The sequence below is a fragment of the Mucilaginibacter sp. R-33 genome (assembly GCF_049949235.1).
Lineage (GTDB): Bacteria > Bacteroidota > Bacteroidia > Sphingobacteriales > Sphingobacteriaceae > Mucilaginibacter.
On record NZ_CP188089.1, the window covers coordinates 4,210,022 to 4,440,707 of the forward strand.

Sequence of the window (230,686 nt, forward strand, 5' to 3'; positions counted from 1 at the left end):
GGGCATAATTGATTGATTGAAAGATCGTGATTATGCAGGTGTTGATTTACCAGTTAATAAATCAATTAAGAAAATTTTATTAAGAAAAGTCAGCTTTGCCTTGTGGTTGCCCAGGAAAACAATAGTGCCGCTGTAATCCCAGCCGCCGCCGTTTGTTTTTCCTTCCGAACGGAAAGTAGCTGTGCCGCTGCTGATATCAAACTTATCGTTGCCATGTACATACAGGTTAGTGAACACGTAGGTATTATGCACCCTGCTAAACGTTTTGTATTTAGTGTATTCGTTATCAACATAGGCTTTCATCGGGCCATCAAGCGAGAAGTTTGAGTTATTGGTGTTAAGACCTCTAACCTTATATTTCTGCACAATATTGTAAACGAATGAATAACCCGGACCACTGCCTACCGTGTTTAATGAATCAACCGAATCGTAACCAACAGTTTTGTTGCTATCACAAATAAAATAATATTTGGTACCGCCTGTTTTGGTTGCTTTTAAAGTATCACCTTGATTAAATACACGGTTCAGGCTGGTATCAATATAAAAACCGCAACTATAAGTACTCTGTACTTTAAGCTTTGATGAGGCATTGATTGAGGGGGTAACACCGTCGTTAAGGCTGGCCCCTCCAAATGAACCGGCCAACGATTTTGCCAGGTTATCTGCAATTGCCGAACTGGCTACATTATCGCTTGCTTTTACAGTTGACGGATCGGATTTTACATTAATTCCTGTTTTTGTACAGGCTGAATAAAGAACTGCCACACCTGCTAATAAAGGTAATACACTGCGTAGATTTAGTTTCATAAACGTATAAGATAAAGTTTAGATCTCTTTGCCTCAATTGGCAATAAGCATACCATAGGTAAAAAAATTCGCCAAAAACGCCCGTGATACCTATTTTTTAGGCTTATTTTCCTTTTTAATAAAACAGTAAATATTTATACTAGCTGATAGCAATGGAACACAAAACACACCCGCTGCCTGCTTTCCCCGTTTCGAGGAAAGATATGTAGAAAATATTCCCCGTTTTTTTATCAAATCCACAGGCGATAAAATGTATGCCGTATTAAAAAACCATAGCATACAAAAAGCCCTGCATCCGGTTAGGGGGCAGGGCTCTTCACATATTTTAAAACGAATTTAGTTAACTTCCCCGGTCATCAGATCGGCAGTGTAAACAGTACCGTCGATAGTAATTTTAGCTTTGTGCCCTCCTAAAAACGTTATGGTTCCTTTATAGTTCCAGACATTTTTTCCAATACTTCCTTTACTCGAAAAGGTAGCACTTCCGCTTAAAATAAAATCGGGATCTTTTGTTGGATCAACAACAATTGATTTAAAATTATAGTTAAACGTGCCTTCAACATTTGGCTGGTCTGTTGTAGGTTTGGTGTAGTTAACCCTGGCATAATAATTCACAGGGCCATCAAAAGAGTATTGTGCGTGTTCAACACCCGGATTAAGGCTTCTGAGTACCAGGTTTTCACCCATTCTTAAAACCATTGTAAAACCGCTGCCTGCCATAGTCATATTTAAACTATCATTAGCGGTAACACCTGAAGGCACTCCATTGGTACAGGTAAGCTCATATTTAACTTTAGCCCAGATATCAATTTTAGAGGTATCACTTTGATCTAAATTAAATGCTATCGTGGTATCCATTTTGGCGCCGCATTGTGGCTGAGGGTCAACAGATTGTACTTTGATCTTACCTTTTTGTTCAGAGATAGATCGGTTGGCATACTTAAACCGCTCTTAAAATCAAACCCGCCGTTTTCGGGGTTAAAAATACCAACAAGGCTCTGCGCAACTTGCACACTCGCTTCTTTTTTACTTACTGTGCTTTGATTGTTCGGCGCCATGTTAAGCTTATGGCACGAGGTGTAAATGGCAGTAATACCGGCAAGCAGCAATACTATAATTTTGTACTTGTGTTTCATGTTTAGGATTTTAATTCCGCGCAAATTTAACTTATTATCAATTAATTAAAGAAATTTTGAAAATATTTAGGAGCAGAAAAACTATAATGTTGTTCATACCCATTTTGAACGATGAATAAGGGCAAAAGGTTAGCCAATGTTTCGCCCACGATTTGGAGACTCCGCTGGAGCCCGCCATTCTTTAAATTTTCTATTACTACCAGACCTATCTGAGACCGAATGGCAGGCGAGCCGGCTTGGGGCGCCTGCCATTCGGCTGCGTCTTACAAACCATGAGACTTATAATTTCACTTCAATCTCTCCACTTTTATTGTCTATTATTTTTTCCTGCAGCTTAACCTTATCAAAACCATGCAAAACAAATCTCAACTGCATAAACCTCGATTTAAATGGGCCTTCAACTGATGACAAACTGAGGCTATTTTCTATGGGATTGAAACTGATAACACGTTTATAATAAACACCCTGCTCATAATCATATGATACGCCATCATCTTCGTAATAAATAAAACTATTTGCTTCCCTGCCATTCCAGATGTGAATTTGTAAAATACCGTCACCTTTTTCATTGGTGCTTTGTACAACACTTTGCATCGGGACAATACTGCCGGCTTTTACAAATACCGGCAAATCTGTTAGCGGCGCCTGAACATTGACCATCTGTTCTCCCTCGTAAAACTCATCGCTGCTTAACCTATACCACGAGCCCTGGGGCAGGTAAACATCTTCGGTTAGTTTAGTGCTTTCAACAGGAGCAACCAGTATCGCGTCGCCAAACATAAATTCATTTTGAAAACGCTCATCAAAAACATTCCCGTCAAAACTGTGCTCAATAGCTAATGTGCGGCTTACCGGCAGGCCGGTTTGGGTTGATTGATAAAAGCTGCTGTACAGGTAGGGCAGGATTTTGTACCGTTGTTCAATGTCCTTCTTAATGATTTGTTCATTACCCTTACCCCATTCCCATGGTTCGCGCATTTTACTGCCTTGTATAGCATGATTGCGAAACATTGGGGTATATACACCAAGGGAGTTCCAGCGTACCATGAGCTCAGACGTAGGGTTGCCGCTGAAGCCGCCGATATCCACCCCGATAAAACTCATACCTGTAATACCCAAACTATTTACCAGCCGTTGTCCTAAAAGCATATGGGCATCGGTGCCGGTATTATCGCCCGTCCACACGGCCGAATAGCGCTGCGTGCCCGAATAGGCGGCGCGGGTAAGTACGAACGGCCGTTTGTTTCCCATGATCTTTCTTGTGCCATCATAGGTGGCGCGGGCCATTTGCATGCCATAGGCATTACGCACTTCCGGCATAAACTTATCTCCAAACTTTACTATCCAGGGGATATTTTGCCCCCAGGCGGCGGGTTCGTTCATATCGTTCCAGAAACCTTCAACGCCGGGTTGGGTAAGAGCGGTAAATGCTGCTCCCCACCATTCGCGTACCTCTTCCCTGAAAAAATTGGGAAAATGACAGCGGCCCGGCCACACATAGCCGGTATAATTTTCACCGTCGGGATATTTGGCAAAATAATCCTGCTCAATACCCTCATCGTATTCCTTATAACCTTTTTCTACCTTAATCCCCGGATCAACAATGGTAACCAGTCTAAAGTCCATCGCCTTTAGTTTATCAAGCATTTGCTTGGGCTTAGGGAAAGTTTTTTTGTTCCAGGTGAAGATCTTGAAATCGTCCATATAGTCGATATCGCAGTACACTACATCGGCAGGGATCTGTTTTTTGCGGAAGGTTTGGGCGATGTTCAACACTTCATCGGCACTCATATAACTCCATCGGCATTGCTGATAGCCCAGGCTCCAGAGCGGCGGCATTTCCATCCTGCCGGTAAGCCAGGTATAATCTTCAATTATTTTGGCAACACCTTGTGCCCCAAAAAAATAGTAATTCAAATCGCCGCCATCGGCACCGAACCAGCTTGTTTCATCATCTGTGGATGCACCAAAGTCGAAGTAGCTTTTATGGGTATTGTCGAGAAACAAACCATAAGTTAACCCGCTATGCAATCCTATAAAAAAAGGAAAGGTCTTATACAACGGATCGGATTCGGGCGTGTGGTTTGGCGCATCGGTATTCCAGTTTACGTAGGCCGCGCCACGCCTGTCGAGATTACCTGTTTTTTCTCCCAGGCCAATAAACCTTTCACCCTCAAACAACCGGCGATAACAAATCACTCGTTCGCCCTGCCAGTTGGTACCAAAGCGGGCGTCATCCTCGCTTAATGAAATACCATCTGCAGTAAAGAAGTTGAACCGTAGTGGCGATTTCCGGATGCTGAGCCTTAAGGCGGATGTAGTAATATCAATATTGGCCGATGATTCATCAAAATCGAAATCGGCGAGCGGCTGCCTGATTACCGCAAAGGATGGATCATCCGGGTTGAAATTTTTGCTGACGCTTATCCTGATAATTGTAGGGCTATAGATATAAACCCTTGCTTCGGCTTCGGCGGTTTTAATTGTTAAAATACCATCCTGTTGTTTAAAGCCCTGTACGTTACCTGCAATTTCTAAATTCATGCCTGTGGGGTACCTGGAATAGATAAAGGTACTTAAAGGCAACGTTGTTTGATTAGGTTGGTTTTGTTAAATGTGGATTTTGAGATAAACGTCAACGGATTTTCCTCTTTCATTTAGCTCTCGCTCGTTTGTAACCATAGGTATTGGGAAGGGGAAAGTTGCTTTGGAAAACAAATAGAAACAATGTCATTGCGCAGCGCAGCAATCTCGTAGCCAATGCAAGTCCGATCTGTATAGCTACGAGATTGCCACGTCGCTCCAGGGCTTCTTCCCCTGCGCCTCCTCGCAACGACATAGTTGTTAATTGAGCTTCAAAAACGTTGCATGGGTTTTTCTATTTCATCCCCGAAAACGACCAACCCGCTTTCCTGCCCGATCAACACCCTTTAATTTTCGACCAACTTGTAAAATACTGATAATTAGTGCGTTTTTGGCGTTTGCCGAATGCTTTTGGGTATTGGTCTATATCTTTTCGGTGCTGGTATAACACTTTTTAGCAGTTAAAATTAATGTTGTTTATTTGATCATTGAAAATAACAAACACAAAATATTTAACATACTTAAAAGCTCAAAATCATGAAAACTTCAATAAAATTATCAGCATTATTCTTCTTATTAAGCGCAGGTGTATTTGCTACTACAGCAGCTAAAGCCGCCGATGTAACCCCTAAAGCTAAAGAGGTTGTTACCTTTAAAGCCCTTGATCACGACCGCGGTATTAAGTTAACGCTTGCAAAATCAGAAAACGGCCGTTCATTCGTACGCGTTTACAGCAAACAAAATGAACTTTTGCTAAAAGATGTTGTATCAACCAAAACCGATGTTGAAAGGGGTTATGTTTTAACCAATCTTGAAGATGGTGATTACATTATGGAAATTAAAACCAATAACCAGGTGGTTAAGAAAACCCTGCATGTTTACGAAGACGGCGATCAAAAAACATTCTTTATTTACCAGGACTAATTTAGCCGGTCATATCAAACAAAAAGCTCCCGTTCGGTTGGAACGGGAGCTTTTTGTTTAAAGAGCAAATATTTTATTCCCAAAGTTTTTCGGGATAAACACCGTTAGCAACCAGGTCAGATATGCTTTTTTGAACGATAGGTTTGTCTTCTTTATACGTAACACCAAACCATTTTGAGCCGGTTGGGATTACTTTAAAAGAGGCTGTACCATTTTTTATCAGCTGATCAGCGGCCAGCGGAATAAAGAATTCTGATTTTGGGTTGTTTTCGTTTGCAGCCACAAAGTCTACAAACATCTGCTCGCTTTGCTTAAAGATAGCCGGTGTAAAGCCCCAGAAATTCATTGATACACGGGTATCGTTAGGAAGCGCATGCTCGCCGGTAGCATCCTTGTAAGCTACGCTGCCATCTTCTTTAAAATAAACCTCGGTACGCTCATTAATCTCCACCATATTACCATTATCATCAACCTTACAAACGCCACGTGATACTGAGCCATAGTCGGACAGGGTACGGTCAATCTGGTAACCTACCAGTGAATACAGATCGTCTTTAACTTCGGTGGTTAAAAATTTAGCCATTTTTTCAAATGCATCATAACCATAGTAATCATCGGCATTGATCACACAAAAAGGCTCGTTTACTTGATTACGTGCAGCAAGTACGGCATGAGCGGTACCCCATGGTTTGGCGCGTTCAATCTCTTTATCGATGCCAAATGGTTTAAGATCAAAGCTTTGAAATACATAATCTGTTTCAATGCGGCCGGCAAGTTTAGGCTCAAAAATCGCCTTGAAGTTTTCGGCAAACTCTTCGCGTATAATAAAACTCACTTTGCCAAAGCCTGCTTTTATAGCATCATATATTGAATAATCAATAATTGTTTCGCCATTGGGGCCAAAGCCATCAACTTGTTTCATACTGCCGTAACGGCTGGCCATCCCTGCGGCCAATATCAGTAAGGTTGGTTTCATAGATAGTATCGGGGGTATTTGTTAAAAGCTATTTTATGAGTAATTATTATAGGTGAATGGATTTTTGCCCGGATTGTTTTATATGCTATATAAACTTTTTGTTATTTAATATACCTGAAGTCCTGACCGGCCTGGATGTTTAGCAAAGACTCGTATATCAAACGGATCACGTTATCAACGTCCTCTTTGTGGATCATCTCGACGGTGGTATGCATATAACGTAAAGGTAATGAGATTAATGCCGATGGTACGCCATCATTTGAGTAAGCAAAGGCATCGGTATCGGTCCCTGTTGACCGTGATGATGCCTGACGCTGGAACGGTATGCCCGCTTTTTGAGCATTTTCAATAAGCAGCTTATTCAGGTTGTTTTGTACTGCCGGGGCATATGACACAACAGGGCCTTTACCGCAGGCTAAGTCGCCCTGGGTAATTTTGTTGATCATTGGCGTTTGGGTATCATGCGTAACATCAGTAACAATAGCCACATTGGGTTTAATTTTATGCGCTATCATTTCGGCGCCACGTAAACCTATCTCCTCCTGCACTGCGTTAACTATATATAAACCGAAAGGAAGCTTTACATTGTTTTCTTTAAGTAAACGCGCTACCTCGGCAATCATGAAGCCGCCTGCACGGTTATCAAGCGCGCGGCCAACATAATAGCGGTCGTTAAGCACCATAAATTCATCCTCGTAAGTGATAACACAACCTACGTGGATACCCAGTTTTTCAACTTCTTCTTTTGAGGTGCAGCCACAATCTAAAAAGATATTTTTAAGAGTAGGCGCTTCTTCTTTATCACCGCCCAGGCGCGTGTGGATAGCAGGCCAGCCGAAAACAGCTTTAACCACGCCATTATCGGTATGAATATTTACACGTTTTGAAGGCGCTATCTGATGATCGGAGCCGCCATTGCGGATAACATATATCAAGCCATCGTTAGTGATATAGTTCACAAACCATGAAATTTCATCGGCATGAGCTTCAATAACCACTTTGTAATCGGCTTTTGGATTGATGATACCAACCGCGGTGCCGTAATTATCAACATAATGGGTGTCAATATAGGGCTTCAGGTATTCGAGCCAAAGCTCCTGGCCTTTCCATTCAAAACCTGTAGGTGAGGGGTTGTTGATATATTTTTCAAAAAAAGCGAGTGAAGTTTCGTTTACAACGGACGTATGCTGTGGGGCGTCAGATTTCTTTTTGGCCATATTGAATTAATGTTTTCAATCTAAATGTAGTAATACAGCAAATATAATAAAGCTCATGACATTGCACTAGAATTAAGCCGCATATAAGCAGTAAATCAATTATATAAAATCAATATTAAACGTTTTTGAAAATATTTAGTCACAATAAAAGCGTTGTTTTGTTTTGATACAAAAATGACCGGTTATTTCATAAAGCATTCATGCTTATGTTATACCTTTCCGCGATATTTAATTTTTAATAAGGTGAAACTATTCAGGCTAACTTGTATCTTATTTGCAGCATGTTTTTTAGCAGCATGCAGCGTACCTCAATATGTAAATGTTCCGGTTGATTACGCGCCGAAGCTGAATTTTAACAGGGCAAAAACAACCATCGTGGTCATTAACCACTACATGCCCGATTCGACCCGTAACCGCAATAAACGCGTATTAACTACATTTAAAGCCGCCGCTTATACCGCTATAAACAATGCAGCTGTACAGCTGCATGCGCTGCCCGGTGTAAAAGTTGTACAACTGGTTGATTCGGTTAACTTTACCGCCAATACCGATTCGGTGAAGTTTCTGGTAAAAAAATACAACGCTTCTTACGTGCTCGCGTTCGAGGATTTTAAAGGCGAAACCAAATTACAGCAGGATTATTACAACGGTGTACCGTCTGTTTACCGGGTATCGGTGGTTAAAACCAGTTTTACCCTTTATGAAGCCAATGGCATCTACTTTAAAAAGCTAAACGGCGAAGCTGAAATAAATGACAATAATGCTTATGGCAATGCATCCAGCTTACTTGCCCACGGCGGGCCTTTATTTGATGCTATCCGTAATTCGGCATTGGATGCGCTTAAGGATTACCTGCCGTATACCGATTACCACGACAGGCCCCTGTATACCAATGGCGATCAGCTGAGCAGCTCGGTAGAACTGATCAAAGCCGGAAAATTTGATCAGGCTTTCAAGATACTAAACCCGCTTATCGACGGGCCCGACCTAAAACTGGCCAGCAGAGCTGCTTACAACCTTGCGGTGGTTTATGAAGCGCAGGGAGATATTGACGCCGCACTTGAGGTGGCTAAGGTCTCAAACCAAAAGCAACCGAATGATTTTGCCAAAGCTATTATTGTTGATTTGATGAAAGAGTAAAGTCCTCAAAACTTAAACCAACCTTATTACAAATACCTTGAAAAACTTATTTGCCATTTGTGTGCTCGTTGCCATGGGTTTGGCAGCCTGCAGTGTAAATTACGAAATTACAGTACCGGTTAATTACGCCCCTAAATTGGAATTGGGACATAACGAAACCAAAATTGTAGTAGTAAACAGGTTTACTGTTGACTCGGTAGCTAATAAAAATAAACGCAAACGCGCTGTACTTAAAGGCGGCGCTTACAGCGCTATTGAAACGGTAGCCAAACAGCTTGATATGCTGCCCCGCATCCAAACAACAGTACTCGCCGACTCCGTTAATTTGATTGCAGATACCACGCCAATAAAAACACTTGCCGAAAAATACAATGCCAACTATGTTTTAACGCTTGACTCGCTTAGTGCCGATATCCCCGTAGAGCTTGTTGATACCATGGAAGTGTATACCACGGTGGTTAATACAAGGTTTACTTTATACGAAAGCAACGGCAAGTATTTTAAAGTTCTTAGAGGGAAAGCGAAGGATTTTCATTCAGAGAGCCGTTATTACGGTATAATTGCTGCCTTGCTTGTACATCCTACGGTAAAAGGCAATGGTGCGGCCATAAGCCAGTCGGCAGGTAATGCGGCTATTGACGCGATAAAGGATTATCTGCCATCTACATTAACCAATCAGCGGCAATTATATGCTGATAACGACAGCTTGAAGGTTGCTATTAACCACATGACAGCAAAGCGATATAATGAGGCCTTTAAAATACTGAATCCTATTATTGATGGGCCCGATCTTAAACTGGCCAGCCACGCGGCTTACAATTTGGCAGTGTTATATGAAGCGCAGGGCGACATTGAAGAAGCTTTAAAGGCAGCAAAATTATCGAACGAAAAACAACAAAACGTTAAGGCGACTGCAATTATTCCTGATTTAGAGAAGGAGTAAGTTCTTTTTCGAGGATCTCATAATCGAAACCATTTTTTGAAAAGAAATTACCTGTGTGAATAAAACCTGCTTTGAGGTAAAATGGAATGGCCGATAACCTTGCGTTACACCACAGGCGGGTCCCCCCGCTTACAAGGACAAAATCGGTAATATACTGCAATACCGCACGGCCTATTCCCATGTTTTGCATGGTTTCATCAACAGCAAATTTGCGAAACTGCCAATCGTTCCCTTTATTAAAGAGGGATACTACCGCTATGATATGATTATCTTTAAAAGCAGCAAAGTGATAGCCGTGATTATCCTCTTCCATCTCCATTTCATAAAGCTTGCTTTCGGGATATAAGATACGTTGCCTTAACCGCCAGGTAAGCTCCGGACGGATTTGTTCGATAGAGATTTCAGCCATTTTTTAGAGGTGAAAGGTAAAAGACGAAAGGTAAAAGGTTTTTTTCAAATTCGCCAAACGCAAAGCTTTTAATGGCAGCGGATAGGCTAAAAGGCACAAGTAATCCCTGCACTGGCAGCCCTACAATACTTGCGCCAGAAAAAACGGGCATGCACACCTTTGCCCTTTTGCCGTTCGCCTTTAACCTACAAAGGAATATTCCCGTGTTTTTTCCTTGGGTTATTTACCACTTTATTCTCCAGCATTTTAAATGCCGCGATCAGCTTAATTCGCGTTTCGGCGGGTTCAATTACTTCGTCGATAAATCCGCGTTCGGCAGCGCGGTAGGGATTGGCAAAGGTATCGGAATACAGTTGTTCCATCTCCAGCCACTTGGCTTCATGGTCTTCAGCCTTCGTGATCTCCCGTTTAAAAATGATTTCGGCGGCCCCTTTGGCACCCATTACCGCAATTTCGGCCGATGGCCAGGCGAAGTTCATATCGGCACCAATATGTTTGGAGTTCATCACATCATAAGCGCCTCCATAAGCCTTGCGCGTAATTACAGTAACACGCGGAACGGTGGCTTCGCAAAATGCGTACAGCAGTTTAGCTCCATTGGTAATAATGGCATTCCATTCCTGGTCGGTGCCGGGCAAAAAGCCGGGAACATCTTCAAACACCAGCAGCGGAATGTTGAAGGAATCGCAAAAGCGCACAAAACGGGCGGCCTTGGTTGATGAATGGATATCCAGAACCCCGGCCAAAAAAGCGGGCTGATTGGCGACTATGCCAATACTGCGGCCAGCCAGGCGCGCGAAACCCACTACAATGTTTTCGGCAAAATCTTTATGCACTTCCAAAAACGAAGCTTTATCGATGATATGATCAATAACCTCGCGGATATCATAGGGTTGTGAGGCAATGGATGGCAGGATGGTATTGAGCTCGGGCCTAAGCTCGTCGCCGTTTTCGTAAGGAGCGGAAGGAGCTTTATCCTCACAATTTTGAGGCATATAGCTCAGCAGGCTTTTAATATGCTGAATGGCGGCTATTTCATTGGCACAGGCAAAATGAGTAACACCCGATTTGCTGGCATGGGTGTTAGCGCCGCCCAGTTCTTCGGAGGTTACCACTTCATGCGTAACCGTTTTTACTACGTTAGGCCCTGTAACAAACATGTATGAGGTATGCTCAACCATTAAAATAAAATCGGTAATGGCTGGTGAGTAAACCGCACCGCCTGCACATGGCCCCATAATGGCCGAGATTTGCGGAATAACGCCGGATGCCATGGTATTGCGGTAAAAAATATCGGCATAACCACCAAGGGATACCACACCTTCCTGGATGCGCGCACCGCCCGAATCATTAAGGCCAATAAGAGGAGCGCCATTCTTTAGGGCGAGATCCATGATCTTGCAGATCTTTTCGGCATGGGTTTCGGAAAGCGAGCCGCCGAAAACCGTAAAATCCTGGGAAAACACGTAGGTAAGCCGCCCGTTTATGGTGCCATAACCTGTAACAACACCGTCGCCGGGATATTTTTCTTTTTCCATGCCAAAATCAATGGAGCGATGGGTAACCAGCATGCCTATCTCCTGGAACGAGCCTTCATCCAATAAAAAATGCAAACGCTCACGTGCCGTTAATTTTCCTTTTTTATGCTGACTTTCAATACGTACCGGGCCTCCGCCCTGCATGGCTTCATGACGTTTTAGCCTTAACAGATCAAGCTTTTTATCCACAATTCAGGTTGTTAGTAATTGTCTAAAAATAGTAATTATATTGTAAGAATAGCTTTTGCTTACTTATTCTGGTGGTTTAATAACGGATTTTTATATATTTGTGTTGATGAAGATCAGGAATAATAAAATATGGGTAGTGGCGCTGTTCATGACCGTCTTTGTAATAAAGATGGGCATTTCGCTTGCACCTGTTTTTTTATATCTTGATAATAAAACGGTAAGCGCGGTGATCCTTCAGCTGGAGCAGGAAAGCAAAACTGAAAAAGACAGCCCCGAGAAAGACCTTGTGAAGGAGAAAAAAATCTTTGATGAGTATGATCTTCATACCATAAACTTCATCACATTTATTACCGAAACCAAAGTTCTCCATAACCAGGAAAACGCCTTATATAAGCAGGTATATCACCCTGTGGTCCCCACGCCGCCACCCAACGTTTAAAATGATTAACCGGATACTTCCCTATCCGGATAGCAATGCTATTTAATTCATTTTAAAGTTTTACTCAATCTTTCATTCTTATGCAAATCAAGCAAGGTGAGGCTGCTATGGGCAATCTCAACCTAAAAAAATATTTTCTGCCCAAAAATTTAAAAAGGGATATTCCTTCAAGTGTCGTTGTATTCCTGGTGGCTTTGCCGCTATGTTTAGGTATAGCGCTGGCATCAGGCGCGCCGCTCTTCGCAGGCGTATTAACAGGCATTATTGGCGGCATAGTAGTAGGTACGCTTAGCGGCTCGCAACTGAGTGTGGCCGGTCCTGCGGCCGGTTTAACGGTAATTGTACTTAATGCCATTACTACACTTGGCGCTTACGAAACCTTTTTAATGGCCCTGGTACTGGCGGGTGTCTTCCAGATCATACTTGGAATTGTTAAAGCCGGCACCATTGCCAATTACTTCCCGTCATCGGTTATTGAGGGGATGCTGGCAGCGATAGGTATTATTTTGATCATGAAGCAGTTTCCGCACGCGGTTGGCTATGATGCTGATTTTGAGGGAGATGAGGGCTTCAGCCAGATTGATGAACACAATACCTTTTCAGGTATAACGAGGGCTTTTGCCCGGATCAATTATGGCGCGGTGATCATCAGCGTGGTATCCCTGGCATTCATGATTTACTGGCCTAAGTTTAAAAAGCTGGCTGTTGTTCCGGCGCCATTGCTGGTGGTGCTGGCCGGGATAGGTTTAAGCCTGGCCTTTAACGGCACAAGCTTCGCCTTGCTTGATAAGCAGTTTGTACGCATACCGCTGGTGAACAGCAGTGCCGAATTTTTTGCACTGTTTAAATCGGCAGATTTTAGCCAGATAGGCAACAAGCAGGTTTGGATAACGGCCTTTACCATTGCGGTGGTTGCCAGTTTAGAAACACTGCTGAGCCTGGAGGCTGTAGATAAAATAGATCCTATCAAACGTATCTCGCCCACTAACCGCGAACTGCTTGCACAGGGAACGGCCAATATCGTTAGCGGTATGCTTGGTGGCTTACCCATGACGGCAGTAATTGTGCGTTCGTCGGCAAACGTAAATGCCGGTGCCCGCACTAAAGTGAGCGCCATACTGCATGGTATATTGTTACTAGTTGCTTTACTGGCGATACCGTCTTTAATTAACCATATCCCGCTGTCGTGTTTGGCAGCGATCCTGCTTATGACTGGGTATAAACTGGCCCGGATAAGCCTTTTCAAGCACATGTGGCACCAGGGCTTGAGCCAGTTTATCCCTTTCGTAGTTACCATTGTGGCCGTTGTTATGACCGATTTGCTTATTGGTGTAGGCATAGGTATGCTGGTGGGGATCTTTTATATTCTGCGTACAAACCTGCGTAATCCCTACTTCTATCACATTGAAAAAAATGGCAGCAAAAAAGTTATTAAGATTAAGCTGGCCGAGGAAGTATCCTTCCTGAACAAGGCTGCCATACAGGTAACGCTTACCAGCTTGCCACAAGGCGCCGAAGTGGTGATCGACGGAGCGAACTCAAGGTACATCGATCCGGATGTGCTGGAGATCATCCACAATTACAAGCACAATGCCTATACCAAGGGCATTATTGTGCAACTGAACGAAGTAAAGGACAAGTACGATGTACCTCCTTTAAAAGAACTGGTTTATAACCCTAACTAAAAAATCGAAAAACAATGTCAACACAAGAAAAAACAAACGGCAAAGCCGTAATAGATACAAACAATATTAAACTGGCCCAGTCAAGCAGTTACAGTACTTTAATTAAAAACAACGCCGCCTGGGTTGAGCGTAAACTTGCCGAGGATGGTGAGTATTTTAAGAACCTGGCCAAAGGTCAGAGCCCTGAAGTACTGTGGATAGGCTGCTCAGACAGTCGTGTTCCGGCTAATGAAGTTACCGGTACCAAACCCGGCGAAGTGTTTGTGCACCGCAATATTGCCAACGTATGCGTACACTCGGACATGAACATGCTGAGTGTGCTTGACTATGCCGTTAACGTACTAAAAGTAAAACATGTTATTGTTGCCGGCCATTACGGCTGCGGCGGTGTTGCCGCTGCTATGAGCAGCAAACAATTTGGCTTAATTGATAACTGGCTGCGCCATATTAAAGATGTTTATCGCTTACACAGCCATGAATTAGACCGTATAACTGACGAAACTACGAAAGTTAACCGCCTGGTTGAGCTTAACGTTACCGAGCAGGTATATAACCTGTGTAAAACCACCATTATCCAAAACGCGTGGAAAGAACGCCATGACCTTGAAGTACACGGTTGGGTAATTGACCTGGGCAGCGGATTGGTGAAGGATCTTAAAGTAAGCAGCAGCAGCCCGCATAATTTAGGCTACGTATACGAGCTTGACGTTGAAGCTGTAGCTGCACACTAAAATATAATTTGATCAGTGCTTCCGACGCTGTAAGGGGCGTAGGGAGGTTTGATTGTTAAGTTGATCCCGGCTCTTAGGAAGTGGCCGGGATTTTTTTTAGCCGGCCCCACCCAAACCCTCCCCGGAAGGGGGGGCTTAAAAAGCTAAGCTGATTTTAAAAGTCTCCCCTTCGGGGGGAGATTTAGAGGGGGCTTGTTAAAATATTATCCCTTGCATCAAACAAGCTTATATAAACTTGGTTAAGGTTTTGTAAATTGTAACTGAACCCCTGCCGTGAAATATCTATGCTCAAAACAATAAAAGAACAACGTACCCTTAAAGAAAACCTGATGCTGGCCTCATCCACGGCATTTGTAGCAGGCGTTACCAATGTGGCGGGCATGCTGGCTTTTTTGGCTTTTACCTCAAATATTACCGGGCATGTGGCTAACCTCGCCAAACACATTATTGAACAAAACTACCGCCAGATGATCATCTTTTTAATTTGGCTGCTGATGTTCTTTGCCGGGGCTTTTGTATCCAGTTTTATTGTACGTTCATTTGATGATAAAAGCAGGTGGCGGGCAAACTCCACCCCAATGGTAATTGAAGCTGTTATTTTACTGGGAGTTGCCATTTACGGGCATAATTTTTACCGGGAAACACAGATGGAGCGCGAAATAGTGATCAGCGCTATTTTGTTTTCGATGGGATTGCAGAACAGCCTGGTTTCCAATATCTCGGGCGGACTGATCAAATCGAGTCATTTAACCGGTTTATTTACAGACCTGGGGAGTGAGGTGGCCGAATGGTTCCATCCGCGTACCAAAAATACGGAAGCCGCCGGTAATAAAATACTGATCAGGTTTACGGTGCTTGGCTTTTACCTGTTTGGTGCACTGGCAGGCGGATACTTTTTTAACCTGTATGAGTTTGCCATTTTTTATTTTATCCCCGTTATTTTGCTCACCATTATGTATTATGATATTTCGCCGCTTGCTTTGCATAAACTTAGCCGTATGTTTGCATCGGGCAGAAAACGTCAAACCGCATCTTAAAACATCAATTTTTTAAATATATGTGTGCTCAAATTCATGATACCAGTCATATCACCTACGAAGGCTTACTGGAAGGAAACAAAAAATTTATTGAAGGTGCTTTAGCCGAAGATCCGCAATATTTTGATAAACTGGCTAACGGGCAAAAGCCCCCTATACTTTGGATAGGCTGCGCCGACAGTCGCGTGCCTGCCAACCAGATCACCAATACCGCCCCGGGCGAGATCTTTGTGCACCGTAACATTGCCAACATGGTTATTCACTCGGACATGAACATGCTGAGTGTGCTTGACTATGCCGTGAACGTATTGAAAGTAAAACACGTAATTGTTACCGGCCACTACGGCTGCGGTGGTGTTAATGCCGCTATGAGTAACAACCAATTCGGCCTGATTGATAACTGGCTGCGCCACATTAAAGACGTTTACCGGTTACATGCCGATGAGCTTGATGCTATTACCGATGAAACTGAGCGCAGTAACCGCCTGGTTGAACTGAATGTGATAGAAAACGTGAACAACCTTTGCAAAACATCTATCGTGCAAAATGCCTGGAAAAACGGCCAGGAGCTTGCGGTACACGGCTGGGTTTACAGCCTCAGCACCGGCCTTATCAACGATATGAAAGTAAGTACATCCAGCAATGAAAATATGGATGCTGTGTTTAAGTTCAAGTGAGAATAGAAGCAAGAGGTCAAGAGTCAGGAATCAAGATTAGAAGATTCAACAACTTATAAGAAAACAAGAAAGAGTCGAAAAATCGGGTTTTAACATTTCCGATCTTCGACTCTTTTTATTTCTAAGCTATGACCTAAAGATTCTTAAACCAGCTTCTTCTTGTCTCTTGAATCTTGGTTTCTTGACTCTCTTCTCAACTACACTTCCTTAGCCAAAAACGGGTACCTGTAATCTTTTGGCGGATCAAAGGTTTCTTTGATGGTGCGTGGCGATACCCAACGAAGCAAGTTGATCATTGATCCGGCTTTATCATTAGTGCCCGACCCCCTGGCGCCGCCAAATGGCTGCTGACCAACTACCGCACCTGTAGGTTTATCATTGATGTAGAAGTTACCTGCCGCGTTGCGTAAACGGGTGGTAGCTTTTTCAATAGCATACCTGTCCAGCGAAATGATTGAGCCTGTAAGCGCGTAGATGGAAGTTTTATCTACCACCTCAAGGATCTCATCAAATTTATCATCTTCGTAAACATATACGGTTAGTACCGGGCCGAAAAGCTCCTCGCACATGGTAACGTAATATGGGTCTTCAACTTTTAACACAGTTGGCTCAATGAACCAGCCTTTGCTTTTATCGTAGTTACCGCCGGCAACAATTTCAACGCCCTCGTCGGTTTTAGCAGCGTCGATGTATTTGGCCAGTTTATCAAATGATACTTCGGTGATCACGGCATTGATGAAGTTTTCAAAATCCTCTACCGGGCCAATTTTAAACGAAGTAATGTCGCGCTGCATGTTTGCTTTTACCGCAGGCCACAATGAAGCCGGGATATAAGCTCTTGAAGCAGCCGAACATTTTTGTCCCTGGTATTCAAAGGCGCCCCGAACAAGGGCAGTACTTACCACATCGGCGTTGGCGCTCGGGTGGGCAAGTACAAAATCTTTACCACCTGTTTCGCCTACAATACGTGGATATGTTTTGTATTTGTGGATATTGGTACCAATTGTTTGCCAGATGTTCTGGAACACTTTGGTTGAACCGGTAAAGTGGATGCCCGCAAAATCAGGGTGGTTAAAGATCACCTCGCCTGCAACCGGGCCATCAACATAAATCAGGTTGATAACGCCATCGGGTACGCCGGCTTCTTTAAAAATCTTCATGATCACGTTAGCAGCGTAGATTTGCGTATAAGCAGGTTTCCAAACCACTACATTGCCCATCATGGCTGCAGATGCAGGCAGGTTCCCGGCAATAGCCGTAAAGTTGAATGGCGTAAGCGCGAACACAAATCCTTCAAGCGGGCGTTGTTCTACACGGTTCCAAACACCTTTGCCTGATATCGGCGGCTGTTGTTTGTAAATCTCGGTCATGTACTCCACGTTGAAACGCAGGAAGTCGATCAGCTCGCAAGCCGAATCGATCTCGGCCTGGTAAGCGTTCTTTGACTGGCCAAGCATAGTGGCTGCATTGATTTCGGCACGGTATGGGCCGGCTATCAGTTCGGCAGCTTTCAGGAATATGGCAGCACGTTGTTCCCAGGCCAGATTTTCCCAGTCGGCTTTGGCTGCAAGGGCAGCATCAATGGCTGCGGTAACGTGGCTTGCATCACCTTCGCTGAAGGTAGCCAGTAAATGTTTATGATCATGCGGCGGACGAATTTCCAACTTGGTGTTGGTACGTACTTCCTTGCCGCCAATGTACATAGGTATATCTAATTGTTGGGCACGACCGGCTTCTAAAGCTGCCTTAAGCGCCACACGCTCCAAACTCCGCGGACCGTAATTTAAAACGGGCTCATTTACCGGTGCCGGAACATTAAAAAATCCTTTAAGCATAGATGATAATTTATGTTGCCGCAAAGATAGGGATTTTGCAGGGTAAGGTTGGGTAGGCGAATGTCAAAATAATGGTGGATTTGGTTAGCCTTTCTGAGCCTGAACTTTTATTACATTAGTTGACAATGAAGCCCGAAGAAAAATACAAGAGTAAACTGGTCCAGCAATTTAAAGTTATTTTCATTTTCACTATCGTTCTGCTAATTGCGATGGGAACTTATTCCCTTTACACAGGAAGTTCATCAGGTGGCGTCATTTATGGACGATTTGGTGGGTCAGGAAGAGTGGCTTATGGCGCTTACGGTTTTTTTGAAATGGCCGGTGTTCTATTATTGGGTGCATTAATTTTTTTTATAGTATCAAAGGCGAGAAGGTGATAGGACTTACCTGCCTGTATGTAAAATTTAATCAATTTATGCTTACATTATTAGATGCCTTTACGTCTCTAAAGAGAACCTACCCACAGTGGTCTTCTTGCCCTGCGCGATATCATCATGGCACAGGATCCCGATATCACCGCCGAATGGAAATATAACATGCCCTTAGGTTGTTATATAGCGTTGTAATTAACAAAAGCAATGATTTGTCAGTGAGGCGAAGTAAGGTTGCGCGTGAGGTTGAAACAGAAATCTTGTACGCCATGCAAATCCGGTAAGCATGGCGGTTGATCATCTTTATTTAATTTAAAGAGACCAGAAACCATCCCATTCCCTTTAACCTTTTACATTTGCCCCATGCAATCCCTACTCTTCGAAGATCAAACTTTTACCAAAATAACCGCCGGCCAGCTCAAAGGCGCCACTTACGAAAACTGCAAATTCATCAACTGCGACCTTGCCCATGCCCACCTTACGGGCATTACTTTTATCGACTGCCAGTTTGATACCTGTAACCTGCTCCTTGCCGAATTAGGTAATACCGGTTTGCAGAACATTCGTTTTAAGCACTGCAAAATAAGCGGCGTAAACTTTGGTAAGGCTAACGACTTTTTGTTCGAAGTGCATTTTGAGGATTGTATTTTAGACAATGCCGTATTTTATAAAAAGAAGAACAAGAAGGCTACCTACGCCGATTGTTCCATGATGGAAACCGACTTGACCGAGGCCGACCTGAGCGATTGTAAATTCATTAACTGTAATCTTAAAAACGCCTTCTTCAGTCGTACCATCCTTAAAAACGCCGACCTGAGCACATCCTATAACTTCATCATCGATCCGGATGATAACGTCATCAAAAAAGCAAAGTTCTCGCTTCATGGTTTACCGGGATTGCTTAACAAATATGATATCCGGATAGGATAACAATATTTCACCCGCTTATTAGTTAATGTTATTGATTATAAACCTTATGCAAAAACTTGTCCTGTTTTTTTCTTTGTTATTGATAAGCACCGGGGCTTTAGCTCAGGGCGATACTTCTGCGTTTACCAAATTCAATGATTTTAATAACCTGGTTTTAAACGGTGGTGTCAAAAAACCGGAAGCTCAAAAGCAATTTGAAACCCTGTTAAAACGAATTAACATGCTGGAAATGATCCGTGCCGAGCGGATCATTCCAAAAACGCAATGGGTATTCCCCTTAAAGGGCTATAAAAGCAGCGCCATTGGCGGTACTCATGGTAATGGTTATTTTGATAAAGGATACCGTTACCTTGACGGCAACAAGCATGGCGCCCATCCTGCACACGATATTTTCATCAACGACCGCAATCAGGATTGCATTGACGACCATATTCAAAAAGCGGTTGATGTTATTGCAGTTGATGACGGCTGGGTGATAGCCTGTACCAATCAATGGGAGCCCAACAGCAATATGCGGGGAGGCAAATTTATCTGGATCTATCATCCGGCAACTCATATTTTCACGTACTATGCGCACAACAACCAGATTTTTGTAAAACCGGGCGACTATGTTACGCAGGGACAAAAAATAGCCGAAGTTGGCCGCACGGGTTATAACGCCTACAAAAAACGTTCGCCTACCCACCTCCATTTTTCAGCATTCAAGCTTGCGGATGGCATCCCGGTACCTTATAACCCTTATGAACAGCTAAAAAAAGCCAAAACGTTATGAAAATCCTGATCACTTGCCTGCTCTTATTTTTTAATATTAACATTGCTCCTCCGGATAACGTGATTAAAAGATTCGCGGTACCGGCAGGCTATCAGCGTATAACAGCATCGCCCGGCAGTTTCGGGGCATGGCTGCAGGCTTTACCTTTAAAGCCGGCGGGCACACCAACCAAAACTTATAAAGGCGATATTGCCCGTACCGATGTTTACACCGCTGCGGTTATTGATATGAGCGTGGGCAACCAGGACCTGCAGCAATGTGCCGATGCGGTGATGCGCCTCCGTGCCGAATACCTCTATCAGCAAAAAAAATACGACGAAATTTCTTTCAACTTTACCAGTGGTTTTAAATGCGACTATGCCCATTATGCTAAAGGCTATCGCTACAAAAACGACCATTGGGTATTGAAAGCCAAACCCGATTATTCGTACCCGGCATTTTTAAATTACATGAATTTGGTATTCGGTTATGCGGGAACCCTGTCCCTGCAAAAAGAATTAAAAACTGTAACTAACCCCAATGATGTAAAACCAGGTGATGTGTTCATCCGTGGGGGCTCGCCCGGGCATTGTTTTATTGTGCTCGATGTTGTAGAAAATGCCGCTCATCAAAAGCAATTTTTACTGGCGCAAAGTTTTATGCCGGCCCAAAATATCCAGGTATTAAAATATGATTCACCCTGGTTTGCTATGGACCAGCACAGCGGGATCATGTATGGCGAGCTGATTAGTAAAAATTATCTGAAGCGGTTTGATTAAAGTACCCTGTCCGGGATACATGTTGATGTGCCCAAAAAAGAACCGGGAGCACTTACCTATTTTTACTGCTTATCACCGGGTTCTAATATGGCCTTATCTATTACTATATTAAAATGCGGCATCATATTCCCGGCCACCGATATTAATTTTAACACCCCGCCTATCCTGAATAATTTACCATCATAACTTTTAAACTCGTCTATAGTAATGGGATGGGCGGGCACTATACTTTCAGAAGTATATAAATCTGTTCCCTTCCTGTTGGTGCAGGATGAGGCGAGTGTATCCGTTTTATTATCAGAACTTACAATGCGGTTAAGCCCATATTTCAGCGAAGTATATCGAGATGGGGAAAAAATAGTATGACCGATATAACCCGAAACATTTTTCAATGCTTCAGTTTTGGTTAATTTATCCATGTACATTAAACCGGCCTCGGATATAATGTGCATGTACCTGATAACAGCCGGTGCATCATCGTCCTGCTTGTTTCCGGGAATTTTCTTTAAAATAGCTTCGGATAGTTTGGCTGCCTCAGGCCAGTTCTCCTCATTTAAAAAGCCGATGAGTGTTGAGAATTGAGCATCGGGAACCAACTCCTGGGCATGTGATCTTGTAAAAGCTACCGATAAGATAAATAGCAGAACGAGGAATTTTTTCATAAAGTTTAGGCGGGCTCTTTCTTATTGTTCCCGCCTAAATTTACATCAAAAAATATATAAATGAAATGAGCGCTACCTTTTTTCAACCCTATCATAAAACCCGCCGAAGCTGTTCATTTTTACAGCATCCTCATTAAAAAAATCGCCGGGGAAACCTAATTCAATAGCGCTTACTTCATTCAGCTTTTTAAAATGCTCAGGGGTTAATTTGGTGTCGATGGCTTTGAGGTTATCGTTTAGCTGGTCAATTTTGGTAGCGCCCACAATGGGGATACAGCTGAAATCCCTGTCCATCATCCATTGCAGGGCAACATGACTTTCGGATACCCCTAATTCAGCGGCGATGCCAACAACCACTTCAGTAATGGTTTTAGCCCTGTCGTTACGGCGGTTACTTTCCGGTTTTACACGTCCCGGTTCGCCGCGCAGGTATTTGCCGGTTAATGCACCACCTGCCAGCGGGGCCCATGGGGTAACCGTCATGCCATAATGTTTTGCCATCGGTATCAGCTCCCGCTCGGCAGTCCGGGCCAGCAGGCTGTACTCAACCTGTAAGGCAATGAACTGGCTCCAGCCCATCAGCTCGGCAAGGGTATTCCCTTTTGATACTACCCACGCGGGCGTATCACTGATAGCCGCGTAGTTTACTTTGCCCTGTTTTATCAGGTCGTCCAGCCCGCGCAGCACCTCATCAATAGGTGTAATATTATCCCAGATGTGCAGGTACAGCACGTCAATAAAATCAGTTTTGAGGCGTTTAAGGCTTTCTTCCACGCTCCGCGTCATGTTTTTGCGGTTATTGCCCGATGCATTAGGATTGGTGGTATTATCTTTGAGCGTGTACTTGGTAGCCAGCACAAAATAATCGCGGTCATGATTGCCCAGGTATTCGCCAATAATCTTCTCGCTTGTACCCAGTTTATACACATTGGCGGTATCAATAAAATTGCCGCCAGCGTTGGCAAAGGCATCCATAATGGCAAAGCTGGTATCTTTTTCGGCGCCCCAGCCGCCTTCGGTACCGAAGCCCATAGTGCCCAGGCATAATTCAGAAACTTTAAGGCCCGAGCGGCCTAATAATTTGTAGTTCATATATGGTGATGTTTTGTGTAACGTTTTAAAATATGTCATTGGCGAAGCGCGGCAATCTTGCAGCCAATGCATTGCGGCTATGCAGATCAATCATACCAGTCTACACTTAAATCTCCCCACGATGGATTAGCTGCCACTATCAAATCAATTTTCTTTTGCCTTGATCCTGCTTTCAATTGTTTTTCTCTGGCTATGGCATCGTCTATCCATTGAAATTGTTCAAAGTATACCAATTTATCGCACGCATATTTTGCCGTATAACCTTTATAGATCTTTTTCTTATGCTCTAATATCCTGTTATGTAAATCACTCGATACTCCTACGTACAGCACTGTGTTAGCTTTGTTTGTTAAAATATAAACGAAGTATTGGTGTATTTTCATTAGATAAGGTTTGGCGCTAATCTAAAAGAATTAATATTAAACTACACCATTTTTAAACATCCACCTCATTGCGGGGAGGCAGATTGGCACATGCATAATCCAACCATTAAAAGTTATGTCATTGCGAGGAGCAGCACGGGCAAAAGAGCGTCCGGGCGACGTGGCAATCTCGTCGTTATGCCTCTACGATATGCAAAGCCGCTGAGCATAGCTACGAGATTGCCGCGCTTCGCTCGCAATGACATATTGTTTTTTATAATCAGAGGAAAGTCGGTTCCAAACAATCCCTCCTTCAACTTTGTACTAATTAATACATCGCTAATATACCAAATTATGAAAATCATCACCCTCCATACCAATACCGACATCAACCAGTTATACCAGTTACTGCACGAAAAACTTAACCCGCTGTTTCATGAGCAACGAAAAAGCGAATTAAATTTCACCGTTGAGCGCAAAGGCGGGGCGGTTGAAATTTCGTTGCCTGCTGTTTATGAAGGCGCCCTGTTCAGCATCGCGATTAACGGTAACGAACTTTGGATCACCCGGAATGAACATTATGTTGATGACGTAAATTCGCTCACCGTCGAATCGATCCTGAACGATCTGTTCAGCAAAATTGCCGGTAATTTGGGAACGGATCTGGTGCAGGAAGGGTAAAAAGTTTTGATTTACCGAAGAATCATACGTTAAAAAGAGAGACGACGACGTAATCGCTTGTTATACAATGCGCTATTCATGTACGGTTACTTCGTTCGCAAAAACATGGTTTCTGTTCCATTTGTTAAATCGGATGATAGTCCTAAGCATTACGCAGTTTAAAAGTGCAAAATATTCATTGCCGTTGGTTTTACCAAACGGTAAAAAAGCTAAAAAGTCCTGGCTTTAGCCCCAGTTAGGCAAGCGGATTTAGGCTGAAGCCCTCTATCGCTACTCATTATTCCGTTGGTTAAAACCAACGGCAATGAAGTTTTATCTACCTGTAAACGATATTCACCCACTTTAAACAGCTTCTTATTTCCGCCAAATATTTTTTAGCTTTAACAGAAAAACATCCCTATGCCTAAAATTTATAGCCTGCTCATCCTTTTTCTGTTTGCTGCATTTACTACACAGGCACAAAAACTCCCTGAACAAAAAGGCGAACCGGTGATCATTAACCGGGATACCCTGTTTAAATTTTATGCCCCGCAGGGATTGTTTGATCCTAAAGAGCGCGCCGGGATTGTTACCCAACGCATTAAGGCCCTGATGAGTCGAATAGATTTTAACCCGGATTCGTTAACGCTTAAAAACGATACGTCCATATCGGTAATAACTTACAACGGCCAGATGATCATGGGGGTTAATAATACCGATGCCTCTTACTCCGAACTGAACCGGCCGCAGCTGGCAGCAAGCTATCTGTCTATATTAAAAAATAAGCTCGGCAACGTTTTTGAAAGCAACAGCCCTAAACAACTAATTACAAACGTACTTGAGGCAGTCGCGGTTATTATACTGCTTATTGTGCTGATCTGGATTGTTAATAAAGGTTTTAGGTGGATAAAACTTAAAATTATACTGGGATGGGAAAACCGTGTTAAAAAGCTGGCAGAAAAAGGAGCTCCAATAGCCTATGCCTCGCGGCTACTTCCGTTTATCAGTGGACTGATAAATATTGCGCGCCTGTTCATTATCCTGTTGCTGGTTTACCTGGCCTTACCGGTATTGTTTTATATTTTCCCTTCCTCGCAGCCTATCGCCACACAGTTGATCGGCTTTGTGGTTAACCCGTTGAAAAGTATCCTGCTGGCCATTGTCCGTTTTATACCCAACCTGCTTACCATAACAGTTATTTACCTGGTTACCCGCTACATTGTAAAACTGGTAAAATTTATAGCTACCGAAATAGCAAACGGGGCCATCGCTTTAAAAGGCTTTTACCCTGAATGGGCCATCCCAACTTACAATATCATCCGGGTACTGATGTACGCGTTTATGTTTGTGGTGATATTTCCATATTTGCCGGGGTCGCAGTCTAAAGTTTTCCAGGGGGTTACGGTGTTTATAGGCGTACTGTTTTCGTTAGGTTCCTCGTCGGCTATTGCCAATATGGTATCGGGCATTGTTCTTACCTATATGCGCCCCTTTAAAATTGGCGACCGCATCAAAGTTGGCGAAATTATGGGCGATGTGATTGAGAAAAACCTGCTGGTTACCCGTGTGCGTACCATTAAAAACGAAGATGTAACCGTGCCCAACGCCACCATTTTAAGCGGTGCCACGGTTAACTATACTTCATCATCAAAAACTTTGGGTTTGATACTGAATACCAGTGTTACTATTGGTTACGATGCCCCCTGGGAAACCATTCATAACCTGCTCATCAGCGCGGCTGAAGCAACAGAAGGCATTCTTGCCAACCCAAAACCGTTTGTACTGCAAACCGCTTTGAATGATTTTAATGTGAGTTACCAGATAAACGCTTATACGGATCAGCCCGGCAAAATGGCCATGATCTATTCGGTATTGTATCAAAACATACAGGATAAATTTAATGAAGCCGGCATGGAGATCATGTCGCCGCACTTTACAGCTGTACGCGATGGAAGCCACATCCAGATCCCCGAAAACTATGTTGCCGATGGATATAAAAAACCGGGGTATAAGATAGAACGGGAAGAAAGCTAAAAGCCATTAATAAGCCGAAGGCTTAAAGCCGAAAGCCATAGGAAAGAAGCTAAAAGCAAAAAGCTTAAAGCAGAAAGCTATGAAAAAGAAGCTTACCAAACCCGATTGCAAAGCAAAGCTTTAAGCCTTCGACTTTCCGCTTTAAGCTAAAATCAACCGTTAATCCAGGTAAACTTATACTCCAGCATTGGGTTTTTCATGCGCTCGGCTACACGCAGTAAGCGGGCCGGAAGGTTTACCACGTAATCGCGGGCCTTTTCGCCGGCTTCGTCCAAACCTGTGATACTTTCGATGTGCCAGTCGGTCAAAAGCTCTTTCAGGATATCCACATAGTCGATAGCGGTATAAATACCCAAACGCTGTGCGGCATCGGTGAAGTGACCAAAAGTTTGACCAACCTTTAAACCAACCTCGCGCAGGAAGTGGGCAGGCATTACAATCTTTTTACGCATCATATCCTCAAAAGCTACCATAGCCTCGCTTGGATCTACCTCGAATATTTTTTCGATAAAGTATTTGTAAGCTTTAGCATGGCGGGCTTCATCAGATGCGATAACACCACACATTTTTGAAAGCAGCGGATCGCCGTATTTCTTGGCCTGTGAGGCTACACGACGGTGCGATACATTGGTTGCCAGCTCCTGGAAAGAGGTATATATAAAGTTACGGTAAGGATCATGACCGGTACCAATATCGAAACCATCGGCTATCAGGTATTGGGTGGAGATCTCCATCATGCGCATATTAACGCGGCCCGACAGGTATAGGTATTTGTTAAGCAAATCGCCGTGACGGTTTTCTTCGCCTGTCCAATGGCGTGTCCAACGCATCCAGCCTCCTTCTTCATCATCTGATACACCCTGCACCATGGTTAACCACGATTCATAAGTTGGCAAAGCCTCTTCGGTAATGGTATCGCCAATTAAAACGGCAATCAGGTCATAAGATAACCCTGCGGCACTTTCCTGTAGTTCTTTAATCTCGCTAAAAAACGACTCTCTTGAAGAATCGGGCAAAAAATCAGATGGCTGCCAGATAGTATCAATGGGCTTTAAATATTCATGTATTTTTTCTAACATGAACTTTTCAATGTGCACCATTACTTCTCTGCGCTTTTCTACAAAAAATTCCATAAAACAGGTATATTAATCAGCAAAGGTAACTAAAATTGTAACATTATGTTTTAAAATTTCACTGTACAGCGCTAATTGCGTCTTTCCTACACAAGGGTAAATTTTCCATCGCCGGCTTGCCATTAAACAGCGAAAAACTACCGTTAAATTCCCAAAGCATGCCAGTGATATCAAGCTCTTTTAAACCCTTGCGTACAGACTTATTATAACGGCAGCGACTATCTGCATCGGCATATTTGTTTTAAACGCCTTACGCACCGCAAATGATGAGCACATCATATTTCGGGGCCCGTTTTTACAATTTGCAGTTTATCCTTTATAAATTGTTCGTTGTCATCGCGCAGCTAACTCCGGTAATTACTTTCGCCGGGGGTGTTTTTTTGCTTTTGGATTAAGTGCAGGAAAATTTTCCGCATTGTATGGAAATGATACCCCGATGGTTGAAACCTGGTTGCCTACCCGGCTTGCACCCTGGCGAATAAAAAAGAAAGGCTCGTAAAAGTGAAAACGGTAAACATATTTTTATCGGCCAGCCTTACCAACCTGCTTAGCTCATAGATACTGTATAGTTTGATGCACTTACGATCAGGGTTCGTTGTTTATCAATTCTACGGATAAGCGTAACAATATTATACGCGGCAACTTTCCACAGTTTGGGGTTAATATGGGGCAGCTCATTATAATTCCCAAAAAACAAGTTACTATAATCTGCGTTTTTATACCTTTTAGTTAATTTTACGCACAAATCATTTGTTGCGGTGTTTCTGTGAGATAATTATTGTCGCCTAACCTGCCATAATGATAATCTGCCACCAGCCTCAACTCAATAAATATTGCATCGCTTAGCAACTTTATTCACATTAGGTAAATAGCCGCGCTGTTGTTTTAAGGCCAAAAGGAAGTAAAAGCCATAGGAGGCCTGATACTTTTAAAGCCCAGCTTTTTGCACAGCAGAAAATCGGATTTTTTAATGGCGTTTAGGCCGCTCAGCTTTCGTTCCGGATTTGCTCAAGTCATAAAATACTGGTGCCCTTGCTTAAACTTTGGCCCGATTTAAAAGCAAGCGCCCGAACTTGCCGGGGAATTGGACGGCTTTTTGCAACGGCAATTATTACTGTTGGCAACAGTAACAACAAACCTGTTTAAATTATCGTATAACGAATATTTTTGTCTATCAAATATTTAACGGAGTTAATTTAAACAGCGGCCTTAATTTTTAATTACAATTCAAGATAACAAATAATGTTTGTTCAAATTACCAACGAAGAATTAATTAAAGAGACCTCCAAAAAAGCATGGTATCAAACCAATAATATAATCTGGACAATTATATTCCTGTACCCTCTTTTTAGTATTGTTGATTTTATTTACGCTACAAACTACTGGCTGCAGTTTTTTATTATCCGCATTATCACTATCCTTATTATATACGGCCTGTTCAGTTATTTTCAGCATAAACAATTTAGTTACCGCATATTATTGCATATCAGTTTCTTTATGCTTTCGGTAACGGCAGCTATTTTATGCAACCTGGTAAACATTCAGTTCCTGACCATTTATTTTATGCTGTTTGCTACCACCCTGCTGTTTTTTAACCTGCAGGTTTTTTGGGAGCCCTTAAACTCCGTCATCCAAACCTTAATGGCGCTATTGTTATTGGCCATTTTCTTTAACCTGCTAAGCGAATACAACCTCGACCTGGTTTTAAGTAACGGCGGGCAGATCTTTTTTATCATCTCGGGCATCTCCTGCTTAATACCCGGAGCACGTTACAAGGTGATCCAGCGTGAAGTACGCGCGCAGATCATGATCGAAAAATCAAACGAACAGCTTAAACAGCAAAACAAGGATATCAACGAAAAAAATAACCTCATCGATCATCAGTATGAGCAGCTCCGCAAGCTCGACAGCCAAAAGAACAGCTTTATCAATATTGCCGGGCACGACCTTAAAAACCTCATCGGCTCTATTATAATGAGCAACAACATGATCAGGGAGGAGGATTTCAGGCTCAGCACCGATCAGAAAGAATTTGTGGGCTACATCGCCGAATCGGCTGATAAGATGCAGTATATGCTTAACAAGCTCATGGATGTTAAGGAGATCGAATCGCCGGATATGAAATTCAACATGGAGATCTTTGACATCAACGTTGAAGTAATGCATGTTTTTAAAGGCCTGTACGAAACGGCCCTCATGAAAAACATCCACCTGGTTGATAATATCCTGAAGCTGCCCCTCAACGTGCGGCTTGACAAGGTATTTGCCGGCCAGGTGTTTCAAAACCTGCTATCAAACGCCATCAAATTTTCGCAAACCAATAACAGCATTAAGGTAGTAACCAGCCTGCAGCGCCAGCGTTTTGTTTTCGAGATCATTGACGAAGGTATAGCAATAGGCCAGCAGGAGTTGGACATGATGTTCAACAAGCTTAAAACCCTTAACGATACTCACGGCGTTACCGAAAGCCGCCTGGGTTTGGGTTTATCAATTGCCAAGCTGATGACCCAGGAAATGGGCGGCGAGCTCAGCTACCGCAGTGATGACAACGGCAATTATTTCAGAGTAGAATTTTACGTAATAAATTAACATTTATATCAATGAATAAGTTTTTTACCTTATTAGCCTTTATCCTATTATTCAACACGGCTTCGCAGGCTCAGGGCAACAGCATTGCATCCTTTAAAGCCTACGGCCATGACGATGAGGTGGTATACGGCATGAGCGGCGCTATTTCATTTTACTTCAAGGTCACCCCTTTGATTGAAATGAATGGCAGTAAACTGGTTTTATTTTTTGAACCGTCGCAGGCATTGATAAAATCGCATTCGTACATTAACCTGGTTATTAATAACAAACCGGCATACAGCAGCCGCCTGGGCCCCGATTCTATCCAGAAGATCACCCTTAACCTGAGCCGTGCCGATCTGAGCCCCGATAAGTTCCTCAAGATCCAGATCAAAACCCTGCTCACCATCACCGACGACCAGTGTAAAGACCTGGATAACCCGGCTATGTGGTTAAGGATCAAGAACTACTCATACCTGTCGCTGGTTAAAAGCAATAAAAACTTTTTTGATAACGTAAATATCAGCAACTGCTTCGACTCCAAAAAAGCTATCGTTTACCCGTCAAACCCAAGTCTGCACGACCTTAAGGCCGTAGCCTGGGCCTATTCAAGGTTAAAAAAGACCCAAACACGTGAAATTGCGGTTTACGAAGAAAGCAAGCTGCCCGACAGCGTTCGTAACTACATCAGGGTAGGCGCCATTGATAAATTACCTGCCGATGCGCGCGCATTGGTAAAAGTTACCCCGCAAAATACGCAGGGCTTATTCTACCTGCATAAATCGGTAAGCCTGCTCACTGATACCATTGTGCACATGGTTGATGTAAAAGGCCGGTTTGTGCCGGTTAAAACCGTAACGCAGGAGCAATCGCCTAAAGAGGTGCTGTTTGTTACCGGCGGCGATGATACAGGTTATGAAAAGGCCATCACCGCCCTGGGCAACATGAACATCTTGAACTCAACCTATGGCGATTACCTGCTGATCAACAAGGCCGAGAACACCTTCTTTAAAACTATCGACGAAAACCGTTCAAAGCTATCCTTAAAACAAATTGGCGGCGTGAGCGACTTCCTGTCGGGCATTGGCTCATTAAAAAGCGCTTACAGCTTTAAAAACAGTGATTTCAGCTTCACCCCTAAAGAAGTGGAGATCCGTTTTGTTGCCAATTACAGCGGCCTTGCCCCCGGCGACCGTGGTTTCTTCAACATTTACCTTAACGGCTTACTTATCAGCAGCGAAAAGCTGGATGCATCGGGCAAGCTGAACAGTTCTATCACCATTAACCGTTACCAGCACCATAAATACAATACGCTGGAGGCCGAATTCAGGTTTTATCCTACCAACGGTAACTGCCGCAACAGCTTCACCAACTTTTTTGCCGAAGTTGATGTTGACAAATCATACCTCGAATCAAAAAACCCCTTCATCACCAGCGACCTGAGTTTTTACCAATATCCCGAGGCTTTTAACAACGGCACAACCAAAATTGTAGTAAGCGAGGAATACGCCAAATATGCCGCCGGTGCTATGGGCGAGATCATTTATGAGCTTAATAATAACATCAACGCCAATAATTTCCCCGAGTTTGTTTACTCTAAAGATTTGAAGCCAACTGACCTGAAGCAATACAATATCATAGCCCTGCTATCAAAAGATGATAAAGTACTTAAGGAGTTTCGCGATGCCCCTATCCAGTTCGACAGGAACTTCAGGCTGTACAACACCGATAATAATACCCCGGTTTACGCGCTGTCGGATACGGTATCAAACGGCCTGGCGCAAATATTTTACGGCGTAAGCAACAATGCTACCCTGGTGCTTACCGCTACCGGCACACATGTTTCTGAAGCTTTCCTGGCAGTATCCAAATCCATTACCGAGCAGCTTTCAACCCTGTCGAGCAATGTTTGTATCTCGGATGTTAACTCCAACAAATACCTGTTCAACATCAACAAATCCAGCGAAAACCTGGAATACATCGATACCAAGAGCGGCCTTACCCGTTTCTGGGACAGCTATAACCTGTACATTTTGCTGGGCATCCTGATCCTGATCCTGCTTTCGTTCCTGTATGTGCGGTCAAAAGTCCAGAAATCGCAGGATCTGTTTAACGATTAATGCCGCTGCACATCGCGTGTCAAAATACATCACATATCAGTTATCAAACCGGCTTATCCCCGGTTTGATAACTGATATTTATATAGGGTCATTTAATTAATTTCACACAAAGCAATTAAATGATATTAATAATCAGGATGCCGCTTTAGGCTTTATGCATTCTGCTTTCAGCTTTTATATATGGATACATTGAGTATTTCTGTTCCTGAAATTTTGGTTGCCCACGGATTTATTTCGCCGGCCGACCAGGAAAAGATCCATGCTTTTTCGGAAAGATCGGGTATGTCATACCTCAAAATAGCCCTTAACTTCGGCTATGTTTCCCGCAAAAACTATGAACGCGCCCTGGGCAACGCAGGCTACCACTTTGCCGAGATCCGCCAGGAAGCCTTCGATCAAAAAATCCTCGACCAGGTTGACCTTAAATTTGCCAACGACCAGCTGGGCCTCCCCCTCCGCATCGAAAACAATAAGGTGGTTACCGTTATGGCCGACCCCGGCAATGAACTTTTCCTTGATTTTGTAAGGTTTACCTATGACATGGAACCCGAAGTCATCGTAGCGTCCGACCTGGAGATCACCTGGCTAAGCCACAAGCTTACCGGCCAAAAATATGTGAAGGCATCCGTTTTTGAGCTCCTTAAGCGCGACCCTAAAAGCTCGGCCTCAACAACGTTCACCACATCACAGCTTGTTTTCATTTTTGCCTTGTGGGGTATTACTGCCATCGGCCTGTTCCTCAACTTCAAAAACGTATCCATCACCATTAACTTAATCATCAGTTCGTTTTTCCTGATAGCTATCATCTTCAAACTGTTTTTGGCGCTGGTAGGCTCCCGGTTTGAGCTGCACCAGGCCGTCACCAAAAATGACCTACGCACTATCGTGAACGATGAACTGCCCGTGTACACCATCCTGCTGCCTGTTTACAAGGAAGATAAGCTGATCAAAAAACTCATCTGGAACCTGCAAAGCCTCGACTATCCGCGCGAACAGCTGGATATCAAACTGCTTATTGAAGAAGATGATGATAAAACATTAAACGCCGTAAAAAACCTCGATTTCCCCTCCGTGTTTGAAGTTATTGTTGTGCCTTTCCACATGCCTAAAACCAAGCCCAAGGCCTGCAACTACGGTCTGCATTTTTCGAGGGGCCAATACCTCACCATTTATGATGCCGAGGATATCCCCGATACCGATCAGCTTAAAAAAGTGGTGGCCCTGTTTAACAAACTGCCCGAAAACTATATCTGCATCCAAAGCGCCTTAAACTACTTTAACCGCAACGAAAACTTCCTTACCCGGATGTTCACCCTCGAGTATTCGTACTGGTTTGATTATATGCTGCCCGGTTTGGATACGCTGGATATCCCCATCCCGCTTGGCGGCACCAGCAACCACTTTAAAATGGACGCGCTGATTGAGCTTGGCGCCTGGGACCCCTTTAACGTAACCGAAGACGCCGACCTTGGTGTACGCGCCTATGCCAAAGGCTATAAGGTGGCCATAGTAAACTCCACCACGTACGAGGAAGCCAATAACAATTTCTGGAACTGGATCCGCCAGCGCTCGCGCTGGATCAAGGGCTACATGCAAACCTACCTGGTGCACATGCGCAACCCGCCGGCCCTCATCCGTAAAATAGGCTTTCGCGGTTTCCTGGGTTTTAACTTTTTCATCGGCGCCACATCGGCCACCTTTTTAATTTACCCGGTGCTGCTCATCATCTTTATCTGTTACCTCATATTTGATTTTTCAACCATCCGCAATTTGTTTCCGGACTGGGTGCTGTTCATGTCGATATTTAACCTCATGGTGGGTAATATCCTCATGATCTATATCAACATGATGGCCGTATTTAAACGCCGCTATTTCGAGCTTATTTTGTTTGCCATAGCCAACCCGGTTTACTGGCTCATGCACTCGGTAGCAGCCTATATGGGCCTGTACCAGCTCATCACCAATCCGTTTTACTGGGAAAAAACCAACCACGGTTTAAGTAAGGTTAATAACCCCACAAACGTTATTAAATGAAAATTGCCAAAAGTACATACCTGTTTATATTTACCCTGGTGCTGGCAGCCTGGTACCTGGTTATCGGCGTATACCTTAACCACTTAGGCTATTATAACCAGGAAAGCCTTTTTTATGTCGAAAAAACAAAGATCGTGTTTGAGGGGCTGGGCAACCGCCTCAAGGTAATGGGCCTAACCGCCCCGCTGCTGCCCTTTTACTCCTCGCTTATATTTTCGTCAATAAACAGTTACCTCGCCCCGGTCATCGCATCGGCGCTGGGTACGGCAGGCTTCTTTTATCTTATTTCGCGCTCGTTTGTTATCAGGGTGAAGGATGATTTTTACCTCATCATGGTAGCCCTGCTATTTTTGCTGCACCCCGGTATCATTTACATGGCCTGCTCGGGCAAAGCCATTTACCTGGTAGTGATCTTCGTGTACCTGTTTTTCCTTAACCTGCTTAAGTTTTACCGCTCAAACACCACGTTCCACGTATCCATAGCCAGCATGTGTTTGGTATTGCTCATTTTTTGCGATTACCGCTTCATCTGGCTTACGCTGTTCTTTATTCCGCTGGTGCTGTCCATCACGCTGGCCAGCCTAAACCTGGGCGAAAAGGAATCCATTTTCAGGCTGTTCATGAGCTTTAACAGTCCGTCGTTAAGGCGTAAGCTTATTAATAAAACTTTTGCTATCTACGTCATCCTGTTTATCCTGCCCGTGGTATCCCTCGTTTGCTATAAACTGCTCAACCAAACTCACGCCAGCGACTATAACTACTTTATGGAAAGCCCCCTGGCCACCTGGAACGTACTGGTCGACAAGCTGAATTACGACACTGCCGCTACCGCCGTAAACTACCAGCTGCCTGAGCTCAGCATCCTGGTATCATTAAGGGTGATTTATTTTTGTCCGCTGATATTGTTTGGCCTGTACCTGCTGCGCGAAAGCACTTATCATGTGCTAACCGTGCTCACCCTGTTTGCCTTTGTGGAGTTTTTGCACATTAAGTATGATAAGCTTTTCCTCACCTACCAGTACTACCTTATATTTTTATTTGTGGCGCTGCTGTGTATTATATTTAAGGTACATACCATCAAAAATAAACTGGCCGTTAAACTGGGCCTGGCCTTTGTAATTGTACTGCAGCTATATACCGGCTACACCTTTTTAACCAACTCGCTCATTACCGACGAGCGCCGCTTCATCACCACCCTTAGCCGGCTGGAACCCAATACCGATCAAAACGAAAGCAAAGAAATAGCAGCCTACATCAACAGCCTGCCCGATGGTACGCACATCCTCATGGACGATGCCGTATCATACCCCATTGTGGCCTTTACCAACAACATCAAAAAGCTAACCCTGCCCTACCAGCTCAACTCGTTCCTGTCGGCCATTGAAACCCCTTACAAATACGACGACTATATCCTGATAGCCACCCCAAAAAATCCATTCACCGGCTACACCCAGCTCAGCGACAGGTACATCCCCGAAATCCGCCGCCTCAACAGCGGTGTAAACTACAAACGCGCCTACGAAACCGACGGCTGGATTTTGTACAAGGTGGTAACGTTGCAATAATCAGTTGGCAGTTTTTGGTGGGCAGTTTGCAGTTAGTTTTTTAGTAGCAGTGGCAGCAGCAGTTGCAGTGATAGCGGCCTGTCACCCTGAGCCTGTCGAAGGGTCGCGCGCAGAGGCCTACCTACCCATGACATAATAAAATTAAGGTCATGCTGAGTAAATTAAATCCGGAGCGGATTCTGAAGGTGAAATGACATCTCCGCCATCCGTCATGCTGAACTTGTTTCATCACCTCACATGCTAAGTATACTTCATGCGGCTTGTCCTGTGGGTTCCCGAAACAAGTTCGGGATGACGTCATTTTATAAACTTGTCATGGGTAACTTGTTTCAGCACCCCACTCGCTAAGCAACCATGCTAATCAAATTTGCCACTTTTCTTGTGAGGTGCCGAAACAAGTTCGGCATGACTAAGGAGAGATGTCATACTACCTTCAGAGGCCACCGGATTTAAACACGCAGCATGACATAATAAAATTAAGGTCATGCTGAACTTGTTTCAGCACCCCACTCGCTAAGCAACCATGCTAATCAAATTTGCCACTTTTCTTGTGAGGTGCCGAAACAAGTTCGGCATGACTAAGGAGAGATGTCATACTACCTTCAGAGGCCGCCGGATTTAAACACTACCCATGACAAGATAAAAAATGTGGTTTTTCGCAGCAGATCAGCTTCGGGTGAAAACGAGCAGAACGATGCCGGGCGGTGCGGCTGCAGGGGCATAGCAAGTTTTTGCAGAAGCGGAGGCATTGCGTACGAACCGGGGCAAAATAATTGCAGCCCGTGGTTCTGTTCGTTTTGCAGGGTAAGGCCGCGCCGATGGCTATGGGCCCAGGTTGTGCGCAAAGAAGCCTCTCTGCTGCAAGCCTTTTTGGTTACTTTTGTGTCAAGACAAACGGCGGAGCCTTCTTGAGCACCTTAAAAAATGAACAATAGCGAAAAACGTAACTGGCCCCGCGCGGCCAGGAGCGCGACGATGTAAGTCAAATACTAATGAAGCCCGTTACCAGCCTGTCGGGGATTGCTTCATTCCTTACAGCAATGACGTGGTGGATTTGTTATTTCACCTTCAGACGCCCCGGATTTAAACACTCAGTATAACACCCGTTTCTCCATGCCTTAAATCCGAAATCGAAAATCCCAATTCCGAAATCAAAATAATGGCGTTGCCTGCGGCCCGGGCTTTACGCTGCAAATCCTCGCCTTGCCCCTGTGCGGAGGCCTGCGCAAGGCTGTGGGTTTTCCGCTGCAATCCCTAACGCGGCCGAAGCTCAAAGCCCGAAAGGGGGATGAAAAATGGTTTGTCCGTCCGTTTTGGGGAAGGGGTAGGTGCGGACGGTTTTTTAAGATTCTTCTTTTGAGGCCAGGATAAGCGGCTTTGCTTACAGTTTAACCTTTCATACGGGCCACAAGCCAGGAGGCTTGCAGCAGCAACTAATTATTTTTGCTATGCAATCCTTGCTTGTGGTTCGTCAGTGTATTGGATTTGCTTGCGGTAGCGGGGGACACCGACTTGAATTATCAAGAGCTATTCAGAATAATACACCTAATAAGATATTATAATTATATCTACTTTTATATTAAAATACAACTTCGAAAAATGATTATTGTAAAAGATATTGAGGCCTATACTTCCGAACTGCAAAACATATTATCACTTGCTGTAAAAAGAATAACAGAAGAATCCGTTTATCAACCTGATTTGCTGAAACTTTCCGGCTCCTTATTTGAACGGGTTGTTTGTGAAACCCTAAACAGAGTGTCGGCTGATTCTATTTTTGAAAACAAATTTGAACATTCATCAGCACATGCGTTTCCAGATATATATGCCAAAATACTTGAAAACAAATGGTTTGGAATCGAGGTCAAAACAAGTCAAGGAGACTGGCGATGCTTTGGTAACAGCATCTTTGAATCCGTTAAAATTGAAAATTTAGAAGATAGAATTTATGTTTTCTTTGGCAAATTTTCTTCCAATTTATTAGAGTGCAGATGGGCGAAGTACGAATCATGTATTGATAATATTAATATTACGCATTCGCCAAGATATCAAATAAATATGGATATCGTCGACAAGCCAGACCTATCGATATTCTCAAAGATGGATACCTCTTATGTTGATTTCTCTACATCTGACATAAATAAAAGAATGGAGTTGGTGCGAAGTTTTAAACGAAAGGGACTGGGGCAAAATGTAGCCCTTTGGTGGTTACCTGATCATCAGGAGCCAAATGAAGATGATGAGAAAAAACTTGTTATAAAGCTTCTTTCCGATTTACCCAAAGTCAATCGTGAGATAATAAGAAACCAAGCAATGGCTTTTTTTCCGGAAATTTTTTCAAATAATTCTAAAACTAAATATTCTCAAGTATTAACTTGGTTGGCGAGTCAACATGGCGTAGTTACTGGCCACCTTCGAGACGAATTCACATCCGGAGGTAAATGGCAAATGAGCTTTAATGACAAAGCCTACGCTTTGCCGAAAATCTGCTTATATCTATATGAGGGGCGCAAACAAATAAAAGAATATATTCAGAGCGCCCTTCCCGATGATTTAGAGCAAAAGTGGAAGTTACAAGAAAACGTCTTGAAGAACAATCCTGGCAGGCTTCAACTTTGGATTAACATAGTAAGCATAAATCTCACTCAATTAAATACTATGCCTCAAAATTTTCCAATACAAACGTGGCTATCTTTGATTTTTCGTTAAGATGAATCTTTTTCTATTTTATGGAGTTACTAATGTATGACGGATACAGTATCATCTAAGAGAAGAAGCGAGATCATGAGCAATGTTAAAGGTAAACACACAAAGCCGGAGATGATTGTTCGCAAATTTCTACATGAAAAAGGATTTCGCTACAGACTACATAGTGCTAAATTGCCAGGAAGACCCGATATAATTCTACTTAAATATAAAACGGTGATCTTCGTAAATGGATGCTTTTGGCATGGTCACAAGGACTGCCGAATTTATGTAATGCCGAAGACCAATGCTATTTTTTGGCGTGAAAAGATAGACCGAAATATGGCTCGGGACGAGATAATTATTAACAATTTAAAGGGTATGGGATGGAATGTAATTATATTGTGGGAATGCGCTTTAAAAAAGACAAAAAGAGCAGAAACACTAAATGATCTTGTGGAAAAAATTATTTCCAATAGCCAAAAAAATTAGCAAATTCCACTTCGTTTTTCTTAAAATTGCAAACAATTAAAAAGACTATGTCGCAAATGGATATTGATAACGAACTTAAAGAGCCTCAATTCACAATCGAATACAGTAAGCACGAAGTCACCTCAAGATTCACCGATTCAGAAACAAGGCAAGAAGTCTTAAACGTTCTTTCGCTATTCTCAGGCTGTGGGGGTATGGACATAGGATTTGAAGGTGACTTTATAGTTCCTACTTCATTAATAAACAAAGATAAATCCCCTGATTTTATTAATAAGCAATTAACCGAAAAACTTTCTCTTTTAAAGAAAACAAGATTCAAAACCGTTTTTGCCAATGACATTCTTCCCGATGCGAAAAACGCTTGGATAAACTATTTCTTTAAAAAAGGAGATTATAATTGCGTAGAGAAATATAGATCAGAAAGTATTGTAGATCTTGTAAAGTTACATAATGCTTCAGCTAATATATTTCCAGAAGCAATTGATATAGTAACCGGTGGTTTCCCCTGCCAGGATTTTAGTATTGCTGGTAAGCGAAAAGGCTTTGACTCTCATAAAAATCATCATGGCAAACTAAAAAACATAAACGAAGCTTCTGAAGAAACAAGAGGCAAATTGTATATGTGGATGAAGAAGGTGGTAGAAATAACTCAACCCAAAATGTTTATCGCTGAAAATGTTAAAGGTTTAGTTAATCTTAGCAATGTAAAAGATATCATTCAAAAAGATTTCTCTTCTGTCAATGGGAATGGTTACTTTGTTTTCGATCCGCAAGTGCTACATGCCGCAAATTATGGCGTGCCACAATCAAGAGAAAGAGTTATATTTATTGGAGTAAAAAAATCAGCTTTAAAACCAGGTGTATTAAAAAAACTGCAAAAGAAGGCCATCGACGCAGAGCTGAATCCTTACCCCCAAGCAACTCATTCAAATAATGAATCGTTGAACCTTGCCCCTTATAGCAAACTTTCAGAAATATTCTCGTTGTTAGAAGAACCTAACATAAGTCAAGATTTATCTCAACAATATTACTCACGAGCAAAATATATGGGTGCTCATTGTCAAGGCCAAACAGAAGTAAAACTGAATGGTATTGCGCCCACTATAAGATCAGAACATCATGGTAATATCGAATTCAGAAGACTTTCATTAGAACGAGGAGGAAAATATAATTCTGAAATAGAACAAGGTTTAATAGAACGAAGACTAACCCCAAGAGAATGTGCTTTGATTCAGACTTTTCCTATAGATTATGAATTTGTAATAGAAAGTAAGGCTAAGCGTAAAGGTAGCTTTTTAGTGAGTCCATCACAGGCATATAAAATAATTGGAAATGCTGTACCTCCTTTACTGGCTTATCACATTTCTAAACGAATCGAAAAAATTTGGGATTTATATTTTTAGTAGTCAAGCCTCTTGCCCTTCTAAAGCGTACCTTCGCTGGCGCACGTATGTCGCATGTGCCTCGAGCGCTAAGTTGCAGGCCACAAGCCACAAGCCGCATACCATTGCCGAGCATATGATGGCATCACCGTGCATTTGTAAGAGCCTTACAGCTGTCTATTCAGCATTCTATTCACACTGCCCACGCCCATCCCAAGCCCTTTGCTGGTGCACGCGTCGCTTGTGCCTCAATTGCTAAGTCTGCGCCTACTAAGTCTACATCATCCCAAAACTTGAAATTTCTTATTCCCCTATAACAATTCAACAATAAAAGAACCCTGTCAAATTCCGTCACATACTTGGCATATTAAGCACACGCGACGCGCGTGCGCAAGCGTAGATGTCTTGTTTTTTTAAATTAACAATATAACCGATAGGAGTGGGTGTTAGCATAGGCAAAATCTTGGCGGTACTGCAATTTGATATTTCATAAGTACTCATCGTTCTGTCCTAAGCTGAATACTCGCGCCGATCATATGATGATATTATTCCATGATTATCCGACGTATGTCAGATTCATAGTTAAATTCTTGCAAAAGAGACTTTATAGACTCGAGAATCCCAACAGGTCTATTGGAGTTTAACACAATTGAAAATTCCCTTTGCTGGCGCACGCGTGTCGCGTGTGCCTCAATTGCTAAGTCTACATCGTCGCCTCGCCTACTAAGTACATCATCCTGTCTTGTCCTGAAATAGGTTTACACAACAGTAAACAAAAATGGAGAGATATTCAAAAGTGTATGGCAGCAAATGGCAAAGCCAGTACAGCGAGGAGTTTAAGCGTAAAGTTTGTCAAGAATATTTAGAAGGTCAGGAAAGCCGAACGACGATTGAAAGGAAATACAAATTAGGCAATAGCCTTCGCTGGCGCACGCGTGTCGCGTGTGCTTCGCATGCTATGTCTAATCATCACAAAACTTATAATCTTTTATTCGGATAATCATTCAGCCATAAAGAGCAGGGAACTCCAATAAGACACACGCGACACGCGTGCGCCAGCCGAAAGTTATTTACACAGCGCCGATTTACAACTGGCTATTCAGCATCCTATTCACACTTCCCACACTCAACCCGAGCCGCTCCGCCACCTGCCGCTGGCTTAAACCTTCGTCGCTTAATTTTTTTGCCTCCCGGTGCATGCGTTCGCGTTCCTGCCTGGAGGCGTCGCGCAGGTGGTTTTTCTCGCAGTCATGGCCTGTAAAAACAAATTTTAAAAAGCCTTGATGCCGTTCCAGTTGGGCAAGGCATATATTGTCGGCACCATATGTTTCGGCAGTACTGCGCTGCTTAATCTGCTTTAAATAGCGCTGGCCGGGCATCGAGTGGCTTTCGCCCATGGCAAAAGCACTGTCGCAGAAATTGATGAGCATTTTACTCCCCTGCAAATCATTGCGGCTCAGCGGCAGCCGCGGGTTACGCTTAGGCGTGTGGGCCAGCACCAGGATGCTTACGCCATGGCGGGTTTTAAGCTTTTTCAGTTCCTTCATCAGCAACAGGGCAGCCCCGGCGCTCTCGGTTCCGTTGCGCAGGCAGGTAATATTATCAATGATGAGCACCCGGGCATCGGTACGCTTAATGCCCCGCGTTAAAGCTTCAATCACATACCTGTCCAGCTTTTGATAATGCGAGCTTGCACGGTTAAACTGGTTGTATTCGCCGCGGTAAAATTCGGAGGCAAACTGGTAACGGTTTTGGCCGTCGGTATAGCGTTGCTCAAACTGCTTGCCGGTAAGTTCAAAATCAATATACAACACCGGCGAGGCTTCGGCCCCAAGCTCAAAGGGAGCAATGGCTTCGCCGCGGGTAATACTGTCGGCCAGCTGCACGGCCAGCAAGCTTTTGCCCATATTGGTGTCGGCAAACAGGATGCACAGCTCGCCCTCCAGCCAGAAGTTGCCAAACAGCATTTGGGGAGTTTCGTGTTCGGTTTCCATGGCCATCCACTCATTGGCCGGGTAAATATCAAACAGCTCAACCACGGCATCCGGGTCGGAGATCATAACCTCCCCCTTGCGCCCAAGCTTAGCCGCCGCTTCCCGCACCTCATTTTGAATCATTTGAATAACCAGGGGTTTTTCTGCAGTATGGTCCATAATTTGTCGCGCCCCCTGTCCGGCAGCTCAAAGCCCGAAACATCCATCGTTATTTGCCGCAAACCTGCCGGCAATCATGAAAGGCACTCAAATTTACCCACTAAAAAGCCCCCCTATGGTGACAGCATTTTGTCAGTGTTCAATTTTTAAAAACCGGGTGTTCAACGTTCAAAAAGCAATTTACATAACCCACTGATTACCAAATACAAGTTGTTCAAATCACGATTTTGAACAAATTTATCAATTTATAAAACACTGATTATCAGTCGTTCAATTTCACAACAAAACACCAGGTGTTTACACTTTAAAAAATTGAACAGTATAATACAGGTAAGTGCCAATGCTCCGAAACCATCATTGCCCCTACGACCGGGCACCCCAACAAACAAAAAAGGCCCGCCAAACCTGGCAGACCTTTTAAGTTCTTCTACAAAATCAATCCCTTATTCCCTGCTTTTCTTCTTAGCAGGTTCAACATATTTTTCGCCAAGGGCTTCAAGGGCGGCAATGAGTTTTTTGCGTTCTACGGCATTGTCGGGCACGGTAGCCAGCTTCTCGCGGCGGGCTTCCTCCACCTTGCGGATCTTCTCGTCAAAAGCCCTGTTGATTTTATCAAGCTCGGGCGTGGTATCCAGTTTTGCTATTTCTGCTTTAATTTGGGCTGCTAATTTTTCAAATTCCATGGGGCTATTTTTGGAAGCGCAAACATAAAAAAATCATTGTAAGTTATTATTACCACGATAAAAAGTATGTGTGTTAACTTGTATTTTCCGTTAGCGCTGAAGCGTGCTATGGAGAGTATGATCGAGTTATGAAAAAGGCCTGTAAACGCAAAAAAGCCTTAGTAATTAGCTAAGGCTTTTGCGTTTGTTACACTATTGAAAGTGATAAAGGGTGGCACCGACCTACTCTCCCACGTTTTACCGCAGTACCATCGGCTCTGGCGGGCTTGACTTCTCTGTTCGGAATGGGAAGAGGTAGACACCGCCGATATAGGCACCTGAATATTTTTAAGTGTGTGGTTGATTATGTGAGCCGTGAGTGGTTCTTGTCTGATTGCTTATATCATGGTAGTTTTGCAACTACTCACCTAATCAACCATTCACCATTCACTATTTTTCACTTGCCACAAACATGACATATTATTGAAAGAAGTGATTGAAGTTAAGAGAAAACAACAGCATTGTTGTTCATTATCTGTTTTGTTTCGGATGAGTGATCAATATCTTGTTCATAGTCTTGCAACTACTCTCTCAATCAACCACTCACCTTAATCCTTCACGAAGAAAGCTTCGGGCAATTAGTATTACTCGGCTATGATGTCACCACCTTTATACCTGTAACCTATCAACGTAGTAGTCTCCTACGACCCTCAATGGAAGTCTCATCTTGTGGCTAGTTTCGCACTTAGATGCTTTCAGCGCTTATCTATTCCCAACGTAGCTACTCTGCAGTACACCTGGCGGCATAACAGATTCACCAGAGGTTAGTCCAACCCGGTCCTCTCGTACTAAGGTCAGCCCCACTCAAACTTCCTACGCCCACAACAGATAGGGACCGAACTGTCTCGCGACGTTCTGAACCCAGCTCGCGTGCCACTTTAATGAGCGAACAGCTCAACCCTTGGGACCTTCTCCAGCCCCAGGATGTGACGAGCCGACATCGAGGTGCCAAACCTCCCCGTCGATATGAGCTCTTGGGGGAGATCAGCCTGTTATCCCCAGCGTACCTTTTATCCTTTGAGCGATGGCCCTTCCATGCAGAACCACCGGATCACTATATCCGTCTTTCGACCCAGCTCGACTTGTCTGTCTCACTGTCAAGCAAGCTTATGCTATTGCACTCCGCGTACGGTTACCAAGCGTACTGAGCTTACCTTTGAAAGCCTCCGTTACCTTTTTGGAGGCGACCACCCCAGTCAAACTACCCGCCAAACAATGTTCTCCACATTGCAGAGTTAGACACCAAATACAGAAAGGGTGGTATTTCAACGTTGACTAACCAACTCCTAGCGAAGCTGGATCACAGTCTCCCACCTATCCTACACATCCTGTATCCGATATCAATGTTAAGCTATAGTGAAGGTGCATGGGGTCTTTCCGTCCCGTTGCGGGTAACCGGCGTCTTCACCGATACCACAATTTCACCGAGCTCATGGCTGAGACAGCGCCCAGATCGTTACACCATTCGTGCAGGTCGGAACTTACCCGACAAGGAATTTCGCTACCTTAGGACCGTTATAGTTACGGCCGCCGTTTACTGGGGCTTCGATTCAATGCTTCGCCTTGCGACTAACATCCCCTCTTAACCTTCCAGCACCGGGCAGGTGTCAGGCCTTATACGTCATCTTGCGATTTTGCAAAGCCATGTGTTTTTGTTAAACAGTCGCCTGGGCCTTTTCACTGCGGCTGACATTGCTGCCAGCGCCCCTTCTCCCGAAGTTACAGGGCCATTTTGCCGAGTTCCTTAGCCATGATTCACTCGAGCACCTTAGGATTCTCTCCTCGACTACCTGTGTCGGTTTACGGTACGGGTTTTTATTACCTGAAGCTTAGCGGGTTTTCTTGGAAGTCTGATTACCTGAACTATCACATCCCCCGAAGGTTCTGTGTACTATCAGCTTTCAGCAAAGTCTGCGTACTTAACTACAAACTCTATACCTACAGCCTTTAACGAACTATTCCGTCAGTTCGCGTCAGTGTCACTACTCCGTCACCGCATCGCAGTAATAAAAAGTACTGGAATATTAACCAGTTGTCCATCGGCTACGCCTGTCGGCTTCACCTTAGGCCCCGACTAACCCTGATCCGATTAGCGTTGATCAGGAAACCTTAGTCTTTCGGTGGGCGGGTTTCTCTCCCGCCTTATCGTTACTTATGCCTACATTTGCTTTTCTATTCCCTCCACAGTCAGTTACCTTCCTGCTTCGCCGGATAATAGAATGCTCCCCTACCAGTCATATTAATATGAATCCATAGCTTCGGTATACTGCTTGATGCCCGTTTATTATCCATGCCCGATCGCTCGACTAGTGAGCTGTTACGCACTCTTTAAATGAATGGCTGCTTCCAAGCCAACATCCTAGCTGTCTGTGCAATCGGACCTCGTTAGTTCAACTTAGCAATAATTTAGGGACCTTAGCTGATGGTCTGGGTTCTTTCCCTCTCGGCCATGGACCTTAGCACCCATAGCCTCACTCCAGCGTATATTATAAAGCATTCGGAGTTTATCTGGATTTGGTAGGATTTGACTCCCCCGCACCCAATTAGTAGCTCTACCTCTTTATAACTCAACCGCCAGGCTGTTCCTAAAAACATTTCGGGGAGTACGAGCTATTTCCCAGTTTGATTAGCCTTTCACCCCTACCCACAAGTCATCCGGAAACTTTTCAACGTTTATCGGTTCGGTCCTCCAGTACCTGTTACGGCACCTTCAACCTGCCCATGGGTAGATCACAAGGTTTCGCGTCTACCTCCCCTGACTATACGCCCTTTTCAGACTCGCTTTCGCTTCGGATCCGTGTCTTAAACACTTAACCTTGCCAGGGAAGAGTAACTCGTAGGCTCATTATGCAAAAGGCACGCCGTCACGGTGTTAACCGCTCCGACCGCTTGTAAGTACACGGTTTCAGGTTCTATTTCACTCCCCTGTTCGGGGTTCTTTTCACCTTTCCCTCACGGTACTGGTTCACTATCGGTCTCTCAGGAGTATTTAGCCTTACCGGATGGTGCCGGCAAATTCCCACAAGGCGTCTCCGACCTCGCGGTACTCAGGATACCACTATCCTATCATTCATTACCCGTACGCAGCTCTCATGCTCTATGGCAGGGTTTCCCACCCCCTTCCGGTTCTTCTTGATATTCATGTTGTGGTCCTACAACCCCTGCTATGCCGTAACATAACAGGTTTGGGCTTCTTCCATTTCGCTCGCCACTACTCTGGAAATCACTATTGTTTTCTCTTCCTCTGCTTACTTAGATGTTTCAGTTCGGCAGGTTAGCGCATTTATGCAATTAGTCTTCAACTAATTAGGTTTCCCCATTCGGAAATCTGCGGATCAATTCATATTTGCTAATCCCCGCAGCTTATCGCAGCTTATCACGTCCTTCTTCGCCTCTGAGAGCCAAGGCATCCCCCGTGTACCCTTTCTTACTTTCTTCTACTCATGCGCCTTTTGCGCCGCATGGTATGTCTTTATTTTAGTCCGTCGTTCGACAGAGTCAAGAGTTCAGGAGTCAGGAAGCAAGATTACTCTTGTTTCTTTATTCTTGTAATCTTGGTTCTCAATCAAACAACTTCCTATCTGTTGTTTTCTCTTGTTTTCAATTACTTCTTCCAATATGTCAAAGAACGTTAGTTGTTAGTGGCAGTCTTTAGTTGCAGCGGCAGTTTCCTGCTTCTGCTACTTATTACTGTTACTTACAAAGTGTGGAGAATAACGGATTCGAACCGTTGACCCCCTGCGTGCAAGGCAGGTGCTCTAGCCAGCTGAGCTAATCCCCCTTTCAGATGAGTGGGCAGTGGTTAGTTTACAGTGGCAGTTAATTACTGCTGCTGCTACTTCTTACTGCTACTTCCCCTTGTGTAGTCCCGAGCAGATTTGAACTGCTGACCCCTACATTATCAGTGTAGTGCTCTAACCAAGCTGAGCTACAGGACTATTTGTTTTTAGTTGCAGTTATCAGTTGCAGTTTGCAGGACTTTTCTGCCTACTGCTGCTGCCACTGCTTACTGCCACTTGTCCTGTGCTTACTTGCGTTTGCACATTCCACAGATGGCTTCATCTTCTGGGTTTCCTTTTGTCTTTTTTTTGTGTTTTAAGAAATATCATGTAGGTAACAGTTCCGAGTCAATCAGAGATACTGCTCCAGAAAGGAGGTATTCCAGCCACACCTTCCGGTACGGCTACCTTGTTACGACTTAGCCCCAGTTACCGACTTTACCCTAGGACGCTCCTTGCGGTTACGCACTTCAGGCACTTCCAGCTTCCATGGCTTGACGGGCGGTGTGTACAAGGCCCGGGAACGTATTCACCGCGTCATTGCTGATACGCGATTACTAGCGAATCCAACTTCACGGGGTCGAGTTGCAGACCCCGATCCGAACTGTGAATGGCTTTAAGAGATTGGCATCCTGTTGCCAGGTAGCTGCCCTCTGTACCATCCATTGTAGCACGTGTGTAGCCCCGGACGTAAGGGCCATGATGACTTGACGTCGTCCCCTCCTTCCTCTCTATTTGCATAGGCAGTCTGTTTAGAGTCCCCACCTTAAATGCTGGCAACTAAACATAGGGGTTGCGCTCGTTGCGGGACTTAACCCAACACCTCACGGCACGAGCTGACGACAGCCATGCAGCACCTAGTTTCGTGTTCCGAAGAACTGTGACGTCTCTGTCACATTCACTAACTTTCAAGCCCGGGTAAGGTTCCTCGCGTATCATCGAATTAAACCACATGCTCCTCCGCTTGTGCGGGCCCCCGTCAATTCCTTTGAGTTTCACCCTTGCGGGCGTACTCCCCAGGTGGAACACTTAACGCTTTCGCTTAGACGCTGACCGTATATCGCCAACATCGAGTGTTCATCGTTTAGGGCGTGGACTACCAGGGTATCTAATCCTGTTTGATCCCCACGCTTTCGTGCCTCAGCGTCAATCATACTTTAGTAAGCTGCCTTCGCAATTGGTGTTCTGTGACATATCTATGCATTTCACCGCTACTTGTCACATTCCGCCTACCTCAAGTACATTCAAGCTCTTCAGTATCAAGGGCACTGCGATAGTTGAGCTACCGTCTTTCACCCCTGACTTAAAAAGCCGCCTACGCACCCTTTAAACCCAATAAATCCGGATAACGCTTGGATCCTCCGTATTACCGCGGCTGCTGGCACGGAGTTAGCCGATCCTTATTCTCAAGGTACATTCAACCCGGTTCACGAACCGGGGTTTATTCCCCTGCAAAAGCAGTTTACAACCCGTAGGGCCGTCTTCCTGCACGCGGCATGGCTGGTTCAGACTTCCGTCCATTGACCAATATTCCTTACTGCTGCCTCCCGTAGGAGTCTGGTCCGTGTCTCAGTACCAGTGTGGGGGGTCATCCTCTCAGATCCCCTAAACATCGTCGCCTTGGTATGCCGTTACCACACCAACTAGCTAATGTTGCGCATGCCCATCTTGATCCTATAAATATTTGATTATAATACGATGCCATATCATAATGTTATGCGGTCTTAATCTCTCTTTCGAGAGGCTATCCCCCTGATCAAGGTAGGTTACATACGTGTTACGCACCCGTGCGCCACTCTCATTAGGAGCAAGCTCCCAAATCCCGTCCGACTTGCATGTATTAGGCCTGCCGCTAGCGTTCATCCTGAGCCAGGATCAAACTCTCCATTGTAAAATGTTTTGTTTAACCACTGACCCTATTATTAATTAATAGAATCTGTATTATATATCTTTATACAGTCTCTCTTCTTTTTCTAACTCTTCAATCTTCCTCAGCCTTAGCTTTGGTTAATCTCCCGTTACGCTACATGATTTCCATTTCTTAAAAGAACTTTTCCGCTTCATCATCCGAATCAGCTATTATGTCGTCGCAATTCGCATTGCTTAACTTGTCAGTTTATTTCCCCGAAAATCGCTTCCGGCTCTTTTGTTTTACTCATTAACCATCGTTAACTTTCTTCCGTCTTTTATTGACCGAACTCGCTCAGCCTCAACTTCTTTCGCTCTCTCAAGCACCCTTCCGTTTGGGTCTGCAAAGGTAGAAAACCTTTTCTTATTTCCAAAACTTTTTTATTTTTTATTTTTAAAGTTTTGCAGTGCTTCTCTCTCTTCTCTTTCCCTCGTTTGCGGGCTGCAAAGGTGTGGATTTTTTTTCATTCCCACAAAAAAGATTTTAATCTTTTTTTTCCTCTACTTTTCTATCCTTTTAATGTACTAACCCGCTAACTCGCTTCCTCGTTTGCGGGCTGCAAAGGTAGCCACTTTTATGCCTTCTCCAAATTATTTCTACCTATTTTCCTTAATGTTTCCTTAACATACTATACATCAGGCAAAAAAGTTTATACAAGCCTCGAAAACCAGCGTTAGGAATAGCAGCGGGTACCGGCCAACGAGCGTAATGCCTGCAGGCGTATGAGCGAATAGCCCGGTCAGAGGCAACGCCCTCATTCAGCTTGCTGTTTTGAGCACACAATTAATACTTACAAAAATAAGGACTCTTCAACATCCGGGCTATAGATAACTTATCCAATTGCAATCTCTACTATATACTTAGGAAGATAACCGCGGGAAACTCACCCAACGATGACTTGCATACCTCCGGCACACCAAAGATTCATTTGATATCTACAACCTTTTGTACCTCCGGTGTAACTATATGTCTCTATTGTTAAACTGCCACCCACGGCTATTAACTTAAGAGACTGCGAGGCCTCAACTTGCACTCAAAAAATTAACATTAAGCTATGCACAGTTAATTCTACAAACTAAATGTTCATACTATAATTCTCCTCCTTAAAACCTTCAGATTAATGAAACCCCAAAAACCATATACACGATATAAGAAACGGACATTTTAATCGTATTAATCAAGGAAGCTTACACTCCCAACCTGGCAATAGTTAAAAGATGTTAAATACACTATATATATAGGTACGGAGCCAAAGCCTCGTTATATATTAGCGGCTAAATAAAAATTGATTGATTTATATTATTAACTATCTTTGCAAAATGTTTAAAAAGCAACTAACGTTATTAGCCAGTGTTTTAGCTATCGTAATTATTACGCTTGGCAGTTGTAAAAGCAAATACGAAAAGTTAAAAGCCAGTAACGATTACGCTAAAAAATATCAGGAAGCTATTAAGTACTATAATAAAAAGGACTATAACAAAGCTTTAGGTTTATTTGAGGTACTGGTGGAGCGATACCGTGGCCGTGAAGGTGCAGAAGACCTCTTTTATTACTACGCGTTTACGTATTACAAACAAAAAGATTATACATCGGCAAGATATCATTTTAAAACATTTGCCGATACCTATCCTTCAAGCCCAAGAGCGGAGGAATGCCGCTTTTTCTCTGCTTATTGCTACTACCTTGATTCGCCAATATATTCACTTGATCAGGATAATACATTAAAAGCTATTGACGCTTTGCAGTTGTTTATTAACCTTTATCCAAAAAGCGACCGTGTAGCGGAGGCCAGCAAGCTGATCCAGAACCTGCGTGATAAACTGGAAACCAAAGCTTATGCCAACGCCAAACTTTATTTAACCATCAGCGATTATCAATCGGCAGTAATTGCGTTCAACAATGCACTGCGCGACTATCCTGATACCAAATATGGCGAGGAAATGGAATACCTTATTGTTAAAGCACAATATCAATATGCTTACCATAGCTTTGAAACCAAACAGGAAGACCGTTTTAACCAGGCTATAGCTTATGCCGACCAGTTTGCCGAAAAATATCCGAATAGTAAATACCTGCACGAAACTCAGGCATATATAAAAGACAGCCAGCAGGGCATAAAACAGGCGCAGCGTTTAATTGCCGAAGCAATGAGCAATGAAAAAACCGCAAAAAAACTTTTAAAGAAAGATACCGTAACAACAACATCGCCATCTGAAAAAAATCAGCCGCAAAAAATACCATATTAATTAAGATATATTAAAGAGTTTAAATTAAGATATGACAGCTAACAACAGTAATAAACCAGCAGCAGCCAGCAGCACTGTAACCCGCGATTTACGCGAGCTGGATACCAAAACAGAGAACATCTATGAGTCGCTTGTGATTATGTCAAAAAGGGCAAACCAGATCTCGAACAACATTAAAGAAGAGCTTCACCAGAAACTTTCTGAATTTGCATCATCAAATGATAACCTGGAAGAAGTATTTGAGAACCGTGAGCAAATTGAAATCTCAAAATATTACGAAAAATTACCTAAACCGTCATTAGTTGCCGTTCAGGAATTTTTAGATGGTAAAGTATACTACCGTAACCCAACTAAAGAGGTTTAGTCTCCCGGCTCCTAAAAAAGTAGCTTCGGAAATTTATTTATATCGTGAAAAACTCCCTTATCGGGAGTTTTTTCTATTTTAGCCTATATTTATCCTTTCGCCTATTGGCGGATCTGAGCTTATGCTTAAAGACAAACACATTGTTTTAGGAGTTTGCGGCAGTATTGCAGCCTACAAATCGGCACTGCTGGTTAGGTTGCTGGTTAAAGCAGGCGCCAACGTTAAAGTGGTGATGACTGCCGATGCCACCAACTTTATTACACCGCTTACACTCTCAACGCTTTCAAAAAACCCGGCGCTGGTTGACTATTTTAACGCTGATACCGGCGAATGGAACAACCATGTTGAGCTTGGCCTTTGGGCCGATATGATGGTCATTGCTCCTGCTACGGCCAACACTCTTGCTAAAATGGCTAACGGCCTTTGCGATAACCTGCTTAACGCGGTATATCTTTCGGCCAAATGCCCGGTTTATTTTGCTCCGGCTATGGACCTGGATATGTGGCTGCACCCGGCTACCCGCCAAAACGTAAGCAGGCTGCAATCATTTGATAACATCATGATTCCGCCCGGTAACGGCGAACTTGCCAGCGGCCTGTATGGTGAAGGCCGGATGGCCGAACCTGAAGAAATTGTTGCTTTCCTGGAAGCTGAATCAAAAAAAAAACTCCGTTTAGCCGGTCATAAAATACTGGTAACCGCCGGACCAACTTATGAAGCTATAGACCCAGTACGGTTTATCGGCAACCATTCGTCGGGCAAAATGGGGTTTGCTATCGCAGATGAACTGGCCTTGATGGGGGCCGACGTCACTTTAGTGACCGGGCCGACTGCGCAAATCAGCAAGCAGCAAAATATAAAACGGGTTAATATTATTTCGGCGGCACAAATGTTAGAGGCCTGCTTAACCGCTTATGGCGATGCAAAGGCCTGTATCATGAGCGCTGCCGTTGCCGATTATACCCCGGCTGATGTTGCCACTCAAAAGATCAAGAAAAGAGACGACGATCTGCGCATCGAACTGAAGAAAACCACTGATATTTTAAAAACCCTTGGCGAGGCCAAACGCGAAGGACAAATATTGGTTGGTTTTGCTTTGGAAACCAACGACGAGGAAATGAACGCGATAACCAAGCTGCAAAAGAAAAATCTTGACTTTATTGTACTAAATTCGCTTAATGACGCGGGTGCCGGTTTTGCAGGCGATACCAATAAGATAACTATTATTGATCGTGAGCTTAAGAAAACTACTTTCGACCTGAAAAGCAAGGAAGCAGTAGCCCGCGATATTTGCAATAAAGTTGCCCAACTGATAAACGGATGAAAAAACTGCTGCTTTATACTTTGCTAATGTTTCTTTGCTGCCGGAGCGGGGCCCAGGACCTGAATGCACGTATACAAGTATTATCGCCCAAGATACAGGTTGCGAATAAGCGCGTTTTTCAAGCCCTGGAAACTGCCATGAAGGATTTCCTGAACGGCCGCAAATGGAGCGCTGATCCAATTTTACCGCAGGAGAGAATAGATTGCAATTTTGTGCTGAACATTACCAACTGGGATGGCAGCAGTAATTTTACCGGCGAGCTGCAAGTACAATCGTCCCGGCCGGTTTATGGCACATCCTATACCTCTACCTTATTAAATCTTAATGATAAAGATGTTAGCTTTAGTTATACCGAAGGCCAGACTATTGACTATACCGATCAAAATTTTCAGGGAAATTTAAGTTCGATCATGGCTTTTTATGCCAACATTATTATCGGCCTTGACTATGACACGTTTTCAAAATTTGGAGGCACGCCATATTTTTTAGCTGCCCAGACCATCGTAACCAATGCGCAAACATCATCATATGGTGGCTGGAAAGCGTTTGATGGCAATGTAAACCGCTACTGGTTATCCGAAAACCTGAATAATAAACTATATAACCCGTTACGCAGCTTTTTGTACGATTATCACCGCAACGGGCTCGATTTAATGGCCGATAATGTAAGCAAAGGCCGAAAAGCTATTGATGCCCTGCTGCCTTTACTACAGCAAATAGATCGACAACGTGTGGGCGCAATGCTTCCGCTTATATTTTATACAGCAAAAAGTGATGAACTGGTTTCCATTTACAGCAAGGCCGATAACCAGGAACGGTTAACCGCCATGAACCTGTTTTTAAAGCTCGACCCTGCTAATGGGAATAAATATCAAACATTGCAGAAATAATCCTTACTGTCAGTTTGAAAACAAATAAAGAAGTTGAGGAACGACAAAGTAATCCCTACTTAAAAGAGCAGGCTTTTTAGTTTGGCTTATTGATAGTTACAATTTGTAAGTTAACGATTATTAAGGTGTTCCATTTCCATCAGCTTTATAACATGGGCGTTGCCTGCGGCCCGGGCTATCCGTTCATACGCCCACAGGCTGAAAGCCCAATGTCATTAAGTTAAGGAATCATAAGGCGTCTTTTTGGTTTTTGGTGACGATAGGCTTGTCCTTATAGCGATATTTTTGTGTATTTCTGGGATTATTTCTGTTTGGGCGTATGGGAACAGTATTTTTAAGGAACAATGATTCGAGTTCCGCTAATATTTGCTCTAATGGCCCGTCTTGATGTAGCAATTCTATGACCCTATTTTTTAAGAATCCGTAAGAAAGGTTTGTATTGACTTTATGGTCATACAATCTCTGTTTATTCTGCTCTTCAAACTCATCAACTAAACTGCTGATGATGACTGATTGAAGATTACTTATAAAGACTGCACAGCCGATATCTTGGTTGATCGTTTGATCGGAATAACCCGAAAAATATTCGATCTTCAGCTTGTTTTTCAACTCATCCATAAACGTCTCTATACCCCACCTCATAAAGTAAAGCTTCATAAACAGCTTCGATGGATGTTTCTGACTATCCAGCAAGGTAGTAATCAGTACTTCTGTTTCCCCGTTGGGGAGATCGATTCTTAGTAAACGTACTTGGATACTTGTTTTTCTGCTGTAGTTTTTGCCTTTGAACGATTTGTCCTGATCGGGGTACATCAAGGTAATTAAAGACGCTTTCCACCTGCTACAAATTCCTTTACCAGGTTAGAATGAACGGTCTTCGCCCGGATTAAACAATCAATATCCGCCTGAACATGCTCATAAATAAAGGCAAAGGATGGATACCCGCGGTCATAAATAATCAAATCGCCTTTTTTCCATTGATGCTTATGCATCAATGCAAGGTCGCGTTCAGAGGCTCTTCCTTTGCCCAACACAACATCAAGTGTCAGTTTATTCATCACATCAAACAGTACGGACATTTTTGCCTGCACGATCGACAAGGTCGCGGCGTTGCTGACTACGCCGTATTGCTGCTGTAATTCTTTGGTAAATGGTAAAGTTAGTTCGGAACTGTCTGCCGCCAGGATTCGCAATCCATGTAAAAGCTTTACCTCATCATTTTCAGGCCTGTAAAAGCCCTGGATAATAACAGACGAAAGATATTTGAATACCTCGGGATTGATCTTTTTCCGATTTTGAACGAAGGCGCTGGACGTAAACGGCAATACCCGATGTGAAAGCTTGTTATTCAATTGTTGTAAAAAGCCATCTATCTCTACGCTAAGGCTCTTTTTAAGCTGATTGACCATCAGAAGGATAGCAGACAGAAATGATTGCTTACGAGTTCTGGTAAAGTGTTTATCGTCCATCTTAAACTGCGCCGCTAAGTTTGGATTAACTAACTCGGCCCTCACCTTTTCAAGCAGAAAAAGTGAGTTTTTTTTGCAATTTAACTACTTGATTATGAATTAAATATAATAAAAAATAATCAAAATTTAAATTAATAAACTGACAAACAGATACTTATGGCTTAACTTAATGACATTGGGCATTAGCCACACGGCAGGTATCCGCTCCTATCACTAACACGATTTTTTACTACTCCTGAACCAATCTCAAAATTTCGGGCAGGTTCGGATAACGGATACTTAAGGGTATTGATTCATAAAGAGGATAAAATCGCTCGCGGCCAATCCAATATTCCGTAAGGCCTTGCTTAACTTCTGTCGTGTAAATTAACCGCTTGCCCGTAGCCGGTTTTATTATATAGGTATGAAAATTAAAACTTCCCGGTTTAAGCTTAATACGCTCGCCTTTTTTAATAACATTCTTTTTCGTAACAGAGTCCCATCCAAGTATCTTTTCCTGATATAGGGTATCGGCCGGTACGACTGATATTACTTCATAAATGGTAAAAGACCTGCTTCCTGCATTTATCCATTTTAAAACCATATGACTACCAACCACACGCTTTTCAAATTTCAACCGTGTAAACGATTGATTGGCATAAACATCAAACAACTTCAAATCTCCAATTATCTTATCGTTTACACCATCGTGTTCAGCTTTTAGAAGATACCTATCTTTCTTTAAATCAATTTTCAAGTTATTTGTGTTGGCTTGATTGCCAACACAAAATAATATGATCAAAAGCGAAATACGTCTCAGCATAACCGTAAAATTAGCAATTGATATTACTCAATAAAATTCAGTCGCTTATCCTCTCTAATTTTTCGTAATAAGTTTTTTACATTCAGATGATATAAATATATTAGCAGGAGCACTAATTAATCCCTAAATAATTGGCTCCCGCTGCTTACCGGCTCACCTTAACCTTAATTGTACTTTTAAGTACCTGCAAGCTGTTTGCCCAAACCCTGGTTGATCCGGTTGATTCGTTACAAACACAGTTAGACGCCAATGGGATCTTAGCTTCTATATTCAGCGGCAAAAGCAGCAAACCTACCGCGGTTACCGAACAGGTACGAAACCGCACCTACTGGTCGGTATTGCCATCGGCCGCTTATAACCCGAGTGTGGGGTTTGCAGTTGGGGTAATTTCGTCAGGAGGGAAATACTTTGGCGATCCTTCAACCACAACGCTTTCGGTAATTAATGCGGGCTTTTACCTGTCAACAAGCGGGCTCTCTACTTTTGAGTTTAAGCAAAACGCATTTTCAGCCGAAAACAAGCGGAACTTGCAGGGCACTGTACAAATAGGGAAAACCGTTGCTATGGACAACGGCCTCGGCGCCGACAGGCGCAGTTTTGGCGAAGGCAGCTTTTTCATGAATAGAACCCATTTTGACAATAATCCTGATGCATTCCCTATCCGTTATGTACATATCAAAGCTAATGAGCGTATCTACCGTAAACTGGCCAACCATATACGTAGGCGCCGGGCTAAGCTTTAATTATTACAGCCATATAGATGATGACCGCAAGGATATCCCCATATCAAAAACTCATAACTACCGCTATAGTATCCATAACGGTTTTCCTGTTAACTCGTACCAGGTTAATGGCTTGTTGTTCAATTTCCAGTTCAATAACCGCGACCAGCCTAACCGCCCGTTCAGGGGTATTTATGCCGATATAGTTTTGAGGAGCAACCAAACCTGGCTGGGAAGCAACCGCAATGCCATGCAGGTAAAGTTTAAGTTCAGGAAATACTGGAGCCTGTCATCAACCCACCCGAACATGTTTTTGCGTTGTGGCACTGGTCAAACTATTTGTTAAGCGGGGCGCTGCCCTACCTTGAACTACCCGGCACCGGCAGCGATGCTTATGACCGCATTGGCAGAGCTTTCATTATTGGCAGGTTTAAAGGCATGTCGTTTGTATATAATGAGGCAGAATACCGCTTTCCGCTAACAGGCAATAAGTTGCTCAGCGACGTTGCTTTTGTTAACGCCGAAATGGCAAACAATCAGCAACGCAAAAAGCTATTCAGGTACCGGGAGCCCGGTGGCGGCACCGGATTGCGGCTGTTGTTTAATAAATACACACGCCCTAATCTATGTATTGATTATGCCAGGGGAGCTTATACCTCAAGGGTTTCTTTTTGGGACTTAACGAGGTGTTTAGCTGTAAGCAGGCTCAAATAACAATAATACCGCTATAAACTGGTGTCATTTTTGTACTGATTTTTCTTGAACAAGCAATCTACCGTAAAATGCGCACTCCGTTAACCTCACAACTACTTGGCGACCTTATTGAAAAAGGCTACGAATATGTATTGGTAAAAGTAACCGTAAACCAACAAACTGAAGAGGTGGTTGACATCACCCTTGTACCCGTTAAAACTAAACCCGTCCTTAACAATCTGCCGGCAGGCTACGAGACGTTTTATCGCATAACCCGCGAACCTGTGCAACTCGCTTGCGGAGTTGACAAAACAAGTATTTTTATAGAATATCAATCATTTGATAATGAAGTAACCGACAAAGATATTTTTGACGACACTTATTTTAGAATGAGCGAAGAGTTTTTCAGGCAGGTATTGGACAGCCTTGAAGATTACGCCGTAATAACCACCGATAAAAATGGAAACATCAATAGCTGGAATACCGGCGCCCAAAAAGTTCTTGGTTATACCGAACAGGAAGCGTTAGGGCTTAACGGCCGCATTTTTTTTATTATTGAGGATATTGCCGCCGGCAAGCCTGAATTGGAATTAAAAAGGGCATTAAGCATGGGCAGAGCTATTGACGAACGCTACCATGTACGTAAAGACGGCACTCGTTTTTGGGGGAGCGGACTGGTTTTCCCTTTGTTTGATGAACAACATAATCATCGGGGCTTCACTAAAATAATGCGCAACCAGCGCGAGGAGCAACTAGCAAAAGAACTTGGCATATAAGACAAACGGGGGCACTCAATGAGCGCCCCCGTTTGTCTTATATCTTTTAAAAAAAGGAAATTACGCGTTATAGCTTACGCCGTGATCTTCTTCAACTTGTGGGTTAATAAATGGCGAGCCTTTAGTAAAGCAACCTACAATTAAAAGATAGGCGCCAAAAATTAATTGCGGTAAAACCATTCTATCAGAAAAGGCATAAACCCAGGGTGAGCAAAATAAAAATGAACCCATAATTACGTCGCCTACATTATGCATTACCATAGGGAATTGTTTGATAAAACCCATTTCGTTTTTAGCGAAGATAGCCATGATCAGCTGTAACCAGCCAATTATTAAAGGCAGGAACAAAGCAGCGCCGCCAACATGAAGCGTATCAAAAGTCCATAATGATGAGATCATTAACAGGGCTACAACGTAGTTTAAAAATCCGTAAGTTTTGGTTGAGATGAAGCCTTTCATTTTTATAGCTTATTTATAAGTATCAATATAAATGATTTAAATTTAAATTTTGTGCCAAAGGTAAACATTTGCACGGCTTAAGTACAGTAAATTTAAAAAAATTGAACAGCCGGTTAACTAATTGGCCACCAGGTCACGAAATAACTGAATGTGCCAGCTATCTTTAAAAGGCACCTCCCATTTAGTTTCAAGCTCGGTTAAATTTTGTACCAGATTGTTGTAAACTACGGTTTCTTTAGTGATGCTGCCATCTTTTAATTTAGCCTCAAAATCATGGCGCGGCAGTGAAAGCACTTCCTGCCCTTCGCGATAAGCTAAATTAAACCTATCGAAAAGGTTGATACCTAAATGCTGTTGCACCTGCTGCATAAAATGAACCGATTTATCGATAGAGCAACCGCTGGCACCTGCCTGGCTTTCATCAACAATTAATATAAAAAAACGGTTATACCTCACCTCGCCTTTGGCTTTCAGCTGGTTGTTGTGGGCTGTCCAGTTGGTGGTAAACTTGTCCAGCTCGGGCTGTATCTGCTGCACTTCCAGATCGGTTAATTTCCTGTCCGACTGATAGATCCAAACTCTTGACTGTGGAGAAAATTTCATTTCCAAAAATATCAATTTATTAACTTCGGGTTACATTTTGTTGTCATGAAAATATCAATTCTGCCATCAATTGGAAAAACCGCGCTCATTACGTCAATTTTAGTCCTTAGTGCGCTAAATTACGGTTTTAAAGCTGAAATGAACGAACAGGAATGGTTAAACTGGAGCAATAAATGCCTCACCAGCTCATTTAACCCCGCGCCTGATATCAACCTCAAAAAGTGGGAGATAACCCTTACCAACGACTATTTTTTACGGCTGCGAAAAACTTATCAACAGGGCAAGCAGGAGTATTTTTCTTTCAACCTGCACCGTTTAACTAATGTTGATTATGTGGGCAGCGACACTACAGGTACAGTAAAATTCAATACCCAAACCGATGATATCATTGTACAAACCTACGAAGACCCTAATGGCAATATCGACTCAATGGCTACCACATTTGATTTACCGGTACATAACATGAGCGCCACCAAATTTGACAGCCTGAAGAATGCCTTGAAATATTTCAGGACGAAAGGTTTATAACCCATTAGCCCTAACCGTGATCTCGGCAATATCCAGCACCTTTATCTCCTGCTCCTTATCCTGATTTTTTACACCATCAGTTAGCATGGTCATACAAAACGGACAGGCAGCGGCTACAACCTGTGCTTTGGCTTCTATAACATCGGCAATCCGCTCTATATTGATATCCTTTTTGCCTGGTTCAGGTTCCTTAAACATTTGCGCGCCGCCGGCACCACAGCACAGCCCGTTTGATTTGCAGCGTTTCATTTCCACCAATTCGGTATCCAGGATCTCTAACGCCGCGCGCGGAGCCTCGTAAACATCATTTCCCCGGCCCAAATAACAGGGGTCATGATAAGTGATCCTTTTCCCCTTAAAACTTTCGCCACCTTCGGCTTTCAGCTTACCAGCATCAATTAACTGTTGAATAAGTTGCGTGTGATGGATCACCTCATAATTGCCGCCCAGGCCTGGATACTCATTTTTTATAGTATTGAAACAGTGCGGACATCCGGTGACTATTTTTTTGATATTATAACCATCAAGCATCTGGATATTCATCATGGCCTGCATCTGGAACAGAAACTCGTTACCCGCACGCTTGGCAGGGTCGCCGGTGCAATTTTCTTCTGTACCTAACACTGCGTAGCTAATGCCCACATGCTGCAATATCTTACAGATATCGCGGGTAATTTTCCGGGCACGCTCATCAAAGCTGCCTGCACATCCTACCCAAAACAATATTTCAGGTTCCTGCCCTTGTGCAGCCATTTCGGCCATGGTTGGGATTTTTATTTCGGAATTCGGATTTTCCATCTCGGATTTAAATTTGAATTTAAAAAGTAAACTGCCAACTAAAAACTGTTAACTGCCTACCGCTCCTCCGCCCAGTTAAACCTGTCGGCCTGGCTGTATTTCCATGGCGCGCCATTATTTTCAACGTTGCCAAACATATTGTTGAGGCTTGCCGGGGCCTGCGATTCTTCCATTACAATATAACGGCGCATTTCGGTTATGATCTCCAGCGGATTGATGTTCACCGGGCAAGCTTCCACACAGGCATTGCAACTGGTACAAGCCCAGAGCTCTTCGCGGGTAATGTAATTGTCAAGCAATGATTTATTATCCTGGTGATCCTTACCATGCTTATCAATATTATTGCCGACTTCCGTAATCCGGTCACGGGTATCCATCATGATCTTACGCGGCGATAGCAACTTGCCTGTAATATTTGCCGGACAAACCGAGGTACACCTGCCGCATTCAGTGCAGGTATAGGCCTCCATCAGGTTTTTCCAGGTAAGATCAGTTACATCCTTTGCGCCAAAACGTCCGGGCTCGCCAGTATTTTCGGGGACGAATGATGGATCAAGCATGGCTTTAACCTCATTAGTAACCGATGCCATATTGGTAAATTTCCCTTTAGGGTTCAGGTTTGAATAGTACGTATTGGGGAAAGCCAGCAGAATATGAAAATGCTTTGAATACGGCAGGTAATTTAAGAAACACAAGATCCCGACAATATGAAACCACCAGCAAACACGCTCAGTAATTACCAATGCCGAAGCGCTACCAGGCAGCAACGGTGCCAACAATGAACTCACCGGAAAGCTTCCGGCTGTAATATAGTGGCCAAAATGCAGCAGTTGTAATTTATAATCGGCTGCATTCATGGTCAGGAAAGCGGTCATGAGCAAGATCTCAGTAATAAGGATGTAATTAGCGTCAGATTTTGGCCATGATGTCATTTCTGTACCGGTAAACCTTTTAAGATGTACAACATTGCGCCTGCACAGGAAAACGATACAAGCCGTAAGTACCAATACTGCAAGCATCTCGAAACCGCCTATTAAAAAACCATACAAACCACCAAGAGGATGTGAAAAGATGCGGTGCGAGCCAAAGATCCCATCAATCATGATCTCCAGCACTTCAAGATTGATGATAATAAAACCAATATAAATAAAAAAGTGCATTACCGCCGCTACGGGGCGTTTAACCATTTTTGTTTGCCCAAGGGCAATTTTGGCCATTACTTTCCAGCGCAGGGCCGGCTGGTCGTTACGCTCCGTGTCTTTACCCAGCAAAATATTGCGCCTGATTTTAGACACGTTCTTGCCAAAGAAGTAAACGGCAACCGCCAGGATGATAATAAATATAAGCTGAGCAATCATTATGCGTGCATAGTATTTTTCTCAAAGTTAAATGAATTGTTTAAAGCGCGAAATGTTTTGGGATTGAAAAAATATTTGAAAATTAATTAGCTGATTACCTGCATAATTATTTAAAACAAGCAGGCGAACAGAAACTTTTTTCAAAAAAAAGTTTTCAAACATAAAAAAAAGGCTACATTTGCACTCCCCAAACACGGGAACGGTTTGGTACCATAGCTCAGATGGTAGAGCAAAGGACTGAAAATCCTTGTGTCACTGGTTCGATCCCAGTTGGTACCACAAAAAAGACCACGTGGTCAATTTATTTTAAAAAGTTTTTAAAGCCTTCGGATTTTCCGAGGGCTTTTTTGTTTAGTTTTCTTTGAAAATTCCCAAATAAGGGTGATCAATTAGCTTAAGCTCTTTTCTCGATTTCCTTTTTTACCTCTTCTATTAATTGCTGTTCGGTGGGTAGATATAATTTGTACTCGCTCGCGAAAATGGTTTTATTATCTTCCGGAAGAGATATCTTTACTACTGCATTATTCTTTTCAGCGCATAGCAAAATGCCTATAGTAGGTTTTTCGAAGTCCTTCTTTTCGTATCTGTCGTAATAATTTACATACATCTGTAACTGTCCTATATCTTGATGAGTAAACTTTGTAGTTTTTATTTCAATGATCACGAAGCATTGCAGTAGCCGATTATAAAAAACAAGGTCAATAAAAAACTCGTCTCCGTCAATGTGTAGTCGCTTTTGTCTGGCAACGAATGCAAAACCATTACCCATTTCTAACAGAAAATCATGCAAATGAGTAATTATTGCCTGTTCTAAATCCTTTTCATAGTATGATGCTTCACGGTGCAATCCTAAAAATTCAAGATACATAGGGTCTTTGATTATTTCTTTTGCATCAGACGGCTCCCGTTCGTTGCGCGCAACAGCCAATACGCTATCTCTATCGTTACTCATTAGAAGCCGTTCCCATAAACTACTATGGATCTGACGTTCTAATTGGCGTACGGTCCAGTTGTTTTTGATAGTTTCTGCTATATAAAAATCACGTTTATCCTGACTGTCAAGTCGGATTATAACCTTGTATTGACTCCAACTCAATTGCGAATACACTGTATTCGCAATTGGGAATGTGCGATAAAACTGTCGGAAGAGTTCTATCTGCCGTTTAGAAAACCCGCTACCATATTCAGGCTCTAATTGATCAGCAATAAACTTTGTGAGGTAATTGCCATAATCAGCGCGGTCCTTCCCTTGTTGCTCTTCTTCAAAAATACGTTGCCCGATTTGCCAGTACATCAATGTACGCTCGTGGTCGACGAGCCTGATAGCTTTATCCTTAGCCTGAAGAATTATGGCCTGAATATCAGCAATTACAGATTGATTAATAAGCATGGTAGTTAGGATTACAGGTAAATGTCAAATTTACGAAATACAAGTGGTTTACCTAAATTTGAACAATGCCAAATATCTGCCTTAAATGAAAGATGACCGATTGAATTTATACAAGTCCCTATTTAAAGGAAGAGAAGATATATTTGCGCTGAGATGGGAAAAAGGCGGCAAGAGTAGCTATATGCCGGCTTATAGTTTCGACCCGCACCGATACCGACAGCATCAAATGAAAGGCGGCACTTTCCAAACCTTTGCTGATAAAAAATATCAACCCTTAACAGACGATCATTTAATAAAACATCTTAAAGGTGAACAGGTTGTTGGCATTTACCCATTATTACAGGATAATACATCATATTTTATTGTAGCAGATTTTGATGAAGCCGAATGGATTGAGGAATGTAGAACGTTTATTGGAATTTGTGAAGAACATGATATCCCGGCTTACTTAGAACGCTCACGTTCCGGCAAAGGCGGCCACATATGGATATTTTTTGAGGCACCTTATGAAGCGTTTAGAAGCAGGAAGATCATGATGACCTTGTTGCACAAAGCGGGCTTGATCTCTATTTTTGATAAAAACTCAAGTTTTGACCGACTTTTTCCGAACCAAGATTATCATTCAAAAAAAGGTTTAGGTAACCTCATTGCTTTGCCCTTAAACAAAACCAGTTTAAATAATGGTAATAGTTGCTTTATTGATCCCGACACCTTACAGCCTTTCGATGATCAGTGGGCATTTTTAAAAATAGTTAACAGGATTACTATAACACATCTCAACTATATTTATAAAGAGCAAGTTACCCAGGACGAACTTTCAACAGGGCTATTTCAAAAAGAGCAAACCTTAAACGGAAAGTTGGTAATTATATTAAGTAAAGAAATTCATATTAGCCGAATCGGCTTGCCTGCTTCACTTGTTAGTTTTCTAAAAGAAGAGCTAAATTTTGCCAATACTGAAGAACATCAATAAAAATACGTTTGGGATAAAACGTTATTTTAAACTGCTTAATGATACATCAGAATCGATAACAATTCCCAGAGGTTTTATTGGCAGGTTGTTACGTTTTTGTAAAGAACAAGAGATTGAGTATACCCTTAAAGATCAACGACAAAAGGCAGAGCCTGTAAACTTTAAAGGCTCTATAGCATTAAAAGAGTATCAATTACCTGCACAGGAAGCAGCCGCTAAAAAAGACTTTGGAATTATAGTTGCTCCGCCGGGTTCCGGTAAAACGGTGTTAAGTTTGGCTATCATAAAGGATAAACAGCAACCGACACTCATTTTAGTACATCGAAAGCAGTTAGCTGATCAATGGATCGAACGAATAGAATCATTTTTAGGCATTCCAAAAAAAGACATCGGACGGATCGGTTCGGGGAAAAGCAAACCAGGTAAATACATTACGGTAGCCATGATACAAAGCATGGAAAAAGCTTTAGAGTCGCCAGAAAACTCAAATCTATTCAGCGCTTTTGGTACGATCATTATTGATGAGTGCCACCACGTTCCAGCTGAGAGTTATCAACGGGTTGTATTAAAATTGAACAGCTACTATCTGTATGGTTTGACAGCAACACCATTTAGAAAATATAATGACGGGAAACTGATATTTATTTACTTAGGTGAAACGATATATGAAATCAAACCAACGGAAGTTCAAAATCAACAAGGCACTCAGGTTATCGTAAGGGACACCGAACTCTTTGTTCCTTTCAACATAAAAACAGATCAGTTCGAAACTCTCTTTAAGATTTTAATACATGATTCAGCACGGAACCAACTCATTTTAAATGATGTTGTAACACAACTAAATACCCGTAAGAAAGTTGTTATTCTTACGGAACGGAAGGAACACATTGCTTCATTACAGCAATATTTAAAACAGCAATATGATACCATTTCATTAAGCGGAGAAGACTCTGATCTAAGTAAGAAGTCTAAATGGACCGCGATAAACAAGGGCGATTTTCAAGCATTAATCACCACAGGACAATATTTTGGAGAAGGAACTGATATACAAAATATAGCGTGTTTGTTTTTAGTTTACCCATTTGCATTTGAAGGTAAACTGATCCAGTACATTGGCAGGGTACAACGCTCAGAGGTGGCACCCATCATTTACGATTACCGCGACCACAAGATCAGTTATCTGGAGAAACTATTTCAAAAGAGAAACCTGTATTATAAAAAGCTTGATCAAAGTGGCTTAACAAGTCCGATAGATGAGAGTGAGGTGGTAAGCGGCCAAATCAATGAGAAGATCGATATCTCAATTGAGAAATTGGAGTTCAGATTCGGCAGCATTGCATTTAAGCACGCCGTTGCTGAATTTAATGACAAAGAAGTAGAGTTTGAAATTGAAAACTTAAATATTAGGCCGGAGTTTACCGTTCTTAAACCATACTTCATCCGACTGCTCAGAAGCACAACAGTATCGATCAATATCCGGGCAACTTTCCAACATAACAGGCTGGTATTTAAAACAGCTACCTCAAATGATCTTGATAAAATAAACCGCGAAGTTATCGAAAGTGTCAAATTTCGTTTTCTATCCAAAGACATTATTAAAGGTATTCCAGCAGGCGAAGAAAATCTTTTAGATGCAGAAAAAATACAAGGTGGAGCCGAAAAATTGATTTACACAAGCGAGGATGATCTATTGGAAAACATACTAGCACTTAAACAGTATAAACACCACCGTCATCTTCGATATCTCGCCCAAAAACATGAGCGAACGGTATTAAAGCTCCGCTTTGTGCTGGAACCTTTTTCATTTGTGTTTTTGCTTTCCGGCAATAATCAATACCATTTAGTTTGGGAAACATTAGATACAGAAGAGGCAACCTACATATGGCACATTGAAAAATGGGCTTATGAACTTGAACGAAGTATAAAACGGATAGATGGATTGCTTGGACAAATTCGAGCAAAGGGCCGACAACAATATCTTGAAACTAATCCCGAACAATTTAGTCGGATCGTGCACGATTATTCTGATGATACAAAAGGTTTGATTATTTGGAAAGATCTATTGGAGGAAAAGTTATTTTAACATGATTGAGCTTTGAAATATATTGCAAACACAATATTTGAACCATTTTCAATCCAGGTCTAAATCTGCCAGTCTTTTCAAATCATAGAAGAAATGGTGTGTTATAGTTAAGTCTGCACCACAGCAATAAGAAGGTCATTTTTCGATAAGGAAATGACCTTTTTTTGCGTTTAAAGGCATCTTTTCTCTCCGACTAATTATTGATTCACATTCTCATTGCTCCATATCTAATTAAACGGCCTTACTCCTTTTTAAAAAATTCATTGACAAGCTTTTAATAATTTACTTACAAATTGTTTATGATATATATTATTTGTAAGTTTATGTAACCAATTGCATTATTTATGGTGATAAAATTTTAGGCATTATTTTGTCTTTACCTGGCTCTTTTACCAAGAAGTTGTCGCCCGCCAAATAAAAACCGCTGCCAGACGAAATAAAGCCTTATATCATATTAAACCTTAAGCATTATGAATAAGATTTTAGTTTTCGCAGCTTTATTTAGCTTCTTGATCTTTGGATGCAAGAAAAAAGAGAAGTCGTCCGAGGCAGGCCTTTCGGGTGTATATGAACTTGAAAAACAAGTGCTTGATCGAGGAGGTAAAGACTCTGTTATTAAACGAACGCAAATTAAAATCTACACAGATCATAACTATTTATACGCCAGTATAGTTCCTGATTCATCTGTTGGGTTTGGTGTGGGCACTTATACACTCGACTCTGCTAACCGACTTAAGGAACATAGTATTTACACCAGCAGAGCGCTCGACTCATCCCTAACGTATAATCTTGAGGTTACAAAAAAACCGGATGGTTATACCCAAGTCATCCCCGATTTTGCCACGGTAAAAGGTGTAAAATATGCATTGAAGGAAGAATATAAAAAATTCCCGTCAGCGGATAGCTCAGTGCTTGACGGCTTGTGGAAAATGGAAAGAACCTATACAATAAAAGGCAAAGACACAATCTCAACTGACGTAACGCAGTATAAAATATTCTGGGGAGGGCATTTTATTTTCGTCCACAGGCTCGCTCAAAATAAGGAAAAAACCATCTTTAAAAATGGGTTTGGCACCGGGGTATTTACTTTTAGTAATGATACGCTTAGGGAAGAAGAGCAAATATCAAACTACCGGCTTCTTCAGGGTAACAAATTTACTGTTAAAGTCACGATGAATGGTCATGACCAATATACTCAGGTGATTAATAGTGCTACAAATGGCCAATCTGTAGAAATCTACAGGCGAGTCAAATAAAAATTCTTTATTTAACCTTGTGTCACTGGTTCGATCCCTGTTGGTACCACAGAAAAGAAATCCTCTTAGTTAACGCTAAGGGGATTTTTTGCTTCTTGCAAATATCAATCTATTTTCAATAACTTTGTATTTCAAAGTTCTTTTATAAACATAAATCACAGGTAAACATGCCCATTTCTACCACACTCGACCAATTGCATTACCAGGCAAAAGGAAATAAATGGATGCGGCTTTTTGCCGTTTTTAACAGGATAGTGCTGGCGGCCGGTTTTTTTATAGCCGGTAACGTTAAAATTATGGGCGAGCGGTTCGCCAGCGGCTTGTCGGCCAATCAACCGATGGGCCATTATTTAGAAGCGTTGCACCATACAGGTTATTATTACACTTTTATTGGTATTTTGCAGGTGGCAGCCGCCATCCTGTTATTGATTCCCCGTACTCAGCTCCTCGGGGCGCTAATCTATTTCCCGATTATACTGAACATCTGCATACTGGCCTACGCCGTCAGGTTTGAAGGCACCCGCATCACCACCTTCATGGTACTTGCTAACTTATATTTGCTGGGTTGGGATTATGACCGCTTAAAATTCATTTTACCATTCAAGCAAAAAAACAGCTATACAACGCAACCTGAAATACGGAGTAACAAGTTTCCGTTCGTGTTTTTTGGAGGCGTTTTTGCAACAATAGCCGCAGTAATAGTAATTAACCAGTTCGTATATGATATCCGACCGGGCAATTCATTAATGGAATGCAATAATGGGTGTGCTGGAAATGCCAAGCCGGAGGCTTGTAAAGTTTTTTGCGACTGCGTACACAACCAGGGCAAACCACTGGACAGTTGCCTGGCCCAATATGATAAAGCTCCGGGTAAAACTATCCAGACATCAGGCGTGGGCTATGCAAAACATAGCAGGTGAGCAAGGATACGTTATTTATCTCATTGCCTCTCCGTGGGTGTTGTGTAGCCGGCGATTTGTATGTAATAATATATAGTTAATTAAATCCTTTTTTAGGACCAGATTTGTCGCTTTAGCTGTATTTTTGAATATGTAGCATCCTTTTTTGAGGATCAGCAAGGCTTCGACAATATGCCGCCGGCTATGAAAAAGAAGACGGAAAAAAAGTATATAATTAAGACATGGCGAACCATGAAACGCCATCTCCGCTCTTTTGTCAAAAACGACGATCAGGAAGATTTGCATCGTTTTCGCACCGGGGTAAAAAAACTACGGGCGCTTTTGATCTTGGGAGACAGCGCGGCAGAGGATGTTACGCTGGAGAAACGCTTCAAACCTGTTCGTAAGATATTTAAGCATGCCGGCGAAATCAGGAATGCCTATATAAACCAGGAACTGGGCAGAGCAGTTGGTGAAAACACCGATTTTATCCGGGAGCAACAGCGGATCATGAAAATCACCACCCGGGCATTTAACGCCGATAAGGATCAGCACAGCGCCTGGCTCCGAAAAACACGACGCAAACTGCTGAAGCAGATCAGGCCGATCAGTAAACATCATCTTTCCTCGTATTACAGGCAACAACTGGAAATCATTGCTACAACCATAAACCCTCCCCGTTTTAATGAGGAATTACATACCTGCCGTAAACAACTGAAGGTACTGCTTTATAATTACCCCCTGGCCGGCTCGGAGTTGGACCTCCCTTTTAATGAATCTTATCTTGACCAGGTACAAGCAGCCATCGGCGACTGGCATGACAATGAACTGGCCATTGCACTTATTTCAACTACTGCGGATCTCCGGAACAGCAAAGAGACACTCAAAGGACTGAAGAAGCAGGCCGCCGTGCTTAAAAAACAACTTACCAGGCTCACCCGGAATTTCCGCGCACAGGCAAGCTCATCGGCCGCAATTTAATCAGAAGGGAAAAACTATAATTTCAAAACCTTTCTTCTCCGTTTTTATAGAGGCGGCCATTAATACTATTTCGTTTCTTTAGCGGTAACACGAAGGAAAAAGTCGATCCCATCCGGGGTTCGCTTTCTACCCAGATGCGGCCCCCATGCCGTTCAATGATCTCTTTGGTAATGTATAACCCTAAGCCCAGGCCAGTTATGCTCCTGTTTACATCTTTTGCACGATAAAACTGGCTGAATATGTGGCTGATATTTTCCTCATTGATGCCCATACCATAATCTTTAACAGATACCTGAATTTCCGTTTCTGACCTTTTTGCTGATACTTCAATTCTATCAGATTCCGGCGAATATTTGATCGCGTTGGTGACCAGGTTGGTCAATACCTGCTCCAGCCTCATTTTATCCCCTTCTAAAATCATTTCTACGTTTTCGTCAAAATAAATTTCATGTGATGTATAGGCTTCCCGAATAGCTTCAAGGTTTTCTTTGATAAGCGCTGTAAAATCAAATTCTTCAAAATAAAACTGCAATTTTCCAGATTGTATTTTTGAGATATCAAACAAATCATTGATCAGGGCATTCAGTTTTTTTAACTGGGTTATAGCCTTCGCAACAAATGGCCTGTTTACATCAATTACTTTTCGTTCCAGCAGTTGTAAAAAACCGCTCATAGAAGTGAGGGGCGTTTTCAATTCATGGGAGGCCAAAGCAATAAATTCATCTTTTTTCTGGCTCAGCTCTTTTACTTCTGTAAACAGCCTGGAATTATCGAGTGCCACTGCCGCCTGAGAAGCCAGGCTAACCACAAAGTCTTCATGCTCTTGCAAGAAAACACCGGCTTCCGGGTGGCCAAAGAATAAGCCACCAATAACATTGCCTGAACTGCTTATAACCGGCACGGCCAGGTAGCTTACTACCGGCAGATGCCCCTCGGGCATTCCAAAATGCGGTGCATTTTGTCCATACCTGGGATCTTTCGTTATATCATCTACCCTTAGTACGCCTTCCCCGCTAAATGTGCGATGGAAAACTGCCGTATTCCGGGGCATTCCGAAATTTTCAAATGCCTCTTTTGGCGCACCCGACAAAGAGTACAACATATAGGCTTCGCCGTCCTGATTGATGGTATTATAAAAAAATGCGCCAAAAGCGGCACCGGTAATCTGTGTAGTGGCATCCGTTACTTTTTGCAGGATAGATTCGGTATCAAGTTTCTCTGAAATGGCTTTCCCTATAGTATTCAGGATCTTCAGTTTTGCCGCCTGGTGTCGGATGGCCGTTTCGGCTTTCTTTGCGGCTGTAATATCCCTGGCAATCTTTGATGCGCCAATAATGGTTCCATGCCGGTCCTTTACCGGTGAAACAGTAAGGGATATATCAATGGCGCTTCCATTTTTGTGCAGCCTAACGGTTTGGAAATGATCAACTTTGTTACCGTTCCTGATGTTTTCAATGATAACATCTTCTTCGGACAGCCTGTCGCGAGGAATAAGAATAGATATATGTTTACCGATAACCTCTCTTTCCTGGTAACCAAAAATCTTTTCGGCACCACCGTTCCAGGTAGTGATAATCCCGTTAAGGGTTTTGCTAATAATGGCATCATCAGAATTTTCAACAATTGCAGCCAGCATGCCCCGTTTCTCTTCTGTCTCTTTTTCGTGGGTCACATCACGCATAATGTGAGATGCTCCAATTACTTCCCCCTGTTCATCCCTTATTGGCGAAATAGTAAGTGATACCGGAAAATCAATCTGTAGCTTACTGCTGCGGACAGTATATAAGTGATTTATTCTTTCACCTGACCATACACGTTCAAGAATAACCAGTTGTTCCTGACGGACGCTTTCGGGGATCAGGGTAAGGATGTTCTGCCCTAACAACACCGGGGCCGGGCAGCCAAACATTTTTTCAGCAGCCGGATTACAATTTAAAATAATATAGTCAAGATCGTGGCTCAATACCGCATCTTCCATTCCCTCAAAAATGGCAGTTAAGGTGAAGAGGTCAGGTAATAAGTTGTTTTTCATGAAAAGCTATCTTCTTTTGCCCTGTCAGTGAATATCTGGTTTTATTTAGATGTGTGGTTTATACATCTTATCCAATCATTGAAAACTCAACAGGCTGTTTCGATGCAGGAATAACAGGGATTGACAAAAAAAGTTTTAAGCACCGTGCATGCGATGTTACTTTGTTATACAATAGCTAACGTTTATTCCTTCGTTAATGATCAGAAAATAAAACTTATGAATGCTGTTGCTTGCGTTTGTACTCGCTTGGCGTACAGCCATATTTTGCTTTAAAAACCGTGGAGAAATAATTTGGTGTAGAGAAACCCACCATATAGGTTATTTCAGATATCGGATACCCTTCATTCATTAACAAATATTTCGCTTTTTTTAGCCGGCGGTTTAATATGTAATCGGAGATGCTGCAGCCAAGCAACGCTTTAACCTTTCGGTAAAGCTGGATCCTTGAAACTCCTATCAGTTTACATATTTCATCAACGCTAAAGTTCTCATTCGCTAAATTCTGTTCTACAATACCGGCAAAATCATTCAGGAATTTTTTGTCGAGGGCTTTTGAGACAGGCACAGTTGATTTACTTACATCACTGGTAAAATGTTCTTTAAGTGTTGCCCGGCTTTTGATCAAATTCTTCACGGTAGCGAGTAAATAATCAAAGTTAAACGGCTTAACAATGTAGGCATCGGCCATGCAGGTAATCCCGTCTATCTGTTGTTCAACACTACCTTGTGCCGTTAAAAGAATAATAGGAATGTGCGAAGTACGGACATCAGTTTTCAGTTTTACTGTTAAAGTTTTGCCAGACATCCCCGGTAATACCACATCAGATATGATCAGGTCCGGAACACGCTCAAAGGTTTCATTTAATCCGCCTGTGCCATTATCGGCTGTAAATATCTCATAAGTAGCTCCCAGTTTTTCACTCAGGTAGCTCAGCAAGTCTTTATTATCTTCGATGATTAATATGGATTGCTCCCTGGGCGTGCCGAATATTTGCCCTTCATCCGTTAATGTAACAGGTGCTGCCAGGTCTGTAACATAAATTTTTGCCCGCTCTTCAATACCTGTTTGTTTTGCATTAGCGTGCTCCTGTGCAGTTTGGTCAAAATGACTATTTCCCAACAGCAGGTTAATGGTAAAAGTAGTCCCTTCCCATTTTTTACTCCTAACTTCGATACTGCCATGATGCAGGGACACAATTTCTTTTGACAGCGCGAGCCCTAATCCAGATCCTCCTGAAGAGCTGTTTTCCGCCTGGTAAAATTGCTCAAATACATGGGTAGTGTCCTGCGGCTCCATACCGATCCCGTTATCCTGGATGGCAATATCAACAGAATTGTCATCTCTATTTTTGAAACTAACCTGGATACGGCCATTGTCGTTGGTAAATTTCAGCGCGTTAGCTATGATGTTAAAAAACACCTTATCTAACAGGTTAACATCATACCAAACAATTATCTGTTGCTCATCGCTTACCAGGCTCAGACTGATGTTACGCTTCTGGGCATTTTCCTGAAAGCTGGTGATGATCTCCCTGGCAAATTCAACAATATTATTGGGTGATACATTGATCTGTTGTTTATCATATTCTATTTTACGGTACTCGATTAATTGGTTAACCAGGCGCAGCAAACGGTATACGTTTTTATGGATCAGTTTCAGACTTTTCCCTGCAACCAGGTTTAGCTTTTCATTACTCATCATATCTTCTACTGGCGAGAGGATAAGTGTGAGCGGCGTACGGAATTCGTGAGAAATATTAGTGAAAAATTGCAATTTAGCCTCCGTAGCTACTTCAGCCTTTGCCGACATCTCGATCAACTGGTTACGCTGCTGCAGAATTTCATTATTTTTAACCTCCAGGCTTTTGTTGATCTTCCGGTTTTCCATGAGCCAGTAAAATGCAAGACCGCCAAAAACGATAGCTAACACCAGCGACATTACAATTACGTTTAAAACCAATTGCTGGCTGTTGTACACCTCACGCTGCTCCGTCAGTAATGATCGTTGCCGTTCAATATCTTTCTGCTGACTGCTGATCTTGCTCCATTGCATTTTCATTAGCTGTACATTGGCAGAGTCAATAACAACCGACTGTAACAGGTTTTCCCTTGCGAACGACTCTTTATTCAGGATACTGAAAGCGGTCATAATTGCTTCTTTACCCCCGGTAGGATATAGCATACTGGCATTGATAGTTTTTGAAGCAACCATTTGCAGGCCACCTCCATGTCCGGGCAAGGCATCAACTCCCAACACTTTGGTGCCATGAATTTTAAATTTGTCAAGCACCTCTCTCGTTCCGAGGGCCATTACGTCGTTATGTGCAAATATTACATCTGCATTTTTTATAACAGGTGCAATCCTGGTCAATTGCTTTTTAGCACTATCCTTTAACCAATCGCCATATATCCTGTCGGTTATATTAATATCAGCGTATCTCCTTAAACCGTCAGAAAAGCCGCGGTCCCTTTCAATAGCCGGAGACGAGCCGGGCAGCCCCATAACTTCTACAACGTTCCCCCTTCCCTTTAAAAGAGCACCTGTATATTCACCCGCCATTTTACCTATCTGATAATTATCCGCACCAACATAAGCTGTATATAAAGCTGATGATGTTTTACGGTCGATCACAATTACCGGAATACCTTTGTTGTACGTTTGTTCTACTATTCCGGTGAGGGGTTGCGCTTCATTGGGTGATATAATCAGCAGATCGACACCATCATCCAGCATTTTTTTCACCTGTTCAACCTGCTTGCTGCTGTTACCGTCCGCATCGGTATAAATAAACCGGGCGTCGGGGTGTAATGAAAGCTCCATCCTCATTTCATCAAGCATCGTGCGACGCCAGAGATCAGAACCAATACATTGCGAAAACCCTATAGTATACTGTGATGTTTTATCGGCCCGCTTGCAACCGGCAGCAATAAGCATCATAAAACCGATCAGTATGATACCGGTCCGTATGTTTTTTGCATGCCATTTATTAAGCAAGGTCATAAGCTCAGATTATTTGGAAGAAAAAGGTAATAAACAGGATTAATTATTGGTTTATTTTTTCCCTTTTAGGATTAAACAAAGTAAAGATATCTATAAACGTTCCTGAAAAACAAATTTATGGGGGGCGGGCAACCTACCTAACAACCGGGCTGATGTAACCAAATTGAAAGTAACGGGTAACATAAACAAACATTGGATTATAAAATAATAGCCTATGCAATTTTATATAACTGAAAATCAACAAGATAAAACAAGATTGATTTTTATACTTTATTGATACAAAATCAATAACCCTCACATGGCCCATTACCCTACTTTGGCCTCAGTAAATCCAATATAACACCTTTTATAATTATTATGAGAAAACACTCCGTCCTGGCCTGGTCCATGGTCGTGGCCCTTGGTGGCTTCCTTTTCGGGTTTGATACAGCTGTAATATCGGGCGCCGAAAAATCTATCCAGCAATTCTGGCACTTATCTGTAGTAGAACATGGGCTTACCATATCTATTGCATTAATAGGAACGGTTATCGGCTCATTATTAGGGGCCCGGCCTTCAGACCTTTTTGGCCGCAAAAACACGCTTTACTTTGTAGCTGCCGCGTATTTGCTATCATCATTGGGTACTGCACTGGCTGATAGCTGGTATGTGTTCCTTGTTTTCAGGTTACTGGGCGGCCTCGGCGTTGGTATTTCATCAGTTACGGCACCTATCTATATTTCAGAAGTTTCACCTGCCGACCGTCGTGGCAGGCTGGTGGGCCTGTTTCAGTTTAATGTGGTATTAGGGATACTGATCTCATACCTGTCCAACTACCTGATAAGTCAGGTTGGCGAAACTTCATGGCGGTGGATGCTTGGTGTACAAGCCTTTCCTTCAGCGTTGTTTTTTGTGCTGATCTACTTTATACCTGAAAGCCCGCGCTGGCTGATCCTGAAAAGAGGCGAAATGGCAAAAGCGCTCGGCATATTACGGATCATTAACCCGCTCAACTGCGATGAGGAGTTGGAATCTATAAAAAATTCAACCTTAAATGATACGGCTTCAAGCGGCAGCCTCTTTTCGGGGCAATATAAAACCCCTGTTATACTGGCCGTGCTGTTTGCATTTTTCAACCAGGTTTCGGGCATCAATGCTATCATTTATTATGCGCCGCGCATATTTGAAATGGCCGGATTGGGCGCCCATTCATCATTACTATCAACAGTTGGCCTTGGGGCAATCAACTTTATATTCACCCTTGCCGCCATTAATATTATTGATAAAGTAGGGCGCCGGATCCTAATGCTTATTGGTTCGGTTGGCCTTATCATTTCCCTGTTCCTGGTTGCCTACACCTTTTACTCCGGAAACATGAGCGGCTTTGCCATACCTGCATATATGATGCTATTCATTGCATTCTTTGCGTTCTCGCAGGGAGCAGTTATCTGGGTATTTATTTCGGAGATCTTTCCAAACCAGGTACGTGCAAAGGGCCAAACATTAGGCAGTTCAACCCATTGGATCATGGCAGCACTCATCGCTTTCTCCTTTCCGTATTTCGCCGAAAAACTTGGCGGCACAATAACATTTTCCTTTTTCGGCACCATGATGATATGCCAGTTAATTTTTGTGTGGAGGCTGATGCCCGAAACCAAAGGAAGATCGCTGGAGCAAATTGAAACTAACATGGTAATGCATTAATCAGGATCAGCTATGATGAACTTACATACAAATACCTTGACACCGGCCATTTGCTATGGCGAAATACTTTGGGATGTTTTGCCGGATGGCCCCCAACCCGGCGGGGCATTGCTGAATGTATCATACCACCTTAATAAACTGGGCATGCCCGCCAGCCTGGTAAGTAAAATTGGTAATGATGCCGATGGCCAAAAGCTTGAAAACCTGCTCGATAACTGGGGCATAAAAAAGCACCTGCTGCAAACTGACACGGAACACCCAACCAGCCAGGTAATCGCCAAAATGAATAATGGCAACGAGGTATCCTACGAGATTATTTTTCCTGTAGCCTGGGACTTTATTAATGACAGTGAACATATTAAAACGCAGATCAGGCCGTCAACCTATTTCGTTTTCGGCAGCCTTGCGTCAAGGAACAGCGTATCGCGCAATACTTTGTTTGAGCTGTTGGAAAGCGATGCTATCAAGGTATTCGACATTAACCTAAGACCGCCTTTTATAAGCCGCGATCTGCTGGCCGACCTGCTACACAAAGCCAACATTGTAAAATTTAACCAGGCCGAGCTTGAAATGGTGCAGGGCCTGTTCAGGGGTTCATTCTGGAAGGAATCGGAACAGATCAAATTTATCCAGGATCATTTTAACATACCTGAGATCATAGTTACCAAAGGCGAGTTTGGTGCCTCCTATTATAAAGAAGATAAAGCCTATCACATTGCCGGGCGTGAGGTGAAAGTAAGGGATACCATAGGCAGCGGCGATTCCTTTTTAGCGGCATTCATAGCCAACCATTACCGTGGCGAATCACCAGAAATTTTACTAAAAAATGCAATAGCGATGGGCGGTTTTATTGCAACAAAGAAAGGAGGTTGCCCGGATTATAAAATTAAAGAATACCAAGACTTTATAAACAAGATGTTTTAATCAAACCAATTACTCTTAAACAAAAATCAATGAGAAAATTATTACTTATTTGTTCCTTTCTTATACTGCTCATAAGTGAAGGATATGCGCAATCCCGTACCATTACCGGGACTGTGTTAGATAACTCCTCGAAACCTATAGATGGAGTTACTATAGTGGTTGTTGAAACCCAAAAATCAACACTATCAGATGCAAACGGAAAGTTCAGTATCGCCGTAAAAAACGGTCAGTCGGTGCGGTTTTCTTATGTAGGTGCCAAACCAATACTGGTTACTATCACTGCGGATACCAAAACACTTGACGTAGTATTTAAAGATGCAGAAAACAAGCTGAATGAAGTAGTTGTAACCGGTTACACTTCTGAAAGAAAGAAAGATTTAACAGGCGCGGTTGCGGTTGTTGATTTAGCGCCGGTAAAAAACAATAGTTCGGGAAATACCATGCAGGCATTACAGGGCCGGGTTGCGGGTTTATATATTGAAAAAGATGGCTCGGCCAATGGGGCAACTAGCAGGATCCTGATCAGGGGGGCCAATACTTTGGGCAACAATAACCCGCTGTATATTATTGATGGGATCCCAACCACCAGGCCGGAGGTATTTCAAAACCTGTCGCCTTCAAATATTGCATCAGTTCAGGTATTAAAAGATGCCTCATCCGAATCAATTTATGGTTCACGCGCGTCTAACGGCGTTGTTATCGTTACCACAAAAAATGGCGGCAACACCGAGGGTAAGATACAGTTTCAGTTTAATAACAGTACTTCAATCCAGTCCGAAAAATCGTTAAGGTTTAAAATGCTGAACTCGGTAGACAGAGGTAGGGCCTTGTGGCAAGCTTCAGTTAATGACGGTCAGGACCCCGCCGCAGGTTATGGCGAGATCTATAACTTTGATTGGAACAATAATTTTGGAAACCCGGTTTTAAACAGCGTTACGCCTAAACCGTTTGTAGGTGGCGACCCCAACACTCCCGCCGGCGATACCGACTGGCAAAGTGTATTATATAAAACCGCTTTTGTTTACAATAATGATCTCACGGCTTCGGTAGGCAACAAAAACTCTTCTATCCAAATAAATTTTGGAAACATCAAAAACACCGGTCTTGTGCGCTTTACCAAATACGGACGTACCACCGGTAGCATTAATGCCATAACGCGGCCTTTTGATGGCAAAGTTACCTTCGGCGTCAATATAAAAATCACCAACTCAAACGAAACCCTTACCACAACGGACCTGGGTGGCGCTACTACTCCATTCCTGGCGGTTACGCTGGCACCAACCATCCCGGTATATCAAAAAGATGGAGTAACCTACGCCGGCGAATCAGGGGCTGGCTACTCTGACAGGAACAACCCACTGCACATGCAGGACCTGGCAAAATGGAATAACGCCAACAGGTTAAACACTTTTGGTAACGTATTTTTAGAGGTACAACCAATTAAGAATTTATACTTCCGGTCAAATTATGGCGCCGATAATGCAGACTACCTGAGCAAGGTGATTACGCCAACTTTTTCGGAAGGTGCATTAAACCGCACCACCAACAGCCTGTTTTTTGATCAGAATCATTACCTGAGCACCACGCTTTCTAACACCTTGAGGTACAGCTATGATTTGAATAGCAAGCATCATTTTAAAATATTAGTTGGTACAGAGTATATTAAAACCTTTACTGATTTTCAAACAACCTTAAAACAGGGATATACAATCCAAACAGAAGATTATTTTACGTTGGACGCCGGCACAGGAAATACCATTGTTACCGGCAGGTCAATAGGTAATAGCCTATTTTCGCAATTCGGTCGTTTTGATTACAATTATGCAGGCAAATATTTAGTGTCGGCTACCGTTCGGCGCGACGGTTCATCAAGGTTCGGTACCAACAACCAATATGGTATTTTCCCTTCCGCCTCAATCGGCTGGAAAATAGACCAGGAAAACTTCCTGAAAAACAGCAGTATATTCTCTGAACTTAAATTAAGGGCCGGCGTAGGCCGGGTAGGTAACCAGGAAATTGGCGACCTGTCACGTTACTTGCTTTATAACACACGATACGGCACCACCCAAAACCAACTTACGCCAGGCTTTTGGGAACAATATATGAACGTTGGTACCGCATATTCATTATCCGGCGCCAATACAGGGGCGCTGCCATCAGGCTTTGTTCAGACCCAGGCAGCAAACCCTGCTCTTAAATGGGAAACAACCGACGAACTAAACACGGGGTTAGACTTTGCTATATTAAACGGCAAAATCTCGGGTTCATTCGATTATTTTACCCGGAAAACCACCGGCATCCTGATTACTCCTCCGGTTGCATCCGCACTGGGTGAAGGACAATCTAAAACCGTTAACGGTGCATCAAAAACTAATAGAGGCTGGGAGTTTTTAGTAACGTACCACGGCCAACGGTCAGGAGATTTTAATTACAATGTGACTTTAAACTTCTCTCATTTCAGGGATAAGATCACCGATTTACCGGAGAACGTTAGACCAGCTTACCCGGGCAATATAGACAATACCATCATAGGGCATTCACAGTTTGATATATTTGGTTATAAAACCAATGGACTTTTCCAATCACAGGCCGAAGTTGATGCTGCCCCAACGCAAATCGGCGCCGGTCCTGGCAGGATCCGCTATGTAGACATCAATCACGATGGAAAAATTGATGCCAACGATCAAACATGGATAGGTACTACTTTACCGGCTTTAGAGTACGGCGCAAGAATTGATCTCACCTATAAAAAATTCGACCTCTCCATATTCGGATCAGGTGTTGCCGGCCGAAAGGGGTTTGACGTATATACCCTGTTTAACAATTTGATGCACAGCCGCGAAAACGTTGGCCCCGGCGTATTTGATGGCTGGACACCGCAGCATACCAACACCAATGTACCGGCATTAACGTTAAAAGACAATAACAACGAAGGCCGTACTTCCGATTACTTCATTGTAAACACGTCTTATTTCAAATTAAGGAACCTTCAACTTGGATATACCATTTTACCTAAAGCTGTATTTACCAGGTTAAGGGTGTTTGCCATGGCCGAAAACATCTTTACTGTAAAAAGCAGCAAGTACCTGAGCCCCGATCCTGAGCGGATTGACCTCAACCCTATCCCAATTCCACGGATCTTCAGCTTTGGCGTCAATGCATCATTTTAACGAAAAAAATCATTCAATATGAAATCGAAAATATTAGTAACAACTATTTTATCGGGGCTAATAATTTTTAGTTCCTGTAAAAAAGCATTAGATTATACTCCAAAGGGTGTATTATCTCCTTCAGATTTAAAATCACCGGCCGCCGTTGAAGGTTTGGTAACCGCAGCTTATGCAGCTATCGGGAATGGCGATATGATAGGGCCAATATATAGTGACTGGGCTTATGGCAGCGTCCGTTCAGATGATGCTTATAAAGGTGGCGGCGGCACAGGAGATGTTGGCGAAGTTGACGCTTTGGAACATTACAACCTGGTAACGCCCTCGATGGATTCGTTTGTGTCACGCACCTGGAAAAATTTGTTTAAATCTATCTCAAGGGCAAATGTGGCAATTAGGGCAGTTAACTCCCTTTCGGATGCTGAATTCCCAAACAAAAAGATCCGTTTGGCCGAATTGAGGTTTTTGCGGGCACATAGCTATTTTACCATGAAATTGCTATACAAAAACATCCCTATTTTTGATGAAACCGCAACTCCTGCCGACATTCTGAAGGTTTCAAACACTTTATCAAACGAAGATTCATGGAATAAAATTGCCGATGATTTTCAATATGCAGTTGATAATTTGCCGGCTAAACAATCTGAATTAGCGAGGGCCAATAAAGTAAATGCACAGGCTTATTTAGCTAAATTAAGATTATACCAGGCCTATGAGCAGGATGATAAACACCATGTGATCAATATCAATAAAACAAGGCTACAGGAAGTTGTTACGCTTACACAAGCGGTGATAGCATCTGGCAAATACTCGCTAAGCCCGGATATTGCTGATAACTTTTTACCCGAAACAGAGAACGGGCCCGAATCAGTATTCGCCATACAATTTACTATCAATGATGGTACTACCTCCGGGCGTTTAAATTTTGAAGACGGCTTAAACTATCCGCACGGGGCACCTCAATACGGCTGTTGCGGGTTCCATGCTGCAAGTCAGAATTTAGTTAATGCCTATACAACTGATGCCAATGGTTTACCTAACTTTGATACGTTCAATAACAGCATAGCCGATCTGTCGAAAGTTACTGTCGACACTAGGTTAGACCATACTGTTGGCATTGACGGGCATCCGTACAAATATGATAACACCAAACCATTCAGCAATAGCTGGGTGCGCGACCCGGGAGTTTATGGCAACTTTCATACTATGCGTAACCAGCAGTTAGCTACAAGCGCATCTTATTTTAAACTGGGACCATTTATGGGCTCGGCAAAAAATTATGATATCATCAGGTATGATGACGTTTTATTAATGCAGGCCGAAGCTTATATTGAGTTAGGGCAACAGGCAAGTGCACTGCCATTAATTAATCAAATAAGAAACAGGGCAGCAGCCAGTACAGGGCGACTTAAAAAGCTGGATGGAACTTTCCCTTCATCCTACAATATAAAACCCTATGGCCCGGCAAACTGGACACAGGACTATGCCCGCAAGGCTTTACAATGGGAAAGGCGATTGGAATTTGCTACCGAAGGGGCACGTTTCTTTGATTTAGTTAGATGGGGGATTGCAGAAAAAACTTTAAACGACTACATTAATGTAGAAAAAGTTAGGAGGCCATTTTTAGCAACGGCTAAATTTACCGCTGGAAGAGATGAATACCTCCCGATTCCGCAATCGGAGATTACGTTCACCAACGGTTTATATAAACAAAACCCTGGCTATTAAACTATAATTAACCAACGGAAACCTGGCCTGAATTATTAGGCCGGGATTCCCTTTTTTATACCAGAAGTACCGTAAGTTTTTGCATACCCTGCCAAATATATAACCTATTAAAAGCTTAAATTATGAAAACAAAATGCGGCGCATTTATATTGCCCCTCCTTATTGCCTTAAATTGTATTTGTAAGGCCCAGGATTCCTCCCCAAAACCTTATGCGGATGAACATCGTCCCCAGGTACATTTTTCACCGGCCCAGCATTGGATGAACGACCCAAACGGTATGGTTTATTATAACCATACTTATCATTTATTTTTCCAGTATTATCCTAAAGACATTGTATGGGGACCAATGCACTGGGGGCATGCGGAAAGTAAAGACCTAATCCACTGGAAACAGTTACCTATCGCATTGTATCCGGATAGCCTTGGATATATTTTTTCTGGTAGCGCTGTTGTCGATTCCAATAATACAACCGGGTTTGGTAAAAATGGCAAAATACCCCTGGTGGCCATATTCACCCATCATGACCCTAAAGGGGAAAAAAAGGGTACCGATAAGTTTCAAAACCAAAGCCTTGCCTATAGCCTGGATGGTGGCGGCACATGGACTAAATACAGCGCCAACCCGGTTTTAAAAAACCCCGGAGTCCGTGATTTCCGCGACCCCAAAGTGATGTGGTATGCCCCGGAGAAAAAATGGGTAATGACCCTTGCAACTCAAGATCACATCTCCTTCTATTCGGCCCCTGACCTGAAAAACTGGAAAAAAGAAAGCGAGTTCGGCATCAAGGCAGGTGCACACGGTGGCGTATGGGAATGCCCTGATTTGTTCCCACTAAAAATGAACGAAAAAACCTACTGGATCCTGATCGTAAACCTTAATCCCGGCGGGCCAAACGGCGGTTCGGCTACACAATACTTTGTGGGAAGTTTTGACGGGAACAAATTTAGTCCCCTTGATTCAAATACCCGGTGGCTTGACTACGGTCCCGACGAATATGCAGGCATTACCTGGAGCAATACCGGCAGCCGTAAAATATTTTTAGGGTGGATGAGTAACTGGCAATATGCTAATCAGGTGCCCACAAAGGCCTGGCGTAATGCCGCAACCATCCCACGTGAGCTTAGCCTGAAACAAAGCAAAGGCCAAATTTTACTGGTATCCAAACCTGTGGCTGAACTAAAAAACATTGAAGAAAAAACAATTTCGTTAAAGCAGCCCGTGTTTAACAGGTCTCTTCTTGATCTTAGTTCAAAAATTAATAAACTCAAAAGCCGGTACGTTTTAAAATTGAGCTTTGCTACCTTAAAAGATTATAGCATCAGGCTATCAAACACTAGAGGTGAAGAACTGCTTATTGGTTACGACCCTGCCAAAGATGAATACTATATAGATCGTACCAAAGCCGGAAAAATGGATTTCCAAAAGAATTTCTCCGGCCGTTTTACCGCACCGCGGCAAAGCGCTGCTAAAAATTCAGATCTCATTTTAGTAGTCGACAAATCATCAGTAGAGTTATTTGCCGACGGAGGCTTAACCACCATGACTGCAATCTATTTCCCAACCGAAGATTTCAACAACCTTGCAGTTAAAACCACCGGAAAATTAGCCATTAATAATATCAGCATTTCCGGGTTGAAATCTATCTGGAAATAACCGGCAACAGTAAGCTCTGAAAGGTTGTTTTCATCCCGAAAACAACCTTTTTCATTTCCGGGCATTTCGGGGCGCTCTCTCCAATAGCTTTATCGTCTCGTTATATTATAATATTAATATATAATAACCCCCATAAATTCCAGTTTTGCCCCCTATCCATGGGATTTTAAGTATGTTAATTTGTGACACCAATTAACCAGTACTCTCATCAACTATCGGGAGAAGCACACCTATTAACCTAAAAAATCTTTATTATGAAAAATTTAACTTTTGTTTTAATCGCATTTATTGTGATTACATCGTTTTTTGCATGTAGAAAAGATAATGCAGCCACCGCCAACTCCGCGGTAAATACTTCAGCCAGTCATCTTGCAACCAATACGGTATCATGGGTAAATGTCATTCCTTCTACCTCCTTTAGCTCGTACAGCACTTATTGGAATGATCTGTATCCCTGGGGATCTGATCATAATGGGTCTGCCCGTATGCGCTCTCAAAATATTTCAGTTTCCGGAGGGGTGCTTACACTAACCAGTGCACCCAGCGGCAGCGTTGGCAACAGCAATAAAGATCCATATTTACCGATCCATTATTACTCAGGGACAATTTATGCCAAGACCGTACCTGTAGTAACCGACTCCTGGCCTAAGTGGCATTTCAAAGGGGAATTTCAATGCGAATCACAAACTGGCACATGGCCTGCCTTTTGGGTAACCGGAGCAGACTCATGGCCACCCGAAAGTGACTTTATGGAATTTAAAGGAAGTGCAACCTGCTGGACAAATACCTACAAAAATGCGAGCGGAGGCTGGTCGAGTGTGGGTACAACTATTTCCAGCCCCGGAAACTGGCACACTTATTCGGTTTATATGACCAAGACCAATGCGACCGATGTGTCCATCGAATACTGGATAGATGGTTCTTTAAAAAGCACCCAAACGGGCGCTAACTTTGTCGGGAAAAATCTGAATATCATTATTGATTACCAAATGGAAGGATCGTCAGGATCACCCGGTCCCACCGGAACCACCTATATGCGCGCAAGGAATGTAATTGTTGAAAAAAGCGCTACATTATAGCTTTAACCAAATTATAAGCTTGCTTCTCCGGTACCGGTGATATTCCTGGTTCATTAAAACTAAAAAGGGTATGTATGCGCAAAAGCGAAATGCATGCCCTTTTAGCTATTACTTTCAAAAATAGAACCACACATAATTTATAAATAAATTAATCAATACTACAATAACTTTTCCCAATTGCAGGTTGAGCGTAGTAATACTATCCATTTTTTTAAAAAGTGGATAATATATCTTAACTTATGCAACAATATCATAATTACCAATTATGTTCCGATTACTCTTTATTGATGACAGTAAACTTGACCATATTATACTGGACAAGCTTATTGCAGGAATTGAAGATTTTAAACCCGTGTCACATAGTTACGACGGTGAAGATGCGTTAAAATCATTGACAGATAACCCGGCGGATTGCCCGGACGTTATTTTTCTGGACATCAGGATGCCCAGGTTTGACGGCTGGGATTTTCTTGAAGGTTTTGTGGATCTGCAATCCATACTGCCGGTTAAACCACTGCTCTATGTATTTTCGTCGTCAATTGACCCAACCGACAAGGAGCGGGCACTCAGCTATGATTTTGTGACCGGTTTCTTTAGCAAACCTGTTTCAAGGCCGGTGCTTGAGCTTGTATTAGCGGCCTGTATTGAGCGTTCGAAAACATAAGGATGATTACCCATTTCACAGGTGTTCAATTTTAAAAAGTGTGAACACCTGGTATTTTTCGCCAAAAAAATAGCACTAATAATCAGCAACTTACATTTGGTTTAAAATACATCAAACCGTGTTTTGAACAAACTATCGTTGATAATCAAGCTATTACAAAATAGCATTCCCAAAAGTTGAACAGCTGCTTTTTAAAAAATTGAACACTGACAAGATCTTGTCATCAATACCCGATTCCTTACCAAATTTTGCTCACATGCCGCAGGGGTAAAATCACTCACTATGATAACCTTTTAATCATATCATAGGTAGTACTTAAACATATCACTGAGCTGAATCTCTTAATTGTACCGGCAAATCCCTCCACTAAAAAGAATCTCATTCATTAATGAGTATAATAAAATCCTGCGTGTGTCTTTATGGTGATTGAGCGGATAGCGCCGATCATTACACTAAGTCATAAACCTAAAATTTAAGAACTATGAGTTTTTTTTACCAAAAAAAGTATTCGGCAAGGTGCCTTTTAGTTTTTTTGCTGCTGGTAGGCATGGGCTATCATGCTGCGGCGCAAAGCCGCCAAATCAGCGGTACTGTCACAGATTCAACCTCCAGGGAACCCCTGCCTGGTGTAACTGTGCAGGTTATTGGCACTACCAATGGCGTTCAAACTGATGTAAACGGCAAGTACAAATTAACCGTTAATCCCGGAGCAAAGTTATCTTTCGCTTTTTTGGGTTATAACACGCGTAAAGTCACTGTTGGCGATGACCCTGTTATTAACATTCAGTTATCAGGCAAAAGAAGCGATCTGGAAGAGGTTGTAGTAGTTGCTTACGGTACACAAAAGAAACCGTCGGTGGTAGGCGCTATTGCCACGGTGAGCTCAAAAGTTTTTGAAGACCGCGGGCCAACTAATAATCCTATTGCCAATTTACAGGGCCAGGTTCCGGGTTTGGTGGTAACCAGAAGTTCGGCGCAGCCAGGGCGCGAAAACTGGAACTTCCAGATCCGCGGAGCAACCTCCGTTAACGGGCAAGACCCTTTGGTGATCTTAGATGGGGTCGCGCTTAATAATAACAATGAACTGAACTCCATCAACCCCAATGATATCGACAATATTTCGGTTTTGAAGGATGGTTCGGCTTCGATATATGGTGCACGCGCTGCTTATGGCGTTGTACTGATCACTACAAAAAAAGGTAAAGCAGGTAAAATGGTGATCCAGTATGACCCTTCTGTGTCTGAGAAATTTTTAGGTCTTCAGCCTAAAATGACAAATATTGACCAATGGGCAAATGGCCTGCTTCAGGCCCGAACAAATGATAATTATGGAGTAGCGCCAACAACCGACCTTTGGTACCAACTGGCCAATTTTGCGCTGGCCAATAAAGGCACGGTGGTACTGGCATCACAGATTCCCGGAAACACCACCGGAGGTATCACTGCAAATTCGTTTTATAACGGCTTGCCTGTGCCGGCATTCCTCGATGTAAAGGAACTTGACTTTATTGATGTATCACTACAACAGTACATATGGGGGAGGGCTACTTCAACACAACACAATTTTTCGGTATCAGGCGGAACAGAAAAAAACACTTATCGTGTTTCGTTAGGGTATTTAAATGACGGCAGCCAGCTCCGGATTGGCAATAACGGTAATCAACGCTATAATCTCAGGCTTAATAACGGTTACAGATTCAGCGATAAAGTGCAACTGGAAACCAATATTGCGCTTGAGCAAAATAATATTCAACAGCCAACCATGTATACTTCGGGAAGTTACAGTGCGCTCGGAAACGGATTTCAGATCGGTTTGCCTATGTTCACGCAATCTGGCCGGCCATATCAGTGGGGAGGAGTAACAAGCCCCGCTGGACTATTAAGGGATGGGGGCGACAACCTGGAAAACAATAGCCGGGCACTGTTAAACTCAACGCTTACCTATAATTTCATGAAGCACCTTACCTTTACCGGAACAGCAGGTTATAACGTTTGGTGGCAGGATGACCGTGTGCAAACCAAAACAGTTCGTCTTTATTCATACGATGATAAATACCTGACGGGGACTACCGCACCGGCAGGTGGTACTTCGGGAGGAAGCCAAAACTATTTCCGTGCTAATATCAACGATAAATATTATAACCTCATTGGCCGCGTAACCTATGCCAATACTTTCAACCGTGTACATGATGTATCTTTAATGATCGGCAGTTCCTACGAAAGAGATGAGTATGATATGTTTAATACCCGTACCTACAATTTGGGCAGCGATGATGTACCTTCTTTAAATTTAGGGCTGAGCAGTTCGTTGGCCGGTTTTGTAACCAACGACGAACAGCGCAACCACTACGCCCTGGGTTCATACTTTGCAAGAGCTACCTACGCATATAAAGGCAAATATCTGTTTGAAGGAACCGGCAGGTATGATGGTTCTTCAAAATTTATTGCGGATAAACGCTGGAAACCATTTTACAGCCTAATGGGCGGCTGGCGCTTAGGCGAAGAAAGCTTCATCAAGAAAACAAATATTTTTAGCGAGTTAAAGATACGGGCCTCTTACGCTACATCGGGCAGCCAGGGCGGTATCGGCCTTTATGATTACCTGCAATCGCTTAATGTCGGCAATAGCAATACCCTTTTAGGTTCGGCACTCGCAACCGCAACTACAACCACGGGAAACCTGGTTTCGCTCAACAGGACCTGGGAAACAGTGATTAAACGGAACATTGGTATTGATTTCGGTTTGCTGAACGGCCGCTTAAACGGAACTTTTGAAGTGTTCCGCAATCAGAATAAAAACATGCTGGTGAGTGTTACCTATCCGGCTGTTTTGGGTATCGGCGCGCCCCAGTCAAATAACGGCGATCTGAAAACCTGGGGATGGGAAGGACAATTAACCTGGCGAGACCATGTTGGGCAGGTAACCTACAGTATTTCGGGTAATATTACCAACAGCCAAAACAAATTGGTATATTTTAATGGCGTTCCGGCATTAGGTGCAGGTTATAACGCCACTGTTGAGGGCTACCCGCTTGGGTCGTATTTCGGCCTTAAATACGGAGGCCGTTTCCAGACACAGGCACAGGTTGATACCTATAACTCCACCTATTATGCCCCCGGCGGAGTGATCAATACTATCGGCATCCCTGTAGCCACTCCTTTAACCAACCTGCCGGGTCAAAACTCAGGCTTACGTCCGGGAGATAATTATTTTGTTGATGTTAACGGCGATGGTAAACTTACTACAGGTACATCGGCAAAAGATATGGGCGACCTTGTTTATTTAGGCAGCGACATTCCGCGCTATACTTTTGGTTTGACATTAAGCCTGCAATGGAAAGGCTTTGATTTTACAAGCATTTTTCAAGGAGTAGGTAAACGGACAATATTCAGGGCCAATGGTGGTGCAAATAACTGGCGCGTACCTTTTGCCGCCGTTTACCAGGCGCAAACCACCCAATGGGTTGGTAAAACCTGGACCCCTGAAAATACAAATGCCTATTACCCTAACCTGCATAGCAATGGAATTAATGGTTACAACTACCAGATTTCAAGCTGGTCTGTTGAAAACGGCGCTTATGTACGCTTGAAAAACCTTGTTATCGGTTATACCTTACCAAAATCGTTAACAGAGCGCACCAAAGCTATCAGCCGTTTAAGGTTTTACATTTCGGGAAGCGACCTGTGGGAATACAGCAAAATTCATGATGGCTGGGATCCTGAAATGACCAGGACCACTGCAGGCAACGAGCGTTATCCATTTTACAGGTATGTAACCGTAGGCGCAAACATTACTTTTTAATTGAAATGATTATGAAAAATATTTACCGGAGGATCTTCAGTATCCTTTCAATAATTATTGTTACAGGCTTGTTCGCCTGCAACAAGTCACTTAACCTTAAACCGCAGGACCAGCTATCGGATCCGGCATATTTTAAGTCGGCCAGTGATTTTAAAACATTTGCCAACCAATATTATGGTTATCTCCGTAATTTCAACAATTCGTTTGCAGATAACCCGCATTATGACGGGCGTGCCGATGTATTTGGCGGAGGTGGCGTGTATGGCGCAGGTATCAATACAGTACCGGCAAGTGATTCGTACTGGAATAATAATTACTCCCGGATCAGGAATTGCAACTACTTACTTGAAAAGGCCGCCACTTTCCCCGATCAGGCCAGCATCAGCCAGTTTGTTGCCGAAGCCAAATTTTTCAGGGCTTACTGCTACTTTGAATTACTGCAATTGTATGGCGGGGTTCCGCTGATCACCAAAACGCTGAACCTTGATTCGCCCGAACTTTATGGCACCAGGGCATCACGCGATCAGATAGTTGATTTGATTGTTGCTGATCTGGAAGCAGCCATACCAAATCTGCCTGCTTCCATCTTAGCCAATTCTGCAGATTTTGGCCGGGTGAGCAAACCTGCCGCGCAAGCGTTTTTAGGAAGGGTTGCACTTTATGAAGGCACATGGCAAAAATTCAGAAACGGTGATGCAACCCGTTATAATATGCTGCTCGATAAATCGGCCGCGGCTTCCAACGCGGTGATAACCAGCAATCAGTTTGCACTTTTCGGTACCCCGGCTTCAAATGCACTGGGCGGCAACAGTACCATATTGGGTGATTCCGCGCAGAAGTACCTTTTTATCCTCGAAAATCTAAAATCAAACCCGGCTTCCGTTACCAAAACTGCTAATCATGAGTACCTTTTATCGTACCGTTATGACGATGTGAGCAAAACAATCGGAACAAATATTAGCCGGCAGGGAACGCAGATTGGGCCTCAGCATAAATACGTGAACGCGTTTTTATGCCAGGATGGATTGCCTATTGAAAAATCGCCGCTGTTCCAGGGTTTTGAAACTTACGGATCGGAATTTATAAACCGCGATAATCGTTTAAAGTATACTATCCAGGTTAACAATATGTACTACTGGTATGGCAACGCCAATTACCGGGTAACCTGGCTAAATGACGCCGCTGATATCGCTTTATCTATGGGAAAAGTTGTTAAGATTGGCGGTTATACCAATCAAAAATGGGTAACCGAACGCAACTGCCCGGATACCAAAGAGTCGGAAGATTACCCGGTGATCCGCTATGCCGAAGTACTGCTAAACTATGCGGAAGCAGTTTATGAACGTGACGGTGCCATAACAGATGCTGATCTTAACAAATCGCTCAACCTGGTACGCCTGCGCGTTAATAAAAATATGCCGCCATTAACCAATGGTTTCGCAGGTGCAAACGGATTGGATCTGCGTACGGAGATCAGGAGGGAACGTTTTATTGAGCTTTATTATGAAAACTTCAGGTTTGACGATATCAAACGCTGGCATAGTGCCGCTACCGACCTGGTTAGCAACACCGGCGGTACCGCCTATGGAAACATCAGTGCTTTTGTAAGCCCATGGCCAGTAGGCATTAAATTTAAAGGTACACAGGCCGATGTTGGACCAAACCCGTTAAAGCCTGCTCCTACCAACGCATTAGATGCCAACGGTCAGCTCATCCTTGACAATACAGCGCGTAATTTTTCGGAAAAAAATTATTTATATCCGATCCCGGCACAACAAATTACCCTTAATCCCGCGTTGACGCAAAATCCGGGCTGGTAAATTTATTTAAACAATCAAAAGGCTGCCTCAGGGACAGCCTTTTGATTGTTATGTGTTATCACCCTATAATTACCAACCTGGCCTAAACAGTTGCTCCCGCCAAGGCGTTTAAACAAGAAGGTAGTTGTTAATTGGGGCATTGCCAATTTATAGCGGGCATTGCTCTACCTGATCCTGATCAGATAAAATTGATCCAAAGTAGTACTCCTCCTCTTTTTGATGATAAAGGGCAGGCTCAGGTTTTCATGAGGAAAATCCTGGAAAGCTTTTATTATAGTATAAGCAATCCCTTTGTCTTTTAATTCGGCTACCGCTTTTTCATCGGCTACTATAATCCGGCTTTTCAGATGGTCTGTTTTTAGAATATCGTCAACGTTACTATAAGTAGCTTCGCCTTTGTAGTAAAAATCGAAGGTATTTGATAAAACCGCGGCGCTTACTTTTTGCTGCGGATAGTTTTGATTGAGGTATTCGGCGGCCGAAAGATCTCCCCGGTAATCAACAATAATAGGATAAGCAACGGTTACGAGGTAAGCATTCACCAGTACCGATACGGCACAGGTAAACAAAAATACCGGCTGGTAAATTTGTGTCGGATTTTTATAAATGTAGATGGACAACCCAATAAACGCTGCAATCAACAAAACAAAAACAGGCCAGCATTCGGGCGCGAAAATGAAATTAAGCGCTATAACAGCTACCAATAAAAGCCCTGTGATAATGTATTGAGCTATCTTGAAAAACTTTAACGCGGCGCCAGCTTTTAATGAACTAATAAAAACCGCGGTTATAATAGCAAAAAATGGGAACAGGATATTAGTGTAAAATGGCAGCTGAAACTTCGATGCCGAAAAGATCAGCAACATTAATACGCTTCCCGAGATACATAGATACTCGGGCTGGGTTATACCTTTAATCATTTTCCTGACGGTAGCATAAAGTGCATAGAACAGGAGAATAGCCCATGGCGCGAAAGCCCACAGCAGGGTATGAACAAAAAATAGTTTGTCGCCGTGTGTATTCGTAATATAACCGTTATTGTTGAAACGCCCAAACTGGCTGTCCCACAAAAACCAGTGGATGCCTGAAATCCCGGTGCGACCGAAAACAACTTTTTCGGGGTGAAGATCAAACTGGGTATATACCGAATAAATTTCGGGTAAAGTAAATATCACCACCAATATAAACGAGAGCAGCCATTTCCAATGGAACACGCCTTTGATATTTCCTTGAAATAAATAATCGCCAATAATTGACGCCCCAATCGGGATGAGCAGGTAGATGCCTTTAGTCATCACTGCGCAGGCAGTAAATACTGATGCCAGCAGCATATCGGCCATGCTGAACCGTTCTTTTACTTTATAAAAATGGTAAACGGCCCCCATGAGCAGGCCCATAATATAAGGCTCGGCACGTACATCCGTATTTGACATTACGCTGTGTTGAGCGGTAAGCAGGATCAGGATAGCGATAATAGCTGTTTCATCGCCATAAAACTTTTTGGCAAGCTTGTAAGTGTACGCCACCGACATGAAAAAAAACAGCAGGGCGGGCAATTTATAGGCAATGGTATTTATACCGAACACTTTAAAACTGATGGCGATAATCCAGAAGGGGAAATGCGGTTTATCCAGCCAGTCGGCACCGTGATATAGCAGATCGGTAAAATTATTGTTTTGTGCCATGCTCCTTGAAAGAGCCGAATACAGCGCCGGGTCATCGGTAAAGAATTTGATGCCGATACCTGCTACATTGAGCACGATAGCCAATAACAGCACAATAAGATAAGGCCGCTTTTGTAAAGAGAAAATTGAAGCTGATGAACTATCCACTAAAAATATTTATGTTCAAAAATAGCCGAATTTTAATTATTCCAAGGCAGGTATTTAGGCTGATCACGGTTGATCAGTTCGGGCTTGACTGAATTTAACACTTGACCATTCAAAACCCGTTCGTACAGCGCTAAATATTCCTTTGCCATCTTGCCGATACTGAAATTATCGACAGCATACTCATGACAATATTGTTTATTAAAGCTTTCAACATTTTTTAGTCCGGCTGCTAATTCTGTTTTACTTACAGAAAGCAAGCCAGCTTCAGCGGGCACCAGCTCGGGCAACGATCCGTAAGGCGTACCAAAAACCGGGCAGCCAAAATACAGGCTTTCAACAATAGCAATTCCAAATGGCTCATGCCACAGTACCGGGAAAAGCAGGGCTTTTGAACCGTTCATTACTACCGATTTTGCCTCATCACCAACCATTCCCTTAAAACGCACATTAAGGTTAGGTGTAAAACGCAAACCCATTTTTAAGTTAAGCCGGGTACCTCCAAGTACCACCAGTTTATTACCACTCATGGTAGCTACATCGATGGCCCCTTTTACATTTTTAATCCGCCAGGCTGCTTTAGCCAGAAAATGGGTATGGGTGCGTTTATTGTTGAGATCGGGCTTCTGATAGTCTGCTGTATCTATAGCATTGTGTACAAAAACCGTTGAACCATGACGCTGCGCATGATTCGCTGATACAAATACCGAGTTAACATCTAATTGCACACCACCCGGGTTATTATGTACCGTAACGATATAAGGCTTCTTAGTAAAATCACTCACCTGGAACTGAAAATGTACCACGTCAATATCATCGGGCACCTGTTGGTTTATGTCAACAGCCGGATCGTAGATCAGCACCCTCGCAAACGGACAAGTTGAACCCGCTCCTACCAAATAGGTAATCTTATGTCCTATCCTATTCAGCTCGTGGCCAAGCCACCAGATGATACGCTCGGTGCCGCCATATTTTGTTGCCGGGATGGGGGTGTTGTTTACGATGAGGATGTTCATAGATGTTGGAGGCAAAGATAATACGAGAACCCTTTAAGATTATAATTTTATCATGCAAGCTATTATCTTTGACAAAATCAAAACCTTATACAATCAATATGGCAACAATACACGAGGCAGCGTGGGATAGTCTTACTTCTACGATCAATTTAAATTTGCCACTTAGAGATTCGTGGGATAAAATTATTGACTGTTGCTCGAAATTAATAACTGCGGATTATTGGGATAAGTTAAAACAACTTGATATCGAAGCTGATCAGGCAGACCTGGCTTTGTGGATGGAGCGTCTGGCTATACAATCTCCAATACCAGAAAATGTATTAGCTATTTGGATCGGAATAATTAGGATTTTAAACCAGGATGATGCCGGAGCAGAAAAAGAAGTTTATGCCATTTATCTAAATGGCGCAGATAATTACAATTCTGACGACGCCGAGTGGGCCTTAGATCCCGTTTACGACCCACAACATAAATACATTATTCCCGATATATTGATTTTGATAGATGAGATATTAAAAGCGGATCGAAAAAACCATGTCTTTTTGGATTGGATATTACCATTAGCATATGCATCTTTAGCAATAAATGATATCGTCAAATTTCGATTAAAAAAAGAGTATTTTATAAAATATCAGAGATCGCTTTTTGTTTCTGTGGGCTTTGATGACGGCGATTTAGTAAATATAACGCCCATCATTTAGGCCACTACATTATGTAATCTTACTTCCTGAACCACTTCCTATTAGCCACCAGCAACCCAAACTCTTCCGATGGATATTTCTCCGTCGATTTATGATGGATTTTATGTGCCCGGCGGATGCCGGCCAGGTAGCGATTATCACTTTTGAATGCTTTGAAACGGTTATGGATAAACCAGTCGTGAAAAATGAAGTAAATGATACCGTAGATGCTGATACCAGTACCAATCCAAAAGCGGTAGTCTAAACTCAAATGCCCAATCCACATTAGCCATAAAGCAAAGCCCGCGAAGCCGATGCTAAACAGGTCGTTTAATTCAAACCAGCCATGCCTTTGTTGGTGATGAGTTTTATGGATGAACCACAAGGGCCCATGGAAAAGATATTTGTGCATGGCCCAGGAGAGCAGTTCCATGAACGCAATGGTTAATAACACAATTCCGATATTGATTAATGTCTGCATCTGTACATAAAACAAAAGCAGGAACATAAAGTTGTTCCTGCTTTTATAAAATTAAAAATCCGAAATCGAAAGTCCGAATTCCAAATTAAATATGTATCGCCCTGTTTTCAGTAGCGGCCAAACATGCTTCACGCATAGCTTCGGTATAGGTTGGGTGGGCGTGGCTCATGCGCGAAATATCTTCGGCACTCGCGCGGTACTCCATCGCTACAACTGCCTCGGCTATCATATCGGCAGCACGTGGACCAATCATGTGTACACCTAAAATCTCGTCGGTAGTGGCATCGGCCAATACTTTTACAAAACCATCCAGATCGCCGCTGGCACGGGCACGACCGCTTGCTTTGAACGGGAACGAACCGGTTTTGTATTTAACACCGGCTGCTTTCAGCTGCTCTTCCGTTTGACCAACAGCTGCAACTTCCGGCCAGGTATAAACCACGCCCGGAATCAGGTTATAATCAATATGCGGTTTTTGGCCGGCAATAATTTCGGCAACCAGCGTACCTTCATCTTCGGCTTTGTGGGCAAGCATAGCGCCCTTAATCACATCGCCAATAGCGTAAACACCTTTTACTTTGGTTTCCAGGTGCTCATCAACTGTAATTTTACGGCCACGTTCCTCAACGGTAATGCCGATATTCTCTAAACCTAAACCATCGGTGTAAGCTATACGACCTACGGCTACCAGGCAATAATCGCCTTTCAGTTCCAGCTTTTCGCCTTTAGGTGTATCACAGCTAACGGTTACTTCTTTGCCTTTTACTGTGGCACCTGTAACTTTATGGCCCAGGTAAAATTCCATACCCAGTTTGGTCAGTACTTTTTGTAATTCGCGACCAAGACCTTTATCCATAGTTGGGATAATGCCATCCATAAATTCAATTACAGATACTTTGGCGCCTAAACGGGCATAAACCGAACCCAGCTCCAAACCAATAACACCACCACCGATCAACACCAGGTGTTTTGGCACTTCGCTCAAGCTTAATGCTTCGGTTGATGTAATAATGCGTTTTTTATCGATAGGCAAAAATGGCAATGCCGATGGTTTTGACCCTGTAGCGATGATCACGTTTTTACCGGTGATTTCGATAACAGTACCATCGTTTTTTTTAACAGTGATGGTGTTTTTATCTTTGAATGATCCTACACCAAAGTGAGTGTCGATCTTGTTTTTCTTCATCAGGTAGCTGATGCCGCTGGTATTGGCATCAACAACTTCCTGCTTGCGTTTGATCATCTGTCCAAAATCTATCGAAAGATCTTTAAGGTTGATGCCATGGGTTTTAAAAGCATGGGCAGCATTGTGGTAATGTTCAGACGAATCAAGCAGCGCCTTCGACGGGATACAACCTACGTTAAGGCAGGTACCGCCAAGGGTATTATACTTTTCAACAATAGCGGTTTTTAAACCAAGCTGGGCACAGCGGATAGCGGCTACATAACCACCGGGGCCCGAACCTATAACTATAACATCATATTGCATAGTAGTGTGTATTTTATGGTGGGCAAAGTTAAGGATTATTGTCTGAACCTGAATTTATCGAATTAAGGAATTATCAGAATACCAGGCAAATTCAATAAATTCATTTAATTCAGACAAAATCGCGACAATCCTTTAATCCCATAAATCATGATTCAGATTTATCCTAAACTAACAGCTTTTTATCCAGTTTGTAACAGAACCATTGATAAATCGGTTTATCGTTAACTCTTTATTAAATTTAGCCCAATTTAACACGACTGATCTTATGAAGAAAATCAACTTATTTTTTGTGCTGGTATTATTATATACCGGCGTTAATGCTCAAAGCAACTATGTAAAGGAGCATTTTACCAAAAAAGAGGTGTACATCACCATGCGCGATGGTGTAAAACTGTTCACCTCTATTTATACCCCAAAGGATGCTTCATCGCAAAATAAGTACCCGATGATGATGATGCGTACCTGCTACAGCATCGCCCCTTACGGCGAGGACAAATATCCGGCAAGGCTTGGCCCGTCTGAAATTATGATGAAAGAGGGCTATATTTTTGTTTACCAGGACGTACGCGGCCGTTGGAAAAGCGAAGGCACCTGGACCAACATGACGCCGGTTATCGATAACAAGAAAAGCAAGAAAGATGTTGACGAAGGCTCCGACACTTACGACACTATCGACTGGCTGGTTAAAAACGTAGCTAACAACAATGGCAAGGTTGGCCAGTATGGTATCTCCTACCCGGGCTTTTATACTGCAGCGGGCATCCTGTCAAACCACCCGGCCCTAAAAGCTTCATCTCCGCAGGCCCCTATTTCTGATTTCTTTTTTGACGATTTTCACCACAACGGTGCCTTCATTGAAGGGTACTTTTTCACCTTCCCGGTATTTGGTGTTCAAAAAACTGATACAACCAGCAAAGCCTGGTACTCCATGCTTAAACCCGATAGCAAAGACGGTTACCAGTATTTATTAGATCTTGGCCCGCTAAAAAATGCCGATAAATTTTATCATGATAACTTCTTCTGGCAGGAAACCATCAATCATCCTAATTACGATGAGTTTTGGCAAAAACGCGGTTTGCTGAAACACTACGGCAAAGTAAAACCTGCGGTAATGCTGGTTGGCGGCTGGTTTGATGCCGAAGATCTAACCGGTCCGCTGGCTATTTACAAAACCATTAACAAGTCAGATCCAAATGCATATAACACCATAGTAATGGGGCCATTCGGTCACGGTCGCTGGTCGCGCGAAACAGGGCATACCATGCACAGCAATGTTTACTTTGGTGATAGCGTGGCTACATTCTATCAAAAAAATATTGAAGCCAAATTCTTTAACCACTTTTTGAAAGGTAATGGAGATAAAAATTCCGGCTTACCAAATGCTTATATGTTTAATACTGGTAAAAAGGAATGGGCAACATTTGATAAATGGCCTGCCGCCAATGCCGTACACGAAAAAATGTTTTTAGGTGCCGATGGTAAGCTTACCAATACTCAGCCTGCAACCGCAGGTTCAGTTTCCTATGTAAGCGATCCGCTTAAACCGGTTCCTTACACTGAAGATAACACCACTACCATGGGCTTTACCCCTCATAATTATATGAGTGAGGACCAGCGTTTTGCAGGTCGCCGCCCGGATGTTTTGGTTTACCAGAGCGAAATATTAAATGATGATTTTACCCTTGGCGGCGAGATCATGGCGCACCTGAAAATAGCCACCACTGGTACCGATGCCGATTTTGTTGTAAAGCTGATTGACGTTTATCCGCCCGATGAACCTAACAACCCATACATGCCCAACAAAAACATTATCCTGAGCAATTACTGGCAAATGGTACGTTCGGAAGTAATGCCGGCACGTTTCCGTAACAGCTTTGAAAAACCGGAAGCACTGGTAGCTAATCAAAAAACCGATGTAAATTTCCGCCTGCAGGATGTATTGCACACCTTTAAAAAAGGTCACCGTATCATGATCCAGGTACAAAGCACCTGGTTCCCGATAGTAGCACGCAACCCACAAAAATTTGTGGAGAACCCGTATAAGGCTGATGAAAGTGATTATATCAAAGCTACCGAAACCGTTTATAACGACAGTTACATTGATGTGCAGGTGTTGAAGTAGAGGTTGGAGATTAGAGATTAGTTTTTTCCCTTGCTTTCAAACAATTGGCGGAACTATTAGGCCCCAGCCAATTGTTTTTTGTAATTTGTTGGTATGAACCGAAGACCGTTTTTTATAATTACAATTGCTCTGGGTATACATTCAGGATTGGATGCGCAAACCTGCAACCATCCTAATTTATCTAAAGTATATGATTATAAAACAGTTGTCCGAAGATATCCGCTAACAGATAGCATAAATTATACTGCGGATGTTACTTTACAAATCTCTCGTAAAACTAAATCAAACGTTTGGCAAAACATAAGCTATAAAGCGGATCTATTGTATGAGGATGTATTTAAAAATTGCGATGCTACGCGTTCGTATATAACTGGTTACAGGAAGAATGCGGAAGTATCGGATTACGATTTTGGTGACTTAGTGATTGCTGATGTTAATTTCGATGAACTTGAAGATATTGCCATCAAGTACGATTCGGGGGGTAACGGCGGCCCACTTTACAATTTTTATCTTCAGGATAAAAACGGTCATTTTTATTTGAGCAGATATTTAACTGATAGCGTTGGTTCATTTCCGGCATACATTAATCCCAAACAAAAAACCATCACTACTCAAATACACGCCAATGTAAGGTATGAAGCAAGAAAAACTTTTAGATATAATTCAAAATCCCAAAAGTGGAAATTGATTAAATGGCAAATGATTGATTAACCAATTTAATGGTTACCTTTTAACCTGGCACAATTTAAGTACATGAAAATAAAACAACTATATCTTACAGCCCTGACCTTATTAAGTGCTGCAACATTCACTCAGCCAGCCGGGGCACAGCTCCTTAAGGAAAAAGAGCAGTTTACCCATGCCGATTCGCTGCGAGGAATGCTCACGCCTTTGCGCACTTGTTACGATATCAACTATTACCATCTTGATGTTAAAATTGATATCGATAAAAAGTTTATCAGCGGCAGCAACCAGTTTAAATTCACCGCCACACAGGATTTTAATAAACTGCAATTCGACCTGTTTGCTAACCTTAATATCGGCAAAGTTGTTTACAAAGGGAAAGAACTTACTTTCACCCGCGATGGCAATGCGGTGTTTCTCAACTTTCCTCAAACCATAAGTAAAGGAAGCAAAGATGAGTTTACCGTTTACTATTCCGGCAACCCGATCATAGCTAAAAACGCCCCCTGGGATGGTGGCTTGGTATTTAAAAAAGATTCGCTGGGTAAACCTTTTGTAGCCACGGCCTGCGAAGGGATTGGCGCCAGCATCTGGTGGCCCAATAAAGATCAACTGGCCGATGAGGTGGACAGCATGATGATCAGCATCAGTGTGCCAAAAGGTTTGAAAGATGTATCTAACGGTCGCCTGCGTAAAGTAACTCCACTTAAGGATGGCTATACCCGGTTCGACTGGTTTGTGGCCAACCCGATCAATAACTATGATGTTGCTGCCAACATTGCCGATTACACCCATTTTGAAGATACCTACATGGGCGAAAAAGGCAAGCTTACGCTCGATTATTGGGTGCTGCCAACCAGTCTGGAAAAAGCAAAAAAACAATTTGCCGCCAATGTTAAGCCTATGTTGAAAGCCTTCGAGCACTGGTTTGGCCCTTACCCTTTTTATGAAGATGGCTATAAACTGGTTGAAACCCCGCACCTGGGCATGGAGCACCAGGGAGCAGTGGCCTATGGCAATCACTTCCTGAATGGCTATATGGGCTATGACTTATCGGGCACTGGATGGGGCAGCAAATGGGATTACATCATCGTTCACGAAAGCGGGCACGAATGGTTTGGCAATAACATAACCGATAAGGACCTTGCCGATATGTGGATCCACGAAAGCTTTACCTGTTATTCCGAATCGCTTTTTGTGGAAGATAACTGGGGTAAAAAAGCCGGACAGGAATATAACTACGGTTTAAGGCTCACCATTAATAATGACGGCCCTATAGTTGGCGTTTACAATGTAAACAAAGAAGGCTCGGGCGATATGTACTCCAAAGGCGCTGTTTTCCTGAACATGATCCGCACTGTTATTAATGATGATGAAAAATGGCGCGGCATCCTACGCGGGCTTAACAAAACTTTTTATCATAAAACAGTTACTTATGACGATGTGGTGGGCTTTATCAACCAACAATCGGGCATGGACCTTTCAGCAGTTTTTGATCAGTACCTGCATTACCGCAGCCTTCCGGTGCTTGAATTTACCAGCCATGAAAACAAGCTTTACTGCCGCTGGATAGTCGAAGCCAAAGATTTCAATATGCCCATCAGGGTACGTGTAAAGGGCGGCGAATACAAATTCATCACCCCAACAAAACAAATGAGCCCGGTTGAAATTGCAGGCGCCACCAAAGACAATATTGAAATTGATTATTTAAACTACTACGTGGGTGCGCTCATGGATTAACCCTCAACATACATGAAAAATAAGTTCTTAAATATTTTTGCAGTCGCTTTAGGTCTTACCGTAGCTGGCATAGCGCCAACTCAGGCACAGTTAGGCACCAACAGGCAAACATTTACCCATGCCGATTCTCTCCGAGGCAGCTTAACACCGCTGCGCACATGCTATGATATTAACTACTATCACCTGGATGTGAAGTTTGATATCGATAAAAAATTCATCAGCGGCAGCAACCTGTTCAAATTTACCGCTACCCAAGACTTTACTAAACTTCAGTTCGACCTGTTTTCTAATTTAAAAATAGAGAAAGTGGTGTATGAGGGCACCGAAATCCCCTTTACGCGCGAGTTTAATGCGGTGTTTGTTACCTTCCCAAAAACCATAAAAAAAGGCAGCAAGGACGAGTTTACTGTCTATTATTCCGGTAACCCAACTATTGCCAAACGTGCCCCATGGGATGGCGGCGTGGTATATACTACAGACTCATTGGGCAAACCATGGGTGGCAACTGCCTGCCAGAGTATCGGCGCAAGCATCTGGTGGCCAACCAAAGATCATCAATATGACGAGGTAGACAGCGCCCTGATCAGTATCAGCGCACCTAATGGTTTAAAAGATGTATCCAACGGCAGATTACGCAAAGTAACCGACTTAAATAACGGCTATACACGCTTCGATTGGTTTGTGGCTAACCCTATCAACAATTATGACATAGAAGCCAACATTGGCGACTATGCCCACTTTGAAGGCACTTACCAGGGTGAAAAAGGTCCGTTAACGCTCGACTACTGGCCATTAAGTTACAATGTGGACAAAGCCAAAAAACAATGGGAGCTTGATGCGCCGCGAATGCTTAAATCGTTCGAATACTGGTTTGGCCCCTATCCTTTTTATGAAGATGGCTATAAACTGGTTGAAACGCCACACCTGGGTATGGAACACCAAAGCGGCACCGCTTATGGCAATCACTACAAAAACGGCTACCTCGGTCGCGACCTTTCAGGTACCGGCTGGGGCCTAAAATGGGATTTCATCGTGGTACACGAAAGCGGTCATGAGTGGTTTGGCAATAACATCACCTCAAAAGATGTGGCCGATATGTGGATCCACGAAAGTTTTACTAACTATTCCGAATCGCTGTTCATTGAAACCTATTACGGTAAACAAGCCGGGCAGGAATACGTGAACGGAACCCGTAAAAATATCCGTAACGATAAACCAATTGTAGGGCCGTATGGTGTAAACATGGAAGGTTCAGGTGATATGTATTATAAAGGCGGCAACCTGTTAAACATGGTGCGCACCATTATCAATAATGATGACAAATGGCGCAGTATCCTCCGCGGGCTTAACAAAACCTTCTATCATAAAACAGTTACTTATGATGATGTTGTAGGCTATATCTGCAAACAGGCAGGCATGAACCTTGCCCCTGTTTTTGACCAGTACCTGCATTATAAGGATATCCCAACCCTGCAGTTTGTTGTTAAAGACGGCAAGCTTTATTCCAAATGGATTGCCAATGCCGAAGGCTTCAACATGCCGGTAAAGGTGCGTGTAAAAGGTGGCGGTTATATATTTATTAAACCAACCACACAGTTTACCCCTGTAAAGATTGACGGTATTACGAAGGACAATGTAGAGGTGGATACTTTCAATTATTATATTAAGGTTGATTGAAAGTTGATTGGGTGAATGGTTGATTGGGTGAATGGTTGATTGGGTGAATGGTTGATTGGGTGAATGGTTTAACCCCAAACAACCACTCACCCAATCAACCTAATCAACTACTCACCGTTCTCCCCCCACAAAAAAATCAAATCCCGTGCAACTTTCCTCCCCCTGCCGGCGTCTAATTTGAAAACGAAACTAAAACAACCGTCATGAAATCGATTTCAAAAATATTATTGGCAGCCGTGTTGGCAGCAGGAACTACAGGTTACGCATCGGCAAAAACAGTAAACCCAATTGTTAAACACGCCGACCAAACCACGCAAGACCGTCATTTATCGGGCTTTAGCGCTATTGACCTGGCAGGTTCTTTTGATGTCTACTTTACACAGGGCTCAAACGAATCGGTAAAAGTTGAAGCACCTTCGGATGTTATTGACAAGATCATTACCGAAGTGCAGGGCGGTGTATTGAAAATCTACAGTAAAAAAGGCACCAACTGGGATAACTGGAGCTTTGGCCGCAGCCGTAAAATGATTGTACATGTGGTAGCTAAAGATATGACCAGCATTAACGTTGCCGGCTCCGGCGATGTTTATTTTAAAGAAGGCATCAGCACTACCTCATTAAAATTAAAAGTTGTTGGCTCGGGCGATATGCTTGGCAAAGTGAATGCTAAAAACCTGGACAGCAGCATTTCAGGCTCTGGTGATATGAAACTTTCGGGCCGTGCCGATAATTCGAGAGTAAATGTTGTAGGCTCCGGTGATTTTACCGCCCGAGACCTGATCACCATTAACACCGAAGTGCATATAGCCGGTTCGGGCGATGCCACCATCAACGCCAGCAACAAAATTGAAGCATCTGTAAGCGGCTCAGGCGATGTGCATTACACCGGCGGTGCTAAAAATATTTCAAGCTCAAAAGCAGGTAGCGGAGATATCGAGAGGATATAAACCTCACTTATCCTCCCCAAAGAAGCAACCTCTTTAAGTATTTAGAAGCGTCATTGCAATTAATAAAGCAATGACGCTTTTTTTGTATATCCAGTGAAGCTAATTTAGTTAGCTTCTTATTATCTTTATCTAAAATAATCACCTCCACCATTCCTATCGCTAACCATGAAAAAGCTATTCTTCGTCCTGATTGCTGCCTGCTTTTGCGCATGCAACAATCCGTCAAAACCAGGGGCGGATACCGCAACTGAATCATCAAACACTCCTTACGAAATAAAAACCGGCGGGAATAAGCTCATTAAAGTTGCCGGTAAATATAACGTATGGACAAAAAAAGTTGGCGATGGTAAAATAAAGGTGTTGCTGCTGCATGGCGGTCCGGGTTTTTCACATGATTATATGGAATGCTTTGAGGATTTTCTGCCGAAGGAGGGCGTTGAGTTTTATTATTATGATCAGCTTGGCTGTGGTAATTCGGATGCTCCTGCTGATACTTCATTATGGAACATTCCGCGTTATGTTGAAGAGGTTGAAGAAGTGCGTAAAGGATTAGGGCTTGATAATTTTTATATACTCGGACATTCATGGGGCGGTATGCTGGCTATGGAATACCTGCACAAATACCAATCGCACGTTAAGGGGGCGGTATTATCAAACATGACAGCCGGTATTAAAGGCTACGTTGCCTATGCCGCTGAGTTGAAGAAGAAGTTTTTTACGCCGCGTGATATCACTGTATTTGATTCGTTAGACAGGCTTAAACAATACGACTCGCCTCAATACAACGACCTGCTGATGAATAAACTATATACCCGGGTGATCTGCAGGCTTCCATTAGAGAGCTGGCCTGAACCTTTATGGCGTGCCTTTAAAAAAGCTAATCATACCATATACATACAAATGCAGGGCGTTGACGAATTTCATGTAACCGGTAATTTTAAAGGATGGGAATTTTGGGACAAACTGCAGGATATAAAAACGCCTACCCTTGTTTTAGGCGGCGTACATGATGAAATGAACCCCGAAGACATGAAAAAAGAAAGTCGCCTGCTGCCCAACAGCCGCACTTACCTGTGCCCTAACGGCAGCCACATGAGTATGTATGATGATCAGCAAAATTATTTCAAAAATCTCATTGCCTTTTTAAAAGATGTTGACGCGGGTACATTCACTGCCGATAAAAAGTAGCACACCAATTATTAATCTTATATAACCACCACACACTTAATCATGAAAAAGTTATTTACCTGTATCATCACGATGATGATCCTTACTGCGGTAAATGTTTATGCGCAGTTAACGCCGCAACCCAGTTCAACACAAAGTGTTGTGCAGGATTTCGGCCTCGGCAAAATCAGTCTGGTTTACTCCCGTCCGGATGTAAGAGGCCGTAAAATATTTGGAGGCATGGAACCTTACGGAAAAGTTTGGCGCACGGGGGCCAATTCGGCCACGGTAATTAAATTTACCGATGAGGTAAGTATGGAGGGCAACAAGATCCCGGCGGGCGAGTATGGCCTGTTCAGCATCCCCGGCGAAAACGAGTGGACTATCATCCTCAGCAAACAACCTAAACAATGGGGCGCATATAACTATAAGGAAGCTGATGACTTTTTGCGGTTTAAAGTAAAAACAGAACACCTTAAGGCTTTAACAGAAACCATGACTCTCGCGTTCAGCAATGTAGCGGCAACTACCTGCGATTTGCAGATGATGTGGGAGCACAGCGGCTTCACCATCCACATGACCACCGATATCGATACCAAGGTGATGGCCCGAATTGACTCGGCCATGAATACAGATAAAAAGCCATACTATGAAGCTTTGATCTATTACTACAACAATAATAAAGATATGGACAAGGCCTTAACCTGGGCTACCGAATTGGAAAAAGACAAGAACTTTCCGCCGTTTGTGCCTAAACTATGGAAAGCCCGGATCTTATTGAAAAAAGGTGATAAAGCTGCAGCCATAGCAACAGCCCAGGAAGGTGTAAAAATGGCTACTGAGATGAAAACTGATGAGTACGTACGTTTAAATAACGAACTAATAGCACAAGCGAAGAAGTAATCATTTTAACTCAATATAATCGCCAAACAAAAAACCCTTGCCAGTGATATTGGCAAGGGTCTTTTGTTTGGAAGTAAGATTCTAAAAAGCTGGGGGTGTGCGATTCCCCTCTTGAGAGGGGCGAAGGGGTGTGTTTCTGCTTTGATAAGTCTACAGCAGAAACACACCCCTGCTACCACTCCCTCCTCCGCGCCCCCTCTCAAGAGGGGAATTTTTTGGTCTTAAAACCTCGTGTAAAAAGCCAGCTGTGCTACATGATTTACCACATAAGCATCAGCTTGTTTAATGTACTGGTTCAAATATCCTGCTTCGGCATCAAATGATTTGCTGAAGCGGTAACCAACCGCTACATAAGCACGGTTTTGATCAAAAAAGTGTTTATTAACTTTATTCTTATTTTGAACGTTTACAAAAGCCTCGTTTTGCAGGGCGAGGAAAGCACCTTCTGTAAACACGTCCGAGTCAGGCTTCATCGGGATCACCGCGCGGGCAAAATACCTGAAACGCTGGGCAAAATACCGATCATTTTTATTAGCGGCAGTATTCCCTAAAAAACGCTGCTCTAACCTAAAACGGTGTGCCAATTGCACATGCTTGGTAAGCTTATGGGTATATGTGTACTGCTGCCAGATACGGTGCTCCGGGCGAAATGTTGTTTCGTTACTCGGAGTGCGGCCATAGGTAGCTATGTATGCATAACCCAAGGCCCCTACCTTGTTTTTGGCAAAATAATAATTAGCCGAAGGGCGGAGCAGGATATGCTTTAGGTAACTTACTTCATCATGCGAGCGCAATTGCCCATCAAACGAATAGCCCCAATGTTCGGATAATTTTTGGCTATGAAAAATAGCCGCCCAGCCCGAAAACTGGTTGTCTTGTGCCAGCAGCCTTGCAGGTGCCGCCAGCAGTAATACTGCAAAAATTAATAGTTGTTTTTTTAATTGCATGGATGATATATATGTGTTATAAAGGTTAACATTTACTGTAGAGACGCATTACATGCGTCTCTTTTTGCGACAGAAATTTGCAGGATCTGTCATTTTATTTAAGGCAAAGACGCATGTAATGCGTCTCTACACATAACTTCACTAATCTTTAAACCTTACCAAAGTTTGTCGGCCCAGGTCAACCGTTACCCTGAAGGCTTCCTGGTTGCTGCTGTAGCCCGGTGTTTGGTGCAGGCTTAATATAAATTGCCCTTTTACACGCTTGTATAAAAACGGCGTGTAAATAATATCAAGCCGGTTGTAGGTCTTCTTTTCAAAAAAGGCATCACCATAAATAATATGGCTGCCCTGGCCTTTGTAAAATTCATCAAACAAGGCAAAACGTTTCCAGCTTAAATAGGCATTGGCTACAAAGCCGGCAGGTTTATGAAAACCATCAACACCCCTAACCCGCTCAAACGACATCATGCCGCCTGCCTCAATAGATAACGAATCTAAAATGGTTTTATGACTTAAATCTAAACCTAATCTTATTTGTCCGCCACCATTGTCCTGGATATGATCATTAGGCAGCAATACCTCGGCTCCTGCATCATGCATCAGCAAAAAATAGTGCGATACATAAAAGGGGCCGGTTAAGCTTGGCCGGTATTTGCCCGAAAAGCCGAACAGAAACTGCTCACGATCAGTAACGGTTTGGCGGCTTACCCAGTCAATCCAGGCAGTTTCGGTAAAGTGGGCATTATGAAAACGCGTAAGCAAACCCTCAACATTGGGGCGATAGTAGCGCAAAGTATCGTTCAGTAGAGCCCGTGGATAATCGTCCAGCAAACCTTCGCGCGGGAAAGCACCGGCATTGAACAGCCAGTTTTTACCGGTAAAGCTGTAATAGGCAACGGGGTTAACTTTTAAAAAGTATGGTTTTGCACCAAACTCATGAATGCCGTTAACCCCTACAATAAAGTGGTTCACACTATCGATATTCAAGCCCAGGTCAAGCGCGGTACGCACGCCCGAATAGGTGCGTGAGCGGGCAACAAAATCTTTGTACTCCCGGTTATCCATAAAACCCAAGCCATTAAAATGGATATCAAGGCTACCCTGTGCAAGGGCGGCAGTGGTGGTTATGATCGAAAAAAAGACAAAAAGGTATATCCGTTTAAACATAGTCGATTTATTATTTTACTGTAATGTTGATGCTCTTACTGTTACGTCCGCCAAAAAATGGTTCGGTACGCAATGAAAAAATGAGTTGATATCTGCCAGGCTGCTCCGGTGCTGTTACGTTAAATTTAAAATGAGTGCTTTCGCCCGGCTTTAGGGCAATGTTATGGAATGAATCATCTGCCTTTTGATTAGTGATCTGATCTGTCTTTTTAAAAAAGCAGGCTTCAAAAAATACAGGGTGCTTTTGATTTTTATTACTGAGATCAATAGCGAATGGATAAGGATTTTTAACCGTAAGATCGAAATCTATTTTTTGGCCCGGACTAAGGGCTTCTTTGGGAGCAAGTGTTTCAAATTCAACCCGCTGATAGGTGCGTGTGTCATCAACCCAACCGCCATACCATTTACCGGCAAATACGTTAATGGAATCGGTTGTTACACCGGGCAACCAAACATCCAGTACATAATAAGTTTTTTTATGCTGAATGCTGTCTTCTATAGGCCAGATATCATACTGGGTACGGCGATAATGCCGCGAATCATAGGCAAGCCCACGGGTGGTGTTATTATAAAAATTGTATTTGGACGGATCCTGAAAACCTTCATAAAATATCACATAATTATTGCCTGCCTTTTTCTGGATCTGATGAGCCCAATCCTTAAAGCCGAAAAAGCTTTTCATGGCATCGATCTTTAGCAACAACGGAGGCCCCCAGATAATACAGATACGAACAAGCAAAATCAGGCTGAGGTTTATCACCGCCAAACGGTTAAACCAAACAGGTTTGCCTCCCGGCTTAGCAAAACTGATAAGCACCAGCATGCTTAGCGGTACGTAAGCGATAAGCGTCCAATGGAGTTGTACCTCACCTTTAAAGGAGGTAAGAAAAAAGAATGCTAAAATGCCTATGCTGTTTACGAGCAAGGTTCGGGTGAAAACATCTTGTATCTTAGTTGTAAACCCTTTATAAAAAAGGAACCAGCCAATCAGCGGCCCGGCCATTATCAACTGCCCCAATGGATATAAATAGGTATTATCCAATTGGTAATCATCGGCCGAACGCTCGCTAAGGTGATAGCTTATTGACGGATAATCGTGGTTTACCTGCCACAGGATATGCGGTGCATACAAAGCCAGCGCCAGCAGCACAATTCCGTAAAAAGACCCTCGCTTAAGCAATTTTACATTAGATACAAGCGTGAAAGCAACCAACAAAATGCCATGGTACTTACTATACAGCAGGCAGGCTATCACCACGCCCAATATAATGGCCAGTTTTAAGCTGTCCTGTTCAATATATTGCTGATAAAAATACAGGAACAGCACCGTGAAAAACAGCAAAGGAGCATCAGGTGTGGTGGTAAAACCATAAATATGGAATACAAAGATGCCCGAAACCACCAGTATAAAGTTGATGACATCAACCCTGTAACGCTTTAACATCATCCACATCAGGTATAAAGATGCAGTTGTGCTGATCACCGTAAAGAGCCTCGCTCCAAATTCATTATGTATGAGACTGTAACCTGCTTTAATGAAAACGGCCACCATAGGCGGATGGTCATAATACCCCCAGTCTAAAAAACGCGAATAAACCCAATAGTAGGCCTCATCGGCATGAATCTCAAGCGTAAAAGCCTGTACGGCATTTAGCAAAGCCCACAACAGTAAAAAATAAATTATTGGCTTGTTATATTTTACCGGCGCGCTATTTAAAGAGGTATCCTGCATTAAAATGGATGAGTAAATGAATGGGCAAAGGTATGATAAAAGATATAAGCCATAAAACGTTGGCAGCGGCGATGTGATAATTTGACGAAAAACATACCACAATCTTCATAATTTAGCGCAGCTGTAAAGCCTTAACCCATCCAATATTAAAATGAAACAAGAATTTGAGGTTATCAAAAAACCACGCCTGATGCTGTTAAACGTTGTTAAAGATCTTAGCCCCGAACAACTTAACCACATCCCCGCAGGTTTTAATAACAACCTGATCTGGAACCTGGCGCACCTTATTTCGGGTCAGCAAGGTATTTGCTATACGCGCGCAGGCGTACCTATTGTGGTTGATGATAAATACTATACCCCCTACCGTCCCGAAACAAAGCCGCAGAGCTTTATTAATGCTCATGACATAGCCCAAGTCAAAGAGCTGCTTATTTCAACCATTGATAAAATGGAGGAAAATTACCAAATGGGTATTTTCTCAAACTATCAACCGATGACGACCCGTTATGGTGTTACCTTGAGCAATATAGAAGAAGCAATCCGCTTTTTGCCATTTCATGATGGTTTGCATACCGGTTATATCATGGCTTTGAAAAGAGCGGTTTTGGAGGAAATGAGTAAGCTGGTTTAGTAAACAATTTTACTAAACGGGATCCCTACCGTTAACCCGATTGCTGTTTTATTGTAAGGCAGTCGGGTATTTTTTAAGGAATTATTCATGTCCTGAAGCAAAAGTTGTGCTTCAAAATTTATGGCAGGCACGCCTTTTTTATCTATCAAAACAATGGGGATGCCGATGATGGAATTGAGCGCCTTATAAGTTCCCCAGTTTTTTTCGATGCGGAAGCTAATGCCAACATGTGAGGTTCCGGGGATATACACCAACTTACCTGCCGCGAGGGGTGTTATAAAGTTTTTATATTGGCCTATGTACCGGTCGCCTTTATTTATGGTGACGGTATTTGTTCCATCCACTCCCTGTGCTCCTGTTACATCAGCACTAAATAAGGACCCGCTTTGTACCGCGTTATTCACAAAACCTTTACCGGCAAAAGTTAAAAAGAACCTGCCCAATTTGGGGCTTTCCCAGAAACGGGTATGACTAATAAATAATTCGAGCGGATAATTGTAGTATCGGTTAACCCGTGCATTCACATCATTGCTCACCATAAATTTTTGTGGTATAACCGGGATGTAAACGCCCAGGCTTGTCCAGTTATCAGCTATCAGGTTATAGTTGCCTGTATTTACCAATCGCTCTGATTGCTGTTCAGAAAATTGTTGGAGATAATCAGCCCGCAGCGAAGTATAAAAGGTTTTCCGAAGTTTGCTTTTGACCTCTGTTAAATTCTGTCCGGGTACCTCCTCCTGTTTCAAAAGATTAAGAGATTGCTCAAACTCTTCGGCTTTTTTGTTGATACTTTGAGCGATTGTATTTACCATTAATGCCCGGGCTGCATCCATCTCCTTTTTGAAATCGCCATTGGCTGTATAATATGTTTTCGGCTTTCCCATCCAGGTTTTTTGAATGGTAAAACCCAGTTGATTATCATAATACCTGTTAGCACTTTTTGCCGAATATGCGTTGGCGATATTTACCCTTGCTCCTGCTACAACAAATGATCTTACCCAATCATCACTATCAACCGGTTGGTGAAAATTATGATTGATGCTGATCATCCCCTCGGCTGCGTTAATATTAACATAGTTTTTATACAGGGAAAGATCTTCATTGCCAGACAGGTACGAGCTCACCTTGTTTGACAGAAAAATGTTCATAGCCTTATTGGAGATCAGCATCCCCTGGCCAGTGCTGTTAGTATAGTTGGTTACTTTGCTGTTTATAGCTTTTATCTCATTGATGATCTGTGCAGTGGTTTGAGCTTTAGATTGCAAGAAGCCTGAACAGAAAAATAACAACCCACTTACTATGATTTTAAGCCACACTGCATAGTTTCTCCGGTTAATATATGTTAGGCCAGCCCCCATTGCTGCGTAATTTGATTAGTAAAAACTTTCTGGCAGTCGGCATTGAGCAGGGTTTTCCGGGCGTTGATCCACCGGGTGGCCGCATCGCCATACATTCTTTGGATGCGTTGCGGGGTAATTTCGTTGGCTTTACCCCAATGAAATGTAAAGGGGATATTTTCATGCTCAAGCATCAGCCAAACCTGGGTATAAAAGTTATAAGCTTTGTCTGATAGCGGTGCATCCAACTCCATAATGCAGGTATGTTCAAACCGGGTAAAGCCCAATGTGGCTTTGGTTTGTTTAACAAACCTGAATGAAAATACACCGCTGAAAGGGCCGATATCTTTATTGATCTTCAACATCAAATCGGCAACCCGGGGCGAAAGCTCTGCCGGGAAACCAATAGCAGAACTCAACAGCTTGCCTCTTAATGTAGTATTGCTAAAAATTTCGCCCAGCGTACCAAAATGAGGATCAGTATTAGTTGTCATGCTGGTATTTAACACCTTGGTAACTACAACCGGAACCAAAGCAGGTACGGCATCAGTTATAGTACCTATAAAACTGGCGGCATCATCCCCCGGACCAATCCCTGCCGCGTTATCAACCGGCGGCTGGTAGTTGGTACGATACGGGCGCTTATACATAGTGGTTACAAATGCGCCTTTGTCCAGATCGTACGGATTAAGCAGCACCGAAAAATGACACGGGCGCTCGTTACTACATGGCAGCTTATCGGTATCGCTGAAATCAAGTGTTGCCATCATACCCTGAAGTTCGGCATCATAAGGTAACCGTTGCACATAAGTTTCTAACAAAAACAGGGGTTCTGTTTCCATTAGTACGCCGTGGATAATACCGAAGCTCCCAAAACTTACCAATGCGGCATTAAAAAGTTCATCATCCTGTACCAGCTCGGTTTGCAGCAGATCCATAAACCGTTGCGCTACAACGGGTGCGGAAGCCCTTTCCAGCCAAATATGCCTGTCAGGACTTACCACAATATGGAGCCCTACTACAAAATCTGGTGTAGCACCAAAGTCAAACGCCGAGCCGTGAGTTCCTGTACTCACTGCACCAGCTATAGTTTGCCCATTACTGGCACCGGAAGTTTTAAGTGACAAGCCCCTGTTTTTCAAAAATGCGCCGAGTTCCCAAATACCGTTGCCACTTTGTGCAAAAAGCAGGTGGTCTTTGTTGCCAGTGTAAGCAGGGTTTACGGCAGTATCGGCAACAGTAAATCTGGTGTTGAGGGGTTTGGTATCCAGCATTACACCATCTTTAACCGTTGCTATTTTTGTCCACGACCAGCCTGCGCCTAATGATCGTAATGGGGTACCGGTCTCAATAGCTTCTTTAATCAGGTTTTGAAGCCCTTTGGTAGCGTCATTATAACCTTCAAGGGCATCAAGATTGTCTTCGTTGCCCAATTCATACAGATCTTTAATTTGCTCGGTAAAAGTTTCGTGCCGGTTTTCCCAACTGCTGACTCCTGTTTTAATAACTTTCATAGCCGCTTATTTGATTACGCCATCTTTGGCGCAAGGTTTACCGCATTTCCACTCTACCCTTGCAGGGCTCCAGATACCTAAGGTTACAACAGTAAGCAAGGAATAACCGAAATTATTCTTCACCGTAACTTCGGCCATACCATTGGAGCCAAGGGAATCACATATAGGAGTAACGATTCGCTTGGGGCTTTGGATAGCTCCCCAAAAAAAGAAGTTTACATTCTGGTGCGATACCTCTGACCCAGCCTGCGCCTTTGTTTCGACACGGGCCGTGTAACAACTGCACAGCATTAATGAGATTAAAACAGCAGGGATAAGCTTCCTATAAAAATACAGGGGCCTGTTCAAACGTGATGGCAACATATTGTATGTATTTTGGAAATTTCCTAAAATACAATAAAGTAAATCCAAATACTTGATTTTCAATTAAGTAAAAACACGTTTATTGAATACGTACTTTTACGTCATTTATTTGATAATGAAAAAGAAGGGGCTTATCTTATTGATTTGTACAATCCCAGATGCTTTGGTTTGGTTAAAACAATATGCCATAAATGGTTTTTTCTTGAGCGGAAGGATGCAGCGCTTGCACTAAGATAGTAGCGCCACATGCGGTAAAAGGTATCACCATATTTAACGCTAAGCTGCGGCCAGCTTTGCTCAAAGTTTTTACGCCATTCCATACAGGTTCGGTCGTAATATACGCCGAAGTTATGCCAATCCTCCAAAATAAATAAGCCCTGCCAGGCCGTTGAGAGCTGTGCTGCAGATGGCAGCATCCCATTCGGAAATATGTATTTCGCAATCCAGGGATCTGTAACTTTAGTAGAGTAATTACCGCCTATGGTATGAAGCAGGCAAATGCCATCGTCTGCTAAATTTTCGTTCACCCTTTCCATAAAGATGCGATAATTACGATAGCCAACATGTTCAAGCATCCCGACAGAAACTATCCTGTCAAACTTTTCATGTACATCGCGATAATCCTGCACCCTGATCTCCACAGGTAAACCTTTGTTAATCTCCTTTGCAATAATGGCCTGCTCTTCTGAAAGGGTTACACCTATTCCTTTTACGCCATACTTTTCGGCTGCATATTGAAGAAGACCGCCCCATCCGCAGCCTATATCAAGCAAGCTCTTGCCGGGTTCCAATTTTAGTTTGCGGCAAATCAGATCAAGCTTAGCTTCCTGGGCCTCATCCAATGTTTGTGCCGTTTCCCAATAGGCACAGGAGTATATCATCCGCTTATCAAGCATCAACTCAAAAAGGTCGTTGCCAATATCATAATGCTTGTGTGCAACCTCTTTTGCCTTTGATTTGGTTTGCTGATTACTAAATTTTGCCTTGAGAAAGTATTTAAGCGTATTTAAGTCGCGCGGGATCATTTTATCAACCCGGTGATACTGGACGCGAAAAAAGAATTCGTCAAGCGCTTCACAATCCCACCAGCCTTCCATGTAGGCTTCCCCAAAACCCAGGGACCCTCCTGCCAGCACACGATCATACAATTTAGGATTGTGTACCTGTAAGTCCCATGGGTTATTGCCGTTCACGGTAATACCACCTGAAGCAAACATATTTGTAACAATCTCTTTTGATGATCCCATAGCTTTTTCCGGTTTATGCGGTGATAAAGATATTCTTTTTGCGGAAAAACGGGAACAATTGCAAACATAGTACTGCCGCGGGTTGAGTGCGGTTTGCACTGCTGCACTACTGCCGCGGGTTTAGCGCAGCGTAACCCGTGGTGTAACATGATTTAAGCTTCCAGCTTAAATCATGTTATAAATCAACACATAAATTCAATATCAATCAAGCCTTTATCATCCGCATAATCCCTGGCACTACTATAAAGAAAATGTTCTGGCTTATCAACCCAACCTGCAATAACAGGATTATTATGCAGGTAATCGAGTTTTTGATCAATCATTTTATCACCGAACAATTCTATAGGATGGTTCCCTGCCTGCCAAAATTGAAAATGCTCGTTGCCCGGATTATTCCGGCCTTCGCGTTCAAAGAACCAAAGCAACCAATCGCGCCTGCTTTCCTGTAAGTTTTCCTGAATCGCTTTTAAAATGGTTTTGGAAGTATGCCTTTTAATGTCCCTTAAAATATCCTGCATTGGCTTATCATTTGTTCCAATAATTAAATGCACATGATTGCTCATGATAACCCATGCGTATAATTTAAGACCTTTGTTTTTGATACAGTATTTGAGGCTTTCAACAAGGATATCCCTGTATTCAATTCTTGTAAATACATCTATCCATTTAACAACGGTAAAAGTTACAAAATAAGGAAACTCCTGGTTGTGGAATTTATAGTTGCGGCTCATAGATTTAGATTAGGTTGTTAGTATTATTTAAGCTGAAAGCTTAAATGGTATTACACCACGGGTTACGCTGCGCTAAACCCGCGGCAGCTTTATATGCTATGTTAAACCTGCTGCAGCTTTACAAAAAAAGCCTCCTTACAGGAGGCCTTCTTATATATTCATTAAATCACTTTAAAGATTAGTATATAGTATAATCCCAATTATACTTCTTCCATGCTTTCGCCGGTTACTGTTTCTTTGATCTTATTTTCCAACTCTTCCTGTAGCTCTGGGTTATCAAGGATCAGTTGTTTAACAGCATCACGGCCCTGGCCTAAACGGGTTTCGCCATAGCTAAACCATGAGCCTGCTTTTTTAATAATGTTGTATTCAACACCCAGGTCAATAATCTCACCGGCCTTTGAAATACCTTCGCCAAACATGATGTCAAACTCGGCTACACGGAACGGAGGTGCAACTTTATTCTTAACGATCTTAACCTTTACGCGGTTACCGGAAACCTCATCGGTGTCTTTAATTTGGGAGATGCGGCGTACATCCAAACGTACCGACGCATAAAATTTCAATGCATTACCACCAGTAGTAGTCTCAGGGTTGCCAAACATAACACCGATCTTATCGCGCAGCTGGTTAATAAAGATACAGCAGCATCCTGTTTTGCTGATAGTACCGGTAAGCTTACGTAATGCCTGTGACATTAAACGTGCATGCAGGCCCATTTTTGAATCGCCCATTTCGCCTTCTATCTCAGCTTTAGGAACCAACGCCGCAACAGAGTCGATAACCAAAATATCAATAGCGCCCGAACGGATCAGGTTATCGGCAATTTCCAGTGCCTGTTCACCATTATCAGGCTGGGAGATCAGCAGGTTTTCAACATCCACGCCTAATTTCTTGGCATAAAAACGATCGAAAGCGTGCTCCGCGTCAATAAAGGCGGCAATACCACCGTTCTTTTGCGATTCGGCAATGGCATGGATAGCCAAAGTTGTTTTACCTGATGATTCAGGCCCGTAGATCTCAATGATCCTTCCTTTAGGCAAACCGTTAACTCCCAAAGCAATATCAAGCCCTAATGAGCCGGTTGATATAACTTCAGTTTGTTCAACTACGGATTCGCCCAATTTCATGATGGTGCCTTTACCGTATGATTTTTCCAGCTTATCTAACGTAAGCTGTAATGCCTTCAATTTATCAGCGCTATTTTTATCTATGTTAGCCATCGTATTAATTTCTTCAACAAATATAATTACTTTTTTTAAAATTACTAATTTTTTTAGTAATTTATTTTATAGTGAATGGTTCATTAAATGAGTAGTTGATTAGGTTAGTATTGACGAAGATAAGCAACTATTCGCTTAATCAACTACCCACCTAATCAACCTTTATCCACACTCCGCTTCTTCAACTCCTTATCTATAATATTAAGGGCCTTTTTCTTTTTAGCTTCTTTGGCCTTCTTAAGTTTTGCAGCTTCAAGCCTTTGTAGCGCGGCTTCCGTATTATTGCGCTCATAATAGCGACAAAACCACGTTAGCGGGCAAATATCGCATTTAGGGCCGCGCGCCAAACAAATATACCGGCCATGCAATATAAGCCAGTGATGTGCAACACCTATATATTCTTTAGGGATATTTTGCACCAACTGTTTTTCAACCGCAAGTGGGGTACGGGCATTATTGGTTAAGCCAATGCGGTTGGCCACCCTAAAAACATGCGTATCAACAGCCATGGCTGGTTCTTCAAAAATAACCGAAGCGATCACATTGGCTGTTTTGCGGCCTACACCTGGTAATTTTTGCAGATTTTCTATCCCCGAAGGTATTTCGCCGTTAAAAACTTCCATGAGCATTTTGCCCATGCCTACCAAATGTTTGGCTTTATTATTAGGATAACTTACAGACCGGATATATGCAAAAACTTCGTCGGATGTTGCGACAGCCAGGTCTTGCGGAGTAGGAAAACGCTCAAACAGTGCCGGCGTTACCTGGTTAATCCTTTTATCAGTACACTGTGCCGATAGGATAACGGCCACCAATAACTGAAATGGGTTATTATAGTGCAGCTCAGTAACCGGGTTAGGCTGGTTTTTAGAAAAATAATCAACAAAATGGCGATAGCGTTCGGCTTTTAACATTTTTAGTTCATGGCTGATAGTTCATGGATCATGGCTCAAGCACCCCGCTTAACACAATGGCGATCCTGTCCAAAAGTATAGATATTCACAACAATAAAAAACCATGAACTATGATCCATCAACCATAAGCCATCTTAAAATAGAAAGGTTCATAAATCACTTATTGGGTTTTGGTTTTTCGATTCGCATCGGTAACCTTTTCAACAATCATGATCTATGAACCAGTGGGGGAATCCGCAATAAATACTAACGTAAGCTTTTTGAATAATCCAGGATCTGGTGTATGGTTTGCACTTTTGGTTTCCTGATCAGCAGGTCCAAATCAGCACGAATTGAATTGTAAAAAATCACTTCGTCGGCGTCCAGATTTTCTTGTGCATTCCTGTTCATTTCAGCTTCGTTAGCTAATGCATTTAACGTTTTTGTAAAGGTTTCATCCATAAGCTTATTTTACTATAATTTTTATATGGTTTATAACGGTGGCTTAAAGATAATATTTTGTTAAATGAAAATTAAATGAAATTTTTATTTAAAGAAATTAGCTGCGGGAAGCTATGAATTACGTTATTGCAACAGTAAATAACTTTATATCAGTACCTAATGAAACAATATCAGAATTTCATACAAAAAATAAGGTTAGAATATTATTATCCCGGTTTAACCTAAACAATAATATCCTAACCTTTTATCGTTAAACTCTTATACTGAAAAACTAATTTTTCAGGCTAAGCTCCTTACTCTGCATCATTTTGCGGAGGTTATTAAGGGCATAGCGCATACGGCCAAGGGCGGTATTGATACTAACATCGGTAATATCGGCAATCTCTTTAAAACTCATATCACCAAAGTGGCGCATAATAAGCACCTCCTTTTGTTCGGATGGAAGCAGCTGGATCAGTGCTTTAAGATCTTTATGGGTTTGATCCCTAACCATCTTGTCCTCGGTACTTTCGTCATAATTACCAAGCACTTCAAAAATATCGAAATCATCGCCATTGCTGATCATAGGCGCACGTTTTTCACGGCGAAAATGGTCAATCACCAGGTTATGTGCGATACGGGTTACCCAAGGCAAAAATTTACCTTCTTCATTATATTTACCAGCTTTAAGGGTGTTTATTACCTTTATAAATGCATCCTGAAAAATATCTTCGGCAAGGTATTCGTCTTTTACCAGCAAGTAAATAGAAGTATATATTTTTGATTGGTAACGCCTTATCAATTCTACTAAACCGGCTTCGTCGCCGGCTACATATAGATGGATTAGATCCTGATCACTCTTCAATTGAAAATCCATAGAAAGTACTACTTAAAACTTAATTTTTAGTTAAAACCTTTTAAAGTAAAGTATATTCTATAGCGTGCTCCTTAGGGGTTAAAGATTTGTTCGCTCAAATAAAACAAATTATTGGTAAAAAAACAAATAAAATTTTTTTTTTTGCGCCCTACTTTACTATTAATCGGTATAATTACCTGCAAAACCATCATTTATTTGGCGCACTTCCGTTAGACTTATTTTTAATACCGAAGGTTTAATCATTAGCCAAAATAAATTTTTTAAAAAGTAGTTGTTAAAACAACATTAAGTTTTAAAAAGTCAGCAAACTGTAAACTCCAATATTTCATGCAGTTTAATCCAATAAACAATTAAAACTCATTTGGATTCTGCTAAATATTTTAGGATTTTTGCATTCGCAAAAAGTTCATGGGTAATAGATCATGGTTCATGGTATAAATTTTGCCACTAACCTGCAAAGCATACTACTATGATCCGTCAGCCATCAACTATGAACTAATTCAATAGAATGAGTAAAGAAGCAGAAAAAGATCCGCAAAAGCATATTATTATAAAAGGCGCAAGGGTGCACAACCTTAAAAACCTTGATGTGGCTATTCCCAAAAATAAACTGGTGGTAGTTACCGGCATGTCGGGCTCGGGCAAATCATCGCTCGCTTTCGATACTTTGTACGCCGAAGGTCAGCGCCGCTATGTGGAAAGCCTTTCATCATACGCCCGCCAGTTTTTGGGCCGTATGAACAAGCCCGATGTTGATTATATTAAAGGCATTGCACCGGCTATAGCTATTGAGCAAAAGGTAATTACCTCAAACCCACGTTCAACTGTTGGTACATCAACCGAGATCTACGATTATTTAAAACTGCTTTTTTCACGTATCGGTAAAACGATATCGCCCATATCAGGCAATATCGTAAAAAAAGACTCAGTGACCGATGTGGTTAACTTTGTGCTTTCATTGCCTAACGAAACCCAGGTAACCATTCTTGCTCCATTGCACCCGCACAATAACCGGAGCCTTAAAGAGGAGCTTGCCGTATTGATGCAAAAAGGTTTTGTTCGCGTTGAATACAATGGCAAACTTTCGCGTATCGAATCTTTATTAGAGGATAAAACAGTGGAGAACCTTCCTTTAATGGCGGCTGAACCAATAGTCGAGATCAAAAAAACAAAGGCAAAAAAGGCAGCTGCAGAAACTACCGAAATTGATCAGCAAATTGCAGTACGCATAGTTGTTGACCGCGTTACCAAAAATGAAGAAGACGAAACCATTAGCCGTTTAGGCGACTCCATACAAACTGCTTTTTTTGAAGGCAAGGGCGATTGTTTTGTTCGCTTCCAGGAGCCTGACAACGATACCGAGCATGAGCGCTTTTTTTGCGATCGTTTTGAGTTAGACGGATTGAAGTTTGAAGAGCCTACACCAAACTTCTTCAGCTTTAATAATCCGTATGGCGCTTGTAAAAAATGCGAAGGTTACGGCAAGGTGATCGGTATTGATGAAGACCTGGTTATTCCAGATAAAAGTAAATCCATTTACGAGGGCGCTATCGCCCCATGGCGCGGCGAAAAGATGCGCGAATGGAACGATGCGCTGGTAAGACATGCCTTAAAGTTCGACTTCCCTATCCACCGTCAATATAATCAGCTAACCGAAAAAGAGCAGCGCCTGCTCTGGACCGGCAATAAGTTTTTCCGTGGCCTTGACGAGTTTTTCAAGGAAATGGAAGAACAAACGTATAAGATCCAATACCGTGTTTTGCTATCGCGATACAGGGGCAAAACTACCTGCCCGGAATGTAAGGGCAGCCGTTTACGAATGGATGCCTCCTACGTAAAGATCAATGAAAAGTCGATAACCGATGTGGTACTGATGCCGCTGGATAAAACCTTTGAATTTTTTAAATCGCTTGAACTCAGTGAAACGGATGCCAAAATCGGTAAACGCTTGCTGATGGAAATAACCAACCGCCTTGGCTTTTTAAATGATGTGGGTTTGAGCTATTTAACCCTCAATCGTTTATCAAATACATTATCAGGCGGTGAGTCGCAGCGCATCAACCTCGCTACGTCATTGGGCAGCAGCCTGGTAGGTTCCGTGTATGTTTTGGATGAGCCAAGCATCGGTTTGCACCCGCGTGATACCCAAAGGCTGATCACCGTATTAAAATCCCTCCGCGATGTGGGCAACACCGTATTGGTTGTTGAGCATGAGGAAGAGATCATGAAAGCTGCCGACCACATTATTGATATTGGCCCCGAAGCCGGTACCCATGGCGGGGAGCTGATTTTTACCGGTACTTATAATGAAATTATAAAAGACGATAAAAGCCTCACCGGCAAATACCTGAGCGGCAGGGAAGAAATAGCTATCCCCGCAAGCCGCCGTAAATGGCACGATTTTATTGAAATAAAGGGCGCGCGCGAAAACAACCTGAAACATGTCACCGCCAAATTTCCATTAGGTGTGCTTACTGTTGTTACCGGCGTATCCGGCTCGGGTAAAACCAGTTTGGTAAAACGTATCCTTGCCCCCGCCGTTCAAAAGGCCTTAGGTAATTATTCGGGCGAACAAACAGGCTCATATGATGCCATTGATGGCGATTACAGCAAAATTGAACAGGTTGAACTGGTTGACCAAAACCCGATAGGCCGTTCATCGCGCTCAAACCCGGTTACTTATGTTAAGGCCTGGGACGAGATCCGCAACCTGTACGCCGCTCAGCCGGCAGCAAAAGCCGCCGGGCTAAAACCCTCCGCATTTTCATTTAACGTTGAAGGCGGCCGCTGCGATGTTTGCCAGGGTGAAGGTGAAGTTAAGATAGAGATGCAATTTATGGCAGATATCTTTCTTACCTGCGAAACCTGCGGGGGACATCGCTTTAAGCAGCATATTTTAGATATCCAATACAAAGAAAAAAACGTATCGGAGATCCTGAACATGACCATTGACGAGGCCGTTGAGTTTTTTGCCAAAGAGCCTAAGATCATCGCCAAAATAAAACCGCTGGTTGATGTTGGTTTGGGATATGTTCAGTTGGGGCAGTCGTCAAATACCTTATCGGGTGGCGAGGCTCAGCGTATCAAGCTGGCATCATTCCTGGTAAAAGGCAACAACACCAATAAAACGCTATTTATTTTTGATGAGCCTACTACCGGCCTGCATTTTGCCGATATTAAAAAACTGCTGAAATCATTTGATGCCCTGCTTGATCATGGCAATACCATCATTGTTATTGAGCATAACATGGATGTGATCAAATGTGCCGACTGGGTTATCGATATCGGCCCCGAAGGTGGTGACCGTGGCGGTAAAGTAGTATTTGAGGGCGTTCCTGAAGACCTATTAAAACAAAAAGACAGCTACACCGGCAAGTTTTTAAAAGAGCGGTTTTAATTTAAAGTGCCCGCGTAATAAATCGGGCACTTTAAAATTTGCTTTATAAACCTATTCCTTTTTTAGGCCTTTTCAACCAATGCCTGGAATTGGCTTGCAAATACCTGCCCAACTATTTGAATATCAGCCTTGGTATTCCAAACGTGAATATTTATATTTACTTAAGTCTTCCATACCCTTTTAATCTGAAACATCCGTTTACAGCAATTAATTTTATTACTAATACCTAAATTTCATTATCATGCCAGGTACAAAAGAATTTTATGACACCATCCGTGCGTCTGTATTTAAAGGCCACATTTCACAAAGCCAGATTGATGGGATCGAAGCCATTTTAAAAGCCGCAGCAGATGCCGGCGTTACCGATCAGCGTAAGGTAGCCTACATGTTAGGCACCGTTTACCATGAATGCGCAGGCACTATGCAGCCAATAAATGAGTTTGGCAAGGGTAAAGGTCATCCCTATGGCGAAAAATTTAAAATGGGCGGGGGGCCTGGCCACCGTGTTCCTTATACAACGCCCGATCAGCTTTATTATGGCCGCGGTTTTGTACAATTAACCTGGTACGAGAACTATGAGGCCATGGGCAAGCATTTACACCTCGACCTGCTCAACCATCCCGAATTGGCGCTTCAACCTGATGTAGCTGCCAACATTATGATTGAAGGTATGACAAAAGGCATGTTTACCGGCGTTGGCTTAGGCAAATATTTTGACGCCACCCATGCCGACTGGATCAACGCCCGCCGTATTATTAACGGGAATGATCACGATGTGCTGATAGCAGGTTATGCCAAACATTTTTATAAGGGATTGACCGGTATTGATGCGTAAATTGAGTATGCGACTGTTTAGCTTTTAATTTCGAACAGTCGCACAACTTTTACTTTCGGCAATCAATCATCCCTGCGCAATAATCGACTAATAACCCACTCTGATATCGTGATATTTGATATATTAGCTTAAATGAATAAGCTGATCACTTACCTTTTTGTATTATTCTCCATTCAGCTTTGCGCATGCCACACCGACACTTCTCCCGATCAGCACAAAACAGTTTTTAATATCAATCTTGAAGAGGGCCTTACCTCGCTTGATCCTGCCTTTTGCCGTAATCATTATACCATTTGGATGGATAACCAGCTTTATAACGGCCTGGTACAGATCAACGATAGTTTAAAAACCATTCCCTGTATTGCTAAAAGCTGGGAAACATCAGCTGATGGTTTATTATATACCTTCCATCTGCGTAATGATGTATATTTTCATGACGACCCTCATTTTGCAAATGGTACAGGTCGAAAGGCAGTGGCCTCAGATTTTGCTTATAGCTTCGGTCGTTTGATCGATCCCAAAGTTGCTTCATCCGGCTCATGGATCTTCAGTGATAAGGTAAAGGACAAAAGCGCCTTCATGGCACCTAATGACAGTACTTTCCAAATAAGGCTTAAACAGCCTTTCGCTCCCTTTCTAAGCTTACTCACGGCACAATATTGCTCCGTAGTACCCAAAGAAGTGGTTGAGTTTTACGGCAAGGACTTCAGGAGCCACCCGGTAGGCACCGGCCCCTTCAGGTTTAAATACTGGAAAGAAGGAGAAGTACTGGTGTTTTTAAAAAATGAGCATTACTGGGAAAAAGACGAAAAAGGTAACCGTCTTCCCTACCTGGATGCTATCCGTTCTACCTTTATTGCTGATAAGCAGACTTCGTTCCTAGAGTTTGTAAAAAAGAATATCGATTTTTTGAATGATATCGACGGCAGCTATCGCGATGATATCCTTACCAAAGCAGGCAAGGTAACGCAAAAATATAAGGGTAAATTTATACTCAATACCGCTCCTTACCTGAACACCATTTACCTGGGCATGCTGGTGGATACCACTTTGCCCATTGTAAAAAAATCGCCTTTAAAAATACTCAAGATCAGGCAGGCCATCAACTACGCCATCGACCGCGAAAAAATGATCAAATACCTCCGCAACAGTATGGGTACACCGGGCTACGGAGGTTTTGTGCCCGAAGGCATGCCAGGCTTTAACGGCACGGGCGTAAAAGGCTACACTTACGATCCTGAAAAAGCGCGCTGCCTGCTCCGTGACGCCGGTTATCCCAATGGTAAAAACATGCCCGAAATTACGCTGGCCACAACTGTTGGTTACCGTAGTTTAATTGAGTATGTACAAGGCCAGTTGGAGCGCATCGGCATAAAAACAAATGTGGAGATAACCCAGGGCGCCAGCCTGCGCGAACTGATCTCAAAAAACGGCATCAACTTTTTTTATGGTTCGTGGATAGCCGATTACCCTGATGCCGAAAACTACCTTTCTGTTTTTTACTCCAAAAATAAAATTCCCTTCGGCCCCAATTATACCGGGTTCAACAATAAAAGGTTCGATGAACTTTTTGAGCAAACCTACCAGGTAAAAGATGATGAAAAACGTTTCGCCCTCTACCGCCAGATGGATAATCTGATGATGGAGCAATCGCCCATTGTAGTATTATACTATGATAAACTGGTAAATCTATATCAAAACAACATCAGTGGCTATAGCCTTAATGGTCAAAATTTGTTAGTGCTAAAAAGGGTGGTGAAGAGTTCGTTTTAGAGGTTGGAGATCGGAGATTAGATGTCATTGTACTACTGTTTGCTTAAGTTATTTTCATTCTTACATCAATGGCAACCTGATTTCACAGCCTGCGAGGAAATCTCTTTACAAAAAAATCCCGGAGGGAAAACCTACCGGGATCTCTTTTATAAAGTTTTTGCAGGGTTATACACCTAACAACAACCTTGCAGGATCTTCAAGCAATTGTTTAACCCTTACCAGGAAGCTTACCGATTCGCGGCCGTCGATGATGCGGTGATCATATGACAGGGCAAGGTACATCATCGGGCGGATCACAACCTGTCCGTTGACAGCTACCGGGCGCTCAATAATGTTGTGCATACCCAAAATGGCCGATTGAGGAGCATTGATGATCGGGGTTGATAACATCGACCCGAATACACCACCATTGGTAATGGTAAATGTACCACCGGTCATTTCCGGAATGGTGAGTTTATTTTCACGGGCTTTACCGGCAAGTACCACAATGGCTTTCTCAATTTCGGCAAGGCTCATGCTATCGGCATTGCGGATAACCGGAACAACCAAACCCTTAGGGGCAGATACAGCAATGGAGATGTCAGCAAAATTGCTGTATACGATCTCTTCACCCTCAATACGTGCACCAACAGCCGGCCAGTCTTTCAAAGCTTCTGTAACCGCTTTGGTAAAGAACGACATGAAGCCTAAGCCCACATTATGCTTTTCTTTGAATTTGTCTTTGTACTTAGCGCGCAATTCCATGATCGGCTGCATATCAACTTCGTTAAAGGTGGTAAGCATTGCCGTTTCATTTTTAACCGATACTAAACGCTTAGCAACGGTTTTACGCAGGGAGGTCATTTTCTCACGTTTTTCGTCCCTGATGCCACCGGTTGACGTTGCTACCGGAGCAGCAACAGGCTGTGCGGCAGGAGCGGCAGGTTTAGCTGCCGGAGCTTGCGCGCCAAGGGCATCACCTTTAGTGATACGGCCGTCAACACCCGAGCCTGATACTGATTTTGGATCAACACCTTTTTCGGCTAATATTTTGGCGGCAGCCGGTGATGGCGTACCTGATGCATAAGTTTTAGCACTTTCGGCAGCTGCACCACCACGAGGCGATTCATCTGCAGCGCTAACTACAGCCGGGGTTACCGGGGTAACAGCAGGCTGCGAAGCACCGGCACCTTCAATAGTACAAACTACAGCACCGATAGGCAATACATCACCTTCTTTAGCGATTGTTTTTAATGTACCTGCTTTTTCGGCAGTAAGTTCAAACGTAGCTTTATCTGATTCCAGCTCGGCAATAGCTTCATCCATTGCAACGGCTTCGCCATCTTTCTTGATCCAGCGGGACAAAGTAACCTCAGTGATCGATTCACCTACCGGCGGTACTTTAATTTCGACAGATGCTGATGCAGCAGCCGGGGCAGCAGCAACAGGGGCCGGAGCAGGAGCGTTCGCTACCACTTCTGGCTGTGGTTGTGCTGCAGGAGCAGCAGCTTCAGCGCCTCCGTCTTCGATATTGGCAACAACAGCGCCAATTGGTAGTACATCGCCTTCATTGGCAACGATTTTTAAAGTACCGGCTTTTTCGGCAGTAAGCTCAAAAGTAGCCTTGTCTGACTCAAGTTCGGCAATAACCTCGTCCATTTCAACGTGGTCGCCGTCTTTCTTTTTCCAGCTCGAAAGGGTTACTTCTGTAATTGATTCGCCTACGGTAGGCACCTTAATCGCTAAGCTCATATTGTAGTATTGTAGATTTTATATTTTTTTAATGGATTATATCGGGATACTTAATTGACGGATCAATCAGCTCCGGCATCAGCCATTTTTTTTGTTGTTTTTTTAACCGATTCTTTAACCGCTTTACCGGCAGGGGCTTCAAACGCTTTCGATACAATATATAACTGCTGAGCGGCATGCTGTTTAGCAAAGCCGGTAGCAGTACTGCTGCCTTCTATCCTCGAAATAACGCTCAGGTTAATCACCTTATCATTATGGAACTTGCGGCAAATGTATGGCCATGCGCCCATGTTTTCAGGCTCTTCCTGTACCCAGATAAACTCTGCCTTTTCATATTTGGCTTTGATCTTCAAAATTTGCGTAACCGGAGTTGGGTAAAGCTGCTCTACACGTACAATAGCCACATCCTTACGATTATCGGCCTGTTGTTTGTCCAACAGATCATAATAAACTTTACCTGTACACAGCAATACGCGTTTTACCTTTTTAGGGTCAACATAAGTATCGTCTATCAACTCGTGGAACTTGCCGTTTGTAAAATCTTCAATCGGCGATACACATTTAGGACTACGCAGCAAGCTTTTTGGTGTAAAGATGATCAAAGGCTTGCGGAAATCGCGGTGCATTTGACGCCTTAAAATATGGAAGAAGTTAGCAGGGGTTGTACAGTTAGCAATTTGAATATTATCATCGGCACACAGTTCTAAAAAGCGTTCAACACGCGCAGATGAGTGCTCAGGGCCCTGGCCTTCATAACCGTGAGGCAACAGCATAACCAAACCGTTACCACGCTGCCATTTAGTTTCGGCGCTGGCGATGTACTGATCAACAATGATCTGGGCACCGTTAAAGAAATCACCAAACTGGGCTTCCCAAATGGTTAAAGCAGTTGGGTTTGCAAGTGCATAGCCGTATTCAAAACCTAAAACACCATACTCAGATAATAAAGAGTTGTAAATGCTCAGTTTAGCTTCGGGGTTAATGGATGCAAGCGGTGTAAATTCGTCTTCCGAATCAACCAGCGTCAATACCGCATGGCGATGCGAGAAAGTACCACGTTTTACGTCTTCACCACTTAACCTGATCGGGTAACCTTCTTTTAGCAGAGTCCCGTAAGCAAGCAGTTCGCCCATAGCCCAGTCAAACACCTTGGTTTTGTTCACCATAGCGCTGCGGTCTTCAAAAAGCTTTTCAATTTTCTTGAAGAACTCTTTATTTGGTGGTAACACAGTGATCTTATTACCAATCTCTAATATGGTTTCTTCGGCCACTGAAGTATCAATAGCTTTTACCAGTTCTTTATGGCTTGCCAGGTGCAATCCGCTCCAGGCCCCCTCAAACATGGCAATCGTATCAGTAAACCTTTCTTCTGATTTTACTTCGTCCAGTTTTTGCTGTAACTCATCTTTGAAGGCTTTTTCAATAGATTTTAAGAATTCAGCATCTATGCTGCCTTCATCTATCAGTTTCTGATTGTAAATCTTTAACGGATTAGGATGCGCGTCGATAGCTTTGTATAACAGCGGCTGGGTGAATTTAGGCTCATCAGCTTCGTTATGGCCATAACGGCGATAGCAAAGGATGTCGATAAATACGTCCTCATTAAATACCTGCCTGTATTCCATAGCCAGGTTTACTACATAAGCCAAAGCTTCAACATCATCACCGTTTACGTGGAAAACCGGCGAAAGCACAGTTTTGGCAACATCGGTACAATAAGTACTTGAACGGGCGTCTTTATAGTTGGTGGTAAAACCTATCTGGTTGTTGATAACCAGGTGAATGGTGCCCCCTGTGCGGTAACCATCCAGTTTTTCCATTTGTAAAACTTCATATACTATACCCTGTCCGGCAATTGAAGCATCGCCATGGATCAGGATCGGAGCGATCTTTGAATGATCGCCGCCATATTTAAAGTCGATTTTTGAACGGGTGATCCCTTCTACAACCGGGTCAACAGCTTCCAGGTGCGATGGGTTGGGACAAAGGCTCAGGTGAACTTTTTTACCGCTTTTGGTATGCACATCGGTTGAAAAACCTAAGTGGTATTTCACGTCGCCACCAAAAGGTGATTCAGAATCGTAGTTTTTACCTTCAAACTCAGAGAACACCTCTTTATAGGTTTTCTCCATGATATTGGTCAATACGTTCAAACGCCCGCGGTGCGCCATACCGATGATAAACTCCTCGATACCCAGATCAGCGCCTTTTTTAATTACAGAATCCATTGAAGGGATCAGCGCCTCGGCACCTTCCAGTGAAAAACGTTTTTGACCAAGGAATTTGGTACCTAAAAAGTTTTCAAATGTTACGGCTTCATTCAGCTTATTAAGCATCTCCTTCTTTTCATCGAGGGTGAAAGAAGGGGTATTGCGATGGCCCTCCATCCGCTCTTCAAACCATTTTATTTTAATGGGATTGCGGATGTATTTATATTCCGTACCTATTGACCGGCAGTAAGTATCCTCAAGTAACTGACGGATATCGCGCAGTTTGGCGGCACCTAAACCAACTTCAACACCGGCATTAAAAACGGTATCAAGATCAGCTTCGCTCAAACCAAAAGTTTCAAGCTCCTTGCCTGGGTAATAATGGCGGCGTTCGCGAACGGGGTTTGTTTTTGCAAACAAATGCCCGCGTGAGCGGTAACCATCTATCATGTTTAATACGTTAATTTCCTTCAAGAAATGTTCAGGAGTAGCTTGACCAACTGCAGCAGGTGCAATTGCCCCGGCAGCATCGGTATCTTTACCAAAATCAAATCCTTCAAAGAATTTTTGCCATCCAAAATCAACCGATTCCGGCTCCTGTTTGTACTGTTCGTATAGGGAAGATATGTAGGCAGCGTTTCCGCTATTTATATAATTGAGACGATCCATGTGAAACTGATCTTTAAAACGGTACAAAAGTAATGATATACCGCTATATACTTCATAATTAATTGTAAAGAAATTTAGCCTTTGTTAAGCTTATTTTATCCTTAAATGGGAAAATACGGAGTTTTGAGGCAAAAGAACAACAGTTATTTAAATAGATGGTTTATAGAAATAATAATTAGATAAGATTTAGGTATCGCTTCGGCTCATGGTCCGGTTATACTGCGCAAGGCATTATCCATCGGCTGACGGACGATATCGCTACTATCAAAACGCCAAAACGTCGAATTTCAATTACACCCCAACCAAATCCCCGGCTTCATCAATGGATGATGGCTGCCAGGTATTCACAAAGTCAGTTTTGGCTTCAAGCTCTTTGGGCAGCTTGGTAACTATAACGTATTTGCTTTCCTTAGCATCGTTAACACCGGCAATAAAGGCCCAGTTACCCCAATTGCTGGCCGGCGAATAATCAATAAGCTTTTCTTCAAAATAAGCAGCACCCTGTACCCAGTCGGCTTTAAGGGTATTTACCAAATAGCCCGCTACTATCTGCCGGTTTTGATTACTGATATAGCCTGTAGCATTAAGTTCATGCATTGCTGCATCAATTAGGGGCACTCCTGTTTCGCCGTTTTTCCATTTTTGGAGCAACAGGTCGGCGTCCGGTGCAAGATCGGCGCCCTGAGCTTCGTTTTTAGCTTTGATAAATTTTTGGCCATGTTTTTTAAACATAAACCTGAAGTAATCGCGCCAAAGCAATTCAAGCTTTAACAGGTTACCATTATTGCCATATTTCTGAACTTCCCAGTAAACCTGCCTCGGCGAGATACATCCTATCGAGATCCAGGGAGAAAGTTTTGAAGAGCAATCAGAGCCGTTACGCCCATTTTTTTGTTTCAGCAGCTGGTCTGCATTGGCAAAACACTTATGCATTTGTACCAAAGCCGCTGTTTCGCCCCCCTGAAAATATTCGGTAGCGCGCATATCGTCAACAGGCTCGTTTAAACCTAATTGTTGCAAGGTTGGCAATTCGCCGGCATCGGCAATTTCCGGAACGCTGATATGATCGGGTTTGGGTACGCATGGGCGAACATTACTGTCACGTTCCACCTTCTTTTTAAAAACCGCGAAACTATCCGGGATATCCTTAATCGGGAAAGGAAGATCTTCCTTATGATACATGGTATGACCGATGAAATGCTTAAGATTAAGCCTCATTTTCCATAGCGCAGTTTCAACCTGCTCGGAGATATTGGTTTCCTCGTAGGCCACCTCACGGTGATGATAAACTTCATTTACCTGGTATTCTTCGGCAAGTTGGGGAATAACTTCTGCCGGATTACCTATTCTGATGATGAGTTCGGCACCGAAGCCTTGTAAATTTTTGCGGAGATCAGCAACGGCCTCTAAAAGGAACCTCGCCCGGAAATTTCCGGTTTTTGAGGCACCGGTTTCATTATGCTGAAAATAATAAGGATCGAAACAATAAACCGGCAGTACTTTATCAGCCTTGCGCACGGCTTCTAACAAAATTTCGTTATCATTTATGCGCAAGTCATTTCTAAACCAAACCAGAATAGTTCTATCACTCATAGTTAAACAGGGGTTAACTGAATAATAATAATGCAGTATGCAAATTTGCAATTTATTTGTGCTTCATGCACATGTTACCGCAAGATTATGACACCACCCAAACATTCAATTATTTTATTAAACTAAATAAAATGCTTTTAGCTATATAAAATAATTACACCTACAGCGGGATCAGCGTGTAAATATACGTAAATACAGACAATTAAGTTATATACCTGCCCGGGCGGCTATCCCCCGTCAACCGTTAAAGATCAGTAGCTTTACTGATCGGCTTTGATTTTCGCCCTGATCACCGAATCTTTTTGGGCAGGGCTAAGCTTATAATTAAACCGGAAAAGTGCCCCCTCAAAATCACCATATGAAGGATTGGGAATAACAATATACCTTTTGCCAAATTCCGCTTGCAGCTTTTGTGTAGTAGCCGTCCTGCTTTCTTCGGCCGGGTGATTATCATACAACAGGTCAAAATCGGGCAGGTTATCGCCGCAAAGCAGCAGGATGTTATGTGTTTTTAAAACGTTAAGACGGCGCGTTTCCTTGCTGGATGAAGTAGTTTTCAACTGCAGGTGTTCGTCATCCGCATTAGGCAATCCATACAACTGCAGATTTTTTAACGTACTTGCCCGCTCATTTTCATTACGGTTGGTGATGTAAAATATCGTGATCCCTTTTGATGCAGCGTATTTAAAAAAGGCAGGTGCGCCCGGCACGGTATCAGCAAGAGCTTTGTCGGTCCATTGTTTCCAGGTGGCATCGCTGTAATCTAAGTTCTGCAAGGCGCGGTGAGCATCATAGGGGCTATTGTCCAGCACGGTTTCGTCAATATCGGTAACAATGGCCAGCGGTTTATCCCCAGGGTTCTTAATCCCTTCATCAACCCTGAGTTTAGCTACGTTATAGGCCTGAAAGCATAATGCTTTGTACTCCGCCGCCCGCTGCTGCCATAATGAAGCCCAGATCTTACCATCGTTGGTAATGCTGGAATTAGGATTGGCCGTTTTTTTAACAGATGAGCAGGCGCTGAATAACAACAGGCCTGAAAATAGATAGCTATAGCTTTTTTTCATATGGGTTGATTAAAAAGGCTGACATGCTGAGTGTTTAAATCCGGGGCCTCTGAAGGTTAGATGACAAAGAGGGCCTGTCAGTCTGAGCCTGTCGAAGACTCGTGCGCAGAGGCCTGCCCGCCATACTTCGACGGGCTCAGTATGACACCCCTTTTTTAAGTTGTCATGGTAACTTGTTTCAGCACACCACTTGCTAGGTATACTTCATGCGGCTTGTCCTGTGGGGTCCCGAAACAAGTTCGGGATGACGCCCTTTTTTAACATATCATGAGCAACTTATCTTAGCAACTCACACATCCATCTGGACTTAGCAAGTGGGATCCCGAAATAAATTCGGGATAACCACAGTATACCTTATAACAGCTCCGGCTTTATTTTATCCTTAAACTCCTTGGCAAATTTATTGAGTTTTGGCTGGATAACAAACGCGCAGTACGACTTATTAGGATTATCGTTGAAATAATTCTGGTGGTAATCTTCGGCGCTGTAAAATGTACTTGCCGGGGTGATTTCGGTTACGATAGGATCGTCAAAAACCTGCTCATCTGTAAGCGTTTTGATCATCGCTTCTGAAGCTTGCTTTTGTTCATCTGTATAATAAAATATAGCCGAGCGGTATTGTGTGCCCACGTCATTGCCCTGGCGGTTAAGCGTTGTTGGGTTATGGGTTTTAAAGAAAACCAATAACAATTCATCAAACGAGATCACGTCCGCATCATACTCCAGATGAATCACTTCGGCATGACCGGTAGCGCCTGTACAAACCTGCTCATAGGTTGGGTTTAAAACCTTGCCGCCCATATAACCCGAGGTTACTGATGTTACACCTTTAAGCGATTGAAAAACGGCTTCGGTGCACCAAAAGCAACCGTTGCCAAAAGTTATTTTTTGAATGTTCATATGTCCTGTTTTATCAAAAGTAATGCCTGTTTAAATAGTTAGCTATGAGGCGGATTTGAATATGTCAATTAAATTACTAAACTTAGTGTTTAACCTTATATTAAACCTATTAATTATGAAAATTGCAGTATTAATTGCCCGCGTTTTGCTGGGCCTGGTCTTCGTGGTGTTTGGTTTAAACTTCTTTTTCCAGTTTCTGCATATGGCCCAACCGCCCATGAGCGATAAGGCACAGGCATTTAGCGGCGGGTTATTTGGTTCAGGTTATTTTTTTCAATACATGAAGGTAATTGAAATAACCAGCGGCCTGTTTTTAATTATTAACCGGTATACGGCACTGTTTGTGTTATTGCTGCTGCCTATTGCACTTAATATATTCCTGTTCCATGCCATTTTGGCACCGGCCGGTTTGCCAATTGGACTGGCAGTTATCGTTTTAGAGGTATTTTTGCTGTTTGCCTATCGTAAATATTACGCGAGTATTTTTACGGCCACACCAACGGTGTAAATACCTGCCTTATGAACAAATGCGCCTTAGTTATTACTATCCTTACGCTTTCATTCAATCATGCATTTGCTCAGGATGAACTGAAAACATACGAAGCAAAAGCAACCGGGAGAGACACAAAAACATATCACATAATTTCGATCGATGGTAAAAATCAAACGGTGAAGATCGTTCCTGACTATGCAAACCACGTGCTTAAAATGATTTGCCTCAAGGATATTATTACAATAGATGATTTTTGGGGAGAACCTCCTGACATTAGGTTATTGAATAAAAACTTCATTGCGATTAACTATGCAGTAAGAGGCGGATCGGGGGTTGGGTTAGGAAATACACTGATCATCTGCGTGGATGGCCAACATCTATACAAGGCCATGCATGTTTTAAGATATCTTACCGGAGAATCCGGCGAACAACAGGAAGAGTATCGCATTAAATTGCGTTTGGTTGGCAACAGTGTTAACAACTGCAAATTAAAAGTCAGTGTACATGATTTTGTTGATTCAAAACCTCGCCCTAAAGAAAACTATGCCTATGACAATAACACAGTTTTAGCCTTCGACACGCAGCAAAATGTCTTTTACAGCGTTAAGCAAGACATATACGATCACTTTATCACCGCAAAAAACAAGACCAAACAAAAAATTGCAGGTAATTTCCCTATGATCATTTTGGGTAAGGAAACTTATTACTTTATAAATGGCAGATGGTATACGGGTGGCCTTAGCAAAGACATGTTTGAGTTTCAATAATCACATGATCTTCTTTTGCCACGGCGGCCAGAGGCGCCCCGATAGTTGCCACTCGCCGGAGGTGAGCGGCGGCGATTAGAGGCTTACACCATCTCCCGCTCAAAAATTTCCTGCACCACGGCTATCTGCTCTGTATAAATAGATTTTTTCCGGGTGCCAAAGTACAAGGTGTTCTCAATTAAATTACATCCTTCCCAAAGCAATTTGATGTTGCCGCTATCGCGCTCCTTTTTTGAAAGAAAGTCGGGGATCACGGCTATCCCCTTGCCATTGCTGAGACAGCGGATAATGGAGCCCATGTTTGGCACAATGAAATTGGGTTTAAAATCGGGCCTTTTACCAAAGTTGATATGCCAGAAGCGCCGCAGGTGTTCCATATCGCCAGATGAGCCGTACCAGGTTTGGGCTTTAAGCCAGGCCTGGATCCGGTTAAGGTCTTTAGTTTTCAATAGTTCGTTAAACTCGTCGGTTGGTGTTTGGGCCCCGGCCAGCACCACTATCCGTTCTTTAAAAAACGGTTTATACTCAAGACCTTTATAATCGCCCTTATGAGGCGTAACAATCATATCGAGGATGCCATTGTCCAGGTCGGCCAGCATTTCGGGGTATTCGCCAAATTTAATGATCACATTAAAAGGCAATGTGGGCAGGTAGGATTCAAGCGTAAACTGAAAAGTTTCAAAGCACATCCCTATACTTATGGTTGGTATATCTTTTTCGGTGCTTTTATGAAAATGCCGCTCGGCATCTTCCAGCTTGCTGATTGCCTCCAGGATATAGTTGTATAAGATCTTACCCCGCTCTGTGGATACCATTTTACGCGAAGTACGGTCGAACAATTTGTAGCCCACATAGCTTTCCAATGAGCTCAAATGCAGGCTCACGCCCGGCTGCGAAATAAACAGCGCTTCGGCAGCCCCGGTTAGCGACCCGGTTTCATAGATCGCCTTAAACGTACGGAACCATTCAAAATTCACCATAGCTTATCTATTATAATTATGATACAAATGTATAAATTATACTATTTTAATAATTAATTAAGCCGGTGTAATTTTGATGAAAATTAAAACAGAAAATAAATGACAAACATATTTGTAATAAACGGAGGGCAGATCTTCGGTCACTCCGGCGGAAGATTTAACAAAACTTTATTGGATACTACCGTGCAGTATTTTACCGCTCATCCTGATTTTGAAGTTCGTTCAACCGACGTAAATAACGCTTACGATCCGATGCAGGAAGCCGAAAACTATAAATGGGCCGATGTGATCATTTACCACACTCCGGTTTGGTGGTTCCAGGTACCGCATGCCTTTAAAAAATATATCGACGAAGTTTTTACCGCCGGGTATCAAAACGGCATTTACCGCAGCGATGGCCGCACCGCCGAAAACCCCGGTATTAATTACGGCACAGGTGGCTTAATGCAGGGCAAAAAATACATGCTCACTACATCGTGGAATGCCCCTATTACAGCTTTCACCCTACCCGGCGAATTTTTTAATGAACGCAGTGTTGACGAAGGTCCGCTGTTTGGCTTTCACCGCATGAACGCCTTTACCGGCATGCAGGCTTTAGAAAGTATCCACTTTTATGACGTAATGAAAAACGCTAATATTGAGGAGAACCTGCAACGCTACCACGAACATTTAAACAAACTATTTACTCAAAACAACCCAAGCCATGAAAATTTACTTAACAGCCTTAGTGAAGTGTAAGGCCGGCACCACTGCCCAAATGAAAGATTTTTTGGATAAGCTGGTAGCAGCATCCCGCCAGGAAGAAGCCTGTTTGCAATACGAGCTATACCAGTCAACAACTGACGAAACCCAGTTTATTTTTCACGAAACCTGGGCCAGCCAGGAAGGGCTTGATCAGCATGTTAAGCAGGAGCATTTCCAACTGTTCAGTAAGCAGATTGTTGATATTATAGATGGGCCGCTTGGGATATATAAAACCGATAAGGTTCATTAAAATTGATAGTTAACAAAACGCCCCCGGTTTCTACCGGGGGCGTTTTGTTATTTACCGCAGGTTTTATTGCAATCGCCCGAGGCTTTGCATGATTTGCTGCAGTTATCTAAACACGTTGGCCTGGTGCATGACTTTGCGCATTTGGTGCAATGGTTCATTTTGTTATTGCAGCAAGGCGTATTAGCAAACGAAATATTAAATATGGTAAACAGCATCACAGTGGTGATGAAAAGAAACTTTTTCATGATTTTTAATTTGAATTTTTAATAAAAAGATACACTATTGAAAACAGGCAGATGTGTTTTTATCAAGCTTTCGGAGGGTTCCAGCAGGTGTTTGCGTAATCGGATAAATTGCCTGCGAGGTAAAGCAAAGGAGCATTGCTACTAATAATAACGGCAACAGGTCCGGCCTTGACAGGTTCAACTTTTAAAAAGCAGCAATTATTACATGATAGCAAAGTCACGCACGTGCCACCGTCACATCCTTTTTGACCGCCATGCTGTTTCTGCGGCATATGATCCATATGACGACAGCACTCTTTCGACATGTTATTCACAGGCGCCGCTTTCCCCGGTATTACGGAAATGAGCACCATAAAAATTAACATGATAAAGGCGATTGCTTTCATTGAATCTTGAAACGGAATGTTAGAGAAAATAGTATTAAACACTAAGAAGCTGTTTAAAAATTATATAAAAGCCGTCATTGCGAGGCACGAATCGATCCCCAAGAGGCAGATCCGCTAAGCAAATCCGCCCTGTATAGTCGGGGATTGCTTCGTACCTCGCAATGACGTGGCGGATATAGTAGTCTCATTTAATCATTCTTAAACAGCATCTAAGATGTAGTTTGATATTTTACACATAATTTAGCATAAAGCGATCCCCCCGGTTAATTTATACTATTCCTTTGCTTTTAGCCTATTATTTATAATTTAGTGTCCAAAATACATTTAATCTCAAACGATATTATGTCATCAATAAAAACCCACCGCGCCGGGGCTTATAAGTTTGCATGCATCCTTGCCGTCCTGACGCTGGCCGCGTTAAAACCTTTTGCCCAAAACCGGCAGAAACTTGATTTTGATAAAAGCTGGCGCTTTAACCTCGGCGCTGTTGAAAACGGCGAAAAAACAACGCTGAACGACAGCAAATGGCGCGTGCTCAATTTGCCGCATGACTGGAGTATTGAAGGTAAATTTTCAAAAGATAACCCGGCCACACCTGAAGGCGGCGCCCTGCCCGGCGGCATTGGCTGGTACCGTAAAACTTTTACTGTTCCTGCTTCATCAAAAGGCAAATTGGTTTATATTGATTTTGATGGCGTATATCAAAAAAGTGATGTGTGGATCAACGGCCATCACCTTGGTTTCCGGCCAAACGGGTATATCTCTTTCAGGTATGAACTTACTCCTTACTTAAATTTCGGCGGTAATAACGTTATCGCTGTTAAAGTTGATAACTCGGTGCAGCCAAATTCGCGCTGGTACTCAGGTTCGGGCATTTACCGCCATGTGTGGTTGGTTACTACCAACAAAACCGCTATCGATCATTGGGGTACTTATGTAACTACGAGCGATATCAGCGATGCGTCTGCCAAAGTAAATGTACAGGTACAACTGCATAATGACCAGTCATCGCCGCAGGTGCTTATCAGCACCAAACTTTATGACGCGGCCGGTAAACAGGTAGCCGCCGCGGGCGAAGCTACATCGGCAGCGCAAAATAAAAATGAGCCTTTAACGATAACCAATACCCTTACGGTAAAAAACCCGGTGCTTTGGTCGGTAGAGAACCCGTACTTATATAAAGCCGTTACCCAGCTTATTGAAGGCAAAAAAGTAGTTGATGAATATACCACCACCGTAGGGATCCGCTATTTTAATTTTGATGCCGATAAAGGTTTCAGCCTGAACGGGAAGCCGATGAAGATTTTAGGTGTTTGTAATCACCATGACCTTGGCAGCCTTGGCGCAGCTATTAACAACCGTGCATTGGAGCGTCAGTTGCAGATGCTCAAAGCGATGGGCTGTAATGGCATCCGCACCTCGCACAACCCTCCGGCTCCCGAACTGCTCGACCTTTGCGATAAAATGGGTTTTATTGTGATGGATGAGGCCTTTGATTGCTGGGAATGGAAAAAGGCTACTTACGATTATCATCTGTACTTTAAAGAATGGCATAAACGCGACCTGGAAGACCAAATCAAACGCGACCGCAACCACCCAAGCATCATGATCTGGAGTATCGGCAACGAAATCCCGCAACAGGCAGATACCAGCGCCTTACGCATTGCGCCTGAGTTGGCGGCTATTGTTCACAGCCTCGATAAAACCCGCCCGCTCACTACGGCTAATGACCGTCCGGATAGCACCAACAAAATTATAAAATCGGGTGCTATTGATTTGGTTGGTTATAACTATCACCAGTTTGATTACGCTAAGTTTCATGACCGTTACCCGGGTAAAAAGTTTATTGCTACTGAAACTACTTCGGGTTTGGAAACGCGTGGTTATTATGAAATGCCTTCGGATAGCATCAGGGTTTGGCCGCCAAGCTATGATAAACCTTTTGTAAGGGAAGGCAACAATGTTTCGGCATATGACAACACCCGACCACCATGGGGATCAACACATGAAATGACCTGGAAGGTGATGAAAAAGTACGACTTCCTTTCGGGCATGTTCATCTGGACGGGCTTTGACTATCTGGGCGAACCAACTCCATATTCATGGCCATCGCGCAGCTCATACTTCGGGATTATTGACCTGGCCGGCTTCCCTAAAGATGTATATTATATGTACCAAAGCGAGTGGACCAATAAAAATGTGCTCCATATTTTCCCGCACTGGAACTGGCAGCCCGGTAAAATGATCGACATCTGGGCATACTATAACAATGCCGATGAGGTTGAACTTTACCTGAACGGTAAATCATTGGGCATCCAAAAGAAAACCGGCGACGACCTGCATGTGATGTGGCGTGTAAAATACCAGCCCGGCACGCTGAAAGCTATATCACGCAAAAACGGCAAAACCGTGTTAACCCGCGAGATCCATACCGCCGGGGCTCCTGCAAAAATCGAACTGACTGCCGACCGTTCGCAGATCAAAGCCGATGGTCAGGACCTGTCATTTATCACCGTAAAAATATTGGATAAAGACGGCAACGTTGTACCTGATGCTGATAACAAGGTAAACTTTAAGATTGCCGGCGAGGGCTCCATTGCCAGCGTTGACAACGGCGATCCGGTTAGCCATGATCCGTTTAAAGCTGATTACCGAAAAGCATTTCATGGCCTTGCGCTGGCCATAGTACAGGCCAAAGAAAAAGCCGGCACGATCACTTTAACCGCCTCGGCTGATGGATTGAAAAGTGCTACACTGGTACTGAAAAGTAAATAACATCACCCCCGGCCCTCTCCTTTGGAGAGGGAGTTTGAAGCAAAAACCCGTCTCCCGTTGACGGGTTTTTGCTTTTTACATACCATAATCTCTGCCGATATTTACGCTTAATGACACTCTCATTACCAATCACAAGCCCCCGCGTAAAAATGTATCATTGTTCCCCACTTCTGTATAAATCAGCCTGTGTTTGCCCTATTAATTTTGTGCTATCATTTAAAAACAACAAAAATGGCAAAGACAATTTTCATTACCGGCGCATCACGTGGCTTCGGTAAATTATGGGCCGAGGCATTACTGCAAAGAGGCGATAAAGTAGTAGCAACCGCTCGTAACCTGAGCGCATTGGATGACCTGGTAAATAAATATGGCGACAATATTTTACCGCTGCAACTGGATGTTAATGACCGCGAGGCAGATTTTGAGGCCATCAGCAAAGCAAAAGAACACTTCGGCAGTATTGATGTGCTGATCAACAATGCAGGTTACGGTTTATTCGGCAGCGTTGAAGAAACTACCGAGCAGGAAGCCCGCGAGCAGATGGAAACCAATTTTTTTGGCTTACTATGGTTATCACAGGCAGTGTTACCTGTAATGCGCGAGCAAGGCTACGGCCATATTATCCAGCTTTCGAGCGTGCTTGGCCTCGTTACTTTACCTGTGCTGGGCTTATATAACGCCTCTAAATTTGCGGTAGAAGGTTTAAGTGAAACCCTGGCCGCCGAAGTAAAAGGCTTTGGAATAAACGTTTCGCTGATTGAACCTAACGGCTTTGCAACTGATTGGGCCGGTGCTTCTGCCGCGCAAACCGTGGCAATGCCGGAATATGACGCGGTAAGGGCAGCTTTCCAGGCTGGTTTAAATGACACCGATATTTTCGGTGTACCGGAAGCTACTACAGATGCTGTGCTGAAACTGATTGACACCGAAAACCCTCCGTTGCGGTTATTCCTAGGTAAACACGCGTATCCATGGGTTAAACAAACTTATGAAGGCCGTGCTGCCGAGTGGGATAGCTGGAACGAGGTAGCTGCCGCTGCGCACGGTAAATAATATTATAGTTCCTGTTAATAATCAGACCATAGCTTTGGGCTTTAAGCGTTCTGCTTTCGGCTTCTATATAAATGGTATTATTTGATATAATCTACGCCGCAATTCGGCGTAGATTTGTTTAACTTTATTCATCATGCAGCATTTTAAAAGTTTGGCCGATATGCACCGCTCCAACGGTTTCCCGATGCCGGAGAACCCGCTATTCAGCTTGTACAGGTGTACCCACACCTGTGGGTTTGGCGAAAGAGAGTTTACATCTGATTTTTACATGATCGGGTTTAAAAAACTTAAGGCAGGCCAGATCATGTATGGCCGCACAAAATATGATCATGATAATGGCAGCATGATGTTCATCAAACCCCGGCAGGTGATCCAGTTTAACAGTGTGGAGTACGATGAGGATGCGTTTATCATGTTCATCCACGAGGATTTTCTGAACGGCCACTTTCTGCATAACGAAATCAGCAAATATGCTTTTTTTGATTATGAAGCCAACGAAGCGCTGCACCTTTCGCCATCGGAAGAGCAGATCATGTGGGACCTTTATTACAAGATAGAAGCCGAATATCACAATAACACCGATGAATATAGCCGCGATATTATACTTACGCATATCGATTCTATCCTGAAATACTCGCAACGGTTTTACAAACGCCAGTTTATTAACCGTACAGAGCTTTCGGGTAAAACAGTATCAAAGTTTAATGAAGTATTAGCAGCTTATTTTACCAACGGCTTATTGCTAACCCAGGGACTGCCCTCTGTTAACGCGCTGGCCTCACAACTTAATTTATCACCTCGTTACCTAAGTGATATGCTTAAGCAGGAAACAGGAAAAACTGCTATTGAACTGATCCATATTTACCTTATAAACGAGGCAAAAAACCGTCTTAAAAGTGATTACCAAAGTGTTTCTGAAATAGCATACGAACTTGGCTTTGAGAACCTTCCATATTTTTCACGGCTGTTTAAAAAAGAAACAGGTATCAGCCCTAACCAGTTTAAAAAACAGTTACTTAACTAACGGCCGGATACGCTTATTGTATGCTGACCAGAGGCTAAATCATGCGTCACGAAAGATTTGTTTTTTAGTTTATTGCTAAACTATGTTAATTGCGCATTTAGCAGCGAAGTTCTGATCAGGTTTAGGGTTTTCTTTTCTGATGCTGAATCTTTTTCAGCAGACAAAACCGTATAGGTAATAACCGCAATCGTTTTTTCAGGCTTTATCAATCGCCAGGTGATAAGCATAATCATTGCACCATTATCTTCCGATTCTTTATAAGCAGGTCCTGCCAAAATTGTTCCATGCACGGTGGTTGCATAAGGCAAACCGGCAATCAAAAGTTTTAAATTTTCGTCTTCATTAATTCCTTCCGGAGGAATTGCCTCCATAATATTAAAACGAAGGCTACTTTTCGATTTCGGATCAAAGCAAGCTTCCTGATCCTCTCCTTCAGATTCATACTGCCAATGCGCAGGAAGGGCAATAATCAAGTTTTTATATTGATGTGTTATGAGTGGTATTTGCTTCTTTCTGAATAAATTAAACATAGCAGAAACTATTTGTTCAAATTCAAGTTTACTAAAATAGCAATTTTAAATTCTGTAGAAAATCTGTAGATATAAAGTTGTATTAAGTTTCTGTTAACAAGCCTTTCGGAATAAAACGATTTTGTAATTTTGGCTACAATCGTTTTCTTATGAAACTAAAACTCATCGCCGGCATTGTTCTTTTATGTGCGGCTTTACAATCATTCGCTCAAACTCCGGGAAAAATTGAACAAACAGGGCAGGTATTATTGCCCAACGGCTGGAAGCTTAGTCCCGCGGGCAGGTCTTTACCGCTTGGCGATCTGCCGCTGAATATGCAGCTTTCCGTATCGGGTAAATTATTAGCTGTTACCAACAACGGCCAAAGCACCCAGTCGGTACAGCTCATCGACCCTAAAAATGAAAAACTGCTTGATGAGGTAGTGGTTAAAAAATCATGGTACGGACTTGCTTTCAGTCGTGATGAAAAAAAACTATATGCATCGGGTGGTAATGACAACTGGATCCTGGTATTCAACATCGCCGGTAGCAAATTGGGCACCCCGGATACCATCAAATTAGCACCGAATGCCTGGCCCAAAAATAAGGTTTGCCCTACCGGCATGGTAGCTAACAAAAGTAACAGCCGCCTGTATTCGGTGACAAAGGAAGACAGCACCCTTTATATTATCGATCCTGATAAAAAAGACATTCTGAAACAGGTAAAACTGCCGGCCGAGGCCTACAGCTGCATTTTATCGCCCGATGAAAAAACGCTGTACATCTCTTTATGGGGTGGTGATATGCTTGGTTTTTACAACATAGCTACGCAAACGCTCAGCACCATTAAAACCAGCAGCCATCCTAACGAACTGCTTTTAGATAAGAAAGGGAAATTCCTGTATGTGGCCGATGCGAACGATAATGCGGTATCTGTAATAAACACTTCAACTCATAAAATAATAGAAACTATTTCTACCGCGCTTTATCCTACCCGCCTCACCGGTTCAACCAGCAACGGCCTGGCCTTATCGCCAAACGGAAAAACGCTTTATATAGCCAACGCGGATAATAATTGCCTTGCTTTATTTGATGTTACTATGCCGGGCAGTAGCAAAAGCAAGGGCTTTATCCCGGTAGGCTGGTACCCAACCAACGTAAAAGTATTGGGCAATAAAATCCTGGTATCAAACGGCAAAGGGTTTTCATCAATGGCCAATCCTAAAGGGCCGCAGCCGGTTAAAAAAACCGATAACAGCGGTTACAAGCAAGGGGCCATCAACAGCCGGGAGCAATACATAGGTGGCCTGTTTAAAGGTACGCTGTCATTTATCAACAGCCCGTCTGATGCCGAACTGAAAACTTACACCAAACAAGTTTACGCCAATACACCGTTTACAGCTAAAGTTGAAAAAACAGCCAAGGGAGAAGAAGGCAATCCCATTCCGCGGCGCCTGGGCGAAAAGTCGCCTATTAAATATGTGTTCTATATTATTAAAGAAAACCGCACTTACGACCAGGTTTTAGGCGATATGCCGCAAGGGAACGGCGATACTTCGTTGTGCATCTTCGGTAAAAAAGTAACGCCTAACCATCACGCTATTGCCAATGAATTTGTACTGCTTGATAACTTTTACGTTGATGCCGAAGTAAGCGCCGACGGCCACAACTGGAGCATGGCTGCCTATGCTACTGATTTTGTAGAAAAAACATGGCCAACCAGCTACGGAAGCCGTGGTGGTAATTATGATTTTGAAGGTACCCGCAAAGCCGCCTATCCGCGCGATGGCTTTATATGGGATTATTGCAAACGCGCCGGTGTAACCTATCGTACTTACGGCGAGTTTGTGAGCGATGGTAATCCCGGTAAAGCAAACTTAAAATCGCTTGAAGGGCATTTTTGTATCAAGTCGCCCGGCTTTGACCTGAATGTGAAAGATGTAAAACGTACAGAAATCTGGGCCCATGACTTTGATTCCTTACTCACTATAAACGCGGTGCCGCATTTTAACACCGTGCGTATTTCAAATGACCATACCAGCGGGCAGCGTAAAGGCGCTATATCACCTATTGCCGCCGTGGCCGATAATGATCTCGCCATAGGCCAGTTCATTGAACATTTATCCCACAGTTCGATCTGGAAAGAGTCGGTTGTTTTTATTTTGGAGGATGACGCCCAAAACGGCCCCGACCATATTGATGCCCACCGCTCGCCGGTGTTTGTGGCCGGTCCGTATGTAAAACGTAACGCTGTGATCCACGGCATGTATTCAACCTCGGGTGTTTTGCGTACCATCGAGCTTATTTTAGGCTTGCCTCCAATGAGCCAGTATGATGCAGCCGCTATGCCGCTGTATGATTGTTTCACCAGCAAGCCCAACCTTACGCCATATACCGCCAAGCCGGCACAGGTTGATTTGGAACAGCGGAATATAGCTGTAAACGAGAGCAGCAAACGTTCGGAACTGTTTAATTTTGCCAAGGAAGACGCCGCCCCCGATATCGACCTGAATGAAGTGGTTTGGAAATACGTAAAAGGCGAAGCATCCGTTATGCCAGCACCAAAAAGGAGCGCTTTTGTAATTTTAGAACCTAAAAAAGAACAGGATGATGATTGATTTGTTAACTTCGTTGAACCGGAAGTTGTCCAATTAACGAATTCTTAATACATTGGTTTAAGGCCCGGTTTATGATTTATAAAGCCGGGCTTTTACATTAATTATACACCTATGATCACTCATTTAGAAAACGACCACATTAAAGTAGCTATCGACACCAAAGGCGCTCAACTGATTTCATTTATCAATAAAGCCACAGGTATTGAACATATGTGGCAGGCCGATGAAAAAATATGGCCATGGCATGCCCCCAATCTTTTCCCGGTAGTAGGCGGCCTTATTAATAATGAACTTTTGGTTGATGGTGAAAAGTATGCCATGTCGCGCCATGGTTTTGCAAGGCAGTCGGAATTTTTCTTATTGGAGTCGGATGAGACATCGGCAAGCTATTCGTTACCAAATTGCGAAAATACCTTAAAGGTTTATCCTTTTAAATTTGATTTCCAGATCCTGTATCACCTTATTGATAACGCGCTTAGGATTACCTATAAAGTGATCAACCTCGATAAAAAATCAATCTATTTTTCTGTCGGCGGGCACCCGGCATTTAATGTACCCTTTAACAAAGGCGAAAACTATGAGGACTATTACTTGGGGTTTGAAACTGAAGAACATTTTAACACTCACCTTTTATCAAAAGATGGCTTTTTTAACGGCATAACCCATCCTGTGCCAACTCCCAACAAAAAACTTTATTTAACCCGCGACCTGTTTAAGGATGACGCGCTTGTTTTTAAAGATTTAAAATCGCGCATGGTAACTATTAAAAGCGATAAACATGATCAAACCTTAGCGCTTGAATTTCCTCATTTTAATTATCTTGGTTTATGGGCCAAACCGGGGGCTGATTTTGTTTGCATAGAACCATGGCTGGGCTGCGCCGATACCGAAGGCAACCACGTTGACATTAAGGATAAAGAAGCTATCCAAAAATTAAGCGTGGGACATGTTTTTGAATCAGCCTATTTTGTTTGCTTATAAACATTTGGGTTACAATAATTTTATACTTCGGTAAAACATTTTTCGCATTTTTTCTCTTTCATAGAAAGAATCACTTAAATATTAAAACTATGAAAACTAAAGTTTATTTATTAGCCCTCACCATGCTGCTGTCATTTACAGCATTAAGCACCTTTGCTGCTGATAGCCACGCGCTTACCCCACTAAGCAAGGAAGAAATAGCAACCATGACGACCGAGCAAAAACAAGCCCGTGTTGAGGAGATCAAGGCCCGCGTAAATGAGATCAAAGCGATGGATAAATCGGAGCTTACCAAAGCCGAACGTAAGGAATTGCGTACCGAATTAAAATCAATGAAAAAAGAAGCCAATGCCCTTGGCGGCGGCGGCATTTACCTTTCAGTAGGTGCTATTATCATCATCATTTTGGTATTGATCCTGATATTATAATTTGAATCATCTTGTATAAAAAACGCCTCCGACGAAATCGGGGGCGTTTTTTGTTGGGATATTCCATGAATATTATGTTTCCTCAGAGTCTCTCGGAGAGGACCCTGAGGTACCCGGCAGATTACCTTGCAAGCAGTCTTATTAAGATGTAACATTTAGACTAAAATTTACGATAAGATAATATAATTATCAACATCAGGGTCCTCTATGAGAGACCCTGATGGGACGAAAAAGTAGAATGCTATTTCTGCAAACAATTTCTCCCTCCGGGAAGACTTTTACGATTTAATAAACATATATTAATTGCTTATGGACGGGTGCACCAGAGGTGCAAAAGGTTTGTAGCATGAAAAATAGAAGTATCCTTTGCCCCAGAGGGGCAAAACAACACGCCTTGCCGATTAAACGACAAACAATTTTGTGGATTAACTTAAATCTCTGAAAGCCCCGGATGGGACAGAAAATAAAAAAGCCCCCGGATATTTCCAGAGGCCTTCAACATATCTTAATTGATTATTTATTATTTTTTGCTGCTATCAGCTTTAGGAGCTGCCGGTGTAGCAGACGGCGTTAATGCCGGAGTTGATGAAGGAAGCGCGTTGCTTGGTTTTGAAGCTTTTTCAATTTGCTCACGCAGCGCAGGATTGTCTGCATTGTTTGATGAGCCGCCTTTTACAGCAACGTTAATAGCCAATGACAAAACCATAAGGGTAATAGCTAACGCCCAGGTACCTTTTTCTAAAAAGTCGCCGGTTTTTTGTACACCCATTAATTGTGATGAGCTTGAAAAATTTGATGCCAAACCACCGCCTTTAGGGTTTTGGATAAGTACGATAAGCCCTAACAGAGCGCATACAATTACGGTAACAATGATTAAAACGATATACATTTCTTTATATTAATTAGTTTTCTTCTCTAACTCCTCAATTTGGCTTGCAAAGTAACGGCTTTTTTCCGGGAATTTCAACATCAATTTTTTGTAAGTTGCAATAGCTTTGTGATATAACATCTGGTCGATGTAAATTTGGGCTAATGTTTCACTTACCAGGTCATTTCTGTCTTCCGAGCTCTTCTTCGCTTTGTTCTCATTATCGAGCTTATCAATTGATGGCGGCCTGATCTGGGGCTCCTCCTTAATAAATTTCTCAATAATGATATCTTCTTTTCTTTTTATCTCCGGCACATCGGGCTGAGGGGTTTTCTCCAGCTCTTCCAGGGATTGCGAATGGAAGATATTTTCATAATACTGATGCTGTAATGCATCAGTAGTTTGGCTATCAGATGCTACAGGTTTTTTTGGCTGTGCAACCGTTTCAATATTATAAGGCTGATAAGTTGATGCATATTCCTTACGGGTTTTATCTAACCACCACATAAAGGTATAAGGCATTTTCTCGTCGTTGTACTTTGATAAAACCTCCTGCTGTTCAGTAGCTTCAATTCCTGCCGGCTGCGGAGCCGACTCCTGAGACATGGCTTTATCTTCACTCCTTGTGTCAACAACCGAGTTATCAAACAAAAAATAATCTGTTGACGCAATATTACCGATTATCCATTTTTCAGTTACATCGTCCCTTACTTCTTTAGCTTCGTCAACGGCAACCGGCGGCTCATCGGCCACCTCTGTTTTATCGTTTATCGCTGCATCTGTATTAATATCGGCAGCAACAGGTTCATTCACGTTAGCCCGGCCTATACTTATATTCTCGATCCCAACAATTTCATCGTAAACCTCATCATCTATATCATGGGTAGATGAAATTGATTCCCCGTTGGGCTTAATTGCAGCTGCTCCCGGATCAGCAACTTCCGTTACCGGTTCCGCATCCGCAATTTCAGGCTCATGATCATTGGTATTGATAAAATTGAAGCTGCTCTTATCCTGATCTGTGTCTTCGATTAAATCTTCGGAGATAGGCGGCAGTGTATCAGCTTGATCATCAACAGCGGGACCGATATTAAAATAGTTTTCGGAGGCTGGCGCATTATTTACCGGGGCCACATCAAGCAGGTTAATTATCTGTGATGAATTTACCGGAGAAAGGCCTTCGGGCTCCTGAATTAATTTATGCAGTAAAACGGGTTTGTAATAAACGGCCGCGCGTTGGACATCTTTATTGGTGCCGGCATGGGCAAGCAAAGCACGCAAAATACCGCTTTGCGGGTAGGCATCAACCAGTTGCTGCAAGTTATAACCATAAAAAGAACCTGTTTCGGCCGGGTTGGCCAACAGTTCATCTAATATTTCGTATTGCCTGCTGTTCAAATATTGATCCACGTGGTTGAAAATACAAATTGCCTACCAATTAGAAAAGGCTGCGTTAAAAATATCATCAATTAATTGCTTATTAATTTGCCGTATAAGCCCCTGCTCCTGCGAAGAAATATCCCCCCGGTAATCAGCAAACTTAGTAAAACTTTGCTCAAAACTAAGCTTTTTATCTGCCGGAGTTTTCGCGGCATCAAATGAAAATTTAACACGAACGGTAATAGTTAGCCTGTTAGCATCAGCAATTGGGGCCACATTATTTGCAGTAGCCTGAATAGATGCCGGAGCGATAGAATAACCGGTAATAGCGCCCGACATGGTTGCATCGGCCTCGCCGCGGACTAAGCTTAGGCTGGTTTGGGTACGAATCCTGTCTTTTAACGATTCGGTGAAAGTTTGGCTTAGGTTATTTACCACCAGCGGGGCGTTGTTTTCAAAAAACTGCACATTGATGGTCTTCAAACTGGGCGGGATCGATTGATTTTTGAGCGTGTAACATGATTGGCATATAAGTATCAGCACACACACTGAAATAATCCCCAAAAGTTTTTTCATCAATTTTATAAGTTTAGTTCTTTTATTTTCCTGTATAATGTACGCTCAGAAATCCCCAGTTCATTAGCGGCAAGTTTGCGTTTACCCTTATGTTTTTTCAAAGCTTTGCGGATCAGGTCTGATTCCTTTTCAATCAGCGATAATGATTCCTCTACTTCTTCGGCATCATGTGTTATATTAAAACCGTCGATAGTGCTGCTATTACTGCTATTGTTTGTAACGGTATTAACGGGTTGTTGTAAAGTAAATTGTGGTTCGTTATTACCATGCAGCTCAATATCGCGGTAAAGCTGATTTAAGGTTTGCGGATTATTAGCATAATGGGGCGAAACACCGCCATGCTCAATAATATCAGCCACCAGTTTTTTCAACTCTACCATATCCCGCTTCATATCAAACAATACTTTATAGAGGATGTCACGTTCAGAAAAATCTTCTTTAGGCTGATTGTCCAAACGCATTGGCAGGTTACGCGCGCCGGCCTCGTGCGGGATATAGGTAAGCAGCGTTTGGGCAGTGATGATCCTGTCGCGCTCAAGTACGGCCAATTGTTCGGCCATGTTTTTTAACTGCCTTACATTACCCGGCCACGAATAGTTGGTTAATACCTGCTGCGCTTCTTCATCAAGCTGGATGGGCGGCGTACGGTATTTGTCGGTAAAATCAGCCGTAAACTTGCGGAACAGCAGAAACACGTCTTCTTTCCTGTCGCGCAATGGCGGAATCTTCAAAGGTACCGTGTTTAAACGATAGTAAAGGTCCTCACGAAATTTGCCGTTCTTCACCGCCTCGTATACATCAACATTGGTAGCCGCGATAACGCGTACGTTGGTTTTCTCTACTTTCGACGAACCTACTTTGATATATTGTCCCGATTCGAGCACCCGCAGCAAACGGGCCTGTGTACCCAGGGGCATTTCAGCAATCTCATCTAAAAATATGGTACCACCGTTTACGGTTTCAAAATAACCTTTACGCTCACCAACCGCGCCCGTGTAAGCTCCTTTTTCGTGACCAAAAAGTTCCGAATCAATAGTACCTTCAGGTATGGCGCCGCAGTTAACGGCAATAAAAGGCCCATGCTTGCGCGGGCTCATTTGGTGTATGATGTGCGAAAAAACCTCCTTACCACTACCACTCTCGCCGGTAATTAATACCGAGATATCAGTAGGAGCAACCTGGTTTGCTATAGTTATAGCCCGGTTAAGCAATGGCGAATTGCCAATGATCCCGAAGCGTTGTTTTATTTCCTGTACTTCCATTGTTTTGTTAGTGAGTGGTTGATTGGGTTTATTAAGTGAATGGTTAATCACCTAACAACTACTCACTCAATCAACCTAATAAACTCAATCAACTACTTTCCCTATCAACGTAGCTGTAGTGCTGCGTTCAACCAATACGTTTACGTATTGCCCCGGCTTGTAATTTTCACCAACAGGGAAAATTACCATCGCGTTTTGATCGCTGCGGCCGCAATAGTCTTTGTCTGATTTTTTGGAGAAACCTTCTATCAGTACACGTTCCACCCTGCCAATGCGGGCCTGCATTCTGTAAAAAGAATATTCCTGTTGCTTGGCTACAATTTCGGTTAAGCGTTTTTGTTTTACCTCTTCCGGTATATCATCGGCATAGCGTTTTGCCGCTAACGTGCCCGGCCTTTCGCTGTACTTAAACATGTAGGCAAAGTCATATTTCACATAATCCATCATGCTTACAGTATCCTTGTGCTCGTCATCAGTTTCGCTGCAAAAACCGGTGATCACATCGGTTGATATAGCGCAATCAGGAATGATACGGCGGATAGCGTCGATCCTGTTGATGTACCATTCACGATCATATGTACGGTTCATCAGGTCAAGAATGCGGCTGTTGCCCGATTGTACCGGCAGGTGGATATAATTACAGATGTTATCATATTTATTGATGGCATACAACACCTCATCGGTAATATCCTTTGGATGTGAGGTTGAAAACCTAACCCGCAGATCAGGATCGATCTGTGCTACCATTTCCAGCAGGTTGGCGAAGTTTACCCCTCCAACCTCCCCCAAGGGGAGGCTTTTGTCATTTTCAACGCCTGCTTCAATTTGCCCTTCTAAAGCCCTCTCCTTTGGAGAGGGTTGGGGAGAGGTCCATTTATATGAATCTACGTTTTGGCCTAACAAGGTAACCTCACGATAACCTCTGTCAAACAGGTCGCGGCATTCGGCAACTATCGATAAAGGGTCGCGGCTGCGCTCGCGGCCACGGGTAAAGGGTACCACGCAAAACGAGCACATGTTGTCGCACCCGCGCATAATGGATACAAATGCATTGATACCATTGCTGTTTAAGCGTACCGGGCTGATATCGGCATAAGTTTCCTCACGGGAGAGCAGCACGTTAACTGCCTTTTGACCATCATCTACCTGGTTAATGAGGTTCGGCAGATCGCGGTACGCATCCGGACCAACCACAACATCAACTAATTTTTCTTCTTCCAGGAATTTTGATTTCAGGCGTTCGGCCATACAGCCCAATACACCTACTACCAGGCCCGGATTTTTCACCTTGGCAACGGTAAACTCTTTTAAACGGTTGCGTACGCGTTGTTCGGCATTTTCGCGGATAGAACAGGTGTTGATGAAAATAACATCGGCTACGCTATAGTCGGCAGTGGTTTCAAAACCGCTTTCGGCCAATATCGATGCAACTATCTCACTGTCAGAAAAATTCATGGCACAGCCGTAGCTTTCAATATAAAGCTTGCGGCCATTATTTTTAGCTGTTTCGGCTTTTAACATTAACGCCTCACCCTGCCTGCTCTCATCATGTGTTTTATCCGGAATAAGCAAATCCATCATTTATATAAAAAATTAGTTTGCAAAAATAAACAAAATTTAAATACCTAAATGACATATTGTCAGTATTAAATAAAATCTCATTCATTTCATAAAAAACGGGTAACACTTTCGCATTACCCGTTTATCCTATTCAAATAAGCCGTCACTTACTGCGTTAAAGCTACAGTGGTGGTATTATTGATTTGCCAGATAGCTGCACCGGGCGTAGGGAAGCTAACACCCTTAGTACTACCTTTAACACCATTGTCCTGACCAAAATAGTAAAGCGGATGCCCTTTGTACACCAGTTGTGTTTGTCCGAATACGGTTATCACATCAAAGTCGGCTTTATTTAAAATAGAAGGAACACTTTGAACCGCCGTTACCGCGTCAATTGGCCAGTTAGCGTCATGTGCTGCTACACCTGTGCTGAATTTATTTGTCTTAAACGTATCCTTGGTAAACAGGTACAAAGTACGGCCATTGGCATCAGTGATATATTGTGAATTTTCAGTACCGGCGATACCTTTGCTTGTGTATTGGTTACCATCATGCCCTATCAGTTGCGCGTAGGAAACCATGACCGTATAATCCGGCTTGGCTATAAACCATGATTTGCCAACACCATCACCGTTAACATCGGTAACAGCCACGTCTTTTGCATAATAATATAAAGGCCAGCCTTTATAGGTAGTTTGCTTGTTCCCGTCGGCATTGGTGATAACGCCGAAGTCGGCAGCTGCCAGGCCGGTACCTATAGATGGGTTTTCTTTATAAAAGGCAGGCCAGGCTACAGCGCATCCACCGGTACAAGTTGAAACGTTGGCCGCATCATCAGAGAAAAGGTACAACGCACGGCCGTTATTATCCGTTATGATGCTACCAAATGTTGCATTTGAGGTAAGCTGTACGCCGGTAACAGCTTTAGGTGCGGTTGGGTTGTTGTCGTGATTTTTTTTGCACGATGCCGCTAATAAAGTTAAAACAATTGAGCCTGTCAGGGCTAAGTACATTTTTGTTTTCATCGGGAGTCTATTAGTGTTAAAAAAGGTTTTATATAGACATAACGCCCTGAAATCCCCGAGGGTTGCTTAACAGTTAAACAAAACCACAATATCAGTTAATCAACAACATGCAAACTACTACAGGCACCTTCAAAAACGATGAATTAAGTATGAGTTTTTATAAAAAAACAGTTTACCCGCCCATCAACTGTAACAAAAGTTACTAACTTGCTGTTAAAGCATAAAACACAGGTAAAAAAGTAACAACCGGTAAATGGCACTCAATTTTTTAAAGCACCAGTGGCAAAAAAGAACGTTCAAATTTGTGCTGATACCGGTTATAGTGATATTGCTGCTGGCTGTAGTAGTAAACAGGTATTGGTCGCCCATTTTGGCCGCCAAGGTAAAGGATGTGGTATTAAGCAGCAGTGATAGCCTTTATAAAGCCGATTTCTCGGATGCCGAGCTGCATATCCTTCAGGGCAAAATTATTATTTACAATATAACCCTTAAGCCCGACACGACAGTTTATAATCAAAAAAAGCGTTTACGCCTGGCCCCCAATACCCTGGTTGAGCTCAAGGTAAAACGGCTGGTGCTTAACCATGTGCATCCATTTAAGCTCTATTTTCAAAAAAAACTTAATATTGGGCAAATCATCCTGAATGAGCCGCGCCTGAATGTAAGCTACCAGCTAAACCATACCAGGGATACTGTTATTAAAGATCGCCGTACGGCCTGGCAGCGGATCTCCAAAAGCTTGAAATCGATCCATATCGGCAGCATCCTGCTCAATGATGTTAACCTGAACTATGAGGATTACTCGGGCAACAAGGTGGCCATTTCCAAACTTAAAGAGCTAAACTTAAGTGCAAACGACCTGCTCATTGATTCGGCTACGCAATATGATAAATCGCGCCTGCTTTATTGCAAAGATATCGTCACCGAATTGAACAATTACACCGGAGAAACACCAAGCGGCCTGTACACTTATAAGATCAGGCACCTTAAACTCTCCACCCTTACATCACGGCTAAATATCGAAGGCCTTGCTATGCAACCTACTAAGTCGGATGTTTTTTTTGATAAAAGCAAGAAAGACCGGCTGGGCTTACTGGCCGATTCTGTGCAGCTAAACAATTTTGACTACTTAAATTATCACAAATACCGCACGGTTTCTGCTTCAAGCCTAACCATGACAAATGGCAAGATAACGGCTTTCACCAACCCGGGTAAGAAACCAGATCCTATAACAGATAAGGTTAAAACGTTCCCCAATATGATGATCAGGAAATTAAACCTTGATTTAAGGATCGATACCATGAAAATCCGGCACGTTGATGTGATCTATAACGAGTTCAATAAAAAATCTCAAAAAACAGGCACCGTTACATTTAACAATACCAGCGGGCATATTTATAATATTACCAACAATCCATCGGCCATAGCCAAAAACAACATTACCCTTGTTGATCTGACAACCTATTTTATGAACCGTGGCCGGCTCGATGTGCAATTGAAATTTAATTTAAGCGATGAAGATGCTGCTTTCAGTTATAAAGGCACATTAGGATCAATGGAATTTGGGAGGCTAAATCCAGCTACCATGCCTTTGGCTATGGTAAAAATGACATCGGGCAGCGTAAAAAAATTCAGCTTTGATATCCAGGCCAACAGCAAAGTATTTAAAGGCAAGGTTGATTTTTTATATAACGATTTAAAGGTGGTGCTACTAAAAGCCGATACGGTTAACGATCGTTTTAAAAGGAAATCAATCATGTCGATATATGCCAACCTGTTTGTGATCAGGCGCAGTAATCCTGATGATAAGGGGAAGCTCACTTCGTCATTAGTGATCTATAAACGTCCTAAAGATTCGCCATTTTTTAAAACTATCTGGAAAACCCTGCTTACAGGTATAAAACCATGCGTCGGCCTTGATGAAGAAAGCCAAAAAGCCACTAAGAACCGCATTGACGAACACCTCAAAAACAAGGAAGAACGGTTAAAGAATAAGGCACAACGCCAGAAAAGAAAAGCAGAGCGAAAAAAGCTAATGGACCAGGGGAAGTTTTGATAAGGTATGAAAATAACATCTCCACCACGTCATTGCGAGGTACGAAGCAATCCCCGACGGGCAGAGTAGCTATGCAAGCAGCCCTGTAAAGTTCGCGATTGCTTCGTACCTCGCAATGACGTTTCTTTATCAGGTCCCGTATTTCATTCAATTTTATTGCAGCAACAACTTCAAATTAATCCCAAAATTGGTAAATGATGTATTAAACGTTTGCGAAGTATAGGGCTTGGTAAGGTTTGAATCATAAAACAAATTCAGGTTAAAACGCTGGTTGATCACATAATCAACAGATGGCCTTACGGTAATATTTTGCGCCCCCGATGAGATCTCGGCCGATTCAACATCGGCACGGTAAATGAGCGTTTTATTATCGCGCAATGAAAAATCGAGTTTAAAGTTCACGTCCTTATGCTGGATGCCTTCAAACCAGCCAAACGGAAAATGGAAATCTTTGGTGTGGTAACCAAAACCAAAAACAATGATCTTTTCGTTTTGCTGCGCCAACTGGCTGTTAAGCATACTTAAGCTGAGCGAACGGCTTTGGCGATATTCGGCATTGGCGGTCATGCTGTTTTTGAAGCGTACGCTTGCGCCCAGCAAAGGCACAAACTGCTCAAAAATGGTGACTTGCGAAAACTGGTACAACGGCAGGAAATCATTATTTAAATCGCGTGAAGTGGCAGCGCCGTTAGCTTCGCGATATTGCAGCAGCGAGGTAAAACCGCTTACATTATATGATGAACGGTAACCATGGCTCAGATCAAACGAATCAAAAATATCCTGGAACCAGGAGATCTTACCTAAGCCATTGTACGTTACCTGCCAGTTAGGAATAGGAATTTTTGGGAATTGCGACAGGTTACTGCCCGAAGCATTTTTTCCTGCATATGCTGCGAGAAACGCCGGCACCAATACGTTTTGCGAATTTGGTCCGTAACCATCGGCATAACCATCAGCAACCCCGGCCGAATTTGGATTGGTACGCCCTAATCTTTGCGATATCACAGCGCGGGCATCCAAAAATTTCTGAAATGTAGATGATACATTGTTAATTCCCTTTGCCGATTCAAAGGCGGTGCCAATGGTGAGGAACGATACACTGTAGTTACCCGATGTAACCGGGCTTAATGTTTCGATGCTATTGCTCGATGCCAGGTATTTGAAATTAGCCTGGTAATTATGATCCTGGGTTTTAAATGCACTAAGCTCAATCCGCAGATCTTTAAATGGTTCAATAATCCCCCTGAAGTGCATATCCTCGTTTAACGATGTGGTATACAACTGATTTTGCAGGGTATCGGTGGTGATCCAGCCGCTGGCAACTGCTTTAGCCCGGATATCTGTTTGGCTGCCCAATAAAAAGCCTAACCCGGGGGCATTACCATCTGCACCAAAAAAGCCCGACTGCGGTAAGTATCCCGGTAAAAACGTTCCCTGTGTACGGGTATAGGTTGCGCTTAGGTTTTTAACACTGGTTAGCAGGCCTATCAGGATATTGCTCTTTTTATTGTTAGGGTTATTGGCCTTACGGATAAAAGGGAACTTGTTATACAGCGACACCATATTCAGGGTTGGGTTAAGCTGGATTGCCCTTGAGTTTTGAATACTGTTGCCAACATCATAAGCGGTGCTATTGATAGCAAACAGCGGCTGTGTTTGCCAGTTAAAGTGTGTACTGTAACGCGCTACTGCCGATATCCAATCCAATCCCGGGATTTTGTTAATAGGTACCGTATAATTAAAGTTGATAGTGTGGTTATAGTTGGTTGTACGGCCCAGCTTTTTCAGGTTATCCCAAAGGGTATCGCGCTTTAAACCATTAATACGACCGGCGGGTTCATCCACAACCGAAAGATTGGTAGCATCAATATCCATCTGCAATGATTTCGACAGGTTCCAGCCTATACCATATACACGGGTAATGTTGAAATATTTATTAAATGTTGTTGTCGGGATAGGGATATAATTATTGGGGTCATTATCGCGCAGGGTATTCTCCGAATAAAAGCGGTTAAAATTGATGCTGAAATTCAATCGCGACGGCAGCAGACTAAAGTTCAAATCGCGGAACAGGGCCAGCATATTGCTTTTGATGATCTTGGCAAATGGGCTGTAGTATTTGGGCTGATTGGTATAGTTATAAGCGAGTGTGAGATTATAGGTTTTCTCCACATCATTCTGCGTCACAAAATCATGATGATTGTATTCGGTGTAGGCATAAGTGGCATTAAAGTTTTCAATATCCCAAATATGGTTGAGAGCATTTTGGTTTGTACGTGCCTTATGTACGTTGGTAAAGTTGATGCTTTTACGGGTGGTAATATCAATAGCCGCATTCCGGATAGAGTCGCGCTCTTTGGTGCTGGTTGCCGCCGCCAGCGACGCCTTCAGCTCAACATCCGGCGCTCCGGGATCATATTGCGGCATGCTCCTTTGTGATGACAAATTGATGTATGCCGGGATATGGATGCCGCTTTTATCCGGAAAAAACTTACCAAGCTCAACATTGGCCGATACGTCATAGGTTTGATCATCACTCTGGCTCCGGTCATTCAGCCTTGAATCAAGGGTACCGAAACCAATAGTTGTTTTACTGCCCGATACGGTAATATCGGCAAAGTCGGCAAGCTTGGCATCAATCCTCGCGGTAGCGGCCCATCCCCCGCGCTGATCAAAATCGGTAAGGCGCAGCTCATCATACCAAACAGTTCCTGATTTATCCAACCCATCATCGGGCAAAACATTTGTGCCTTTATATGGATTGCGCACGCCAAGCATAATGGTACGCAGCTTGCTTAAATCGGGCTGGCCCTTGATATAAACTACCTTATCACCCTCGGTGTATTTAAAAAGCTGGTTGTAGGCCACGTTGGAGTGATTACGTGCAAGCTTTGCCCGGATCAGCAAATCAAGCTCCAGGTCCATTTCATTAACATCCGGCCATATTGCTCCTGCATCGCTGGTACCCGGCTGGGTTATTTTTAAAGGCAATTCGTACTCATAATAGTTATCCTGGTAATCAACCCCGAGGCGGATAAACGCGTTCAGGTCATTATCCTTCAAATAATCACCCTCGGCATGGATAAACATTTGCATGCGTTTGTATTTGCGCAGGTCATTATAAAAAGTACGGAAGGCGGCCCTTGAATATCCATCGCGCAGGCTTTTTATATTAAGGGACAGTGATTGCTCGTTGAGTTTGGTATTGGTTTGCAGGTTATTGTAATTACGCTGGCGGTTAATACCGGGCGGCACCACATAAGGAATAGGCGTGCGGTTACCGTTCTCTTCAATATTTACAGCCTGCACGTCGATGGTCGAATTATCTATCGGCGGGTTTTGAATAGCCGGATCGGCAATAACATTCAGCGGATTTTTTTCGGTATTGAAAGCACGCCACTCGCCGCGCACCAGTTCCAGGGTCGCAAAACGAAGCACGGCGGTATCAGCAAAGTTGGTCATGAACATCCTCATAAAACGGATCGCCTTAAAATCCTGGATGTTGCCCACTTTTGATTGATAATCTGAGATTGGGATCCGGAACTGGTACCAGTTAACTGCCTGGGTTGTACCGTTAGGCAGTTTCACTTGTGCGGTAACTTTATCGCTGATATAGTTTTGACCAACAACCATATCGGCCGGCCGCATAGATACCTTGTATTGGAAGTATGAGTCTTCCTGGCTCATGTTGTTGTCGCGGTTAATATCCTCACCATCGGGCAGCGAAGTTGAGGCTGAATTTTGAATGCCGAGTTCGGCCTGTGACTGCTGCGCCGTTTTCGAGTTACCGTCGGTACCGTTGTATTTGCTATAACGTTCAAGGATGCCGGCGCGGGCCTGGTCGAGCGTGGGGCCCTGGTAATACTGATAATCATCGGATGAAGGGTCGGCAGCAATGGCAGTCGCGGCCTGCGCGTTCAGTTGTCCTTTTATCTGCTGAACAACCGGGGCAAATTTGGTTTGTTCATCCTGGTCGTTCATGCCGTCCAAACCAACATCCTGCAGTTTACGGGCATCGGGGTTGTTATCAAAAGCATTAATCACCGGCTGTAGTTTAGACACCCGCCCCCAGCTGGTTTCATCCACCTTGGTCAGGTCGCCGTCAACAGGCAAACCATTTTCCAGGCTTTTACGCCCGTCCTTTAAAATATCTTCCGATAGCGAACCTAAGTTAAAATACAAATCACCGCCAGCAGAGTTTGGTTTGTATATGAATGGATCAAGCATCCAAAACTCGATGTAGGATACGTTCAACGATTCAAAATCATTTGTTTCCAGCTTCCTGAACATACCACCCCAGCGTGTTTTAGGGTTTTGCAAGGTACCATCGGGATTAATGCCGGTGGTAGCATAGTTGTACGGCCCACGGATACTTGGATAAAAAGCCATGTTGAGCGTAGCCAGGCTAATCGGCTGCCCGGTAGCCGACTGCTTGTAAGGGAAAACTTCCTGCTCAATTACCTGCCTTACATAATGGTTGGAAAGCTCGCTTCTTGATATGGGGATGGAACCTGTATTGGTATAAAATATAGGGTCGATATTATAAAAAGCCAGCCGGGCACGGTTATAACCATAGCTCAGGTTATCAAACAAAGCCGATTCGCCAAATAGCTGCGGCGTTCCTGAAATTTGCCAGCTGTTAGCTCCTTTAATATCTATTACTGATTGACTGTTTTCAAAATCGTCAAGATAAGATGTGCCGTGTTTGGAGCCTGCAAAATTCAATGCACCCGGACTGCCAGGCATCAGTTTGGCAAACTCGCCATAAAAATTAATGGACGATGGCACTTTGGTATGGATGCCGGGGATCTTATCAACCAGCCTGGTTAAAAACCGGGAGTTTGAACTGTAATTGGCATCAAAGCCCCAAATGGTATTGGAGATGGATTCTTCGCCGGCGATTTCATTTTGGGTGATGGGTTGCTCGGTAAGGTGCATCAAAGTAGCACCTAACTGAAGCTTATCGCTGGCATGATAATCAAGCCGGGTGCCGTACAATGACTTTTGCTGTACGCCGAACAATTCATTATTCTCCAGCTTTACGGTAATAGGCTGGCCGGAAGATAACAGTGCCTGGTTCAGGATCCTGATCCGCCCGGCATTGTAATCAACCGTGTAATCATTCCCCTCCTGCAACTTCACGGTACCGGCAGTTACATTTACCGATCCCTGCGGAATGTTGACCGCGTTCAACTGGTACTCTGACCCTCCTGTTGAGGTATAAGTTCCCTTAATTACATACCTGTTTAATGCCGGGAAATATTGCTGCGCGATGGTTTTGGTTGAGTCATACAATGGCTGATAAACGTATCGTTTAACCAGGTCGGTCTCGCCCGGGGTAAATTTGGATGCCAGGTCCGAACCAAAAGGCTCCACCACCGGGAACGAGATCCGTCCGTTTTGCGAATCGATGGTGATTCCTTCTAAAAAGTCAAAGTAGCCATCCGGCTTTTTATCGCTTTGCTGGTTGAGGTTATCAAGCCCTGCTACCTGGAGCCAAAGTTTGCCTTTTAGGTTTTGCCCCTCTTCCATTACCGTTTTTTCGATCCCCGTTTTATCATCAAGGCGGGTAACAGTTAATTTAAAATTGGTAGGGGCTATCTGGAAAGCACCGAGGGAGTAAATGTTTTTCATCATCAAATCCCAGGTAGGCAGGTTGGTTTTCAACAACTCGCCTTTCAGCAATTTCACAAAAAGCACATTAGGCGTATTTGGGTTAACGGCAACATCGCTGCTAAATTCACCCACCTGGTATTGCACACCATTAACAGTATACTGGTAAGCAACCGCCAGTACCTCATCATTATTTAAGGGATAATTTAGGGAGATGTAACCTAACTGCGGGTGCAGGGTATACTCCTTATCAGTAAGCTTGCGGGCGTAAGTTAGTTTTGAATAGTTATCCGTATTGCCCGATCCCTGGAAAAAGCTGGCCACATCATTGGAGTTGGTGAGCCTTGCATTTTGTGGCAAAACAGATAACAGGTTATTTGATTGCTGGGCAAAACCTGGTCCTTTAAAACCCGCGGGCAGGGCACTGCCGCCGCCCACAATCCTTGTTTTATTGTATGGGTTATTTTCACCAAGGTCCATGAAGGCCAATATATCGCGCGAATCGGTAGTTACGTTGGTACGATTGGTTGTCCAAACCTCAATTTTAGTAATGTTTACATTGGAGCTGATGATCGGGATATTGGCCAGCGCCCTATTATAATTATTCCTGAAATATTGCGACAGGAAGAAGTGTTTGTTGGCCTCATAATCGGCAGGCGTCAACCTAAACTCGCCCTGTTGCGAACCATTGGTAATGGTGATGGTTTTTGACTGTGAGCGTTGCTGCGAAAAGATACTTGTAACATCCAGCCGTCCGAATTTCAACTTGGTTTTAACGCCAAAAAGCGCCTGACTACCGGTGATCAGCGTGGTATTAAGCGGCATACTAACCGTACCGGCTTCAATTTTCTGAATGATCTCGTCGGGCGAGCCTGTATAATCCAGCTTGATCTGGTTTTCAAACTGGAACTGCGCGTCGGTGTTGTAATTGGTGGTGATCTTTAACTTATCGCCTATGTTACCGGTTACGTTAAGTTGGATGCGCTGATCAAAATTAAAGTTAAACTGACTGCGCTGGCGGGTGTTAAAAAGCGGGTTTTGGTTTTTATTTATCTGCCCGGCCATGATCATTTCTGCTGATCCTTGCGGGCGGATATCAATCACCGAGCTGCCAAAGATCTGCTCAAACGTACGACTCCTGACCTTTATAGGCGGTATAAACCCCGGCTGCTGCGAATCATAGGCATAATTATCTGCCAGCTGCTGAAAATAGCCACGTTGGACCGATCGTTCTTTAAGTTTTAAATATTGCTCAAACGTAAGATACTGCGGGGGGCGGTAAAGTAAATTACCTACCCTTTCGTATAAAATATAACGGTTTGTGGCCGGATCATATTCAATGGTACGTACCAGGCCTGCCGGATCGGTATTGAAAATACCTTCCCTCATCCGCTGGCTTCGTGGCGCGGTCAGGTTTATTGGTGCATTTGATTTGGTTGTGTCATTTTTAGCCGCAGGTGAAGGCTTTTGTTGTGCATACACATTACCCAGCCCCCCGAACACCACAATGAACAACACACTTATAAGTGTCTTATAAGTAAATACTTTGGTCAAAAGTTAGTAGATATTTATCCGTAATTATAGCGTTTTTAACGCGAACTTAATTAGTTCTTCAACCGTTAATTCGCCATTATTTTTCTTGATCTCCTGGTCTAATACCTTTTCGGCAACGTTACGCGCAAAGCCCAGCATTACTAATGCTGATAGTGCTTCATCCTTAACCGTCTGGCTCACCGGCACAACAGTTAAGGTATCGGGGCCTTCCTTACGCAGCTTATCCTGCAGCTCCAAAATAATCCGCTGAGCCGATTTCGGGCCAATTCCTTTTATCCGCTGGATCAATGAAACATTACCGCTCACAATAGCAGCCTGGATCTCGGCCGGGCTTATAGACGATAACATCATCCTTGCCGTATTTGGCCCGATACCCGAAATAGAGATCAAATGTAAGAACAACCTGCGTTCACCTTCTGTAGCAAAGCCGTAAAGTGTGTGCGCGTCCTCTTTTACGTGTAACCATGCAAAGAGTTTACATTTCTCGTCGTCACTAATGCCCGAATAGGTATTTACCGAAATATTAATATGATACCCTACCCCTCCCGCATCTATAACCACATATGACGGGCTTTTAAACATTAGTTTCCCACTAATATAATCATACATATATTATTACTTTATTAAGTTTATTAAACAATGATGTTAATGGCAAACAGCCTTTACAGTGATTATCCAAAGATAAAATTCCGGCGGCATTATGTTCATATAATGACAAACAAAAAGCTCCGTTATACTCGCCTTAAAAAATAAAGACGCTAAGCATTTAAATACCAGCGTCTTTAGTCCCCTCTAAATCTCCCCCGGTAGGGGAGACTTTATGGAGATTTCTTAAAAGTCCTCCCTTCCGGAGAGGGTTTGGGTGGGCTTATTTGGCTGCTGTTTTTGCTTGTGCATCAACCACTGCTATGGTAACCATATTTACAATTTCACGTACCGAACTGCCCAACTGCAGCACATGCACCGGTTTTTTTAAGCCAACCAATATCGGCCCAACTGCTTCGGCGCCGCCTATTTCCTGCAAAAGTTTATAGGCAATATTGCCCGACTCCAGGTTAGGGAAAATCAGTGTATTGGCCGGTTTACCATTGAGTGTTGAGAACGGGAAGTTATCATCAAGCAAATCTGCGTTTAGCGCAAAGTTGGCCTGCATATCGCCGTCGACAACCATATCAGGATATTTTTCATGCAGTATCGCTACTGTTTCCCTGGTTTTTTCTGGTATCTCCCCTTCGTTCGACCCAAAGTTGGAGTATGATAACACAGCCACCCTCGGGCTGATGTTAAACTGCTTTACCGAGCGTTCAATCAGCACGGTAATATCAACCAAATCATTCACACACGGGTTTACGTTCACCGTAGTATCACCAAAAAATACAGGGCCTTTAGCCGTGATCATCATATACATGCCCGCAACACGGTTCACACCTTCTTCAGTACCGATAATTTGCAGGGCCGGTTTTACTGTGGTTACATAGTTTTTGGTTAAACCCGAGATCAGCGCATCGGCCCGGCCAAATTGTACCATACAAGCGCCGTAGTAGTTGCGGTCTACCAATTGCTTTTTAGCCTCATACAGGGTAATCCCCCTGCGCTGGCGTTTGTTATACAGAAACTCGGTATACTCATCCATATGCTCGCAGCCTTCCCGCGGATCAATGATATGAACATCGCCCAAATCAAGGTCATTATCATGGATGATCTTTTTGATCCTGTCGATATTGCCCAGCAAAATAGGGGTGGCAATACCTTCCTCTTTCACTATCTGTGCCGATCTTAAGATCTTATAATTATCAGCCTCGGCAAATACAACGCGCTTAGGATTCTGTTTTGCTTTAGCAGTAAGGTTCCGCAGCAGCTTATCATTAGTACCCAGGCGCACCCTCAGCTCCTCCGCATACGCATCCCAATCGGTGATCACCTTACGGGCTACTCCTGAAGCTATGGCCGCTTTTGCCACCGCCATGGATACCTCGGTGATCAGCCTTTGGTCCATTGGTTTAGGGATGATGTAATCCTTGCCAAATTTCAGGTTAGTAAGGTTATAAGCGAGGTTAACGGCTTCGGGAACCGGTTTTTTAGCCATTTCGGCAATGGCGTGCGTGGCGGCAATCTTCATTTCCTCGTTAATAGCGGTAGCCCTCACGTCCAGCGCCCCTCGGAAAATATAAGGGAAACCGAGCACGTTATTTACCTGGTTAGGAAAATCGGAACGGCCGGTTGCCATAATAATATCATCGCGTGTGCCGGCCGCAAGGTCATAATCAATTTCGGGCACCGGGTTGGCCATAGCAAAAACAATGGGCTTTTTAGCCATGGTTCTCAGCATATCGGGGGTTACCACATTACCTGCCGAAAGACCGACAAATACGTCGGCATTTTTCATAGCATCGGCCAGTGTTTTAACATCTTTGCGGCCAGTAGCAAACTCCATCCTGATCTCGTCAAGATCGGTGCGTTCCTGGTTGAGCACGCCATTGATATCAAACATCACCAGGTTCTCTTTTTTAACCCCTAATGACAGGTACATTTTTGAACAGGATACCGCGGCGGCGCCTGCACCGTTAACCACCATTTTTATTTTGTCGAGTTTTTTTCCCTGGATTTCGCAGGCATTCATTAAAGCTGCGCCGGATATAATGGCGGTACCATGCTGGTCATCATGCATTACAGGGATATTCATTTCAGCTTTTAGCCTACGCTCAATTTCAAAGCAGGTTGGGGCCGAAATATCTTCCAGGTTCACACCACCAAAAGTAGGCTCAAGCGCTTTTACAATGTTTACAAAATCATCAACACTTTTAGCATTCAGCTCAAGATCAAACACATCAATATCAGCATAGATCTTGAACAGCAGGCCCTTGCCCTCCATTACAGGCTTGCTGGCCTCAGGGCCGATATTGCCCAGGCCAAGTACGGCAGTACCGTTGCTGATCACGGCTACAAGATTGCCTTTGGCGGTATATTTATAAACATCTTCGGTATTGTCAGCAATCTTTAAACATGGCTCAGCCACACCGGGCGAGTAGGCCATGGTTAAGTCGCGCTGCGAATTTGTTGGTTTGGTAGGTACAACTTGTATCTTTCCGGGACGGCCTTGCGAGTGGTAATTCAGCGCATCCTGTTTTCGGTTAGTTTTATTCATTTTTTTCAAATTGAAGCGCCCAAAATTACAATTCTTTTTATGGAACAAACATAAAAAAGCCCCTTTTTGCGATTATGTTAAAAAGAGGATAAAATATGGTTAAAGTTTTGATAAGATGTGTTTAAAAGAACGGATTTGGCAATGTTCTATTTTTTCTTCTTTGCCTTCTCCATATTTTTCTGAACCCTGAACTTTACAATTTTGGTGATCAGATCGAGGGGCATAGGCTCATCAAGCGGAAACTGAACCGAGCCTTTGGCCCCTTTATAGCCCGAAAGTTCTTCTTTAAATTCTTCCAAACCCTGCGGTGCGGGATAAAACCCGATATGATTTTTAAAACCGCCGAAGTGCACTAAATTGCCATTGAGCACAAAGGTAGGAATAGCATATTTGATAGTCTCCCCGGCATCTGGGGCAGCGGCTTTGATGGTTTCGCGCACCTGTTGCAGTTTCTGCTGTACATCCTCCGGGAAACCGGCGATATATTCATCAATATTTTCCTTTGGCTTTTCCATGTTGATGAGTAGTGGTTGGTTGAAATAAATCTACGAAAAAACCAGGTCATTGTGAGAGCCGCTGATTTACAAATAATCAGCGGCCTGTGTTAATATAAAACGTCATTGCGAGGCACGAAGCAATCCCAAACTATACAGGGCGGACCTGCTAATTGGGGATTGCTTCGTGCCTCGCAATGACGTCTTTATAATTCTCCCTTATGTTTTAATTCTTTGAATACTGGTCGTCATCCTGCACGTTGGCTGCAACTTCCCCTGCCGATACCCTTAGCATGGCCCCTACAGGCGCCCGGTTAGTTTTAAGATGGTTCCAAACTTTAAGGTCTGATACTTCACAACCAAACATATCAGCTATAGAAGCAAGTGTTTCGCCTCTCTTCACTTTATGATGGGTAGGGATTTTGCGTTCAGACTTAGCCGGTGTATATTGAACAGCAGCGTAAGCAGCGGGCTTAGCAGCAGGTTTCACCGGTGCATCAACACCATTTAATACGTTATACAAAGCGGCGTAATTATCTTTTGCGGTTTGGGGGATGATAAGCCTGCGGGGTGTTTTTGCGCTGCCATTAACCACAGCCATGCGGTAGGATGGGTTGAGGATGGTGATCTCCCTTAAACTAACATCAAGAGCCTGGGCAACATTACTTAACGGAACAACTCTTTTAACCATTACCGTATCGGTACGGGTAGAAAAATTGCAGGCCTGTGCAACAATGTTATGTTTATTAAAATAATGCATTACATAATTCATGGCGATGAAAGCCGGCACATAACCACGGGTTTCAACAGGCAGGTACTGGCGGATGCTCCAGAAATCGGTTACGCCACCTGCTTTTTCAACGGCGCGTTCCACATTGCTTTTACCACAATTATAGGAGGCGATGGCCAGCAGCCAGTCGCCAAATTCCTGGTACGCGTCTTTCAGATAGGCAGCCGCGGCATAGCTCGATTGGATAGGGTCACGGCGTTCATCAACATAGTTATCCATGTTTAAGCCATAAGTTTTTGCTGTGGTACCCATAAACTGCCAAAGACCTGTGGCCCCTACCCTTGATACTGCGTTTGGATCAAGCTTTGATTCAACAATCGACAGGAATTTTATTTCTTCGGGGATCCCCGCTTCGCGGAAAGCCTTTTCGTAAATGGGGAAGTAGTATTTGGTTAAGCCTGCAACCTGGCCCATTTCATCGCGGTTATGCATATACAGGTCGATATAAGCCTGTACATATTCATTATAATCCAACTGGATATCCTTTCGGATGGAATCTAACCGGCGCTTGTACAAACCGCCGTATGTACTTACCGGCAACGACTGGTTAAGCACCGGTAAAATAGTGGTGTCGGCGTTTACAATATCGGGGCTGAATTTGGTTACCCGGTTTATTTGCTTAATTGACTTTGCCGAATTGGTCGTGTTTGTTTCGGCTTGTAAAACTTGGAGTGATAAGAGGCAAATGGTCAGCGTAAATAATCTCTTCATTTATTCAGGGATTTGATTAATTTATAATACCCAAAGCATCAGCATTTTACTAAAATATCATTTTTTATTACAGATCGAGAAAATATTTGGCAAAATCTAACAGTTGCTGTTCGCCAAAGTGCTTTGTTAATAACTGTAAACCTAACGGCAAACCGTTGCTGTTATTGCCCGTAGGTATTGATATGGCCGGCACGCCGGTTAATGAGGCTTGTACGGTAAATATGTCAGAAAGATACATTACCACCGGATCTTTCTCTTCCTTACCTATGTTAAAGGCCGGTTCGGGTGCCGTAGGCACCAATATAAAATCATATTCTTCCAGTATCCGGTTAGTTTTTTCCTGGATCAGCCTGCGTACCTTTTGTGCTTTCGCGTAGTAAGCATCGTAATAACCCGCGCTCAAAACAAAAGTCCCCAGCATAATACGGCGCTTTACTTCCTTACCAAAACCTTCAGAACGGGAGCGTTTATAAGTAGACTGTAAATCTGTAGCCAGCGGACTGCGATAGCCGTAATGCACACCGTCGTACCTTGCCAGGTTTGATGACGCTTCGGCCATGGCCAGGATATAATAGGTTGGTACCAGGTATTCCAGCAGTTCAAAAGCTATCGGGGTAACTGTATGCCCATCGGCACGCAGCTTATCGATGTATTGTACAAGGTTGTCTTTTACTTCGGTGTCAACACCAGGGCTTGATATGGCTTCCTGCAGGTAAGCTATCTTCTTTTTTCTCGGCTTTTGAAGATTAGTATATGATGCAGGTGGCGGAGTTTGTGATAACGTACTGTCATATTCATCCGGACCTGCCAGTACTTCCAGCAATAATGCAGCATCTTCTACCGATTTAGTGATAGGACCAACCTGGTCAAACGATGAAGCATAGGCGATAATACCATGCCTTGAAATTGTGCCGTATGTTGGCTTTAAACCTACAACACCGCAAAATGAAGCTGGTTGTCTTACCGAACCACCCGTATCCGTGCCTAAAGCGGCATGGCACATCCCTGCTTGTACGGCTACAGCCGAACCGCCCGACGAACCGCCTGCAACTTTAGTTTCATCGGCATGGTTTTTTACCGGGCCAAAGTATGATGATTCGTTGGTGGCGCCCATAGCAAATTCATCGCAGTTACAGCGCCCAATGATCACCGCGTCTTCGGCCAGCAGGCGTTCAACCACGGTTGATGAAAAGATGGAAGTAAAACCCGTTAAGATTTTTGAGGAGGCACTAACCTGGTGCCCTTTATAGCAGATATTATCTTTAATGCCGATAACCATACCGGCTAATTTGCCGGCGGTGCCATTCTTTATTTTGTTGTCAACGTTTTTTGCAGCAATCAGCGCTTCATCAGCAAACACTTCATTAAAAGCATTTAAATGAGCATTTTTTTCAATTTCAAGCAAATAGCCTTTTACAAGACCTTCAACAGTAATTTCTGCACGTTGCAACCCGCTCTTTATTTCGGTTAAAGAGGAATAAATATTAGCCATGGGGCTAAAATAAAAAACTTATCCGTTGAAATAAGAAATAAATCAACAGATAAGTTCATATACTCGATAAAAATGGCATTAAAACCTAATCCCTGTTAGGGTATTAAGCTTTTTTTTCTTCAGATGAAGAAGATGAGCCATCGCTGTTTTGCGCGTCTTTAAATTCCTTAACGCCTTTCCCTAAGCCTCTCATTAATTCAGGTATTTTTTTACCGCCGAATAATAAAAGTATCGCAATGATGATCAGAATAATTTCTGGTGCGCCTAATCCACCCATGATTTTAAGTTTTATGTATGATTAATATTATATTATGATTTGTATTCTTCTTCTTTTTCGGTATCCAGATGACTACCGGTAATGGTCTTATCTAAATTGATATGACTTTGGTGTTCCGGCCCGGCCGGGGTATTTACGTGATAATCACTGATAGCGATTGTATTTGGAACAGTATTTTCAACAACCGGTTTTTCGTGCTCAGCTGCAGCTTCCGGAGCTTCTGAAGCTTTTTCATCTAAAAGCGGTTTTTCTTCTTCTACTTTAGTTGCAGGTTTCTTTTCCTCGTAATTATTGATCTGGTTATTGATCTCACGTTTAACATCTTCAGAGGCATCTTTAAAGTCGCGGATCCCTTTACCCAGGCTCCGTGCCAGGCCGGGCAGCTTTTCGCCGCCAAATAGCATCAATGCTGCAAAAAGTATCAGTACCATCTCGCCCGTACCAATATTTAAAAATAACAAAACTGAACTTAACATAGCATTCTGTTTAAGGATACAAATATATACAATTAAAATTTCTTATAGTTCATAACTAATTAGTTAGGCGCCAGCCAGATCTTGGGGTTAACCGGTGTTGTTCCTTTATAAATTTCAAAGTGCGCCTCCGTTTCTCCTGTCGATGGATCAGTTGCCACGGTGCCGATAGCTTGTTTGGTGCTTACTTTTTGCCCACGCGCAACAGTTACCGACCGTAAATTACTATAAGCTGTAAAATACTCCCCATGCAATATAATTACCAAATAGGTCCCGCTCACATCTCCCACTTTTACAACCGTACCATCAAATACAGCCCTTACGGTGCTGCCCTGGTTAGTACGGATATCAACACCTGTACTTTCACTCCTGATACCTTCGGGCGTGGTATAGGTACCAAAACCCTGGGTAATTATTCCGTTGGATACCGGCCATGGCAAACCACCGCGATTACCCAAAAAGTCGTTCGACAGCTTAGCGGCCTCAGGCGTGGCATTCAATACACTTGATGTACTGCGCGCGGCTGCCGGCTTAGCCGGAGCTGGTGCAACAGGCGCGGGCTTATTTTCGGCCTTTGCTTTGGCTGCGGCCAGTCTTGCGGCTTCTTCAGCCCTGCGTCTTTCTTCTTCAGCAGCCCTGCGCCTGGCTTCCTCAATTTCCCTGCGGATAGCTTCGTTAATAGCGCGGTTTGTTTTTACTATCTTAGCCTGCAGGTCCCTCTGCTGTTTTTTCAGGACCCCCTCATGCTGTGACAAATCGCTTACTACTTTAACCTGGTTATTACGTTCATTACCCAGTGTTTCTTTTTCTTTTTGCTGATCCTTTAAAAGATCATTCTTTTCGTCCTTGGTCCGGTCAAGCTCATTAATTTTAACATGCAGCTCCTTCTGTGTACCTTGTATATAGGCGGCCTGCCGCTCACGGTAGGTACCAAACTGCTGTAAATATTTTAAACGCTTATAGGCCTGGTTAAAGTCTTTTGATGCAAAAAGGAACATCATTTTATTATATGCACTCTGATTGCGGTATGCAAACAGGATCATACCCGCGTATTCCTTTTTAAGCTGATCTAATTGCGACTGTAAACTACGTACGTTATTACTACTCTCAGAGATTTGGTTATCCAATAATCTTACTTCAGAGTTGATATTTTCTATTTTTTCCTGTCTCAGGTTTATCTGTGCCTTGAGTATGCTTAGCTGCTTTAATGAAGCCTTTTTATTGTTTAAAGTTTCCTGGTAATCTTGATTTAATTGTTCAAGCTCTTTATTCAGCTGTGCTTTACGACGTTTCAGTTCGTCACTGCTTTGCGCGTGTACATTAACTGCTGCCAGTACCAATAATAAAAAGAAAACTGCTTTTAAAAACTTCATTAAATAAACATATTAATTATTTGCCAGGCTCGTACCCGTCAGGAATGCTGAACGGATAGTTTTGCTGTACTTCAAAATCGGCCTTAGTATAATGCAAATTAACTTGTATTTTTTTATCTTTTACTACTGATGCGATATCTATTTGTGCTGGCAATACCCGGTTTGTCGCTTCGATAAAGGTATTATTGGTAACCTGTAATGATTGCGCCTGGCGCTGGTTATCTAAATTGGTTTGCGTAACCTTATTATCCGGCCCCAGTATCAGCTTGTAAACCAGATCATTCAGGGTACCGCTCAAGGTTGTGTTGCCATCGGCATGATCAATAGTGGCTTGCTCATTAACCAGCTCGGGCACGGCGTTGCCAATCAGCAATGACTCGAGTGTTTTATAATTAACCTCTTTGCTGGCGTACGTATATATATAGCTGAATGGCTTTTTGATGTAAACGCTTTGCAAGCGGTTAATGATCATGATGCTGTCGGGAGTTATCACGGCACGGGCGGCTTCAATACCCAACACCGCTGTAATAGAAACCCAGATCCTTTTATCTCTTGCTATCCTGATATTCAGGGTAACATCGTTGCTGTTATTATTGATACTAAGCTTGGTTTTTGCCTTGCCCGCAAATGTTGTAAAATTTACCTGGTTTGCCCTTATGGCGGCCAGTTTGCCGGCAATATCACTCGTCCTTGCGGTCGAATCTGCCTTACGGGTAACCAAAACTTGTTTACGTGCTTTACAGCTTACCATTACCAGCAGGCAGCAAGCTATAAGTAAACTATTCGCTATATTTTTTTTCATTTATCTTACGATCTAAAACTGGTGACTGCTCACCAAAGCCTTTCGCCTTTTTCCAGTTAGTTACGGCCGCATCGGTATTCCCAAGGAAAAACAATATATCGCCATAATGTTCATACTTAACCCCGCTATTGTCTTTATCATGCGTCAGGGCCTTCTCCATCCATTCTTTTGCCTGGACATATTTTTTTTGTTTAAACAGGATCCAGGCATAAGTATCTTCAAACGATGCCGTATTAGGCTGCAGCTCATTGGAATGTGCCGACATTGCTGCCGCCTTTTCCAATTGCTCATTCCTTAACGATAAATAATAAGCATAATTGTTTAAAGTGAATGCATTATCCGGATTGTAGGTTAAAGCTTTCTCATAACTTTCGTCAGAACTTTTAATATTCTTCAACTCATGATAGCAATCGCCCAATAATGAAAAACTTAACGAAAGTAGCTCCTTATCCTGAAGTTCTAATGAAGTGGCGTTTTTAAGATAACCAACCGCCTTATTGTTATCCTTTTTTTGTGCCCAGGCAACACCGACAAGATAATTCATCCAGGCCTGGTTCGGGAATAACGACAATGCGTTTTCACCATCTTTAATAGCGGCATCAAGGTCATTGTCGCCTAAATCCAGGCGCACCAGCTGTTCCTGAACATTGTATACCTGGTTATTAAGCTGGGCCGATTTTTTAAGTACCGGCTTTGCCTCTTTATACTTTGTATTCTGGATCAGCATATCGCCGTATATGGCATAAGCCCTGGCATCGTTAGGATGGGCAACGGTCAGGATCCGGCTTAATTCAAGCGCGCTCGCTTTAGCATTAGCATCCGGAAACTTAGGAAAGTATCCGGATATAATATTAATTTTTTGATCGATGCCGATCTCCGGAATGGCAAATCCCTGGGTAAGCTCATTAAAGCTGGCTTCGTTGTTCTTTTTATCGCGATAGATATCGGCCAGCGCAAAGTGTACCAAACCATTTCGCGGATCAAGCTTTTCAGCTTGCTGCAATACTTTAAGCGCCTTATCGGCAAACCCGTTCGAGTTGTAAACCTCGCCAAGGGCCAGGTAATAACGGATCTCTCCGGGATTAGCGGCTATCTGTTTTTCCAGTTCGGAAGTGGCCTGGTCAATTTTTCCCTGCTTTAAATAGATCTTTTGACGATTGGCTAAAAGATCATCACTCGGGCCATTCAGTTTTTCAATCTCATCATATACCTTAAGGGCATCATCGTACCTTTTCAGGATGGTGAAAGCATTGGCCTTGTCAAAATAATACGCTGATTTGTCCGGGTTAAGCCTGATCAGTTGGTTAAAAACATTTTCAAGCTTATCAATGGTATTGGTTTTTTCATAGCTATCGGCCAATGCCGCCCAATACCATTCGTTATCCTTATTTATTGCTACAGCCTGCTCCAGGAGGGGCTCAGAAGCTGCAAAATCATTTTGCTGCCTTTTAAGGTTGGCCAGCTCATATAAGGAAGCATCATTTGCAGGGTCGGCCTGTAAAACGCGCTCAAACATTTCGGTGGCAAGCTTATAGTTCTCCACCGTTTTTTCGCGCAAGGCCGAAAAGAATAGCTGCTTAACCATAGCGCTGTCCTGATAACTCATCACCTTACCTGCCGATGCCACTGTTTTATTATCGCCGTTCTTTTTATGCTGAGCTTTGGTTGCCAGAGGCAAGATGGCAAGAAACAAGACGGCAAGAGGCAAGAATAAAGAAACAACAAACGGCGCAGAAAACTGGCGAAGTTCCCGCAGGCTGTTTAATTGAATATTTTGGTTATCCCTCTTCATTCTTTCTTGTCTCTTGAAGTCTTGATTCTGTTACTTTCTTGTCTCCTGACTCTAAAAGTCTTGCATCTAATTATTTCCCTGTGTGCCCGTAGCCGCCTTCGCCCCTTTGGGTTTCGTTCAGTACTTCTACCTGCTCCCAGTTAACACGCTCATGTTTGGCAACTACCATCTGGGCTATCCTGTCGCCGGTATTGATCTCAAAATCCTCTGTCGAGAAATTGATGAGCAATACTTTGATCTCTCCGCGATAATCGGCATCAATGGTACCTGGCGAATTAACAATGCCGATACCATGTTTAAATGCCAGGCCGCTTCTCGGGCGGATCTGCGCTTCGAAACCCTCGGGCAATTCAATATATAAACCTGTTGGAATGAGTTTACGTTCCATTGGTTTAAGCACTACCGTAGTTTCTACATCGGCACGCAGGTCCATGCCTGCCGCATGAGCAGTTTCATAAGCCGGTAAACTATTTTTTGATTTATTAATTATGCGGATGATCATCGTTTAAATATAGCTTTTAACTCCTTGCGTTCAAAGTAATACGCTCCGGCCGCAAATAAAAGTAAAAGCCCGTTACCAACAAAAATATTACGTTTAAATACCGTGAACGACAGAAAAACAAACAATACCGAGACAATTATATACGCAAGGTTCTTTTTTAAGTTATACGGGATGGGGTAATTTTTTTGCCCCCACAGGTACGAGAGCACCATCATGGTAGCATAGGCCGCGAACGAGATCCACGCCGATGCCATGTAGCTGTATTTAGGTATAAGCAGCCAGTTTAAAATAACGGTTAATACCGCTCCTATACCAGATATATATAAGCCATACCTGGTTTGGTCAGACAATTTATACCACACCGAAAGATTCATATAAATACCAAGGCTCAGGTAACCGAACAACAAAGGTGGTACAACGCCAAGGCCCTGCCAAAACGGATTGTAAACTATATGATGCTTTACCTCATGCGTTTCCTTTCCAACTATAACAGTAGCCAGTATATCAACATTGGCAATGAGTGCTACACATATAACGGCCACCATAATTACAAAGTAGGTCATGATGCGGGCATAAGTTTCGCCCGAGTTTTTGTTTTTTGCATGGCTGAAGAAAAACGGTTCGGCGCCTAACCTGAAGGCCTGCACAAAAATACTCAGAAATAATGCAATCTTGGCGCAGGTGCCATAAATGCCTACATGCGTATCGGCGATACTTTGGGGTAGCATTTGCTTCAGCATCACCTTATCTAATGACTCATTGATGATGAACGATATATTGGCTATCAATATAGGCCAGCTGTATGCAAACATTTCGCTTAACATGGCACTGTCAAACTTCAGCTTCATTTGCAATATCTCGGGCAATAGCAATAGTATGGTAAGACCGCTCGCTATTGCGTTAGCTAAAAATACATACCCTACCCAATTCGGCCTGTACCAACCTGCCATCCATGCTCCCGCCGGCAAATGATGATTTATTATAAACGGAACGCCGAACAGAAAAAACAAATTGAGCATCATCACAAGGCCGATGTTTGAGCATTTGATAATGGCGTATTTTATGGGGCGGCCTTCTGCCCTGATGCGAGCAAAAGGGATTACGCAAAAAGCATCAAGCACTAAAATTACGAGGAAGCACTTTACGTAAAAAGTATAGTCGGCATGATCTTTAGTGACGCCGGCCTGCATGTAATTGACAATAGGATTTAAAAACAGTACACAAAAAACCAGGAATATTACCGATACCATTATAACAACGCCAAACGCGTTATTATAAACCTGCTGTTTGTTATCCGAACGTTTTTGCAGATACCTGAAATAGGTAGTTTCCATACCAAAAGCCAAAATGGCGTTAATGATAGAAGCGCTTCCATATACCGATGTAAAAACGCCATTAGCACTTACCGGCAGGGTACGGGTATAAATTGGCGTTAAAACAAAGTAGATCATCCGGGAAATGATAGTACTTAGACCATATATAGCAGTTTGCCCGGCGAATTTTTTTATAGTAGACAATGGAGATATTCGATTTAATGAGTTTGTGTTTAATTACAAACGCCTTTTAACAACCTCAAAATTACGATAGTTTTTCAATTCGCCTTCATGGCTTTCAACGGCATTTACCTCTGCATCCTGAGGGCCCTCGTTACACCATTCAAGAAACATATCAAGAAATGTATCATCAGCCTCGGCTTCAATGTACACATCACCGTTGGGCTCATTCAATACAAAACCGCGTACACCAAGCTGATCGGCAACCGCTTTGGTTGATTTACGGTAAAAAACACCCTGCACTTTGCCTTTAACTGTAATATTGAGATGTTTGATCATTAGATTTGACAGGTATTAAATTAAGAGCTGAAAGCGGAATGCTCAAAGCTTAAAGCTAACAACCCTACTGGTGCAAAGGTAACTTTTTTCCGGCTAAGCAACCTGTTTTACTTAACAAGCGTAATTACTACAAAACGCATTACATTTTATTTTGATTGATATAACTCTAAAAATCTATTTTATGAAAAAAATTATTTTTTCTGCCCTGATCATTGCTTTTACAGCCTTTTCGGCATTCGCTATTTTTGGCAACTGGAAAGTGAAAGGCGATGAAGCCCAGGTAACTTTTGAAGGCCACAGGGTAAGCGGTTCATTCGGCGGCCTAAAAGCCGATATAACATTTGATAAAGACCATCCCGAACAAGCTAAAATTTCGGCGACTATTGATGTTACAACCGCGGCGACCGGTTTCTTTATTAAAACCAGCCACGTAAAATCGGCCCTGGGCGCCGATGATTACCCAACGATTAAATTTGAATCAACCTCGGTATCAAAAAGCGGTAACGGCTACGTAGCCAGCGGCAAGCTAACCATGAAAGGCAAAACCAATCCCGAAGCCATCCATTTTAGTTTTGACGACAAAGGTAGCGAAGGTGTATTTAAAGGCGATTTCAAAGTACTGCCTCCTAAGTATGGCATCGACAGAAGCGGCACGCCGCCCGAGGTTACTATACATTTGACAGTGCCGGTGAGTAAAGGGTAATTAACAATAGTCAGAGTGCTAAAATTCATGTCATTGCGAGGAGCTGCAAGGGCAGAGCGTCGGTGGCGACGTGGCAACCTCGTAGCTATACAGGGATAAGATGCATTGGCTACCAGATTGCCACGCTTCGCTCGATGACATATAGATATAAAACATAAAACCGGCTATTCGCCGGTTTTATGTTTTATATTAGTTTCTTTACTTTGGTTTCGGGGGTGATCTTAAACCCATCAAGGCCGCTGATCAGGTTCAGGCCCGGGGTTTTGCCTGCCTCAAGCGTACCTTTTTCATCGTCGATACCCAGGTATTCGGCACCATTACGGGTACCCCATTCAACCAGTCGCGGTAAGCTTATGGAAGGGAACTTTTGTTGAATAGCACGCATCTCGCTCAGTAAACATAATTTGCTGTTTGATGCAAGGCTGTCGGTACCAAGGGTAATATTAAAACCCTGGTCAACAAAAAGATCAATTTTAGGTAAACGCCCCTCAATATAAAGGTTTGCATTAGGGCAAAAGCACCAGTTTATCTTCCTGTCAAACCGTTTGATGAAGTAAATATCCTTCAGGTTGGTACAGGTATTGTGTACCAGCAAAACCTTTTGCTTGTTAGAGAGCAGCGGGATAATAGATTGTACCGAGTTACGGGCCTGTGGCTTGAAATAGGATATATCCATACCAAAATGCTCGTACAACTCTAAAAAAGCACCAAGTTTATACCGGTAAAATTTATTCTCGTCCTCACACTCCTGGTTATGGATACTGAGCAGGTTTTCATCGTTGGTATCGCTGTGCTTTTTAATCAGCTTAAATAACTCCTTTGATACCGAATACGGCGCATGCGGGGTTATAGAACACGAGCCGGGCTTAAATTCATTGAGCAGGGCCAGCGCTTTTTCAAAAACTTCAATAGCCTTTTCGGGCAAAAAACCAAAAGTTTCAACAAAGGTATGATAGTATAACTTGCTTTGTTTTTTCATCGCAACACTATTATTAGTATTGGAGATATCACCAACGGCTACAATACCGTTATCATACATTTCCTGATCGGCTTTAGCTATGGCATCAAGAACCTCCTGCTGATCGGTATTGCGTAAGGATTGAATGTCTTTTATAAATTTTACCAGGCCGCCTTTGGGCTTTACTTTATCTTTTAAATGAGAAAGTTCGGTATGGCAATGCGTGTTGATAAATCCGGGGCAAATAACACCGCTTACCTGCTGTATTTGCCCGCCAGGGGACTTAGTATTATCGGTAACAGCTATGATCTTCCCCTGATCATCAACAGTAACTATTCCATTTTTAATCGGATCGGCATAAACAGGAAAAACGTAATCGGCTCTAAAACTTTTCATTAAAATTTAAACTTGGTATCGTAACACATAACGTTTTTCAAAACAATCTGTCCTGCAAAATAAGTACAATTAACTTTTAGTTATTGTTTTTTATTAGCCAAAAAGATGACTTTAAAAAAAGATAGATTTTTTTAAATTTAAGTACTTTTGCACTGTGAACAATACAAAAGATAAAATTGACATCCGCAGCCTGAGCCTGAATGCTTTACAGGAGCATTTTATCCGTATGGATGAAAAAGGCTTCAGGGCAAAACAGGTGTATGAATGGCTTTGGAAAAAATCTTGCTTTTCTTTCAACGAGATGAGCAATATTTCAAAAGAACTCCGTGCTAAACTGGATGCAAATTTTGTAATTAATAATGTAAAAATTAATTCTTCACAGGTTAGTGCTGATAAAACTATAAAAAATTCTTTTATTTTACACGATAACCACTTAATTGAGGGCGTTTTAATTCCAACTCCCGGCCGTATGACGGCCTGTGTATCATCGCAGGTGGGTTGCAGCCTTACCTGTAAATTTTGTGCCACCGGTTATATGGAGCGCAAAAGAAACCTCAACCCCGACGAAATTTACGACCAGGTAGTTTTAATTGATCAGCAGGCCCGCGAAAACTATAAGCAGCCTTTATCAAATATTGTTTACATGGGCATGGGCGAGCCATTGCTTAACTATGCCAACATGATGAAGTCGATAGAGCGCATCACCTCCGAGGATGGGCTTAATATGGCTGCCAAACGCATTACTGTATCAACAGCCGGCATCGCCAAAATGATCAAAAAACTGGGCGACGACCAGGTAAAATTTAATCTTGCCCTTTCCCTGCACGCGGCAAACGACGAAAAGCGTAATACCATTATGCCCATTAACGAGCAAAACTCGTTAAAAGCCCTGGCCGAGGCATTAAAATACTACTACGCCAAAACCAAAAACCCGGTAACCTACGAGTACATTATTTTTGATGGTGTGAACGATGGTATCCAGGACGCTATGGAGCTGGCTAAATTTTGCAAACACCTGCCCTGCAAGGTCAACATCATTGAATATAATCCTATTGCTTTTGCCAGCTACATCAACGCCGGCGAAGATAAAGTTGAAGCTTTTGCCGATTACCTCACCAAACAAGGTATTAACACGCATCTCCGCCGGAGCCGCGGCAAGGATATTGATGCCGCCTGCGGTCAGCTTGCCATCAAAGAAAAAGATAAACTGGCCGAAGTTTAAAAAATCCGTATTAAATTGAGGGCATGAAATTATTGCGTGCCTACCTTTCAGATTTTGCCGCCCTGCTGTTCCCGGAGCTTTGCCCAGCCTGCCAGGCAAGTTTGGTAGCAGGTGAGCATATCATTTGCAGCGATTGCCGCCTTAATTTACCTTTTACCAATTTTCATCAGCAACCTGCTAATATTGTAGCCCAGCAATTTTGGGGTAAAATTGATGTGGAAGCAGCCTATGCGCTTTATTACTTCCATAAAGGAGGAAAGATCCAGAATCTGATGCACCACTTTAAATACAAAGGCATGCAGGAGATCGGCAACCTGTTGGGAGGCATTGCAGGGGCACAGTTGGCCGCAAATGATATTTTTAATACGGCAGATATAATTATTCCGGTGCCGCTCCATAAACGCCGCCTGCACGAACGCGGTTATAACCAAAGCGCATGCTTTGCCCATGGCCTTGCCGAAAAATTAAAGGCGGTAGTTGATGAGCACAGCCTGGTACGTACGGTGGCCACTAAAACGCAAACCCAACGGTCGCGCTTTGCCCGGTTTGAGAATATGCAGCATGTATTCGCGGTTAAAAATCCGGCTGCACTTGAAGGCAAACATGTATTGCTGGTTGATGATATAGTAACTACCGGCTCAACGCTTGAAGCCTGCGGCGCGGAGTTATTGAAAGTTCCTGGTTTGAAGTTGAGTATTGCAGCTATAGCTTATGCGGTGTAGTATAATTTACAACCCGTCATTGCGAGGTACGAAGCAATCCCCGATTTGCAGGTCCGCCCTGTATAGTTTGGGATTGCTTCGTACCTCGCAATGACGGGTGAAAAAGATAAACAACCCTACTGCTGCTGGTACCTGCTTAGTTTATCATAAAGCACCCTTGGGTCAAAGGGTTTAAGGATGTAGTCATTCATTCCGGCATCGTTAATCTCGCCCATTTGGTTGCTGAGCATAGAGGCCGTAAGGGCAATGATCGGTAACTGCTGGAAATAAGTTTCTGTTTTAGCGCGGATAATGCCTGTAGCTTCCAAACCGCCCATTTCGGGCATGTGGATATCCATCAGCACTACGTTGTAGTTGCGGTTGGTTTCAACCTTTTCAATAGCTTCAATGCCGTTTTCGGCAAAATCAGCACTGGCACCCCATTTCTTTAATATCTTATTAATGAGCAGGCGGTTAATCTGGTTGTCATCAACTACTAAAACATTTATTTTAAGTCCTTCTTCCACGTTATTACTATTTCTGTTTGACTGGTAATCTCCCTTTTTAAAGCCTATGGTAAACCAAAATGTTGATCCCTGTCCCGGTACGCTATCAACATTTATGCGCGAGTCATGCAGTTCAATTAACCGCTTGCTGATAGCGAGGCCAAGGCCCGTACCTCCAAACTTACGTGTAGTATCCAGTTCGGCCTGCTTAAACTGTTCAAATATAGTACCCAGTTTATTTGCGGCAATGCCTATGCCGGTATCAATTACTGCAAACCTGATGCGCACATCTCGCTCTGACTCCTGTATCACTCTCAGATCGATGGTAACTCCACCTTTTTCGGTAAATTTAATGGCATTACCAACAAGGTTTAGTAATATCTGGATCAGCCGGGTGCGGTCGCCCAAAATTACTTTGGGTATAGCCTCATCAATGCTTTTGCTAATATATATATTTTTTTCGGCGGCTTTATATTGCATGGAGCTTGTTATGCTTTGAACAAGCTCGGTTAAATCAACCCGCTCCTTCTCCAACTCAACATTCCCGGTTTCGATCTTGGCAAAATCAAGCACATCGTTGATAAGTGTCATCAGGTTTTCGGCCGAGAATTTCAGAATATTAAGGTTTTCCTTTTGCCCATCAAGCGGATCATCCTCCAATAACAAATGCGACATACCAATTACGGCATTCAGCGGCGTACGGATCTCGTGGCTCATTACCGATATGAACATATCTTTGGCGCGGCTCAGCTGTATAGCTTCCTCGCGGGCATTGATCAGTTCAATTTCAGCCTTCTTTTTAGCTGTTATGTCAATGATAACCTCAATATATTTATCAACCTCGCCTTTGCTGTTAATGATCACCGAGTTGATCACCGAGATCCACAACGGCTGCCTGTCCTTCCGGTAAACCAGCAGGTCAACCTCAAATGATTGTTTATTGCGGGATAACTCGCGTGCCTTTTGGATAATAGATACGTCAGTAAGTTCCCCTTTCAGCACATCACCAAGATGGTTGTCTTTTACATCAAGCAAAGTATAGCCGGTTATTTGCTCAAAGGCTTTATTTACCCATTCAACCTTACCATCGCTGTTGTTAATTACCACGCCACTGGCAGTACTGCTGGCCACTAATGAAAGCATGGTTACCTGCTCTTCGGTTTTCTTACGTTCGGTAATGTCAACCATTACAGCTATCTGCCTTTCAACACTGCCTGTTTCATTAAATAAAGGGCTATTTGACAGAAAGATCCAGATCGGGGTTTTGTCCTTTTTATAAACTTTTATTTCAACTTCATATCCCCGTTTTTCCTCTACAGCTTTTACTGCCGCCGTAAACACATTAATGTCGGTATCTTCGCCAACCAGCATAGTGCCAAACATTTTACCACGCATTTCGTCGAGCGTATAACCTGTTATATTCTCCAGGGCCTCGTTCATCCAGATCACCTCGCCAGTATTACTGCGGATGAGGATGCCGCTGGGCGATTTACGGGCCGCAAAGGACAGGATCTCCAGTTCCTGTTCTATCTTTTTACGCTGGGTTATATCAATAATAACCCTGATAAATTTATCTGTTTGCCCGGCGCTGTCGCGAATCACCGAGTTAAATACAGAGATCCATACCGGTTCACCACCTTTTTTATCAATCAGCAGGTCTACTTCGTAGGATACCTGGTTGCGGATGGCTTCATCCAGCCGTTTTACAGCTTCGGCATCCAGCGGTACACCTTTAAGCACATCGCGCAGGCGCCGGTTTTGTACATCGGCCTGGTTATAGCCGGTTATTTGTTCAAAAGCTTCATTGGTCCATATTACCTCATCGGCCGCATTGCTGATCACTACACCACTGGTAACTTTACTTGCCACCAATGATAGTAATGCCACCTCATCGGCTACCTTTTTCTGATAGCTGATATCGCGCCCGCTGGCAAACCATTTATCATTTTTAAAAGTTACCGACCAGCTAATGCATTTAATATCGCCCGATGGTGTTATAATATTTGCTTCTATTTCAAAATGGCGTTGCTGCCTGCCTAACCCTTTTTTCAAGACCGACAGGGATTTTGCCTGTTCTTCTTCGAGGAAAAAACTCCAGATAGGCTTGCCGATAACCTCAGTAGCTAAATAACCCAAAACCGGTTTGGCAGAGCGGTTAATTTGCTCAATGTTAAAATCCCTGTCCATGATACAATGGATATCGGGCGAGCTGTCAAAAAGATCGTGAAACTCCTGGTGGCTTTTCAAATTTTTCTCCAATTCAAGCTTCTGTTTCCGGAGCAGCAGGTGCGACATGACCTCATCAGCCAGCGTGCGGAGCGCGTCACGCTGTTCGACTGTGAGCTTACGCGGCTTTGTATCAATCACGCATAATGAGCCAAGCCTGTGGCCATCCGGATCAATCAATGGGGCGCCAGCATAAAAGCGTATGCCCATTTCATTGGCTATGGGGTTGTCTTTAAATTCCTCATCCTCTTTAGAATCGGTTATTTCAAGAAGCGCGTTGGATTGGATTGTGCGATTGCAAAAAGCGTCGGCGCGGGGTGTTTCCCCCACGTCGACGCCGTATGTTGATTTAAACCATTGCCTTTCGGCATCAAGCAGCGATATCAGCGCCGCCGGTACCTGGCATATGTAGGAGGCTAAACGCGTAATAGCGTCGTATTCCTTTTCGGGCATGGTATCCAAAACATTGTATGATCTAAGCGCGGCTAAGCGCTTATCTTCTATGCTTGATGGATCTTCCTGCCTTAGTGTCATTTTTTACTCTGAGTCCTTATCTCTGTACAACGGAAAGTCGTACATTAACTTGTGAACCCTTTTACGGATTTTCTTGATAGAATGTTCATTTTCAGGATCAGAAATTACAGCATCTATTAATTCAACAATATGCTCCATATGTTTTTCCTTCATCCCGCGGGTAGTGATAGCCGCAGTACCTACACGAATGCCTGAGGTTACAAATGGCGATTTATCATCATATGGCACCATATTTTTATTCACGGTGATATCGGCAGTTACCAAAGCATTTTCGGCAGCCTTGCCTGTAATATTTTTATTACGAAGGTCAATCAGCATTAAATGGTTATCGGTACCACCAGATATGATCTGGTAGCCCAGCTTCACAAATGCTTCGGCCATTGCGTCGGCATTCTTCTTAACCTGCACAATGTATTTCATGTAGCTATCGCTCAAAGCCTCTCCAAAAGCTACTGCTTTAGCAGCTATGATATGCTCCAACGGGCCACCCTGCGTACCCGGGAATACGGCCATATCCAATAATGATGACATCATCCTGATTTCGCCTTTCGGGGTTTTGATGCCAAATGGGTTTTCAAAATCCTTACCCATCATAATTAAACCACCACGCGGACCGCGCAAAGTTTTGTGAGTAGTAGTAGTAACAATGTGGCAATGCGGAAGCGGATCGGTCAATAAACCGCGGGCAATTAAACCTGCCGGGTGCGAGATATCGGCCAGTACCAGCGCACCAACTTCATCAGCTACCTTGCGGATAAATTCATAATCCCAATCGCGTGAGTAAGCCGAAGCGCCTGCAATGATCAGTTTCGGTTTTTCGCGCAGGGCTACCTCTTTAAGCTGGTCATAATCAACCAGGCCGGTTTCTTTTTTAACCCCATAAAAATGAGGCTCATACAATTTGCCCGAAAAGTTAACAGGCGAACCGTGTGTTAAGTGACCACCATGTGAAAGGTCAAAACCTAATATTTTATCGCCAGGCTGCAATACTGCAAGCATAACCGCAGCGTTTGCCTGTGCACCAGAATGTGGTTGTACGTTAACCCACTCGGCATTAAACAATTGCTTGGCGCGCTCGATAGCTATGGTTTCAATTTCGTCAACCACCTGGCAGCCGCCGTAATAGCGCTTGCCCGGTAAACCTTCGGCATATTTGTTAGTTGCAACAGAACCTGCAGCTTCCATAACCTGCCTGCTTACAAAATTCTCAGATGCTATAAGTTCAATGCCCTCTTCCTGGCGTTGCTGCTCTTCATCCAATAGCTTAAATATCAGTTTGTCTCTTTTCATTGTGTGTTTTTAACGGCGCTAAGTTACACAATTGATATAGATTTGAGATGTGAGATATGAGATTTGAGATACCGCAATGTTAAATTTTACTCAATAAAAAGTAAACATAATATTATTTGCTATTCAGGCTTTTACAGCGAATAAATCAACAGCAATCAATTGCAAAACTTACGCTTGAAGTAACCTTAATAAATAATGAAATTGTTTAAGCCAGATATATTATTCCCTCGCAGTTTATCAATTGAAACCCTTTGGTGAAGTTGCAAACTAAACCTATCAAATCTCATTCTCTTCAAAAATATTATCTCATAACAGTAAGGTAGCCGGCAAACTTATTTGCTGTTCCATCATTGGGATTAATAACATAATAATAACAGCCTGTAGGTACCGGCTTTCCTTTGTAGTTACCATCCCAGGGATGGCTGTACCCCTTTGAAAAATATATTTGCTGCCCGTAACGGTTATAAATATCTACTGTACAATTTGGATAATACTGCAAGTCGCTAATAGCCCACAAATCGTTAGACCCATCTCCGTTAGGGGTAAAAGTGTTGTATATTTTAATTTCATTTGACGATGGAAAAATAGTCAGCACGCCGGGGACATAACTAATAATATAATCATCAGCATCAGCACCACTTACAGTAATTGGATATTTACCCGGACTTGAAGCAGGTTGCGCAGTTGTATTAATTATAGGCAAAACAGTCAATTGAGCTGGTCCGTCATTATTAACAAAACCTATATAGGTTATTGTTAAGGTTGGGTTAGGTTTCAGGAAAGCTTTAGCTAAGTCGTTTGCTTTAATACTAAGCGGAGCCTTATTGATCTCTATTCCGGAAGGGATATATTGTATGATATAATTATCAGGATTAAAACTCCCCCCGGTAGCACCAGATGGGGTTGCCGATAACGGGTAAACGCCTACATGATCGGTAGCAACAGCTCCATCGCTATAGGTAATCATGACAATTCCAATAGTTTCTCCGTTTTGAAGACCATTCGCTGTAAAATCTGCAGAGCTGCCGCTATTTAGCTTAACTCCATAAGTTTTGAGTACCGGCTTCGCTGCAACGGTAAGCGGAGCGGGCGTAACGTTCCCTGTAACGGGCACAACAATATCATTTGTGCCGGTGGTACCGGCACTCAAATTACTGGTATGATTACCCGCGGCGGCATTTGCAGTTAACCGGATATAGATCATAGAGGAAGCCGAACCACTTGCCGGCGACAGCGTGACCGAGTTATTAAAAATATTATTATCCTTGCTAACCTGGAAACCCGGCGGCGCCGTTATGATAATATCACCCTTAAGATCAGAACCTGAAATATTGATAACCTGCGCCACTGAAGCTGTACCATATACCGTTTGAAGCGCTACCTGCTGCCCCGTATAAGAAATAGCCGGCGCCGGCGGACCAACAGTTAAATCGGCGGGTAAATATGTTATGATATAATTATCCGGCGAGAACGTACCGCCACCGGCATTATACGGTATAACCGAACCAGAGTAAAAGCCCTGCGCTGCTGTTGCCTGTGCACCGTTGTCATATTTTATAGCAATCGTGCCCACGGTTTCGTTATTTTTCAACCCATAAACTGTAAAGTTTTCTGTCGACGGAATATTGGAAAGTGTGGTGCCATAAGGCTTGGTTACATTGATAACGGTTATAGTAAGCGGGGCTGGAATAACCGTACCTACCACATGTGCGGTTAAACTTGCTCCGGCTGTTGTAAATATTACGTTACTATCATAGGTTTGTTTAACCTGTGCGGTAGGCATTAACCTGATATAAATGGTTGCCCCCGGTATAGCTCCGGAAGCATTTGGTGATAATTGAACCGTTTTACCGAAGTTTCTATCATCAAGGCTGATAATAAATCCATCCGGTGCGTTTACAATAACATTATCTGTAAGATACTCGCCCGACACACGTATTTTGGCAGATGACGACCCGGCACCATCACCATAAACAATTTGCATGGGGTATAATTGCCCAAGATTATGCAATATCGGACCTGCCTGCATCACTTTTAAATCGGCAGACTGATAGGTAATATCGTAATTGCCGGGCAAAAATGTTCCGCCTCCGGCACCGATTGGAATGACAGAAAGCGGATAAGTGCCTACCACAGCCAACGCTTCGGCACCTGCACCATAATGCATGGTTACGTTGCCTATGTTTTCAAAATTCTTTAATCCGACAGAACTGAAACCATCGGGTTTTGGGCCATCGGTGAGCGTAGTACCATAGGCTTTAGTTACTTCGGTAGCCGTAATAGTGAGCGGAGCCGGAACGATATTCATTTGATTTGTTCCATTATAATGAATATCATAATTGCTGGCTAAAAACCCATTCTCGCCCTGAAAGTCGGACAATGAAACCTTATCCGAATAATCGCCCACCGGATCGGTACCAGCCCGCCCCCCGCTAAACGTAAATTTGATAGATTTGGCCGTGTTGCCATTTTGCAAGCCGGGAACATCGGTAATAAATCCCGGATCACCCTTGGAGAATATAACAGTTGCCGGAAGTTCATCGCCATACACTTTAACAACTTTACCCCATATATTTAATTGAGTCGGCACAACCGTGCCCCGCGCTATATTTTTAACCAGGTTTTGCGCCCCTGCTGTAGCCAATGTCAAATTACCATCGTATTGGCCTACATTAACTTTTCCCGATAGTCTGATATATACAGTAGCAGATACCGAACCGGCGGCTCCCACGGTAACGCTATTTGTAAAACTAATATTATCAACACTTACCTCAAACCCATTAGCTAAAGTAATAGTAATGCTGCCCTGCAAATTGCTGCCATTTACAGCAATGCTTGTCGAAGTAGACGGAATACCGTATGAAGTACTAGCCGTAAAGAAATTACCAGAATACTGCATTTGAGGGGCAGCAGCGTTTGTGCGGATTGCGGCGAGTGCACCTGAAACCTGTTTATTGCTGCTGACATTAAGTTTTGAAGCAACATTAACTGTAGTTTTTTGAATTTGGTTAAGGGGGCTACAATTCTGACAGGTACCAAAAATCCGAATCGAGGTGGATGCGGGTTTTATTTGCCCGTGCAGTACTTGAATTGTTGACAAAACAAAGCTTAAAACACCAATTATAAATATTTTGAAGTGCATGGTTCAGGTGCAATAGTTTAAAGTCTTAAAGATAATGCTTTTTTGCAAAAACGAGTTTGCAACTCACTATAACTTCGTTGACTGAAAACCCAAAGCCAAATGCTTAAAGCTTTTAATGCATTACAAAAAGCGCCGGGTCTTAGGCTTTTAGCTTTCGGCCCCGGCCTTAGGCGAAATCCGAAAGTTATTATAACCCAACCCAATTTGGATATCTATCAGCTCCTGTTGCAACATTTCAAGCACCGCCAAAAAGTTATATACAAAATGAACTTTGTTTTCAGATTCTTTGGCGATTGCTTTAAAATCGAGCATTTTATTGATCTTAAGCAGATCGGCAACTGCCTTCTTTTGTTTTTCGATGGTGTAGGGATACTGTACTACCGTGTGTTTCACCTCTTCGCTGCGCCTGGTGAAATTGCGGATCATCCGTTCATAAACAACCATAAGGCGATAAAGGGTTAATTCGGATAACTCTTCGCCTGGGACGGCCACTTTTTCAACCTGTTCGAGGTCATGTTTGATATTGCCGCGCTTTTCTTGTTTAAATCGCTCATCTTCCATGGGCCTGATCTCTTCGCACACCTCTTTAAACTTTTTATACTCGATGAGTTTCCTGATCAGGTTTTCTTTGGTGTCCGGGTCATCGCCGGCCTCTTCGGTGCCGTAACGCGGCAACAGCATTTTGGCCTTAATGCGCATAAGTGTTGCCGCCACGAAAATAAATTCGCTGGCAATTTCCATATTGAGGCTGCTCATCTGGTGCAGATAGTTCAAAAAATCATCAGCAATTTTAGCTATCGGGATATCGTGGATATCCAGCTCATCTCGCTCAATGAAAAACAGCAGCAGGTCAAACGGGCCTTCAAACTGGGGTAACCTAATGGCAAAACTATCGTCGGTCATAAAATCCGGTCAAAAATAAACATTTCGGCCGGATTCATCACACAAGAATAAAGCTGCAAAGCGCAGGTTTTCAAGATTAAAAACCAATAACCGCCTGTTTCTATCTGCCTGCATAATAGGCCCCTAACTTGTCATTTTGTTTAGCATATCCTGTTTGTTAAGTAATTTAATATCTTTATATACCCAGAATTTAACAATAATTACCTTATTTTGCAGGTTAAATATCCTTACGAATGTCAATGCAGGTACCGGCCGGGAATTTATTACAAAAAATAAATTATCCATCTGATTTAAAGCTACTTAGTGAAACAGAGCTTGAACAGGTATGCAAAGAGTTACGCCAGTATATTATTGACGTAGTATCAGTTAACGGCGGGCATTTTGCCGCCAGCCTGGGTGTGGTTGAACTTACTGTAGCACTACAATATGTTCTTAATACGCCATACGATCAGTTAGTTTGGGATGTCGGGCACCAGGCTTACGGCCACAAAATACTTACCGGCCGCCGTGATGAGTTTCACACTAATCGCATTCATGGCGGTATCAGCGGCTTTCCAAAACGTTCGGAAAGTGAGTATGATACTTTTGGCGTTGGTCACTCATCAACTTCTATATCTGCCGCATTGGGCATGGCTGTCGCCTCGCACTATAAAGGCGAAACAGACAGGCAGCATGTAGCCATAATTGGCGACGGCGCCATGACCGCAGGTATGGCTTTTGAAGCGCTCAATCATGCCGGCATTGAAAACTCCAACCTGCTGGTGATTCTGAATGACAATAACATGGCCATCGACCCTAACGTTGGTGCATTGAAAGAATACCTGACTGACATAACCACATCAAAGCCATACAACCGCTTCAGGGACGATATTGCCCACGTATTGGCCAAACTATCATCCATTGGCCCTGATGCCTTTAAAATAGCTCAAAAGCTCGAAAAAAGCATTAAAGGTACCGTGCTTAAACGCAGCAACTTTTTTGAAGCGCTTAAGTTCCGTTATTTTGGCCCTATTGATGGGCATGATGTCAATCATTTGATAAAAGTATTGAAGGACCTCCGCGATATTCCCGGGCCTAAATTACTGCATTGTATCACTGTAAAAGGTAAAGGTTATGCTCTTGCCGAAAAAGACCAGACCAAGTGGCATGCTCCGGGCTTGTTTGACAAGATCACCGGCGAAATCAAAAAAACTAAATACGATAAGCCTCAGCCTCCTAAATACCAGGATGTGTTTGGGCATACTATAATTGAACTGGCCGAGCAAAACCCTAAGATCATGGGTATTACGCCGGCCATGCCATCGGGCTGCTCATTAAACCTGATGATGAAGGCCATGCCTAACCGTGCATTTGACGTAGGTATTGCCGAGCAGCATGCGGTAACTTTCTCCGCCGGTTTAGCTACCCAGGGGCTCGTGCCGTTCTGCAACATTTACTCCAGCTTTATGCAGCGGGCTTATGACCAGGTGATCCATGATGTGGCCATACAAAAGCTCAATGTAGTATTTTGTCTGGACCGTGCCGGATTTGCCGGAGCCGACGGCGCTACGCACCACGGTGCTTATGATATGGCCTACATGCGCTGTATTCCCAATATGGTAGCATCTGCCCCCATGAACGAGGAAGAGCTGCGCAACCTGATGTATACTGCCCAGCAGGAGAACATGGGACCGTTTGTAATCAGGTATCCGCGGGGCAACGGTGTTATGGTTGACTGGCAGCGTCCGTTCAAAGCCATCCCCGTAGGCAAAGGCCGTAAGATTTGTGATGGCGATGATGTGGCTATCCTGTCTATTGGTGCTATCGGCAACGAAGTAGTTAAAGCCACTGCCGACCTTAATGCCGAAGGTTATAATCCCGCCCATTACGATTTGCGTTTTGTAAAGCCGCTTGATGAAGCTTTGTTGCATGACGTATTCAAAAACTTTAATAAAATAATTACCGTTGAAGACGGCTGCATTGAAGGCGGCGCGGGCAGCGCGGTGCTTGAATTTATGGCCGATAATGGCTATACCAATATCCAGGTTAAACGCCTGGGTATCCCTGACAAGTTTATTGAACATGGCGACCAACCCGAACTATGGGCCGACTGTGGCTTTGATGCCAACGGTATAGCCAGGCAGGTACGTAACATGGCTGAAAAACGCAACGTGAATACGATAGCGTCGTAATGCAAAATTGTTATTACGTAGAAAACATAAAAAGCGACTGATGGTCGCTTTTTATGTTTTGTTAAAATTCTTTAATCACGCAGAGTTGCAATTAATTCGCTTTATACCTCGCCAAATCATTGTATATAGCACGGAACGAACTGCGGATACCAAAGGTTAACATCGATGTTTTATCATTAAACTGACTGTTCTTTTCACGGCGTACCAAACCGCCAAGCTCAAACCTTAAGTTATACTTAGGATTAATTAAATAGGCCACTTTTCCTTCAAGATAAACCATATTGGTGGTTAGGCCCTGCCCGGTGTAATTGCCATATACCCTTGCCGGGTCACGATAACCCTGAAAAGGGTCCTTACCATAGTTCAGGCCATCGATATCAAGCCCGTAATGCCCATAGTCGAGCTCTCCTGAAAAATCAAACCTTTTATATGAATAGTTAAGCAGTCCAACTACTTCGCGGAAATTGGCTCCCCAGGGATGCCCGATCGGCTCGCCATTTTCGGTGTAATTGATCACCGAAAAACGCTCTGAATAGGTATATGGTTTAACATTGTTTGTTTCGAGCAAATAGTTTAAGCCTTTAACATTAAACAGGTTAGCCCCCCTTACACCCAATTGAAATCCGTATTTATTGCGAGAGCTCCCTTTACTTGAAAAGAAGCTTGAAGACTCAAACTCATCAAGCGAAAACTGACCGTAAGCGGTGATGCCATCAGTTAGCTTATATTTAGCTGTAAATCCTATCAAGGCGTTGTCGGGTGAACCATTTGAAGCTTCAACAGGCCTTAAAAATATCACCGGGTTAATGTAAGTAAAATCAAACCCGCGTTTATGGCCTAAATCGTCCTTAGCAGCCCATACCACGGCATCAAAGAAACCGAGTGATAACCTGTTAGTTACATTCCAGTCTAAATAGTGAAATACACCAAATTTTTTCCTGTCCCCATTATCTACTTTTACTGAAAGTGGGTCATTAAAATAAGTCCACATTGCCATATAACGTACATTGCCCAGCGTAGCTGTTAGCTTGAAAAATGGATATGGTGACGCGTAATCAGATAATAATAATGACCGGTAGCCATCGCCAACAAAGGTTTTATCGCGCCCCGCGCTGATGTTCAAAAACTTTATCGGTGTATACGAAACGTTAGCCGTGATATATGACCAGCGGTATTCATTGCCGTAAATACCTGCGTATGCCTGCCCGGGGGCTATGCCAACCTGGTTAACGTAGGTTTGTAAATAATTAGGCAGCGCCGCGCGGTTTTCATAACCAGCAACATTATACGAAAAGTTTTTTCCGAAGGTGCCGCCCAACTGGATCCCAAGTGTACCAAAATTGGTGTTCTTTTTCCCTGAGAAATCACGGCTCAGATTAAAGTCGGGCAACAGATCGGCATAGAAGGTGGAGTTGCTGCTTTTAACATCAATCTGATGCTCATTAAAAAAACGCCCTTTAAGATCGTTTAAGTTCATCAATGAATCATAGTGAACTTTCAAAAGTGAGTCATCAACCATAAATGGTTTTAATGAACTATGTACCCTTGTTTTGGTTGAATAAACATCCTCATTTAGTTTCTGATAAAACTGGTAGTTATAAGGTTGGTATATTGACTGGGCCTTCGCAAACCCGCTTATCAAAAGCAGTAAAATAATGCTTGTAAATATTCTCTTCATATAATGGTTTATATGGTTTTTACTTGGTTATTCAAAATAATTAGGCGTACTAAATCCACCTTTTTTCAGATATTCATCTTTTTTTACCAGTTGCAAATCTGCAAGTACCATATCGGTCACCAATGCCTGCAGATCATATTTTGGTTTCCAGCCAAGCTTGTTATAAGCTTTGGCAGCATCTCCAATTAGCAGATCAACTTCTGTCGGTCTGAAATACCTGGGGTCAACTTTTACAACAGTTTGCCCAAACCTCAAAGCCTCCAGGTTCAATCCAAGCGCAGTAGCCTTTTCCTCATCAATATCAATGATCACCCCACGCTCGTTCTCATCCTTTCCGCTAAATTCAACTTCGATGCCCAGTTCCATGAAAGCCATCCTGATAAAATCACGGACGGTGGTTGTTACACCGGTTGCTATTACAAAGTCTTCGGCCGTTTCCTGCTGCAGCATCAGCCACATCGCTTCTATATAATCTTTAGCATGCCCCCAATCGCGCTGTGCCGAAAGGTTGCCTACATACAAACAGTTTTGCAGGCCCAGGGCTATTTTTGATGCTGCCCGGGTAATTTTCCGGGTAACAAAAGTTTCGCCCCTTACCGGGCTTTCATGGTTAAACAAAATCCCGTTGCAGGCATACATACCATAAGCTTCGCGATAATTAACTACAATCCAGTAGCCATATAGTTTTGCCACCGCGTAAGGTGAGCGTGGATAAAAGGGCGTGGTTTCACTTTGAGGCACAGCCTGTACCAAACCATACAGCTCGGATGTGGAGGCCTGGTAGATGCGTGTTTTTTGAGTAAGATCAAGAAGCCTTACTGCTTCAAGAATACGGAGTACACCAACACCATCAGCATTGGCGGTATATTCGGGGGTTTCAAAGCTCACTTTTACATGGCTTTGTGCTGCCAGGTTATAAATTTCATCGGGCTGAACTTCCTGGATTAGCCTGATCAGGTTTGTTGAATCGGTGAGATCGCCATAATGCAGGCTGAATTTAACCCCCGACTCATGCGGGTCATGGTATAAATGATCTATCCTGTCGGTATTTAATAAGGATGAGCGGCGTTTAACCCCATGTACTTCGTAGCCCTTCTTTAGCAAAAACTCTGCTAAATAAGCGCCATCCTGACCCGTTATGCCTGTTATTAAAGCCTTTTTCATTAATTATGAACGTAGATATATTAGGTGGTACAATAATATCCAATTTTATTGTAATTACTCCTATGACGCTCAATATATAGGTTTAGGCAAGGCGTTATAATACAGTTTAAGGAAAAAAATATGCGGCTTAAAAAGTTTTACAAATGATTAAATTCCGGCAACGGTATCTTCCAGTTCCCGGTACCAATCTGCTCCGTATTTACGGATGAGCGGGCCTTTCAAAAATTCATGAACGCGTACTTTCAGCTCATCACCAAATGAACATGCAGGACTGCAGATACTCCAACGGTCATAGTTTAAAACATCAAACTCGGGATAAGATGTTATGCGGATAGGATACAAATGGCACGAGATGGGTTTTTTCCAATTAACGGCACCTTCTTCATACGCTTTTTCAATACCGCATTTAGTAATGCCGTTTTCCCATATTACATAGGCGCATTCTTTATTGGTATCAACACACGGCGTAGTATAATCCCCTTCAAAATCGGTTACGTAAACCCCTTCCTTTTCAATGGTTTTGATCCCTTTCGCGGTAAGGTAAGGCTTTACTTTAGGATAGATCTCTTTCAGGATGTCAAGTTCATCGGCATTAAGTGGCGCGCCCGAATCTCCTTCAAGGCAGCAGGCACCTTTGCATTTATTTAAATTACATACAAAATTCTCTTTTACCACATCCTCGTGCAGTAATACATTGCCAACCTCAATCATTATCTTTTTAAATCAATCTTTTATAGGGTTCAAAGGATATTTAAGTCCTGCAGCCGATTTCAGGTCCATTGTTACGCTGCCTATCAGCACTTCAACGTGGGCCTTTACCGGGATCCTGTTCTTATCGTTGGTAACCCAAAGGTACAACTTGCTGTTTTTCCGGAAAATCCGCCCCGGAATAATTGCCGGGCTAAATTTAAGACAATTAAACTTACCAAGCGAACACTCAACCGCTTCGGTACCAACATAGGTTATCTGCATACTGTGAAACCCATCTTCCAGGAAATACTGCAGATCAAAAGTATCGCCCTGGTGCAGCTTTGAAACATCAATAGCCCGGGCAAAATAATAAGCCGATACAAAATCAAAAGATTCGCCTTTATACCCGAATGTTCCTTTATTTGCTGTTACTTTCTTGTCTTTCTGATCGAACGTAACATTGTCGGTATGCCTGTACTTACCTTCGCGCCTGTTTTCAGTATAAAAATAGGGCATCAGTGTTGTTTGATCTACATATGATTCATAGCGGTTACGCACCTTGTAAAACAGGTCGAAAGAACCGGCGGTTTTGCCTTCGGCGACGAGATGAAAAGTAGGGCGGTCATTAAATTTCTTATCACTGGCCTCTACCTTTATGGTGGCTTCAGCAGCGGTAAAAAAACCGTATTTCATCTTGTAGTCCAGTTGTTCACCTGCTTTAAAGATCGACTCGTTGATCTTTTTCAGTTCCTGGGCAAATCCGCCCTTGCAGCAGGCTATAAAAAGCAGTACAGTAAAAAAATATTTATTTATCAGCAGTTTCTTCATTGACTAATAGCCCTTTTAGCAGGACTTGTGATATGACAACTGCTATTATAAATGGTTTAAACTTGTTTTTATTGCGTACTACCACTCAAATACTTAATCCTTACGCTTATAGATAGGCACTGTTGAACAAGGTTCACCAAACATGAGGCTTTTAACCACGGCACTTAGCTTTTTAGTCAACTCGACATAGGCAGATACCGGCACTTCGGTATCGCCACAACCTTTCAGCACAATCCGCTGCCCGCGGTATTGTTCAAAATCCGCTTTGGCTATTTCCTTTTCAAAAAGTACAGTTTCCAATACCTCTTTATCGCCAAAAACAATTTCGCGGGCGTAAGGGGCCATCCGGTTGGCCAGCAGCATATAAGCCCATGCAGGCACGATAGCATCGGCAGTGCAGGTGATACCTACATTTTTACCCTCATACTGCGCCCAGTCATGTTCTTTTATAAAGTCTCTGAAATCCTTTTCGCGAAGGATCAGGCCATGGAACAGGTTGTCTTTAATATCGTAAATAACACGGTCGCCGGCAGGATAAAAAGAAGCTGGGTCTAAGGTAACGAGGCCGCTCTGAGCCACCTTGTTTATTATGTTTTCCTGGATATCCATATCAGTTATATTTATTAAAAGCTAAAAGCCGATTGCACAAAGCCTAAAGCTCCCTTAGCCTGATAATCAGCATCTATACAAGCAGAATGCACAAAGCTTAAAGCTATAGCCTGATTACCCAATACTATTTAAAACAAAAAATCCGGGAACGGCTTAACGCTGATCCCGGATGCAAATTTACTTTAAATTTTGTTTAGAAAAATTTAGCCCTGTTATCTTTTACAATTGCATTATCTTTTAATGCATCCAGTACCTGGCCTTGTGAACGTTGTAAAAGCGCCTGATTAATTTGTTCTTTTTGTTTAATAGCATTGGTTAGTGCCGGCGGGTTAGTGAAACCATTAACCACATATACATATACACCTTGTGCACCATCAACAGGTTTTGAAATTTTGTTGATTGCCGAACCAAAGATTGAACCGATAACTTTATACTCTGCCGATTGACCTGGGATGATAGGATTAGCAAACACAATGTTTTCAACCGGTACTACCTTGCTGCCTACTTTTTGGGCAACCTGGTCAATTGAAGTACCGCCGCTAAGGGCTGCGTCAAATTTCTCTTTCAATTGTTTAGCTTTAACCTCATTACGTACCATTGGCTCAATTTGCTTTTTAACAGCCTCAAGAGATAACGTACCTTTAGGTTTAATTTCGGTAAGGCGGCTTACTATATACTGGTCGCCTACGGTAAATACTTTATCGGTAATATCGCCTTTTTCGGCTTTGTAAGCCCATCTAACCACGTCACGTGCGTTATCCAGGCCAGGAAGACCAGAAGCTATAGCAGTAACATCTTCGGCAGTACGGGGCTTCAAGCCTTCTTTTTTAGCTTCCGCCTCAAAATTATCAGATGTTAATGAAGCTAAGAATGCCTGGGCTTTGCTGTAAGCTACAGTTTGGGTTTTGCTGCTTGCAGTTAACGGCTTATCAACCACACCAACTTTAACCAGTTTAACAGAACCTTTCTGATCTTCAACCTGGATAACGTGGTAGCCAAATTGTGATTTCACAACAAGGATATCGCCTTTATTTGCTTTATAAGCAGCATTATAATATTCAGGAACTAAATTTCCCTGACCGCCCATTGAGCCATTGGCATCAAATGAGGGGATTTCACCGCCTTTTACTGCGCTGCCTTTATCGGCAGAGAAAGCTGTTGCAAGTTCGGCAAATGATTTACCGCCCTGAATTAATTTTTTAATTGAATCGGCTTTAGCTTTAGCTTTTTCTTCACCACCTGCCGACGCAAGGTCGATCAGGATATGCCTGGTTTTAACCGAATCGAAAGTGGTTTTGGTATCAACCAGCTTAGCCACTTTATAGCTGCCGTTTTCAAGGTAAGGGCCATAAACAAATCCCTTAGCCGCGCTAAACATAGTAGTATCCAGTTTAGGGTCAAGGCTGCCTTTACGCTGATAAGCCAAAGGCGCTTTGGTTTCGGCATTGATCTGCACAAAAAGCGAATCGTTAGGAGTAGTTTTGAATTCATTCGCTAATTTCTCGGCCTGTTGTTTAACTGCCGCTGAATCTTCTTTTGAAGGAGCCGCGTTAAAACTAACGTATTCAAAATTCCTTAACTCCTGCGGAGTTTTAAATGAAGCTTTGTGTGCATCATAATATGCGCTGTAATCAGCATCGGTTAAAGTAACTTTAGCGTCAGGGATTGAAGCATAATCAAGCGATACATATTTAAAGTTAGCCAGCTTATTTTTTGCTTCGTAATCATCTGTAGCCTCAAGCGAGTTTACATACAGGCCATTGGTAACCAAAGTCATGTATTTAGTAGCTTTTTTTGCTTCTATCAGGTCGATCACAAAATCGCTCCAGGCTTTTTTCTGAGCAGGGTCGGCTTTGCCTGATTGCAGGTAGGCTTTGAACTGATCATACCTGCTGCGATCGAACTGACCGGTTTGCTGATCGGCAAACTGGCGGGCTATCTGCGGGTCGGGATTGTTATCACCGATCATTACGTTCATTTCATCATCACCAACGGTAAGGCCAAGCTTTTCAATTTCTTTGCCTATCAGTAACTGGCTTAAATACTGGTTCCAGGTAGTTTCCTGCAGATAGCTTGCTATTTGCGGAGAGATGCTTTGTCCCTGTTGTTTAAACTGTGCCGAGTTTTGCTCCAGCTTTTCGTTGAATTTGTCATAGGGCACTTTTTCGCCGTTTACCACGGCAAGCTCGTTACTATCGTCCCTGAAAAAGGAACCGCCCGATCTTACAACTTCGCTCACAATAAATGCAAGCAGCGCGAAACCAATAAAGAATGCGAGAATCTTCCCCATCCTTTCGCGCAAAAAACCCATTATACCCATATTACATTTATAATTATTCTATTCTTTTTAAGAGGGCGCAAGATACAATTTTTAACAAAATTCTATAACACAAAATTTTCGTTAAAAAAAGTCATTATTGTGTCGCTTTTTCATCAACATGAAACAGCCCGGTGCTGCTTTTAAAAGTAGGGTTTAAAAGCTTATCATCACTTTCAAAGGTATTGCCATTCATAACATTACCGCCGCTAAGTGTGGCCTGAACAGGTTTATTAGAGTAAACCCGCTTGGTTACCTGGTCCCAAAATAATTCGTTTGATTTAAAGGTTTCGCCTTTGGCGTTGGTTGCAACTACGTTGCCATGAAATTCGATCAATTTTTCCTGCTCGCGCTGGATACCTGTATCGGCAATTATATCACCGGCAAACTGGCCTGTGCCGCGGTCATAGTAATCTATCTTTACGCCTTTAGGCATAATTTTATAAGGCTTCTTGATCTGGTATTCGATCATCAGCGGGGCAGTAAGATGGATTTCAACTTTGGTCGAATCACTCATGATCAGATCAAGCCCTGTGGTGCGCTGGGCAACCGTATCAACTTCATTAGCTGAAATTTCCCTAACCTTCTTCAGGTCATTTTCGCACGAAGACATGAAAGCCGCCAATGGCAACAGTAACAGGCATAAAGCCGGTATATTAACTGCAGGGCGGCTCATGACAGCGAATTAGTCGAATTTATACTTGGTAAACCACTTATCGTTAAGGGTAAAGCCAAGGTGAATGTTAACGTAGTTTTCTTTAACCAAACCGTTAACCAACGAACCGCGCTGTCCTATTTCTGCCGCGATATTAATTTTATAGTAACTGCCGTTATTTGAGCGTAAAGGCAAACCTACACCTACTGTACCGGCATAACGTTTAATGGTAGTACCGTTAATGTGCATATAAGTTTGATCATATATAGCACCTATGCGATAATCGACAGTGGCAAGATAGTTTCTGATGGTTGATATGTTTGGGGTATATGAACCACCGATATTGAAAGTTTTGCTATCCTGTAAACCCTGGTTTACGCCGGCAATTGACAAGTCGGACCATTTACCCATGGAGTAATCGGCACCAACCAAAAATTTACCATCGCTTTGAAAAGAGATCCCGAACCTGTTGATCTGCGGTAATTTTAATTTTGATTTAGGCCCGGTTGTGCTAACCACGCTATCGGCAGCTACGTTCTGGTTGCCGTTTGCGTCATTAAAATACTGGCTAACAATAAAGCTGCTTTGCGTGTGCAGTTTTGTACCTGCCGATGCCGAATAGCCAAATACAAGGTGCTTGGTTTCAGAAAAATCAAATGAATACTGCAAGCCGTAATCATAGTTTATACCGCCTATGGCATTGCTCGATTCAATTTTTGAGTTGATAGCGCCTGCCAGGCCGGGAATTTCGGTTGTAGCGATATCTTTAATATTACCAAATATATACGATACGTTTGCACCTAATAACAAGTGTTTACCGATGCCGAAACCATATCCCAAATATGCTTTTGATAAACTACCATCACCGCTGTAACTGTAATTTGTTACGTTGGTATCGGCAGGTGAACCCGAGGTTCCTAATTTATTCACCGTTTTTTTAAAATTATAGCCGCGCTCGCTGTATGGCAATAAACCAAAGCTCAATGCAGATCGTTTTGAAGTTGGGATAGCGAACGCGATATGGTTAAGCCTGAAGTTGCTGTTTTTTTGGCTTGCCGAACCGGTTTGCGACAGATTTAAAAAATTTGCATATAAGCCAACATCAATGGTTGTAAGATTAATGGCACCGTATGAAGCCGGATTTATTACGTTGATATTGTTAAAAAGGCTTATCCTGTTTGTAGCTACAGCTATACCGCCCATACCTATGTTTTGGCCCATCAGTTGAGGATCAATATCACCAATACCGTAACGTGAATATGGAGAGCTTGAAGTTGCCGTTGATTGCGCATGTGCTGAAAAAGCGGCAACAGCCAATAAAAGTGTTATAAAAAACCGGGTATATTTAATCATTATGCTTTTGTATAGCTGCGTTTAATCCTTTTAAAACCAAATATGGTTCAATTTTTATGTAGCGGGCAAAGATGCTATTTTTCAATAGAGTATCAAAAAAAATGCTGTCGCCCCCGCTTAGTATAATGTTCAGTTGCCCGTCGCCGGTTTTATAACTTTCAATAAAACCGGTAAGCTCATATTTTATTCCGTTTTGTACTCCCGAACGGATGGCTGTGGTTGTATTGTTTCCGTATGGCGTATCAAAACCGGCATCGGGTTCAACAAGCGGCAAACCTGCCGTATAATTGTTCAAAGCCTTATAACGCATATTTAAGCCCGGCGATATGCTGCCGCCAAAATAATTTCCTGCGGCGTCAACACCATCATAAGTAATGGCCGTGCCCCCGGTTATTACCAGGCTATTTTGCCCCGGGAATATATGATATGCACCAATAACAGCTGCCAGCCTGTCGGGCCCAAGGGTTTCAGGGGTTAAATAATGGTTATTTATTCCGCTTGTCATTAATGTATTAAAATGCGTCAGCGAAATTTTTTGCCCCAGTCCGGCCTGCCATGCTTCTGTATTTTTTTTTACCGACGATATGATTGCCTTAACAGGATGGTATTTGTTAAGCAAAGCATCCAGTACCGGCATATCAATGGTTTCAAATTGGCTAACCTCAAGTATTTCATCCAGTTTAAAAACGGCGATTTTGATGAGTGTATTACCAATATCGATAACCAGGCTGGTCATCAGGCCCTAACTATTGATAATATTGATTCAAAAATAGCTAAACCATCTTCATTGGCTAACAAGCCATCGGCAGCACGTTCCGGGTGCGGCATTAAGCCAAATACATTCCTGCTCAGGTTTGTAACACCTGCAATGTTTTCCAATGATCCGTTAGGATTTGAGTCGGCAGTGATATTGCCGGCCTCATCGCAATACCTGAACATTACCTGGTCGTTATCGTTAAGGGCTTTGATCACATCGGCATCAGCAAAATAGTTGCCTTCACCATGTGCAATCGGGATCCTTAAGGGTTGCTGCGGATCAAGCTGAGCGGTAAGTAATGATTGTGTTGTTTGCGGTTTTAAGTAAATGTTGCGGCAAATAAATTTGCGATTGGTGTTGTGCAATAGCGCGCCTGGCAACAAACCGGCCTCGGTCAATATCTGGAAGCCATTGCAAATACCCATTACATAACCACCTTTGGCTGCAAATTGGATAACCTCCTGCATAATTGGCGAAAAACGGGAAATAGCGCCCGAACGCAGGTAATCGCCAAATGAAAAGCCACCGGGCAAAACAACAAAGTCAACACCCTGCAGATCATGATCTTTATGCCATAACCTTACCACTTGCTGACCCATTACTTTCTCTAATACATATATGATATCTTCATCACAATTAGAACCGGGAAATATAACTACTCCAAACTTCATCAGAATTATTTTTTAAATTGGGGTTGAACCTAAATAGCTTATTATATAGTTTCAGGCTACAAAACTAACATAACCGCCGAAATAAGGACGAATGTAAAAGTTAAAATTTGTTAAACTGAAAGTAAATGATGCTGATAAACAACAACAAATACAGTATTTCATAAAACCAGCGCTTGGTTGCATACAAAAAATAATAGGCAAAAAACACCGTTACCGGCACTGCACAAAGCAAAAAATGGCTCAGGCGAAATTCCGAATTGAGATAAAATGATAGTGCTGTGATCAGAAAAATAAAAAACAAAAGCTGGAATGTTTTACGGATCTGCACATAACTTTTAAAGAAATTTTGCTGCAGCTTAAAAAAACAAAGTACCAATATTAGGATAACAGGCGCCAGCAGCAGGTAGTTGTAAGAATTTATGCTGATGTGATCGGGAAACTTTTTACCTAAGGGCGACCAGATACGGCTAAACCGGGGCAGCATATCATTCATAAAATAAATAACCGCAAGGAAAAAGAAGACGGTTACATAACCTAATATCGAAATAACCCATCCGCGCCAGTTAAACGGCCTGAATATCATAAGCGCTATCCATATAACCAGGAACAAATAAATAAACGGAAAATAAACAAGCGATCCCACCGCTACGATCAAACCCAGATCATAAGTTGTTGACTTAACATCCTCTCCCTTATACAGGTTGAATAATTTAAACAACATCCAGATAAGTAAGAAATTACATAAAAGCGGGGCGCTTAAAGTTAAAAAAGGCGTAAACAAGCCCGAAAGCGTGATATACATCAGCGCCGGCAAAAAGGTTGGCTTGCCTAATAAATTATGATGATTAATTAACGAATTAAGCAATAAAGCTTGTATAAATACAAGCCCGCCGGCCAGTATCACATTAAGCAGCGGCGAAAACGCGTATTCATATTTTACCGGTACCAGCAGCCGCGCAAAGGGTTCTACAAAAATAAACTCAACCTTTTCGGGAACCTGCACCATGAAACCTATCCGGAGCACGAACAGCAAAATAGCCAGCCATATAATATTAAGGGGATTATAGTTCCTGAAAAGATTGATCATATGTGCGGCCGTGTTTGCGGTTGCAAAATTAGCAGAAAAACAGCTTAAGTTGCAATGCTTTACTACCTTCTATACTGCTTTACCAGTTTATCAACAATAGCGGCGGTTTCATCCGGAAAATCAACTACAATCTTTTTACTGTCGTTGATCCAGTGGTTTAAATGGCTGTTAAACTTATCATTTATTTCGCTTACCACCGGAACACCCAACCTGGAGGCCGAAAGCGCGTTACACTGTTGTTCGTATTGCCCTTTCATGGGTATCATCATTACCTTTTTCTGTAAAAACAGGGCCTCGGCGGGGCCTTCAAAACCGCCCCCGGTAAGCAAACCCGTGCAGCTTGCCAGGCTTTTGTTAAAAGCTTCATTATTTACGGGGAAGATCTCCACGTTTCCTGATTTGTATGCATGCTTTTGCCGTTTTGAAAACACCTGCCATTTAACCTCTCTTTCGGCACTTAAATATTTCAACAGGGTTTTGTCATCATAGGCCGGCAGGTAAACTGTATAATGGCCAAGGTTGGAGGTTTCCATCTGCCTGATCTCACCGCGGATTACCGGCGTATTGATAAATGTATCATAGCGCTCAAAATGAAAACCAACATGATACGTAGTGGGCGAATAATTTTTTAAAAGCCACTGTGCAAAAGGATCTTTTTTTTCGGGCCGGGGTGTTTTGGGTGATACAAACGAACACTGGTGACTTAAGGATACTGAAGGCACACCACGCAATTTGCAAGCCCAGGCGCTTACAGGTTCAAAATCGTTTATAATGAGGTCGTACTGCTTTAATGGCAGGCTCCGCAAGTCGCGCTGAAACTGACGCAGGTTCATGATCTTCCAGGTAGCCCAGTTATCCACGCCGCCATTGGTACCAAATACAAAGCTTACACCATGAAAGCGATATTTCAGGGGTTGTGATAATGATACTTCGGCTTCGGTGCCGCTTACCAGCAAATCAACCTCGCCGTATTGTTGCAGCAGGGGCACAATTTCCCTTGCCCGGCTTATATGCCCATTACCTGTTCCCTGTATACCAAACAGTATCTTCATTAAAATAAATTCTTTTCAAAAGGATGATGATTATACCGCGCAGGTACAGCGGACACGCTGATTTGTCTGCACCAATATTCAGGGGCTTAATTTAGTAAAGAAAAATGTTTTCGGTAAGTAATTTAATCGTGTTCGTGTTTAAAGCGTTCCAACAAGTTTTTAACATCGAGCATAGCGTTCAGATCTTCCGAATCGGTTTTGTCGTCTTCATCAGCATCTGTATTGAAATCATCCGGCTTGTATTTAAACACCTCCCATTTGCCGTTGTGATATTCAAGAGCGCTTAAACTTTCTACCCAATCGCCCGAGTTGAGGTAAAGTACCGAGCCTGTATTTTGTGTAGACTTAATTTCCCTGATTTCGGCATGGTGAATATGACCGCAGATCACGTAGCCATATTGTTTATCGACAGCCAGATCGGCCGCGGTTTGCTCAAACTGGTTAATGAATTTTACCGCTTCCTTAAAACTGGCTTTCACCTTTTGCGAAAAGCTCATTTTTTGCCTGCCAATGGCGGTAAGGAACCAGTTTACAAAACTGTTGATCAAAATCAATGTGTCATAACCAACCGCCCCGAGTTTAGCCAGCCATTTGGAATGCTGCATAGTAACGTCAAACACATCGCCATGAAAGATCCAGGCTTTTTTGCCATCGATATTTAACACGAGCTTATCAAGCAACTGAAAAGTGCCCATGTTAAAATCGGTAAACTTGCGCAGCATTTCGTCATGGTTGCCGGTTAAATAATAAACCGGGATGCCATCGGTAACAAACTTCAGGATGCGGCGCACTACTTTCATGTGTGCCTCGGGCCAGTATGATTTACTAAATTGCCAAATATCAATAATATCGCCGTTAAGGATAAGGATTTTGGGCTTGATGCTTTTTAAATATTTAAGCAACTCTTTTGCGTGACAGCCGTAAGTACCAAGGTGCACATCAGATATTACTACAATATCAACTTCGCGTTTTGCCATTAAATTAAGGGGGCTATTTTACAGGCCGGCAAGATATGCCGGAAAACAACATTGTTATTAATAAAGCAACGATTACTCGTCGTCCTCATCTTCGTTAACCGTCAATTCATATGGACTTGCATAGAAGCAGCCGACCAGGATCAGCAACCCTATAACTACCAAATAAGCATACTCAAAATTCATCACAAAGATTTTTACAAATGTCTGAAATTTAACATTATCCTACTGTTAAGACTACATTAAATATAAAAGGTTACTTTGCTGTATTAAATTTATTTTTGATCCTGTTAAGTTGTTTCAAGTGGTGCTGTAAATGAATGCGGATAAACTTAAACCATTGCCTGGCATTAAGCATTCCCATACGCGGGTGCTTGTATCTGTTAGCCGGCGATGATTCGGCAATAAGGGGCATAGTCGTTTCAACCCGCTTGCGGCATTTGATGATCAGGTTTTTGGCATCTTCCTTACTGATCTTATTGGCGGCCATTTTATCGCTTACCGCATTGGGGACTGTTGTTTTAACCGGCGGAAATTTACCTAACAACAGTAAGATCCGGCCTTCCCAATTAATGCCTTTTTTAGTTGGCTCGCAATTGCCGTGGGTGCAACGTTCAAGCGCGATTGATGAACCCAGCGTAGCCTGCATAATATGGCTGTAAACCTCGGCAAACGACCAGCCGCCATCCTCCGGGGTAACGTCAAACAACTCATCGGGGATAACATCCAGTTGTTTGCGGTATTCATCAAGGGCCGCATCAATAGCTTTACGTTCTTTGGCGATACTCATAAAAGTAAAGTTAACTCTTTTAAATGAGCAATCTGCACCGGCACATCCTGAGGCTTTTCCGCATTAAAAGGATTAAAATATATGGCATCCATCCCAAAACCAAGCGCCCCGCGGATATCAGCTTCAATGCTGTCGCCGATCATCACACTTTCTTCTTTCGATGCCCCGGCCAGGTCCAGCGCATGCTGAAATATGGCCCTATCGGGCTTGTTCACACCTACATCTTCGGAGATAATGATATGCTGAAAATATTTTGCAAGATCGGTCCCCGCGATTTTTATCCGCGTTGAATCTTTAAACCCGTTCGAGATCAGGTGCAGGGTATATTTTGATTGCAGGTATTGCAGTGTTTCGTGCGCATGCGGAAACAGGTTGGTTTTGGTGGGGCAAAGCTTTACGTAAGCATCCTCAAAATCAAGCGGCATCAAATCCGGGTGCAGGCCAAGATCAGTAAAAGTTGATTTGAAGCGGGCCTCGCGTAACTCATCTTTAGTTATCTCACCAATATGATACTGCGCCCAAAGGCGGTGATTATTACGGGTGTAAGTTTCGATGAACAATTCGGCAGATTGCAGGCCAATTTCGCCAAGCTGGTGAATAACATATAACTCATGCAGGGCCTCTTCGGCATTTTTATCGAAATCCCAGATGGTATGGTCGAGATCAAAGAAGATGTGTTTATACTTTATATCGGATTTCATTTTTATTTCGGATTTCGGATGTTCGATTTCGGAATTTTTTTATTCCTTGATTTAAAAATCGAAAATTCAAAATTAAAAAATCTTAATTACTAAATCCGAAATCGGACATCCGAAATCCCAAATCAAATCACGCTTTTTCCCCAAATGCCAGGTCCCCCGCATCACCTAAACCCGGTACGATATAAGCTTTGCTGGTCATCTCGTCGTCAACAGCGCAGAGCCAGAGCTTGGCTTTTGGGAGATTGGCCTTAACATGCGCCACACCTTCGGTGCTGGCAATTACAGCGGCAATGTGCAGCTCCTTTATTTTATACTGCGCCATCAACTCCTTACAAACCGTTACAATACTTTGCCCGGTAGCCAGCATGGTATCGCACAAAATAAAGATCTTATCATCCAGGTTAGGGGTTGAGATATGATCAACCTGGATCAAAAAGCTGCCGTTGCGCTTCACTTTGCGGTAGGCGGTAATAAATGCAGAGGATGATCGGTCGAAAAACTGCATAAAACCCTGATGAAAAGGAAGACCGGCGCGCAATATAATACCCAGCACCGGTTCATCGGCCGGTATATTAACACTGGCTGTACCCAAGGGGGTTTGAATTTCTTTGGTTTCGTAATGTAATGATTTGCTCAACTCATAAGCCAGTATGGCTCCTAACCTTTCCTGGTTCTGCCTGAAACGTGCCTTATCCTGCTGGATAACGGCATCCCGTAATTCGGCAAGGAACTGGTTGGCAATGGTATTGGTTTTATTGAGGATGAAAATCATGCTTAAATTTAAGCGTTTTTGAGCAATAGTATCACTATTTGTTTATTAAATCTCATACCGCACCATGGGAGGGATAATAATTTTGAATATATGTAGTTAACTACGTAGATTTGTACGTAAATATTAAAGTCATGGATACTACACCTGTTATCAGCTCACTCAACAATACTTATTGCCAGCAGATCATTGATATCATTTTACCAATTCAGCAAATTGAATTTAATGTGCCTATCACGCTTGAAGCCCAGCCCGACCTGCTTGATATTGAAACCAATTACCACCAAACCGGCGGAGATTTTTGGGGAGCGATATATAACGAACAACTTGTTGGCACCATTGCCCTTATTGCTTTTGATAACAATGCGGCGGCCATACGCAAAATGTTTGTGCTTAAAGAATACCGGGGAAAGGAGCTGGGCATCGCGCAGTTACTGCTCAATAATCTCATTGATTATTGTAAACAAAACAACATTGCCCACATTTATTTAGGCACAGTTGAGATGCTGAAAGCCGCTCATCGCTTTTATGAAAAAAATGGCTTTACACGCCTTGCCAAACAGGATTTGCCCGAATCATTCCCACTTATGGCTGCGGATACTATTTTTTATGAATTACATTTGAACAATTAACAGCGATATAATGAATGTTATTGACGAATCGGGAATTTTAGCAATTTCAACAAGGTTGCAGCGCCTGGCCGAGCAGTTGCGCAAAGACGGTGTACTTGTATACAAAGCCAGTAATATTGATTTTGAGCCCAAATGGTTCCCTGTTATTTACACTTTACACTTTAAGCCGCTTTTAAGCGTAGTGGAAATCGCCGCTGAAATTGGCTACACCCACCCTTCAACCATCAGTCTGTTAAAGGAATTGGAAAAAGAGAAATTGATCCGATCAAAAAAGGACAAGGCCGACGAAAGGAAGCGTCTTATCATGTTAACAACAAAAGGCCAGGAACTTATTGAACGTATGAAACCCGTTTGGGAAATTATGAAAGCGGCCGCCGCGGAAATTGCCGATACCCAAAACAACCTGATGAAGGCTATTATTGAAGCCGAAGAGAAAATAAAGCAGCAGAGTTTTTTGGATAGGGCGTTACGTTTAAAGGCGGAATGTGAGTTATTTTAACTAAAAAAATGTCATTGCGAGCGATAGCGCGGCAATCTCGTAGCCATGCTTAGCGGCTTTGCATATCGCACAGACCTAACCACGAGATTGCCACGTCGCCCGGACGCTCTTTTACCTGTGTTGCTCCTCAATGACATGGCTTTTAAGTTGGCTTTAACTTATGCTTGGCATAATTTATCACCCCAAATCCAACAATGTTGACATACGGTTGTCATTACCATGTACTTATTTTGATTTGCAAACCCTGTTTCTGGATTATTTGTATTTTTACATAACAACATGGATTTTCAATTAACATCTCAATATAAACCAACCGGCGATCAGCCTGAAGCTATAAGGCAGCTGGTTGAAGGTATCAACAACGGCGACCCATATCAAACCCTTTTGGGGGTTACCGGATCGGGCAAAACCTTTACGGTTGCCAATATTATAGCACAAACACAAAAACCTACGCTGATCTTGAGCCACAACAAAACATTAGCGGCACAGCTTTATGGCGAGTTTAAGCAGTTCTTTCCCGAAAACGCGGTGAACTACTTTGTGTCGTACTATGACTATTATCAGCCGGAGGCATTTATCCCTACAACAAATACCTACATCGAAAAGGACCTGCAGATAAACGAGGAGATAGAAAAACTTCGCTTACGTACTACTTCGGCTTTAATGTCGGGCAGGCGCGATGTGATCGTGGTATCGTCTATATCCTGCATTTACGGTATGGGCAACCCGGATGATTTTGCCGATTCGGTTTTCAAATTTGCCGTTGGTACCCGTATCAGCAGGAATGCTTTTTTACATCGCCTGGTCGAAATTTTATACGCCCGCACCACTGCCGATTTTAAACGAGGAACATTCAGGGTGAAGGGTGATACCGTCGATATTTTTCCGGCTTACCTGGATTATGCCTACCGCATCTCCTTTTTTGGCGACGATATTGAAGAGTTAAGCGCCTTTGATATCGGCACCGGTAAAACCATCGAAAAAATGACACACATGGTGGTTTATCCGGCCAACCTGTATGTTGCCCCTCGAGAGCGTTTCCTGCAGTCCATCTGGGCGATACAGGAAGAGCTGGAAACCCGCAAAAAACAGTTTATTGATGACGGCCGATTCCTGGAAGCCAAAAGGCTGGAAGAAAGGGTTAATTACGACCTGGAAATGATCCGCGAGTTGGGTTACTGTTCGGGCATCGAGAACTACTCCCGCTTTTTTGACGGGCGCAAGCCCGGTGCGAGGCCGTTCTGCTTGCTCGACTATTTCCCGGAAGATTACCTGATGGTGATTGACGAAAGTCACGTAACCGTTCCGCAGATCAGGGCGATGTATGGAGGTGACCGTTCGCGCAAGATCTCGCTGGTTGACTATGGCTTCCGCCTGCCGGCAGCTTTGGATAACCGTCCGCTTAATTTCCAGGAGTTTGAAAACCTTGCCCCGCAAACCATTTATGTAAGCGCTACTCCCGGTGATTTTGAACTGGAAAAATCGGGCGGTGTAGTGGTTGAACAGGTGATCCGCCCGACAGGATTGCTTGATCCGGTGATTGACGTTCGCCCGGTAATAAACCAGGTAGATGACCTGCTTGACGAAGTAGATAAAACTATTAAAAAGGGAGACCGCGTACTGGTAACCACCCTCACCAAACGCATGGCCGAAGAACTGGCCAAATACATGGACCGGCTGGGCATTAAATGCCGCTACATCCACTCGGAAGTGAAAACCCTGCAGCGTGTAGAAATTTTGCGTGGCTTACGCCTCGGCGAATTTGATGTATTGATAGGCATCAACCTATTGCGTGAAGGATTGGATTTACCGGAAGTATCATTAGTAGCCATTTTAGATGCGGATAAAGAAGGTTTCCTGCGGTCAGAACGTTCACTGATCCAGACTATTGGCCGCGCTGCCCGAAACGATCGCGGCCGGGTTATTATGTATGCCGATACCATAACCGATTCGATGCAGATCACGATGGATGAAACCAACCGCCGCCGCGAAATTCAGATTGCGTACAACACGCAACATGGCATTACACCGCTAACTGTTGGGAAAACGCGCGAGGAAATTATGGAGCAAACCTCGGTGGTCGACTTTAAGGGCGGTGTACAGCAGGCTTATGTAGAAACTGATACCCTAACCCTTGCCGCCGATCCGATAGTTCAGTATATGACCAAAGCCGACCTGAAAAAATCAATCGACAACACCAAAAAAGATATGCTTGCCGCCGCCAAAAACATGGATTTCCTGCTGGCTGCCAAACTACGCGACGAAATGTTTGCTTTGGAAAAAATGATGGAAGAGAAATTTTAATTTGAAAATTTATTGATTTGAAAACGACAATATTCACATTTTCAAATCTTCAAATTGCTTTATTTTCAAATTAAAACGCCATCAGCTATCTCAAATCATAATAAAACATTTTTACCGTTATATACCTTATATTTGTAAGCTCAAAATTAACAGTATGATTCTCATTCGTTTTCTGATCATATCTATTTGTATATTATACATTATCCGCAGCCTGGCACGTTACCTGCTGCCATTTCTGTTTGAAAGTGTTGTAAACAAAGCTCAACAGCAATATCAGCAGCAACAACGTAATTATAACGAAGGCCCAAAACCTGATGGAAAAATCAGGATTGACCATGTACCGCAACCTAAAAAAGGCAGTGTGCCCGACAGTGAAGGTGAGTTTGTTGATTACGAAGAAGTAAAATAAACCTAATCAATAAATCATGGACACTAACCCGGTATTTAACAGGCGTCAAAACCACAATAACACGCCCGAGTCTATTACGCTTATCATTACCAACGTAATCGTATTTATAGTTGCTACTCAAATTTTTGCTAATTGCACTAAAATTAGTACATTTTACTGGGTTGTTATGGGCGCATTGGGAGTTTATAACTTTTTCAATATCCGCAAATATCGCGAAGATTATGGCAAACCGCAGGTTATTGCTTACGTGATATCTATTATTGTACTGATTGCCATGTTTTTCCTGCTGCGCAGCCGTGCGCAAACCTGTTAAGTTATTCCTTAACAAAACTTATAATTCCTATTCTCATTGTAATTTCTATTTTTGAGGAATATAATATCCATTTCAAAAAACTTAAATGAATAACTGGTTTAAGCGTAACGGCATTCATTTTGCCATAGCTGCAATTTTTTTAGTGATCTGCTTTATATTTTTAACCCCGGCTTTCCAGGGAAAAACATTAGGCGGCAATGACGTTACAAGGGCACAATCAACCCAAAAAGAAATCAACGACTACAAGGCTAAAGACACTACCATACTGTGGACCAACCAAATCTATGGCGGTATGCCTACCTACCAAATATGGGCACCTTATAAAGCTAATTTAACATCATGGGTTGTAACCGCCATAAACTACACTTTCCCTGCTCCGGTTGGTACAATATTGATGTTTTTATTAGGTACTTACTTTTTATTTATAGTGTTAAAGGTTAACCCCTGGCTTGCGGCGGCGGGTGCAGTGGCGTTTACCTTTTCATCATATAATATTATCCTGCTAACTGCAGGGCACGCCAACCAGGCATTCGCAATAGCGTTTTTTGGGCCGATACTTGCCGGGATTATCCTTACCCTTCGCGGTAAATACTTATTAGGTTTTTCTGTAACAGCTTTATTTCTTGCTTTGGAGATCAGGGCTAACCACGTGCAAATGACCTACTACCTGATGCTGGCCTTATTGATCATGGTTGGCATTGAACTTTACCATGCCATCAAAAACAAAACCTTAAATGCCTTTTTAAAATCGTTAGGTTATGTTGCTGGCGCAGTTCTATTGAGCGTAGCCGTGAACGCCTCTATCCTTTGGAGCACAGCCGACTATGGCAACGAAACTATTCGTGGCAAATCAAATCTTACTCAGCATACTTCAGAACCAAGTAACGGCCTTGCTAAAGACTACGCTTATGAGTGGAGCCAGGGTGTGGGTGAATGTATCACATTCCTGATTCCTGACGCATACGGAGGAGGCTTTCTTCAAAAAAACAATAGTGCTGATTCACATGTAGTTAAAACTTTAACAGAAAAAGGAAGTGATCCAAATCAGGCTGTCGAAATTTCGGCAAATTATTTACCATCTTACTGGGGGAACAAGCCCTTCACCGGGGGGCCGTTTTATTTTGGTGCTGTAATTTGCCTGTTATTTGTATGGGGCTTAATGATAGTTAAAAACCGTATCAAATGGTGGTTACTTGGCGCTGTGGTTTTAACCATGCTGCTATCTTTCGGCCGGAACTGGCCTTATGTATCCGATCTTTTCTTTAACTACTTCCCGCTTTACAATAAGTTCCGCGCGGTTGAATCAATACTGGCAGTTGCAGGTTTCTGTTTCCCAATCCTTGCTGTGTTGGCAGTTAACGAGGCTATTGTAAATGAGGACAAAGCAAACCTGTTCAAAAAATTAAAAATCGCATTTTATATTACAGGTGGTATTGTATTGATTGTAGCTGTGGTGCCTTCACTGCTTTTGTCTTTTAGCGTAAGTGAGCAGCAGGCCGGTGTTATTGCACAAATAGGCCAGGCGCTTAAAACTGATAGCTCAGCCCTTACCCGCGCTCTAATTGCCGACAGGGAATCAATGGCGCAGGCCGACGCCATCCGCTCACTTATATTTATCGCTATTGCATTTGGGATTGCCTGGGCGTTCCTTAAAAAGAAGATCAACCCAACTGCTGCATCACTTGCTTTCTTAGCCCTGATCCTGGTTGACCTTTGGGGTATTGACAAGCGCTATTTAAATCAAGACCACTTCGCGCCGAAACAGGATAATGAAACGCCACAGCCGCGCGAGGTCGACCAGTTTATCATGAAAGATAAAGATCCTGATTTTAGGGTGTTTGACGCCACACAATCAATCAAAGGCGATGGTCTTACACCATTTTTCTACAAGTCATTGGGTGGTTACTCGGCAGCAAGGCTAAAACGCTGGGAAGAGCTTGTTGATAATCAGTTAAGCAAAAGCATTAACCAGGATGTTTTGGATATGATGAACGTTAAGTACATTATTAATTCTGATCCAAAAACCCAAAACGTAGGTATGCAGGTAAATCAGACAGCCTGCGGCCATGCATGGTTTGTTAAAAGTATTAAATATGCCGACAATGCTGACCAGGAGATGGTAGCCATCAGCAGCTTTACACCAAAAGATGAAGCTATTGTTGATAAACAATACAAAAGCATTATCGACGAAAAAACTTTGGGAGCAGGTGCCGGCGAAGGCAAAATTGAACTTATCAGCTACTCGCCCGACCATATGGTTTATCAAAGTGGTTCTACTGCATCACAAATCGCGGTGTTCTCTGAAGTATACTATAACAAAGGCTGGAAAATGTATATCGACGGTGTTGAGAAACCTTATTTCCGTGCCGATTATCTATTACGTGCTGCTCAGATCCCAATCGGTAACCACAAAATTGAGTTTATTTTCCATCCGGCTTCATACTACACCGGTGAAAACATTTCATTAGCAGGTTCAATCCTACTGGTGCTTGCCTTAGGTGGTGCCGCTTATACCGAAAACAAAAAGAAAGCTCCGGCTGCAAAACCGGCGGATAAGAAAAAAGCATAAGCAGCTTAATATTTAAAAGAAAGCGGTGGGTTAATACTCATCGCTTTTTTTGTGGGATCTTTTTTCCAGACTTACGAAGTTTCAAAAAACTTCGTAAGTCTTCAGTTGCCCTAAGGCAGACCCTCATACTTGCGCCCAAAAAATAATTGATTAATCATTCGTCCTCCTGTTCCTTAACCAATACCAGCCTAAATTAAAGGCGATGACAAAATGATTCAAAATGGTTTGGGCCAAGCCATAGTTACGCTTCATGATCTCAAAGCGTTCCATCAAACTTTGGCGGTGCTTTTTCTTCGACATGCCCCCTACCAGGTATTTGGCCACATATCGATTAACATTAACAATTTTTTTAGCTTTTTTTGCCGCGCGGATTATCCAGTCGATATCAGAACTCAGTTGATAGCGGCGGTCATAAGGTCCCGCCAATGAACGCCTGATATAAATAGCCTGGTGACTGATGCTCATGCCGTATTTAAAACCGCGCCAGGTAAACTTAGCTGGAGCCTTATGCCGGCGCTGTCCTAAACTGCTGCCGTCATCGGCGATCATTTCTGTCTCACCATAATAAATGTCGGCGTCTTCTGCAGAAGCAAAAACAGCGGCAACGGTTTCATTGTCGTAAAACTCATCCCCCGAATTCATGAAGATCACGTAATCGCCGGTTGCTAAAGCAAGCCCTTTATTCATGGCATCATAAATGCCCTCATCTTTTTCGCTGATGAATTTTGCTATTTTGCTTTTATATTTATCAATTACCTGTAAAGTGCCGTCGTTAGATAAACCATCCACAATAACATACTCAATATTAGTATAGGTTTGATTAACTACCGAGCGGATAGTACGCTCAATATCCCTTACGTTATTATAAACAATGGTGATAACGCTTAAGCGCGGATTAAACATTGTTACCTCCCTTGGTCAGTAATTGTTGATATACCCCGATATGCTTTTTAGCGATCACTTCTTCCGAAAAGCTATCCATGATAGTTTGCCGGGCCTGTTGGTTCAACTTATCCCTTTCAGGATGCTTAATAATCCACTCCATGCCATCAGTAAAACTTTCGGATGAACGATAGGTTGCCAGGTAACCACTATGCTCATGCCGCACCATATCCGGGATGCCACCTGTAGTAAAAGCGATTACAGGTGTACCGCAGCTCAGACTTTCCATCACCGTATAAGGTAAATTATCCTCAAGGGATGGGATCAAAAAAGCATCAGCGGCTGCATAATGCATGGCCAGCTTTTCATCATTATTAATAGTTCCTAAGAAACTGGTTTTAAAAGGAAAGTCGGGCAGGTTTTCTGTGCCCCGGTTTCCAAAAACCACCAGTTCTACCTGATCGGTTTCTGCACCTAAACGCTGCCTTAGTAATTCCATACTTTCCAACAGATATTGGGTACCTTTATGCAAATCTTTACGCGATGGCATAAAGCCACTTAAAAAGATAAATTTATCCGTCGGCAGGCCCGCTTTGGCTTTCGCCTCCTTTTTGTCTATCGGCTTAAAAACATCCGTTTCCAGCGTATTTGGAATATTGCTTGTGGCTTTGCCCCGCATCAAACTGCTTTTCTTTACAGAATCCTGCATCCATAAACTTGGGGCGATAATGTTGAAGTCGAGTTGCTTGTAAGCTTTATTTTTTTGCTGCCAGATGCGGTGCGAAATATCAGCAGCGGCAGAGTTGATCAGCAGCGGGCAGTTACCGCATTGTTGCTGGTAATGATCGCAGGTATAGCGCACATGACAACCACCGGTAAAGGCATTGCTGTCATGAAAGGTCCACACCACAGGCTTGCCCAGCTTTCTAATTTCGGCTATATGTTTGGGGTCCAGAAAACCGTGGTTGATCCAATGCAGATGAATAATATCGGCGTTTTTAACATCAGGATGATTAACTACCGAACGGCCAAACCAGGTAAAAGAAAACGGCGTACGGCTATCAGGTTTTAGAAACCGTTTAGCCAATATCCGCTCCAGAATGATGGTTGCAGCCGTATACGATTTTTGGATAATATTACGGTTAAAAGTCTTGATATCAGGATTATTTCCAAATTTATAATGTACTATAATTTTAGAATCGATACTTTGGCTAAGTAATGCCCGGTTAAGGCGCATGCAGGCCCTGCCCGCTCCGCCATTACCGTCATACGTATTGAGGTGCACCACTTTTAACATGGCTCAAAAATACATTTATTCATAAAACTTAAACCATATGAAGAAACTATACATCGCATTGTTTTCGGCAGTACTGTGCCAAACAAACCTTAAAGCCCAAACAACCGGAAGCTATTTTACATCTAACCCAACCCTTACACCCGATGGCAAAACCGTAATTTTCAGCTACGAAGGCGATCTTTGGAAAGCCGATATCAACAGCCCGGCAGCTACACGATTAACCGCCATGCAGGGCGAAGAAACCAGTCCCCGCGTTTCGCCCGACGGGCAATGGCTTGCTTTTTCATCAAACCAGTTTGGCAACAACGATGTATACGTAATGCCCCTCGCCGGCGGCGATATCAAACAGCTTACCTATAACGATGCCGGCGATAACGTGGATTCCTGGACCTGGGATTCGAAATCCATTTACTTCAACTCAAGCCGTTATAATGGCTTCAGCGAATACAAAGTAGCAGCTACCGGCGGCACTCCTGTTAGGCTATTTGGTCATTATTTTAATACCATACATGGCGTTGTTGAGCATCCGCAAACAGGCGAGCTATTTTTCAGCAATACGTGGGAGAGTATCTATTTCCCCACTCGTAAGCATTATAAAGGGGCTTATAATCCCGATATTCAGTCGTACAATCCTAAAACCAAGGCATATAAAAAATATACCGACTGGCAGGGCAAGGATTTCTGGACAACGATAGATCAGAAAGGCAATATCTATTTTGTATCCGATGAGGGCAACGAGGAATATAACCTATATACCTTTGTCGATGGTAAAAAAACCGCGTTAACCCAGTTCCCCACCTCTATCAAACGCCCGCAGGTTAGTGCCGATGGCAGCAAGGTAGTTTTTGAAAAAGATTACCAGATCTTTGTTTATGATATTGCATCTAAACAAACTCAGAAACTAAGCTTAAACCTGTTCCGCAATAATGTACTGCCCAAAGACCAATCGTTTGAAACAGGCGGTAAAATTGAAGGAGCAGCACTATCACCCGATGGCAAAAAGCTGGCTTTTGTATCCCGCGGCGAATTATTTGTAAGCGATGCCGAAGGTAAATTCGGCAAAAAACTGGAGCGTAATACCAGCGAACGCGTTACCGAAGTAAGCTGGATGAGCGATAACAAAACCCTCATTTTTGGTCAAACCCTGGGTGGCTATCCTAACTGGTACACCATAGCAGCAGACGGCAGCGGTGCCGAAAAACAACTTACCACAGATAAAGGCAGCAATCGCCTGCTGAGCGTGAATAAAGACCGCACACAGGCCATTTATCTGAGCGGCCGTAATGAACTGAAACTTTTGGATCTGAAAACACTCACATCAAAAACTATTGTTACCGATGAGTTTTGGGGATTCTACAACCCTCCTCCTCGCTTTTCGCCAAATGGCGAGTACGTGGTATACAACGCTTACCGCAATTTTGAGATGGACGTTTTTGTTTATGAGATAAAAACCGAGAAAATACTGAACCTTACCAATAGCGGTGTTACAGAATCGGCGCCATTCTGGTCGCCGGATGGTAAGTATATTTATTTTACATCATCCCGTACACAGCCCGAGTATCCTTATGGCTCAAAAGATGCTCACGTTTACCGCATGCCTTTGCAAAAGTATGACGATCCTTTTAAGATGGATAAGTTTACGGCCCTGTTTAAAGAGGAGAAAAAAGACGACGATAAAAACAAAAAGGATAAGGACAAAAAAGCGTCTAACAAAAAGAAACCTTTATCTGAGCAGCCAACGCCTAAACCGCCTGCCGATATTGTGATAGACACCGAAGAACCGATGAAAAGACTGGAACGCATCAGTCCGGAGTTTGGCCAGGCGCAGGGCCCCTATGTAATTCAAAAAGGAGATAAAACATTGGTATACTATGCCTCAAACCATAGCGAAGGTAAGGGGGCGCTTTACCGTACCACCCTTGAAGCTTTTGAAAACCCTAAAACTGAAAAAGTTGGCAACGGCGACTTCGGCAATTACAACATTTTTGGCAACGGTGATAAATATTTTGTACTGGCCGGAGGCAATATCTACACCCTAAACATCGATGCTAACAAAGTGGATAAGTTAGATATCAATTACAGCTTTACCCGTAACATGGCCGGGGAATTTACACAGATGTTTGATGAAACCTGGGCCGGACTGGATGAAAACTATTACGACGGCAATTTCCACGGGGCCGACTGGAAAAAGGTTCATGACAGCTATAAAACATTTGTCCCTTATATTAATAACCGGGCCGACCTGCGCCTGTTGTTGAATGACATGCTTGGCGAGCTTAACTCATCGCACCAGGGTTTTTACTCAAATGGCAGCGAGGAAAAGAAAACCATCTCTTACCGCACTATGGAAACCGGGATCATTTTTGAGAACGATTCGCCATACAAAGTGAGCAGTATAGCTATCCATAGTAATGCCGATAGAGCCGGCATCGACGTAAAACCGGGCGATATATTAAAAGCGGTTAACGGTATTATTGTTGATGAAAAGCAGGACCGCAACTATTACTTCAGCAAACCATCACTTGACAAGGAAATTGAGCTAATCTTTAATCGTGGTGGAAAGGACGTTAAAGTAAAACTTCATCCAGAGTCAACCGGTGACCTGTCGGGCAATCTTTACGACGACTGGATCAAGACCAATGCTAAAACAGTTGCAGAAAGAAGTAAAAACCGCATTGCCTATTCATACATGAAAAACATGGGCGATGGCGCCCTGGAAGATTTCCTGGAAGATATGGTTGATGATGCCTACAACAAAGATGCCCTTATCCTCGACCTGAGATATAATACCGGCGGTAACGTACATGATAATGTTTTAAAATTCTTGTCTCAAAAACCCTATTTGCAATGGGCTTACCGCGACGGTAAAAAAACACAGCAATCAAACTTTGCACCTGCGGCCAAACCGATCATCCTGCTCATGAATGAGCAAACCCTTAGCGACGGCGAGATGACCTCACAAGGCTTTAAACAACTGGGCCTGGGCAAAATTATCGGCACCGAAACCTACCGTTGGATCATTTTTACCAGTGGTAAAGGTTTGGTTGATGGATCATTCTACCGTATCCCTGCCTGGGGTTGCTACACGCTCGATGGTAAGGATATTGAAAAAACAGGCGTAACACCGGATATTTATGTAAAAACAGATTTTGCGGACAGGATAGAAAATAAAGATCCGCAATTGGATAGGGCTATTGAGGAGATTTTGAAACAGTTGCCTCCTGCTACATCAAAAGGAGAAAAATAATCTGTTCATATTTTATCGAACTATTTTTTAATTTTAAATTGGCTGGTCGTTTATCATGACCGGCCAATTTTTTTCCTAAACAATCGCAAAATGTCTGAAGTAACAAACACTGAAACAAGTGCCGAAGGGCCTGAAAACATTACTCATATTCCGAAAATAGCCTACCCTAATATAACATCTATTGTAAGACTATTTTTCATGTACCTTGTTTTTCTGATCATCGTTATAATAACCGCGGGCATTGTATTTATGAATACTCCAAAAGAATTTCCGGCGGTGAGATCGATATTCAAAGTATTGACGAATGCTGCTCCTGTACTAATGGCAATACAGTATACTTTAAAAAGGAGTGAAAAACAACAAGGTTATCCATCAACCATAAATTACAATAAAATTGAAGGGTGGCTTATCCCGGTGCTGATTATAGCGGCAACAGCATTCTCAATCATTTTAGAACGAATTTCGGTATTGCTACCAATGCCTTTGAAGGTTCGGGAGATATTTGAGAGGGTGTTCACCAAAGATCTGTTCTCGTTCATGAGTGTTGTTATTATAGCTCCAATCGTAGAGGAAATATTATGTAGGGGCATTATTTTAAAAGGATTATTAAAAAATTATGCCCCTAACAAAGCCATAATCATTTCTGCGATCCTTTTTAGCGTACTGCACTTAAATCCCTAGCAGGCTATTCCAGCATTTTTCGGGGGCTTATTTTTAGGTTGGATCTATTATAAAACGCAATCCGTAATTCCGGGAATGATTTTTCATGCTGCCATAAATACTACAGGATTTGCATTTTTGTTTTTAGGGAACTCCAAACAAGACCTACCTGATATTTTTGGAAAGATGTATTATCCGGTTCTGTTGATTTCCGCATTAGTTTTCACTGTATCATGCATCTTCATCAACAAAAAAGTGAAGGTTGCCGTAACCAACCAATCTCTAACCACTAATCTCCAATAACTTATTTAGAACTTATCCAAATAACATTTGTGTAAAGCACTGAGGGCTTTCAAATGTTATTTTTTGTAAATTCGCCGCTCTAAGGCCAGTTAATGGGCTTAACGTCAATTTCTTTTACTTTTCACCTAAAAATCAAATACAAATGGCTTTTGATTTAGATATGATCAAAAAGGTTTACGACCGCTACAGCACACGTGTTGATGCTGCCCGTAAAGCGACCGGTAAACCCCTAACTTTAACCGAAAAGATTTTATATGCCCACCTTAGCGAAGGCGATGCTCAAAAAGCATTTGGTCGCGGGGTTGACTATGTTGATTTTGCACCAGACCGTGTAGCTATGCAGGATGCTACTGCTCAGATGGCCCTTTTGCAGTTTATGCAAGCCGGTCGCCCGCAGGTTGCCGTTCCATCTACCGTACATTGCGATCACTTGATCCAGGCTAAAATCGGCGCTGTTGAAGATTTAAGTACTGCTGTTGACGTTAACCGCGAAGTTTACGATTTCCTGGCTTCAGTATCTGATAAATATGGTATCGGTTTCTGGAAAGCCGGTGCAGGTATCATTCACCAGGTAGTGTTAGAAAACTACGCTTTCCCGGGTGGTATGATGATCGGTACCGACTCACATACTCCTAATGCAGGTGGTTTGGGTATGATTGCTATTGGTGTTGGTGGTGCCGATGCCTGCGACGTAATGGCCGGCTTACCATGGGAGCTTAAATTCCCTAAACTGATCGGTGTTAAATTAACCGGTAAACTTTCTGGTTGGACTTCAGCTAAAGACGTTATCCTGCGTGTTGCTGGTATCCTTACCGTAAAAGGCGGTACCGGTGCTATTGTTGAGTACTTTGGAGAAGGTGCACGTTCAATGTCGGCAACCGGTAAAGGTACCATCTGTAACATGGGTGCCGAAATCGGCGCTACTACCTCTATCTTTGGTTACGACGAAAAAGCTGCTGCTTACTTAAAAGGTACTAAACGTGCCGACATCGCTGAACTTGCTGACGCTATCGCAGAGCACTTAACCGGCGACGAAGAAGTTTACGCTAACCCAGAGCAATATTTCGACCAGGTTATCGAAATCAACCTGAGCGAGCTTGAGCCACATGTAAACGGTCCGTTCACTCCGGATTTGGCATGGCCTATCTCTAAATTTGCTACCGCTGTTAAAGAAAACGGCTGGCCTACTAAATTAGAAGTTGGTTTGATTGGTTCATGTACCAACTCATCATACGAGGATATCACCCGTTCGGCTTCTATCGCTAAACAGGCTATCGATAAAAAATTAAAAACTCAGGCCGAGTTCACCATCACTCCGGGTTCTGAGCAGGTACGTTACACTGTTGACCGCGACGGTTACCTTGATACTTTTGCTCAAATGGGCGGCGTGGTATTGGCTAACGCCTGCGGACCATGTATCGGCCAGTGGGCCCGTCATACTGATGATCCTACCCGCAAAAACTCTATCATCACTTCGTTTAACCGTAACTTCGCTAAACGCCAGGATGGTAACCCTAACACCCACGCTTTCGTAGCTTCACCGGAGATTGTTACCGCTTTCGCTATCGCAGGAGATTTAACTTTCAACCCGCTTACTGATACTTTAACTAACGAAGCTGGTGAGCAGGTTAAATTTGACGAGCCTCAGGGTATCGAACTACCTGTAAAAGGTTTCGCGGTTGAAGATGCAGGCTACCAGGCACCGGCCGAAGATGGCAGCAAAGTTGAAGTTATCGTTTCTCCAACTTCATCACGTTTGCAATTACTTGAGCCATTCAAAGCATGGGAAGGCACCGACATTACAGGCCTTAAATTGCTTATCAAAGCAAAAGGTAAATGTACCACCGACCACATTTCGATGGCTGGCCCATGGTTGAAATTCCGCGGCCACCTGGATAACATTTCAAACAACATGTTAATCGGTGCTATCAACTACTTTAACCTTACTGCCGATAGCGTTAAAAACGAATTAACCGGCGAGTACGGTCCAGTTCCGGCTACGCAGCGTGCTTACAAAGCAGCAGGTATCGGTTCGATAGTAGTAGGCGACGAAAACTATGGTGAAGGCTCATCACGTGAGCATGCAGCTATGGAACCACGTCACCTTGGTGTGCGTGCCATATTGGTAAAATCATTTGCCCGTATCCACGAAACCAACCTTAAAAAACAAGGTATGCTGGGTATCACTTTCGCCGATCCTAACGATTACGAAAAGATCCAGGAAGATGATACTATCGATATCACCGGCTTAACTACGTTTGCCCCAGGCCAACAGTTAACCGTGGTATTACACCATAAAGATGGTTCAACCGAATCATTCCCTGTAAACCATACTTACAATGCACAGCAAATTGAGTGGTTTAAAGCAGGCGGTGCGTTGAACATCATACGCAAGCAAATGGCATCTTAATTTCGGATATCGGAATTTTGATTTCGGATTTAATATTTGAAAGCCTTCCCTAAACGGGAAGGCTTTTTTGTTATATGATTTTGCTGTATACTCGAGCTTAGAAATTAACGTTTAAAAACGAACCAATTTCTTATGAGATCATTGCTGCTAATATTAGGTTTGCTAATCGTATCACCAATCTGTTTGAGCGCACAATCAGCACCAAAAAAAAATCGTTTATGCACCGCATCGTATTTCAAGCATAAAACAAACAGGTGATTTATTAGCAGTTAACCAAATGGTTATCCTTAAAAACAAGAATCTTGGCGCTTTTATAGCGGATCTTAAAAAATCTCAGATAATGCTGGGCAAAAATATTAACGATATACCTCCAATGGTTAGGGATTTCTTAGCCTCTTTTAGCAGGGATAAATTCTCTATTGCAGCTCCAGGCAAGGACTGGAATTGCTGCGATGGCAACTGGGATGAAAATCTGCCTACCCGTCAGCTTATCAACATCGGCGCTGACGGCAATCTTTTTATAATTACCTATAAAACTGGAGGCATAGGAGTAATGACACACCTTGTTTTATTAAGATACAACGATGATAAAATAATTGACTTCCGGGCTGGGATAGGGAGAAATGATTTAAAAACTACAGCACAAGTTCTAAAATACCTGGCTACTAATAAGAATAAGCACTTGGAATTAAATACTAACATCATCACGGTATAATGCCTATATGAACAACCATTAAATCAACTAATTGCAATCCAAAACTGGTTGAGTTTTGGCGATAACTTAGCTTAGACCGGCAGCAAGCGCTTCAGGTTAATTTTGATGCATGTTTATTTAGGAAAATACCATCTTTCATGGAATCCAAAACATAATCCTAAAATAATAACGATTAAAGCAAGCAAAATAAAAACAAGCGTAACAATTTTATCGGCTTTCTTATTTGTCTTTATGGCTTCCGCGCTTATTTTTTGAGCAGCATCTTTTTTTAAATCTATTGATCTAACCTTGGTTAACCGTCCTCTCATTATTGTAAATATAAAAATAAAAAAGGCCACGCGATAAATCGCGCGACCTTAACATATAAATATTTCACTTAGAATTTATACCTCACAAACGCCTCCATTGCCTCATATTCAGCAAGGCCAAGACGATCATAGCGTTGGGCTGTGTCACGGGTGCGGTCTTCTGCACGTACCCAGAACTCCCTTGCATCATCACCCGGGAATACCGGAGTATCTTTCTGCGACTGGTGTTTAAAGATGGCGTTACGTTTACGAATTACCTCCTGTGGGGAAAGTGGAACAGCCATTTCTATCTCGTATGTTTCAAACTCATGCCATGCACCACGGTACATCCACAGCCAGCAGTCTTCTACCCAGGCTTCTTTACCTTTCAATCTTTCCAGTGCAGCTAAGATGATTTTGAAGCATACTAAGTGCGTACCATTAGGATCGGCAAAATCACCGGCAGCAAAGATCTGCTGTGGTTTTACTTTTTGAAGCAGGTCGATGGTTAATTGAATATCTTCCTCACCTACCGAGTTCTTTTTGGTCTTACCGGTTTCGTAAAACGGCAAGGCCATGAAGTGGATATGATCATCCTGTAAACCGGCATACCTTGCACCTGAAATCGCTTCTGTTTTCCTGATGAAGCCTTTTACGTTGCGGATCTCCTGCGTATCGATCTCGTTTGGTTGTTTGGTTGGGAAGAAGGCACGCATATCTTCATATGATTTTTGAAGATGCGTGGTGTCTTCGCCGATGCTCTTCGTAAAGTCGATAGCAAATTCCATGTACCTCAGCACATCATCATCCCACACCGCGGTATTGCCCGAGGTTTGGTAGGCTACGTGTACATCATGTCCCTGGTCTACCAAACGGATAAATGTACCGCCCATCGAAATTACGTCATCATCCGGGTGTGGTGAAAAAATGATACTTCTCTTTTTGGCAGGCAGTGCCCTTTCCGGCCTTTGCGAATCGTCGGCATCTGGTTTGCCACCCGGCCAGCCGGTAATGGTATGCTGAATCTGGTTAAAGATATCAATGTTGATATTGTATACAGGGCCCTGCTCTACTGCAAGTTGGGCCATGCCGTGGTTATTGTAATCTTCTTCCGTTAGTTTCAGTACCGGTTTGTTAACCTCATTCGCCAACCAGATCACAGCCTTTTTCTTTAACTGGTTATCCCACACGCAATCTTTCACCAGCCATGGGGTATCAAACCGGGTCAGTTCTGATGCAGCATCTGCATCCAGTACAAACTCCACATGTTGTGATAGTTGCAGGTAAGTTGCAGGTACTTCACCCGAGATCTCCCCTTCTACGGCTTTCTTGATGATCGGCGCTTTCTTCTTGTTCCAGGCCATCAGGATGATTTCCCTGGCTTTGAAGATGGTACCGATCCCCATCGTGATCGCCTTGGTTGGCACATCGGCTTTACCACCAAAATCGCGGGCCGCATCACGCCTGGTCAGGTCATCTAAAGTAACCATCCTCGTTCCTGAGTTTGGTGCCGAACCCGGCTCGTTGAAACCGATGTGACCTGTACGACCGATACCCAGGATCTGAAGGTCTAAGCCGCCCAATTCTTCTATCTGCTTTTCATAGGCTAAACAGAACGCAACAACTTCGTCTTTATCCAAAGTACCATCAGGGATGTGAACATTGGCTTTATCTATATCAATATGGCTGAACAAATTATCGTACATGAATGTCACATAGCTTTGCGCTGCTGTGGGTTTCATCGGGTAGTACTCATCCAGGTTGAAAGTGATCACATTCTTAAAGCTCAAGCCTGCTTCTTTATGCTGTCTTACCAGTTCGGCATAAACCCCTATCGGGGTTACACCGGTGGCAAGCCCCAATACCGCTTTTTCACCTTTGGCTTGTTTTGCGCGGATCAGATCTGCTATCCGGTTCGCTACCGCTACCGAGGCTTCCTGCTGGTTGTTGTAAACGCTTACCGGTAACTTCTCGTAACGTGTCTCTTCCAATAAATTTAATCGTGCCATAATTTGTTCAGAACCTATATGTTAAAGTTTAAAAAAGTCGTAATACAAAAAACCCCCGCCAAGGGCGAGGATTTTATCAAACCAATTAACAAAAAAAGTTTATCCTCACCGACATGAGAATAAAGTAAAGTGCGTATAATAATATGCTGTGCATTATCAATACAAACTTACTAAAACAAAATTTGAATTAAAAGAACTTTTTAAATTTTTTTAATAAGTATTTTATCCCATAAAACATTTCTTAGTAGCCTTTTTGGCTAAGATTTGCCTGATCGTAGCTGTTCAAAAACATTTTTAAATATAGAAACGTCATTTGCGTCTCCCCCGCACGCAAATCACTACGGTGCAACAATTGTGCAAAACAGTTGACCAATCGGAGATACATGTAATGCGTCTCTACTTAAAAACAATTATAAATCAGTTGCAATTTCAAAAAAGGCAAAAGAGTTCCTGATGGGCAGGAATACTCTTTTTGCTAACCAATTATAAAACATAAATCATGAGATGAGAAGAGATGCAGGGGTGGAATCGAACCATCCATTTGCTGCCGGCCAGCTCCTGCCATTTAGTTTAAAATGAACCCCATTTGCAAACTAATCTGTTGCAAATATATAAATATTCTATTAAATCTATATGTTTAGTAGAATTTATTTGTAAAACAATCATTTTCTTATAAAATGAGTCTATTAAATAATTAAGATTATTGATAATCAATATATTGACCTTCAGATTTATGCATTCTGCTTTCAGCTTACGTACAAAAAACCCTTCATTACAAGGTCATTATCAGCGCGGATCAGACTTATTAGAACAGATCTTTTCGAAAGGGACCGGGTATTCTTCGCCTAATGACTTTTCATATTCAGCGCTAAACTCCTCATAAACTTTCCGGGCATGTTCAATGCCTTTAGTACGCCTCAGGGCTTTGAGCTTAAACTTAATACCGATATCATTAAAAGGGTCGATATTCAACACGATGCGGGAGATCTCCAGCGCTTTTTTATAATCAAAAGCATCATAAGCCTTTTTTATTACCGGCAAAATAACCGGCATCAGCGCTTCTTCGTACTCCTGCTTAAAATCATCAAGCCAAATTTCAGGAATATGCTGCAACAACCCGCCACGGGCAACTAAGTCGAGGTAACTGAACACAACGGTTTCTCCAACATTGGTTTGTTTAAGTGCTTCCCTCACCACAAAATAATCGCAATAAAAATCTTCAGTGCTGATAAAACTATAGGTATCATTTAAAAAGGCAAGTTCCAGGCCATCTATATCCGAAAGTATGTTACGGAGGTGATTGATGGTTACACCGCGAATATTCTTAGTTTTGACCACATCCTTATCCGGCCATAGCGTAGTGGAGATTTTTTTTGATACCACACCATTCTTTTCACGGCTGTTTAACAAAATAAGAATAAACAACTGCTTGATCTTAGGACTGAACAGGTAAGTAATATCCCGCTTATTTTTATCATAAACAGTAAACTCGCCCAGGAGGTAAACAGCGTTAGCTTTGTTACCTGTTTCAGTTTCAATTTTCTGTTCGCCAATACGCTCCTCGTTAACAGCAGCAGGCTCATCGTTATCTTTTCTCCGCCTTAAGAAAAACACCACAATTCCGCATAACAATACAAATGCAGACGCGCCACCCAATATCCTGTATAAAGTAAAAGATTTGCTTTTGGGCTGGTGGGCGGCCATATATGCTTCCTGGCTCACAGGCGGCGCAGTAAGCGCGAAGATTTTTATGGTAGACCGGGAGGGTGTTTCAAACTCCTGGGTAGTACAATAAAATACATCCTGCTTAGCATTGTAAAACAGGTTATGGTCAGTTTCTATCCGTTCGGACACAACCGGGATGGTACCGCTTACTACCTGGTACGACCCATCTTTTATTGAAAATTTGTACAGACGTAAACTCGTTTTAGGCCGTTCGTGCGGATAGCATAGCACATAAAGAAACTGCTTATCTTTTGATACAATAAGATTATTGGCCGGTACAAATGCTTCTTCATCCGGTTTGATCTCCCAGAGTTTTTTTATGCTATGCTTACCCAGGTTAACCCGGTACAGGTCATAATAGTGCATCCCGCCTACTACCTGGTTGCCCGACTGGTTGCCGTAGCCCCCAAAAATGTAAACATCGTTGTTTTGATCAGCTGTGCTTGCTGCCGAAAAGAACCGGGGGGTGATCACATCGCCGGTAAAACTTTCTTGCTGCCAGGTATCAGTAGCTTTATCGTATTTAAAAAAGTTATTGTAGTATTTAAAAGAGCCGTACCCGCCAAACAGGTAAAAGTTGTTAAAGTCCTTATCGTAAAAAATATTATGATGATGTCTTTGCTCCGTTATGGTCGCCTTACCATAAAAGTCCCAGCTAAGGCTGTCCAGGTTAAAGGACGCGATACTTGGAGCGGGCTGCGGGGCCCTGAGCACTTCATACAAATAACATTCATTCTCTTTAAGGTTTACAATACTTTTGCCCAGGTGCAAGGGTACTGCTAGTTTATTTTTGAATGGTTTTGTTCCTACTGCATCCCGCCCGGCATCATAAAACATCAGGGAATCATTTTTGAAGATGAAGAACTGCTCATTTTTTTCATTAAAGTTGATCCCCGCAACCTCGTTAAAAGTGTGCACGAATTTCTGTTTCCAAAAGTACGATTCGTTGATAAGCCATGCCGGGTTATCAACGTGCCCCAGATTATCTCCGTCAACCGTAAAAACATCATTCCCGGTCCATTCGCTAAGCAGAAAGGTATAGGATTTATCATCGTTGCTGACAACCAGATTTTTAATGGCCATATTCGGCACATCCGAATAATGTTCGTTTTTGCCAAAGGTGATCTTCGCGGTTATTTTACCGTTAAAACCTAATCCTGCTGCCCGGTACCATTTTCCGTTTATGGATATGCCTACTTTATCGCCTTTGAGATCAAGATCAACAATCACCTTAAACCATTTACGCCGTTTCAGCATAGTATCGGCAAGGGGGATGCTGAGTTTATTACTCCGGCTATCAATATTGAAATTGAGCAACGAACCATGATTGTAAATCGCACTCAGGCTGTAGGAGTTACCCTTATCGTCGGTTAAGTTTAAAATATAGCCGAGGTGCTGATTATCCCACAATGAAAGGTCGAAACCAATCACCAGGCGATCATGAAAGGTTGGCAGATCATCCTTAAAAACCTGGTAAGAGGTGCGCTTGCTCATCAGGCTGTCATTTGAACCAAACTGCAACCCCTGTCCCCTGCTCTCCATTGCAGACAGCAGTATAATAAAAAGCAATACAAGCTTACATGCCCTTTTTGAAAGCATTAAAACCTTACTTTTTTCCACCATTTATAATACATGTTTAAACTTGCTGATCAGGACAGCATTCAGGTTAGAATAATATGCTAAATTATACATTTTTTGAGTACCGCAGATAGGGGATTTTCATCATTTCGGCCGTCTGTTTGCCGATGAATGTGCAATTAGATCGAACCCGCAATAATTTTATTGGAGGCCATCCCGACCAGTATTACCGGCGTTATTATTGGTGTACCGGTCCATGCCCATACACAGGCTCCCATATTTAACACATCCATCCACGACCAAATGTTAAAATTTGGCGATGAAATGTTAAATCTACAGTATAAAATGTTAAATCGCTTGCACAACTAACTATTTAGTTATATTTTGGCTTTCATAATCGACCTTATGAAAATCACAATTATTGGAGTACTGCTATTTCTTGTGGGCACAGTAAGCTTGTCAGCCCAAACCAATTACAGCATTAAAGGCACAATAGCCGATACCGTTTCTAATTCTAAATTAGCAAACGCCAGCATCAGCGTTATAACTGCTAAAGATTCCATCCTTCAAAAATTTACCCGTGTTAAAGAGGATGGTACATTTGCCATTAACAATTTAAGCAAGGGCAAGTTCATTGTACTGGCCACTTACCCCGGTTATGCAGATTTTGTAGAGCATTTCACCTTAGATTCTGCACACACCACACACAACTTCGGCCGAATCAGCATGCTGCTTAAAGAGCGTCTTTTACAGGAAGTGATTGTAAAAGGAAAAGCGGCTGCCATCAAAATTAAGGGCGATACCACCGAGTTTAACCCGGCTGCCTACAATATCCAGCCCAACTCAAAGGTTGAGGACCTGCTAAAACAGCTGCCAGGTATCGAGGTGGATAAAGACGGCAAGATCACGGCACAAGGCCAAACGGTAAAAAAAGTGTTGGTTGATGGCGAAGAGTTTTTTGGCGATGACCCAACCCTGGTTACCAAAAACCTGCGTGCCGATATGGTAGATAAAGTACAGCTTTATGACAAGAAGAGCGATCAGGCTGCCTTTACGGGTATTGATGACGGCGTAAAAGATAAAACCATCAATATTAAACTTAAGGAAGATAAAAAGAACGGCTATTTCGGCAAACTTGACGGTGGCATAGGTACTGATGGGTACTACCAGGGCCAGGCTTTATTTAACCGCTTTAAGGGAAAGCAGAAGTTTTCAGTTTATGGCACCCTCGGCAACACCGGCAAAACAGGTTTAGGTTGGGAAGATAACAACAAATACGGCGGCGGCGGCAATATGGAGTTTGGCGACGATGGCGGTATTTATATTTTCGGAGGCGGCGGTGATGATTTGGATAGTTTTGACGGCAGGTATAATGGCGAAGGTAAACCTGTAGCCCGTACCGGTGGCGCACATTATGACACGAAATGGAACAATGATAAGGAATCTATTAACACAAACTATAAAATAGGTTCACTTACCGTTGATGGCACCAAGAACACCCAGCAGCAAAATAACTTCCCGGGTAACATATCAAACACCAATAGCGACCAAAACAATCACAATTACATGTTCCGCCAAAAGCTGGATGTAAATTACCAGGTAAAGCTCGACTCGATGCAAAACCTGAAGATCACTGCTGACGGAACCTTAAAAAACAGCAATACCAGGAGCAATTTTGCTACCCAAACCCGCCGCCTTGACGGTAGCCTCATCAACAGCAATGACCGTGAAAACAGCGCCGATGTTGACGGCAAAGTATTTAACGCCAACGCCTTCTACACCAAAAAGTTTAAAAAGAAAAGCCGTACGCTTTCTGTAAACTTTAAAACCGCTTTCAACGAAAGCGACTCTAAAGGCTTCCTAAAGTCAAACACGCGGTTTTATGACTCGGTTGGTACCTATGTAAGCAAAGACACCATCGATCAGTACAAGGTAAATAAAACCCAAAGCACCAATATCAATACCAATGTAACTTATACCGAACCACTGGCCAAGGATTTTACCCTCGCCATTAGCTATGCCCTATCGGTAAACAACGCTACTGCCGACAGGCGCACGTTCAATAAAGATGCAGGCAGCGGACCTTATAATATACTCGATAACATTTACAGCAGCGATTATAAACTGAATCAATTGTCAAACCAGGGGGGCATGGTATTTAATGTACAAAAACAGAAATACTCGTTCAACTTCGGTACAAAAGTGGCTGGAGTAAGGTTTAAGCAGGTTGATGAATTTGGACGGATGGCCGATTTGGTGCGTAACTTTACCAATTGGTATCCCCAGGCTTCCTTCCAGTACAAATTCACTAAACAATCAAGCTTAAGGTTGAACTACAACGGGAATACCACACAGCCCAATATTGACCAGATCCAGCCCGTACGCGTAAATACAGATCCGCTGAATATACAGGTAGGCAACTCTGGATTAAAGCCGTCCTTTACGAACAGGTATAATATCAGTTACAACTCGTACAAGGTGATCAGCAACCAGTATATCTGGATCAGTGGCTCATACTCAACTACCAGTAACCCTATCG

At 43.0% G+C, this 230,686-nt stretch carries 176 protein-coding genes, 3 tRNA genes, 3 rRNA genes and 2 pseudogenes (1 of these 184 only partly in view); 83 read left to right on the plus strand and 101 right to left on the minus strand.

Translation table 11 applies throughout. From position 1 onward, the window contains the following. Positions 1 to 30: 30 nt before the first annotated feature. The 4 genes from ACP26M_RS17320 to ACP26M_RS17335 form a co-directional block, all read right to left on the minus strand. On the minus strand, positions 31 to 807 hold the full coding sequence (locus tag ACP26M_RS17320; RefSeq protein ID WP_426581801.1) for a hypothetical protein: 777 nt from the start codon (positions 805 to 807) through the stop codon (positions 31 to 33). Between the two features lie 336 nt (positions 808 to 1,143). Then, the gene (locus ACP26M_RS17325; RefSeq protein WP_426581803.1) at positions 1,144 to 1,665 is read right to left on the minus strand and encodes a hypothetical protein; all 522 of its coding nucleotides are present in this window, start codon (positions 1,663 to 1,665) and stop codon (positions 1,144 to 1,146) included. Continuing rightward, positions 1,650 to 1,943: a hypothetical protein gene (locus ACP26M_RS17330; RefSeq protein ID WP_426581805.1), complete on the minus strand. Its 294-nt coding sequence runs from the start codon at positions 1,941 to 1,943 to the stop codon at positions 1,650 to 1,652. The genes ACP26M_RS17325 and ACP26M_RS17330 overlap by 16 nt, the downstream gene beginning before the upstream one ends. 279 nt (positions 1,944 to 2,222) lie before the next feature. After that, on the minus strand, positions 2,223 to 4,487 hold the full coding sequence (locus ACP26M_RS17335) for a glycoside hydrolase family 31 protein (protein ID WP_426581807.1): 2,265 nt from the start codon (positions 4,485 to 4,487) through the stop codon (positions 2,223 to 2,225). A 576-nt stretch (positions 4,488 to 5,063) separates the two neighbouring features. On the opposite strand from ACP26M_RS17335, the gene ACP26M_RS17340 reads away from it, so the two are divergent. Then, positions 5,064 to 5,450 (plus strand): hypothetical protein, encoded by a 387-nt coding sequence (locus tag ACP26M_RS17340; RefSeq protein ID WP_426581809.1) that lies wholly within the window; start codon positions 5,064 to 5,066, stop codon positions 5,448 to 5,450. Positions 5,451 to 5,523: 73 nt separating this feature from the next. Here the strand turns inward: ACP26M_RS17340 and ACP26M_RS17345 are convergent, their stop codons facing one another. Both ACP26M_RS17345 and ACP26M_RS17350 read right to left on the minus strand, forming a co-directional pair. Next, positions 5,524 to 6,426 carry a nucleotidyltransferase family protein gene (locus ACP26M_RS17345; RefSeq protein WP_426581811.1) on the minus strand — a complete coding sequence of 301 codons (903 nt, stop codon included), beginning with the start codon at positions 6,424 to 6,426 and terminating at the stop codon, positions 5,524 to 5,526. 101 nt (positions 6,427 to 6,527) lie between these two features. Continuing rightward, complete coding sequence (locus ACP26M_RS17350) at positions 6,528 to 7,643, minus strand: M42 family metallopeptidase (RefSeq protein WP_426581813.1); 1,116 nt, start codon at positions 7,641 to 7,643, stop codon at positions 6,528 to 6,530. A 243-nt stretch (positions 7,644 to 7,886) separates the two neighbouring features. Between ACP26M_RS17350 and ACP26M_RS17355 the strand changes: the two genes are divergently transcribed. Both ACP26M_RS17355 and ACP26M_RS17360 read left to right on the plus strand, forming a co-directional pair. Next, positions 7,887 to 8,783: a DUF6340 family protein gene (locus ACP26M_RS17355; protein ID WP_426581815.1), complete on the plus strand. Its 897-nt coding sequence runs from the start codon at positions 7,887 to 7,889 to the stop codon at positions 8,781 to 8,783. Between the two features lie 37 nt (positions 8,784 to 8,820). Beyond that, positions 8,821 to 9,726, plus strand: coding sequence for a DUF6340 family protein (locus ACP26M_RS17360; RefSeq protein WP_426581817.1), 906 nt, complete (start codon positions 8,821 to 8,823; stop codon positions 9,724 to 9,726). Here the strand turns inward: ACP26M_RS17360 and ACP26M_RS17365 are convergent. After that, entirely contained in the window at positions 9,701 to 10,135 is a 435-nt protein-coding gene (locus ACP26M_RS17365) for a GNAT family N-acetyltransferase (protein ID WP_426581819.1), read from the minus strand. The genes ACP26M_RS17360 and ACP26M_RS17365 overlap by 26 nt on opposite strands. A gap of 185 nt (positions 10,136 to 10,320) precedes the next feature. Continuing rightward, a complete protein-coding gene (locus ACP26M_RS17370) occupies positions 10,321 to 11,862 on the minus strand; it encodes an acyl-CoA carboxylase subunit beta (RefSeq protein WP_426581821.1) in 1,542 nt (513 codons plus the stop codon). Between the two features lie 106 nt (positions 11,863 to 11,968). Between ACP26M_RS17370 and ACP26M_RS17375 the strand changes: the two genes are divergently transcribed. From ACP26M_RS17375 to can (ACP26M_RS17395), 5 genes are all read left to right on the plus strand, one after another. Further along, entirely contained in the window at positions 11,969 to 12,301 is a 333-nt protein-coding gene (locus ACP26M_RS17375; protein WP_321557268.1) for a hypothetical protein, read from the plus strand. 80 nt (positions 12,302 to 12,381) lie between these two features. Further along, the gene (locus ACP26M_RS17380) at positions 12,382 to 13,986 is read left to right on the plus strand and encodes a SulP family inorganic anion transporter (protein WP_426581824.1); all 1,605 of its coding nucleotides are present in this window, start codon (positions 12,382 to 12,384) and stop codon (positions 13,984 to 13,986) included. Positions 13,987 to 14,000: 14 nt separating this feature from the next. Then, a complete protein-coding gene (gene can, locus ACP26M_RS17385; protein WP_090534255.1) occupies positions 14,001 to 14,717 on the plus strand; it encodes a carbonate dehydratase in 717 nt (238 codons plus the stop codon). A 284-nt stretch (positions 14,718 to 15,001) separates the two neighbouring features. Then, on the plus strand, positions 15,002 to 15,754 hold the full coding sequence (locus ACP26M_RS17390) for a YoaK family protein (RefSeq protein ID WP_426581826.1): 753 nt from the start codon (positions 15,002 to 15,004) through the stop codon (positions 15,752 to 15,754). Between the two features lie 20 nt (positions 15,755 to 15,774). Further along, complete coding sequence (can, locus tag ACP26M_RS17395; protein ID WP_354486450.1) at positions 15,775 to 16,431, plus strand: carbonate dehydratase; 657 nt, start codon at positions 15,775 to 15,777, stop codon at positions 16,429 to 16,431. Positions 16,432 to 16,628: 197 nt separating this feature from the next. Here the strand turns inward: can (ACP26M_RS17395) and pruA are convergent, their stop codons facing one another. Then, positions 16,629 to 18,266 carry an L-glutamate gamma-semialdehyde dehydrogenase gene (gene pruA / locus ACP26M_RS17400; RefSeq protein ID WP_426581828.1) on the minus strand — a complete coding sequence of 546 codons (1,638 nt, stop codon included), beginning with the start codon at positions 18,264 to 18,266 and terminating at the stop codon, positions 16,629 to 16,631. A 125-nt stretch (positions 18,267 to 18,391) separates the two neighbouring features. On the opposite strand from pruA, the gene ACP26M_RS17405 reads away from it, so the two are divergent. From ACP26M_RS17405 to ACP26M_RS17420, 4 genes are all read left to right on the plus strand, one after another. Beyond that, positions 18,392 to 18,643 (plus strand): hypothetical protein, encoded by a 252-nt coding sequence (locus tag ACP26M_RS17405; RefSeq protein WP_426581830.1) that lies wholly within the window; start codon positions 18,392 to 18,394, stop codon positions 18,641 to 18,643. Between the two features lie 357 nt (positions 18,644 to 19,000). After that, on the plus strand, positions 19,001 to 19,567 hold the full coding sequence (locus ACP26M_RS17410; RefSeq protein WP_426581832.1) for a pentapeptide repeat-containing protein: 567 nt from the start codon (positions 19,001 to 19,003) through the stop codon (positions 19,565 to 19,567). A gap of 46 nt (positions 19,568 to 19,613) precedes the next feature. Continuing rightward, positions 19,614 to 20,339: a M23 family metallopeptidase gene (locus tag ACP26M_RS17415; protein ID WP_426581834.1), complete on the plus strand. Its 726-nt coding sequence runs from the start codon at positions 19,614 to 19,616 to the stop codon at positions 20,337 to 20,339. Next, entirely contained in the window at positions 20,336 to 21,097 is a 762-nt protein-coding gene (locus tag ACP26M_RS17420; protein WP_426581836.1) for a DUF4846 domain-containing protein, read from the plus strand. Before ACP26M_RS17415 ends, ACP26M_RS17420 begins: the two co-directional genes overlap by 4 nt. Positions 21,098 to 21,159: 62 nt before the next feature. Here ACP26M_RS17420 and ACP26M_RS17425 read toward each other — a convergent pair whose 3' ends face one another. The 3 genes from ACP26M_RS17425 to ACP26M_RS17435 form a co-directional block, all read right to left on the minus strand. Continuing rightward, positions 21,160 to 21,759 (minus strand): hypothetical protein, encoded by a 600-nt coding sequence (locus tag ACP26M_RS17425; protein ID WP_426581838.1) that lies wholly within the window; start codon positions 21,757 to 21,759, stop codon positions 21,160 to 21,162. Between the two features lie 72 nt (positions 21,760 to 21,831). Beyond that, on the minus strand, positions 21,832 to 22,851 hold the full coding sequence (locus ACP26M_RS17430; protein ID WP_426581840.1) for an aldo/keto reductase: 1,020 nt from the start codon (positions 22,849 to 22,851) through the stop codon (positions 21,832 to 21,834). A gap of 86 nt (positions 22,852 to 22,937) precedes the next feature. Further along, positions 22,938 to 23,234, minus strand: coding sequence for a GIY-YIG nuclease family protein (locus ACP26M_RS17435; RefSeq protein WP_426581841.1), 297 nt, complete (start codon positions 23,232 to 23,234; stop codon positions 22,938 to 22,940). 333 nt (positions 23,235 to 23,567) lie between these two features. Between ACP26M_RS17435 and ACP26M_RS17440 the strand changes: the two genes are divergently transcribed. Both ACP26M_RS17440 and ACP26M_RS17445 read left to right on the plus strand, forming a co-directional pair. Next, positions 23,568 to 23,894 carry a hypothetical protein gene (locus ACP26M_RS17440; RefSeq protein ID WP_413323133.1) on the plus strand — a complete coding sequence of 109 codons (327 nt, stop codon included), beginning with the start codon at positions 23,568 to 23,570 and terminating at the stop codon, positions 23,892 to 23,894. A gap of 399 nt (positions 23,895 to 24,293) precedes the next feature. Beyond that, positions 24,294 to 25,907, plus strand: a complete 1,614-nt coding sequence (locus ACP26M_RS17445; protein WP_426581844.1) for a mechanosensitive ion channel family protein — start codon at positions 24,294 to 24,296, stop codon at positions 25,905 to 25,907. 152 nt (positions 25,908 to 26,059) lie between these two features. On the opposite strand, the gene ACP26M_RS17450 is transcribed toward ACP26M_RS17445, so the two are convergent. Together ACP26M_RS17450 and ACP26M_RS17455 are read right to left on the minus strand one after the other, a co-directional pair. Continuing rightward, positions 26,060 to 27,040, minus strand: coding sequence for an acyl-ACP desaturase (locus ACP26M_RS17450; protein ID WP_090534280.1), 981 nt, complete (start codon positions 27,038 to 27,040; stop codon positions 26,060 to 26,062). Positions 27,041 to 27,587: 547 nt separating this feature from the next. Continuing rightward, positions 27,588 to 27,788 (minus strand): annotated as a pseudogene (locus ACP26M_RS17455) (cellulase family glycosylhydrolase); the annotation flags it as partial. Between the two features lie 494 nt (positions 27,789 to 28,282). Here ACP26M_RS17455 and ACP26M_RS17460 point away from each other — a divergent pair. The 7 genes from ACP26M_RS17460 to ACP26M_RS17490 all read left to right on the plus strand — a co-directional run bounded on the left by ACP26M_RS17460 (position 28,283) and on the right by ACP26M_RS17490 (position 39,907). Beyond that, a complete protein-coding gene (locus tag ACP26M_RS17460) occupies positions 28,283 to 29,629 on the plus strand; it encodes a sensor histidine kinase (RefSeq protein WP_426581846.1) in 1,347 nt (448 codons plus the stop codon). A gap of 11 nt (positions 29,630 to 29,640) precedes the next feature. After that, complete coding sequence (locus ACP26M_RS17465) at positions 29,641 to 31,728, plus strand: cellulose biosynthesis cyclic di-GMP-binding regulatory protein BcsB (RefSeq protein ID WP_188834781.1); 2,088 nt, start codon at positions 29,641 to 29,643, stop codon at positions 31,726 to 31,728. A gap of 180 nt (positions 31,729 to 31,908) precedes the next feature. Continuing rightward, complete coding sequence (locus ACP26M_RS17470; protein WP_426581848.1) at positions 31,909 to 33,762, plus strand: glycosyltransferase family 2 protein; 1,854 nt, start codon at positions 31,909 to 31,911, stop codon at positions 33,760 to 33,762. Next, positions 33,759 to 35,327 (plus strand): hypothetical protein, encoded by a 1,569-nt coding sequence (locus tag ACP26M_RS17475; RefSeq protein ID WP_091172023.1) that lies wholly within the window; start codon positions 33,759 to 33,761, stop codon positions 35,325 to 35,327. Before ACP26M_RS17470 ends, ACP26M_RS17475 begins: the two co-directional genes overlap by 4 nt. Positions 35,328 to 36,926: 1,599 nt before the next feature. Further along, positions 36,927 to 38,036, plus strand: a complete 1,110-nt coding sequence (locus tag ACP26M_RS17480; RefSeq protein ID WP_426581851.1) for a hypothetical protein — start codon at positions 36,927 to 36,929, stop codon at positions 38,034 to 38,036. Positions 38,037 to 38,072: 36 nt separating this feature from the next. Continuing rightward, on the plus strand, positions 38,073 to 38,504 hold the full coding sequence (locus tag ACP26M_RS17485) for a very short patch repair endonuclease (protein WP_426581853.1): 432 nt from the start codon (positions 38,073 to 38,075) through the stop codon (positions 38,502 to 38,504). A gap of 47 nt (positions 38,505 to 38,551) precedes the next feature. Then, positions 38,552 to 39,907, plus strand: coding sequence for a DNA cytosine methyltransferase (locus ACP26M_RS17490; RefSeq protein WP_426581855.1), 1,356 nt, complete (start codon positions 38,552 to 38,554; stop codon positions 39,905 to 39,907). A 1,064-nt stretch (positions 39,908 to 40,971) separates the two neighbouring features. On the opposite strand, the gene ACP26M_RS17495 is transcribed toward ACP26M_RS17490, so the two are convergent. From ACP26M_RS17495 to ACP26M_RS17525, 7 genes are all read right to left on the minus strand, one after another. Then, the gene (locus ACP26M_RS17495; protein ID WP_426581857.1) at positions 40,972 to 42,039 is read right to left on the minus strand and encodes an AAA family ATPase; all 1,068 of its coding nucleotides are present in this window, start codon (positions 42,037 to 42,039) and stop codon (positions 40,972 to 40,974) included. Positions 42,040 to 42,482: 443 nt separating this feature from the next. Further along, positions 42,483 to 42,722, minus strand: a complete 240-nt coding sequence (locus ACP26M_RS17500; protein WP_090535008.1) for a hypothetical protein — start codon at positions 42,720 to 42,722, stop codon at positions 42,483 to 42,485. A 209-nt stretch (positions 42,723 to 42,931) separates the two neighbouring features. Continuing rightward, positions 42,932 to 43,043 (minus strand): 5S ribosomal RNA (gene rrf / locus ACP26M_RS17505). A gap of 276 nt (positions 43,044 to 43,319) precedes the next feature. Further along, positions 43,320 to 46,199 (minus strand): 23S ribosomal RNA (locus ACP26M_RS17510). A gap of 269 nt (positions 46,200 to 46,468) precedes the next feature. Then, a tRNA-Ala gene (locus ACP26M_RS17515) sits at positions 46,469 to 46,542 on the minus strand. Positions 46,543 to 46,624: 82 nt separating this feature from the next. Further along, a tRNA-Ile gene (locus ACP26M_RS17520) sits at positions 46,625 to 46,699 on the minus strand. Between the two features lie 211 nt (positions 46,700 to 46,910). After that, a 16S ribosomal RNA gene (locus tag ACP26M_RS17525) occupies positions 46,911 to 48,431 on the minus strand. The 16S, 23S and 5S rRNA genes sit together here with 2 tRNA genes alongside, the layout of an rRNA operon. Before the next feature lie 1,337 nt (positions 48,432 to 49,768). On the opposite strand from ACP26M_RS17525, the gene ACP26M_RS17530 reads away from it, so the two are divergent. The 4 genes from ACP26M_RS17530 (at position 49,769) to ACP26M_RS17545 (ending at position 53,273) form a co-directional block, all read left to right on the plus strand. Then, positions 49,769 to 50,695 carry an outer membrane protein assembly factor BamD gene (locus ACP26M_RS17530; RefSeq protein ID WP_176624999.1) on the plus strand — a complete coding sequence of 309 codons (927 nt, stop codon included), beginning with the start codon at positions 49,769 to 49,771 and terminating at the stop codon, positions 50,693 to 50,695. Positions 50,696 to 50,726: 31 nt separating this feature from the next. Further along, complete coding sequence (locus ACP26M_RS17535) at positions 50,727 to 51,059, plus strand: DNA-directed RNA polymerase subunit omega (RefSeq protein ID WP_090529735.1); 333 nt, start codon at positions 50,727 to 50,729, stop codon at positions 51,057 to 51,059. Between the two features lie 121 nt (positions 51,060 to 51,180). Further along, positions 51,181 to 52,383, plus strand: a complete 1,203-nt coding sequence (gene coaBC, locus ACP26M_RS17540; protein ID WP_426581860.1) for a bifunctional phosphopantothenoylcysteine decarboxylase/phosphopantothenate--cysteine ligase CoaBC — start codon at positions 51,181 to 51,183, stop codon at positions 52,381 to 52,383. After that, positions 52,380 to 53,273: a DUF4835 family protein gene (locus ACP26M_RS17545; protein ID WP_426581862.1), complete on the plus strand. Its 894-nt coding sequence runs from the start codon at positions 52,380 to 52,382 to the stop codon at positions 53,271 to 53,273. The genes coaBC and ACP26M_RS17545 overlap by 4 nt, the downstream gene beginning before the upstream one ends. A 228-nt stretch (positions 53,274 to 53,501) precedes the next feature. Here the strand turns inward: ACP26M_RS17545 and ACP26M_RS17550 are convergent, their stop codons facing one another. From ACP26M_RS17550 to ACP26M_RS17560, 3 genes are all read right to left on the minus strand, one after another. Beyond that, positions 53,502 to 54,086, minus strand: coding sequence for a hypothetical protein (locus ACP26M_RS17550; protein WP_426581864.1), 585 nt, complete (start codon positions 54,084 to 54,086; stop codon positions 53,502 to 53,504). A gap of 8 nt (positions 54,087 to 54,094) precedes the next feature. After that, complete coding sequence (locus ACP26M_RS17555; protein ID WP_426581866.1) at positions 54,095 to 54,742, minus strand: transposase; 648 nt, start codon at positions 54,740 to 54,742, stop codon at positions 54,095 to 54,097. Positions 54,743 to 54,971: 229 nt separating this feature from the next. Then, positions 54,972 to 55,478, minus strand: a complete 507-nt coding sequence (locus ACP26M_RS17560) for a hypothetical protein (protein WP_426581868.1) — start codon at positions 55,476 to 55,478, stop codon at positions 54,972 to 54,974. A gap of 197 nt (positions 55,479 to 55,675) precedes the next feature. Here ACP26M_RS17560 and ACP26M_RS17565 point away from each other — a divergent pair, with 197 nt between their 5' ends. The 4 genes from ACP26M_RS17565 to ACP26M_RS17580 all read left to right on the plus strand — a co-directional run bounded on the left by ACP26M_RS17565 (position 55,676) and on the right by ACP26M_RS17580 (position 57,735). After that, the gene (locus ACP26M_RS17565; protein ID WP_426581870.1) at positions 55,676 to 56,287 is read left to right on the plus strand and encodes a hypothetical protein; all 612 of its coding nucleotides are present in this window, start codon (positions 55,676 to 55,678) and stop codon (positions 56,285 to 56,287) included. Beyond that, positions 56,229 to 56,612 (plus strand): BamA/TamA family outer membrane protein, encoded by a 384-nt coding sequence (locus tag ACP26M_RS17570; RefSeq protein ID WP_426581872.1) that lies wholly within the window; start codon positions 56,229 to 56,231, stop codon positions 56,610 to 56,612. The genes ACP26M_RS17565 and ACP26M_RS17570 overlap by 59 nt, the downstream gene beginning before the upstream one ends. After that, positions 56,606 to 56,980: a hypothetical protein gene (locus ACP26M_RS17575; protein WP_426581874.1), complete on the plus strand. Its 375-nt coding sequence runs from the start codon at positions 56,606 to 56,608 to the stop codon at positions 56,978 to 56,980. The genes ACP26M_RS17570 and ACP26M_RS17575 overlap by 7 nt, the downstream gene beginning before the upstream one ends. A 68-nt stretch (positions 56,981 to 57,048) precedes the next feature. Continuing rightward, positions 57,049 to 57,735, plus strand: coding sequence for a PAS domain-containing protein (locus ACP26M_RS17580; RefSeq protein ID WP_426581876.1), 687 nt, complete (start codon positions 57,049 to 57,051; stop codon positions 57,733 to 57,735). Positions 57,736 to 57,795: 60 nt separating this feature from the next. On the opposite strand, the gene ACP26M_RS17585 is transcribed toward ACP26M_RS17580, so the two are convergent. Beyond that, the gene (locus tag ACP26M_RS17585) at positions 57,796 to 58,194 is read right to left on the minus strand and encodes an SPW repeat domain-containing protein (protein WP_426581878.1); all 399 of its coding nucleotides are present in this window, start codon (positions 58,192 to 58,194) and stop codon (positions 57,796 to 57,798) included. A gap of 117 nt (positions 58,195 to 58,311) precedes the next feature. Then, a complete protein-coding gene (locus tag ACP26M_RS17590) occupies positions 58,312 to 58,797 on the minus strand; it encodes an ABC transporter ATPase (RefSeq protein WP_426581880.1) in 486 nt (161 codons plus the stop codon). A 45-nt stretch (positions 58,798 to 58,842) separates the two neighbouring features. Between ACP26M_RS17590 and ACP26M_RS17595 the strand changes: the two genes are divergently transcribed. Further along, a complete protein-coding gene (locus tag ACP26M_RS17595; RefSeq protein WP_426581882.1) occupies positions 58,843 to 59,325 on the plus strand; it encodes a hypothetical protein in 483 nt (160 codons plus the stop codon). On the opposite strand, the gene ACP26M_RS17600 is transcribed toward ACP26M_RS17595, so the two are convergent. Both ACP26M_RS17600 and ACP26M_RS17605 read right to left on the minus strand, forming a co-directional pair. Beyond that, positions 59,320 to 60,123 (minus strand): (Fe-S)-binding protein, encoded by an 804-nt coding sequence (locus tag ACP26M_RS17600; RefSeq protein WP_426581884.1) that lies wholly within the window; start codon positions 60,121 to 60,123, stop codon positions 59,320 to 59,322. The two genes, ACP26M_RS17595 and ACP26M_RS17600, sit on opposite strands and share 6 nt — an antisense overlap. 56 nt (positions 60,124 to 60,179) lie before the next feature. Next, positions 60,180 to 61,481, minus strand: a complete 1,302-nt coding sequence (locus ACP26M_RS17605; protein WP_426581886.1) for a 4Fe-4S dicluster domain-containing protein — start codon at positions 61,479 to 61,481, stop codon at positions 60,180 to 60,182. Between the two features lie 206 nt (positions 61,482 to 61,687). On the opposite strand from ACP26M_RS17605, the gene ACP26M_RS17610 reads away from it, so the two are divergent. Then, positions 61,688 to 61,760, plus strand: a tRNA-Phe gene (locus ACP26M_RS17610). Positions 61,761 to 61,875: 115 nt separating this feature from the next. Here ACP26M_RS17610 and ACP26M_RS17615 read toward each other — a convergent pair. Continuing rightward, positions 61,876 to 62,871 carry a PDDEXK nuclease domain-containing protein gene (locus ACP26M_RS17615; protein WP_426581888.1) on the minus strand — a complete coding sequence of 332 codons (996 nt, stop codon included), beginning with the start codon at positions 62,869 to 62,871 and terminating at the stop codon, positions 61,876 to 61,878. An 85-nt stretch (positions 62,872 to 62,956) separates the two neighbouring features. Between ACP26M_RS17615 and ACP26M_RS17620 the strand changes: the two genes are divergently transcribed. The 5 genes from ACP26M_RS17620 to ACP26M_RS17640 all read left to right on the plus strand — a co-directional run bounded on the left by ACP26M_RS17620 (position 62,957) and on the right by ACP26M_RS17640 (position 69,063). Next, complete coding sequence (locus tag ACP26M_RS17620) at positions 62,957 to 63,844, plus strand: TOTE conflict system archaeo-eukaryotic primase domain-containing protein (RefSeq protein WP_426581890.1); 888 nt, start codon at positions 62,957 to 62,959, stop codon at positions 63,842 to 63,844. Beyond that, a complete protein-coding gene (locus ACP26M_RS17625; protein WP_426581892.1) occupies positions 63,819 to 65,927 on the plus strand; it encodes a DEAD/DEAH box helicase in 2,109 nt (702 codons plus the stop codon). The genes ACP26M_RS17620 and ACP26M_RS17625 overlap by 26 nt, the downstream gene beginning before the upstream one ends. A 470-nt stretch (positions 65,928 to 66,397) precedes the next feature. Further along, positions 66,398 to 67,183 (plus strand): hypothetical protein, encoded by a 786-nt coding sequence (locus ACP26M_RS17630; protein ID WP_426581894.1) that lies wholly within the window; start codon positions 66,398 to 66,400, stop codon positions 67,181 to 67,183. 167 nt (positions 67,184 to 67,350) lie between these two features. Next, positions 67,351 to 68,103 carry a DoxX family protein gene (locus tag ACP26M_RS17635; protein ID WP_426581896.1) on the plus strand — a complete coding sequence of 251 codons (753 nt, stop codon included), beginning with the start codon at positions 67,351 to 67,353 and terminating at the stop codon, positions 68,101 to 68,103. Positions 68,104 to 68,286: 183 nt separating this feature from the next. Beyond that, positions 68,287 to 69,063 carry a CHAD domain-containing protein gene (locus ACP26M_RS17640; protein ID WP_426581898.1) on the plus strand — a complete coding sequence of 259 codons (777 nt, stop codon included), beginning with the start codon at positions 68,287 to 68,289 and terminating at the stop codon, positions 69,061 to 69,063. A 22-nt stretch (positions 69,064 to 69,085) separates the two neighbouring features. Here the strand turns inward: ACP26M_RS17640 and ACP26M_RS17645 are convergent, their stop codons facing one another. Beyond that, the gene (locus ACP26M_RS17645) at positions 69,086 to 71,095 is read right to left on the minus strand and encodes a PAS domain S-box protein (RefSeq protein ID WP_426581900.1); all 2,010 of its coding nucleotides are present in this window, start codon (positions 71,093 to 71,095) and stop codon (positions 69,086 to 69,088) included. Positions 71,096 to 71,309: 214 nt separating this feature from the next. Beyond that, entirely contained in the window at positions 71,310 to 74,096 is a 2,787-nt protein-coding gene (locus ACP26M_RS17650) for a hybrid sensor histidine kinase/response regulator transcription factor (RefSeq protein ID WP_426581902.1), read from the minus strand. A 357-nt stretch (positions 74,097 to 74,453) separates the two neighbouring features. Here ACP26M_RS17650 and ACP26M_RS17655 point away from each other — a divergent pair, with 357 nt between their 5' ends. From ACP26M_RS17655 to ACP26M_RS17695, 9 genes are all read left to right on the plus strand, one after another. Further along, positions 74,454 to 75,779: a sugar porter family MFS transporter gene (locus ACP26M_RS17655; RefSeq protein ID WP_426581905.1), complete on the plus strand. Its 1,326-nt coding sequence runs from the start codon at positions 74,454 to 74,456 to the stop codon at positions 75,777 to 75,779. 12 nt (positions 75,780 to 75,791) lie between these two features. Then, complete coding sequence (locus ACP26M_RS17660) at positions 75,792 to 76,703, plus strand: carbohydrate kinase family protein (protein WP_426581907.1); 912 nt, start codon at positions 75,792 to 75,794, stop codon at positions 76,701 to 76,703. Between the two features lie 29 nt (positions 76,704 to 76,732). Beyond that, on the plus strand, positions 76,733 to 79,873 hold the full coding sequence (locus ACP26M_RS17665) for a SusC/RagA family TonB-linked outer membrane protein (protein WP_426581909.1): 3,141 nt from the start codon (positions 76,733 to 76,735) through the stop codon (positions 79,871 to 79,873). A gap of 18 nt (positions 79,874 to 79,891) precedes the next feature. Continuing rightward, complete coding sequence (locus ACP26M_RS17670; protein WP_090529584.1) at positions 79,892 to 81,598, plus strand: RagB/SusD family nutrient uptake outer membrane protein; 1,707 nt, start codon at positions 79,892 to 79,894, stop codon at positions 81,596 to 81,598. Positions 81,599 to 81,720: 122 nt separating this feature from the next. Further along, positions 81,721 to 83,253, plus strand: a complete 1,533-nt coding sequence (locus tag ACP26M_RS17675) for a glycoside hydrolase family 32 protein (protein WP_426581912.1) — start codon at positions 81,721 to 81,723, stop codon at positions 83,251 to 83,253. Between the two features lie 254 nt (positions 83,254 to 83,507). Beyond that, positions 83,508 to 84,332 carry a family 16 glycosylhydrolase gene (locus tag ACP26M_RS17680; protein ID WP_426581914.1) on the plus strand — a complete coding sequence of 275 codons (825 nt, stop codon included), beginning with the start codon at positions 83,508 to 83,510 and terminating at the stop codon, positions 84,330 to 84,332. A 265-nt stretch (positions 84,333 to 84,597) separates the two neighbouring features. Then, entirely contained in the window at positions 84,598 to 84,996 is a 399-nt protein-coding gene (locus ACP26M_RS17685) for a response regulator (RefSeq protein ID WP_426581916.1), read from the plus strand. 481 nt (positions 84,997 to 85,477) lie between these two features. Beyond that, the gene (locus tag ACP26M_RS17690) at positions 85,478 to 88,798 is read left to right on the plus strand and encodes a SusC/RagA family TonB-linked outer membrane protein (RefSeq protein WP_426581918.1); all 3,321 of its coding nucleotides are present in this window, start codon (positions 85,478 to 85,480) and stop codon (positions 88,796 to 88,798) included. 11 nt (positions 88,799 to 88,809) lie between these two features. Then, positions 88,810 to 90,618, plus strand: a complete 1,809-nt coding sequence (locus tag ACP26M_RS17695) for a RagB/SusD family nutrient uptake outer membrane protein (RefSeq protein WP_426581920.1) — start codon at positions 88,810 to 88,812, stop codon at positions 90,616 to 90,618. Between the two features lie 164 nt (positions 90,619 to 90,782). On the opposite strand, the gene ACP26M_RS17700 is transcribed toward ACP26M_RS17695, so the two are convergent. Next, positions 90,783 to 92,450, minus strand: a complete 1,668-nt coding sequence (locus ACP26M_RS17700) for a glycosyltransferase family 39 protein (protein WP_426581922.1) — start codon at positions 92,448 to 92,450, stop codon at positions 90,783 to 90,785. A 32-nt stretch (positions 92,451 to 92,482) separates the two neighbouring features. After that, complete coding sequence (locus tag ACP26M_RS17705; protein ID WP_426581924.1) at positions 92,483 to 93,463, minus strand: glycosyltransferase; 981 nt, start codon at positions 93,461 to 93,463, stop codon at positions 92,483 to 92,485. A 98-nt stretch (positions 93,464 to 93,561) separates the two neighbouring features. On the opposite strand from ACP26M_RS17705, the gene ACP26M_RS17710 reads away from it, so the two are divergent. Continuing rightward, positions 93,562 to 94,164, plus strand: a complete 603-nt coding sequence (locus ACP26M_RS17710) for a hypothetical protein (RefSeq protein WP_426581926.1) — start codon at positions 93,562 to 93,564, stop codon at positions 94,162 to 94,164. A gap of 19 nt (positions 94,165 to 94,183) precedes the next feature. Here ACP26M_RS17710 and ACP26M_RS17715 read toward each other — a convergent pair whose 3' ends face one another. Continuing rightward, entirely contained in the window at positions 94,184 to 94,624 is a 441-nt protein-coding gene (locus tag ACP26M_RS17715; RefSeq protein ID WP_426581928.1) for a sterol desaturase family protein, read from the minus strand. Positions 94,625 to 94,709: 85 nt separating this feature from the next. Continuing rightward, positions 94,710 to 96,113: a dihydrolipoyl dehydrogenase gene (gene lpdA / locus ACP26M_RS17720; protein ID WP_426581930.1), complete on the minus strand. Its 1,404-nt coding sequence runs from the start codon at positions 96,111 to 96,113 to the stop codon at positions 94,710 to 94,712. A gap of 265 nt (positions 96,114 to 96,378) precedes the next feature. Here lpdA and ACP26M_RS17725 point away from each other — a divergent pair, with 265 nt between their 5' ends. The 7 genes from ACP26M_RS17725 (at position 96,379) to ACP26M_RS17755 (ending at position 105,353) form a co-directional block, all read left to right on the plus strand. Then, positions 96,379 to 98,235 (plus strand): CocE/NonD family hydrolase, encoded by a 1,857-nt coding sequence (locus tag ACP26M_RS17725; RefSeq protein WP_426581932.1) that lies wholly within the window; start codon positions 96,379 to 96,381, stop codon positions 98,233 to 98,235. Between the two features lie 93 nt (positions 98,236 to 98,328). Next, positions 98,329 to 98,946 (plus strand): XAC2610-related protein, encoded by a 618-nt coding sequence (locus ACP26M_RS17730; RefSeq protein ID WP_426581934.1) that lies wholly within the window; start codon positions 98,329 to 98,331, stop codon positions 98,944 to 98,946. A gap of 42 nt (positions 98,947 to 98,988) precedes the next feature. Continuing rightward, the gene (locus ACP26M_RS17735) at positions 98,989 to 100,659 is read left to right on the plus strand and encodes a M1 family metallopeptidase (protein ID WP_426581937.1); all 1,671 of its coding nucleotides are present in this window, start codon (positions 98,989 to 98,991) and stop codon (positions 100,657 to 100,659) included. A gap of 12 nt (positions 100,660 to 100,671) precedes the next feature. Further along, positions 100,672 to 102,336 (plus strand): M1 family metallopeptidase, encoded by a 1,665-nt coding sequence (locus ACP26M_RS17740; RefSeq protein ID WP_426581939.1) that lies wholly within the window; start codon positions 100,672 to 100,674, stop codon positions 102,334 to 102,336. Between the two features lie 203 nt (positions 102,337 to 102,539). Beyond that, positions 102,540 to 103,283, plus strand: a complete 744-nt coding sequence (locus ACP26M_RS17745; protein WP_426581941.1) for a head GIN domain-containing protein — start codon at positions 102,540 to 102,542, stop codon at positions 103,281 to 103,283. A 165-nt stretch (positions 103,284 to 103,448) separates the two neighbouring features. Further along, entirely contained in the window at positions 103,449 to 104,471 is a 1,023-nt protein-coding gene (locus ACP26M_RS17750; protein ID WP_426581943.1) for a proline iminopeptidase-family hydrolase, read from the plus strand. Positions 104,472 to 104,513: 42 nt separating this feature from the next. Continuing rightward, complete coding sequence (locus ACP26M_RS17755) at positions 104,514 to 105,353, plus strand: DUF2911 domain-containing protein (RefSeq protein ID WP_426581945.1); 840 nt, start codon at positions 104,514 to 104,516, stop codon at positions 105,351 to 105,353. A gap of 221 nt (positions 105,354 to 105,574) precedes the next feature. On the opposite strand, the gene ACP26M_RS17760 is transcribed toward ACP26M_RS17755, so the two are convergent. The 3 genes from ACP26M_RS17760 to ACP26M_RS17770 all read right to left on the minus strand — a co-directional run bounded on the left by ACP26M_RS17760 (position 105,575) and on the right by ACP26M_RS17770 (position 109,199). Continuing rightward, the gene (locus ACP26M_RS17760; protein WP_426581947.1) at positions 105,575 to 106,300 is read right to left on the minus strand and encodes a DUF2490 domain-containing protein; all 726 of its coding nucleotides are present in this window, start codon (positions 106,298 to 106,300) and stop codon (positions 105,575 to 105,577) included. Between the two features lie 141 nt (positions 106,301 to 106,441). Further along, positions 106,442 to 107,467, minus strand: coding sequence for a hypothetical protein (locus tag ACP26M_RS17765; RefSeq protein ID WP_090534425.1), 1,026 nt, complete (start codon positions 107,465 to 107,467; stop codon positions 106,442 to 106,444). A gap of 10 nt (positions 107,468 to 107,477) precedes the next feature. Continuing rightward, positions 107,478 to 109,199, minus strand: a complete 1,722-nt coding sequence (locus ACP26M_RS17770; protein WP_426581949.1) for an ArnT family glycosyltransferase — start codon at positions 109,197 to 109,199, stop codon at positions 107,478 to 107,480. A gap of 151 nt (positions 109,200 to 109,350) precedes the next feature. Between ACP26M_RS17770 and ACP26M_RS17775 the strand changes: the two genes are divergently transcribed. Further along, on the plus strand, positions 109,351 to 109,830 hold the full coding sequence (locus ACP26M_RS17775) for a DinB family protein (RefSeq protein ID WP_426581951.1): 480 nt from the start codon (positions 109,351 to 109,353) through the stop codon (positions 109,828 to 109,830). Here ACP26M_RS17775 and ACP26M_RS17780 read toward each other — a convergent pair. The 9 genes from ACP26M_RS17780 to ACP26M_RS17820 form a co-directional block, all read right to left on the minus strand. Beyond that, positions 109,827 to 111,095 carry a hypothetical protein gene (locus ACP26M_RS17780; RefSeq protein WP_426581953.1) on the minus strand — a complete coding sequence of 423 codons (1,269 nt, stop codon included), beginning with the start codon at positions 111,093 to 111,095 and terminating at the stop codon, positions 109,827 to 109,829. The two genes, ACP26M_RS17775 and ACP26M_RS17780, sit on opposite strands and share 4 nt — an antisense overlap. 77 nt (positions 111,096 to 111,172) lie before the next feature. Then, positions 111,173 to 112,681, minus strand: a complete 1,509-nt coding sequence (locus ACP26M_RS17785) for an FAD-binding protein (RefSeq protein WP_426581955.1) — start codon at positions 112,679 to 112,681, stop codon at positions 111,173 to 111,175. Between the two features lie 6 nt (positions 112,682 to 112,687). Beyond that, positions 112,688 to 112,972 (minus strand): Bor/Iss family lipoprotein, encoded by a 285-nt coding sequence (locus tag ACP26M_RS17790; RefSeq protein WP_143020878.1) that lies wholly within the window; start codon positions 112,970 to 112,972, stop codon positions 112,688 to 112,690. A gap of 203 nt (positions 112,973 to 113,175) precedes the next feature. Continuing rightward, complete coding sequence (gene cfa, locus ACP26M_RS17795) at positions 113,176 to 114,291, minus strand: cyclopropane fatty acyl phospholipid synthase (RefSeq protein ID WP_426581958.1); 1,116 nt, start codon at positions 114,289 to 114,291, stop codon at positions 113,176 to 113,178. Between the two features lie 182 nt (positions 114,292 to 114,473). Then, positions 114,474 to 115,022, minus strand: a complete 549-nt coding sequence (locus tag ACP26M_RS17800; protein ID WP_426581960.1) for an REP-associated tyrosine transposase — start codon at positions 115,020 to 115,022, stop codon at positions 114,474 to 114,476. Positions 115,023 to 115,222: 200 nt separating this feature from the next. Continuing rightward, positions 115,223 to 116,245, minus strand: a complete 1,023-nt coding sequence (gene recA, locus ACP26M_RS17805) for a recombinase RecA (RefSeq protein WP_090534412.1) — start codon at positions 116,243 to 116,245, stop codon at positions 115,223 to 115,225. Positions 116,246 to 116,400: 155 nt separating this feature from the next. Next, positions 116,401 to 117,159, minus strand: a complete 759-nt coding sequence (gene nth / locus ACP26M_RS17810) for an endonuclease III (protein ID WP_426581963.1) — start codon at positions 117,157 to 117,159, stop codon at positions 116,401 to 116,403. Between the two features lie 246 nt (positions 117,160 to 117,405). Beyond that, positions 117,406 to 117,600: a hypothetical protein gene (locus ACP26M_RS17815; RefSeq protein WP_090534406.1), complete on the minus strand. Its 195-nt coding sequence runs from the start codon at positions 117,598 to 117,600 to the stop codon at positions 117,406 to 117,408. 271 nt (positions 117,601 to 117,871) lie between these two features. Further along, on the minus strand, positions 117,872 to 118,456 hold the full coding sequence (locus tag ACP26M_RS17820; protein WP_090534404.1) for an RNA polymerase sigma factor: 585 nt from the start codon (positions 118,454 to 118,456) through the stop codon (positions 117,872 to 117,874). 508 nt (positions 118,457 to 118,964) lie between these two features. On the opposite strand from ACP26M_RS17820, the gene uvrA reads away from it, so the two are divergent. The 3 genes from uvrA (at position 118,965) to ACP26M_RS17835 (ending at position 124,461) form a co-directional block, all read left to right on the plus strand. Continuing rightward, positions 118,965 to 121,853 (plus strand): excinuclease ABC subunit UvrA, encoded by a 2,889-nt coding sequence (gene uvrA, locus ACP26M_RS17825; RefSeq protein WP_426581966.1) that lies wholly within the window; start codon positions 118,965 to 118,967, stop codon positions 121,851 to 121,853. A gap of 241 nt (positions 121,854 to 122,094) precedes the next feature. Next, positions 122,095 to 122,688, plus strand: a complete 594-nt coding sequence (locus ACP26M_RS17830; RefSeq protein WP_426581968.1) for a glycoside hydrolase family 19 protein — start codon at positions 122,095 to 122,097, stop codon at positions 122,686 to 122,688. 132 nt (positions 122,689 to 122,820) lie between these two features. Continuing rightward, the gene (locus ACP26M_RS17835) at positions 122,821 to 124,461 is read left to right on the plus strand and encodes an ABC transporter substrate-binding protein (protein WP_426581970.1); all 1,641 of its coding nucleotides are present in this window, start codon (positions 122,821 to 122,823) and stop codon (positions 124,459 to 124,461) included. Between the two features lie 165 nt (positions 124,462 to 124,626). Here the strand turns inward: ACP26M_RS17835 and odhB are convergent, their stop codons facing one another. The 5 genes from odhB to msrA all read right to left on the minus strand — a co-directional run bounded on the left by odhB (position 124,627) and on the right by msrA (position 132,631). Continuing rightward, entirely contained in the window at positions 124,627 to 126,192 is a 1,566-nt protein-coding gene (gene odhB / locus ACP26M_RS17840; RefSeq protein WP_426581972.1) for a 2-oxoglutarate dehydrogenase complex dihydrolipoyllysine-residue succinyltransferase, read from the minus strand. A 62-nt stretch (positions 126,193 to 126,254) separates the two neighbouring features. Then, positions 126,255 to 129,071 (minus strand): 2-oxoglutarate dehydrogenase E1 component, encoded by a 2,817-nt coding sequence (locus ACP26M_RS17845; RefSeq protein WP_426581974.1) that lies wholly within the window; start codon positions 129,069 to 129,071, stop codon positions 126,255 to 126,257. A 291-nt stretch (positions 129,072 to 129,362) separates the two neighbouring features. After that, positions 129,363 to 130,664 (minus strand): DASH family cryptochrome, encoded by a 1,302-nt coding sequence (locus ACP26M_RS17850; protein ID WP_426581976.1) that lies wholly within the window; start codon positions 130,662 to 130,664, stop codon positions 129,363 to 129,365. A 260-nt stretch (positions 130,665 to 130,924) separates the two neighbouring features. Further along, entirely contained in the window at positions 130,925 to 131,731 is an 807-nt protein-coding gene (locus tag ACP26M_RS17855) for a 5'-nucleotidase, lipoprotein e(P4) family (protein WP_426581978.1), read from the minus strand. 354 nt (positions 131,732 to 132,085) lie between these two features. Then, complete coding sequence (msrA, locus tag ACP26M_RS17860; RefSeq protein WP_091174672.1) at positions 132,086 to 132,631, minus strand: peptide-methionine (S)-S-oxide reductase MsrA; 546 nt, start codon at positions 132,629 to 132,631, stop codon at positions 132,086 to 132,088. A 115-nt stretch (positions 132,632 to 132,746) separates the two neighbouring features. Between msrA and ACP26M_RS17865 the strand changes: the two genes are divergently transcribed. Both ACP26M_RS17865 and ACP26M_RS17870 read left to right on the plus strand, forming a co-directional pair. Next, positions 132,747 to 133,139, plus strand: a complete 393-nt coding sequence (locus tag ACP26M_RS17865) for a DoxX family membrane protein (protein WP_175490114.1) — start codon at positions 132,747 to 132,749, stop codon at positions 133,137 to 133,139. 11 nt (positions 133,140 to 133,150) lie between these two features. Next, the gene (locus ACP26M_RS17870; RefSeq protein ID WP_090534384.1) at positions 133,151 to 133,891 is read left to right on the plus strand and encodes a hypothetical protein; all 741 of its coding nucleotides are present in this window, start codon (positions 133,151 to 133,153) and stop codon (positions 133,889 to 133,891) included. Positions 133,892 to 133,974: 83 nt separating this feature from the next. Here ACP26M_RS17870 and ACP26M_RS17875 read toward each other — a convergent pair whose 3' ends face one another. After that, positions 133,975 to 134,871: a LysR family transcriptional regulator gene (locus ACP26M_RS17875; RefSeq protein ID WP_426581982.1), complete on the minus strand. Its 897-nt coding sequence runs from the start codon at positions 134,869 to 134,871 to the stop codon at positions 133,975 to 133,977. Positions 134,872 to 134,970: 99 nt separating this feature from the next. Between ACP26M_RS17875 and ACP26M_RS17880 the strand changes: the two genes are divergently transcribed. Together ACP26M_RS17880 and ACP26M_RS17885 are read left to right on the plus strand one after the other, a co-directional pair. Then, positions 134,971 to 135,609, plus strand: a complete 639-nt coding sequence (locus ACP26M_RS17880; RefSeq protein ID WP_426581984.1) for an NAD(P)H-dependent oxidoreductase — start codon at positions 134,971 to 134,973, stop codon at positions 135,607 to 135,609. After that, positions 135,575 to 135,865: a putative quinol monooxygenase gene (locus tag ACP26M_RS17885; RefSeq protein WP_090534378.1), complete on the plus strand. Its 291-nt coding sequence runs from the start codon at positions 135,575 to 135,577 to the stop codon at positions 135,863 to 135,865. The genes ACP26M_RS17880 and ACP26M_RS17885 overlap by 35 nt, the downstream gene beginning before the upstream one ends. A 47-nt stretch (positions 135,866 to 135,912) precedes the next feature. Here ACP26M_RS17885 and ACP26M_RS17890 read toward each other — a convergent pair whose 3' ends face one another. Further along, on the minus strand, positions 135,913 to 136,110 hold the full coding sequence (locus tag ACP26M_RS17890; protein ID WP_139160070.1) for a hypothetical protein: 198 nt from the start codon (positions 136,108 to 136,110) through the stop codon (positions 135,913 to 135,915). A gap of 728 nt (positions 136,111 to 136,838) precedes the next feature. On the opposite strand from ACP26M_RS17890, the gene galB reads away from it, so the two are divergent. The 3 genes from galB to ACP26M_RS17905 all read left to right on the plus strand — a co-directional run bounded on the left by galB (position 136,839) and on the right by ACP26M_RS17905 (position 141,348). Further along, the gene (galB, locus tag ACP26M_RS17895; RefSeq protein WP_090534372.1) at positions 136,839 to 139,271 is read left to right on the plus strand and encodes a beta-galactosidase GalB; all 2,433 of its coding nucleotides are present in this window, start codon (positions 136,839 to 136,841) and stop codon (positions 139,269 to 139,271) included. 231 nt (positions 139,272 to 139,502) lie between these two features. Then, positions 139,503 to 140,324, plus strand: a complete 822-nt coding sequence (locus ACP26M_RS17900; RefSeq protein WP_176627837.1) for an SDR family NAD(P)-dependent oxidoreductase — start codon at positions 139,503 to 139,505, stop codon at positions 140,322 to 140,324. Between the two features lie 133 nt (positions 140,325 to 140,457). After that, the gene (locus tag ACP26M_RS17905) at positions 140,458 to 141,348 is read left to right on the plus strand and encodes a helix-turn-helix domain-containing protein (RefSeq protein WP_090534368.1); all 891 of its coding nucleotides are present in this window, start codon (positions 140,458 to 140,460) and stop codon (positions 141,346 to 141,348) included. 80 nt (positions 141,349 to 141,428) lie between these two features. Here the strand turns inward: ACP26M_RS17905 and ACP26M_RS17910 are convergent, their stop codons facing one another. After that, positions 141,429 to 141,878, minus strand: a complete 450-nt coding sequence (locus ACP26M_RS17910; protein ID WP_090534366.1) for a hypothetical protein — start codon at positions 141,876 to 141,878, stop codon at positions 141,429 to 141,431. A 149-nt stretch (positions 141,879 to 142,027) separates the two neighbouring features. On the opposite strand from ACP26M_RS17910, the gene ACP26M_RS17915 reads away from it, so the two are divergent. The 3 genes from ACP26M_RS17915 to ACP26M_RS17925 all read left to right on the plus strand — a co-directional run bounded on the left by ACP26M_RS17915 (position 142,028) and on the right by ACP26M_RS17925 (position 145,884). Then, a complete protein-coding gene (locus tag ACP26M_RS17915) occupies positions 142,028 to 144,475 on the plus strand; it encodes a bifunctional YncE family protein/alkaline phosphatase family protein (protein ID WP_426581988.1) in 2,448 nt (815 codons plus the stop codon). 111 nt (positions 144,476 to 144,586) lie between these two features. Then, positions 144,587 to 145,456, plus strand: a complete 870-nt coding sequence (locus tag ACP26M_RS17920; RefSeq protein WP_426581990.1) for an aldose 1-epimerase family protein — start codon at positions 144,587 to 144,589, stop codon at positions 145,454 to 145,456. Positions 145,457 to 145,545: 89 nt separating this feature from the next. Then, positions 145,546 to 145,884: a hypothetical protein gene (locus ACP26M_RS17925; protein ID WP_321557037.1), complete on the plus strand. Its 339-nt coding sequence runs from the start codon at positions 145,546 to 145,548 to the stop codon at positions 145,882 to 145,884. A gap of 520 nt (positions 145,885 to 146,404) precedes the next feature. Here ACP26M_RS17925 and secG read toward each other — a convergent pair. The 6 genes from secG to ACP26M_RS17955 all read right to left on the minus strand — a co-directional run bounded on the left by secG (position 146,405) and on the right by ACP26M_RS17955 (position 152,555). After that, positions 146,405 to 146,773 (minus strand): preprotein translocase subunit SecG, encoded by a 369-nt coding sequence (secG, locus tag ACP26M_RS17930; protein ID WP_090534360.1) that lies wholly within the window; start codon positions 146,771 to 146,773, stop codon positions 146,405 to 146,407. Positions 146,774 to 146,782: 9 nt separating this feature from the next. Further along, entirely contained in the window at positions 146,783 to 148,162 is a 1,380-nt protein-coding gene (locus tag ACP26M_RS17935; protein ID WP_426581993.1) for a hypothetical protein, read from the minus strand. Positions 148,163 to 148,183: 21 nt separating this feature from the next. Next, positions 148,184 to 148,708: an LptE family protein gene (locus tag ACP26M_RS17940; RefSeq protein ID WP_426581995.1), complete on the minus strand. Its 525-nt coding sequence runs from the start codon at positions 148,706 to 148,708 to the stop codon at positions 148,184 to 148,186. Positions 148,709 to 148,713: 5 nt separating this feature from the next. After that, entirely contained in the window at positions 148,714 to 149,970 is a 1,257-nt protein-coding gene (locus tag ACP26M_RS17945) for a sigma-54 interaction domain-containing protein (protein WP_426581997.1), read from the minus strand. A gap of 84 nt (positions 149,971 to 150,054) precedes the next feature. Continuing rightward, entirely contained in the window at positions 150,055 to 151,551 is a 1,497-nt protein-coding gene (locus tag ACP26M_RS17950) for a MiaB/RimO family radical SAM methylthiotransferase (protein ID WP_426581999.1), read from the minus strand. Positions 151,552 to 151,697: 146 nt separating this feature from the next. Further along, the gene (locus ACP26M_RS17955) at positions 151,698 to 152,555 is read right to left on the minus strand and encodes a hypothetical protein (protein ID WP_354485717.1); all 858 of its coding nucleotides are present in this window, start codon (positions 152,553 to 152,555) and stop codon (positions 151,698 to 151,700) included. Positions 152,556 to 152,808: 253 nt separating this feature from the next. Here ACP26M_RS17955 and ACP26M_RS17960 point away from each other — a divergent pair, with 253 nt between their 5' ends. Beyond that, positions 152,809 to 154,611, plus strand: coding sequence for a hypothetical protein (locus ACP26M_RS17960; RefSeq protein WP_426582002.1), 1,803 nt, complete (start codon positions 152,809 to 152,811; stop codon positions 154,609 to 154,611). Positions 154,612 to 154,764: 153 nt separating this feature from the next. Here the strand turns inward: ACP26M_RS17960 and sprA are convergent, their stop codons facing one another. The 14 genes from sprA to ACP26M_RS18030 all read right to left on the minus strand — a co-directional run bounded on the left by sprA (position 154,765) and on the right by ACP26M_RS18030 (position 175,458). Further along, on the minus strand, positions 154,765 to 161,778 hold the full coding sequence (gene sprA / locus ACP26M_RS17965; RefSeq protein ID WP_426582004.1) for a cell surface protein SprA: 7,014 nt from the start codon (positions 161,776 to 161,778) through the stop codon (positions 154,765 to 154,767). A gap of 24 nt (positions 161,779 to 161,802) precedes the next feature. Next, the gene (gene ruvA / locus ACP26M_RS17970; protein ID WP_091174622.1) at positions 161,803 to 162,387 is read right to left on the minus strand and encodes a Holliday junction branch migration protein RuvA; all 585 of its coding nucleotides are present in this window, start codon (positions 162,385 to 162,387) and stop codon (positions 161,803 to 161,805) included. 259 nt (positions 162,388 to 162,646) lie between these two features. After that, the gene (locus tag ACP26M_RS17975; protein ID WP_426582006.1) at positions 162,647 to 164,923 is read right to left on the minus strand and encodes an NADP-dependent malic enzyme; all 2,277 of its coding nucleotides are present in this window, start codon (positions 164,921 to 164,923) and stop codon (positions 162,647 to 162,649) included. 146 nt (positions 164,924 to 165,069) lie between these two features. Next, positions 165,070 to 165,438, minus strand: coding sequence for an iron chaperone (locus ACP26M_RS17980; RefSeq protein WP_426582008.1), 369 nt, complete (start codon positions 165,436 to 165,438; stop codon positions 165,070 to 165,072). Positions 165,439 to 165,643: 205 nt separating this feature from the next. Next, positions 165,644 to 166,918 carry a transglycosylase SLT domain-containing protein gene (locus ACP26M_RS17985; RefSeq protein WP_426582010.1) on the minus strand — a complete coding sequence of 425 codons (1,275 nt, stop codon included), beginning with the start codon at positions 166,916 to 166,918 and terminating at the stop codon, positions 165,644 to 165,646. A 67-nt stretch (positions 166,919 to 166,985) separates the two neighbouring features. Further along, positions 166,986 to 168,410: an Asp-tRNA(Asn)/Glu-tRNA(Gln) amidotransferase subunit GatA gene (gene gatA / locus ACP26M_RS17990; protein ID WP_426582012.1), complete on the minus strand. Its 1,425-nt coding sequence runs from the start codon at positions 168,408 to 168,410 to the stop codon at positions 166,986 to 166,988. A 103-nt stretch (positions 168,411 to 168,513) separates the two neighbouring features. After that, the gene (locus ACP26M_RS17995) at positions 168,514 to 168,687 is read right to left on the minus strand and encodes a Sec-independent protein translocase subunit TatA/TatB (protein ID WP_175490113.1); all 174 of its coding nucleotides are present in this window, start codon (positions 168,685 to 168,687) and stop codon (positions 168,514 to 168,516) included. Between the two features lie 32 nt (positions 168,688 to 168,719). Next, positions 168,720 to 169,163: a Sec-independent protein translocase subunit TatA/TatB gene (locus tag ACP26M_RS18000; RefSeq protein WP_426582015.1), complete on the minus strand. Its 444-nt coding sequence runs from the start codon at positions 169,161 to 169,163 to the stop codon at positions 168,720 to 168,722. Positions 169,164 to 169,222: 59 nt separating this feature from the next. Beyond that, positions 169,223 to 170,533: a murein hydrolase activator EnvC family protein gene (locus tag ACP26M_RS18005; RefSeq protein WP_426582017.1), complete on the minus strand. Its 1,311-nt coding sequence runs from the start codon at positions 170,531 to 170,533 to the stop codon at positions 169,223 to 169,225. Positions 170,534 to 170,549: 16 nt separating this feature from the next. Beyond that, entirely contained in the window at positions 170,550 to 171,335 is a 786-nt protein-coding gene (locus ACP26M_RS18010; protein ID WP_426582019.1) for a DUF4292 domain-containing protein, read from the minus strand. Beyond that, positions 171,313 to 173,127, minus strand: coding sequence for a tetratricopeptide repeat protein (locus ACP26M_RS18015; RefSeq protein WP_426582021.1), 1,815 nt, complete (start codon positions 173,125 to 173,127; stop codon positions 171,313 to 171,315). Before ACP26M_RS18015 ends, ACP26M_RS18010 begins: the two co-directional genes overlap by 23 nt. Before the next feature lie 70 nt (positions 173,128 to 173,197). Next, positions 173,198 to 173,629 carry a dUTP diphosphatase gene (gene dut, locus ACP26M_RS18020; RefSeq protein WP_354485700.1) on the minus strand — a complete coding sequence of 144 codons (432 nt, stop codon included), beginning with the start codon at positions 173,627 to 173,629 and terminating at the stop codon, positions 173,198 to 173,200. Continuing rightward, positions 173,626 to 175,146, minus strand: a complete 1,521-nt coding sequence (locus ACP26M_RS18025; RefSeq protein ID WP_426582023.1) for a polysaccharide biosynthesis C-terminal domain-containing protein — start codon at positions 175,144 to 175,146, stop codon at positions 173,626 to 173,628. Before ACP26M_RS18025 ends, dut begins: the two co-directional genes overlap by 4 nt. 33 nt (positions 175,147 to 175,179) lie before the next feature. Beyond that, the gene (locus ACP26M_RS18030; RefSeq protein ID WP_090534455.1) at positions 175,180 to 175,458 is read right to left on the minus strand and encodes an acylphosphatase; all 279 of its coding nucleotides are present in this window, start codon (positions 175,456 to 175,458) and stop codon (positions 175,180 to 175,182) included. A gap of 184 nt (positions 175,459 to 175,642) precedes the next feature. Between ACP26M_RS18030 and ACP26M_RS18035 the strand changes: the two genes are divergently transcribed. Further along, positions 175,643 to 176,164, plus strand: coding sequence for a YceI family protein (locus ACP26M_RS18035; RefSeq protein ID WP_426582025.1), 522 nt, complete (start codon positions 175,643 to 175,645; stop codon positions 176,162 to 176,164). Positions 176,165 to 176,348: 184 nt separating this feature from the next. Here the strand turns inward: ACP26M_RS18035 and ACP26M_RS18040 are convergent, their stop codons facing one another. Beyond that, the gene (locus ACP26M_RS18040; protein WP_426582027.1) at positions 176,349 to 177,518 is read right to left on the minus strand and encodes an amidohydrolase family protein; all 1,170 of its coding nucleotides are present in this window, start codon (positions 177,516 to 177,518) and stop codon (positions 176,349 to 176,351) included. A 154-nt stretch (positions 177,519 to 177,672) separates the two neighbouring features. On the opposite strand from ACP26M_RS18040, the gene rlmN reads away from it, so the two are divergent. Together rlmN and ACP26M_RS18050 are read left to right on the plus strand one after the other, a co-directional pair. Beyond that, entirely contained in the window at positions 177,673 to 178,740 is a 1,068-nt protein-coding gene (rlmN, locus tag ACP26M_RS18045) for a 23S rRNA (adenine(2503)-C(2))-methyltransferase RlmN (protein ID WP_426582029.1), read from the plus strand. A gap of 23 nt (positions 178,741 to 178,763) precedes the next feature. Continuing rightward, a complete protein-coding gene (locus ACP26M_RS18050) occupies positions 178,764 to 179,462 on the plus strand; it encodes a ComF family protein (RefSeq protein ID WP_426582031.1) in 699 nt (232 codons plus the stop codon). Between the two features lie 116 nt (positions 179,463 to 179,578). Here the strand turns inward: ACP26M_RS18050 and ACP26M_RS18055 are convergent, their stop codons facing one another. From ACP26M_RS18055 to ACP26M_RS18070, 4 genes are all read right to left on the minus strand, one after another. Beyond that, complete coding sequence (locus tag ACP26M_RS18055; RefSeq protein WP_426582033.1) at positions 179,579 to 182,707, minus strand: PAS domain S-box protein; 3,129 nt, start codon at positions 182,705 to 182,707, stop codon at positions 179,579 to 179,581. 3 nt (positions 182,708 to 182,710) lie between these two features. Continuing rightward, a complete protein-coding gene (glyA, locus tag ACP26M_RS18060) occupies positions 182,711 to 183,997 on the minus strand; it encodes a serine hydroxymethyltransferase (RefSeq protein ID WP_426582035.1) in 1,287 nt (428 codons plus the stop codon). A gap of 301 nt (positions 183,998 to 184,298) precedes the next feature. After that, positions 184,299 to 186,896 carry an MBG domain-containing protein gene (locus ACP26M_RS18065; protein ID WP_426582037.1) on the minus strand — a complete coding sequence of 866 codons (2,598 nt, stop codon included), beginning with the start codon at positions 186,894 to 186,896 and terminating at the stop codon, positions 184,299 to 184,301. A gap of 390 nt (positions 186,897 to 187,286) precedes the next feature. Next, complete coding sequence (locus ACP26M_RS18070) at positions 187,287 to 188,042, minus strand: segregation and condensation protein A (RefSeq protein WP_426582039.1); 756 nt, start codon at positions 188,040 to 188,042, stop codon at positions 187,287 to 187,289. A 239-nt stretch (positions 188,043 to 188,281) separates the two neighbouring features. Here ACP26M_RS18070 and dxs point away from each other — a divergent pair, with 239 nt between their 5' ends. Further along, a complete protein-coding gene (dxs, locus tag ACP26M_RS18075) occupies positions 188,282 to 190,213 on the plus strand; it encodes a 1-deoxy-D-xylulose-5-phosphate synthase (RefSeq protein WP_426589735.1) in 1,932 nt (643 codons plus the stop codon). A gap of 91 nt (positions 190,214 to 190,304) precedes the next feature. Here dxs and ACP26M_RS18080 read toward each other — a convergent pair whose 3' ends face one another. The 16 genes from ACP26M_RS18080 to upp form a co-directional block, all read right to left on the minus strand. Beyond that, positions 190,305 to 191,891 (minus strand): gliding motility protein RemB, encoded by a 1,587-nt coding sequence (locus tag ACP26M_RS18080; protein ID WP_426582041.1) that lies wholly within the window; start codon positions 191,889 to 191,891, stop codon positions 190,305 to 190,307. A 27-nt stretch (positions 191,892 to 191,918) separates the two neighbouring features. Continuing rightward, entirely contained in the window at positions 191,919 to 193,055 is a 1,137-nt protein-coding gene (gene gmd / locus ACP26M_RS18085; protein ID WP_426582043.1) for a GDP-mannose 4,6-dehydratase, read from the minus strand. Between the two features lie 147 nt (positions 193,056 to 193,202). Next, on the minus strand, positions 193,203 to 193,766 hold the full coding sequence (locus ACP26M_RS18090; RefSeq protein WP_426582045.1) for a DUF3109 family protein: 564 nt from the start codon (positions 193,764 to 193,766) through the stop codon (positions 193,203 to 193,205). Between the two features lie 12 nt (positions 193,767 to 193,778). Then, positions 193,779 to 194,573 (minus strand): DUF3108 domain-containing protein, encoded by a 795-nt coding sequence (locus tag ACP26M_RS18095; RefSeq protein ID WP_426582047.1) that lies wholly within the window; start codon positions 194,571 to 194,573, stop codon positions 193,779 to 193,781. Positions 194,574 to 194,666: 93 nt separating this feature from the next. Further along, the gene (locus ACP26M_RS18100) at positions 194,667 to 195,182 is read right to left on the minus strand and encodes a DUF2480 family protein (RefSeq protein ID WP_090534980.1); all 516 of its coding nucleotides are present in this window, start codon (positions 195,180 to 195,182) and stop codon (positions 194,667 to 194,669) included. A 193-nt stretch (positions 195,183 to 195,375) separates the two neighbouring features. Then, positions 195,376 to 197,502, minus strand: coding sequence for a peptidylprolyl isomerase (locus tag ACP26M_RS18105; RefSeq protein WP_426582049.1), 2,127 nt, complete (start codon positions 197,500 to 197,502; stop codon positions 195,376 to 195,378). Between the two features lie 94 nt (positions 197,503 to 197,596). Then, complete coding sequence (lptC, locus tag ACP26M_RS18110; protein ID WP_426582051.1) at positions 197,597 to 198,175, minus strand: LPS export ABC transporter periplasmic protein LptC; 579 nt, start codon at positions 198,173 to 198,175, stop codon at positions 197,597 to 197,599. A 9-nt stretch (positions 198,176 to 198,184) separates the two neighbouring features. Then, on the minus strand, positions 198,185 to 199,507 hold the full coding sequence (locus ACP26M_RS18115) for a hypothetical protein (RefSeq protein WP_426582053.1): 1,323 nt from the start codon (positions 199,505 to 199,507) through the stop codon (positions 198,185 to 198,187). Next, positions 199,500 to 200,243: a type III pantothenate kinase gene (locus ACP26M_RS18120; protein ID WP_426582055.1), complete on the minus strand. Its 744-nt coding sequence runs from the start codon at positions 200,241 to 200,243 to the stop codon at positions 199,500 to 199,502. The genes ACP26M_RS18115 and ACP26M_RS18120 overlap by 8 nt, the downstream gene beginning before the upstream one ends. Next, the gene (gene purQ, locus ACP26M_RS18125; protein WP_321557000.1) at positions 200,243 to 200,935 is read right to left on the minus strand and encodes a phosphoribosylformylglycinamidine synthase subunit PurQ; all 693 of its coding nucleotides are present in this window, start codon (positions 200,933 to 200,935) and stop codon (positions 200,243 to 200,245) included. The genes ACP26M_RS18120 and purQ overlap by 1 nt, the downstream gene beginning before the upstream one ends. A 100-nt stretch (positions 200,936 to 201,035) precedes the next feature. Then, entirely contained in the window at positions 201,036 to 202,022 is a 987-nt protein-coding gene (locus tag ACP26M_RS18130; protein WP_426582057.1) for a DUF6427 family protein, read from the minus strand. Between the two features lie 62 nt (positions 202,023 to 202,084). Next, the gene (locus ACP26M_RS18135; protein ID WP_426582059.1) at positions 202,085 to 203,074 is read right to left on the minus strand and encodes a glycosyltransferase family protein; all 990 of its coding nucleotides are present in this window, start codon (positions 203,072 to 203,074) and stop codon (positions 202,085 to 202,087) included. Between the two features lie 122 nt (positions 203,075 to 203,196). Then, positions 203,197 to 204,051 (minus strand): UDP-2,3-diacylglucosamine diphosphatase, encoded by an 855-nt coding sequence (locus ACP26M_RS18140; RefSeq protein WP_176627810.1) that lies wholly within the window; start codon positions 204,049 to 204,051, stop codon positions 203,197 to 203,199. A gap of 253 nt (positions 204,052 to 204,304) precedes the next feature. Further along, entirely contained in the window at positions 204,305 to 204,838 is a 534-nt protein-coding gene (locus ACP26M_RS18145) for a DinB family protein (protein ID WP_090534942.1), read from the minus strand. Next, positions 204,835 to 205,539 (minus strand): YjjG family noncanonical pyrimidine nucleotidase, encoded by a 705-nt coding sequence (locus ACP26M_RS18150; protein ID WP_274990204.1) that lies wholly within the window; start codon positions 205,537 to 205,539, stop codon positions 204,835 to 204,837. The genes ACP26M_RS18145 and ACP26M_RS18150 overlap by 4 nt, the downstream gene beginning before the upstream one ends. Positions 205,540 to 205,666: 127 nt before the next feature. After that, the gene (upp, locus tag ACP26M_RS18155; protein WP_426582063.1) at positions 205,667 to 206,311 is read right to left on the minus strand and encodes a uracil phosphoribosyltransferase; all 645 of its coding nucleotides are present in this window, start codon (positions 206,309 to 206,311) and stop codon (positions 205,667 to 205,669) included. A 131-nt stretch (positions 206,312 to 206,442) separates the two neighbouring features. Here upp and ACP26M_RS18160 point away from each other — a divergent pair, with 131 nt between their 5' ends. The 6 genes from ACP26M_RS18160 (at position 206,443) to ACP26M_RS18185 (ending at position 213,034) form a co-directional block, all read left to right on the plus strand. Next, positions 206,443 to 206,940, plus strand: a complete 498-nt coding sequence (locus tag ACP26M_RS18160; protein WP_090534938.1) for a GNAT family N-acetyltransferase — start codon at positions 206,443 to 206,445, stop codon at positions 206,938 to 206,940. A gap of 10 nt (positions 206,941 to 206,950) precedes the next feature. Beyond that, entirely contained in the window at positions 206,951 to 207,439 is a 489-nt protein-coding gene (locus ACP26M_RS18165) for a MarR family transcriptional regulator (RefSeq protein WP_426582065.1), read from the plus strand. A gap of 279 nt (positions 207,440 to 207,718) precedes the next feature. After that, a complete protein-coding gene (uvrB, locus tag ACP26M_RS18170) occupies positions 207,719 to 209,743 on the plus strand; it encodes an excinuclease ABC subunit UvrB (RefSeq protein ID WP_426582067.1) in 2,025 nt (674 codons plus the stop codon). Positions 209,744 to 209,897: 154 nt separating this feature from the next. Next, positions 209,898 to 210,152 carry a DUF4834 family protein gene (locus ACP26M_RS18175; protein ID WP_121234093.1) on the plus strand — a complete coding sequence of 85 codons (255 nt, stop codon included), beginning with the start codon at positions 209,898 to 209,900 and terminating at the stop codon, positions 210,150 to 210,152. 16 nt (positions 210,153 to 210,168) lie between these two features. Continuing rightward, the gene (locus ACP26M_RS18180) at positions 210,169 to 210,465 is read left to right on the plus strand and encodes a hypothetical protein (protein WP_354485666.1); all 297 of its coding nucleotides are present in this window, start codon (positions 210,169 to 210,171) and stop codon (positions 210,463 to 210,465) included. Positions 210,466 to 210,550: 85 nt separating this feature from the next. Continuing rightward, a complete protein-coding gene (locus ACP26M_RS18185; protein WP_426582070.1) occupies positions 210,551 to 213,034 on the plus strand; it encodes a hypothetical protein in 2,484 nt (827 codons plus the stop codon). 150 nt (positions 213,035 to 213,184) lie between these two features. Here ACP26M_RS18185 and ACP26M_RS18190 read toward each other — a convergent pair whose 3' ends face one another. Then, positions 213,185 to 213,937, minus strand: a complete 753-nt coding sequence (locus tag ACP26M_RS18190; RefSeq protein WP_426582072.1) for a glycosyltransferase family 2 protein — start codon at positions 213,935 to 213,937, stop codon at positions 213,185 to 213,187. Beyond that, entirely contained in the window at positions 213,930 to 215,213 is a 1,284-nt protein-coding gene (locus tag ACP26M_RS18195; RefSeq protein ID WP_426582074.1) for a glycosyltransferase family 4 protein, read from the minus strand. Before ACP26M_RS18195 ends, ACP26M_RS18190 begins: the two co-directional genes overlap by 8 nt. Before the next feature lie 37 nt (positions 215,214 to 215,250). Between ACP26M_RS18195 and ACP26M_RS18200 the strand changes: the two genes are divergently transcribed. The 4 genes and pseudogenes from ACP26M_RS18200 to ACP26M_RS18215 all read left to right on the plus strand — a co-directional run bounded on the left by ACP26M_RS18200 (position 215,251) and on the right by ACP26M_RS18215 (position 222,548). Next, entirely contained in the window at positions 215,251 to 218,460 is a 3,210-nt protein-coding gene (locus ACP26M_RS18200) for a S41 family peptidase (RefSeq protein WP_426582077.1), read from the plus strand. A 249-nt stretch (positions 218,461 to 218,709) separates the two neighbouring features. Beyond that, positions 218,710 to 219,423, plus strand: a pseudogene (locus ACP26M_RS18205) (CPBP family intramembrane glutamic endopeptidase). A 142-nt stretch (positions 219,424 to 219,565) separates the two neighbouring features. Then, complete coding sequence (locus tag ACP26M_RS18210; RefSeq protein WP_188834814.1) at positions 219,566 to 221,833, plus strand: aconitate hydratase; 2,268 nt, start codon at positions 219,566 to 219,568, stop codon at positions 221,831 to 221,833. Positions 221,834 to 222,110: 277 nt separating this feature from the next. Further along, on the plus strand, positions 222,111 to 222,548 hold the full coding sequence (locus tag ACP26M_RS18215) for a hypothetical protein (RefSeq protein ID WP_426582079.1): 438 nt from the start codon (positions 222,111 to 222,113) through the stop codon (positions 222,546 to 222,548). A gap of 113 nt (positions 222,549 to 222,661) precedes the next feature. Here the strand turns inward: ACP26M_RS18215 and ACP26M_RS18220 are convergent, their stop codons facing one another. From ACP26M_RS18220 to ACP26M_RS18230, 3 genes are all read right to left on the minus strand, one after another. Beyond that, positions 222,662 to 222,856 (minus strand): hypothetical protein, encoded by a 195-nt coding sequence (locus tag ACP26M_RS18220; RefSeq protein WP_426582081.1) that lies wholly within the window; start codon positions 222,854 to 222,856, stop codon positions 222,662 to 222,664. Positions 222,857 to 222,924: 68 nt separating this feature from the next. Beyond that, complete coding sequence (nagB, locus tag ACP26M_RS18225) at positions 222,925 to 224,844, minus strand: glucosamine-6-phosphate deaminase (RefSeq protein WP_426582083.1); 1,920 nt, start codon at positions 224,842 to 224,844, stop codon at positions 222,925 to 222,927. 786 nt (positions 224,845 to 225,630) lie between these two features. Further along, positions 225,631 to 228,111 (minus strand): Kelch repeat-containing protein, encoded by a 2,481-nt coding sequence (locus tag ACP26M_RS18230; protein WP_426582085.1) that lies wholly within the window; start codon positions 228,109 to 228,111, stop codon positions 225,631 to 225,633. Positions 228,112 to 228,552: 441 nt separating this feature from the next. Between ACP26M_RS18230 and ACP26M_RS18235 the strand changes: the two genes are divergently transcribed. Further along, a protein-coding gene (locus ACP26M_RS18235; protein WP_426582087.1) for an outer membrane beta-barrel family protein crosses the window boundary here: on the plus strand, positions 228,553 to 230,686 show its 5' portion. The gene runs 668 nt beyond the window's last position; 2,134 of the gene's 2,802 nt are visible here — the first part of the coding sequence; it begins with the start codon at positions 228,553 to 228,555; its stop codon lies off the right edge, out of view.

Coding starts and splice junctions, on each gene's coding strand:
- ACP26M_RS17885 (WP_090534378.1), top strand. CDS start 135,575: ATGAAAATTTACTTAACAGCCTTAGTGAAGTGTAAGGCCGGCACCACT.
- ACP26M_RS17695 (WP_426581920.1), top strand. CDS start 88,810: ATGAAAAATATTTACCGGAGGATCTTCAGTATCCTTTCAATAATTATT.
- ACP26M_RS17595 (WP_426581882.1), top strand. CDS start 58,843: ATGAAAATATCAATTCTGCCATCAATTGGAAAAACCGCGCTCATTACG.
- ACP26M_RS17320 (WP_426581801.1), bottom strand. CDS start 807: ATGAAACTAAATCTACGCAGTGTATTACCTTTATTAGCAGGTGTGGCA.
- ACP26M_RS17580 (WP_426581876.1), top strand. CDS start 57,049: ATGCGCACTCCGTTAACCTCACAACTACTTGGCGACCTTATTGAAAAA.
- ACP26M_RS18145 (WP_090534942.1), bottom strand. CDS start 204,838: ATGAGTATCGCCAAAGAACGTAAAGCTATTGATGCGGCCCTTGATGAA.
- ACP26M_RS17555 (WP_426581866.1), bottom strand. CDS start 54,742: ATGGACGATAAACACTTTACCAGAACTCGTAAGCAATCATTTCTGTCT.
- ACP26M_RS17655 (WP_426581905.1), top strand. CDS start 74,454: ATGAGAAAACACTCCGTCCTGGCCTGGTCCATGGTCGTGGCCCTTGGT.
- ACP26M_RS17690 (WP_426581918.1), top strand. CDS start 85,478: ATGAGTTTTTTTTACCAAAAAAAGTATTCGGCAAGGTGCCTTTTAGTT.
- ACP26M_RS17775 (WP_426581951.1), top strand. CDS start 109,351: ATGAAACAAGAATTTGAGGTTATCAAAAAACCACGCCTGATGCTGTTA.
- ACP26M_RS17770 (WP_426581949.1), bottom strand. CDS start 109,199: ATGCAGGATACCTCTTTAAATAGCGCGCCGGTAAAATATAACAAGCCA.
- coaBC (WP_426581860.1), top strand. CDS start 51,181: ATGCTTAAAGACAAACACATTGTTTTAGGAGTTTGCGGCAGTATTGCA.
- ACP26M_RS17715 (WP_426581928.1), bottom strand. CDS start 94,624: ATGCAGACATTAATCAATATCGGAATTGTGTTATTAACCATTGCGTTC.
- ACP26M_RS18230 (WP_426582085.1), bottom strand. CDS start 228,111: ATGGAGAGCAGGGGACAGGGGTTGCAGTTTGGTTCAAATGACAGCCTG.
- ACP26M_RS17325 (WP_426581803.1), bottom strand. CDS start 1,665: ATGGATACCACGATAGCATTTAATTTAGATCAAAGTGATACCTCTAAA.
- ACP26M_RS18200 (WP_426582077.1), top strand. CDS start 215,251: ATGAAGAAACTATACATCGCATTGTTTTCGGCAGTACTGTGCCAAACA.
- ACP26M_RS17640 (WP_426581898.1), top strand. CDS start 68,287: ATGAAAAAGAAGACGGAAAAAAAGTATATAATTAAGACATGGCGAACC.
- dut (WP_354485700.1), bottom strand. CDS start 173,629: ATGATCATCCGCATAATTAATAAATCAAAAAATAGTTTACCGGCTTAT.
- ACP26M_RS17815 (WP_090534406.1), bottom strand. CDS start 117,600: ATGGATGAAACCTTTACAAAAACGTTAAATGCATTAGCTAACGAAGCT.
- ACP26M_RS18165 (WP_426582065.1), top strand. CDS start 206,951: ATGAATGTTATTGACGAATCGGGAATTTTAGCAATTTCAACAAGGTTG.
- ACP26M_RS17585 (WP_426581878.1), bottom strand. CDS start 58,194: ATGAAAGGCTTCATCTCAACCAAAACTTACGGATTTTTAAACTACGTT.
- ACP26M_RS17725 (WP_426581932.1), top strand. CDS start 96,379: ATGAAGAAAATCAACTTATTTTTTGTGCTGGTATTATTATATACCGGC.
- glyA (WP_426582035.1), bottom strand. CDS start 183,997: ATGAAAAGAGACAAACTGATATTTAAGCTATTGGATGAAGAGCAGCAA.
- ACP26M_RS18195 (WP_426582074.1), bottom strand. CDS start 215,213: ATGTTAAAAGTGGTGCACCTCAATACGTATGACGGTAATGGCGGAGCG.
- ACP26M_RS17760 (WP_426581947.1), bottom strand. CDS start 106,300: ATGCAATTAAAAAAACAACTATTAATTTTTGCAGTATTACTGCTGGCG.
- ACP26M_RS18080 (WP_426582041.1), bottom strand. CDS start 191,891: ATGAAGAGAATATTTACAAGCATTATTTTACTGCTTTTGATAAGCGGG.
- ACP26M_RS17500 (WP_090535008.1), bottom strand. CDS start 42,722: ATGGAATTTGAAAAATTAGCAGCCCAAATTAAAGCAGAAATAGCAAAA.
- upp (WP_426582063.1), bottom strand. CDS start 206,311: ATGATTTTCATCCTCAATAAAACCAATACCATTGCCAACCAGTTCCTT.
- ACP26M_RS17335 (WP_426581807.1), bottom strand. CDS start 4,487: ATGAATTTAGAAATTGCAGGTAACGTACAGGGCTTTAAACAACAGGAT.
- ACP26M_RS18000 (WP_426582015.1), bottom strand. CDS start 169,163: ATGTTAAGTTCAGTTTTGTTATTTTTAAATATTGGTACGGGCGAGATG.
- ACP26M_RS17375 (WP_321557268.1), top strand. CDS start 11,969: ATGAAGATCAGGAATAATAAAATATGGGTAGTGGCGCTGTTCATGACC.
- ACP26M_RS18065 (WP_426582037.1), bottom strand. CDS start 186,896: ATGCAGTATTCTGGTAATTTCTTTACGGCTAGTACTTCATACGGTATT.
- ACP26M_RS17620 (WP_426581890.1), top strand. CDS start 62,957: ATGAAAGATGACCGATTGAATTTATACAAGTCCCTATTTAAAGGAAGA.
- ACP26M_RS17450 (WP_090534280.1), bottom strand. CDS start 27,040: ATGGAATTTTTTGTAGAAAAGCGCAGAGAAGTAATGGTGCACATTGAA.
- ACP26M_RS17435 (WP_426581841.1), bottom strand. CDS start 23,234: ATGAAAATACACCAATACTTCGTTTATATTTTAACAAACAAAGCTAAC.
- ACP26M_RS17845 (WP_426581974.1), bottom strand. CDS start 129,071: ATGGATCGTCTCAATTATATAAATAGCGGAAACGCTGCCTACATATCT.
- ACP26M_RS18015 (WP_426582021.1), bottom strand. CDS start 173,127: ATGAAGAGGGATAACCAAAATATTCAATTAAACAGCCTGCGGGAACTT.
- ACP26M_RS17440 (WP_413323133.1), top strand. CDS start 23,568: ATGAAAATCATCACCCTCCATACCAATACCGACATCAACCAGTTATAC.
- ACP26M_RS18035 (WP_426582025.1), top strand. CDS start 175,643: ATGAAAAAAATTATTTTTTCTGCCCTGATCATTGCTTTTACAGCCTTT.
- ACP26M_RS17600 (WP_426581884.1), bottom strand. CDS start 60,123: ATGGAAAATCCGAATTCCGAAATAAAAATCCCAACCATGGCCGAAATG.
- ACP26M_RS17680 (WP_426581914.1), top strand. CDS start 83,508: ATGAAAAATTTAACTTTTGTTTTAATCGCATTTATTGTGATTACATCG.
- ACP26M_RS18090 (WP_426582045.1), bottom strand. CDS start 193,766: ATGATTGAGGTTGGCAATGTATTACTGCACGAGGATGTGGTAAAAGAG.
- ACP26M_RS17685 (WP_426581916.1), top strand. CDS start 84,598: ATGTTCCGATTACTCTTTATTGATGACAGTAAACTTGACCATATTATA.
- lptC (WP_426582051.1), bottom strand. CDS start 198,175: ATGAGCCGCCCTGCAGTTAATATACCGGCTTTATGCCTGTTACTGTTG.
- ACP26M_RS17740 (WP_426581939.1), top strand. CDS start 100,672: ATGAAAAATAAGTTCTTAAATATTTTTGCAGTCGCTTTAGGTCTTACC.
- odhB (WP_426581972.1), bottom strand. CDS start 126,192: ATGAGCTTAGCGATTAAGGTGCCTACCGTAGGCGAATCAATTACAGAA.
- ACP26M_RS17630 (WP_426581894.1), top strand. CDS start 66,398: ATGAATAAGATTTTAGTTTTCGCAGCTTTATTTAGCTTCTTGATCTTT.
- ACP26M_RS17830 (WP_426581968.1), top strand. CDS start 122,095: ATGCCAGGTACAAAAGAATTTTATGACACCATCCGTGCGTCTGTATTT.
- ACP26M_RS17800 (WP_426581960.1), bottom strand. CDS start 115,022: ATGAGCCGCAACTATAAATTCCACAACCAGGAGTTTCCTTATTTTGTA.
- ACP26M_RS17915 (WP_426581988.1), top strand. CDS start 142,028: ATGAAACTAAAACTCATCGCCGGCATTGTTCTTTTATGTGCGGCTTTA.
- dxs (WP_426589735.1), top strand. CDS start 188,282: ATGCAGGTACCGGCCGGGAATTTATTACAAAAAATAAATTATCCATCT.
- ACP26M_RS17390 (WP_426581826.1), top strand. CDS start 15,002: ATGCTCAAAACAATAAAAGAACAACGTACCCTTAAAGAAAACCTGATG.
- ACP26M_RS17425 (WP_426581838.1), bottom strand. CDS start 21,759: ATGAAAAAATTCCTCGTTCTGCTATTTATCTTATCGGTAGCTTTTACA.
- ACP26M_RS17465 (WP_188834781.1), top strand. CDS start 29,641: ATGAATAAGTTTTTTACCTTATTAGCCTTTATCCTATTATTCAACACG.
- ACP26M_RS17765 (WP_090534425.1), bottom strand. CDS start 107,467: ATGTTTAAACGGATATACCTTTTTGTCTTTTTTTCGATCATAACCACC.
- ACP26M_RS17910 (WP_090534366.1), bottom strand. CDS start 141,878: ATGTTTAATTTATTCAGAAAGAAGCAAATACCACTCATAACACATCAA.
- ACP26M_RS17380 (WP_426581824.1), top strand. CDS start 12,382: ATGCAAATCAAGCAAGGTGAGGCTGCTATGGGCAATCTCAACCTAAAA.
- ACP26M_RS17670 (WP_090529584.1), top strand. CDS start 79,892: ATGAAATCGAAAATATTAGTAACAACTATTTTATCGGGGCTAATAATT.
- lpdA (WP_426581930.1), bottom strand. CDS start 96,113: ATGCAATATGATGTTATAGTTATAGGTTCGGGCCCCGGTGGTTATGTA.
- ACP26M_RS17645 (WP_426581900.1), bottom strand. CDS start 71,095: ATGAAAAACAACTTATTACCTGACCTCTTCACCTTAACTGCCATTTTT.
- ACP26M_RS17920 (WP_426581990.1), top strand. CDS start 144,587: ATGATCACTCATTTAGAAAACGACCACATTAAAGTAGCTATCGACACC.
- ACP26M_RS17710 (WP_426581926.1), top strand. CDS start 93,562: ATGGCAACAATACACGAGGCAGCGTGGGATAGTCTTACTTCTACGATC.
- ACP26M_RS17530 (WP_176624999.1), top strand. CDS start 49,769: ATGTTTAAAAAGCAACTAACGTTATTAGCCAGTGTTTTAGCTATCGTA.
- ACP26M_RS17925 (WP_321557037.1), top strand. CDS start 145,546: ATGAAAACTAAAGTTTATTTATTAGCCCTCACCATGCTGCTGTCATTT.
- ACP26M_RS17835 (WP_426581970.1), top strand. CDS start 122,821: ATGAATAAGCTGATCACTTACCTTTTTGTATTATTCTCCATTCAGCTT.
- ACP26M_RS17985 (WP_426582010.1), bottom strand. CDS start 166,918: ATGAAGAGATTATTTACGCTGACCATTTGCCTCTTATCACTCCAAGTT.
- ACP26M_RS17470 (WP_426581848.1), top strand. CDS start 31,909: ATGGATACATTGAGTATTTCTGTTCCTGAAATTTTGGTTGCCCACGGA.
- ACP26M_RS17475 (WP_091172023.1), top strand. CDS start 33,759: ATGAAAATTGCCAAAAGTACATACCTGTTTATATTTACCCTGGTGCTG.
- ACP26M_RS17635 (WP_426581896.1), top strand. CDS start 67,351: ATGCCCATTTCTACCACACTCGACCAATTGCATTACCAGGCAAAAGGA.
- ACP26M_RS17950 (WP_426581999.1), bottom strand. CDS start 151,551: ATGATGGATTTGCTTATTCCGGATAAAACACATGATGAGAGCAGGCAG.
- ACP26M_RS18160 (WP_090534938.1), top strand. CDS start 206,443: ATGGATACTACACCTGTTATCAGCTCACTCAACAATACTTATTGCCAG.
- ACP26M_RS17330 (WP_426581805.1), bottom strand. CDS start 1,943: ATGAAACACAAGTACAAAATTATAGTATTGCTGCTTGCCGGTATTACT.
- ACP26M_RS18175 (WP_121234093.1), top strand. CDS start 209,898: ATGATTCTCATTCGTTTTCTGATCATATCTATTTGTATATTATACATT.
- purQ (WP_321557000.1), bottom strand. CDS start 200,935: ATGAAGTTTGGAGTAGTTATATTTCCCGGTTCTAATTGTGATGAAGAT.
- ACP26M_RS17605 (WP_426581886.1), bottom strand. CDS start 61,481: ATGATTGCTCAGCTTATATTTATTATCATCCTGGCGGTTGCCGTTTAC.
- can (WP_354486450.1), top strand. CDS start 15,775: ATGTGTGCTCAAATTCATGATACCAGTCATATCACCTACGAAGGCTTA.
- ACP26M_RS17570 (WP_426581872.1), top strand. CDS start 56,229: ATGAGCGTATCTACCGTAAACTGGCCAACCATATACGTAGGCGCCGGG.
- ACP26M_RS17960 (WP_426582002.1), top strand. CDS start 152,809: ATGGCACTCAATTTTTTAAAGCACCAGTGGCAAAAAAGAACGTTCAAA.
- ACP26M_RS17415 (WP_426581834.1), top strand. CDS start 19,614: ATGCAAAAACTTGTCCTGTTTTTTTCTTTGTTATTGATAAGCACCGGG.
- ACP26M_RS18055 (WP_426582033.1), bottom strand. CDS start 182,707: ATGACACTAAGGCAGGAAGATCCATCAAGCATAGAAGATAAGCGCTTA.
- msrA (WP_091174672.1), bottom strand. CDS start 132,631: ATGAACATTCAAAAAATAACTTTTGGCAACGGTTGCTTTTGGTGCACC.
- ACP26M_RS18100 (WP_090534980.1), bottom strand. CDS start 195,182: ATGGATATCCAGGAAAACATAATAAACAAGGTGGCTCAGAGCGGCCTC.
- ACP26M_RS18115 (WP_426582053.1), bottom strand. CDS start 199,507: ATGATTAAATATACCCGGTTTTTTATAACACTTTTATTGGCTGTTGCC.
- ACP26M_RS17350 (WP_426581813.1), bottom strand. CDS start 7,643: ATGGCCAAAAAGAAATCTGACGCCCCACAGCATACGTCCGTTGTAAAC.
- ACP26M_RS18095 (WP_426582047.1), bottom strand. CDS start 194,573: ATGAAGAAACTGCTGATAAATAAATATTTTTTTACTGTACTGCTTTTT.
- ACP26M_RS17865 (WP_175490114.1), top strand. CDS start 132,747: ATGAAAATTGCAGTATTAATTGCCCGCGTTTTGCTGGGCCTGGTCTTC.
- ACP26M_RS17870 (WP_090534384.1), top strand. CDS start 133,151: ATGAACAAATGCGCCTTAGTTATTACTATCCTTACGCTTTCATTCAAT.
- nth (WP_426581963.1), bottom strand. CDS start 117,159: ATGTTAAAAGCCGAACGCTATCGCCATTTTGTTGATTATTTTTCTAAA.
- ACP26M_RS18210 (WP_188834814.1), top strand. CDS start 219,566: ATGGCTTTTGATTTAGATATGATCAAAAAGGTTTACGACCGCTACAGC.
- ACP26M_RS17550 (WP_426581864.1), bottom strand. CDS start 54,086: ATGTACCCCGATCAGGACAAATCGTTCAAAGGCAAAAACTACAGCAGA.
- ACP26M_RS17705 (WP_426581924.1), bottom strand. CDS start 93,463: ATGAACATCCTCATCGTAAACAACACCCCCATCCCGGCAACAAAATAT.
- ACP26M_RS17650 (WP_426581902.1), bottom strand. CDS start 74,096: ATGACCTTGCTTAATAAATGGCATGCAAAAAACATACGGACCGGTATC.
- ACP26M_RS17855 (WP_426581978.1), bottom strand. CDS start 131,731: ATGAAAAAAAGCTATAGCTATCTATTTTCAGGCCTGTTGTTATTCAGC.
- recA (WP_090534412.1), bottom strand. CDS start 116,245: ATGGCTAACATAGATAAAAATAGCGCTGATAAATTGAAGGCATTACAG.
- nagB (WP_426582083.1), bottom strand. CDS start 224,844: ATGGCACGATTAAATTTATTGGAAGAGACACGTTACGAGAAGTTACCG.
- pruA (WP_426581828.1), bottom strand. CDS start 18,266: ATGCTTAAAGGATTTTTTAATGTTCCGGCACCGGTAAATGAGCCCGTT.
- ACP26M_RS18010 (WP_426582019.1), bottom strand. CDS start 171,335: ATGAAAAAAAATATAGCGAATAGTTTACTTATAGCTTGCTGCCTGCTG.
- ACP26M_RS18190 (WP_426582072.1), bottom strand. CDS start 213,937: ATGTTTAATCCGCGCTTAAGCGTTATCACCATTGTTTATAATAACGTA.
- ACP26M_RS17660 (WP_426581907.1), top strand. CDS start 75,792: ATGATGAACTTACATACAAATACCTTGACACCGGCCATTTGCTATGGC.
- ACP26M_RS17850 (WP_426581976.1), bottom strand. CDS start 130,664: ATGAGTGATAGAACTATTCTGGTTTGGTTTAGAAATGACTTGCGCATA.
- ACP26M_RS18005 (WP_426582017.1), bottom strand. CDS start 170,533: ATGAAGTTTTTAAAAGCAGTTTTCTTTTTATTATTGGTACTGGCAGCA.
- ACP26M_RS18215 (WP_426582079.1), top strand. CDS start 222,111: ATGGTTATCCTTAAAAACAAGAATCTTGGCGCTTTTATAGCGGATCTT.
- gmd (WP_426582043.1), bottom strand. CDS start 193,055: ATGAAAAAGGCTTTAATAACAGGCATAACGGGTCAGGATGGCGCTTAT.
- uvrA (WP_426581966.1), top strand. CDS start 118,965: ATGAGTAAAGAAGCAGAAAAAGATCCGCAAAAGCATATTATTATAAAA.
- ACP26M_RS18070 (WP_426582039.1), bottom strand. CDS start 188,042: ATGACCGACGATAGTTTTGCCATTAGGTTACCCCAGTTTGAAGGCCCG.
- ACP26M_RS17490 (WP_426581855.1), top strand. CDS start 38,552: ATGTCGCAAATGGATATTGATAACGAACTTAAAGAGCCTCAATTCACA.
- ACP26M_RS17945 (WP_426581997.1), bottom strand. CDS start 149,970: ATGGAAGTACAGGAAATAAAACAACGCTTCGGGATCATTGGCAATTCG.
- ACP26M_RS18040 (WP_426582027.1), bottom strand. CDS start 177,518: ATGAAAAGTTTTAGAGCCGATTACGTTTTTCCTGTTTATGCCGATCCG.
- ACP26M_RS18220 (WP_426582081.1), bottom strand. CDS start 222,856: ATGAGAGGACGGTTAACCAAGGTTAGATCAATAGATTTAAAAAAAGAT.
- ACP26M_RS18120 (WP_426582055.1), bottom strand. CDS start 200,243: ATGACCAGCCTGGTTATCGATATTGGTAATACACTCATCAAAATCGCC.
- ACP26M_RS17430 (WP_426581840.1), bottom strand. CDS start 22,851: ATGAACTACAAATTATTAGGCCGCTCGGGCCTTAAAGTTTCTGAATTA.
- ACP26M_RS18135 (WP_426582059.1), bottom strand. CDS start 203,074: ATGAAGATACTGTTTGGTATACAGGGAACAGGTAATGGGCATATAAGC.
- ACP26M_RS17615 (WP_426581888.1), bottom strand. CDS start 62,871: ATGCTTATTAATCAATCTGTAATTGCTGATATTCAGGCCATAATTCTT.
- can (WP_090534255.1), top strand. CDS start 14,001: ATGTCAACACAAGAAAAAACAAACGGCAAAGCCGTAATAGATACAAAC.
- ACP26M_RS17665 (WP_426581909.1), top strand. CDS start 76,733: ATGAGAAAATTATTACTTATTTGTTCCTTTCTTATACTGCTCATAAGT.
- ACP26M_RS17485 (WP_426581853.1), top strand. CDS start 38,073: ATGACGGATACAGTATCATCTAAGAGAAGAAGCGAGATCATGAGCAAT.
- secG (WP_090534360.1), bottom strand. CDS start 146,773: ATGTATATCGTTTTAATCATTGTTACCGTAATTGTATGCGCTCTGTTA.
- ACP26M_RS17345 (WP_426581811.1), bottom strand. CDS start 6,426: ATGAAACCAACCTTACTGATATTGGCCGCAGGGATGGCCAGCCGTTAC.
- ACP26M_RS17410 (WP_426581832.1), top strand. CDS start 19,001: ATGCAATCCCTACTCTTCGAAGATCAAACTTTTACCAAAATAACCGCC.
- ACP26M_RS17820 (WP_090534404.1), bottom strand. CDS start 118,456: ATGGATTTTCAATTGAAGAGTGATCAGGATCTAATCCATCTATATGTA.
- ACP26M_RS17445 (WP_426581844.1), top strand. CDS start 24,294: ATGCCTAAAATTTATAGCCTGCTCATCCTTTTTCTGTTTGCTGCATTT.
- ACP26M_RS17365 (WP_426581819.1), bottom strand. CDS start 10,135: ATGGCTGAAATCTCTATCGAACAAATCCGTCCGGAGCTTACCTGGCGG.
- ACP26M_RS18140 (WP_176627810.1), bottom strand. CDS start 204,051: ATGGCAAAACGCGAAGTTGATATTGTAGTAATATCTGATGTGCACCTT.
- ACP26M_RS17420 (WP_426581836.1), top strand. CDS start 20,336: ATGAAAATCCTGATCACTTGCCTGCTCTTATTTTTTAATATTAACATT.
- ACP26M_RS17480 (WP_426581851.1), top strand. CDS start 36,927: ATGATTATTGTAAAAGATATTGAGGCCTATACTTCCGAACTGCAAAAC.
- ACP26M_RS17535 (WP_090529735.1), top strand. CDS start 50,727: ATGACAGCTAACAACAGTAATAAACCAGCAGCAGCCAGCAGCACTGTA.
- ACP26M_RS17495 (WP_426581857.1), bottom strand. CDS start 42,039: ATGGACCATACTGCAGAAAAACCCCTGGTTATTCAAATGATTCAAAAT.
- ACP26M_RS17890 (WP_139160070.1), bottom strand. CDS start 136,110: ATGAAAAAGTTTCTTTTCATCACCACTGTGATGCTGTTTACCATATTT.
- ACP26M_RS18130 (WP_426582057.1), bottom strand. CDS start 202,022: ATGATCAATCTTTTCAGGAACTATAATCCCCTTAATATTATATGGCTG.
- ACP26M_RS17745 (WP_426581941.1), top strand. CDS start 102,540: ATGAAATCGATTTCAAAAATATTATTGGCAGCCGTGTTGGCAGCAGGA.
- ACP26M_RS18050 (WP_426582031.1), top strand. CDS start 178,764: ATGAAATTATTGCGTGCCTACCTTTCAGATTTTGCCGCCCTGCTGTTC.
- ACP26M_RS18105 (WP_426582049.1), bottom strand. CDS start 197,502: ATGGGTATAATGGGTTTTTTGCGCGAAAGGATGGGGAAGATTCTCGCA.
- ACP26M_RS17940 (WP_426581995.1), bottom strand. CDS start 148,708: ATGAAAAAACTTTTGGGGATTATTTCAGTGTGTGTGCTGATACTTATA.
- ACP26M_RS17980 (WP_426582008.1), bottom strand. CDS start 165,438: ATGGAAAAGCCAAAGGAAAATATTGATGAATATATCGCCGGTTTCCCG.
- ACP26M_RS17735 (WP_426581937.1), top strand. CDS start 98,989: ATGAAAATAAAACAACTATATCTTACAGCCCTGACCTTATTAAGTGCT.
- ACP26M_RS17405 (WP_426581830.1), top strand. CDS start 18,392: ATGAAGCCCGAAGAAAAATACAAGAGTAAACTGGTCCAGCAATTTAAA.
- ACP26M_RS17675 (WP_426581912.1), top strand. CDS start 81,721: ATGAAAACAAAATGCGGCGCATTTATATTGCCCCTCCTTATTGCCTTA.
- gatA (WP_426582012.1), bottom strand. CDS start 168,410: ATGGCTAATATTTATTCCTCTTTAACCGAAATAAAGAGCGGGTTGCAA.
- ACP26M_RS17995 (WP_175490113.1), bottom strand. CDS start 168,687: ATGGGTGGATTAGGCGCACCAGAAATTATTCTGATCATCATTGCGATA.
- ACP26M_RS17590 (WP_426581880.1), bottom strand. CDS start 58,797: ATGAAATTTTCTCCACAGTCAAGAGTTTGGATCTATCAGTCGGACAGG.
- ACP26M_RS17875 (WP_426581982.1), bottom strand. CDS start 134,871: ATGGTGAATTTTGAATGGTTCCGTACGTTTAAGGCGATCTATGAAACC.
- uvrB (WP_426582067.1), top strand. CDS start 207,719: ATGGATTTTCAATTAACATCTCAATATAAACCAACCGGCGATCAGCCT.
- ACP26M_RS17730 (WP_426581934.1), top strand. CDS start 98,329: ATGAACCGAAGACCGTTTTTTATAATTACAATTGCTCTGGGTATACAT.
- ACP26M_RS17905 (WP_090534368.1), top strand. CDS start 140,458: ATGCAGCATTTTAAAAGTTTGGCCGATATGCACCGCTCCAACGGTTTC.
- ACP26M_RS17750 (WP_426581943.1), top strand. CDS start 103,449: ATGAAAAAGCTATTCTTCGTCCTGATTGCTGCCTGCTTTTGCGCATGC.
- ACP26M_RS17900 (WP_176627837.1), top strand. CDS start 139,503: ATGGCAAAGACAATTTTCATTACCGGCGCATCACGTGGCTTCGGTAAA.
- ACP26M_RS17460 (WP_426581846.1), top strand. CDS start 28,283: ATGTTTGTTCAAATTACCAACGAAGAATTAATTAAAGAGACCTCCAAA.
- ACP26M_RS17975 (WP_426582006.1), bottom strand. CDS start 164,923: ATGAATAAAACTAACCGAAAACAGGATGCGCTGAATTACCACTCGCAA.
- ACP26M_RS17755 (WP_426581945.1), top strand. CDS start 104,514: ATGAAAAAGTTATTTACCTGTATCATCACGATGATGATCCTTACTGCG.
- ACP26M_RS18185 (WP_426582070.1), top strand. CDS start 210,551: ATGAATAACTGGTTTAAGCGTAACGGCATTCATTTTGCCATAGCTGCA.
- ACP26M_RS17880 (WP_426581984.1), top strand. CDS start 134,971: ATGACAAACATATTTGTAATAAACGGAGGGCAGATCTTCGGTCACTCC.
- ACP26M_RS17785 (WP_426581955.1), bottom strand. CDS start 112,681: ATGAAAGTTATTAAAACAGGAGTCAGCAGTTGGGAAAACCGGCACGAA.
- galB (WP_090534372.1), top strand. CDS start 136,839: ATGTCATCAATAAAAACCCACCGCGCCGGGGCTTATAAGTTTGCATGC.
- ACP26M_RS18150 (WP_274990204.1), bottom strand. CDS start 205,539: ATGAAATCCGATATAAAGTATAAACACATCTTCTTTGATCTCGACCAT.
- ruvA (WP_091174622.1), bottom strand. CDS start 162,387: ATGTATGATTATATTAGTGGGAAACTAATGTTTAAAAGCCCGTCATAT.
- ACP26M_RS17790 (WP_143020878.1), bottom strand. CDS start 112,972: ATGCTGTGCAGTTGTTACACGGCCCGTGTCGAAACAAAGGCGCAGGCT.
- ACP26M_RS17545 (WP_426581862.1), top strand. CDS start 52,380: ATGAAAAAACTGCTGCTTTATACTTTGCTAATGTTTCTTTGCTGCCGG.
- cfa (WP_426581958.1), bottom strand. CDS start 114,291: ATGGGATCATCAAAAGAGATTGTTACAAATATGTTTGCTTCAGGTGGT.
- ACP26M_RS17340 (WP_426581809.1), top strand. CDS start 5,064: ATGAAAACTTCAATAAAATTATCAGCATTATTCTTCTTATTAAGCGCA.
- ACP26M_RS18180 (WP_354485666.1), top strand. CDS start 210,169: ATGGACACTAACCCGGTATTTAACAGGCGTCAAAACCACAATAACACG.
- ACP26M_RS17955 (WP_354485717.1), bottom strand. CDS start 152,555: ATGAAAACAAAAATGTACTTAGCCCTGACAGGCTCAATTGTTTTAACT.